This is a genomic window from Microbacterium sp. ISL-59 (genome assembly GCF_018613945.1).
Lineage (GTDB): Bacteria > Actinomycetota > Actinomycetes > Actinomycetales > Microbacteriaceae > Microbacterium > Microbacterium oxydans_B.
Window position 1 is genome coordinate 75,207 of sequence record NZ_JAGGPG010000004.1, and the last position, 222,247, is coordinate 297,453.

General features: G+C 68.3%; 228 protein-coding genes, 1 tRNA gene and 1 pseudogene (2 of these 230 only partly in view). 132 read left to right on the forward strand and 98 right to left on the reverse strand.

All coding sequences use genetic code 11. The features are described from left to right. The 3 genes from J7E45_RS13820 to J7E45_RS13830 all read left to right on the forward strand — a co-directional run. Positions 1–332: the 3' end of a carbohydrate ABC transporter permease gene (locus J7E45_RS13820; protein ID WP_215070025.1), read on the forward strand. The gene continues 568 nt to the left of window position 1, outside the view; only the last 332 of its 900 coding nucleotides appear in the window; its start codon lies off the left edge, out of view; the stop codon is at positions 330–332. A gap of 209 nt (positions 333–541) precedes the next feature. Then, positions 542–2,020, forward strand: a complete 1,479-nt coding sequence (locus J7E45_RS13825; protein ID WP_215070026.1) for an extracellular solute-binding protein — start codon at positions 542–544, stop codon at positions 2,018–2,020. A gap of 12 nt (positions 2,021–2,032) precedes the next feature. Then, a complete protein-coding gene (locus J7E45_RS13830; RefSeq protein WP_215070027.1) occupies positions 2,033–2,740 on the forward strand; it encodes an SDR family oxidoreductase in 708 nt (235 codons plus the stop codon). A gap of 8 nt (positions 2,741–2,748) precedes the next feature. Here the strand turns inward: J7E45_RS13830 and J7E45_RS13835 are convergent, their stop codons facing one another. Next, positions 2,749–3,576, reverse strand: a complete 828-nt coding sequence (locus J7E45_RS13835; protein WP_215070028.1) for an AraC family transcriptional regulator — start codon at positions 3,574–3,576, stop codon at positions 2,749–2,751. Between the two features lie 170 nt (positions 3,577–3,746). On the opposite strand from J7E45_RS13835, the gene J7E45_RS13840 reads away from it, so the two are divergent. The 7 genes from J7E45_RS13840 (at position 3,747) to J7E45_RS13870 (ending at position 11,422) form a co-directional block, all read left to right on the forward strand. Next, a complete protein-coding gene (locus J7E45_RS13840; RefSeq protein ID WP_215070029.1) occupies positions 3,747–4,781 on the forward strand; it encodes a hypothetical protein in 1,035 nt (344 codons plus the stop codon). After that, on the forward strand, positions 4,778–5,353 hold the full coding sequence (locus tag J7E45_RS13845; protein WP_215070030.1) for an acyltransferase: 576 nt from the start codon (positions 4,778–4,780) through the stop codon (positions 5,351–5,353). Before J7E45_RS13840 ends, J7E45_RS13845 begins: the two co-directional genes overlap by 4 nt. Next, positions 5,347–6,021, forward strand: coding sequence for a hypothetical protein (locus tag J7E45_RS13850; RefSeq protein WP_215070031.1), 675 nt, complete (start codon positions 5,347–5,349; stop codon positions 6,019–6,021). The genes J7E45_RS13845 and J7E45_RS13850 overlap by 7 nt, the downstream gene beginning before the upstream one ends. 28 nt (positions 6,022–6,049) lie before the next feature. Beyond that, positions 6,050–8,353 carry a hypothetical protein gene (locus J7E45_RS13855; RefSeq protein ID WP_215070033.1) on the forward strand — a complete coding sequence of 768 codons (2,304 nt, stop codon included), beginning with the start codon at positions 6,050–6,052 and terminating at the stop codon, positions 8,351–8,353. Positions 8,354–8,421: 68 nt separating this feature from the next. After that, on the forward strand, positions 8,422–9,651 hold the full coding sequence (locus J7E45_RS13860; protein ID WP_215070035.1) for a Gfo/Idh/MocA family protein: 1,230 nt from the start codon (positions 8,422–8,424) through the stop codon (positions 9,649–9,651). Further along, entirely contained in the window at positions 9,648–10,676 is a 1,029-nt protein-coding gene (locus J7E45_RS13865; protein WP_215070038.1) for an alcohol dehydrogenase catalytic domain-containing protein, read from the forward strand. The genes J7E45_RS13860 and J7E45_RS13865 overlap by 4 nt, the downstream gene beginning before the upstream one ends. Beyond that, positions 10,676–11,422: an SDR family oxidoreductase gene (locus J7E45_RS13870; RefSeq protein WP_374225475.1), complete on the forward strand. Its 747-nt coding sequence runs from the start codon at positions 10,676–10,678 to the stop codon at positions 11,420–11,422. Before J7E45_RS13865 ends, J7E45_RS13870 begins: the two co-directional genes overlap by 1 nt. Before the next feature lie 45 nt (positions 11,423–11,467). On the opposite strand, the gene J7E45_RS13875 is transcribed toward J7E45_RS13870, so the two are convergent. Then, complete coding sequence (locus tag J7E45_RS13875) at positions 11,468–12,007, reverse strand: sigma-70 family RNA polymerase sigma factor (RefSeq protein WP_215070042.1); 540 nt, start codon at positions 12,005–12,007, stop codon at positions 11,468–11,470. After that, entirely contained in the window at positions 12,007–12,588 is a 582-nt protein-coding gene (locus tag J7E45_RS13880; protein ID WP_215070044.1) for a hypothetical protein, read from the reverse strand. The genes J7E45_RS13875 and J7E45_RS13880 overlap by 1 nt, the downstream gene beginning before the upstream one ends. A 184-nt stretch (positions 12,589–12,772) precedes the next feature. Between J7E45_RS13880 and J7E45_RS18090 the strand changes: the two genes are divergently transcribed. Genes J7E45_RS18090 through J7E45_RS13890 form a run of 3 tightly spaced genes read left to right on the forward strand, consistent with a single transcriptional unit; the run spans position 12,773 to position 14,058 of the window. Further along, a complete protein-coding gene (locus tag J7E45_RS18090) occupies positions 12,773–12,907 on the forward strand; it encodes a hypothetical protein (protein ID WP_258134285.1) in 135 nt (44 codons plus the stop codon). Between the two features lie 45 nt (positions 12,908–12,952). Continuing rightward, positions 12,953–13,501 (forward strand): TetR family transcriptional regulator, encoded by a 549-nt coding sequence (locus J7E45_RS13885; RefSeq protein ID WP_215070046.1) that lies wholly within the window; start codon positions 12,953–12,955, stop codon positions 13,499–13,501. Further along, positions 13,498–14,058 (forward strand): dihydrofolate reductase family protein, encoded by a 561-nt coding sequence (locus tag J7E45_RS13890; RefSeq protein WP_215070048.1) that lies wholly within the window; start codon positions 13,498–13,500, stop codon positions 14,056–14,058. Before J7E45_RS13885 ends, J7E45_RS13890 begins: the two co-directional genes overlap by 4 nt. Before the next feature lie 47 nt (positions 14,059–14,105). Here the strand turns inward: J7E45_RS13890 and J7E45_RS13895 are convergent, their stop codons facing one another. Genes J7E45_RS13895 through J7E45_RS13905 form a run of 3 tightly spaced genes read right to left on the reverse strand, consistent with a single transcriptional unit; the run spans position 14,106 to position 16,226 of the window. Further along, complete coding sequence (locus J7E45_RS13895) at positions 14,106–15,092, reverse strand: hypothetical protein (protein WP_215070050.1); 987 nt, start codon at positions 15,090–15,092, stop codon at positions 14,106–14,108. Then, entirely contained in the window at positions 15,079–15,732 is a 654-nt protein-coding gene (locus J7E45_RS13900; protein WP_215070052.1) for an RNA polymerase sigma factor, read from the reverse strand. Before J7E45_RS13900 ends, J7E45_RS13895 begins: the two co-directional genes overlap by 14 nt. Positions 15,733–15,773: 41 nt before the next feature. Further along, positions 15,774–16,226 (reverse strand): peptidase inhibitor family I36 protein, encoded by a 453-nt coding sequence (locus tag J7E45_RS13905; protein ID WP_251054259.1) that lies wholly within the window; start codon positions 16,224–16,226, stop codon positions 15,774–15,776. A gap of 364 nt (positions 16,227–16,590) precedes the next feature. Here J7E45_RS13905 and J7E45_RS13910 point away from each other — a divergent pair, with 364 nt between their 5' ends. From J7E45_RS13910 to J7E45_RS13920, 3 genes are read left to right on the forward strand one after another with little or no spacing between them, the layout of a single operon-like run. Then, positions 16,591–17,799: a hypothetical protein gene (locus tag J7E45_RS13910; protein ID WP_215070053.1), complete on the forward strand. Its 1,209-nt coding sequence runs from the start codon at positions 16,591–16,593 to the stop codon at positions 17,797–17,799. Then, positions 17,778–18,554, forward strand: coding sequence for an ATP-binding cassette domain-containing protein (locus J7E45_RS13915; protein ID WP_251054261.1), 777 nt, complete (start codon positions 17,778–17,780; stop codon positions 18,552–18,554). Before J7E45_RS13910 ends, J7E45_RS13915 begins: the two co-directional genes overlap by 22 nt. Next, complete coding sequence (locus tag J7E45_RS13920; RefSeq protein WP_215070055.1) at positions 18,551–19,144, forward strand: hypothetical protein; 594 nt, start codon at positions 18,551–18,553, stop codon at positions 19,142–19,144. Before J7E45_RS13915 ends, J7E45_RS13920 begins: the two co-directional genes overlap by 4 nt. Before the next feature lie 22 nt (positions 19,145–19,166). Here the strand turns inward: J7E45_RS13920 and J7E45_RS13925 are convergent, their stop codons facing one another. From J7E45_RS13925 to J7E45_RS13965, 9 genes are all read right to left on the reverse strand, one after another. Then, positions 19,167–20,228, reverse strand: coding sequence for an acyltransferase (locus tag J7E45_RS13925; RefSeq protein ID WP_215070056.1), 1,062 nt, complete (start codon positions 20,226–20,228; stop codon positions 19,167–19,169). A 115-nt stretch (positions 20,229–20,343) separates the two neighbouring features. After that, on the reverse strand, positions 20,344–20,808 hold the full coding sequence (locus tag J7E45_RS13930; protein WP_215070057.1) for a hypothetical protein: 465 nt from the start codon (positions 20,806–20,808) through the stop codon (positions 20,344–20,346). Positions 20,809–20,914: 106 nt separating this feature from the next. After that, positions 20,915–21,577, reverse strand: a complete 663-nt coding sequence (locus J7E45_RS13935; protein WP_215070059.1) for a response regulator transcription factor — start codon at positions 21,575–21,577, stop codon at positions 20,915–20,917. Continuing rightward, a complete protein-coding gene (locus J7E45_RS13940; protein ID WP_215070060.1) occupies positions 21,574–22,737 on the reverse strand; it encodes a histidine kinase in 1,164 nt (387 codons plus the stop codon). The genes J7E45_RS13935 and J7E45_RS13940 overlap by 4 nt, the downstream gene beginning before the upstream one ends. 71 nt (positions 22,738–22,808) lie before the next feature. Then, positions 22,809–23,612 carry an ABC transporter permease gene (locus tag J7E45_RS13945; protein WP_215070061.1) on the reverse strand — a complete coding sequence of 268 codons (804 nt, stop codon included), beginning with the start codon at positions 23,610–23,612 and terminating at the stop codon, positions 22,809–22,811. A gap of 25 nt (positions 23,613–23,637) precedes the next feature. Beyond that, the gene (locus tag J7E45_RS13950) at positions 23,638–24,546 is read right to left on the reverse strand and encodes an ABC transporter ATP-binding protein (RefSeq protein ID WP_215070062.1); all 909 of its coding nucleotides are present in this window, start codon (positions 24,544–24,546) and stop codon (positions 23,638–23,640) included. A 127-nt stretch (positions 24,547–24,673) separates the two neighbouring features. Continuing rightward, positions 24,674–26,014: a permease gene (locus tag J7E45_RS13955; RefSeq protein WP_215070063.1), complete on the reverse strand. Its 1,341-nt coding sequence runs from the start codon at positions 26,012–26,014 to the stop codon at positions 24,674–24,676. Next, positions 26,011–26,745 (reverse strand): ABC transporter ATP-binding protein, encoded by a 735-nt coding sequence (locus J7E45_RS13960; protein WP_215070064.1) that lies wholly within the window; start codon positions 26,743–26,745, stop codon positions 26,011–26,013. The genes J7E45_RS13955 and J7E45_RS13960 overlap by 4 nt, the downstream gene beginning before the upstream one ends. Before the next feature lie 60 nt (positions 26,746–26,805). Then, positions 26,806–27,525 (reverse strand): hypothetical protein, encoded by a 720-nt coding sequence (locus tag J7E45_RS13965; protein WP_091029880.1) that lies wholly within the window; start codon positions 27,523–27,525, stop codon positions 26,806–26,808. A 137-nt stretch (positions 27,526–27,662) separates the two neighbouring features. Between J7E45_RS13965 and J7E45_RS13970 the strand changes: the two genes are divergently transcribed. The 4 genes from J7E45_RS13970 to J7E45_RS13985 all read left to right on the forward strand — a co-directional run bounded on the left by J7E45_RS13970 (position 27,663) and on the right by J7E45_RS13985 (position 30,536). Beyond that, positions 27,663–28,241 (forward strand): hypothetical protein, encoded by a 579-nt coding sequence (locus J7E45_RS13970; protein ID WP_215070065.1) that lies wholly within the window; start codon positions 27,663–27,665, stop codon positions 28,239–28,241. A 4-nt stretch (positions 28,242–28,245) separates the two neighbouring features. Then, positions 28,246–28,872: a DUF4304 domain-containing protein gene (locus tag J7E45_RS13975; protein WP_215070067.1), complete on the forward strand. Its 627-nt coding sequence runs from the start codon at positions 28,246–28,248 to the stop codon at positions 28,870–28,872. A 13-nt stretch (positions 28,873–28,885) separates the two neighbouring features. Beyond that, positions 28,886–29,944 (forward strand): hypothetical protein, encoded by a 1,059-nt coding sequence (locus J7E45_RS13980; RefSeq protein WP_215070069.1) that lies wholly within the window; start codon positions 28,886–28,888, stop codon positions 29,942–29,944. A 70-nt stretch (positions 29,945–30,014) separates the two neighbouring features. Further along, on the forward strand, positions 30,015–30,536 hold the full coding sequence (locus J7E45_RS13985) for a hypothetical protein (RefSeq protein ID WP_215070071.1): 522 nt from the start codon (positions 30,015–30,017) through the stop codon (positions 30,534–30,536). Between the two features lie 16 nt (positions 30,537–30,552). On the opposite strand, the gene J7E45_RS13990 is transcribed toward J7E45_RS13985, so the two are convergent. Next, a complete protein-coding gene (locus tag J7E45_RS13990; RefSeq protein ID WP_251054264.1) occupies positions 30,553–31,335 on the reverse strand; it encodes a CPBP family intramembrane glutamic endopeptidase in 783 nt (260 codons plus the stop codon). Positions 31,336–31,608: 273 nt separating this feature from the next. On the opposite strand from J7E45_RS13990, the gene J7E45_RS13995 reads away from it, so the two are divergent. Beyond that, positions 31,609–32,721, forward strand: coding sequence for an MBL fold metallo-hydrolase (locus tag J7E45_RS13995; protein ID WP_215070073.1), 1,113 nt, complete (start codon positions 31,609–31,611; stop codon positions 32,719–32,721). A gap of 175 nt (positions 32,722–32,896) precedes the next feature. Here J7E45_RS13995 and J7E45_RS14000 read toward each other — a convergent pair whose 3' ends face one another. From J7E45_RS14000 to J7E45_RS14010, 3 genes are all read right to left on the reverse strand, one after another. Further along, positions 32,897–35,035 (reverse strand): beta-galactosidase, encoded by a 2,139-nt coding sequence (locus tag J7E45_RS14000; RefSeq protein WP_215070075.1) that lies wholly within the window; start codon positions 35,033–35,035, stop codon positions 32,897–32,899. 36 nt (positions 35,036–35,071) lie between these two features. After that, complete coding sequence (locus tag J7E45_RS14005) at positions 35,072–37,549, reverse strand: hypothetical protein (protein ID WP_215070077.1); 2,478 nt, start codon at positions 37,547–37,549, stop codon at positions 35,072–35,074. A 230-nt stretch (positions 37,550–37,779) separates the two neighbouring features. Further along, complete coding sequence (locus J7E45_RS14010) at positions 37,780–38,595, reverse strand: FadR/GntR family transcriptional regulator (protein WP_215070079.1); 816 nt, start codon at positions 38,593–38,595, stop codon at positions 37,780–37,782. A 192-nt stretch (positions 38,596–38,787) separates the two neighbouring features. Here J7E45_RS14010 and J7E45_RS14015 point away from each other — a divergent pair, with 192 nt between their 5' ends. From J7E45_RS14015 to J7E45_RS14065, 11 genes are all read left to right on the forward strand, one after another. Then, on the forward strand, positions 38,788–39,543 hold the full coding sequence (locus tag J7E45_RS14015) for an SDR family oxidoreductase (protein ID WP_215070082.1): 756 nt from the start codon (positions 38,788–38,790) through the stop codon (positions 39,541–39,543). Between the two features lie 204 nt (positions 39,544–39,747). Next, entirely contained in the window at positions 39,748–40,974 is a 1,227-nt protein-coding gene (locus J7E45_RS14020; protein WP_251054266.1) for a mandelate racemase/muconate lactonizing enzyme family protein, read from the forward strand. After that, a complete protein-coding gene (locus J7E45_RS14025) occupies positions 40,971–41,681 on the forward strand; it encodes a PIG-L deacetylase family protein (protein WP_215070084.1) in 711 nt (236 codons plus the stop codon). Before J7E45_RS14020 ends, J7E45_RS14025 begins: the two co-directional genes overlap by 4 nt. A gap of 189 nt (positions 41,682–41,870) precedes the next feature. Next, positions 41,871–43,016 carry a sugar ABC transporter substrate-binding protein gene (locus tag J7E45_RS14030; RefSeq protein WP_215070086.1) on the forward strand — a complete coding sequence of 382 codons (1,146 nt, stop codon included), beginning with the start codon at positions 41,871–41,873 and terminating at the stop codon, positions 43,014–43,016. After that, positions 43,016–43,945 carry a carbohydrate ABC transporter permease gene (locus J7E45_RS14035; protein WP_215070088.1) on the forward strand — a complete coding sequence of 310 codons (930 nt, stop codon included), beginning with the start codon at positions 43,016–43,018 and terminating at the stop codon, positions 43,943–43,945. Before J7E45_RS14030 ends, J7E45_RS14035 begins: the two co-directional genes overlap by 1 nt. Continuing rightward, the gene (locus J7E45_RS14040; RefSeq protein ID WP_215070090.1) at positions 43,935–44,834 is read left to right on the forward strand and encodes a carbohydrate ABC transporter permease; all 900 of its coding nucleotides are present in this window, start codon (positions 43,935–43,937) and stop codon (positions 44,832–44,834) included. The genes J7E45_RS14035 and J7E45_RS14040 overlap by 11 nt, the downstream gene beginning before the upstream one ends. Before the next feature lie 92 nt (positions 44,835–44,926). Beyond that, positions 44,927–45,895, forward strand: coding sequence for an alpha/beta hydrolase fold domain-containing protein (locus tag J7E45_RS14045; RefSeq protein WP_215070092.1), 969 nt, complete (start codon positions 44,927–44,929; stop codon positions 45,893–45,895). Between the two features lie 10 nt (positions 45,896–45,905). After that, positions 45,906–48,251: a family 78 glycoside hydrolase catalytic domain gene (locus tag J7E45_RS14050; protein WP_308162161.1), complete on the forward strand. Its 2,346-nt coding sequence runs from the start codon at positions 45,906–45,908 to the stop codon at positions 48,249–48,251. Next, complete coding sequence (locus J7E45_RS14055; RefSeq protein ID WP_215070097.1) at positions 48,248–49,513, forward strand: mandelate racemase/muconate lactonizing enzyme family protein; 1,266 nt, start codon at positions 48,248–48,250, stop codon at positions 49,511–49,513. Before J7E45_RS14050 ends, J7E45_RS14055 begins: the two co-directional genes overlap by 4 nt. Positions 49,514–49,526: 13 nt before the next feature. After that, positions 49,527–50,243, forward strand: a complete 717-nt coding sequence (locus tag J7E45_RS14060) for an NAD(P)-dependent oxidoreductase (protein WP_215070099.1) — start codon at positions 49,527–49,529, stop codon at positions 50,241–50,243. A gap of 10 nt (positions 50,244–50,253) precedes the next feature. Then, positions 50,254–51,099, forward strand: a complete 846-nt coding sequence (locus J7E45_RS14065; protein ID WP_215070101.1) for a creatininase family protein — start codon at positions 50,254–50,256, stop codon at positions 51,097–51,099. Here J7E45_RS14065 and J7E45_RS14070 read toward each other — a convergent pair. Further along, entirely contained in the window at positions 51,042–51,983 is a 942-nt protein-coding gene (locus J7E45_RS14070) for a LysR family transcriptional regulator (RefSeq protein ID WP_215070103.1), read from the reverse strand. The genes J7E45_RS14065 and J7E45_RS14070 overlap by 58 nt on opposite strands. Positions 51,984–52,108: 125 nt before the next feature. On the opposite strand from J7E45_RS14070, the gene J7E45_RS14075 reads away from it, so the two are divergent. The 4 genes from J7E45_RS14075 to J7E45_RS14090 all read left to right on the forward strand — a co-directional run bounded on the left by J7E45_RS14075 (position 52,109) and on the right by J7E45_RS14090 (position 54,904). Further along, on the forward strand, positions 52,109–53,110 hold the full coding sequence (locus J7E45_RS14075) for a DUF1852 domain-containing protein (protein ID WP_215070106.1): 1,002 nt from the start codon (positions 52,109–52,111) through the stop codon (positions 53,108–53,110). A 20-nt stretch (positions 53,111–53,130) separates the two neighbouring features. Continuing rightward, the gene (locus tag J7E45_RS14080; RefSeq protein WP_215070107.1) at positions 53,131–54,168 is read left to right on the forward strand and encodes a methionine synthase; all 1,038 of its coding nucleotides are present in this window, start codon (positions 53,131–53,133) and stop codon (positions 54,166–54,168) included. Positions 54,169–54,262: 94 nt separating this feature from the next. Next, on the forward strand, positions 54,263–54,589 hold the full coding sequence (locus tag J7E45_RS14085; protein WP_215070108.1) for a hypothetical protein: 327 nt from the start codon (positions 54,263–54,265) through the stop codon (positions 54,587–54,589). Between the two features lie 21 nt (positions 54,590–54,610). Beyond that, positions 54,611–54,904 carry a hypothetical protein gene (locus J7E45_RS14090; protein WP_215070109.1) on the forward strand — a complete coding sequence of 98 codons (294 nt, stop codon included), beginning with the start codon at positions 54,611–54,613 and terminating at the stop codon, positions 54,902–54,904. Between the two features lie 12 nt (positions 54,905–54,916). On the opposite strand, the gene J7E45_RS14095 is transcribed toward J7E45_RS14090, so the two are convergent. Beyond that, a complete protein-coding gene (locus tag J7E45_RS14095; protein ID WP_308162136.1) occupies positions 54,917–55,549 on the reverse strand; it encodes an amino acid deaminase in 633 nt (210 codons plus the stop codon). A gap of 131 nt (positions 55,550–55,680) precedes the next feature. On the opposite strand from J7E45_RS14095, the gene J7E45_RS14100 reads away from it, so the two are divergent. From J7E45_RS14100 to J7E45_RS14135, 8 genes are read left to right on the forward strand one after another with little or no spacing between them, the layout of a single operon-like run. Continuing rightward, complete coding sequence (locus tag J7E45_RS14100) at positions 55,681–56,391, forward strand: HAD family hydrolase (RefSeq protein WP_215070110.1); 711 nt, start codon at positions 55,681–55,683, stop codon at positions 56,389–56,391. Continuing rightward, positions 56,384–57,394 (forward strand): phosphate/phosphite/phosphonate ABC transporter substrate-binding protein, encoded by a 1,011-nt coding sequence (phnD, locus tag J7E45_RS14105; RefSeq protein ID WP_215070111.1) that lies wholly within the window; start codon positions 56,384–56,386, stop codon positions 57,392–57,394. The genes J7E45_RS14100 and phnD overlap by 8 nt, the downstream gene beginning before the upstream one ends. Positions 57,395–57,411: 17 nt before the next feature. Further along, on the forward strand, positions 57,412–58,236 hold the full coding sequence (phnC, locus tag J7E45_RS14110) for a phosphonate ABC transporter ATP-binding protein (RefSeq protein WP_215070113.1): 825 nt from the start codon (positions 57,412–57,414) through the stop codon (positions 58,234–58,236). Beyond that, positions 58,233–59,042: a phosphonate ABC transporter, permease protein PhnE gene (phnE, locus tag J7E45_RS14115; RefSeq protein WP_091029840.1), complete on the forward strand. Its 810-nt coding sequence runs from the start codon at positions 58,233–58,235 to the stop codon at positions 59,040–59,042. The genes phnC (J7E45_RS14110) and phnE (J7E45_RS14115) overlap by 4 nt, the downstream gene beginning before the upstream one ends. Beyond that, complete coding sequence (gene phnE / locus J7E45_RS14120) at positions 59,039–59,911, forward strand: phosphonate ABC transporter, permease protein PhnE (RefSeq protein WP_215070115.1); 873 nt, start codon at positions 59,039–59,041, stop codon at positions 59,909–59,911. Before phnE (J7E45_RS14115) ends, phnE (J7E45_RS14120) begins: the two co-directional genes overlap by 4 nt. Next, complete coding sequence (locus J7E45_RS14125) at positions 59,892–60,752, forward strand: MurR/RpiR family transcriptional regulator (RefSeq protein ID WP_215070117.1); 861 nt, start codon at positions 59,892–59,894, stop codon at positions 60,750–60,752. Before phnE (J7E45_RS14120) ends, J7E45_RS14125 begins: the two co-directional genes overlap by 20 nt. Before the next feature lie 59 nt (positions 60,753–60,811). Then, on the forward strand, positions 60,812–61,282 hold the full coding sequence (locus J7E45_RS14130; protein ID WP_215070119.1) for a hypothetical protein: 471 nt from the start codon (positions 60,812–60,814) through the stop codon (positions 61,280–61,282). Beyond that, a complete protein-coding gene (locus J7E45_RS14135; RefSeq protein ID WP_215070121.1) occupies positions 61,275–61,697 on the forward strand; it encodes a cytotoxic translational repressor of toxin-antitoxin stability system in 423 nt (140 codons plus the stop codon). Before J7E45_RS14130 ends, J7E45_RS14135 begins: the two co-directional genes overlap by 8 nt. Positions 61,698–61,717: 20 nt before the next feature. Here the strand turns inward: J7E45_RS14135 and J7E45_RS14140 are convergent, their stop codons facing one another. Continuing rightward, positions 61,718–62,308: a small multidrug efflux protein gene (locus tag J7E45_RS14140; RefSeq protein WP_215070123.1), complete on the reverse strand. Its 591-nt coding sequence runs from the start codon at positions 62,306–62,308 to the stop codon at positions 61,718–61,720. Positions 62,309–62,510: 202 nt separating this feature from the next. Here J7E45_RS14140 and J7E45_RS14145 point away from each other — a divergent pair, with 202 nt between their 5' ends. The 6 genes from J7E45_RS14145 (at position 62,511) to J7E45_RS14170 (ending at position 66,857) form a co-directional block, all read left to right on the forward strand. After that, positions 62,511–63,299 (forward strand): MerR family transcriptional regulator, encoded by a 789-nt coding sequence (locus J7E45_RS14145; protein WP_215070125.1) that lies wholly within the window; start codon positions 62,511–62,513, stop codon positions 63,297–63,299. Continuing rightward, positions 63,299–64,018, forward strand: a complete 720-nt coding sequence (locus tag J7E45_RS14150) for a GPP34 family phosphoprotein (RefSeq protein WP_215070127.1) — start codon at positions 63,299–63,301, stop codon at positions 64,016–64,018. Before J7E45_RS14145 ends, J7E45_RS14150 begins: the two co-directional genes overlap by 1 nt. A 36-nt stretch (positions 64,019–64,054) precedes the next feature. Next, positions 64,055–64,165, forward strand: coding sequence for a CGNR zinc finger domain-containing protein (locus tag J7E45_RS18275; protein ID WP_215070129.1), 111 nt, complete (start codon positions 64,055–64,057; stop codon positions 64,163–64,165). 10 nt (positions 64,166–64,175) lie between these two features. Continuing rightward, positions 64,176–64,634 (forward strand): anthrone oxygenase family protein, encoded by a 459-nt coding sequence (locus J7E45_RS14160; RefSeq protein WP_215070130.1) that lies wholly within the window; start codon positions 64,176–64,178, stop codon positions 64,632–64,634. Between the two features lie 48 nt (positions 64,635–64,682). Beyond that, entirely contained in the window at positions 64,683–65,489 is an 807-nt protein-coding gene (locus J7E45_RS14165; protein WP_215070131.1) for a hypothetical protein, read from the forward strand. Between the two features lie 135 nt (positions 65,490–65,624). Beyond that, complete coding sequence (locus J7E45_RS14170; RefSeq protein ID WP_215070132.1) at positions 65,625–66,857, forward strand: ATP-binding protein; 1,233 nt, start codon at positions 65,625–65,627, stop codon at positions 66,855–66,857. Positions 66,858–66,871: 14 nt separating this feature from the next. Here the strand turns inward: J7E45_RS14170 and J7E45_RS14175 are convergent, their stop codons facing one another. The 5 genes from J7E45_RS14175 to J7E45_RS14195 are packed head-to-tail and all read right to left on the reverse strand — an operon-like array spanning position 66,872 to position 70,851. After that, positions 66,872–67,237 (reverse strand): cupin domain-containing protein, encoded by a 366-nt coding sequence (locus J7E45_RS14175; protein ID WP_029262391.1) that lies wholly within the window; start codon positions 67,235–67,237, stop codon positions 66,872–66,874. Between the two features lie 43 nt (positions 67,238–67,280). Beyond that, on the reverse strand, positions 67,281–68,126 hold the full coding sequence (locus J7E45_RS14180; RefSeq protein ID WP_215070133.1) for a hypothetical protein: 846 nt from the start codon (positions 68,124–68,126) through the stop codon (positions 67,281–67,283). Continuing rightward, positions 68,093–68,674 carry a hypothetical protein gene (locus tag J7E45_RS14185; RefSeq protein ID WP_215070134.1) on the reverse strand — a complete coding sequence of 194 codons (582 nt, stop codon included), beginning with the start codon at positions 68,672–68,674 and terminating at the stop codon, positions 68,093–68,095. Before J7E45_RS14185 ends, J7E45_RS14180 begins: the two co-directional genes overlap by 34 nt. Beyond that, the gene (locus J7E45_RS14190; protein WP_215070135.1) at positions 68,671–70,104 is read right to left on the reverse strand and encodes a hypothetical protein; all 1,434 of its coding nucleotides are present in this window, start codon (positions 70,102–70,104) and stop codon (positions 68,671–68,673) included. Before J7E45_RS14190 ends, J7E45_RS14185 begins: the two co-directional genes overlap by 4 nt. Positions 70,105–70,110: 6 nt before the next feature. Next, a complete protein-coding gene (locus J7E45_RS14195; RefSeq protein WP_091029785.1) occupies positions 70,111–70,851 on the reverse strand; it encodes a transcriptional regulator in 741 nt (246 codons plus the stop codon). Between the two features lie 235 nt (positions 70,852–71,086). Between J7E45_RS14195 and J7E45_RS14200 the strand changes: the two genes are divergently transcribed. The 13 genes from J7E45_RS14200 to J7E45_RS14260 are packed head-to-tail and all read left to right on the forward strand — an operon-like array spanning position 71,087 to position 85,893. Beyond that, the gene (locus J7E45_RS14200) at positions 71,087–72,688 is read left to right on the forward strand and encodes an ABC transporter substrate-binding protein (protein WP_215070137.1); all 1,602 of its coding nucleotides are present in this window, start codon (positions 71,087–71,089) and stop codon (positions 72,686–72,688) included. A gap of 19 nt (positions 72,689–72,707) precedes the next feature. Further along, the gene (locus J7E45_RS14205) at positions 72,708–73,718 is read left to right on the forward strand and encodes an ABC transporter permease (RefSeq protein ID WP_091029779.1); all 1,011 of its coding nucleotides are present in this window, start codon (positions 72,708–72,710) and stop codon (positions 73,716–73,718) included. Then, positions 73,718–75,610: a dipeptide/oligopeptide/nickel ABC transporter permease/ATP-binding protein gene (locus tag J7E45_RS14210; protein ID WP_105712309.1), complete on the forward strand. Its 1,893-nt coding sequence runs from the start codon at positions 73,718–73,720 to the stop codon at positions 75,608–75,610. Before J7E45_RS14205 ends, J7E45_RS14210 begins: the two co-directional genes overlap by 1 nt. Further along, complete coding sequence (locus J7E45_RS14215; RefSeq protein WP_215070139.1) at positions 75,607–76,401, forward strand: ABC transporter ATP-binding protein; 795 nt, start codon at positions 75,607–75,609, stop codon at positions 76,399–76,401. Before J7E45_RS14210 ends, J7E45_RS14215 begins: the two co-directional genes overlap by 4 nt. Further along, positions 76,398–77,486, forward strand: a complete 1,089-nt coding sequence (locus tag J7E45_RS14220; protein ID WP_215070141.1) for an aminotransferase class V-fold PLP-dependent enzyme — start codon at positions 76,398–76,400, stop codon at positions 77,484–77,486. The genes J7E45_RS14215 and J7E45_RS14220 overlap by 4 nt, the downstream gene beginning before the upstream one ends. After that, positions 77,483–77,872, forward strand: a complete 390-nt coding sequence (locus tag J7E45_RS14225; RefSeq protein ID WP_091029766.1) for a RidA family protein — start codon at positions 77,483–77,485, stop codon at positions 77,870–77,872. Before J7E45_RS14220 ends, J7E45_RS14225 begins: the two co-directional genes overlap by 4 nt. Further along, positions 77,869–79,479, forward strand: a complete 1,611-nt coding sequence (locus tag J7E45_RS14230; protein WP_215070144.1) for a hypothetical protein — start codon at positions 77,869–77,871, stop codon at positions 79,477–79,479. Before J7E45_RS14225 ends, J7E45_RS14230 begins: the two co-directional genes overlap by 4 nt. Beyond that, positions 79,476–81,080, forward strand: a complete 1,605-nt coding sequence (locus J7E45_RS14235; protein WP_215070146.1) for a hypothetical protein — start codon at positions 79,476–79,478, stop codon at positions 81,078–81,080. Before J7E45_RS14230 ends, J7E45_RS14235 begins: the two co-directional genes overlap by 4 nt. Continuing rightward, the gene (locus J7E45_RS14240) at positions 81,077–82,456 is read left to right on the forward strand and encodes a hypothetical protein (protein WP_215070148.1); all 1,380 of its coding nucleotides are present in this window, start codon (positions 81,077–81,079) and stop codon (positions 82,454–82,456) included. Before J7E45_RS14235 ends, J7E45_RS14240 begins: the two co-directional genes overlap by 4 nt. Next, positions 82,453–84,387 (forward strand): amidohydrolase family protein, encoded by a 1,935-nt coding sequence (locus J7E45_RS14245; RefSeq protein ID WP_215070150.1) that lies wholly within the window; start codon positions 82,453–82,455, stop codon positions 84,385–84,387. The genes J7E45_RS14240 and J7E45_RS14245 overlap by 4 nt, the downstream gene beginning before the upstream one ends. A 50-nt stretch (positions 84,388–84,437) precedes the next feature. Further along, positions 84,438–84,776, forward strand: coding sequence for a helix-turn-helix transcriptional regulator (locus J7E45_RS14250; protein WP_167634709.1), 339 nt, complete (start codon positions 84,438–84,440; stop codon positions 84,774–84,776). A 1-nt stretch (position 84,777) separates the two neighbouring features. Next, positions 84,778–85,422 carry a dihydrofolate reductase family protein gene (locus J7E45_RS14255; RefSeq protein WP_215070152.1) on the forward strand — a complete coding sequence of 215 codons (645 nt, stop codon included), beginning with the start codon at positions 84,778–84,780 and terminating at the stop codon, positions 85,420–85,422. A 9-nt stretch (positions 85,423–85,431) separates the two neighbouring features. Further along, positions 85,432–85,893: an SRPBCC domain-containing protein gene (locus tag J7E45_RS14260; RefSeq protein ID WP_215070154.1), complete on the forward strand. Its 462-nt coding sequence runs from the start codon at positions 85,432–85,434 to the stop codon at positions 85,891–85,893. 12 nt (positions 85,894–85,905) lie between these two features. Here J7E45_RS14260 and J7E45_RS14265 read toward each other — a convergent pair whose 3' ends face one another. Both J7E45_RS14265 and J7E45_RS14270 read right to left on the reverse strand, forming a co-directional pair. Beyond that, the gene (locus tag J7E45_RS14265; RefSeq protein WP_215070156.1) at positions 85,906–86,208 is read right to left on the reverse strand and encodes a hypothetical protein; all 303 of its coding nucleotides are present in this window, start codon (positions 86,206–86,208) and stop codon (positions 85,906–85,908) included. 4 nt (positions 86,209–86,212) lie between these two features. Beyond that, a complete protein-coding gene (locus tag J7E45_RS14270) occupies positions 86,213–86,611 on the reverse strand; it encodes a VOC family protein (RefSeq protein WP_215070159.1) in 399 nt (132 codons plus the stop codon). 98 nt (positions 86,612–86,709) lie between these two features. Here J7E45_RS14270 and J7E45_RS14275 point away from each other — a divergent pair, with 98 nt between their 5' ends. Beyond that, complete coding sequence (locus J7E45_RS14275; RefSeq protein ID WP_105712296.1) at positions 86,710–87,168, forward strand: prevent-host-death protein; 459 nt, start codon at positions 86,710–86,712, stop codon at positions 87,166–87,168. 288 nt (positions 87,169–87,456) lie between these two features. Here J7E45_RS14275 and J7E45_RS14280 read toward each other — a convergent pair whose 3' ends face one another. Further along, positions 87,457–89,157: a long-chain-fatty-acid--CoA ligase gene (locus J7E45_RS14280; RefSeq protein ID WP_215070161.1), complete on the reverse strand. Its 1,701-nt coding sequence runs from the start codon at positions 89,155–89,157 to the stop codon at positions 87,457–87,459. 52 nt (positions 89,158–89,209) lie between these two features. Beyond that, positions 89,210–89,605, reverse strand: a complete 396-nt coding sequence (locus tag J7E45_RS14285; RefSeq protein WP_215070163.1) for a hypothetical protein — start codon at positions 89,603–89,605, stop codon at positions 89,210–89,212. A gap of 137 nt (positions 89,606–89,742) precedes the next feature. Here J7E45_RS14285 and J7E45_RS14290 point away from each other — a divergent pair, with 137 nt between their 5' ends. Beyond that, positions 89,743–91,122: a serine/threonine-protein kinase gene (locus J7E45_RS14290; protein WP_215070165.1), complete on the forward strand. Its 1,380-nt coding sequence runs from the start codon at positions 89,743–89,745 to the stop codon at positions 91,120–91,122. A gap of 9 nt (positions 91,123–91,131) precedes the next feature. Here the strand turns inward: J7E45_RS14290 and J7E45_RS14295 are convergent, their stop codons facing one another. The 11 genes from J7E45_RS14295 to J7E45_RS14345 all read right to left on the reverse strand — a co-directional run bounded on the left by J7E45_RS14295 (position 91,132) and on the right by J7E45_RS14345 (position 103,015). Next, positions 91,132–92,193, reverse strand: coding sequence for a hypothetical protein (locus J7E45_RS14295; protein ID WP_215070167.1), 1,062 nt, complete (start codon positions 92,191–92,193; stop codon positions 91,132–91,134). Between the two features lie 92 nt (positions 92,194–92,285). Next, positions 92,286–92,489 carry a hypothetical protein gene (locus tag J7E45_RS14300; RefSeq protein WP_091029727.1) on the reverse strand — a complete coding sequence of 68 codons (204 nt, stop codon included), beginning with the start codon at positions 92,487–92,489 and terminating at the stop codon, positions 92,286–92,288. Positions 92,490–92,547: 58 nt separating this feature from the next. Continuing rightward, the gene (locus J7E45_RS14305; RefSeq protein WP_215070169.1) at positions 92,548–92,685 is read right to left on the reverse strand and encodes a hypothetical protein; all 138 of its coding nucleotides are present in this window, start codon (positions 92,683–92,685) and stop codon (positions 92,548–92,550) included. A 138-nt stretch (positions 92,686–92,823) separates the two neighbouring features. Continuing rightward, positions 92,824–93,099: a hypothetical protein gene (locus J7E45_RS14310; protein ID WP_231481680.1), complete on the reverse strand. Its 276-nt coding sequence runs from the start codon at positions 93,097–93,099 to the stop codon at positions 92,824–92,826. A 303-nt stretch (positions 93,100–93,402) separates the two neighbouring features. Next, complete coding sequence (locus J7E45_RS14315) at positions 93,403–94,803, reverse strand: threonine/serine exporter ThrE family protein (RefSeq protein WP_215070171.1); 1,401 nt, start codon at positions 94,801–94,803, stop codon at positions 93,403–93,405. A gap of 41 nt (positions 94,804–94,844) precedes the next feature. Then, on the reverse strand, positions 94,845–95,462 hold the full coding sequence (locus tag J7E45_RS14320) for a TetR/AcrR family transcriptional regulator (protein ID WP_215070173.1): 618 nt from the start codon (positions 95,460–95,462) through the stop codon (positions 94,845–94,847). Between the two features lie 29 nt (positions 95,463–95,491). Continuing rightward, the gene (locus J7E45_RS14325) at positions 95,492–97,672 is read right to left on the reverse strand and encodes a YhgE/Pip domain-containing protein (RefSeq protein ID WP_215070175.1); all 2,181 of its coding nucleotides are present in this window, start codon (positions 97,670–97,672) and stop codon (positions 95,492–95,494) included. After that, positions 97,669–100,539 (reverse strand): YhgE/Pip domain-containing protein, encoded by a 2,871-nt coding sequence (locus J7E45_RS18210; protein ID WP_215070177.1) that lies wholly within the window; start codon positions 100,537–100,539, stop codon positions 97,669–97,671. The genes J7E45_RS14325 and J7E45_RS18210 overlap by 4 nt, the downstream gene beginning before the upstream one ends. A gap of 67 nt (positions 100,540–100,606) precedes the next feature. Continuing rightward, a complete protein-coding gene (locus J7E45_RS14335) occupies positions 100,607–101,164 on the reverse strand; it encodes a hypothetical protein (protein WP_215070179.1) in 558 nt (185 codons plus the stop codon). Positions 101,165–101,237: 73 nt separating this feature from the next. Then, positions 101,238–101,897, reverse strand: a complete 660-nt coding sequence (locus J7E45_RS14340) for an NAD(P)-binding domain-containing protein (RefSeq protein ID WP_215070181.1) — start codon at positions 101,895–101,897, stop codon at positions 101,238–101,240. An 11-nt stretch (positions 101,898–101,908) separates the two neighbouring features. Beyond that, entirely contained in the window at positions 101,909–103,015 is a 1,107-nt protein-coding gene (locus tag J7E45_RS14345; protein WP_308162138.1) for an LLM class flavin-dependent oxidoreductase, read from the reverse strand. Between the two features lie 90 nt (positions 103,016–103,105). On the opposite strand from J7E45_RS14345, the gene J7E45_RS14350 reads away from it, so the two are divergent. Beyond that, a complete protein-coding gene (locus J7E45_RS14350) occupies positions 103,106–103,570 on the forward strand; it encodes a MarR family winged helix-turn-helix transcriptional regulator (RefSeq protein ID WP_215070183.1) in 465 nt (154 codons plus the stop codon). A gap of 18 nt (positions 103,571–103,588) precedes the next feature. Here the strand turns inward: J7E45_RS14350 and J7E45_RS14355 are convergent, their stop codons facing one another. Genes J7E45_RS14355 through xylA form a run of 4 tightly spaced genes read right to left on the reverse strand, consistent with a single transcriptional unit; the run spans position 103,589 to position 107,447 of the window. Then, entirely contained in the window at positions 103,589–104,653 is a 1,065-nt protein-coding gene (locus J7E45_RS14355; RefSeq protein ID WP_215070185.1) for an FAD-binding oxidoreductase, read from the reverse strand. Continuing rightward, on the reverse strand, positions 104,650–104,955 hold the full coding sequence (locus J7E45_RS14360; protein WP_215070187.1) for an NIPSNAP family protein: 306 nt from the start codon (positions 104,953–104,955) through the stop codon (positions 104,650–104,652). The genes J7E45_RS14355 and J7E45_RS14360 overlap by 4 nt, the downstream gene beginning before the upstream one ends. A 12-nt stretch (positions 104,956–104,967) precedes the next feature. Then, positions 104,968–106,251, reverse strand: a complete 1,284-nt coding sequence (xylB, locus tag J7E45_RS14365; RefSeq protein WP_215070189.1) for a xylulokinase — start codon at positions 106,249–106,251, stop codon at positions 104,968–104,970. Between the two features lie 8 nt (positions 106,252–106,259). Further along, positions 106,260–107,447, reverse strand: coding sequence for a xylose isomerase (gene xylA, locus J7E45_RS14370; RefSeq protein ID WP_215070191.1), 1,188 nt, complete (start codon positions 107,445–107,447; stop codon positions 106,260–106,262). A gap of 108 nt (positions 107,448–107,555) precedes the next feature. On the opposite strand from xylA, the gene J7E45_RS14375 reads away from it, so the two are divergent. The 3 genes from J7E45_RS14375 (at position 107,556) to J7E45_RS14385 (ending at position 111,293) form a co-directional block, all read left to right on the forward strand. Further along, the gene (locus tag J7E45_RS14375; protein ID WP_215070193.1) at positions 107,556–108,728 is read left to right on the forward strand and encodes an ROK family protein; all 1,173 of its coding nucleotides are present in this window, start codon (positions 107,556–107,558) and stop codon (positions 108,726–108,728) included. 84 nt (positions 108,729–108,812) lie between these two features. Continuing rightward, entirely contained in the window at positions 108,813–109,706 is an 894-nt protein-coding gene (locus J7E45_RS14380; RefSeq protein WP_215070668.1) for a formylglycine-generating enzyme family protein, read from the forward strand. 87 nt (positions 109,707–109,793) lie between these two features. Beyond that, a complete protein-coding gene (locus J7E45_RS14385; protein WP_215070195.1) occupies positions 109,794–111,293 on the forward strand; it encodes an arylsulfatase in 1,500 nt (499 codons plus the stop codon). An 11-nt stretch (positions 111,294–111,304) separates the two neighbouring features. Here J7E45_RS14385 and J7E45_RS14390 read toward each other — a convergent pair whose 3' ends face one another. Continuing rightward, complete coding sequence (locus J7E45_RS14390) at positions 111,305–112,318, reverse strand: LacI family DNA-binding transcriptional regulator (protein WP_215070197.1); 1,014 nt, start codon at positions 112,316–112,318, stop codon at positions 111,305–111,307. Between the two features lie 128 nt (positions 112,319–112,446). On the opposite strand from J7E45_RS14390, the gene J7E45_RS14395 reads away from it, so the two are divergent. The 6 genes from J7E45_RS14395 to J7E45_RS14420 all read left to right on the forward strand — a co-directional run bounded on the left by J7E45_RS14395 (position 112,447) and on the right by J7E45_RS14420 (position 121,580). Then, a complete protein-coding gene (locus tag J7E45_RS14395; protein ID WP_197021047.1) occupies positions 112,447–113,682 on the forward strand; it encodes an amino acid ABC transporter substrate-binding protein in 1,236 nt (411 codons plus the stop codon). A 10-nt stretch (positions 113,683–113,692) separates the two neighbouring features. Then, entirely contained in the window at positions 113,693–114,577 is an 885-nt protein-coding gene (locus J7E45_RS14400) for a branched-chain amino acid ABC transporter permease (RefSeq protein ID WP_091028649.1), read from the forward strand. A 28-nt stretch (positions 114,578–114,605) separates the two neighbouring features. Then, the gene (locus J7E45_RS14405) at positions 114,606–115,697 is read left to right on the forward strand and encodes a branched-chain amino acid ABC transporter permease (protein WP_244175863.1); all 1,092 of its coding nucleotides are present in this window, start codon (positions 114,606–114,608) and stop codon (positions 115,695–115,697) included. After that, positions 115,694–116,455, forward strand: coding sequence for an ABC transporter ATP-binding protein (locus J7E45_RS14410; RefSeq protein ID WP_215070199.1), 762 nt, complete (start codon positions 115,694–115,696; stop codon positions 116,453–116,455). The genes J7E45_RS14405 and J7E45_RS14410 overlap by 4 nt, the downstream gene beginning before the upstream one ends. Beyond that, complete coding sequence (locus tag J7E45_RS14415) at positions 116,445–117,197, forward strand: ABC transporter ATP-binding protein (protein ID WP_029262176.1); 753 nt, start codon at positions 116,445–116,447, stop codon at positions 117,195–117,197. The genes J7E45_RS14410 and J7E45_RS14415 overlap by 11 nt, the downstream gene beginning before the upstream one ends. Before the next feature lie 264 nt (positions 117,198–117,461). Next, positions 117,462–121,580 carry a PQQ-dependent sugar dehydrogenase gene (locus J7E45_RS14420; protein WP_308162140.1) on the forward strand — a complete coding sequence of 1,373 codons (4,119 nt, stop codon included), beginning with the start codon at positions 117,462–117,464 and terminating at the stop codon, positions 121,578–121,580. Between the two features lie 66 nt (positions 121,581–121,646). Here the strand turns inward: J7E45_RS14420 and J7E45_RS14425 are convergent, their stop codons facing one another. After that, entirely contained in the window at positions 121,647–122,678 is a 1,032-nt protein-coding gene (locus J7E45_RS14425; RefSeq protein ID WP_215070201.1) for a LacI family DNA-binding transcriptional regulator, read from the reverse strand. Between the two features lie 117 nt (positions 122,679–122,795). On the opposite strand from J7E45_RS14425, the gene J7E45_RS14430 reads away from it, so the two are divergent. The 4 genes from J7E45_RS14430 to J7E45_RS14445 are packed head-to-tail and all read left to right on the forward strand — an operon-like array spanning position 122,796 to position 128,511. Beyond that, positions 122,796–124,094 carry an extracellular solute-binding protein gene (locus J7E45_RS14430; RefSeq protein ID WP_215070203.1) on the forward strand — a complete coding sequence of 433 codons (1,299 nt, stop codon included), beginning with the start codon at positions 122,796–122,798 and terminating at the stop codon, positions 124,092–124,094. A gap of 60 nt (positions 124,095–124,154) precedes the next feature. Then, positions 124,155–125,048, forward strand: coding sequence for a carbohydrate ABC transporter permease (locus J7E45_RS14435; RefSeq protein ID WP_215070205.1), 894 nt, complete (start codon positions 124,155–124,157; stop codon positions 125,046–125,048). Next, positions 125,045–125,905: a carbohydrate ABC transporter permease gene (locus tag J7E45_RS14440; protein ID WP_167634612.1), complete on the forward strand. Its 861-nt coding sequence runs from the start codon at positions 125,045–125,047 to the stop codon at positions 125,903–125,905. Before J7E45_RS14435 ends, J7E45_RS14440 begins: the two co-directional genes overlap by 4 nt. After that, positions 125,902–128,511 (forward strand): alpha-L-rhamnosidase, encoded by a 2,610-nt coding sequence (locus J7E45_RS14445; RefSeq protein WP_251054268.1) that lies wholly within the window; start codon positions 125,902–125,904, stop codon positions 128,509–128,511. The genes J7E45_RS14440 and J7E45_RS14445 overlap by 4 nt, the downstream gene beginning before the upstream one ends. 44 nt (positions 128,512–128,555) lie before the next feature. Here the strand turns inward: J7E45_RS14445 and J7E45_RS14450 are convergent, their stop codons facing one another. The 4 genes from J7E45_RS14450 to J7E45_RS14465 all read right to left on the reverse strand — a co-directional run bounded on the left by J7E45_RS14450 (position 128,556) and on the right by J7E45_RS14465 (position 132,292). Next, positions 128,556–128,858, reverse strand: a complete 303-nt coding sequence (locus J7E45_RS14450; RefSeq protein WP_215070207.1) for a hypothetical protein — start codon at positions 128,856–128,858, stop codon at positions 128,556–128,558. Between the two features lie 125 nt (positions 128,859–128,983). Then, a complete protein-coding gene (locus J7E45_RS14455; RefSeq protein ID WP_215070209.1) occupies positions 128,984–130,183 on the reverse strand; it encodes an LCP family protein in 1,200 nt (399 codons plus the stop codon). A gap of 58 nt (positions 130,184–130,241) precedes the next feature. Beyond that, positions 130,242–131,630: a HAMP domain-containing sensor histidine kinase gene (locus J7E45_RS14460; protein WP_215070211.1), complete on the reverse strand. Its 1,389-nt coding sequence runs from the start codon at positions 131,628–131,630 to the stop codon at positions 130,242–130,244. Continuing rightward, complete coding sequence (locus tag J7E45_RS14465; protein WP_215070213.1) at positions 131,627–132,292, reverse strand: response regulator transcription factor; 666 nt, start codon at positions 132,290–132,292, stop codon at positions 131,627–131,629. The genes J7E45_RS14460 and J7E45_RS14465 overlap by 4 nt, the downstream gene beginning before the upstream one ends. Positions 132,293–132,417: 125 nt before the next feature. Between J7E45_RS14465 and J7E45_RS14470 the strand changes: the two genes are divergently transcribed. Both J7E45_RS14470 and J7E45_RS14475 read left to right on the forward strand, forming a co-directional pair. After that, positions 132,418–132,789, forward strand: coding sequence for a hypothetical protein (locus tag J7E45_RS14470; RefSeq protein WP_215070215.1), 372 nt, complete (start codon positions 132,418–132,420; stop codon positions 132,787–132,789). A gap of 136 nt (positions 132,790–132,925) precedes the next feature. Then, positions 132,926–133,114: a hypothetical protein gene (locus J7E45_RS14475; protein ID WP_091028620.1), complete on the forward strand. Its 189-nt coding sequence runs from the start codon at positions 132,926–132,928 to the stop codon at positions 133,112–133,114. A gap of 20 nt (positions 133,115–133,134) precedes the next feature. Here the strand turns inward: J7E45_RS14475 and J7E45_RS14480 are convergent, their stop codons facing one another. Together J7E45_RS14480 and J7E45_RS14485 are read right to left on the reverse strand one after the other, a co-directional pair. After that, a complete protein-coding gene (locus J7E45_RS14480; RefSeq protein WP_167634605.1) occupies positions 133,135–133,413 on the reverse strand; it encodes a DUF1905 domain-containing protein in 279 nt (92 codons plus the stop codon). A 22-nt stretch (positions 133,414–133,435) separates the two neighbouring features. Beyond that, positions 133,436–133,816, reverse strand: coding sequence for a DUF1761 family protein (locus tag J7E45_RS14485; protein ID WP_167634604.1), 381 nt, complete (start codon positions 133,814–133,816; stop codon positions 133,436–133,438). An 86-nt stretch (positions 133,817–133,902) separates the two neighbouring features. On the opposite strand from J7E45_RS14485, the gene J7E45_RS14490 reads away from it, so the two are divergent. Together J7E45_RS14490 and J7E45_RS14495 are read left to right on the forward strand one after the other, a co-directional pair. Next, the gene (locus J7E45_RS14490) at positions 133,903–134,553 is read left to right on the forward strand and encodes a TetR/AcrR family transcriptional regulator (protein WP_215070217.1); all 651 of its coding nucleotides are present in this window, start codon (positions 133,903–133,905) and stop codon (positions 134,551–134,553) included. 47 nt (positions 134,554–134,600) lie between these two features. Further along, the gene (locus J7E45_RS14495; protein WP_215070219.1) at positions 134,601–134,984 is read left to right on the forward strand and encodes a hypothetical protein; all 384 of its coding nucleotides are present in this window, start codon (positions 134,601–134,603) and stop codon (positions 134,982–134,984) included. Positions 134,985–135,047: 63 nt separating this feature from the next. Here the strand turns inward: J7E45_RS14495 and J7E45_RS14500 are convergent, their stop codons facing one another. The 3 genes from J7E45_RS14500 to J7E45_RS14510 all read right to left on the reverse strand — a co-directional run bounded on the left by J7E45_RS14500 (position 135,048) and on the right by J7E45_RS14510 (position 138,071). Continuing rightward, positions 135,048–136,154, reverse strand: a complete 1,107-nt coding sequence (locus J7E45_RS14500) for a hypothetical protein (RefSeq protein ID WP_215070221.1) — start codon at positions 136,152–136,154, stop codon at positions 135,048–135,050. A 91-nt stretch (positions 136,155–136,245) separates the two neighbouring features. Further along, complete coding sequence (locus J7E45_RS14505; RefSeq protein ID WP_215070223.1) at positions 136,246–136,902, reverse strand: response regulator transcription factor; 657 nt, start codon at positions 136,900–136,902, stop codon at positions 136,246–136,248. Further along, positions 136,899–138,071, reverse strand: a complete 1,173-nt coding sequence (locus J7E45_RS14510) for a histidine kinase (protein WP_215070225.1) — start codon at positions 138,069–138,071, stop codon at positions 136,899–136,901. The genes J7E45_RS14505 and J7E45_RS14510 overlap by 4 nt, the downstream gene beginning before the upstream one ends. A 143-nt stretch (positions 138,072–138,214) precedes the next feature. Between J7E45_RS14510 and J7E45_RS14515 the strand changes: the two genes are divergently transcribed. Beyond that, complete coding sequence (locus J7E45_RS14515) at positions 138,215–141,400, forward strand: right-handed parallel beta-helix repeat-containing protein (protein WP_215070227.1); 3,186 nt, start codon at positions 138,215–138,217, stop codon at positions 141,398–141,400. A gap of 30 nt (positions 141,401–141,430) precedes the next feature. Here J7E45_RS14515 and J7E45_RS14520 read toward each other — a convergent pair whose 3' ends face one another. Next, entirely contained in the window at positions 141,431–142,150 is a 720-nt protein-coding gene (locus J7E45_RS14520) for a GDSL-type esterase/lipase family protein (protein ID WP_215070229.1), read from the reverse strand. Positions 142,151–142,265: 115 nt separating this feature from the next. On the opposite strand from J7E45_RS14520, the gene J7E45_RS14525 reads away from it, so the two are divergent. Then, a complete protein-coding gene (locus J7E45_RS14525) occupies positions 142,266–143,027 on the forward strand; it encodes a glycosyltransferase family 2 protein (RefSeq protein WP_167634596.1) in 762 nt (253 codons plus the stop codon). A gap of 1 nt (position 143,028) precedes the next feature. Here J7E45_RS14525 and J7E45_RS14530 read toward each other — a convergent pair whose 3' ends face one another. After that, the gene (locus tag J7E45_RS14530; protein ID WP_215070231.1) at positions 143,029–143,919 is read right to left on the reverse strand and encodes an alpha/beta fold hydrolase; all 891 of its coding nucleotides are present in this window, start codon (positions 143,917–143,919) and stop codon (positions 143,029–143,031) included. Positions 143,920–143,978: 59 nt separating this feature from the next. Continuing rightward, positions 143,979–144,593, reverse strand: coding sequence for a TetR/AcrR family transcriptional regulator (locus J7E45_RS14535; protein ID WP_215070233.1), 615 nt, complete (start codon positions 144,591–144,593; stop codon positions 143,979–143,981). A gap of 67 nt (positions 144,594–144,660) precedes the next feature. Here J7E45_RS14535 and J7E45_RS14540 point away from each other — a divergent pair, with 67 nt between their 5' ends. Genes J7E45_RS14540 through J7E45_RS14560 form a run of 5 tightly spaced genes read left to right on the forward strand, consistent with a single transcriptional unit; the run spans position 144,661 to position 149,550 of the window. After that, a complete protein-coding gene (locus tag J7E45_RS14540) occupies positions 144,661–145,605 on the forward strand; it encodes a DMT family transporter (RefSeq protein WP_215070235.1) in 945 nt (314 codons plus the stop codon). Between the two features lie 30 nt (positions 145,606–145,635). Then, positions 145,636–147,402 (forward strand): MDR family MFS transporter, encoded by a 1,767-nt coding sequence (locus J7E45_RS14545; protein WP_167634631.1) that lies wholly within the window; start codon positions 145,636–145,638, stop codon positions 147,400–147,402. 1 nt (position 147,403) lies between these two features. Further along, positions 147,404–147,859, forward strand: a complete 456-nt coding sequence (locus J7E45_RS14550; protein ID WP_215070237.1) for a MarR family transcriptional regulator — start codon at positions 147,404–147,406, stop codon at positions 147,857–147,859. 53 nt (positions 147,860–147,912) lie between these two features. Continuing rightward, positions 147,913–148,422 carry a MarR family transcriptional regulator gene (locus tag J7E45_RS14555; RefSeq protein WP_215070239.1) on the forward strand — a complete coding sequence of 170 codons (510 nt, stop codon included), beginning with the start codon at positions 147,913–147,915 and terminating at the stop codon, positions 148,420–148,422. A 39-nt stretch (positions 148,423–148,461) separates the two neighbouring features. Continuing rightward, positions 148,462–149,550 carry an alkene reductase gene (locus J7E45_RS14560; protein ID WP_215070241.1) on the forward strand — a complete coding sequence of 363 codons (1,089 nt, stop codon included), beginning with the start codon at positions 148,462–148,464 and terminating at the stop codon, positions 149,548–149,550. On the opposite strand, the gene J7E45_RS14565 is transcribed toward J7E45_RS14560, so the two are convergent. Together J7E45_RS14565 and J7E45_RS14570 are read right to left on the reverse strand one after the other, a co-directional pair. Further along, complete coding sequence (locus J7E45_RS14565; protein ID WP_251054271.1) at positions 149,514–150,224, reverse strand: hypothetical protein; 711 nt, start codon at positions 150,222–150,224, stop codon at positions 149,514–149,516. The two genes, J7E45_RS14560 and J7E45_RS14565, sit on opposite strands and share 37 nt — an antisense overlap. Before the next feature lie 51 nt (positions 150,225–150,275). Further along, positions 150,276–151,061 (reverse strand): DNA/RNA non-specific endonuclease, encoded by a 786-nt coding sequence (locus J7E45_RS14570; RefSeq protein ID WP_215070245.1) that lies wholly within the window; start codon positions 151,059–151,061, stop codon positions 150,276–150,278. Positions 151,062–151,300: 239 nt separating this feature from the next. Here J7E45_RS14570 and J7E45_RS14575 point away from each other — a divergent pair, with 239 nt between their 5' ends. The 6 genes and pseudogenes from J7E45_RS14575 to J7E45_RS14600 all read left to right on the forward strand — a co-directional run bounded on the left by J7E45_RS14575 (position 151,301) and on the right by J7E45_RS14600 (position 158,254). Then, positions 151,301–152,389 (forward strand): LacI family DNA-binding transcriptional regulator, encoded by a 1,089-nt coding sequence (locus J7E45_RS14575; protein ID WP_215070247.1) that lies wholly within the window; start codon positions 151,301–151,303, stop codon positions 152,387–152,389. Further along, entirely contained in the window at positions 152,386–154,011 is a 1,626-nt protein-coding gene (locus J7E45_RS14580) for an FAD-dependent oxidoreductase (RefSeq protein ID WP_215070248.1), read from the forward strand. The genes J7E45_RS14575 and J7E45_RS14580 overlap by 4 nt, the downstream gene beginning before the upstream one ends. A gap of 72 nt (positions 154,012–154,083) precedes the next feature. After that, positions 154,084–155,391 (forward strand): sugar ABC transporter substrate-binding protein, encoded by a 1,308-nt coding sequence (locus tag J7E45_RS14585; RefSeq protein ID WP_215070249.1) that lies wholly within the window; start codon positions 154,084–154,086, stop codon positions 155,389–155,391. Positions 155,392–155,395: 4 nt separating this feature from the next. Next, positions 155,396–156,337 carry a carbohydrate ABC transporter permease gene (locus J7E45_RS14590; protein WP_215070250.1) on the forward strand — a complete coding sequence of 314 codons (942 nt, stop codon included), beginning with the start codon at positions 155,396–155,398 and terminating at the stop codon, positions 156,335–156,337. Then, on the forward strand, positions 156,327–157,262 hold the full coding sequence (locus tag J7E45_RS14595; RefSeq protein WP_105710549.1) for a carbohydrate ABC transporter permease: 936 nt from the start codon (positions 156,327–156,329) through the stop codon (positions 157,260–157,262). Before J7E45_RS14590 ends, J7E45_RS14595 begins: the two co-directional genes overlap by 11 nt. A gap of 24 nt (positions 157,263–157,286) precedes the next feature. Next, positions 157,287–158,254 (forward strand): annotated as a pseudogene (locus J7E45_RS14600) (acetylxylan esterase). Positions 158,255–158,267: 13 nt separating this feature from the next. Here J7E45_RS14600 and J7E45_RS14605 read toward each other — a convergent pair. After that, positions 158,268–158,969 (reverse strand): cache domain-containing protein, encoded by a 702-nt coding sequence (locus tag J7E45_RS14605; protein WP_091028527.1) that lies wholly within the window; start codon positions 158,967–158,969, stop codon positions 158,268–158,270. Between the two features lie 37 nt (positions 158,970–159,006). Then, positions 159,007–159,798 (reverse strand): FadR/GntR family transcriptional regulator, encoded by a 792-nt coding sequence (locus J7E45_RS14610; RefSeq protein WP_215070251.1) that lies wholly within the window; start codon positions 159,796–159,798, stop codon positions 159,007–159,009. 116 nt (positions 159,799–159,914) lie between these two features. Between J7E45_RS14610 and J7E45_RS14615 the strand changes: the two genes are divergently transcribed. The 9 genes from J7E45_RS14615 to J7E45_RS14655 all read left to right on the forward strand — a co-directional run bounded on the left by J7E45_RS14615 (position 159,915) and on the right by J7E45_RS14655 (position 169,424). Continuing rightward, positions 159,915–160,982, forward strand: coding sequence for an ABC transporter ATP-binding protein (locus J7E45_RS14615; protein ID WP_215070252.1), 1,068 nt, complete (start codon positions 159,915–159,917; stop codon positions 160,980–160,982). A gap of 73 nt (positions 160,983–161,055) precedes the next feature. After that, positions 161,056–162,243, forward strand: coding sequence for an extracellular solute-binding protein (locus J7E45_RS14620; RefSeq protein WP_167634587.1), 1,188 nt, complete (start codon positions 161,056–161,058; stop codon positions 162,241–162,243). Positions 162,244–162,317: 74 nt separating this feature from the next. Then, complete coding sequence (locus J7E45_RS14625) at positions 162,318–163,145, forward strand: ABC transporter permease (protein WP_029262205.1); 828 nt, start codon at positions 162,318–162,320, stop codon at positions 163,143–163,145. Between the two features lie 7 nt (positions 163,146–163,152). Beyond that, the gene (locus J7E45_RS14630) at positions 163,153–163,965 is read left to right on the forward strand and encodes an ABC transporter permease (protein ID WP_105710546.1); all 813 of its coding nucleotides are present in this window, start codon (positions 163,153–163,155) and stop codon (positions 163,963–163,965) included. Positions 163,966–164,089: 124 nt separating this feature from the next. Beyond that, positions 164,090–165,469 (forward strand): NAD(P)/FAD-dependent oxidoreductase, encoded by a 1,380-nt coding sequence (locus J7E45_RS14635; RefSeq protein ID WP_285229007.1) that lies wholly within the window; start codon positions 164,090–164,092, stop codon positions 165,467–165,469. A gap of 104 nt (positions 165,470–165,573) precedes the next feature. Beyond that, complete coding sequence (locus J7E45_RS14640; RefSeq protein WP_215070256.1) at positions 165,574–166,935, forward strand: aminotransferase class I/II-fold pyridoxal phosphate-dependent enzyme; 1,362 nt, start codon at positions 165,574–165,576, stop codon at positions 166,933–166,935. 11 nt (positions 166,936–166,946) lie between these two features. Continuing rightward, positions 166,947–168,182: a pyridoxal phosphate-dependent aminotransferase gene (locus tag J7E45_RS14645; protein WP_215070258.1), complete on the forward strand. Its 1,236-nt coding sequence runs from the start codon at positions 166,947–166,949 to the stop codon at positions 168,180–168,182. 13 nt (positions 168,183–168,195) lie between these two features. Next, positions 168,196–168,266, forward strand: a tRNA-Cys gene (locus tag J7E45_RS14650). Between the two features lie 45 nt (positions 168,267–168,311). Then, positions 168,312–169,424, forward strand: coding sequence for a DegT/DnrJ/EryC1/StrS family aminotransferase (locus tag J7E45_RS14655; RefSeq protein ID WP_215070260.1), 1,113 nt, complete (start codon positions 168,312–168,314; stop codon positions 169,422–169,424). Between the two features lie 22 nt (positions 169,425–169,446). Here J7E45_RS14655 and J7E45_RS14660 read toward each other — a convergent pair whose 3' ends face one another. Continuing rightward, a complete protein-coding gene (locus J7E45_RS14660) occupies positions 169,447–170,298 on the reverse strand; it encodes an AraC family transcriptional regulator (protein WP_215070262.1) in 852 nt (283 codons plus the stop codon). A 121-nt stretch (positions 170,299–170,419) separates the two neighbouring features. On the opposite strand from J7E45_RS14660, the gene J7E45_RS14665 reads away from it, so the two are divergent. After that, complete coding sequence (locus J7E45_RS14665; RefSeq protein ID WP_091028716.1) at positions 170,420–170,965, forward strand: carboxymuconolactone decarboxylase family protein; 546 nt, start codon at positions 170,420–170,422, stop codon at positions 170,963–170,965. 55 nt (positions 170,966–171,020) lie between these two features. On the opposite strand, the gene J7E45_RS14670 is transcribed toward J7E45_RS14665, so the two are convergent. The 3 genes from J7E45_RS14670 to gabT all read right to left on the reverse strand — a co-directional run bounded on the left by J7E45_RS14670 (position 171,021) and on the right by gabT (position 174,170). Next, entirely contained in the window at positions 171,021–171,761 is a 741-nt protein-coding gene (locus tag J7E45_RS14670; RefSeq protein ID WP_215070264.1) for a glutamine amidotransferase, read from the reverse strand. Beyond that, positions 171,758–172,768 carry a glyceraldehyde 3-phosphate dehydrogenase NAD-binding domain-containing protein gene (locus J7E45_RS14675; protein WP_215070266.1) on the reverse strand — a complete coding sequence of 337 codons (1,011 nt, stop codon included), beginning with the start codon at positions 172,766–172,768 and terminating at the stop codon, positions 171,758–171,760. Before J7E45_RS14675 ends, J7E45_RS14670 begins: the two co-directional genes overlap by 4 nt. Before the next feature lie 64 nt (positions 172,769–172,832). Further along, positions 172,833–174,170, reverse strand: a complete 1,338-nt coding sequence (gabT, locus tag J7E45_RS14680) for a 4-aminobutyrate--2-oxoglutarate transaminase (RefSeq protein WP_215070268.1) — start codon at positions 174,168–174,170, stop codon at positions 172,833–172,835. A 78-nt stretch (positions 174,171–174,248) separates the two neighbouring features. Between gabT and J7E45_RS14685 the strand changes: the two genes are divergently transcribed. Continuing rightward, entirely contained in the window at positions 174,249–175,028 is a 780-nt protein-coding gene (locus J7E45_RS14685) for a YggS family pyridoxal phosphate-dependent enzyme (protein WP_215070270.1), read from the forward strand. A 24-nt stretch (positions 175,029–175,052) separates the two neighbouring features. Here the strand turns inward: J7E45_RS14685 and J7E45_RS14690 are convergent, their stop codons facing one another. Beyond that, positions 175,053–175,259, reverse strand: coding sequence for a CDGSH iron-sulfur domain-containing protein (locus J7E45_RS14690; RefSeq protein WP_215070272.1), 207 nt, complete (start codon positions 175,257–175,259; stop codon positions 175,053–175,055). After that, positions 175,256–176,308: an iron-containing redox enzyme family protein gene (locus tag J7E45_RS14695; protein ID WP_215070274.1), complete on the reverse strand. Its 1,053-nt coding sequence runs from the start codon at positions 176,306–176,308 to the stop codon at positions 175,256–175,258. The genes J7E45_RS14690 and J7E45_RS14695 overlap by 4 nt, the downstream gene beginning before the upstream one ends. A gap of 163 nt (positions 176,309–176,471) precedes the next feature. Here J7E45_RS14695 and J7E45_RS14700 point away from each other — a divergent pair, with 163 nt between their 5' ends. Continuing rightward, a complete protein-coding gene (locus J7E45_RS14700) occupies positions 176,472–177,737 on the forward strand; it encodes a hypothetical protein (RefSeq protein WP_215070275.1) in 1,266 nt (421 codons plus the stop codon). Here the strand turns inward: J7E45_RS14700 and J7E45_RS14705 are convergent. Genes J7E45_RS14705 through J7E45_RS14735 form a run of 7 tightly spaced genes read right to left on the reverse strand, consistent with a single transcriptional unit; the run spans position 177,624 to position 183,035 of the window. After that, positions 177,624–178,109, reverse strand: coding sequence for a hypothetical protein (locus J7E45_RS14705; RefSeq protein ID WP_215070276.1), 486 nt, complete (start codon positions 178,107–178,109; stop codon positions 177,624–177,626). The genes J7E45_RS14700 and J7E45_RS14705 overlap by 114 nt on opposite strands. After that, a complete protein-coding gene (locus J7E45_RS14710) occupies positions 178,106–178,669 on the reverse strand; it encodes a hypothetical protein (RefSeq protein WP_215070277.1) in 564 nt (187 codons plus the stop codon). Before J7E45_RS14710 ends, J7E45_RS14705 begins: the two co-directional genes overlap by 4 nt. Continuing rightward, positions 178,666–179,316 carry a DUF4352 domain-containing protein gene (locus J7E45_RS14715; protein WP_215070278.1) on the reverse strand — a complete coding sequence of 217 codons (651 nt, stop codon included), beginning with the start codon at positions 179,314–179,316 and terminating at the stop codon, positions 178,666–178,668. Before J7E45_RS14715 ends, J7E45_RS14710 begins: the two co-directional genes overlap by 4 nt. Before the next feature lie 9 nt (positions 179,317–179,325). Next, complete coding sequence (locus J7E45_RS14720; RefSeq protein ID WP_251054279.1) at positions 179,326–180,174, reverse strand: endo alpha-1,4 polygalactosaminidase; 849 nt, start codon at positions 180,172–180,174, stop codon at positions 179,326–179,328. A gap of 2 nt (positions 180,175–180,176) precedes the next feature. After that, positions 180,177–181,574, reverse strand: coding sequence for an MFS transporter (locus J7E45_RS14725; protein WP_167634575.1), 1,398 nt, complete (start codon positions 181,572–181,574; stop codon positions 180,177–180,179). Between the two features lie 43 nt (positions 181,575–181,617). Further along, a complete protein-coding gene (locus tag J7E45_RS14730; protein WP_215070279.1) occupies positions 181,618–182,760 on the reverse strand; it encodes a YbdK family carboxylate-amine ligase in 1,143 nt (380 codons plus the stop codon). Positions 182,761–182,768: 8 nt separating this feature from the next. Further along, complete coding sequence (locus tag J7E45_RS14735) at positions 182,769–183,035, reverse strand: Rho termination factor N-terminal domain-containing protein (RefSeq protein ID WP_215070281.1); 267 nt, start codon at positions 183,033–183,035, stop codon at positions 182,769–182,771. 120 nt (positions 183,036–183,155) lie between these two features. Between J7E45_RS14735 and J7E45_RS14740 the strand changes: the two genes are divergently transcribed. Further along, entirely contained in the window at positions 183,156–183,320 is a 165-nt protein-coding gene (locus tag J7E45_RS14740; protein WP_017201713.1) for a hypothetical protein, read from the forward strand. Positions 183,321–183,398: 78 nt separating this feature from the next. Here J7E45_RS14740 and J7E45_RS14745 read toward each other — a convergent pair whose 3' ends face one another. Continuing rightward, positions 183,399–183,608 carry a CsbD family protein gene (locus J7E45_RS14745; RefSeq protein WP_029261061.1) on the reverse strand — a complete coding sequence of 70 codons (210 nt, stop codon included), beginning with the start codon at positions 183,606–183,608 and terminating at the stop codon, positions 183,399–183,401. A 189-nt stretch (positions 183,609–183,797) separates the two neighbouring features. Here J7E45_RS14745 and J7E45_RS14750 point away from each other — a divergent pair, with 189 nt between their 5' ends. Then, positions 183,798–184,199, forward strand: coding sequence for a hypothetical protein (locus tag J7E45_RS14750; RefSeq protein ID WP_091028412.1), 402 nt, complete (start codon positions 183,798–183,800; stop codon positions 184,197–184,199). 40 nt (positions 184,200–184,239) lie between these two features. Here J7E45_RS14750 and J7E45_RS14755 read toward each other — a convergent pair whose 3' ends face one another. Then, positions 184,240–184,587, reverse strand: coding sequence for a hypothetical protein (locus J7E45_RS14755; protein ID WP_215070283.1), 348 nt, complete (start codon positions 184,585–184,587; stop codon positions 184,240–184,242). A 295-nt stretch (positions 184,588–184,882) separates the two neighbouring features. Here J7E45_RS14755 and J7E45_RS14760 point away from each other — a divergent pair, with 295 nt between their 5' ends. Next, the gene (locus J7E45_RS14760; protein WP_215070285.1) at positions 184,883–185,377 is read left to right on the forward strand and encodes an FBP domain-containing protein; all 495 of its coding nucleotides are present in this window, start codon (positions 184,883–184,885) and stop codon (positions 185,375–185,377) included. On the opposite strand, the gene J7E45_RS14765 is transcribed toward J7E45_RS14760, so the two are convergent. From J7E45_RS14765 to J7E45_RS14785, 5 genes are all read right to left on the reverse strand, one after another. Continuing rightward, positions 185,374–186,213: a PaaX family transcriptional regulator C-terminal domain-containing protein gene (locus tag J7E45_RS14765; protein WP_215070287.1), complete on the reverse strand. Its 840-nt coding sequence runs from the start codon at positions 186,211–186,213 to the stop codon at positions 185,374–185,376. The two genes, J7E45_RS14760 and J7E45_RS14765, sit on opposite strands and share 4 nt — an antisense overlap. After that, positions 186,203–187,441 (reverse strand): aminotransferase class V-fold PLP-dependent enzyme, encoded by a 1,239-nt coding sequence (locus J7E45_RS14770; protein WP_215070289.1) that lies wholly within the window; start codon positions 187,439–187,441, stop codon positions 186,203–186,205. Before J7E45_RS14770 ends, J7E45_RS14765 begins: the two co-directional genes overlap by 11 nt. Before the next feature lie 2 nt (positions 187,442–187,443). Beyond that, positions 187,444–188,397, reverse strand: coding sequence for a hydrolase (locus tag J7E45_RS14775; RefSeq protein WP_215070291.1), 954 nt, complete (start codon positions 188,395–188,397; stop codon positions 187,444–187,446). Then, positions 188,397–189,248 (reverse strand): tryptophan 2,3-dioxygenase, encoded by an 852-nt coding sequence (locus J7E45_RS14780; RefSeq protein WP_091027490.1) that lies wholly within the window; start codon positions 189,246–189,248, stop codon positions 188,397–188,399. The genes J7E45_RS14775 and J7E45_RS14780 overlap by 1 nt, the downstream gene beginning before the upstream one ends. A 70-nt stretch (positions 189,249–189,318) precedes the next feature. Beyond that, positions 189,319–190,374, reverse strand: coding sequence for an alpha/beta hydrolase (locus J7E45_RS14785; RefSeq protein WP_215070293.1), 1,056 nt, complete (start codon positions 190,372–190,374; stop codon positions 189,319–189,321). A gap of 178 nt (positions 190,375–190,552) precedes the next feature. Between J7E45_RS14785 and J7E45_RS14790 the strand changes: the two genes are divergently transcribed. From J7E45_RS14790 to J7E45_RS14815, 6 genes are all read left to right on the forward strand, one after another. Further along, a complete protein-coding gene (locus tag J7E45_RS14790) occupies positions 190,553–191,353 on the forward strand; it encodes an AraC family transcriptional regulator (RefSeq protein ID WP_215070295.1) in 801 nt (266 codons plus the stop codon). A gap of 130 nt (positions 191,354–191,483) precedes the next feature. After that, positions 191,484–192,500, forward strand: a complete 1,017-nt coding sequence (locus J7E45_RS14795) for an ABC transporter substrate-binding protein (protein WP_215070297.1) — start codon at positions 191,484–191,486, stop codon at positions 192,498–192,500. Continuing rightward, complete coding sequence (locus J7E45_RS14800; protein ID WP_215070299.1) at positions 192,500–193,375, forward strand: siderophore-interacting protein; 876 nt, start codon at positions 192,500–192,502, stop codon at positions 193,373–193,375. Before J7E45_RS14795 ends, J7E45_RS14800 begins: the two co-directional genes overlap by 1 nt. 4 nt (positions 193,376–193,379) lie before the next feature. Further along, positions 193,380–194,456: an iron ABC transporter permease gene (locus tag J7E45_RS14805; RefSeq protein WP_215070301.1), complete on the forward strand. Its 1,077-nt coding sequence runs from the start codon at positions 193,380–193,382 to the stop codon at positions 194,454–194,456. Then, the gene (locus tag J7E45_RS14810) at positions 194,453–195,541 is read left to right on the forward strand and encodes an iron chelate uptake ABC transporter family permease subunit (protein WP_215070303.1); all 1,089 of its coding nucleotides are present in this window, start codon (positions 194,453–194,455) and stop codon (positions 195,539–195,541) included. Before J7E45_RS14805 ends, J7E45_RS14810 begins: the two co-directional genes overlap by 4 nt. Continuing rightward, the gene (locus J7E45_RS14815; RefSeq protein WP_215070304.1) at positions 195,538–196,371 is read left to right on the forward strand and encodes an ABC transporter ATP-binding protein; all 834 of its coding nucleotides are present in this window, start codon (positions 195,538–195,540) and stop codon (positions 196,369–196,371) included. The genes J7E45_RS14810 and J7E45_RS14815 overlap by 4 nt, the downstream gene beginning before the upstream one ends. A gap of 12 nt (positions 196,372–196,383) precedes the next feature. Here J7E45_RS14815 and J7E45_RS14820 read toward each other — a convergent pair whose 3' ends face one another. Next, complete coding sequence (locus J7E45_RS14820; RefSeq protein ID WP_215070306.1) at positions 196,384–196,908, reverse strand: TetR/AcrR family transcriptional regulator; 525 nt, start codon at positions 196,906–196,908, stop codon at positions 196,384–196,386. 81 nt (positions 196,909–196,989) lie between these two features. On the opposite strand from J7E45_RS14820, the gene J7E45_RS14825 reads away from it, so the two are divergent. Next, positions 196,990–197,700, forward strand: coding sequence for an MBL fold metallo-hydrolase (locus J7E45_RS14825; protein WP_215070307.1), 711 nt, complete (start codon positions 196,990–196,992; stop codon positions 197,698–197,700). 7 nt (positions 197,701–197,707) lie between these two features. Here J7E45_RS14825 and J7E45_RS14830 read toward each other — a convergent pair whose 3' ends face one another. From J7E45_RS14830 to J7E45_RS14840, 3 genes are all read right to left on the reverse strand, one after another. After that, entirely contained in the window at positions 197,708–198,274 is a 567-nt protein-coding gene (locus J7E45_RS14830) for a cysteine hydrolase (RefSeq protein WP_308162143.1), read from the reverse strand. Next, entirely contained in the window at positions 198,271–199,713 is a 1,443-nt protein-coding gene (locus J7E45_RS14835; protein ID WP_215070308.1) for a cytosine permease, read from the reverse strand. The genes J7E45_RS14830 and J7E45_RS14835 overlap by 4 nt, the downstream gene beginning before the upstream one ends. A 76-nt stretch (positions 199,714–199,789) precedes the next feature. After that, positions 199,790–201,073, reverse strand: a complete 1,284-nt coding sequence (locus tag J7E45_RS14840; RefSeq protein WP_215070309.1) for a M18 family aminopeptidase — start codon at positions 201,071–201,073, stop codon at positions 199,790–199,792. 262 nt (positions 201,074–201,335) lie between these two features. Here J7E45_RS14840 and J7E45_RS14845 point away from each other — a divergent pair, with 262 nt between their 5' ends. After that, positions 201,336–202,199 (forward strand): EamA family transporter, encoded by an 864-nt coding sequence (locus J7E45_RS14845; RefSeq protein WP_215070310.1) that lies wholly within the window; start codon positions 201,336–201,338, stop codon positions 202,197–202,199. Here J7E45_RS14845 and J7E45_RS14850 read toward each other — a convergent pair whose 3' ends face one another. Next, positions 202,200–202,856 carry a response regulator transcription factor gene (locus tag J7E45_RS14850; RefSeq protein ID WP_251054288.1) on the reverse strand — a complete coding sequence of 219 codons (657 nt, stop codon included), beginning with the start codon at positions 202,854–202,856 and terminating at the stop codon, positions 202,200–202,202. It abuts the gene before it with no gap. A 227-nt stretch (positions 202,857–203,083) separates the two neighbouring features. Here J7E45_RS14850 and J7E45_RS14855 point away from each other — a divergent pair, with 227 nt between their 5' ends. Beyond that, positions 203,084–204,226, forward strand: a complete 1,143-nt coding sequence (locus J7E45_RS14855) for a histidine kinase (RefSeq protein WP_215070311.1) — start codon at positions 203,084–203,086, stop codon at positions 204,224–204,226. A 249-nt stretch (positions 204,227–204,475) separates the two neighbouring features. Here J7E45_RS14855 and J7E45_RS14860 read toward each other — a convergent pair whose 3' ends face one another. Next, complete coding sequence (locus J7E45_RS14860) at positions 204,476–205,219, reverse strand: GntR family transcriptional regulator (RefSeq protein WP_308162144.1); 744 nt, start codon at positions 205,217–205,219, stop codon at positions 204,476–204,478. Positions 205,220–205,388: 169 nt separating this feature from the next. Between J7E45_RS14860 and J7E45_RS14865 the strand changes: the two genes are divergently transcribed. The 6 genes from J7E45_RS14865 to J7E45_RS14890 all read left to right on the forward strand — a co-directional run bounded on the left by J7E45_RS14865 (position 205,389) and on the right by J7E45_RS14890 (position 211,920). After that, positions 205,389–206,318: a phosphate/phosphite/phosphonate ABC transporter substrate-binding protein gene (locus tag J7E45_RS14865; protein ID WP_215070313.1), complete on the forward strand. Its 930-nt coding sequence runs from the start codon at positions 205,389–205,391 to the stop codon at positions 206,316–206,318. 107 nt (positions 206,319–206,425) lie between these two features. Further along, positions 206,426–207,256 (forward strand): phosphonate ABC transporter ATP-binding protein, encoded by an 831-nt coding sequence (gene phnC, locus J7E45_RS14870; protein WP_091027503.1) that lies wholly within the window; start codon positions 206,426–206,428, stop codon positions 207,254–207,256. Continuing rightward, positions 207,253–208,980, forward strand: coding sequence for a phosphonate ABC transporter, permease protein PhnE (phnE, locus tag J7E45_RS14875; protein ID WP_251054290.1), 1,728 nt, complete (start codon positions 207,253–207,255; stop codon positions 208,978–208,980). Before phnC (J7E45_RS14870) ends, phnE (J7E45_RS14875) begins: the two co-directional genes overlap by 4 nt. After that, complete coding sequence (locus J7E45_RS14880; protein WP_215070315.1) at positions 208,977–210,116, forward strand: TIGR03364 family FAD-dependent oxidoreductase; 1,140 nt, start codon at positions 208,977–208,979, stop codon at positions 210,114–210,116. Before phnE (J7E45_RS14875) ends, J7E45_RS14880 begins: the two co-directional genes overlap by 4 nt. Continuing rightward, positions 210,113–210,820: a phosphonatase-like hydrolase gene (locus tag J7E45_RS14885; RefSeq protein WP_215070317.1), complete on the forward strand. Its 708-nt coding sequence runs from the start codon at positions 210,113–210,115 to the stop codon at positions 210,818–210,820. Before J7E45_RS14880 ends, J7E45_RS14885 begins: the two co-directional genes overlap by 4 nt. Positions 210,821–210,831: 11 nt before the next feature. Next, positions 210,832–211,920, forward strand: a complete 1,089-nt coding sequence (locus tag J7E45_RS14890; RefSeq protein ID WP_215070319.1) for an alcohol dehydrogenase catalytic domain-containing protein — start codon at positions 210,832–210,834, stop codon at positions 211,918–211,920. A 22-nt stretch (positions 211,921–211,942) separates the two neighbouring features. On the opposite strand, the gene J7E45_RS14895 is transcribed toward J7E45_RS14890, so the two are convergent. Genes J7E45_RS14895 through J7E45_RS14905 form a run of 3 tightly spaced genes read right to left on the reverse strand, consistent with a single transcriptional unit; the run spans position 211,943 to position 213,397 of the window. Next, a complete protein-coding gene (locus J7E45_RS14895) occupies positions 211,943–212,443 on the reverse strand; it encodes a CinA family protein (protein WP_215070321.1) in 501 nt (166 codons plus the stop codon). Further along, a complete protein-coding gene (locus tag J7E45_RS14900; RefSeq protein WP_215070323.1) occupies positions 212,440–212,853 on the reverse strand; it encodes a CBS domain-containing protein in 414 nt (137 codons plus the stop codon). The genes J7E45_RS14895 and J7E45_RS14900 overlap by 4 nt, the downstream gene beginning before the upstream one ends. A gap of 43 nt (positions 212,854–212,896) precedes the next feature. After that, a complete protein-coding gene (locus J7E45_RS14905; RefSeq protein WP_215070325.1) occupies positions 212,897–213,397 on the reverse strand; it encodes an FHA domain-containing protein in 501 nt (166 codons plus the stop codon). Positions 213,398–213,585: 188 nt separating this feature from the next. Between J7E45_RS14905 and J7E45_RS14910 the strand changes: the two genes are divergently transcribed. The 3 genes from J7E45_RS14910 to J7E45_RS14920 all read left to right on the forward strand — a co-directional run bounded on the left by J7E45_RS14910 (position 213,586) and on the right by J7E45_RS14920 (position 215,903). Then, positions 213,586–213,933: an ATP-dependent DNA ligase gene (locus tag J7E45_RS14910; RefSeq protein WP_091027514.1), complete on the forward strand. Its 348-nt coding sequence runs from the start codon at positions 213,586–213,588 to the stop codon at positions 213,931–213,933. A gap of 127 nt (positions 213,934–214,060) precedes the next feature. Further along, positions 214,061–214,945 carry an SDR family oxidoreductase gene (locus tag J7E45_RS14915; protein ID WP_215070327.1) on the forward strand — a complete coding sequence of 295 codons (885 nt, stop codon included), beginning with the start codon at positions 214,061–214,063 and terminating at the stop codon, positions 214,943–214,945. A 40-nt stretch (positions 214,946–214,985) separates the two neighbouring features. Next, positions 214,986–215,903 (forward strand): DMT family transporter, encoded by a 918-nt coding sequence (locus J7E45_RS14920; protein WP_215070329.1) that lies wholly within the window; start codon positions 214,986–214,988, stop codon positions 215,901–215,903. Here J7E45_RS14920 and J7E45_RS14925 read toward each other — a convergent pair. Together J7E45_RS14925 and J7E45_RS14930 are read right to left on the reverse strand one after the other, a co-directional pair. Then, positions 215,875–216,654, reverse strand: coding sequence for a membrane protein insertase YidC (locus tag J7E45_RS14925; protein WP_215070331.1), 780 nt, complete (start codon positions 216,652–216,654; stop codon positions 215,875–215,877). The genes J7E45_RS14920 and J7E45_RS14925 overlap by 29 nt on opposite strands. A 66-nt stretch (positions 216,655–216,720) precedes the next feature. After that, the gene (locus J7E45_RS14930; RefSeq protein WP_215070333.1) at positions 216,721–216,993 is read right to left on the reverse strand and encodes a DUF6412 domain-containing protein; all 273 of its coding nucleotides are present in this window, start codon (positions 216,991–216,993) and stop codon (positions 216,721–216,723) included. 96 nt (positions 216,994–217,089) lie between these two features. Between J7E45_RS14930 and J7E45_RS14935 the strand changes: the two genes are divergently transcribed. Then, complete coding sequence (locus J7E45_RS14935) at positions 217,090–218,214, forward strand: nitronate monooxygenase (protein ID WP_251054292.1); 1,125 nt, start codon at positions 217,090–217,092, stop codon at positions 218,212–218,214. Here J7E45_RS14935 and purU read toward each other — a convergent pair. Continuing rightward, positions 218,211–219,062 carry a formyltetrahydrofolate deformylase gene (purU, locus tag J7E45_RS14940; protein WP_091027524.1) on the reverse strand — a complete coding sequence of 284 codons (852 nt, stop codon included), beginning with the start codon at positions 219,060–219,062 and terminating at the stop codon, positions 218,211–218,213. The two genes, J7E45_RS14935 and purU, sit on opposite strands and share 4 nt — an antisense overlap. 86 nt (positions 219,063–219,148) lie before the next feature. On the opposite strand from purU, the gene J7E45_RS14945 reads away from it, so the two are divergent. Next, on the forward strand, positions 219,149–220,363 hold the full coding sequence (locus tag J7E45_RS14945) for a cation:proton antiporter (RefSeq protein ID WP_215070335.1): 1,215 nt from the start codon (positions 219,149–219,151) through the stop codon (positions 220,361–220,363). Next, positions 220,360–220,830 (forward strand): glutaminase, encoded by a 471-nt coding sequence (locus J7E45_RS14950; RefSeq protein WP_215070337.1) that lies wholly within the window; start codon positions 220,360–220,362, stop codon positions 220,828–220,830. The genes J7E45_RS14945 and J7E45_RS14950 overlap by 4 nt, the downstream gene beginning before the upstream one ends. A 15-nt stretch (positions 220,831–220,845) precedes the next feature. Here J7E45_RS14950 and J7E45_RS14955 read toward each other — a convergent pair whose 3' ends face one another. Together J7E45_RS14955 and J7E45_RS14960 are read right to left on the reverse strand one after the other, a co-directional pair. Then, a complete protein-coding gene (locus tag J7E45_RS14955; RefSeq protein ID WP_215070339.1) occupies positions 220,846–221,562 on the reverse strand; it encodes a GMP synthase in 717 nt (238 codons plus the stop codon). Between the two features lie 35 nt (positions 221,563–221,597). Beyond that, positions 221,598–222,247, reverse strand: the 3' portion of a protein-coding gene (locus tag J7E45_RS14960) for a LysR family transcriptional regulator substrate-binding protein (protein ID WP_215070341.1). It continues 91 nt past the right edge of the window; only the last 650 of its 741 coding nucleotides appear in the window; its start codon lies beyond the right edge, outside the window; its stop codon occupies positions 221,598–221,600.

Consider the following 222,247-nt stretch of genomic DNA (forward strand, 5'->3'; position numbering starts at 1 on the left):
AATGGCGGATGCTGCGCTCGATCGCGTTGCCCTTGTCGAAGGCGGCGGTCGCCGTGGTCGGGCTCTTCTATGCGGTCAGCTACTGGAACTCGTTCTTCAACGCGATCCTCTACCTGAACGACTCCTCGCTCTGGCCGCTTCAGGTCGTGCTCCGGCAGTACGTCCTCGAGGGCTCGCCGCTCGCGGGCAGCATCGACGTGGCCACGGCGAGCGCCCCGAACTCGATTCAGATGGCCGTCGTCGTCCTGGCGATGCTGCCGATCGTGTGCGTGTATCCGTTCGTGCAACGCCATTTCGCCTCCGGTGTGCTCACCGGTGCGATCAAATCCTGACGCGCGCGGCCCGAACTCCGACCCCATACCCATCAGACGGATCAGAAAGAGGAATCACAGTGGCAGAAATCACGCGGCGCGGCATGCTCCAGCTCGCTGGAATCGGCGCTTTGGCAGTGGTGGGCGGGGTCTCCCTGGCCAGTTGTGCACCCCAGGCCCCTCTTTCAGGCGGGTCCGCTTCCTCAGGGCTCGCGCCCTGGCCGACCTACATGAAGGCGACCGGCCCGACGCCGGACCTCGCGGGCGCCAGTTCCGCGGAGGCGGATGCCTTCTTCTCCTATCCCGCGAAACTGGCTCGGTCGGTCAGCGCGGTGCCCGGGGACGGCAGCACCGTGAACGCCATGATGCTGACGTACAGCCCGCCGGCATCGGGGGCCGACGGCAACGCGCTGTGGACGGCCATCAACAAGGAGCTGGGAGTCAACCTCGAGCTCAACCTCGTCCCGGCATCCGAGTATGCAGCGAAGTTCGCCACGGTGATGGCATCCACTGCGCTGCCGGACAGCATGCTGATCATGAACACGGTGTCGCGCGCGCGTGACTTCGTCAAGGCCAAGTGCGCCGACCTCACGGACTTCGTCAGCGGCGACAACATCAAGAAGTACCCGAACCTCGCCAACATCCCCACGGCGAGCTGGGAAGCCATGGGACGGATCGACGGGCGCATCTTCGGCATCCCCCTCACTCGGCCCAAACTCAACACCGCGCAGTTCCACGTCAATCGCACGAAGCTCGATGCGCTGCAGGTCCCGGCGGACTGGTCGCAGCAGGACTTCCTCGATGCGATGAAGGCGCTCAAGAAGGAGGGCTCCTATGGCTTCGGGATCGACTCCTCGACGGCGTACGGAGCGGGCTACTTCGCCGGCGCCTTCGGCGCTCCGCAGGGGTGGAAGCTCAACAAGGGCGCCTTCACGAGCGCGTACGAGTCCGACGAGTATGTGGCCGCGCTCGAGTTCGCGCGCCAGATGTACAGCGACGGGTACTACCACCCCACGTCCTCCAGCGGCTCTCTCAACGACATCATGAACCTGTACTACAACCAGGAGATCTCCAGCACGGTCGGCAATTTCTTCAACTTCGCAGGCGGCACCTACGTCACGCGCGTCGGCGGCGCTTTCCAGACCGACGTGGCGGTGCCCTTCGGATCGGATCGCACGTCGTGGATGGGATCGGGCGTCTACGGCTTCACGGCGTTCAAGGATGCGCCCGCCGAGCGCATCGAGATGATGCTGCGCCTCTGCGACTACCTCGCGGCCCCGTACGGGACGACCGAGTACGAGCTCCTCAACTACGGCGTCGAGGGCGTGCACTTCACCCGTTCGGACGGCGGACTGACTCCCACCGACCTCGCCAAGACGGAGAACGCCAACTCCGTTCCGGTCAAGTACATGTCCTGCGCGCCGATGATCATCCAAGTGGCCGATGACCGGGCGGCGACCGAGCGGGCCTTCGCAGTCCAGTCGCAGCTCGTCCCTGCGGGCATCTCCGACCCGTCGGTCGGGCTGTTCTCCGCGACCGCGGAGAAGAGCGGGGCCGCGCTCGCCCAGACGATGAACGACACCGCAGCGGGCATCATCTCGGGCCGACAGAGCGTCGCCGATTGGGCGGCCGCCATCGCCGACTACAAGAACAGCGGCGGAGCCCGGATCGCCGATGAATTCGCTGCGAGCCTCACCGCCAACTCCTGAAAGGAAACGAACATGCACTCCGCCTCCTCACTCACAGGTCAGCGCATCCTCGTCGTCGGAGCGACCGGCGGGATCGGAACCGCGCTCTGTCGCGACCTCAGCGCACTCTCCGCGCGATTCGCCGTCGTAGGAACTCGGGCCGAGGCTGTGTCGGCCCTGGTGTCGGAGACGGGCGCGGAAGCCGGTTGGGCCGTCGACGCGACGGACGAATCGCAGATGGAGCAGCTCTTCGCTGAGGTCGAGCGCGTGTTCGGCGGACTGGACGTCCTCATCAACCTCGTCGGCTATTCCGTCCCGCATGCGGTCGCGGACCTCGATGCCGCAGGCTATGAGCGACTGATGGACGTGAACGTGAAGAGCACCTTCCTCAGCTGTCACTTCGCGCTCGCCCTGTTCCCCGAAACGGGCGGTCGTATCGTGAACGTCGGCTCGATGGCCGGGCTGCGGCCGAACGGAGTCGCACCGCTCTACTGTGCGGCGAAGGCGGCGGTCGCGATGTTCACGGACGCGCTCGCCATCCAGGTCGCCGACCGTGGCATCCAGGTGAGCTCGGTGACTCCCGGTGGCGTCGACACCGGATTCTGGGGTGACCGACCGGTGGATCGCGGCGCACTTCTCGCGGCGGAGGACGTTGCCGTGGCGCTCGTGAACGTCCTGACGCAGCCCTCGCATGTTCTCACCAGGAACGTCGTGCTCGAGTCCGCCGCGAGACGCTCATGACAGCGCTCCTACCGTTTGTTCAGCGCCGACGGCGGCTTGCCGGTGACCTTCTTGTAAAGCCGACTGAAGTAGTACACGTTCGTGAAGCCGGCACGCACGGCGGACTCCGTCACATTGAACTCGCCGCTGGTGAGGAACTCCGTGGCCTTCGTGATCTTGATGCGCTGCTGATAAGCGATCGGCGAGAGGCCGGTCACCTTCTTGAACACGAGCCGGAAGTGGGAGGCGCTGAGCCCCGCCATGGCCGCGAGCTCGTCGACCGAGTACGTGGACGCGTAGTTCTCGAGGATCACGCGGGTGATCTCGTGGATGCGCCGGGCATGGGGCTCTCGCAGGAGAGGAACGCTGTGCTCGCGGATCAGCGCGTGCATCACCTCTGTGACCCGGCTGCGGATGCCGATGATGTACCCGGGGCTCTGTTCTCCCCAGAGCTGCGACATCTCGGCGAAGAGGGACGGAACAACGCTTGCCGTTCCCGAGGTGACGAAGGGCAAGGACTCGAGTTGCTTGTCGAGAGCGATCGCACCCACACCGCCGGCACCGAAGGCGACCGACCGGAAGTGCCACGGGTCGTCGGGGTCGCTCGCTGCGGTGTGCGGCGTCCCGGCAGGCATGAACAGAAGGTCCCCCGACGTGACCGTGCGGTGCTGGCCGGCGAGCTCGTAGTGCGCGGTGCCGGCGACGGCGAAGGCGAGGATGTGCGACCGGTTGTTCGTGAAGTGCCTGATCCGCCACTCCGGATCCGGGGGACGTTCTCGGACGTAGGCGATGTCTGCGACGGCGAAGTCGAAGAAGTCGGCCGAGGTCTCGACCTCTGCGATGTGCGCTTCGCTCATGACCTGTCCTGGAGTCGGTCGTGCTGATCTCGGTGCCCGGGTACTGGCTTATACATTCCTACTACACGGTATCTCCTGCGGCCCCAGATCGCTCCGGGAGACTTCTCGCGTCCGGAGCCGACCTCAGCTCGGGGAAGAACGCCGTGTTCCTCCTCGATGAGCAGGGGGAAATGCTCGATCGCTTCGGAGAAGCCGCGGTGACGGAAGCGTCGTTCTTCCACACCGGACGATGGCAGACGTGGAGCGCAGATGCACGATTCGCCTACTACACAGCCGGCACTCTGAAGCATCCTCAGGTCGTGCGCCGTGAACTCGCGAGCGGAGTGGAGGAGACGATCGACGGTGACCTGGAGGGAGCGTCGCCGGCCGACGCTCCTCTGCTGTCCGGGTTGCTGGGCATGTTGCATGCGGCCGGCGACGGCACAGGACGGCATGAACCCGAAGCCTCCCCGGTCCCGTTCCCGGACCGATCCGCGCACGGACTCTTCCAGCATTCATTCGACCCGCCCCGCTCGCGACTCGCGCTCAGCGTCGACGCGGTCCTCGCCGAGCATCCGGATCGGGATTCGCTCCTGCGACTGGATTCACAGGTGCGAGCGGAGACCGGCGAGGGGCTGTCGCTGATGACCTATTGCGTGCGCTGGAGTCCGGATGGCACCCGCCTCCTGTTCTACTTCGGCAATCATCTGGCCTTCATCGGACGAGGCGAGCCGCGCGTGGCGCATGTGATGACGAGCACCCCGGATCTGCGCGACATCAGGGTCGCCCTCCGGCTCGGCGAGGGGCGGCCCGGTGTCCACTGGTCGTGGCAACCCGACGGCGAGCATCTGATCGGGTACGGACCCGACCCGGACGATCCCCGGCGCATGTGCCTCGCCGAGGTCCGCTTCGACGGCACCGGCTATCGGCGCCTCAGCGAGCATGACAGCGGAGGGCACCCCTCCGTCAGTCCCGTGGACCCGGATCTGATCGTGACCGACGAACCGACCGAGGCGGGAGGCGCCGTCGTGTTCCTGTCCCGCCGCACCGGAGGAATCGTGCGGCGCATCGAGCTCCCGCGGTTCCGCCCCGGCTCTGAGGTTCGTGGCCGGAGCCGCCTCCATGTCGACCATCATCCTGTGTTCTCGGCGGACGGGGCCGTCGTGCACGCGAATGTGCTCCCCGACGAGCACGCCAGGATCGCTGTCCTGGAGTCGCCGAGATGACCCTGTGGTCCCTCATGGACGGCGGCGCGGGTACGGTCGGCACGGCATCGGCCGGACAGCGGTTCGCCGCATGGGCCGGACGCGCCATCGCGGCGCGGAGGAGAGGTGTCACGATCGCGAGAACAGCGCTGATCCATCCCGAAGCGAGGATCAGCGCGCGCTCCGGTGCGCTCGTGATCGGCGACCGCAGCGAGATCGCCCCTGGTGCTGTCATCCAGGGCGATGTGACGATCGGTGCGGACAGCAGCGTGCAGTCCTACGCCATCGTCGTGGGTTACGGCGGCGGCCCCATCACCATCGGCGACGGGGTGAGGATCGCCGCCCACACCATGATCATCGCGGCGAACCACGTCTTCGACGATCCCGACACCGCGATCCGCCTCCAGGGTCTGCGGCCGGCGCCCATCGTCATCGAAGACGATGTGTGGGTGGGCGGAAGAGTCGCCATCACAGCCGGCGTGACGATCGGCCGGGGGAGCGTCATCGGGGCCGGTGCCGTCGTGACGGCGGATCTGCCTGCAGGCAGCGTGGCGACGGGGGTCCCGGCACGGGTACGGGGACGCCGATGGTGATCCAGAGTGCCGCGGGCGAGACGACGCTCGACATCGCCGCCGACGGAAGCTTCCGCCTCGCCCACCGAGGTCGCGACTTCATCGTCGGAGCAAGCCGCCGATTCCGATTCGAGACGCTCGACATGTCGTTGCCAGATGCTGGGACGACTCACCTGCAGACCGAGGCCGGCGGGCTGGTGAGCCGGGTGCGCTCGATCGTCGATCGTCGGGTCGGGGGCCGGATGCTTCGCACCGAACGGGCATGGCTTCACGCGCTGCCGCATGTCGTCGTGATCATCGACCGCGTGGTGTCCACCGACCCCGTCGAACTGATCGCCGACTTCGCGATCAGCGACGCCGATGGAGGGCTGCGGACGAACATCGCCACGCAGACACGCCTGGTGCTGCGGCAGCATGATGCCGCGATGAAGTTCTTCCTCATGGTGGCCGAGACCGACGGGTCGCCCGCGGACGCCGTGCTCGATTCGGGCCTCGAGGACGGATTCCGGCGGGTGCGGTGGCAGCTTCCGGGTCGCGGTCGCGAGCACCTGATGGTCTTCGCCGCAGTGCTCGAGGCGGAACCGGCGATTCCGCAGTGGCACATCGACAGGTCTGGTGCGGACGCGATCCGCATCGAAGGGCCGGACGGAAGCGGACTGTTCGTCCGGTTCCGTGAGGCCGACGACTGAGTGAACTCAACCAGCAGAAAGGACGAAGATGTCATCTCACAACACTCCGGCCGGGGTATCCCGGCGCGCGTTCGTCACCGGAGGACTGGCCGCCACGATCGGACTGCTCGCCGGCGACCTCATCATCGGCACCTCAGCCGAGGCAGCGTCTCCTGACCTGACCGGGGGACTCCAGCTGTCCGGCTCCGGCTTCTCGATCATCGGCACGGACGACGGGAAGGTCACCGTGGTCGACGGGAACGGGACCGCACGCATCGTGCTGCCCGGCTACCGGCTCACCGCGGCGGTGAACACGGGAGGCACTCCATCGATCGTCACGAATACCGACGGCGCGCAGTCCATCGTCGTCGACTACGTCACAAACTCTGCGTCGATCACGATGCAGGGAACGTTCACCCCGGTCGCCGGCCGTCTGCGAGCCGTGTACGACATCTGGGCGCCGGACGGCACGACAGTGCATACCGGGAAGATGCGCCGGCAGGTTGTCCCCGCCGGCATCGTGGAGTCGTTCACGCGGCTCACCGATTGGACGCGGGACGCCCGCGGAGGCGTTCCCTTCGAGGTGCAGCAGAGCGATGGCGTCTACATCGAGAACTTCACGGATCTTCAGGTATTCATCCGTGCTGAGGGGACGAACCCCTCCTGGGGCGACTCCAACAACCTCAGTTGCCCCGCCGTGCTCGTGGAACCCGGCCATTACCGTGCGCAGGCGGACCTCGCCGTCGGTGATCTGCGTCCGAAACTCGCCGGTGCACTCATTTCGAGTGCCGCGCTCTCTGCCGATGTCTGGACGGATCGGCCCTACAACATCTGGGATTCCACGACCGCTCCCGCCGTCGTGCACGCAGCTGCCTTCAACGGCGCGGAGCTGAGGGATGTGTCCTTCGTTTGGAAGGTGACGGACTTCAACGGTCAGGTGATCGCGGCGCGCACGACGACCGTCTCGGCGGGCTCGGTCGCGATCGTCTCGGACGATCTGTCCGTGACGTTGCCTGCCCGGGGGATCTTCTTCGTCGAGGTGACCGCTTCGGCGGGAACGGATACTTCGTACACGCGGACCAACATCGCCATGCTGCCATCGCACACCTACGCGGAGGGTGTAGGGAGCTCCTTCGGCATCTCGGCCAACTTCCTGCTCGACACCGACGATGAGCGGGGGCTGCTGCGAAGGATCGGGATGCGGTGGTCGCGCAACAACCAGTTCACCTCTGCGCAGCTCAGCGCGTTCGGGTTCACCCAGAACCGGCTCAAGACGCCGCCCGCGCCGGATGCGTATGACAACGACCCGGTGCAGAAGGCGGCGTACATCAATGGAGAGGTATCGACGGCGATCTCGAGTGGAGCTGTGCTCTACGAGCTCGCCAACGAGTGGAACATGAAGGGAGGCGTCCTCCAGGGCGTCTACGCCGACGACTACGTGAACAAGTGGCTGACGCCGTTCCACGCTGCGTTCGTCGCAGCCGGCGCCTCCACCCAGCTGATGTCGGTCGGTCTCGCCGGGATGGACCACGTCTTCGCGACGAAGATGTTCGCCGCCGGTGCGGGCACCATGATCTCCGCGTTCGGTCTGCACCCGGGTCGAGGAAACTTCACACCGGATTTCGCACCGACGCCGGACCAATGGCTCGTCGGATCCACCGGCACCTACTGGAACTTCCTCGGTTCCGTGCGGGAGGCGCGGCGGATTCTCGATGAGCAGCCGCAGGAGATCGAGCTGTGGCTGACGGAGGCCTATGCCTGCACGAAGCCGAACAGCTGGTGGTACGACACTCATCGTCACGCCGCCGAGAACGTCGTCCTTTCACAGGCGCTGGCGCTGTCCGAGGGCGTCCGCAACGTGCAGTGGTATCAGTTCTACGACTCGGTCAAGGCCAACCCGACCGGCGCCACTGCGGACAACAACGAGTACCACTATGGTCTCGTGCTCCGTGACCACAGCCCGAAGCCCGCGCTGCTCGCCCACGCCACCATCGCGGAGGCACTCGACGAAGCAACCTTCGTGAGGTGGCTGGAATTCGACGATGCCGACGTCAAGGGTCTGCTCTTTGATACCCCGCGTGGGCCGCTGAGCATCCTCTGGTCACGCGCGGAGGGCTACGTGCTCAACGCGGATCACGGCCCCGGGTCGTTCTACGCCTCCCCGGAGCCCTGGGTAGACCCGTGGCCGCAGAAGACCACGCTCCTCCTCCCTGCAGCGCTCGCGACCGTGACGGAGATCGACAGCATCGGCCAAGAGCGGTCGATCATCGCGCAGGCGGGGGTCGCATCGGTGACCGTCGACGGAGCCCCTCGCTTGTACTACGGACTCGATTTCCCCGCGCAGGCGTCGTAGCCACGCGGCTCATGCAGGGCGGGGGCGGCGCGTGGCCGTCCCCGCATCGAACACCAGGAAGGCACACAGTGGGAAAGACCATCGGATTCATCGGAGCGGGCCAGTTCGCAGGAGGCTTCGCCCGATTGTTCAAGCTTCATCCGGACATCGACCGCGTCTACGCAACGGACGTGGTGCCCGAGCGGGCCGAGGCCATGAACACGAAGCTCGGCCTCGACGGAACGTACTCCTCCTTCGAGGAGATGCTGCGTTCGGACTGCGATGCCGTGGCCATTTTCACCCAGCGATGGACGCACGGGCCGCTCGTCGTGCAGGCGCTTCGCGCCGGCAAGCACGTGTACTCCGCAGTTCCCATGGCGACCGAGATCAGCCACATCGAGGAGATCGTCGGTCTGGTCGAGGAGACCGGGCTCATCTACATGATGGGTGAGACCAGCTACTACAACCCCGCGACCATCTTCGCGAGGGAGAAGCTCGCGCGAGGGGAGTTCGGGCGGGTCTTCTACTCGGAAGGCGACTACGTCCACGACATGGACAACGGGTTCTACGACGCCTATCGATTCAGCGGCGGCGAACGCTGGAAGGAGACCGCCAGCTATCCGCCGATGCTGTATCCGACGCACTCGATCGGCGGCGTACTGGGTGCACTTCCGACCCGGGCGGTCAGCGTCAGCTGCCTCGGGGTGCCGGACGCGGCAGGCGACGGGGTCTTCGACCGGGACGTCAGCATGTTCGACAACGACTTCAGCAACTGCTCCGCCCTGTTCGAGCTCGCCGACGGCGGCATCCTGCGCACGAATGAGATGCGCCGGGTCGGGTACACGTCGGGGAAGAGGGAGTCCCGGTTCCGCTTCTTCGGCACCGAAGCCGTCTTCGAGCAGAACGCGGTGCTCAGCGTATGGCACACCAAGGCGGCGATCGATGACGTCTCCGCGCTGCTGGAGACGGAGCCGGTCGTCCGGGACACGGAAGAGCACGCCGATATCCCGGCGGGGCTGCGCGATTCCTTTCTCAGCGGCAGCGCGCCGATCCAAGACCGTTCGCGGCTGCCGCAGGAGTTCACCGGTGCCGTGAACGGCCACGAAGGAGCACATCACTTCCTCGTCGATGACTTCGTCCGCTCGCTCGTCAGCGGCGATCATCCGCCGGTCGACGTCTGGATGGCTGCGCGCTTCACTGCCCCCGGTATCGTGGCGCACCGCTCCGCCCAAACGGGTGGCGCGCGCCTCGAGATCCCCGATTTCGGCGATCGCCCTCGAGCGCTTCGGGATGACGCCGTCGATGGTGGTGCCGCATGAGGGCGGTGACCTATCGCGCGGGCGCGGGGCTCGCGCAGGTGGAAAGCGAACCTGATCTGCCCGGGCCAGGGCAGGTCGCAATCGACGTCGCCTATGTCGGACTGTGTGGAACCGACCTCCACCTCGTGCATGGGGCCATGGACCATCGGATCGGCGACCGTCACCACGTGTTCGGACATGAGATGAGTGGGACCGTCGCCGAGGTCGGTGTCGATGTCGCCGACATCGCCCGGGGAGACCGTGTGTCGGTGATGCCGCTGCGCTGGGACGGCACGTGCCCCGCATGCCGGAACGGCAACTCGCATGTGTGTCAGAACCTCGACTTCATCGGGATCGACAGCCCCGGCGCGCTGCAGCAGCGGTGGGTCGTCGATGCCGACACCGTGATTCGGCTCCCGCAGGAGCTCCGGCTGGATCATGCCGCCCTCGTCGAGCCGACCGCCGTGGCCGTGCACGATGTGCATCGCGGTGCGGTGCGACACGGCGAGAAAGTGGTCGTCGTCGGCGCAGGACCGATCGGATCGTTGATTGCTCTCGTCGCACGGCGATCGGGTGCGGATGTACTCGTCATCGAGGTCGATGCGACGCGGCGGCGACAGGTGGAAGAGCTCGGGTTCGCCACACTGGATCCGCGCGGCGAGGACCAGGTCGCCGCCGTCGAGAGATGGACCGAAGGGGCGGGCGCCGACGTCGCGTTCGAAGTCTCGGGAGCCGCCGCCGCGGTGCTCGACATCACCTCCTTGCTGCGCGTTCGAGGTCGGGTCGTGATCGTCGCGATACACGTCGAACCGCGACCCGTCGACCTTCAGCGAGTGTTCTGGCGCGAACTCACTCTCCACGGCGCACGCGTCTACGAGCGGTCCGACTTCGAGGAAGCCGCGAATCTGATCGCCGAGGGGGCGATTCCGGTGGACCGACTGATAACGGATGTCCTGCCTCTCTCACAGGTGGCCGAAGGAATCGGGATGCTCGAGAGCGGAGCGGCGATGAAGGTGCTGATCGACGTCCGGAGCCAGAACGCATGATGTTCGACCTCACCGGACAGACCGCACTCGTCACAGGCGCCGATCGTGGCATAGGGGCAGGAATAGCGAAAGCGCTCGCCTCAGCCGGAGCCGAGATCATCGGCGCGAGCCGCACCATCGCGGAAGACGGAGGCGACGTGGGCCGGCAGATCCGCGCGATGGGGGGAGTGTTTCGCGCGGAACGCCTCGACCTCTCCGATCGGGGAGAGGTGGCGGCGTTCGCCGAGAGAATGGCCCCGGAGGTGGACATCCTCGTCGCCAACGCCGGAACGATCGAGAGGGCGCCTGCGGAGGAGATGTCTTTGGATGCGTGGGATCACGTGTTCGAGGTGAACCTTCGCGGCCAGTTCGCCCTCATCCAGCCGTTCGGTCGGAAGATGTTGGCCGCGGGCGGGGGACGCATCATCGTGACGGCATCGCTGCTCAGCTTTCAAGGTGGGATCAACGTCGCGGCCTACACGGCGACGAAGTCCGGGCTCGTCGGCATGGTGCGTGCGCTGTCCAATGAATGGAGCGGATCCGGGGTGACGGTGAACGCGATCGCCCCGGGCTACATCGAGACCGAGAACACGCAGGCATTGCGAGAGGACCCCGCGCGTTCTCGGGCGATCTTGGATCGAATCCCCATCGGCCGATGGGGAGCCCCGGATGATCTCGGTGGTGCGACGGTGTTCCTGGCATCACCGGCCGCGTCCTATGTCACCGGCATCGTCCTCCCGGTCGACGGGGGATGGCTCGCACGTTGACCGATACTCTCTGAGCCCCAACTGCAGGGGGACAGCCGTTAGCTCCTAGGAGTCGGTCTCAAGGGTGAGGTCGGCCCGAAGTTTCGCGCGTGCCCGCGAGTATCGGCTGCGGACGGTCGCGGGCTTCTTGCCGAGGACCTTCGCCGCCTCTGCGAGGGAGAACCCGTCCCAGTGGACGAGCTGGATGATCTCGCGATCGCCCGTCGGAAGTGCCTCGAGTGCTTCCCACACGTCATCACGCACGGGGCGGACGTCGCCGCTGACGAGCGCTTCACCCGTGAGCCTGTCGCTGAGCTTCCGCCTGCGCGAGAGCGCTCGTCGATGGTTGGCGAGGATGTTCCGGGCGATCCCGAACGTCCACATCCGTGCGTCGACGGGCTCCGACGGCATGGCATCGACCTTGCGCCACATCGTGAGCAGCACCTCACCGGTGAGGTCCGCGGCATCGTCGGTGGAGACGACCCGTCGAGCAAAGTAGCCGAACAGTGCACGTTTGCTTTCATCGATCAGGCGAGGAAGGTCGAGCCTGTCGTCGCTCCACATCGATACCAGTGCTTCGAGGGGCTCCTCAGGACGGCCGGGCATCAGTGCCGCACCCATGTGCACGTCGACGTGCCGGCGGTGCCGATACCGGGTGCGTTGATCAGCTCGAACGGGATCTCGTTCCCGATAGCGGTGACGATGCCTGTGGACACGGTCGTCCGGTCGAGGTCCTCCTGGGTGAGCTCGGGAGCCACGTCAGGGTCGCCGACGGAGTCCGGGTTCCTCTCGCCGAGGTCGTAGCCGCGTTGGCCGATGCCGGTCCAGTCATGCGAGGCGATCCATTCCTTCGTCTCGGTGACGTCCGTGCCATCCCAGGACGTGACCGCGAGTGAGTATGTGCACTCCACCGTCTTGCCCTCATCCGTGACGTAGGTGATCGGGATGACGACATCCGGGGTGAAGCTCGGGGCGATGTAGACGGCTGCCGCTGTCGCGATCGCTCCGACGCCCAGAAGCGCACCCAGCGTCGCCGCGATGCGGACGCCACGCCGGCGACGCGGAGGCCGCGCGGGCTGCTCTGCGGCATTCCTGGCGACGCGTTCAAGCATCGCGTCAAGGACTTCGGGCGACTCCGCCCACTTGTCGTGTGGAGTGAGCAGCCGGTTGAGCTGTGTGTCGTCCATGGGCTTCCTCCGATGATCCGTTCACTACTGCTCATGTCCGATCATCGCCGAAGCGTTGCATCGGGGAAGAACCGCGGGAGTCGCGCGAAGTATCCATGCCGTCGCGGGTTGGCAGGAATCCGGGACCGCAGGTCCGCCGCACGGGGGATGCTCGCGAGCATCCGGTTTCCGTAGCGTGGATCGCATGGATATCGCTTCGATGATCATGGGGGCCTCGATCGTCTCGATCGCGTGGATCGCCTTCTGGCCCTGGGCGCAGCTGAAACGCCTTCGCGAGCTCGAGGCGAGTGCCGCCGTGGATCCTGATCAGGAGTCGTAGATAGCGGACGCATCAGAAGTTAGTGAACTATGATTTACTAATGGGATGAGTCGCCCTCCTCGTTCTTCCGACGCCGAGTTGCTGGAGCGTATAGACGACGCGCTGCGTCTGCGCACATCGACCGATCCGTGGGGGCTCGCTGACGTCGCGCCTGCCGCGGGGATCAGTGCAGCAGGTCTGATCAAGCGGTTCGGATCGAAGGAGCGCCTGCTCCATGCGCTCTCCCGGCACTGGATCGACGGGATCCCGGGCGCGCCCATCGATCCGGAGAATGCACGGGCCGAGCTTCACTCCTACGGTCAAGCGCACTTCGCGACGGCCTCGTCATCGGCGGCGATCGCGGGACTCGGAGAGTTGATGCGCGACCTCTGGTCGCCCGAGGCGGCTGACCTCCTCCGTGAGGGGTGGGATCGTCAGGCCCGCTACTTCGAGGCACTGCTCCGGCACCTGCCGCTCCGCGGCGACGTCGACCGGCGCACGGCGGCCCTGACCCTGCTCGATGCACTGCACGGCAGTCTCTATCGGCAGGCGGTGTCGCTCGAACCCACTTCGCCGGAAGACACCATCGACCACCTCTTGAAAGGCTGGACATGACCCTCGATCGCACCTGGCGCGGATGCGCGTTCATCGGAGTGAGCCTCGACGGCTACATCGCCAAACCCGACGGAGACCTCACCTGGCTCACCGAGCCCGACCGACGTGCACACATCGCCGACGAGGGCGCACACCCGGCACTCGTCTGGGAGACCTTCTTCCCGACGGTCGACACGATCGTCATGGGTCGCACCACATACGACACCGTGTCGGGTTTCGAGCAGTGGCCTTTCGAGGGCAAGGCGGTGATCGTGCTCAGCTCGACGCTCGATGCGAGCCCGCACGCGCAGGTCGCTCGTTCGGTGGAGCACGCGAGCGACATGCTCGCGGCGATCGACGCGAAGCGCGTCTACGTCGATGGCGGGCGGACCATTCAGTCCTTCCTTGCCGCAGGGCTCATCGACGAGATCACGGTCTCCATCGCACCGATACTGCTCGGTCGCGGAAGTCGCCTCTTCGGAGAGCTCGACAGTGACGTGCTCCTCACCCTTCGCGGTCACCACTCCACCCCGGACGACGGTCTCGTCCGCGTCACGTATGACATTGCGCGGGCATAGCCGGACGCGGAGCATGGCTACCTGCCGTTCAAACGGGCACATCGTCGTCAGTGCGCTGCGTCCCACATCGCGTAGGAGATGACCCCGGCAGGGAGTCCGTCACGGGGTTCGATGAGCTCGCTCTCCACCCCGACGAGACGTCCGGTGTCGCGCGAGATGAAAACGGTGTCCGTCCGTTCGGGGATCGTCGAAGACACCTGCAGGCCGATCACATCGCGCCCCAGTCGGTCGCGTGTCGCCCCCAGAACCTCGACATCGCCCGCGTCGATGAGGATTTCCAGGAGTTCGGCATGCTGCGCGTTCGACAAGGTCCAGTACTGCATGAGTCCATCGATGGCGGCGAGCAGCTCGCCCGAGGATGAGCTCTCGGACACGCCGAAGGCGCCAAGTGCTGCGAACAGCTCCTCACGAGAATCGCCGGTCAGCGAGGTCAACTCAGCCGGTGCGTCGAAGTCCTCGGGCGCGGTCTTCACCTCGTCGATGATCTCGCCCGGTCGGTAGGGGCTCGGCTCGACGCCGGGGGGACGGTCCCCGTCGGGCCAGTAGGAATCGGCGGCGACGATGGTGGTCGTCGCCGTCTCCCCCTCTCCCCAGTCGAAGGTGATCTCCTGGGGAACGGATTCGATCCGCTGCTGTTCGATCTCCGCGCTCCAGCCCCAGACGACGGACTCGACGTGCGACGCCTGTTCGGGACCGGGGGAGGCCGACAGTGCGCGTTCGGCATCGGTCACCACATCGCTCATGCTTCCTGCCGTCGAGTACGGCAACGGAGGCGGAGTGAGGGCGACGGCCTGCTGTGCCGGCGAGAGGACACTGATCGTCACCAGTACGGCGACGGCGAGCGTCGCCAGCGCCGCCGTGGCGCCGGCCCAGATGATCCGCGGCCGAGCGCGGCGGTTCGGCGCCCGGACGTTCCCGCGAATGATGTTCTCGCGAAGGGCGATCTCCGCAGCACCGAGCGGTCTGTCGCTCCTGACTTCGGCAGGACGTGCGGCACGGAACAGGCGGTCGAGTTCATCGTCATGACGATTCATGGTTCGTCCCCTGGTCTTCGAGGTGGGCGCGCAGCTTCGTCCGCGCTCGTGTCAACGTGGTCCATACCGCCCCCTGGCTGCTTCGGAGGACTTCTGCGACTTCGCCTGCCGTCAGGTCGTTCCAGTACGTGAGGACCACGACCTGCCGTTCGCGCGCGCTGAGGGTCGTCAGAGCGTTCCGAAGCGCGAGACTCTCCCAGGGGTCGAGCGGCTCGACAGGATCCTCGAGGCCGCGAACGAGCGCCTCCATAGCTCGGGTCCGCGAGCGAGAGCGTCGCGTTCTGTCCTTCAACTTGTTGTTGGCGGTGCGCAGGAACCAGGTCAGACCCATCGGGCGATCAGGGTCCAGCTTTCGCCAGGCGACGACGAAGACCTCGGCTGTGAGCTCATCGACTTCGTCAGGATCATCCACGTAGCACTCGAGGTATCGGCGCACGCGCGCCCAGTACTCATCGAAGAGCCGACGGAATACGACGGCGCGGGGATCGCCGACCGGCGGAGCGGAAGCGCCCGCGGCGGCGGCGCCGCGGCGTGACTCGCGCGACGGAGGCGCGGAGGCCTTCCCGGCAGCGGGGAATCCTGCGAACGCGATGTCGAGCGCCGCGAGAATGCCATATCGGTGCATGGGATCCTCACTCACGATGACGCGTGCTCAGACAGGGTAACGCGGAAGAACGTGAGTCACGCCGCGCACCGCAGGGAGCTCACCTGGCCGAATACGTTCGTCGATGTTCCCGCGGTGGCTGTTGCGAGCACCGTGGCGGCAGCGTTCCGAGCCTGCACTTTTCCTGATGATCTGGCGTTCGCGATTGACTTCACAGAGGCGAGGGCAGCCGTACTGACCGTCGTGCAGGTCGTCCAGCTCAGCTTCGTTCCGCCTCTGTCTGCCTGGGAGTACGCGCAGTACTGGCCGGTGGCGCACGAGCCGACGGCGCGGGCGCTCACCGGCGCGACCCTGAGCTCCATCCCGAGCTGCGGCCAGACGACGGTGTACTCATCGACGATGGTTCCCCCCGGGACCGCATCGATGGCGTACGCCACGTCGGGATGCATCGTGGGATCGGCGTGTGCAGGCGTCGCAACGCCGATCGACAGGAGGGCGGCTGCAATCGCCGCGACCAGCTTCGTCTTCAAGGCAAGTCCTCTTCATAGGGCTGAGACGGTGTCCGGAAGGACCTGTTTCCACGATCTCAGCACGGGCGCGCCGCCGGAATCCGCGTACCCGCCCCCCTTTGCGTATCCGCCCGATTCCTGACACACGGAGGCGATATTGGCCGATGTCGGCGGTTCCTTACAGACATGTTCTCCGTCGCGACGCCGCCGGTTCGCACGGTATCGACGTGGCTACCGTGGGGTGAAGCCCACAGATGGCCCGCCGGCAACTCGGTACGTCAGCGGCGGCCAGGAAGAAGGAGGCGCTTTGGCGCATCGCCCCACGTTCGTTCGACCCATATCCACCAACCCTGGAATGTGGCTGTCGATCGCGATTCCTGTCGCAATGGTGATCACCCTGAGCCAGAACTTCGATCCGAACGCGGTCTCGACGTGGGAGGCGGTGTTTGCCAGCGCGAACTGGGGAGCGATCCTGGGGATGCCACTCAGTGCAGCCGCGGTCGCCATCTCCGTCCGCACACCGAGTCGCTGGATACGCGCGAACCATGCTGCGACCAATCGTTCCCTCGCCACACGGACGCTGGCGGACATCATGCCCACTCTGATCGCGATCTCGGTCGGGTATCTGCTCTCGCTCGCGATCGTGCTCCTGCGCACCTCTCCGAGCTCCGCGCCGACGTTTCGATCGTTCGGGCCGCTTGGCGTCTTCCTCACGATGGTGCTCGTCGCTGTGTTCATCGGTTTCGTGATCGGCCGGCTTCTGCCGGCAGCCGTCGCAGTCGTGGTCGCAGCGCTCGCTCAGTATCTCCTGATCTCGCTCCCTCTTGTGTCAGAGCCTCTGGAGCATCTGCGTTTCGCGCTCGGGTACTCGCTGCCGCTGGTTCTGCAGACAGTTGATCAGCAGATCGCATGGCCGATGCTCCTTCTTCCGATGCTGCTCGGTGGCGTCGTCGTGGTCGCCATCGTGCTCGCGTCGGCCAGGCTGCGTCTGCCGGCGATCGTCTGGACTGCGGGAGCCACGACGGCCATCCTGGTGCTCTCCTCGCCGCTCACCGCCTCGATCGCGCCCCCCGGCTACGAAGCGCGCTCCACCGGGGATCTGCATTGTGAGTACCGTGACGGCGTCGAGGTATGCGTGTGGCCGGAGTTCGGAGACGCCGAACATGATGCGGTTCCGCTCATAGACAGCCTCGCGACGTACGTCGGGACATTGAAGGCGAATGGAATCGAGATCGGGCCCGTGATCACGAGTTCGTCCGCCCAGGCCGAGGAGCTCTCCGCGCTGATGTTCGCTGCCGGCCCGGGTGACCTGTCCGGTGATGAGCTTCCGATCTCCCTCGCGGACGGTGTGCGGAATCAGGCCTCGTGTCCGGCCGCTGAGCAGGAATCCCTCGTCGCAGAAGGCGACCGCGCCGTGTACGCGTTGGCGATCGCTCTGGGGGCATCCCCCGACGCTCTCGCTCAACGGGAAGGCTCGGGCACCGGCGATGATCTTCTCCAAGCGCTGGGCCTCTCGACGGCCCGCGAGGGCTTCTCGACGTTCATCAGGTGGCAGGAAAAAGTAGCCGACATATGCAGAAAGGGCGACAGTTGAACGCCGTTCTCAGATTCGATGAGGTCTCCTTTCGATATCGCAGACACCTCGTCTTCGAGGGGTTCTCCTTCGATTTCACTCAGTTCCCCGTTGCATTGCTCGGCCCGAACGGTGCCGGCAAGTCAACCTTGATCGGCCTCTCGGCGGCGACCGAGAGGGCTCGTCGTGGGCGGATCGAAGTCGCAGGCGTATCCACTGAGTCCGCCGCCGGCCGCAAGGAGATCCGCCGGACTGTTTCCGCCGTGGCCCAAGCGCCGACGGGCATGCGGGGGCTCTCTGTTCGCGAGCTGGCCGCATACACCGCGTGGCTCAAGGGCATGAGCCACCGCGAGGCGTGGGACGAGTCGGAGCACGCGTTGGAGCTGGTGGGCTTGACGCGTTTGAGTGACCGACCTTCTCTGGGGCTCTCGGGTGGCGAACTGCGACGAGCAGCCATCGCCGGCGCTCTATGCTCTCGACCCACGCTGCTCCTGCTCGATGAGTCGACGGTCGGACTGGACCCGGCTCAGAGGGAGTCCGTGATCGACACCATCGCCACGCTCTCCACACGGATCCCGATCCTGTACAGCACGCACGAGGTGGACGACTTGTGGAGCTTCGCCCGTGGGGTCGTCGTCCTCGATGCGGGAACAGTGACGTTCGCGGGAACCGTCGATGAGTTCTACGCATTGGCCCAGCGAGGCGAAACGCCGCGGGAACGCGCATCCAGCGCGTACGCCCGAGCGCTGAAGACCACGTCGCCGAGCACGCGATGAGGTGGTGGTTCCGCGTCCGCATGGCCAGCGCGGGGGCCTGGGCTTTCCTGGTGGGCTGGGGTGGAACCTTCATCACGCCGTCCGCCAGGTTCGAGTTCCCGACGCTCGCCGGCGGGCAGTTCGCCGCGGTCCCGGTCGCGGTGCTCTTCGCCACCGTCGCGGCCGCGGGTTGGGTCGCTATCACGACGACGCGTGCGCGTGAACTGTCCGTCGGAACCTCCCGCCGCTGGGCGTGGGGCGGAGACGTGGTTGTGCTCTTCGTCGCTCTCGGGGTCTCGAGCGTGAGCGCCGCGCTGGCCTTCGGTGGGGCTCGTGAAGCACTCGTGCCGTTGCTCTTTCAATCGGCACTTGCAGTCCTCGTCGCGCGACCGGGTCTCCGGCCGGCCTGGCTGATGGCGCCCGGCGTGGCGCTGCTGACAGCGATGTTGCTCGGCTTCGACTCTCTGGGCGTGCCGTCAGTGTGGGCGCTGCCGGTGATGGATGAGGCCTCGGTGGCACAGCTGCTCAGCTCGGTATGCCTCCTCATCGCCGCGACCGGGGTCTATGTCGGCAGCGTCGCGAGGAATCCCGCCGCGTCGGCCGCCGTCTGACGGGCCGCGACCATGCCTGAGCTCATGTCCCAACCAGCGCGAAGGAGGGGACGCGCTTCGCGCTCCGGTTCCGTGCCAGCGCCATCATCGGGCGTTCGACGACCCACCATGATGTCCCCGCCGCCAGGAGGGTGAGCGGCACCGCACAGATGAGTACCAGCCAGGGCTGACCGGCAGGGACCGTGGCTATCACGGCCTGCAGGATCAGGAAGCCCCACAGATAGATGCCATAGGAGTAGTCGCCGAAGCGGGCTGCATCGCGCAGCAGCGGGGTCGAACCCCCGCCGACGTATCTCGTCAGATAGGGAAGGGCCACGACGAGGAGAGCTCGCCCGACCCACTCGTCTCCCACAAGCCCGACGATCATCAGCGCAACCACGAGGCATCCGGCGAGCGCGTGCGATCGGCGCACTCCCCACCTCTCGTAGACGCCGCCGACGAAGAACATCATCATCGCGGTGAACGTGATGTTCAACGCGCGCAGGGATCCGTCGCCCGCTGTGGCGACGCAGCCGATCAGCAGCGACGCGCCGATGAGAACCGTGCTTGCGGTTCGCCAAGGCGTCGAAAGCCGGAACGCCAGTGCGCCGATGAGCATGACGCCTAGGTAGCACGCGACCTCGGGGCCGAGGCTCCACAACGAACCGTTCACGGCATCCGACGGGTTGTCGATGAAGACACCGGGCAGGGGGTACTGGGCGATCAGGAGAAGATTCCACAAGTACTGCCACGTCGAGGTGTCACTGAAGTACCGGGTGGTGGTCAGGCTCGAGAAGAGCGGGCCGATGACGAAGATCGTCGCGACGACGACCACGGCCAGCGCAGGAAAGATGCGCCCGGCACGCCTGACGACATAGGGAATGACCCTCGGGTCTCGGAACCAGCTCTGCGTGATGAGCTGACCGCTCACGGCGAAGAACACGAACACGGCGACCGTGTAGACGGGCCAGCCCATCATCCGTGGCGCGCTGCCCCAACCGCCGAGGGGCCAGGCGTGGAAGACGAGAACGATCAGCGCGGCGATGAGCCGGATCGCGTCGAAGTTGTTCCGGTGCGTTGCAGCGTTGCTCTTGGCATCAGACATATGTTCTTCCGCTTTCGGACGGGGGTCACGCGCGGCAACGCGTGACCCCCGTCGAACGGGTCTCACAGTGAGGCGGCCGTCTCGGCCACCGTCGGGCGAGGAGCCCGTGCCGTGACTACCAGGAGATGTTCGCCCCGCCGGCGATGATCCACACTCCGGAGCCCGACCCCTTGAACGACTGGCCGGCCGGTGTGCCGCCGTTGTACTGGAATCGGTATGTCCCTGCGGCGACATCGCCCCAGTCTTGGTTCGCGCCCGGTGCAGCTGTTCTGTTTCCCTGCGACACCCATCCCGTTCCCCACACGTCTTTGAGCAACTGCAACTGGGTGGAACTGATGTTGGTCCAGGAGATCGGGGTGTTCGGCACATAGAGCTGAATCGATGTCAGGCGCACGCGCGTTGCCGCGGAGTCCCCGTTCGAATCGGCCCAGGTGCTGGATCGAGTGCCAACCGTCCATCCCGGAGCGGGGATGGAGCTCGAGCGACTGCCTTCAGCCATGGCCGGTGCCGCGAAGAGCAGCGATGCGGCGACCGCGCCGGTGATGGCGGCGGCGGCGAGTTTCCGAGAACGACGAATCATTGCAGATTTCCTCCGGTCCAACCGGCGTCGATTGGTGCCGGTTGGCGCCACTATGGCAGCGCGTCCGCGGTGCTTTGCCGTACCTGCTGGTTCCTGACAGACGACCTCACAGCACCTCGAGCTTGTACGCGAGGATGACCGCGTGCACGCGATCTCTGAGGTAGAGCTTGGCGAAGACGCGGTTGACGTGGGACTTCACCGTCGCCGGAGTGAGGTGCAGGCGCGCACTGATCTCTGGATTGGAGAGCCCTGTGGCGATCGCGAGGAAGACGTCGTATTCGCGAGGAGTGAGACGGTCGAGGGGTGAGGGCGGGCTGCCGGTGACCGGAGTCGCGTCGCGCTTCACGTAGTGGTCGATGAGTTGTGTCGTGATGCGCGGTTCGACGACACTGTCGCCCGCGGCGACGGTGCGGACGGCCGCGGTGAGTGTTTCGGGCGTGGCGCTCTTGAGGAGGAAGGCACTCGCACCCGCATGGAGCCCGCCGAAGGCGTACTCGTCTATGTCGAAGGTCGTGAAGACGATGACTTTGATGCGGGAGTCTTCGGTCGTGATCCGTCGGGTGGCTTCGATGCCACCGATGCCGGGCATGCGCACGTCCATGAGCACGACGTCGGGGTGCAACTCCGCTGCCAGGGCGACGGCCTCTTCGCCGCTGCCGACTTCGGCGATGACGTCGATGTCGTCGGTACTGTCGAGCACGAGGGCGTTGCCCATGCGCACGAGGGGCTGGTCGTCGACGACCAGGACGCGGATCGGTGGCGGAGTCATGAGGGATCGGCTCGGCTTTCGTCGTCGATGAACAGGGTCGCGGTCGTGCGCCACCCGCCGGCGGGGAGTCGTCCGCTGGAGCTGGTGCCCGAATACGTGGCGGCACGTTCTGCGACGCCGCGGAGCCCTCTGCCGCTGCCCTGGCTCGGTGCCCCGGCTGCGGGCGCGTGTCCGTCGTCGGTGATCCTGAGCGCGATCTCGGACCCGTCCGACTCGAGTCGCACCTCGACCCGGGTGGCTCCTTCGGCATAGCGCAGCGCGTTCGTCAGGGCTTCTTGGACTATTCGGTAGACGGTGGTCGCCAGGGTGGGGTCGTGCGGGACGGCGCTTCCAACGCGGACCAGGTGCACGGGGAGTCCCGCAGCGCGGAAGACGTCGACGAGTTCTTCCAGGTCGGGGAGGTTGTGGCCGGAATGATGCAGTGCTTCTGCGAGGCCGGCGTCGTCATCGCGGAGCAGGTGGAGGATGCGGCGCATGTCGCTGAGCGCGGTTCTTCCGACGTCGCTCAGGTTCCGCAGCGCGGTTGCAGAGCGGTCGGGATGCTTCTGCCACCCGGTCGATGCGCCGTCCGCGAGGGCGATCATGATCGAGATCGAGTGGGCGACGACGTCGTGCATCTCGGCGGTGATCCGGTTCCGTTCGCTGACCCGCGCGTTCTCCAGTCGCTGTTCCACGAGCGCCGCGTGTGACTCCTGACGTTGCCGGCGGTTCCTCCCGGCGAGCCCCAGCGACAGCGCGACGAGTGCGAGCGGGTCGAGGAAGAGCGGTGAGAACGTCTGCCCGTTCGTCAGGAAGAGCGCGAAGGCACTCAGCGCAGGAAGGCAGACGCCGATCGCGTATCCGAGTGCAGCGCGCGGAAAGGGGCGAGTGGCGGCGACGGTGTAGAGCGTGAACGCGAACGGGAAGCTCAGTGCCCCGACGCCGGGGAGCACCCATACGGCGACGGCGCCGACGCACACGGTCGCGCAGAGTGCGAGCAACGGTGATCGGCGACGCCAGAACAGCGGTACGGATGAGACGACGGCGATCAGGGCGCCGGGCCAGAGCGGACCCTGCCCGGCCAGGGCGAAGGCGAGAACCTGCAGAGCGACGGCGGCGATCACCACCAGCACGTCGACGACGAACGGGTGTGATGTGAACCAGCGCATCTTCTCGAGCATCCGTCCTGCGTGCTGTTCCTTCTGCGGCATCGGGGCGGCGGCCCGGAGCTCGGACCGCCGCCCGCATGCGGTCATGCGTCCCGGCGTCTGAGCACGATCGCGGCTGCGGTGAACAGGACGACGCTCCAGGCCAAGAGTACGAGATAGCCGCCCCAGGGTCCCATCGGGTCGGTTCCGAGGGGCGCCAGAAGGAGCGACCCGGACTCGATCGGGAAGAATCGGGTGATCTCGGTGCCGTATTCGGAGAACATCTGCGGGATCACCGGCACGATGACCAGGAACACGATGGTCGTCAGGACGGCCGCGACCACGTTTCTGATGAGCGAGCCGACGGCGATGCCGATGATGCTCAGCGTCGCCAGGTAGAGCCCCGATCCGAGGATGAGGCGGATCGCATCAGCGGTATCCAGCGGATAGCTGTAGCCACCGCCGGCGAGGATGGTCGGCGCGATCGCGAATCCGATGCTCGAGCTGACCACGCCGATCACGAAGGACACGGCGGCGATGATCGTGGCCTTCGACACCAGCGCCGGAACCCGCTGGGGGACCGACAGGAGCGTCGTCTTGATCTGACCCGAGCGGTACTCGTTGGTCACCATCAGTGCGGCGAGGACCGCGAGGACGACGCCGACGTATCCGGTCTTGTCGACGATCATCTCCGCGTAGGCCTCGTAGTCGGCCTTGGGCGAACCGCGGTCACGGAACACATAGGCCAACGGCATCGCGATCCCGTTCGCGATGAGCAGCAGCAGGGTGAATCCGGCCAGGGCGAAGTTCGAGGTGAGGCCTCGGAACTTGATCCATTCCGAACGGATCGCGCCGGGGAGGTCGGCATTTCTTCCGGTGGCTTTCACCGGCTCGGTGAGAGTGGTCATCATGGTCCTTTCTGCGGTGCTGATCTCAGAGCCCGGTCGAGGCATACTCGACGGCGTCTCGGGTCAGCGCGTTGTAGGCGTCTTCGAGGGTCTGGCGTACAGGCGTCAGCTCCGTCAGGAGGATGCCGGCTTCGCGCGCTGCCCGAGCGATCTCCTCCGCGGTGAGTCCGTCGATCTCCAAGAGCTCCAGCTCCGAAGAGGTGACCGTGACGCCGGCGTTCGCGATCCGGTTGCTCAACGCGGCGGTTTCCGTGGTGCGCACCCGCACTCTGGTCTGCCCGCCCGCCGTGAGGGCGTCGATCGGTGAGTCCGCGATGATCTCGCCGCGTCCGATGATGATGACGTGGTCCGCGATCAGTGCGAGCTCGCTGAGCAGGTGCGACGAGAGGAACACGGTGCGCCCCTCAGCGGCGAGATCACCGAGCAGGGTCCGCACCCAGGTGACGCCTTCGGGGTCGAGACCGTTCACGGGTTCGTCGAGGATCAACGTCGACGGGTCGCCCAGCAGTGCGGCGGCGATGCCGAGCCGCTGGCCCATGCCCAGCGAGAACCCGCCCACCTTCTTCTTCGCCACCGATGTCAGTCCGGTCGCGTCGAGCACCTCATCGACCCTGGCCCTCGGGATGTGGTGGGTGGCCGCGATCGAGGCCAGGTAGTTCACGGCCGTGCGGGACTTGTGGGCCGATCTCGCGTCGAGCAGCGCGCCGACCTGCTGCAATGGTGCTCGGTAGGAGGCGTACTGTTTCCCGTCGATCAGTGCCTGCCCCGAAGACGGGCGGTCGAGTCCGACGATCGAGCGCATCGTGGTCGACTTACCCGCCCCGTTCGGCCCGAGAAAGCCCGTGACCGCACCCGGCTGAACCGTGAACGACACGTCTCGCACGGCATAGCGATCGCCGTACCGTTTGCTGAGATTCTGAACCTCGATCGTCATTGCGTCTCCTTCGATCCAGCGTCCATCGCTGACCTGTTTCCAGGCTAGAAATTCGCACTCCGCCCGCCCGCCAACCAGGGGTTGATCTTCGAGGTCCACCGACGGATGGGGGCGTCCGGAGGAGGGCCTACAGAGCCCGGTCGGGCTCAGCGAGGACGCGCCGCAGCAGGGGAGCCGTCGCGACGACCCCGAGCTGCACGAGCAGAACGCCGAGCGCGATGCACGCGATGACGGTCACGATGAACAGGGGCGCGGTGAAGACCGACAGTGCGACCACCGGTGCGAACAGGACGCATGCGGCCACGGCCGGGAAGACCGCCGCGACGAGCAGCGGAGAGGCCACGGCGAGACGTCGGGAGCGATTCATCACCCGTGGCGGCATGCCCAGCCGGTCGAGGCTGACGTAGAGGGCGCGACGTTCCAGCACGGACGCCGCCTGAGTGATGCCGACCGTGCATGCCACGAGCAGATACGACACCGCCACCGCGGCGATGACGACCGTGCGGATGTCGGCGAAGAACACCAGCTGGTCCGCTGCGAGGACGGTGTCGCCGTTCTGCACCATGTCGAGGAAGCCCAGAACCGATCCTGCCGGAACCGCGATGAAGCTCGCCAATCCCACCCCGGACACCCATCGCCACGCCGCTGCCGGAGACTCCAGCACGCCGCGAGCTGCGATCAGGTCGTCGGCCGTCCGGACACGAGCGAGCTTCCGCCGTGCGGCCCCGCCGATCAGGAACGGCCCTACGAGATTGAGAACAGCCATGACGGCCACGAGCACGACCACGATCGCCGCGGTGATCCCCACAGCGCCCCAGCTCACCGACGTGACCTGCATCAGAGTGACGCCACCGGCGAGCACGACGGCGCCCGTCACCAACCGGACCCAGTGGAGACGCGGAGCATCCGTCCGCATCCGAACTCCCAGAGGCGAGATGATCACGCGGCGCAGCCCGACCGCGGCACTGATCGCCGCCACGGCTGTGAGAGCGCAGGCCAGAATGCCGAGTGTCCACGCCGGGAGCCACACCTCGGAGAGAGCGAGGCGCTCCCCGGCGATCGGCACCAAGGTGAGGGCGGGGACGAGAACGGCATAGCCGAGCAGGCCGGCGATCGCCCCAGCCGCAGCGAGAAGAGACGCCTCGATCACGGCGAACCCACGGACCCACGTCGATGACGCGCCCAGCAGACGCAGCACCGCCAGACGATCTTCCCTTCGACGGGCGGAAAGCTGAGCCGCCGATGTCCCCAGAGTGCCGGCGGGCACCACCAGCACGGCGACCATGGCCACCGCCAAGATGTTGTACTGGCCGAAACCGTCATCCGACGCCATCCAGAACAACCTCGCCAAGGCTGCAGCAAGATAGGTCACCGCCCCGATGATCGCGAAGGCCACCACCGGCAGCGTCACGGCGGAAGCGTCGCCGCGGGAGGGACGCACGAGAACGGCCAGCGCCCGCAGTCTCATCGGGACGCCTCCTTGGCGGCATCGATTCGTCCGTCGCGGAGGCGCACCACCCGATCGCACCGCGCGGCGACATCCTCGTCATGCGTCACCACGACCAGGGATCGCCCCTGCCCCGATGTCGCCGCCAGAAGTACCCCGAGAACATCCGACGCCGTGCGCGAATCGAGCGCCCCGGTCGGTTCGTCGGCGAAGATCACGCGTGCGTTGGTCGCGCGTGCGCGGGCGATGGCGACCCGCTGCGCCTGTCCGCCGGAGAGTTGACCGATTCGTCGGTCTTCCATGCCGCCCAGGCCCAGCTCCGCGAGCAGACTCTCGGCGGTCCGCTCGGCCTCCGCCCGCCCCGCGCCGTTCAACAGCAGAGGTAGAGACACATTCTCTGCGGCGGTCAACTCCGGAATGAGCATTCCGTCCTGGAAGACGAAACCGAATTCCGTCAACCGCAGGGCAGAGCGCTCACGATCCGCCATCGCCGCCACATCCACCGCGCCCTGTTCGGTGTGCAGCATCACCGTGCCGGAGTCGGGGCGGATGACCCCGGCCAGCACGAGGAGCAGCGTGCTCTTTCCCGATCCGGATGCCCCCATGATCGCCACGGCTTCGCCGTCGAGGATCGTCAGCGACACCCGGTCGAGCGCGACCGTCGAACCGTAGTGATGGGTCAGGTTGGTCGCACGGAGGCGTGCTTTCCGTTCCTGGCTGCCGACGGTGTTCGCGTGATCTGATGCGTGCATGAAGCCGACGCTAGAACGCGCCGGATCACGCGAACACCAACCACGGGATGAGGTCAGGGATCATGCGGCCGGGATCGGCCAGCGCACGCCTTCGGTGGTGTAGACCCCTTCGCCGCCCCACTGCACGCTGACGGCATCGAGGCCCTTCGGGATGAGGAAGATCTTGCACCCCTGGTAGACATCGCCGACTTCCTGCGGGAAGTCCGACGCCGCCGGTTCCCGTGCGCAGAACGCGTCGGTCTGCGACGGGCCGAGGCCGCCGACGATGATCGGGATGTCGGCGAGGGAGCCATCGGACAGGACCAGCTGGACCGCAGTCACCGCCGGATACATGCGCTCGCCCTCGAGGAGCGCGTATTGATAGTCGACGTAGAGCGGCGTGACGTCGCCGAGCTTCGCCCGCTCGTCATCGGGGACGTAGGCGAAGTCCGCCTCGAGGTCGCCCGGCGTCGCCGAGATGGGCACGACCCCGACGGTCATCGTGGTCTGGTCCGAGGCCCACTCCCGACCGACGACAGCCCATTCGCCGTCACCGAGCGTGGTGCCGGCGGGCGTCGTCGGCGCCGCGGCCGGAAGCGGAGATATCGGGTCGACGAGAGACTCGAGACGCTGCTCGGCCAGTTGTTCCTGATACCGCTCCTCGACGCTCGCGGTCGGGGTGGTTTCGCTGGTCGGCGCCGAGGGAGAACAGCCGGCCAGAAGCACGGCGACGGCGATCGCCGCCGCTCCTGTCGTTGCTCGTCCCGCGATGACGCCGGTCGTCTTCTTCGCATCGCTCATGACTCCACGGTATCCAACGCGGCTCATGCGAACACCAACCACGGGATGAGGTTCGGGCCCTCGAGGTGGTCGGCTAGCGTGGTGCGCATGCATCCCCGTTTCCGTGTCTCCCACAGCCAGATCGAAGGCGATGCCGCATGAGCACCGACGTGTGGTTCCTCGCGGCGAACGCCTCGTTCGACGAGTTCGTCGCCGCATTCCAGCCGGGCGACGCCGGGCGTGACTTCGGTGACGGGCAGACCCTGCTGCACCGCGCTCTGACCAACGGTGACCTCTCGGCACGCGTGGCGATCAGTTCGTTCCTGCTCGATGAGGGGGCCGATGCCACCGCCCTCTCCGGGGTCGGTGGCGAGCGGAATACCGTGCTGCACGCCCTGCTCGGCCGGGGTGACCACGACGTGCCGGCGGAGGTGCCGTTGCTGCGCCGGCTCATCGAGGCGGGAGCCGACATCAATCACTTCTCCGGTCGGTTCCGCACTCCGCTGCTCACGATCGCCCGTCAGGCGAAGTTCTCGGATGCCACGCTGGCACCGTTCTACGACGTGTTCTTCGAACAGCCGCACCTCGATCTGCTGGCAACGGCGAAGGATGGTCGCTCGGTGTACGAGAGCATCCAGCTCATGCGCGAACCGCATCGTTCCGACCTGAAGCGCCGTGCGGCCGCCTACCTCGCAGAGCGCGGCCAGCAGGCTCCCGAGACCACAGCGAAAGAGTAGGTGGATGAGCATGAGGCCCGCCGACATCATCACCAGCGCTGTGAAAGACACCCTGAAGCCGTATCTCCTGGAGAAGGGGTTCGAAGCGGACGGGACCACCAAGTTCCGACGTTCGGTCGGTGAGGCGGTCCAGACAGTGGAGATTCAGCGCAGTCGCGTCGGCGGGGCGCAAGGCTTCGTGTACCTCAACGGCATCATCCACCTGCCGGCAATCCACGAACTCCTGGTCGGGGTGGATAGTAGGCCACGCCCGAGTAATTTCATGTTCCGCCCTCACAACGTCGATCGGAGCCTCCCCGAGGCGATCGCCATCACGCAGGAATCCGACCCGGCCGACATCGGTGCGGTGGGGGTTCGCGGTATCGACGCGTTGCTCGGCAGGATGAACGAGTTCACGACGACGGCCGATGCCGTCGACTATCTCTCCGGGAAGAAGCTCTCCGTTTTCGAGGGCGTTTTCGCGTGGTATCTGCAGCACGATCAGCTGGACCGCGCACAGGCCTTCGTCACCGGACTCCACGAGTACTTCGGCGCACAGCGGCGGTGGGAGAAACTCGCGGGGATGCTCGACGCCGTCGCCGCGCACATCTCCCCGGAAACGCCCTGGCGAAGCTGGCTCGCCACCCCGTGACCGGCGCGATCGGATGACGGACAGCACGCCGCAGCCGCTGGTCGAGCTGCTGATCGAGGGCGTCGATCTCGAGCTGGTCGATGTCACGCTCGAGCCTCCGTCGGTGCCGACGACGCTCGCGTGGTGCTGGGCGCACCTCGACCGCGCTGTTCCGGATCCTTCACGCGTGCAGTTGGTGGTGACCGGATACATGGCCGGTTCGGTGGCGCGCTGGTCTCCCGAGAAGGACACCGCGGGAATCCATACCGTCGAGCACGGTGCGGGACTCTCCGCAGGGAAGACGATCCGGCTGCCGGACGGCCGCGCCGTCGTGCTGCTCCACGCGCACCACTTCCGCAATGATCTCGACCGCGACCAGACCGAGGTCAACGAACTGATCGCCAGGCGCGTGCTCGTGCACGAAACGCAGCACGTCGTCATGCACCAGAACCGACAGGTCTACCAGCCTGATGCGACCGCGAGCTTCCGTGATCTCAATCTCGTGGGCGGAGCTGCAGCGATCATCGAGGAGTACCGGGCAGAGATCAGTGTCGGTGAAGAGTTCCGCCGTGGCGAGCCGGTGTGGGAGCCGGCCGCGGTCATCGCCGACCTGCAGGCCAACCTCGATACAGCTGTCGCCACGTACCAAGGTCATCGCTCCGTCGACCGGCTGGTGTTCGAGGTGACGAGTTCTGTGCTGATCGGGTGGCGCGGACTCGCGTATGCCGCCGCCCGGGACGCCGTCGTCCCCGGTCGCGATCTCCGGAGCGAGGTCGGTACCGACCCGGTGTGGTTGCGAGGATTCGATGAGGCCTGGCCCGCCTTCACCGCTGTTCTCGAGCGCATCGGACCCGCGGATGCCGTCATGTCGAGACAGGCTCTGGACGACGCGGCCGCGGAGTTCGCCCAGATCCTCGGCCTCTCGATGACCGGCCTCGGCTTCCGCTGGCAGGGCGACATGTTCACGATCGAGCCGTGGTTCGTCGAAACCTCGACGTACGGGGCCGCGCGCGCCGACGCGGTGACGGCCATGCAGCGGCTGCGGATGAAGTGGGCCCGACGCCCCGCACTGGGTGGCCGCATCGCGAGTTGAGGGGTCGTCGCAGCCTCGACCTATGGTGGGAACACAGTCAGATAGAACACGGCCAGATAGGAGATGGATGATGCCCAGCGCATACGGATCAGCGAAGTCAGGTTCCTACGAGGACTTCGTCGCCCTCTACGACGGAGACGCTCACGCTGTCGGCTCCACCGGGCTGACTCTCCTGCATCGTGCGCTCGGAAACCGCCACCTCGACGCCCGCATCGCGATCTCGAATCGGCTGCTCGACGACGGGGCGGATGCGGGAGCAGTCGTCGCGCCGGAAGGGTATTCGACGCTGCACATCCTCTTCTCCCAGACCTCCCACGATTTCGCCGGCGAGGTGCCGCTCGTCGAGCGACTCCTGGAGGGTGGGGCAGACGTGAATGCCAACGCCGCCCGCTGGGGCACGCCGCTGCAGACGCTCGCGGGGCTGCACAAGTACTCCGACGAAGAGCTCGCGCCCTTCTACGACGTGCTTTTCGCGCGCGACGATCTCGATCTCCTCACGCCGGCAGGCGAGGGGATCAGCACGCTCGAGACCAGCCGCCGGTTCGAAGAACATCGTGCGAACCTCACCGCGCGGATGGAGCAGCACCTCTGACGCTCGAGCTGGCGGGCTAGGCCTGTGCGGGTGCCGGCGCGGTGGTCTCGGCCTCGACCGGCCTCTCGTCTGTTCCCTTGATCACCCAGTGGACGACGACGACAGCGAGGATGCCGATGACGGGCGCCAGGATGCTCGCCCCGGCGCCGTTGAGGGGTGCGAAGCCGACGGCGAAGACGGACACGTCCCACAGTCCGTGCAGCGCCATGGCCCAGATGAGAGAGCCCGTGACCCGTCGCACGATGTAGAAGCAGGTGCCGGACATGGCGGCGATCACCACTTGCCCGAGTGTGCCCAGGAGCGGGGCTCCGAGTGCGGCGTTGAGCAGGTGCATCGCGCCGAAGAGGATCGACGTGAGCAGCCAGACCCAGACCTCGGATAGGCGTGAACGGAACGCTGTCAGCAGGAGCCCTCGCGACATCAGTTCTTCGCAGAATCCGACGGCGACCCCGAGGGCGAGCAGGGACAGGAGGAATGACGCGTCGAACTGGGACCAGTCGGTGCTGAACAGGTTCACCACAGCGACGACGAGCATCAGCGCGGGAACGAAGATCGGCCACTTGTGGTGCGATCGCTTCCGCTCGAACAGTGCAGGCTTCCACCACCCCAACGCCCAGGTGGTGATCGCGAGAAGGACAGCGCCGACAGCGAGATCGAGCACCGCGCCGCGCCAGGTGAACTCGGCAGACTTTCCGATGTCGGTGTATGCCACCCCGCTCAGCTTCGACACGACGAAGATGACGACGACGTAACCGACGTAGATCGCCAAGCCGATCCAGACGCGAGGGGTGACGCGCATGTGCTGTTGCCTTCCGGTCAGGGAGTGGTTCGACTGCTCAACCTAGCGCGGTGCGCCGACGTGTGCACACCTGCGGGAATCACCCACTGACGTCAGGGCTTGTCAGCGCTCCGCGGGTGTCGGGGTGCTCAGTGTCTCTGTACGCTCCAGATGCGAAGCGGTCAAGACATGGCAGAGCCCGAAATAGGCATTCGTCTGTGTCCTGCGCCCGCTCCTACCCTGAGGTCGTGCGGTCAGGCTGGTGCCTATCGCTGACGACGTCGGGAGGTAACCATGAGTGGTCCGAGTGATGGTGGAGGCGAAGGCGCGCGGCTGAGCAGGCGGACGTTGCTCACCGGCGCCGGCGTCGGTGCGGCCGGTCTTGCCTTCGGGTCCGACACCGCGTCGGCGAGCCCGCAGAGGAAGGACCGGAACCATCGGACGCGCGTCGTGCTCGCGGGGACAGCCGGTGGGCCGCCCCCTCAGGCGGGCAGGCTGGGCATCTGCACAGTGATTGTGGTCGAAGATCGTGCCTACATCGTGGATCTCGGTCCCAGCGGGGTGACCGCCTACGCAAACGCTGGGCTGACGATGGAGCAGATCCGCTCCGTGTTCGTGACCCACCTGCATTCGGACCACATCGCCGAACTGTACAACCTGTTCTGGCTCAACTACGGTGCCCAGGGCGCGCGAGGCAAGATCACCGGTCCGGTCGACATCTATGGTCCCGGGCGCGCGGACAAGCCTCCGCAGGCGCCGGGCGCGAAGGTCCAGAACCCGGACGATCCCACACCCGGGCTGACGGACTTCCTCACGTCATCCGTGGCGGGGACCGCCTATGACCTCAACACGCGAATGACGGAGAGTCGGACTCCCGACATCTGGGAGATCCTCAAGCCCCATGACATCGCCCTCGCCGGCATCGACGCCGGTGCCGCCAACCGCGTCCCCGCGATGGAGCCGATACAGATCATGGATGACGGATTCGTGAAGGTGACGGCGATCCTCGTCGACCACCCGCCCGTCTTTCCATCGTTCGCCTTTCGCTTCGATACGGCCGACGGTTCCGTCGTCGTCAGCGGCGACACCGCCCCCTGCGACAACCTCATACGTCTCGCCCGTGGTGCGGACGTGCTCGTGCATGAGGTCTACGATCACGACTACTTCACCGCGATCAATCCGCGACTGGCGGAGACGTTCTCCCGGACCCACACCGCCTCACACGTCGTCGGCGGGGTGGCAGCGGCAGCCGGGGTGACGACCCTCGTGCTCAACCACCTGGTGCCTGCCGGGATCAGCGACGTCCGCGACTCCGTGTGGAAGCGCAACGCGCGCAGAGGATTCTCCGACGAGGTCATCGTCGGCCGTGACGGCGACGAGATCGGTGTGGGGCGGCGAAGACGCTAACTCAGCATCCAGGCGAGGCGCATTGGCGTTGTTGACTGCTGCTTCATCGACGTCGGTGTTCGGTTCGGTCCGCGCGAGCCATCTGATCGCGATGAAGGACGGCCAGATGGTCGCCGAGGGGCCGTCGGAGGAGGGTGTCCCCGAGCTCGTGACGAGCTCGGGGACACGCCTGGCGCTAGGGGGTCGGCGGCAGGGCGTACAGTCTTCCTTCCCCGGGCGCGAAGCTCGATGACAAGGTTCCCGTGGCTGGGTCATAGTTCGTACCCACCTCGGCTTCCGTCGTCTTCGATACCTCTGTCACGGCGCTCGGTTTAGGTGACAACGAGAACGACACCGTCCTGGAATTGACGGTATCCCGGTTGGTGACCATCACGTACTTTCGCCCGTCAGCGTCCGTGGAATAGCCGAAGACGAGCGGATCCGATGTGTTGGAAGGTTGCATGAAGAAACTCGAAGGCAACGCGGTCGCGCCAGAGGGCAGCGTTCCCGTGTGGTACACGTTCTGCGAGGTCAACGAGAGCAGTGTGGGCCCCAGTTTCTGCACCGCGGCGTTGATATCCTTGGCGTACGTGTACAAGGGACTCTTCGTTCCGTCCGGCAGAATGATGCCGCCATTGAATGTCTCCGCCTGTCCGGTGGGAGTCACATAGGTGAAGTAGTTGATACCCTTCGCTCCGTACGCAAGGCTCGTGAACACCTGGTACCGCATTTCTCCTTCCGTGGGAACCCGGAGGGAGCCCGGAATTCCAACGGACTGAATATAGGTCCAAAATGGAATGTCTGCAGCCAGCGATTGCCGACGGATGACCTCCATATTCGAGTAGTACTCGGGACTCTCGCCGCCGTTCGCGCTGAACGGATAGTGGTCATACATCAAGAAGTCAGGCCTCTTGCTCGCCCACCGATAGACGTAGTCTTCGTAGGAGAATGCCGTGAGGTTCTGGTTGATCGTGAACCAGAAGTCCCCGTCCGAGGGGCTGCCGGCGACATAAGCCTTCCCGTCCTTCTCCCAGTCCGTTCCGCTCGTCGACTTCACGACCCACCCCACGGCGTTGTCGCCGCCACCGTCATGGGTGAGCTCCCAGTAATACTCCGTGTTCGGGCTGACGGTCGCATTCAGAGTGAACTGCGGATAGTTGGTGCTGGAGACGGACTTCGTCTGCTGAGAGATCAGCGAGGTCTTGGCAGGAGAATCCCACAGTTTGAGAGTCAATGCTTCATTCGCGCCCCACTGACTGTTGTCGATGTAGAGCTGAATCGTGGATATCTTCGTCGTCCCCGAGTTCGTCTTGAAGGTCTGCCCCGAAGAGCTCGCCGAACTCACGAAGACGCCCGTCTGTTCGCCGAACCCGAGATCGGCGGCGTAGTTCGGGAGGAGGTTCATATACGTGAGGTGGTCCGGATCCTCCTGTCGGAACAGTTCCATCGTCTCCTGCAGACCGGTCATGATTCGAGCGGGGGGTTCATCCGTCAGGTTGTACCCGAGAAACCCTGGATTCGTCTTGTAGTGATCCGCGATCTCCGCGACCTTGGCCGCTGACGGCACCGACCCGCCGGAGTACATCTTCTGCCCGTAGTGCAGCCTGAACCAGAAGTCGTAGGCACTCAGCGGGCTGCCGCCCTGATAGGCCGTGCCGCCGCTGTACACGTCCGTCGAGCTTCCGACGACCCAGCCGACGCTGGCGGGATCATTGCTCGTGAGTTCCATGTAGTAGGTGGTGTTGGGGGTGAGCCATTTGTACAGGCCGAACACGGGGGAGTCGTTGGTCACCGGCCCGGTGATCGAGGCGCTTCCGATCAAGGTCGTCTTACTCGGCGAGTCGTAGAGGCTGAGCGTCAGAGTTCTGCCGGCCGTCCACCTCGTCTTGTCGATATACAGTTCGACGGTATCGAGTGCCGTGTCCGGATTGGCTGGCGTCGTGAAGGTCTGCCCCAGCGACACGGCGTTGGTCACGAACTTCCCGTCGTTGCCGACGGTCTGCTCCACGTAGAACTTGTTCGAACCCAGTCCGTTGTCCTGGATGACGCATTTCAACCCGGCCGCGGCGCACTGAGTGAGCGCCGCATCCGTCAATGTGTAGTCGAAGATTCCGTTGGACAGCAACGCGTAGGTCGCGTTCATGTCTTTGATCTCTTGGTATTTGGCGGCCGTGGTGTTCGCGGGGTCCGGCGACCAGAATATGCCGATGGGAAACGGCGGTACATCCGGGGTGACGGCCTGCGCCGTCGAGAAACCACTGGATATGACGGCGCACGCCGTCAATATCGTCGCAGCAACGATATTCCTTCCGGTAGACAGTTTGTCTTTTCGCATGGGGATAAGCCTCCTATCAATGTAGCTTTTGCATTCTCATCTGACAGATACAGGAGCCTTCGTGCCCCAGCGGATTTCCAGCTCCACGTGCCGGGTAGGCGCATCGATCCGCACAGTTTCGGAAGCCTCGTCATAGACGCCGCAGCTCACATCCGCGGAGCGAGGGCCGTCAGCGTGCGGAAGTCGGACGAAGAGCTCGGCAGGAAGCCTCTGCTCGTCGAGGTCGACGGTGAGGTGAGCTCGGTCGCCGTCCGACGAGACCGTCAGTTCGACGTCCATGGCGCCGAAATAGCTCCGGACACCAGTGAGACGGATGTTTTCGCCGGCGCTGAGCCACGCGCGCGGGACGCCGGAGAAGAGAGTCAGCCGGTTCTCGATCTCGAGGTAGAGCATCCATCGCGTCTGCATGAGGAACCAGGCTTCCTCGTGGGTCTTATGCGGACTGGCGTGGAAGTAGTGCTCCCAGAACGAATAGGTTTCGCGGTCGGCGAGGGACGTGAGCATCGTGAAATAGCCGCGCAGGAATGCTCCGACTTCGCCTCTTCGCAGATTCGTGTAGAGATGCGGGCTGTAGTACGGCTGGCTGAGCGCAGCGTTGTCGTGCATCAGCAGGTCGGCCGAGTACTCGAGCATCTCGGTAGCCACCTGCTCCTGCGGATCGATGACTTCCTGCATGTTCAGCCACATCGGACCGATGAGTGCATCGCGGGTCGTCACCGTGCCGTGCGTCAGATAGCGCCCGCCGGTGCGATCGAGGACGACAGGGCCCGGCTGACCTGCCCACGGCGGGACGGTCCGTGACCACGTGCCATCGGCGAGCGGGACGACGGGCGACTGGGACATCCAGTGGTCGAGTGATGCGCGGATGTCCTGCCGCAGCTCGTCGGCTGCAGCCTGCCACCCGCTCGCGAGTTCGGGGTCGAGCTCACGCATGACCTCGGCCGCGCGCGCGAGCCCGAGGTAGGCGAATCCGTTCAGCATGTACCCGGCGAAGTCATCTTCGGGGTCCGCGGCCTTGCCCGTGATCAGTCCGTGCGGAACACCTGCGGCGCGCTGCACCCGTCGACGCTCGAGGATGTACCCGACCGCGCCTTCGATGGCGGGTCTGGAACGACGGAGTGCGTCGAGATCCTTGGTGTAGCGGAAATGCTCACCGAATGACCAGAGAGCCGCCTCGGTCTCGAGCATGTAGCCGTTGAAGTTCTGCATGAAACCGTCGTCATGCTGCTTCTCCTCAAAGTACCTCAACGATCGAGCAGCGAGGTTGGACCAGCCGATCGAGTCGAAGAACTGGATGATCGGGGCGCTCTCGGAGCCGATCGGCGGGTAGGTGCCGATGGTCGCGGCGACGGGGCCATCAGGCTCCTCGCCATAGGCGATGATGTCGAGGTGCAGCGCGCCGGCCGACACCATATCGGTGATGCGCTGGTCGGGAACCCGGATCGTGGCAGCCGTCTGCAGACGCGCGCGCCAGAACGCGGCGGTCGTCTCCAGCACGTCCTCGAATCGGCGTGCCTGCAATGCCGCAGCGCGCTCCGCGCTGACGGGCGAATGGACGACATACAAGTCGATGTCCACCGACTCACCCGGCAGGAGCAGCGGCTTCATCTCCTCATCCCGTGCCGGTTCGCCACCGATGGAGACAGCGGCGAAGACCCGGTCGGCGGAAAAGAGGCTGAATCCGTCGGCGAACTCGAAATCCCTCACGCCGTATTCGTCCCCGACGTACGGGCCTGGAGCCGTGACGAAGGCATGACGCGGCGCGGATGACGTGTTCGTCGCACGCACACGGACGTACATGACGGTCTCCTCCGCGGGAGCATGGCGTGCCCACCGTTCGTCGAAGGTGTCGCGCTGCTCGGCGGTGAGCATGTGACCGGAGCTGTGCACATCGGCGATGAGGTAGTCGGTGCCGAGGTTGGTCGCCGGCGTGAGGTCGGATTTCTCCAACCCGGCGAACATCGTGACGTCGTAGCGGATGGAACCGTCGAGGATCTCCGCCAGGACGATGGGGAGACTGCCCTCCAGAAGCGAGCGCCGCACGTCATGTTGCGCGCCCGCGCCCCGGCCGATCAAATACTTGTAGTCGACGGCGGAGTCCAGCTCGTCGAGCTTGACACCGAATGTGTGTCGCTGCGGAGTGATCCAGTTCAGGATGCGCTCGCCCAAGCGCCCGGCGCCGATCCCCGCGAAGCCTAGATTGAAGATGCGGAAGTCCCGGCTGAGGCCTAGCCATGTGGGTCCGTTGAGCCGACGGGTGCGCTCTGCCGCAGCGTCATAGGAGTCTTCGGATCCGTCGAAAGCCGCGTGCGCTGTCGGCACTCCGGGCGACAGTGCGCGTTCGAGCAGGGCGTCGTAGTCGCGCTCGCCCCCCTGTGTCGCGAGGGCGACTCCGAGGGCGCGCACGACGATCACGTTCACCTTCTCGAGATCGTCGGGCCAGACGGAGAATCCGCCGCGCGCAGTCTGGACGGTGATCTGCGCAGAGGGGCGTTCCTCCCATCTGACGGTCATCGACCGTGAGTTCTTCCGAACGATCTCGGCGCTGTTCGGGACCTCTACGCCCGGATCTTCGTCCAGTGTCTCGAGGGAGATCTCGTACATGTCGGCAGGGGTCCTTCCCAGTGGCGAACGCGTGTTGATCGCTCGCGGATGCGAAACAAAGTGATGGCTTTGCTCACGGTAGGAGGTGTCGACTTGTGTGTCAAGTAATTGTTGATGCGGGCAGTTGGCCCGTTGTGCTCTTAGTTTTGGGCGAGGTTGTAGTTCAAGTTGTTCAGACCGCTCTCGGTGTCTGCAAGGTCGGCGCGCATCGCCGCCTCGGCTGCATCGGGGTCGGCGGCGGCGATGGCGTCGCGCAGCGCGACGTGCCGATCGACGGCGACGTCCACCTGTCCGCCTTCAGCGACGTAGCGTTCCCAGACGGCGAGACGCGACTCCATCAGCAGCGCGCTGAGACCACCCAGCACGAAGCCGAAGACGGGATTCGCTGCCGTGGCGATGGCCTGGTGGAACTCCATGTCGATGCGAAGGCGGGCTTCGTCGTCGGTCTCGGTGCGCAGCTCGTTGGCCAGATCTGACAGCAACGCGACGGTCTGGGGCAAGGGGTTCCGCGCTGCGAGCCGTACCGCGCCCACCTCCACCACCTCACGGAAGGCATGCAGGTCGTGCGCTGACACATACTCGAAAGTGAACTTGGTCCTGAGCAGCGTCGACAGTTGTTCGGCGCCGGGCTGCGCGATCACACCCTCCCGACCTTGGCGGCGGTCCAGCATGCCGCGTGCAGTGAGCTGCGCGAGTGCTTCGCGAATCACCGTGCGAGAGACGCCGAACTCTTCGGCGAGCTTGCCGGTGGAGGGGATCGAATCACCCTCTCCGAGGTGCTGTGCGGCGAAGTGGGCGGTCAGCTGATCGACCACGCCGTCGGTCATCGAAGTACCGCCGGTCTTTCCGTTTCCTGAAACTGCCACGTCTCCTCCTCGGTGAACGCGTAAGGTGCCGGTGCCGGGGGCGGTGCGTGTGCCCGGCGTGTGGTGCTGATCACCGACCTGATCGTCCACGTCCAGCTACTCGCGTCGCACAAGTATGACAGCAGTACCGAAAGACTCTGAAAATTCTTGCCACAAAGCCTAGAATCGCCTTGTCTTGACACACAAGTTTGCCGATCAGTAGTGTGTACTGATTCTAGACTCCGATCCGGAGAGTCTCGAGAGTGTTCCGCGATGGGACTGACAAAGGACTTCAGGGCCAGAATGCAGACCACGGGCGAAGCGGCGGGTGACCGCGTGGCGGTCGTGACGGGCGCGGCGTCCGGCATCGGGCGGGCTGTGGTCGCCGAGTTGCTCGACGCCGGGTGGCGGGTCGTCGGGCTCGATATCGATCCGCGCGTCGACGAGATCGCCGACGACCGCTTTCGCGCCGTGCAGGGGGATGTCTCCGAACGTGCCTCGCATGCTCTGGCGGTGGAGGCGGCGCGAAGCCTTGGCACCTTGAGTGGTTGGGTCAACAACGCCGCGGTGCAGGAGAATCAGCGCGCGGACGCGCTGACCTCCGACGCCATTCGGCGGCAGATCGATGTGAATCTCATCGGCACGATGTGGGGCTGTGCGGCTGCCGTCGAAGCGATGCCTTCCGGCGGGTCCGTCGTCTCCCTGAGTTCGATCCATGCCCTCGTGGGCTTCGAATCGGCATTCGCCTATGCCGCGACGAAAGGCGCAATCGTCTCCCTCGCGCGGCAACTCGCCGTCGACTTCGGTCCGGTCGGTATCCGATCGAACTCCGTCCTCCCCGGCGCGATCGACACGGCGATGTGCCGGGACGAGTGGGCGGCGTCGCCGGACCCGATCGCAGCGCGAAGGACTGACGAACGGCTTCACCTGCAGGGCCGCATGGGGCAACCGCGCGAGATCGCCAAGGTCGTCGGCTTCCTATTGTCCGACGACGCGTCGCTGATCAATGGGCAGGCGATCGTCGTCGACGGAGGGGCGCTCGCCCGTATCGCTCCCTGACAGCGGTGTGTCAGAGCCCGCGATGACGGCTCTCTTTGACGGGCGCGCGAGAAACGTGAATCCGTGCGCCGCGCACTTGTCACACAAATGGTGCATGGTTTCGGTGTTGTCTGCAACCGGAAGCGCTCCAAAGTCGTACTTGACACACAAGTGGCACTTTGATTGACTGGCCGAGCCATCGAGTGGTGGCGCAAGCGAGTGCCAATGTGGGCACAGAGATGCGGGGCTGTTGCAGTGAGAATTGATGCAGTCGACTTCTTCTACCTCTCGATGCCCGTCATCGAGGACGTGGGGGACGGGAGCCAGGATGTCCTTCTGGTACGTGTCGAAGCCGGCGGTCATGTCGGATGGGGCGAGTGCGAAGCTTCCCCCCTCACGAGCATCGCCAGCCTTGTCGCCCCCATGTCCCACAGCGCCTGCCACCCCGTGATCGACTCCGTGCGGGGACAGGCGCTGGACACGGTGCAGGACATCGCGCGAATCGGGGAGCTGGTGAAGGAGAGGTCCTTCGACCTCCTCCAGGCGCCACACACGGTGTCAGGCATCGACATCGCGATGTGGGACCTCCTCGGGCATCGTTTCGAGGAGCCAGTTCATCAACTGCTCGGTCGAGCGGAACCGCGACCTCGGCGTCCCTATGCATCCGTGTTGTTCGGCATCACGCCCGAGGAGACTCGCGTCCGCGGCGCACAGGCTGTCGCCGACGGCTTCACTGCGGTGAAGTTCGGGTGGCAGGACTTCGGTCGAGGTTCTCTCGCGGCCGACGTCGAGCAGCTCGCTGCTGCGCGGGAAGGCATCGGCGACGCTGACCTGCTCGTCGACGCGGGAATGGTGTGGGGTCACGATCCTGAACCGGCCATCGCCCGGGTGCCGGCCTTGGAGGCCTTCGGCGTCCGCTTCATCGAAGAGCCGTTCTTTCCGGGGGCCGACAGGGCATACCGTGCGCTCAAGGGTGCTCTTCGCACCGTGAAGCTCGCCGGCGGGGAGGGCAGCCACTCAGTGGAGATGGCCCTCGGAGCCATCGACCATTCCGGGGTCGACTTCATTCAGATCGACGTCGGCCGGATCGGCGGCATCACGGCGGCGGCCGTCGTGGCCGACGAAGCAGCCAGAGCCGGCGTCCAGTACGTGAATCACACGTTCACCTCGCATCTCGCACTCAGCGCGTCCTTGCAGCCCTATTCTTCGGACCCGCACGCAGACTTGTGCGAGTACCCACTCGATGCGAAGGCCGTCTCCAGGGATCTCACCGTGGACCGCCTCGAACCGGGAGTCGACGGGTTGATTCGCGTTCCGTCCGCACCGGGTCTGGGGATGCGCGTCGATGAAGATGTCGTGGTGCGATATCTCGTCGATGTCGAGATATCCGTCGCGGGTCGAGCGTTGTACAAGACCCCGAGTCTGAGTCGAACGTTGGGAGCGGGCAGATGAACGTCTTGGCAATCGGGGCACACCCGGACGACGTCGACCTCCTCTGCGGCGGCACGCTCGCGCGCTATGCGGCCGCCGGCCATCACGTCACCGTTGCCGTCGCCACCAATGGCGACGTGGGATCCCAGACGCTGTCGCGTGACGAGATCGCCAGCATCCGCCGGGTGGAGGCGCAGCGATCCTGCGATGTCATCGGGGCAGAGCTCATTCTCATGGAGTACGACGACGAGTGGTTGTTCGACGACCGCGAGACGCGCACGACGTTCATCGACGTGATCCGCGCGGCCCAACCGGACATTCTCCTCGCGCACAGTGTCATGGACTATCACCCCGATCACCGCATCGCCGGGCAGATCGCGGCCGATGCGAGGATTCCCTCCGCCGTGCGGCTCGTGGAGACACAACGGCCGGCGCTGGCGCAGATCCCCAAGCTCTACACGATGGACACCATCGGGCACCTCGATCCGAACCTCGATGTCCTCGTCGACATCACCGACGTCATGGACAAGAAGCTCGAGATGGTCACCGCGCATGCCAGTCAGCGCGCCTGGCTGGACCACATCTTCGGCATGGACTACGTCGAGTTCGTGATCGAGCAAGCGCGCCGCCGAGGTGCCGAGATCGGCGTCGACTACGCCGAGAAGTTTCGAGATGTACCCGTTTTCCCCCCTGCCAGACCGGAGTTGCCACCCCTGGGCGAAGTCTGAACTCCGTTCCATGCCAAGAAGAAGCAAGAACAAGAAAGGCAAGAAATGTTGCGCAACCATACAGCGGCGTCAAAGGCTCGACGCGCTCTGATCGCCGCCACCGTGGCCATCGGTGCGATCGCACTCGTTTCGTGTAGCCCGGGTGGTACGTCGGCCGGCGATGGAGCCACCGGCGAGATTCGATTCTCGATGTGGGGCAATGAATCCGACTTCGCGATCTGGGAGCAGGTCATCGATGACTTCGAGGCCACGCACCCCGACATCACGGTCAAGTTCGAACCGATGGAGTACGGCGCATTCTGGACCAAGGTCAACACGCAGTTGGCGTCGAACTCGGCACCCGATGTGATCGGCATGCAGTTCCAGTCGGCGGAACTGGGTCGGGCTGGGCAGCTCGAACCGCTCGATAACCTTTCCGCCGACTTCGACTTGATCCCCGAGAATCTCCTCGACGTCGGCCAAACCGAGATCGACGGCGAGACGACGACCTTCGCCCTCCCTTGGCACTTCGTCGGCGGGACCCTCTACGCCAACACGACCGCCATGGAAGAGGCCGGAATCGAGGTTCCCCGAGAGGACTGGACGATCGACGAGTTCGTCGACGCGGCGAAGGCGATGACCAAGGACGGGCAGTACGGCTTCACGGTGCCCCTGGGCGGTTCAGCCGTGGCGCTCGCCTCGGCGTTCGGCGCGCAGCCCGTATCGGACGACGGCACCACCGCTATGTTCGACACCGAAGAGATGATCGAGTACAAGACGTGGCTTCGTGATCTCATCTACGTCGACAAGGTCGCTCCCCGGCCGGCCGATTTGTCGACGACGAAGGATCCCTTCGCGGTCGGCACGGTTGCGATGAAGCTGGACGGCACGTGGCTGATCCCCGGCTTCCGCGACATTCAGGACTTCGATTGGGACATCGTCGCGAACCCGGTCGGAAAGTCGGAGCCTAAGAACTACGCCGGTCCCGACAGCATCTCGGTGACGGCTGCCAGCAAGAAGAAGGAAGCTGCTCTCGAATTCGTGCAGTACGTGGTGTTCGATCCTGCTGCGCAGGAGGTGATCTCCGCGACCGGGGCGTCCGTGCTCGCGGATCTCATCTCCGACCCTGCCTCGATCGAGCGCGAATCCCAGGCGGGCCCGTCCAACTACAAGTACTTCGTGGAGCGGGCGACAGAGAACGGTACCGGATGGGCGTTCGTGCCGAAGTTCAACGAGATCGTCGCGGCGGAGATGACCGGCGACTATCAGATCTTCGAGAGTGCCGACTCTGACGTCGAGGCGATCCTCAAGGGCGTCGACAAGGACGTCCAGGCCTACTTGGATAGCGGCAAGTGATGTCGACGATCGAGAGCCCGAAGCTCGTCGAAGAGACCGAAGTGGTCTCTGAAACGCGAAGATCGCCTCGTGTCACCGCGGGCGCGAAGCGATGGATTCCCCTTCTCATCGCGCCGATCTGCCTCGGGCTCTTGGTCGTCTACTTCTCAGCGGTACAGGGGCTGGCCCTGGGGTTCACGGACTGGGATCTCATCAGTCCCGCTGAGTGGATCGGACTCCAGAACTTTGAGACCGCCCTCAACGATCCGCTGTTCTGGAAGTCCCTGGGCAACACCCTGCTCCTCGTGGTGCTCACCGTCCCGGCCAAGATCGTGATCGGCCTCGGGCTCGGGCTCGCGCTCGCTCGCATCCCGCGGTTCGGAACGTTCTTCCGGCTCGCTCTCTTCTTTCCCACGACCTGCTCCGTCGTCGCCGTCGCGTTCATCTGGATGTACCTCTATGACGCAGACGGGATCCTCAATCAGTTCGCACGAATGGTCGGCTTGCCAGCGGTGAACTGGATGGCCCCCGAGCGGGCGCTGTCCTCGATCGGGCTGATGATCGTCTGGGCCGGTGTCGGCTACGTCGCGCTGCTCTACGTCGCCGGGCTGAAGGCGATTCCGAATGAGTACTACGACGCAGCGCGGGTCGACGGTGCGAACGCGTGGCAGAGGTTCCGCTATCTCACGCTTCCGATGCTCACGCCGACCACGTTCTTCGTGCTCATCACCGGAGTCATCGCCGGGTTCCAGACATTCGGCGAAGTGTACGTCCTGAGCGGACCGCTCAACTCCACGCTGACCATCCTCCGCTACATCTACGATCGTGCGTTCACAGGCCTGCAGATGGGGTATGCCGCGGCGCTCTCGATCTTCTTGATCGCCCTCCTGCTGATCGTGACCACGATTCAACTTCGGGTCCAGAAACGATGGGTCAACTATGAGGTTTAAGACTGCTGCCGAGCGGATCGTCGCCGAGGAGATGGCAGAGCTCGAATCCCGCGGGGAGCCGCTGCGGGCCACGGCGAACCGTCGGACGCTCGTGCTCTCGTACAGCGTTCTGATCGTCGCGGCTCTGCTCATTCTGGGACCGCTTTTCCTCACGCTCATCACCACCTTCCGACCGAGTTCGGACTATGCGACGTCCCCGTCGATCTGGCCGCAGGAGTGGACTCTCGACAACTACGTCGCCGTCTTCGCCGACGTCCCGATGGCGCGGATGATCCTGAACGGCCTCTTCATCGCGACGATGGCGACGGTGGGGTCCCTCACCGCGAGCCTGCTGGGCGCGTTCGCCATCGCGAAGCTGCGGTTTCCAGGACGCGGGACTCTGTTCGCCGTCACGGTTTTCACGCTGCTTATTCCCGCGGCGATCACACTTATCCCGCTGTACACAATCATCCGTTCGCTCGGCCTGATCGATACACCCTGGGCACTGATCCTTCCGGCCTGGACAGGCAGTGCGTTCGCGGTCTTCTTCCTCCGCCAGTTCATCCTCGGGGTGCCGCACGAGATGTATGAGGCTGCCGTGTTGGACGGATGCTCGACGTGGCGGATCATCTTCCGCGTCTATCTCCCCTTGGTCAGAGGCCCGATCGCGATTCTGGCCATCCTGAGCTTCCTCGGCTCGTGGAACGACTTGCTCGGCCCGCTCATGTATCTCAATTCGCCCGAACAGATGACCCCTTCGGTCGGGTTGACGTACTTCCAGGGTCAATACGTGACGAACCTGCCCGCAACCCTGGCGGGAGCGGTCGTCATCGTCATCCCCACGACGATCGTCTTCCTGATCTTCAACCGGCAGATCAAAGACGGCCTCTTGATCAGTGGAATCAAGTGACGATGCAGTGGGCGGAGACGGGCACGAGTCAGGTGGCGGTCGGTGGTCCCACCGCGACGGTCATCAGCGGTCCGCCGTTCGATCCGGAGCTGATGACCTACCTGCCTTCCGAGTCGCCGAACCGCCCTTTCCTCGGCGACGAAGAGGACGTTCGAATCATGAGGCAGCGAGACCTGTCGGCAGTGCCTCCCATCGACGAAGTCGAGCGCGACCGGGGCGTGACCATCGAGCACGTCGAGCTCGGCGGCGTGCGGTCGTTGCGAATCTCGCCCGCCCGGGCGCGTGTGCGAGGAGCGATACTGTCTGTCCACGGCGGTGGTCTGGTTTCGGGAAGTCGAACGACCGGGTTGGACTGGAATTCTCGGATGGCGGGACACCTCGGGGTCACGGTGTTCGTCCCGGAGTATCGCCTCGTTCCGGAGCATCCGTACCCCGGGCCGCTCGACGACGTCCATGCCGCATGGTCTGAGCTCGTCGATTCGTGGCCTGGAACCGGCACGGGGTCGTCGATCGCGCTTGTCGGCGGAAGCTCAGGAGGCGGTCTCGCCGCGGGACTCGTCATCAGACTCCTGACGCGCGGAGGCCGACTCCCTGATGCGATGCTGCTGTTCCAGCCTCAACTCGATGACCGCAATTCCTCGCCATCCTCGTATGACTACCTCAATGCTCCATTCTGGGACCGAAGCTCGAACGCGCTCAGCTGGTCGTGGTACCTCAAGGGCTCAAACGGCCCGCCCGCTGAAGCCGCGCCGTCCAGAGCCACCGACTTCGCCGGCTGGCCGCGCTCGTTCGTCGAGATCGCGCAATGCGATCTTTTCCGGGACGAGGGCCAGGAGTTCGCGAGCAGGCTGAGCCAGTCCGGCGTACCGGTCGAAGTGCACGTCTGGCCCGGTGCCTTCCACGGCTTCGACAGTGCCACCTCGACCGCCCTCGCGCGGCGCGCCTTGAGCGCGCGACTCGGTTTTCTCGACGGGGTCTTCGACGAATCTCAGGCAACGTCGTTCGATGACACTGCCACGACCAACCATCCGCCACTCGACGGGAGACCCCAACTTGACTGACATGGCTCACATGATCGGCGACTTCATCGCCGCCGACGAGGAGTTCGACGGCGCGCCCCTCCTCCGAACGGAGTTTGCGCTCGACGGAGGACACGGTCCCGTCATCGGCGCGACCCTGCGGGTCACAGCCCTGGGCGTGGTCGAGCCGTACATCAACGGCATCCTCGCCACGGATGATGTGCTGCTGCCCGGCTGGACGAGCTACGAATGGCGGCTCCGAGTGGCCGAATACGACGTCACCGAGCAGGTCGCGACGCCCGCGCGAGACCGGGTCGTCCTCGCGGCGGCGCTTGGCAATGGTTGGTACCGCGAGAAGCTGGGCTTCGATAGAAAGCCTCCATATGGTGAAGAGCTCGCTGCGTTGATCGAGCTGCGGGTGGAGTTCGAGGACGGCCACGTCCAACTCGTCGCGACAGACCCGTCCTGGAAGTCAGGCCCTAGCGAGACGACTTTCAACAGTCTTTATGACGGGCAGCGCATCGATGCTCGCCGGGCAGCGGCCGGGTGGAGCAACAGCGGCTTTGACGATTCGACGTGGGCAGGCACGCATGTCGTCGAGTTCGACAAGCGGAAGCTCGAGTCCTATGTCGGACCGGGGGTCCGCCGCCAGGAGTGCATCTCGCCCGTCGATGTCTGGACGAGTCCGACGGGCAAGGTAATCGTCGATTTCGGCCAGAACCTCGTCGGCTGGGTTCGAGTGACGGTGCAAGGGCGGCCGGGAGACCAGATCACGCTTCGCCACGCTGAGGTGCTCGAACATGGCGAGTTGGGCACGCGCCCGCTTCGGTCCGCGCAAGCGACGGACGTGTTCACGCTGAGCGGTCGAGTCGATCAGTTCGAACCGACCCTCACGTTTCATGGTTTCCGCTATGTCGAGGTCGACGGATGGCCAGGCGGAGCAGACCAGATCACGGCGGAGGCTCTCACTGCCGTCGTCGTCCACTCGGAGCTCAGCCGTCTGGGGAGCTTCGAATGCTCGAACCCCCTCCTCAATCAACTGCACCGGAACGTCATCTGGGGCATGCGAGGCAACTTCCTCGACCTCCCCACGGACTGCCCGCAACGCGACGAGCGGCTCGGTTGGACGGGCGACCTCGCGGTCTTCGCCCCCACGGCGGCTTTCCTCTACGACGTAGGAGGCTTTCTTCGCGACTGGCTGAGAGATCTCGCGGTCGAACAGGAGCATCAGGACGGATTCGTGCCGTGGGTGGTTCCCGACGTCCTCAAGTACATGGCGCAGCCGGAGGGCTCGGCGCAACGAAACTCCACCGCGGTGTGGAGCGACGCGGCAGCCTGGGTCCCGTGGTCGCTCTGGCAGGCCTACGGAGACAGAGAAGCGCTGCGCGAGGCGCTTCCTGCGATGGTCGCGCACGGCCGCCGGGTGCGTGGTCTCCTGTCAGAGAGGGGCGTGTGGGAAGACGGATACCAGTTCGGCGACTGGCTGGATCCCGACGCGCCCCCCGAACGGGCGGAGCAGGCGAAGGCCGACCCTGGCGTTGTTGCAACCGCCTCGACTTTCCGCACGGCACGGATCATCTCCGAGGTGGCGAGCGAACTCGATGACGCCGCCGTCGCGGAAGAGTTCGCACGGTATGCCGAAGAGCTGCGCGACGCGTTCCATGGGGCCTACGTCGGCAACGAGCACATTCACAGCGATTGCACGACGGTCTATGCGCTGGCGATCGCGTTCGAACTGCTCACCGACCAGGAGAACGCGTGGGCCGGGCGAAGGCTCGCGGAGCTCGTCGTGGAAGGCGGTTGCCGTATTTCGACAGGTTTCGCCGGTACGCCATTCATCATGGACGCCCTGACTTCAACGGGACACCTTGAGGTCGCGTATCGACTTCTCCTGCAGCAGGAGTGCCCTTCGTGGCTGTATCCCGTCACGATGGGGGCCACCACCATCTGGGAGCGATGGGACTCGATGCTTCCTGACGGAACGATCAACCCCGGTGCGATGACCAGCTTCAACCACTATGCGCTCGGCGCCGTGGCGGACTGGATGCACCGCGTGATGGGCGGCATCGCACCGTTGGAACCCGGCTATGCCAGGGTGCTCATTGCCCCTCGCCCCGGTGGCGATCTCGAGTGGGCGGACACCAGTCTGTTGACGCCGCACGGACGTGTGGAGGTGCGATGGGAGCGAGGAGATTTCGGTTTCGATGCACGGATCCGGATTCCTGAGGGCGTCACCGCCACGTTCCGCGACCTCCCCGGGGCCGAGATCGAACTAGGCGCGGGTCTTCACGAGCTCACGCTCACAACCATGGAAGTGGAAGGTCAGCTGGGCGACGCCGCGCTCGCGATCGCTCCCCGCAGAGCCATGGAGCACGGCGGCGCCGGGATGCTCGCATGACGGTGCCGCGGATCACGGTCGTGGAGCGCACCTGGATCCGCTCGCCCTTCCGCTCGCACCTCGCCCCCTGGCTGGGCCTGATCAATCCCTACTGGGAGGTTCTCGAGGTAACCACCGTGCGTACCGACTCCGCCGCGGTCGCCGGCGTCGGCGAGACCCTCGTGTACTACACAGGCGGGGTCACGAGCGACGCAATTGCAGCGTGGGCGGTCGGGAGGACACTGCACGAGGTGCTGGCGCGGGGCGAGGACGTCGGTGTGGGCCTGCGGATGGCCCTGTATGACGCGCTCGGCAGGGCGCTCGAGGTTCCCGTGCATCAGCTGTTCGGCCGACGGCAGGTACGCGAATGGACGCCGGCATCGTGGTGGAGCACGAAGATGCCGCCGGAACTGCTCGCCCGTGAGGCAGCCGAAGCGCAGGCTGCGGGCTACATCACTCACAAGGTGAAGGCGCGGCCCTGGTTCGACGTGTTCGAGCAGCTCGATGCCGTGGCTGCGGCGACCGGCCCCGGGTACGGCATCGAGCTCGATTGGAACTCCATGCTCGTGAACGCCTCGCAGGCGCTGCCCGTGCTGCGCGAGGTCGAGCGACACGAGGCCGTGGAGCTCTTCGAAAGCCCGATCGGCCGTACAGATGTCGACGGTCACCGCCGGCTGCGTGACGCCCTCACACTTCCGCTGTTCGAGCACTTCGACATCGGCTTCGCCACGCGCTGGCTCCGTGATGATGCGATGGACGGCTTCGTCCTGGACCCGTCTGATCCGGTGCGCCTGTTCGCCGAAGTCGATCTGATCGATGCTTTTCGCAAAGATTGCTTTTTGCAGATGTGCGGCACGGGCCTCACATCTGCGTGGGTGTCGCATATGGGGGCGGTGTGCGCGCCGGCCCGGCGTCCCGCGGTCACCGTCTCGCACATCTACGAGCGCGACATCCTGGTCGATCCGCTCACCGTGCGCAAAGGCCATGTGCGAGTGCCCGACGATCCGGGCCTCGGCGTCATGGTTGATGAGGAGCTGCTGGAAGAGTTCAGGGTGCCTTCCGGATACCGCCCCGCGCGCACGCGCACCCTGTTGACGTTCGACGCACCGGGCCACGGTGCCAGGCAGTTCGTGTCGGCGGAGCAGCTGTGGACCGAAGCCACCCTGAACGCCTCTTTCCCCGTGCAGCCGCGCGGTGCCAGGCTCGCGATCGCCGAGGATGACGGCTCAGCGGAGTTCGATCGCATGTACCAGAGCGCGGCCGTGGCGCCGCGCCTGCTGTGAAAGGAGTGCCCACGTGCGCATAGTGATGATCGGCGGAGCAGGACACGTGGGGCGACTCATCGGGCCCGCCGTCGCCGGGCTCGGGGAAGTGGTGGTGGCGGATCGTGCCGGCGTACCCCCCGTCGCCTGGGCATCGACGGTCGATGTCGACGTACAGGACGCGGACTCGCTGCGGGTGGCGCTGCGCGATGCCGATGTGGTCGTCTACCTGGCGATGGGCACGAAAGACGGGTGGGGCGGACTGTCTTGGGCACAGAGCCAATTCGAGGTGAACGTGCTCGGCCTGCACACGGCGCTCGAGGTCGCCGTGGAGTGCGGCGTCGCACATGTCGTGATCGCCGGCTCGATGTCTGTGTTCGCAGACTTCCGGAACGCCGCCGCCGGCGACCTGCCCGATGCCGTGGATGCGTACGGGCTCTCGAAGCGCTTGGGGGAGGAGGTCGCCCGCGCGGTGGCGGTGCGGCACGGGGTCGACGTCACCGTACTGCGGCTGGTGCTCCCCATGGGCGACGAGATCTGGGCAGCGGATGCGAACCACGAGCATGCCGACGTCATGACCTCAGGCACCGACACGGCCGCCGCCTTCGTCGCGGCCGTGCGTCGCCGTCCCTCCGGGTTCAGGACTTTCGCGATCAGCGGCGATCGCACGTCGGAGCAGGTTGATGTGAGCGAGGCGCTGGCAGGGCTCGGCTGGGCGCCGACCGCGGTGCGCCAGACGGCCATGAGTTGAGGAGGTGGCGATGGTGGAGATCGCACGACTGACGACCGAGGAAGCGGCTGCGCGGTTCGCGCGTGCGAAGATCGCGTTGATCCCGATCGGCGCGATCGAGCAGCACGGTCCGCACCTCGAGTTGCGCACCGACATCGCCGTCGCGACGGAGATGGCGCGCCGCGTCGATGCCGCGCTCGCCGCGGACTCACTGCTGTGTCCACCGATGCCGTACGGCGCCTCTGAACATCATCTCGCCTTCAGCGGCACACTCAGTCTGCGTCCGGAAAGCCTGCGGCTCGTACTCAGGGACATCTGCCTTTCCCTCATCCGTCACGGCATCGATCGCGTCCTCATCGTGAACGGACACGGCGGCAACTGCGACATCGCGCGCCTCGTGGCGCGAGAAGTCGGCGACGAGACCGGTCGGCGGATCGCGCATGTCATGTGGGATACGGTTCTGCGTGAGAAGACCGCCACCCGCCTCCGGGCCGGAGAGCAGTACCACCACGCCTGCGAGGTGGAGACGTCGCTTGCTTTCGAGTGCGATGCCGAGCTGGTACGGGTGGATCGGCTGACGGCGTCCGGGCCGCGATCGGCGCTCAACGGTTTCACCGACCCGCCCGGCGCGCGCTTCGACTTTCCCCGCCCGTTCGAAGAGCTCTCGGCGGATGGCGCGCTCGGGGACCCGAGTCGTTCGGACCCTGCCTGGGGTGCCGAGCTGGTGGAGAGCTTCGTCGAACAGACCGTGGCCTTCGCCCGATGGTTCCAGGAGCTGCCTCCGCGCTCGCCGAATGCGGGACCCGCAGGACTTCGAGCTCACCCGAGCAGTTCCACCCCGAACCCCGAGACGACGGTGCGTAGCTCGGCGAGGTAGCGCTGCGCCTGCTCGGTGAGCGGGATCGCGGAGTGGCCGATCCAGCCGATCTCGATGCGCTCGTCGACGTCGAGCGGGATGGCGACGATCTCGGGGTCGAGGTCGTCGCTGATGATGCCCGTCGAGATGGTGTACCCGTCGAGCCCGATCATGAGGTTGAAGATCGTCGCGCGGTCGGAGACCCGGATCTCCTGCGAGCTCGAGAGGGTCGAGAGGATCTCCTCGGCGAAGTAGAAGGAGTTGTTCGCACCCTGATCGAAGGTCAGGCGCGGCACCTCGGCGAGGTCGTCGAGGCTCACACGATCCCGCGAGGCGAGGGGATTCTTGCGGGAGATGAAGATGTGCGGCTCCGCAACGAAGAGCGGGTGGAACGCGAGTCCGGAGTCGCGGAGCAGCTTGTCGATGACGTTGCGGTTGAAGTCGTTGCGGTACAGGATCCCCAACTCGCTGCGGAGGGTGCGGACGTCTTCGATGATGTCCCACGTGCGCGTCTCCCGCAGCGAGAACTCGTACTCGGCCGCCGAGGTCGCCTTCACCATCCGCACCATCGCGTCGACCGCGAATGAGTAGTGCTGCGTCGACACCCCGAGCAGGCGTCGAGACGGCGGCCGGTCGAGGTAGCGCTGTTCGAGGAGCGCGACCTGCTCGACCACCTGCCGGGCGTATCCGAGGAACTCCACGCCATCGGTGGTGAGCGTCACGCCGCGCGCGGAGCGGAGGAGGAGTACACGGCCCACTCGGCTCTCGAGGTCTTTCATCGCCGCCGACATCGTGGGCTGCGCGACGTAGAGCAGGTCGGCGGCGGCGCTGATGGATCCTTCCGCGGCGACCTCGATGTAATAGGTGAGCTGCTGCAGGGTGATGCCGCTCGAACGCTTGGCCATAGCCTCAGACTATGCCACGGCATAGCCACAGGACATTTCTCGATAGGGGTGCTCGCACTGCACCATGGAAACACCCCCTTTCGCGAGGCCGAGCCCGGCCGATCAGCTCACCGATTGGCAACCTCATGGCCCACGACTTCACGTTCCGCATCACGACGACCCGCTTCGACGAGGACTACTCGCCGTCGGACAACTCCCGGATCACCACGAACTTCGCCAACCTGGCGCGCGGTGAGCACCGCCAGCAGAACCTCCGCAACGCCCTGTCGATGATCGACCGTCGGTTCAACGATCTCGCGGACTGGGACAACCCGAACGGCGACCGCTACACCGTCGAACTCGAGATCGTCTCCGTCGCGGTCCAGTTCGCCGCAGCGGGCGAGGACCAGGAGTTTCCGCTGCTCGAGGTCCTCGACATCCAGATCGTCGACCGCCTCACCGGAAAGCGCAGCCACGGGATCGTGGGGAACAACTTCTCGTCCTATGTGCGGGACTTCGACTTCAGCGTGCGGCTTCCGGCCGCGACGGCAGCCGCAGGTGGATTCACCGTTCCCGCCGACTTCGGCGACCTGCACGGCAAGCTCTTCCAGCACTTCCTCGACTCGGAGGCCTACCGGGAGCGCTTCGCGGTGTCGCCGGTGATCTGCATCAGCGTCTCGACGAGCAAGGCCTACCGTCGCACCGAGAACCACCACCCGATCCTCGGCGTCGAATACGAGCAGAAGGACCCGTCGCTGACCGACGCGTACTTCGGGAAGATGGGTCTCTCGGTCCGGTACTTCATGCCGCGCGGCAGCGTCGCGCCGCTGGCGTTCTACTTCTGCGGCGACCTGCTCGGCGACTACACGAACCTGCAGCTCATCGGCACGATCAGCACGATGGAGACGTTCCAGAAGATCTACCGACCGGAGATCTACAACGCGAACTCGGCCGCAGCGAAGATCTATCAGCCGAGCCTGGAGCAGCAGGACTACTCGGTGACGAAGATCGCCTACGACCGCGACGAGCGCAGCCGGCTCGCGGCCGAGCAGGGGAAGTACACGGAGGAGCACCTGATGAAGCCGCACGGTGAGCTGCTCGAGCAGTGGGCCGCCGGCTCCGTCGCCTCCCTGGTCTCCGTCGGATGATGACCGGAGAATCGCCGATCGTGAACACGCTCCTTCCCACCTCGATCGTCGGCAGCCTGCCCAAGCCGTCCTGGCTCGCGCAGCCGGAGACCCTCTGGTCTCCCTGGAAGCTGGAGGGGGAGGCGCTGGTCGAGGGCACGCAGGATGCGCTGCGCATCGCCGTCCAGGAGCAGCGCCTCGCGGGTCTCGACATCATCAGCGACGGCGAGCAGACCCGCCAGCACTTCGTCACGACCTTCATCGAGCACCTCTCCGGCGTCGACTTCGACCAGCGGGAGACCGTCCGCATCCGCGACCGTTACGACGCCAGCGTGCCGACGGTCGTCGGCGCCGTGGGTCGCGAGAAGCCCGTGTTCGTCGAGGACGCGAAGTTCCTCCGCCAGCAGACCGATCAGCCGATCAAGTGGGCGCTGCCCGGCCCGATGACGATGATCGACACTCTCTACGACCGCCACTACAAGAGCCGCGAGAAGCTGGCCTGGGAGTTCGCGACGATCCTCAATCAGGAGGCGAGAGAACTCGAGGCGGCGGGGGTCGACATCATCCAGTTCGACGAGCCGGCGTTCAACGTGTTCTTCGACGACGTGCGGGACTGGGGCGTCGCGGCGCTCGAGCGGGCGGCCGAGGGGCTGCGCGCCGAGACCGTGGTGCACATCTGCTACGGCTACGGGATCAAGGCGAACACCGACTGGAAGGCTACCCTCGGGGCGGAGTGGCGGCAGTACGAGACGTCGTTCCCGCTGCTGCAGCGCTCGAGCATCGACACCATCTCGCTCGAGAGCCACCACTCCCACGTTCCCCTCGACCTCATCGAACTCATCCGGGGCAAGAAGGTCATGCTCGGGGCCATCGACGTCGCCAGCGAGACCATCGAGACGCCGGAAGAAGTCGCGGAAACCCTCCGCAACGCGCTCCGTTTCGTCGATGCGGACAAGCTCGTGCCGAGCACGAACTGCGGCCTGGCGCCGTTGCCCCGCGACGTCGCCCGCGGCAAGCTGCGCGCACTCAGCGCGGGTGCCGCTCTTCTTCGCGAAGAGCTCGCCGCGGTCGACGCCTGACCGCCGCCGACACCGAGATCGCGCGCCGCTAGCACCCACCGGGTGCGTGGGCAAGGGGCGCGGGGATCCGGCGGACGTGCCGTAGAACGGCAGTATGCGATCGATCCTGTATGGCGGCGACGAGTTCCTGACCGGTGACGACATCGCGGACGCCCTGCTGGAGTACGGGCGCGCGCTGGGGGAGGAGGAGCGTGCGGAGATCGTCGAGATACCGGTGCGGGAGCAGGACGGCACTGTCGTGTCGGCGAAGTTCCTGATCGGTCCGGCCAGCCAGATCGTGGCGAAGGCGATCACCGGCAGCGGACCTGAGCTGGAGGATCCCGAACTGGTCCGTCGTCTGCAGGCGCTCACCCGCGGTGTCGAGTCGCCGTCGGGGCCGCCCCTCGACGCACCCGAGGGCCAGGAGTACGAGCTCGGCTAGACCGCGCGTACAGTTCTTCTCATGGGAACTCTGGAGTACAACAGCTCGCGACCCGCGATCGACATCGACGACACGACTCTGGCGCACCTCAAGATCGTGATCGGCACGAAGCTGCGGCGCAACGAGAGCTTCATGATGACCTGGCTCCCCACGTCCGAGACTCCGTCGGGGCGGCTGACCATCTGGGTGCACCCGAGCATCCCGCTGGTCTTCGAATTCGACCAGGCGAAGATGGCGAAGATCGAGGCCAACCGGGTCACGCACATGATGGAGCAGTTGAACTCGCGCGGTGAGCTCGTCCTCGATCAGCTCTGAACGATAGGGCGCTCACGCCACGGCGTTCCACCGGAGGCGCGGGGGTGAGGCGTCGAGGTCGGCGAGCAGCGCGGCAGGCTCAGCGACGGGGAACATCGTGATGAGCCGGCGGCCCTGCGTGGGTGAGTCGAGCGCGTAGGCGAGTGCCGAGGGGTGCGGTTGCCGATCGGCGATCGCGACGATGGCCTCCAGATCGCCGAGCCGTTGCCGTCGCGCCGGCGCGCCGACGATGAGTCTCTCGGCGGTCTCGGTCACGCGGTCGAGGAGCGTGCGCTCGCCGACCCAAGGGACGAACGCGTCGGTGGCCAGCCCGCACGCGCGGGCCAGCTCGCCGCCGAGCCACCGGTCGCGCTTCAGGCCGTAAGGCGTGGGCGTGGTGGAGAGCAGATAGCCGTACACGTGCAGCAGCCCGGCGTTGCCGACCGGCCACGCCGACTCCAGGCCCGCGCGGTCGTGCAGCGCCTCGAACATCGACCGAGACAGCACGGGCGCTCCGACGTTCTCGTCCACGGCGGTGGATCGGCCCCAGCGGGCGAAGCGGTCGTCCCGAGCATCGGCATCGATCGCCGGACCGAGCCAGTCGAACATCGACAGCAGGTCTGCGGCATCGTGCGCGGCGGCCGCCGCATCCAATCGATCGATCACGACGATGAGCGTAGCGGGCGCGGATGCCGGCACCGGAATCGGAGTTCACGCACTGTTCACACAGGATGGTCGTATCGTCCATAAATGACTGTAAGTATGGACGCATCGTCCCGATCCTGACCAGGAGAACCGTGCTCCCCACTATCGTCCTCGACTTCGACGGCACCATCGCGCTCGGCGCGGGGCCGCTCGAAGCCTTCGCCCGCGCGGTCGCCATCTCCGCAGACGACCCGATGTTCGCGGATCGCGCGATGTCCGACCTCGCCGCCTTCGAACGCGGCGAGACCGACGCCCGCGACGGCTACGACGTGATCAGCACACTCGCCTCCGGGCAGGGCGTGACCGCCGATGCGCTCGAAGCCGCCTACCAGTCGTCGCGGGCGCTGCTGGGTTCCGAGCACGCGGCGATCGTGCCGCCGACCGGGCTCGCCGACTTCCTGACCCGTGTCCACCCGCAGGTCCGGCTGGTGCTCGCGACCAATGCGCCCGGTGCCGGCATCCGCCCCGTCCTGGACGGGTGGGGCATCACTCACCTGTTCGACGACCTGCACTTCACGGTCGGCAAGCCCTCGGGGCTCATCCCCATCATCCAGGCGGCGGTCGCCGAGGGGCCGGTGCTCTCGGTCGGTGACATCTTCGAGTTCGATCTCGCGCCGGCCGCCGCGCAGGGTGCCGCCACGGCGCTCGTTGGCGCCACCGCCGAACGCTCCCCGGCCGCCGTGACGATGCGCGGTCGGACCATCGCCGACCTCTACGGCGACATCGAAGCCTGGGCCGCGACTGCGGCTTCCAGTACCCCCCGCAGCACCACCCTCACCGAAAGGCACGATCCGAATGCGTAAGTCCTTGCTCACCACGGGCATCGCCGCCGTCGCCGTCCTGGCGCTCGCCGGCTGCAGCAGCAGCGCACCCGCCGAGACGGCAGACGAGACGACCGAATGGCCGTCCTCCATCACCCTTTCGCTGGTGCCGTCGGTCGAGGGCGAAGACCTCGCCCAGGCCCTCGACCCGCTCACCACCTACCTGTCAGAGACCCTCGACATCGAGGTGAAGGGGGTCGTCGCCTCCGACTACGCCGCCACGGTCGAGGCGCTCGGCACCGACCAGGCACAGGTCATCATCACCGACGCCGGATCGCTGTACAACGCGACCGAGCGCTACGACGCCGAGCTCATCCTCCGCGACGTGCGCTTCGGCGCCACCTCGTACGCGTCGGTGGCGTACACGAACAACCCCGACAAGTACTGCGAGGACGAGCCGGTCATGTCGACCTACGCGGCCAGTGGCATCGAGCTCTCCTACTGCAACGGCATCGAAGAGGCCGCCGCCGACGCGACCGGCTCCGGTCCCGCCGGCATCGAGGCGCTCGGTGAGATCGGCGACGGCACGAAGGTCGCCCTGCAGGCAGCCACGTCGCCGGCGGGTTACCAGTACCCCGTCGTCGCGATGCGCGAACAGGGCGTCGACACGGATGCCAGCATCACGCAGGTGCCCGTCGAAGGCAACAACAACGCGGTCCTCGCCGTATACAACGGCGACGCCGAGGTCTCGTTCGCATACTGGGATGCCCGCACGACCGTGACCGAAGAGGCCCCGGACATCGCCGAGAAGGTCGTGGCCTTCGCCTACACCGAGATGATCCCCAACGGCGGCGTCGCGGTGACCTCGACGCTTCCCGACGACCTCGTCGCGGAGCTCACCGAGCTGCTGGACGGCTACGCCGACTCGTCCGAAGAGGCGGCGTCCGTGATGTTCGACCTCGTCGGACTCTCCGACTGGACCAGCGAGACCGCCCCGGACGAGATCACCCGCTACGGCGAGATCCTCGCCGAGTTCTCGAACTGACACGCAGAACTGAGAACATGCACACTGATCTGCAGCGCGCGGAGGCCGGAGCCCTGCTCCCGGCCTCCGCGTCGTGGTCGATCCGTCTCGACGACGTCTCGGTCACCTATCCCAACGGCACCCGCGCCCTCCGCGGTGTGTCCCTCGACATCGCCGCCGGCGAGATGGTCTCGGTGGTCGGCCTCTCCGGCTCGGGCAAGTCCACGCTGATCCGCACGATCAACGGTCTCGTGCCGGTGACGAGCGGCGCGGTCACCGTCGGTCCGCACGCGGTCACCGGCATGCGCGGACGACGCCTGCGTGAGACCCGAGGGCACATCGGCATGATCTTCCAGGGGTTCAACCTCGCCGATCGGGCCAGCGTCTACCGCAACGTGCTGGTCGGTCGGTTCGCCCACACCCCTACCTGGCGGACGGTGCTCGGCCTGAGCACGGCGCAGGACCGCGAGCTCGCCCTCCGAGCGCTCGACTCGGTCGGGATGCTCGAGAAGGTCTGGAACCGCGCAGGTCAGCTCTCCGGGGGCCAGAAGCAGCGCGTCGCGATCGCCCGGGCTCTGACGCAGCAGCCCAGCGTCATGCTCGCCGACGAGCCGGTCGCCAGCCTCGACCCGCCCACCGCGCACGCGGTCATGCACGACCTGCGCCGCGTCAACGTCGAAGAGCACCTCACCGTGCTCGTCAACATCCACCTCATGGATCTGGCACGTCAGTACACGACGCGGATGATCGGCCTGCGGGCCGGCGAGGTCGTCTACGACGGACCGGCAGCGGATGCCGCAGACCACGACTTCGAGCAGATCTACGGGCGCCCGATCCAGCCGAGGGATGTGCTCGGCGCATGACCACCGAAGCCCGCCCTCTCGTCGTGCCACCCAAGCCCACGTCGAGACTGCGCACCAGCCTCGTCGTCCTGGCGTTCGCCGCGTTCACCGTCGCCACCTGCATCCCGGCGATCGGCGGCATCGAGCTGGACTTCGGCGCGCTCATCCGCAACTGGGACAACGGATCCGTGCTGCTCGTGCAGTTCCTGCAGCCGGACTTCTCGTTCCTGCCGCGCACGTTCGGGCCCATGCTCGAGACGCTCCAGATGGCCGTGGTCGGCGCGGCGGTCGCCGCGGTGATCTCCGTGCCGCTGACGCTGTGGGCCGCCGCCCCGACCAACCCGAACAGTCCGACCCGCATCGCGGTGCGGACCGTCATCAACGTCATCCGGTCGGTCCCCGATCTCGTGTACGCGACCGTGCTGGTCGCGATGGTCGGCGTCGGCGCATTGCCCGGCCTGCTCACCCTGCTCCTGTTCGACATCGGCATCATCGTCAAACTCGTGTCGGAGGCGATCGACTCCACCGATCTGCCGGTCATCGAGGCCGGACGCGCCACCGGCGGCGGCCAGACGCAGATCAACCGCAGCGTCGTGCTGCCGCAGACCTGGCCGCTCTTCGCGAACCAGTGGCTGTACACGCTCGAGCTCAACGTGCGCATCTCGGCGATCCTCGGCATCGTCGGCGCGGGCGGCATCGGCCGACTCCTCGACGAGCGGCGGGCGTTCTACGCCTACGACGACGTCGCCGTGATCGTGCTCGAGATCCTCGTCGTCGTGGTGCTGATCGAAGTGTTCTCGAACTTCCTGCGGAGGCGATTGGTATGACGCTCTCGACCACCGCACGGGGCATCGGGCTCGAGCTGCCCCGGCATCCGTCCCGTCTTGTCCCGACCGTCGTCGCCGTCATCGTCGGCGTCGTGGTCCTGGCCGCGGCGGCGGGACTGCCGATCCCGTGGAACGACCTCGGATCGCTGCCCGGACAGATCGCGCACTACCTGACGCTCATGTTCGCCGACCCGAATTGGGAGAAGCTGCCGCAGGCGCTGTTCGAGACGTGGCGGTCGATCTCGATGGCCTGGATCGGCGCGATCGGCTGCGTGATCGTGTCGATCCCGCTCGGCATGCTCGCCGCGAACAACGTCGGACCCGTCTGGGTGCGTCTGCCGCTGCGCGGGGTGTTCGCCGTGATCCGCGCCGTGCCCGAAGTCATCATCGCGCTGCTGCTGCTCACCGTCACCGGGCTCACGCCGTTCACCGGTGCGCTGGCGCTGGCGATCGCCGGCATCGGCACGCAGGCCAAGTGGGTCTACGAGACGGTCGAGTCGGTGCAGGAGGGCGCATCCGAGGCCGTCAAGGCCGCAGGCGGCAACACGGCGCAGGTGACGCGGTGGGCGCTCTGGCCCGCGGCGGCCCCGACGCTGCTGTCGTTCGCGCTCTACCGTTTCGAGATCAACATCCGCACCTCGGCGGTGCTCGGACTCGTCGGCGCGGGGGGAATCGGCAGCATGCTCGCGAACTACACGAACTTCCGCGAGTGGGATACGGTCGGGATGCTGCTGATCGTGGTCGTCATCGCGACGATGCTGATGGATGCGGTCTCCGGTGCGATCCGCCGCCGGATCATGCGCGGCCCGCGGGTCAAGGCGATCGCGGAACCGAAGAAGGAGCGCGCCGATGTGGCAGGGACCCGCTGAGACGCCGCCGACGGCCCGCATCGCGATGTTGGCTCCGTCGATGCAGCCGAGCGAGCGCCGTGTGGCCGAGGCGATCGCCGCCGACGTCGACCTCTCGATCGAACGCACGGCGCAGGAGATCGCGGATGCCGTGGAGGTCGGCCGCACGACCGTGGTGCGCACCGCCCAGACCCTCGGCTACGACGGTTACCCGCAGCTGCGGGTCGCGCTCGCGCGTGAGCGGGCGAGTTCGACACCGTCGCAGGATGCCACGGCCGATGCCACGATGCTCGGGGCGTTGCGCGGTGCGGTCGACCGCTTCGCGTCCCGCCTCGCCCACACGGTCTCCGCGGTCACCGAGGAGACCCTGGCGGCCTTCGTCGGCGAGCTCGACGGTGCGACGCGGCTGCTCGTCGCGGCCAACGGTCTCTCCGCGCCGATCGGCGCCGATCTCTCGATGCGCCTGACCTCGGCCGGACGACCCGCCGAATACGTGGCGGACACCCTCGGCCAGCAGATCACCGCGTCGCAGCTCGGTGCCGGCTCCGCCTGCCTGGTCGTGTCCGGGTCGGGGGTGAACCGCGCATCGATCGACGTGATGACGGCCGCACGGGCGAGTGGTGCCCGGGTGCTCGCGATCACGTCGTTCCCGCGCTCGCCGGTCGCCGAGATGGCCGACGTGGCACTGGTCGTCGCCCCGATCAACGACTCGTTCCGCGATGAGCTCCTCTACACCTCGCGCGCCGCGCTGATGCTCGTCACCGAGTCGGTCGTGGGTCTGCTGGTGAGCAGACGAGGGGCGAGCGCCACCGCGGCTCAGGTGGCGACGTTCTCCGTGCTCGGCCACTCGCTGTCGGAGTAGTGCAGCGGAGGTGCTGGCTGGCCCGGGCGCGAATCCCGCGCCTCGAGTACAATAAGTACGTGACGTACTTGGCGTACGTCTCACCCTCTCGCCAGATCGGAGCCGGAGACATGACGCTCGTTGCGGACTACCAGACCTATTCGGATGCGCGCTCGCACCTGAAAGACGTGTTCGACGCCACGATGCGAGGGCGCACCGTCACGTTGCGCCGTGATGACGACGTCGTCGCGGTCACTCCGGTCGACCGGCTGCGCGACTATTTCAGCCGCACTGTCGCCCCGCGCATCTCCGTCGCCCGAGAAGACGGCGTTGTGGTGGCGATCATGGAGGGGCGACCGTTCGCTGCCGAAGGCACGACCATCGATGACGCCATCGACGAGTTGATCGACGTTCTTCGCGAGTATGCCGAGGACTGGGAGACGCACCTCCAGCAGGCTCCCAATCACCAGGATGCATGGGGGTTGGTCCAGCTGGTGCGCTTGTCGTCGGACGACCAGCTCAAGGTCTGGATGTCCAGCGACGGTGAGTAAGCACCGGCTCGGTACGAAGAAGGACCACGACGAGTTCTGCGCCATCGAGGGCTGGGCGCTCGTACGCAACGCGCGCGGCGGCACGACCCGGCATCACCGGACCTGGGAGCTGACTCTCTGGAACGGGGAGATTCTCCGGACGCGGGTCTCGCACCCGGTCAACGGTGCGACGTACTCTGCGTCGCTGTGGAGACACATTCTCCGCGATCAGCTCCGCGTCGATGACGATGAGTTCTGGTCCTGCGTCAGCGACAAGGTGAAGCCCGATCGCGGGGAACCCGTGGTGCCCCTGCCGAAAAAGGCCGTACCCCTGTTCCTTGCCCGCCAGCTCGCCGAGCTCGGCGTCGCCGAAGATGAGATCCTCGAACTCGATGCCAAGGGTGCAGCGGAACTGCTGGTGAAGCTGCTGACCTGATTCGGCGACGGCGTGCCGTCTCACCATCCGAGGAGGGCGAGAGCGCCGGTTGCCGCGGCCGCGATGAGGCTGGTCCACAAGACGATCGCGACGACCTGCCACAGGATCACCCATCGCTTGCTCACCCCGGACGCGACGAAGAACGCCGCCGTCAGCATCGTGGGCAGGGCGAGCGGAGCCAGGATGCTCGCACCGGGAACGCCGAAGCGCACGAGCCAGCGACCGAGCTTGGCCCGCCCCTTCGTCTTCCGTGACGGCTTCTCCGCATCAGTGTCGCTCGGCGACGTTCCGCCGGAATCCGTCGCCGTGCCAGATCCGCCGACGAGGGAGGGCTCGAGGCGCATCGCCTCGGTGCGGGCTGCTTTCCGCGACACGACGCCCTCTCTCATGCGTGCACCGAGGAAGACCACTCCGATGACGCACAGGATGTTTCCCGCCGCGCCCGCGACGGCGGCGACGATCGGGTTGATCCCCGCGAGGATGCCGAGGCCGGCGGCGCCTTCGCCCTCGATGTAGGGGATCGCGCCCGCCAGCATCACGAGAAGCGGCTGCAGGAGCTCCGGCAGCTGGTCGATGGCGTTCTGCAGCCACTCGTACGGGTTGTCCACCATGGCGGTGTCTCTTTCTCTTCAGGCGCGGACGAAAGCCTGCGCGGGGCATGAGAAGCAGTACAGACCCTGTTCACAGCACAGGGTCAAGCGACCTCGGCAGATCGACGTCGGGTCTTGACCCTGTTCTGAGAACAGGGTCTTGAATGGTGCTGAGCGCCATGACCGAGACCCCGGCCCTGAGTGCCGACAGAAGGATGGACGGATGCCCTGGAGTACGAGTGAACTCGCCGAGCTTGCGGGGACGACCGTGAACACGGTGCGTCACTACCACCGCTCCGGCCTGCTCGAGGAGCCGGAGCGGATGTCGAACGGCTACAAGCAGTACCGCGCTCGGCATCTCGTCCGGCTGCTGCAGATCCGGCGGCTCCGCGACCTCGGCGTCCCGTTGGCCCAGATCGAGTCCGTCGGCTCTGCGGGGGACACCACGAAAGAGGCGCTGCTCGCGATCGATGCCGATCTCGCCGCGAGCATCGAGCGGTTGCAGCGGGCACGGGCCGAGATCCGCGCCATCGTCGACGGAGCATCGACGACCGACCTGCCGGCCGGTTTCGAGGACGTCGCGGGGAGACTGTCGACTTCCGAGCGGTCGCTCATGCTCGTCTACGAGCAGCTGTATGACACGGAGGCGATGGCGGATCTGCGCACGATGGTCGAGACGGAATCCGACGACGGCAGTGCAGAGTTCGAAGCGCTCACCGTGGAGGCGGATGACGAGACGCGTCAGCGCGTGGCAGAGATGTTCGCGCCCGTGATCGCACAGCACCTCACCGACTACCCGTGGCTCAGCGAGCCGTCCGAGCATCTGTCGAAGGGGCCGCGCGTCACGGCGCAGGCATTCCTCGAGACTGTCGGTGGGCTGTACAACGAGGCGCAGCTCGACGTCCTCGGCCGAGCGTCCGCGCTCGCCCGGGAGCAGGCGTTCGGGTCGAACGCCGCACCGAGCACCGACGCTGCACCCGACGGCGCTGCATCAGACGAAGGACAGAGATGATGACGGACCAGCCCGACGCCCGCTCCACGAACGATTCGCCCGACCCGCACCTCGGTGAGCCCCTGCTCGTCGAAGACGTGCTGCTTCTGCTCTTCCAGCCCGATTCGGGCTCGATCGCCGGGGAGAACATCCTCTTCTACGTGCTCGGCGGCGCTGCTCTGGGCGACCTGGCGCTGCAGGAGCGGATCGAGATGCGCAACGAGGGAGCGCTCACGAGTCGCATCCACGCGCTCGACGCTCACACCGCGCCCGACGAACTGCTCGTGCCCGGGCTCGAGTACATCGAACGGAAGCCGCGCGATGCGCAGACCGTGCTCGCGGCGATCGGCCCGAACCTGCGTGCACCGGTCCTCGACCGCCTCGTGGAGCGCGGCGACCTCACGAGGGAACACGGCAGATCGCTCGGAATCTTCCCGACGACGAAGCTCGCCCTGGGAAGCGACCGACGTGCCGTGATGATCGAGCGGGTGCGCTCCGTGCTGACCGACGGCGAGACACCCGACATCCGCACAGCCGCGAGCATCGCCCTCCTGTCCGCGAGCGGAACCCTGCCGCAGTTCCACAGAGAGATCCCGTGGAGCGGCGACGTCTACACGCGCGCCAAGGCGATCGAGCGCGGCGACTGGGGTGCAGCCGCCGCGGCTGAGGCCGTGGCTCGGACGATGAGCGCGGTGCTCACGAACGCGCTCATCGCCGCCCTCGCCCTCCCCAAGAACTGACAGGCACACGGGCTCCCGCGGGAGGCGAGAGCGTTCTTGGATCCGTCCGGACGCCGACGCTGGTGCCCGGCCCCCGCATGCGCGTCCCGCGGACGGGTGCGCGCTCATCGTGCGGCCGCGGGTCACGCGCCGTCGCCCGGTGTGTAGATTGCAGGACGTGGACCTCTCCGACATCCTCGCCGCCCTCGGCCTCGTCCTGCTCGCGCTCGGAGGGGGAACATTCTGGTCGTTCTCGACCGGCGTGATGCCCGGCCTGGGACGCACGGACGACGAGACCTTCGTCTCCTCGATGCGGTCGATCAACCGCGCGGTCGTGAACCCGCTGTTCCTGCTGCCGATCTTCCTGCCGCCGGTCCCGCTCGTGTGGGCGGGGATCCTCGATCTGGATGACCCGCGCGGATGGATGCTCGTCGCGTCGGGCGTCGTCTTCTTCGTCGGGGTCATCGTCGTCACAGGTGCCGGCAACGTCCCGTTGAACAATGCCCTGGACGGCTCGACGTCGCCATCGACGGCTGCGCGCGCGGCGTTCGAACGGCGCTGGAACGTGCTGAACGGCGTGCGCTCCCTCTCGTCGGTCGTGGCGATCGTGCTCGCGGTACTGGCAGTCGTGGTCTGAGCGCGAGGATGCGGAGTCGCGGTGTCGCGCTCCAATAGGCTTCGGGGCATGACGACTTTTCGCCGCGCCGCCGTTGTGAGCGTGTCCCTCGCCGCCATCACCTTCCTCGCCGCAGCGTGCGCGCCGTCCGCTGATGTGCAGGAGAAGCCGACCACGGATCCCGCCGGGGCCGGCTGCGACGTGGGCGAGTCCGCTCTCGGCGCGGCTGCAGCATCCGAGGTCGTCACAGACGAGCGGGGAGGCTACTGCCATCTCGAGGTCGATCTCGCTCAGGTGGAATTCACGCCCCTCGAGGATGTCCGCGCCGGCACCTGGGCATCTGAGACCGGCATCACATGGAGCGACGAGGCACCCGCTCTCGACGCGGAGGCCATCGAGATGTCGCAGCGGATGAGCGCAGAGTGGGTCGTCGGCGACTTCCTGGACGGACCGGCGATCGAGCTGTCGGCTGACGACTACTCCGCATGGATCGAGAGCACCGACCTCATCGGCGAGGACTGGCGTGCGGGTTATCTGTCCGAATGGAACGACAACGGCTCGACCGGTGGGTTGACGGTGACCCCGTTCACGACGCCCCTCGTGCGGGACAACGCCGCGCGAGTGTCGCAGATCGCGCTCTCCCCGTCGTCGACGAGCGTCCTCGATGTCGAGGGGCGCACGTTCGTGGAGACCTGCTACGACGTCACCGCCGTCTATCACGGTGAGGGCGAGGCGGCTTTCGACTTCTCGGGCAAGGCGTGCTCCACCTTCCCGCACGACGGCAACACGATCAACCGCGTTCTCGAAGGCACGCACGGGGGCTTCACCGTGACCGACGAGTCCGGAACCGTCATCGCCGAAGAGCAGGACAGCTGAGCCGGAGCGACCTCAGCGTGCGCTCCCTGTCCTCCGTCGTCGCGATCGTGCTCGCGGTGCTGGTTCTCGTGGTCTGAGCGACCCGTTGGGCTGATAACCTTATCAACGTTGCAGCATATTGATAATGTTATCAATATGCGTGATGCACTCGACAACCCCTTCAGCCCTGGCTCTGACACCATCCCCGAGGTGTGGGCAGGACGCACCGCGCAGTTGAGTGACTGGCGCGACGTTGTGCGTCCTCGCCGCCTCGCGGGCCTACCGGAGCGCGGCAGAACTATCCTCGGGGAGCCGGGGCTCGGGAAATCGACGCTCGTGCGACGCATCGCCCAGGAGGCATCGCGTGCCGGCGACTGGGTCACCCCGCAGCTGCGCATCCCCACCGGAGCTGACCCTTTGAAGCTCGTCGCCGGAGCCGTGCTGAAGCTCGCGACCGACGCCGGACTCTCCGCATCGCGTGAGAAGCGCATCGGCGATGCCATCGCACGCGTGCAGGCCGTCGCCGTCTCCGGCATCTCCCTCACGCTTCGCGGTGTCGACGGGCCCGAGCCCTTCACGGCTCTCACCGAGCTGCTGATCGAAGTCGGTCTCGCCGCGATCGCCAACGGCCGTGCCATGGCGCTGATCCATATCGACGAGGTGCAGAACATCACCGATGAGAAGGCGCTTTCCCAGCTGCTCATCGCACTCGGAGACGCCCTCACGCACCAGGTCGAGGTCGCCGTGCCCGGTGGCGCCCGCGTCAGCCGCTCGTTGCCGATCGCCGTCTACCTCACCGGCCTCCCGGATTTCGAAGACATGGCCGGCGCCCGCTTGGGGGCGACCTTTGCCCGCCGTTTCAAGACCACCACTCTGTCGGCCATCGACGACGAGGATCTTGCCCAAGCGCTCCAGGAGTTCGTCCTCGAGGGGTGGGCAGTTCCCGACGGCGCCGGCGGATCCACTCGCGTGCGGATGGACCCCGACGCGGCAGCGCTCATCGTCGACGTCTGCCGCGGAGAGCCGTTCCTGTTCCAGCTTGCCGGTGAGCAGTCCTGGTACGCAGATTCCACTCCGACGATCACCGCAGACCAGGTCCGCCGCGGCTGGCAGGGCGCGCAACGGGAAGCGACCGCGCACGTGGAACGGATCCTCGAACGACTCCCCGCCCGAGAGCGCCAGTTCCTCCAGGTGATGTCAGAGCTGCCTGCCCCGGAGCGCACAGCCACCCGCATCGCCGAGGCGATGGGGTTCTCGAAAGTGACCGAGGTAGGCCCCACAGCCCAACGCCTGGACACCGTGCGCGGCGTCATCGACAGGGGCAAGCCCTACAGCTTCCGGCACCGCGCCGTCGAGGCCTACCTGACCAGCGAGTGGCCGAGGGCCTGAGCGACGGACAGATCTCAGTCGAATTCGTGCAGGTCTGAGGTCATGTCGCCGCCGGCGTCTCCGGTGTTCACCGTGCCCTTCGGCTCGAACAGGATCGCGTGCACCTCGTCGGTCGCCTTCGGGCAGTGCTCGACTCCGCGCGGCACGACGAACACGTCGTTCGGGTTCAGGACGACATCGCGGTCGCGGAGCTGGATCGTCAGCTGACCGCTGACGACCATGAACAGCTCATCGGTGTCGGGGTGGGTGTGCCAGACGAACTCGCCCTGCAGCTTGACCACCTTGACGTCGTAGTCGTTGATGCTGGTGAGCCGATGCGGCTGCCAGTGCTCGTCGATCGTGGAGAGGGCTTCGAGCACGTTGCGAACATCGTCTGCCATACATCTCAGCGTAGCCGCGGCGTCATCGGCGGGATCTGTCGAGCTACCTCGCAGCGCCCACGCGAACGAACCCCCGAATGTCCGCTGCCAGCGCGACCCGGGGCGCCTCGCCGAGATAGGGCATGTGGCCGGATCCGTAGACCTTCAGGTGCACGCGTGAGCGATCGAACCGGAAGCGGGTGAAGGTGAACTCGGTCGCCGCCCTGGTCGTGACGAGGTCGTACTCGCCCACGCCGATCATCAGCTCGAAGCGCTCATCGCGACGCACCGCCTCGGTGAAGTCGCCGAAGCAGTTGCTGTGGGGTGAGTCGTGCCCGTCCCAGTCCCAACCGCCCATCGCGAGACGGAAGTCGATGGCACGGTACTCGTCGTCGCTCGCGTATCCGAGTTCCTCGCGCAGATAGTGCTGGATCGCTCCGGTGAACTGCGGAGCGTAAGCGCCCATCGCCGGGTCGTCGGCGACAGGGTCGGAGCCGGCGCCGTCGGCGGCGAGCGTGTAGCGGCTGTCGTACATTCCGAGCTGGCGACCCTGCTTACGCAACGCGAGCCGGGCGAAGGCATCCGGGCTGATACGCAGATCGTGCTCGATGATCACCGGGGTGGGGAGCCCGAGAAGCTCCCCCATGCGCGCCGCGAGTGCCTCCCGCTCCGCATCTTCCAGCTGCGTTCCGGCGGCGAGTGCCGGAAGCAGCTCGGTACGGGCGAAGTTCGAGACGTCATCGTCGGAGAGGTCGGCGGCAGCGCCGTGCTGGCGCGCGGTGTGCACGAGCGTGGGGAACTCCAACGCCGCGCGCACATCTCCGTTCCAGGCGGGCTCGCCGAGTCCGAACGCCGGCCCGAGCACGATCGCGCCGTTCAGCGAGGTCGCCCTCGTGGTGCCTCCGCGCATCGGGCCGCCGTTCGCGAGACGCGACATGCGCGCCGCGCGATGCGTGCCGTATTCTCGCCCATCACGAAGCGCGGCGACTGCTCCCGGCCGTTCCGACGCACCCACCGGCCGATGAACTCCAGAGTCGCGTGGGCATCCTGCTCCACACCGTGGAAACGCTCGCGATCGGCATCCGGGTGGATCCTGCTGTAACCGGTGCCGGGCGGATCGATGAACACGAGGTCGGCGACATCGAGCGGAGAGTCCGCGTTGTCGACGAGGGCGAACGGCGGAGCCATCCGCGGATGCAGCGTATCGGCGTCGGCCACCCGCCGAGGTCCGAGGCCCAGGTGCAGCCACACCGATGACGAGCCGGGGCCGCCGTTGAAGGCGAACAGCACGGGGCGCACGGCGCGTTCGTCGTCGGTCAGATCGGTGCGGATGTACTCCGTGAAGACGTAGCGCGCCCCGGGGCCGTCTTGACCGTCGGAGACGTCGATCTCCCCGACAGTCCCGCGGTACTCGATCTCGGCGCCGCCGATGCGCGCTCTGCGTGCGGCCCCGGTCACTCGTGGCCGCCCGTCACGAAGTCACGCAGGTCGGCGTTGAGCTTCACGATCGTGTCTCTCTCGCTGTACATCATGTGACCGCCGTCGTACCAGTGCGAGACCACGCGCTCCCGCGGGAGGTCCCACTGGCGAAGAAGATGATCCGCCGAGCCGATGGTGGTGAGGGAGTCGTAGATCCCGGTGCCGATGAACAGGCGCCCGGTCGGCATCTGCTTCATCCACCGGCTCAGACGTGCCGGGTACGGGTAGGTGTGGAACGGCGACGGCTTGCCCATCGACATGAACAGGGCGCCGCCCTGATCCGCCCATTCCCACTTCCTGGCGGCGTCCGCATCGTGGACGAGATAAGGGACGCCGGGGGTGTCGTCGAAGAGCTCCTCGAAGAGCTGCGCGAACGCCGCGGTGTAGCGAGGGGAGAGGTGCGTGCCGGCGGCGTCGAGCCCGAGCTCGCCGAAGCCGGGATCGGTCGCGGGGGAGGTGTAGCGGCTGTCGTTCACGCCGACCTCGAGCCCGCGATCTCGAAGCAGTCGCTTGCGGAAGTCGGTCTTGGAGATCCAGAGGCGGGACCGGACCAGTTCTTCTGCGGGGATCCCGATCATGCCGGACAGGCGGGCGGCCACAGCCTGCAGCTCGGCGCCGGGCAGCGACGTCCCCTGCAGCATGGCGGTGGCGAGGTCGCCCCAGGCGTAGTCGAGCGCGGCGTGGATGGCATCCTCGACGGTCGCGTGCTCGCGGGATCCTGCTCCGTGGTACCAGGCGACCGCGGCCTTGTACGGCACGTTCGCCAGGGCGCCGGGCACGTTGCCGGGTCGTTCAGCCGTCTCCTGGATGTTGACCGCCTGGCCCAGCAGCGCGATGCCGTCCAACGGCACCGTCGACATGCCGTGTGTGCTCGACGCGAGGAACGCGGCCCGGTGGGTGCCGTAGCTCTCGCCGAGGAAGTACTTCGGAGAATCCCAGCGTCGATGCCGGCCCACCCACTCGGTGAGGGCCCGGGCGAACGCCTCGGCATCGCCCTCCATGGAGAAGAAGGGAGCGAGGTCTGCACCCTCCGTCACCGTGCCGAACCCCGTTCCCGGAGCGTCGATGAACACCAGATCCGCGGCATCCAGCAGCGACGACGGGCTCTCCTCGATGCCGTACGGAGCGCGGACCCCAGACTCCAGGTCGGTGGGGATCTTCGCGCGGAACGGACCGATGCCGCTCAGGTGCAGGTAGCTGGATGCGGCGCCGGGGCCACCATTGGTGAGGAACAGCACGGGGCGGCGCCGGCGGTTCTCTGCATCGGTCTCGGCGACGTACGAGAACGCCGACAGTGTGCCGACCTGGGTGCCGTCGGCCGTGCGCAGCGGGATCTGCTCGAGGCTCATCGCGTAGTCGATCGGGCGTCCGTTGCAGGTGGCGGAGCGGATGACGCGTCGTTCGTCCACGAATCCCTATTCCTCTTCGTTCGAGGCGTCCGCGGATTCCTCGATCTCGTTCAGATAGTTGTAGATGGTGTGGCGACCGACCCCGAGGTTCTGGGCGGCGATCGGCACGGCCTCGCGCATGGTGAAGAAGCCGCGATCGCGCAGCTGTCGGACCACCTCCACCTTGTGCCGCTTCTTCATGGCCTCGACGGGGATGCCGGTCTCGGTCACGGCCTCGGCGAGGATGCCCTGCGCGAGATCCTCGACGGAGGCGGGGAACTTCTCGGCGGTCATCGTCTCGGATCGCAGCGACGGGTCGATGGTCGTGATGGCGCTCAGGCTGCGCAGCAGCTCCTGCGCGCGCACCACTTCGCTCACATCGGTGTTCAGGCACAGGCAGGCGACGGGTCGACCACTGGCGGCGTGGAAGAAGATGCTGGACGAGCGCATCGGCAACCCGTCGTTCGTCTCGGTCCGGTAGCCGATGAGGTGCTCGTTCCACCCCGAGGAGAACGTGCGCAGGCCCAGATCGGTGGCCGGCCCGCCGATGCCGCGCCCCGTGATGTTGCCGCCGATCGCGGCGATCGTGCCGGGCATCTTGGTGAGATCGTGCAGCAGCACCTCGGTGCGGGGAGCGAGCGCGCGGGCCAGCGGCACGATGATCGGACCCACGATGTCGACGATCGTGGCGGCATGCGCCCGCTCCTCATCGGTGAACGCGGGGATGCGCGACGTCGTGTCCGACGTCGGTGGTGCGGTATCCGTCATGGTCCCTCCACAGTTCTGGGTACCTGGAATTTGGCACAGATTGTAGAAATTTGCAATGAATTCTTGCCCGGCCCGGATGGGAGGTAGATCCGCTCTCTCCCGGAATCACGGGGTATTTGGGCGAGTTATCACCGCCGTAACACAGTTGTTACATGATCGTTCTTCGTCATGGTGTTGAATAGCGCCCAACAAACTGTCGAAGGCGACGACGCTCGCCCCGAACCCTGGAGGACCCTTGCGCACTACCCCGAAGTCCCCGCGCCTCGTCCCCGCTGCGGTGGGGGCCGGCCTGGCCCTGGCAATGGCGCTCACCGCGTGCACCCCCGCCATCCCCGGCGAATCCGGCGGCGGTGGTGACAGCTCGAAGCTCACCATGCTGCTTCCGGACACGGTCAACAGCATCGACCCGGCACTCGCGTTCAGCACCGGCGGACGCCAGGCCACCTGGCTCATCTACGAGGCGCTCGTCCGGGAAGACCCGAAGACCGGCGAGGCCATCCCCGGACTCGCGGAGTCGTGGGACTTCACGCCGATGTCTGCCTCCTTCGTCATCAAGGAGGGCGCGATGTGCGCCGACGGCAGCGAGATCACCGCCGGCACCGTCGCCCGCAACTTCGAGCGGTGGAAGGACCCGGAGACCAACGCCCCGCTCGTGAACAACTTCTTCGGCTCCTCCGACTTCACCGTCGAGTACGACGACACCGCCCGCACGGTCGACGTCGCCCTCACGGTCGGCATGCCGTTCCTGGGTGCAGAGCCTTCGTTCACCCAGCTGGGGATCGTGTGCGACTCGGCGCTGGAAGACCCGTCGGTGCTCACCACGGGCTCTGACGGCACCGGCCCCTACGTCGTCGACGAGTTCGTCACCGGCTCACACATCACCCTCACCCGCAACGACGACTACGCCTGGGGCCCGGAGGGTTTCACGGTCAAGGACCTCCCGAAGACCGTCAACCTGAACATCGTCGAAGACCTCAACACCCAGGTGAACCTGCTCCTGGGCGGCGACGCCGACACCGCGCTGCTGCAGGTCGATCAGCTCGCGCGGCTGGAGGGCGAGTCGGGCTTCACCGAGCAGGTGGCCGACACCGGCGTCACCATGATGATGTTCAACGAGCGCGACGGCTACCCGACGCAGGACGAAGCCGTGCGTCGGGCGCTCGCCCAGGCCCTCGACTTCGAGGAGCTCACCCAGGTGCAGACCCAGGGGCTCGGCTACGTGGCCGACTTCCTGCGCGCACCCTCGAACATCTGCGTCGACCAGAAGGCGATCGCCGACGTCATCCCCACCGGCGGCATCGAGGCGGCATCCGCCACGCTCGAGGAGGCCGGCTACGCGAAGGGCGACGACGGGATCTACGCCAGGGACGGCGTGCCGCTGAGCGTGCAGCTGTTGCAGATGGAGTTCACCTCCGCCGCGTCCGAGCTCGTCTCCAGCGCCTGGAAGGACCTCGGCGTGAAGGTCGAACTCGACAACCGCGGACCGGCTCAGGCCGTCGACGTGCTGTACTCCGGCACCGGATGGAGCGTCAGCTTCGTCTCCATGGGAGCGTCGCAGCCCACCGGCTTCCGTCCGTTCTTCGTCGGTCCGGCGGCTCCCGAAGGCCCGAACTTCGGTGCGATCAACAACCCCGTCTACGCCCAGAAGCAGGGCGAGGCGTCGCAGATCGGCGGTCTGGACTCCTGCCCGCTCTGGATCGAGGCCGAGGCATCCGTGGTCGAGCGCGCGGACTGGGTGCCCACCATCGCCGCCGACTCCAAGTGGGTGCTCGGGGAGGGCGTGAGCTTCTTCTCGAAGGGCGCCTTCGTCGACCCGCTCACCCTCCGCAAGAACTGATCGCAGGACAGACCGCGTGATGACCAGCACCGTCACCACCCCCTCCCGGGAGGACTCCGACGAGTCCTCCCGGAAGGGGGCGCGATCGCCGTGGGTGGGCTTCATCGTCCGACGCACCGGATCGCTGATCCTGAGCCTCTGGCTGATCGCCACCCTCATCTTCTTCCTCTCCCGCGCCATCGGCGGGGATGCCGTCCGCGCCGCCGCGGGCGTCACGGCGACTCCGGAGTACGTCGCCGCCCGTCGCGCGGAACTCGGCCTGGATGACCCGCTGCTGGAGCAGTACGGCCGGTTCATCGAGCGGATCGTCACGTTCGACTTCGGCGAATCGATCTCGACCGGCAACAGCGTGGCCGTCGAGATCGCCGCGCGACTGCCGTACACGGTGCAGCTCGGCCTCTACGCGTTCCTGCTGGCGATGCTCGTCTCGATCCCGCTCGGGATCTGGATGGCCGTGCGCACCGAGAACGGCCGCGGCGAGCGCACCAACGCTGCCTTCAACGCGATCTCCGGGTTCTTCGCCTCGATCCCCGACTTCCTCATCGCGATCTCCCTGGTGATGATCTTCGCGGTCGGTCTGCGCTGGCTGCCCGCCGCCGGGGGAGAGGGCGTGACCGCGTTCATCCTTCCGGTGCTCACGATGTCGCTCGGTCTCATCGCCGTGCTCAGCCGCCTGATGAAGGCCGAGACGACCCGGGTGCTGCGCGAGGACTACACGCGCACCGCCCGCGCCAACAACCTTCCTCCCCGTGTGGTGCTCTTCCGGCATGTGCTGCCCAACGTGATGACCGCCACGCTCACCTACTCGGGCATGATGCTGGCCTCGCTCATGGGCGGCGCGATCATCACCGAGACCGTGTTCGGGTGGCCGGGCATCGGCAACCTCTTCGTGAAGTCCATCGCCGTGTACGACTATCCGCTTCTGGAAGGTCTGGTGATCATCATCGCGACGTTCTCGCTCGTTGCCACCTTCATCGTCGATCTGATCCTCGCGAAGGTCGATCCCAAGTCTCTGATCCGGAGCAGCTGATGACCGAGTCCCTCACCACCACGCTCGGCACCAAGACGCCCCGACGACTGCTGCGGCGGGTGTTCCAGACGCCGGCGGGCCTGGTCGGGTTCGTCCTCGTCCTGTTCTGGGTGCTTGCCGCCCTCTTCGCCCCGTTCTTCCTCGAACCGCAGGCGAACGACTTCGACACCGCCAATCCGCTCGCCGGGCCCTCTCTCGAGCACTGGTTCGGCACCGACGCCCTGGGGCGCGACGTCTTGAGCCGTGTGCTCGTGGCGGCGCGACTGACCTTCGCGCTCACCTTCGGTGCCGTCATCATCTCGCTCGTGCTGGGCGTGTTCATCGGGGTGCTCGCCGCCGTGCTCGGCAACGGTGCCCGCCAGGTGCTGTTCCAGCTGATCGCCGCCGCGACCGCATTCCCCTCGATCATCCTGGCGCTGCTGCTGGCGACGATGCTCGGCCGCTCGGGAACCGCCGCGATGCTCGGTCTCGCGCTCGCCGGTGTGCCGTCGACCGCGCGGCTGGTGGTCAACCTCACCGCCACCGTTGCGGGCGCCGACTTCGTCGGAAGTGCGCGGCTCCTGGGCGTGCCCAAGGGAAGACTGATGTGGCGCTACATCGTCCCCAACGTGGCCGAGCCGATCGTCACGCTCACCGTCGTGACGATGGGCGCGAGCCTCATGATGATGGCCGCCCTCTCGTTCCTCGGCATCGGAGTGCAGCCGCCCGAGTACGACTGGGGCGGGATGATCGCCGAGGCGATGAAGGACATCTACTCCACGCCCTGGACCACGATCGGACCTGCCGTGGCGATCGTCTCCGCCGGGATCGGCTTCAGCCTGCTCGGCGAGAAGCTCGCGGAGCTTCTCGACCCGCGGGGCGCGGTGATGACCCCGGGCCGGATGCTGCGCCGTCTCGCCCGCGACCGTGGCCGTGGTGGAGCACCCGCCGCCGAGATCGACGACGCACCGTCGTCGCAGGCCCCGAAGGGCGAGCTGCCGCAAGACGTGGTGCTCGGTGTGCAGAACCTGCGCGTCTTCACCGGCCACGGCGACGATCGGCGCGAGCTCGTGCGCGGGATCGACCTGGTCGTCCGCCGCGGTGAGCGCGTCGGCATCGTCGGAGAGTCCGGCTCCGGGAAGAGCCTCACCATCTCGGCGCTCGCCCACATGCTCCCCGGCCTGCTCGAAGCCGAGGTCGACGCGCACACCTTCCTCGGCACGGATCTGCGCGGGCTCAGCCGTTCACGCCTCCGCCGCATCATCGGCGCGAAGATGCCGATGATCTTCCAGGACCCGATGTCATCGCTCAACCCGTCGCTCACAGTGGGCCGGCAGATGCGCGACAAGCTCGACGCTCACACCTCGTTGCGCGGTGCTGCGGCGAAGGCGCGCATGATCGAAGCACTCGAGAACGTCGGCATCCCCGAGCCCGCGCGGCGCCTTCGGCAGCATCCGCACGAGCTGTCGGGCGGCCAGCGTCAGCGCGTCATGATCGCGATGGCCACGCTCGGCGATCCGCAGGTGATCCTCGCGGACGAGCCGACCACCGCGCTCGACGTGTCGGTGCAGGCGCAGGTCATCGACCTGTTGAAGAAGCTCAACGAAGAAGACGGGACGGCGCTGGTGATGGTCTCGCACGACCTGGCGCTGATCAGCCAGGTCTGCGAACGCGTGATCGTCATGTACGACGGTCGGATCGTCGAGGAGGGGCCCATGGCCGAGGTGATCGGCGACCCGCAGCATCCGTACACGAGGGCGCTGCTCGGCGCGGTACCCGATCTCTCGGGCGGCACCGCGCACGAGCTGACCACGATCGACGACTACTCGTGGAACACGGATGCCTACCGCGCCGCCCATCCGGTGCCCCGGCACACGGACTCCGCAGCGAGCGTCGCAGGAGGTGCACGATGAGCGGTCAGCTGATCGGCTCGGACATCCATGTCGTCTACGGGCGCGGGGCCACTCGGGTGCACGCCGTGCGCGGGGTGAGCGTCGCGGTCTCGACCGAGCGCTCGCTGGGCCTGGCCGGAGAATCCGGATCGGGCAAGTCGACGCTCGCCCGCGCCCTCGTGGGCATGAGCCGGCCCACCGACGGGCGCGTGGAATGGAACGGCGCCCGATTGGAGACGCTGCCCGCGCGCGGCGTGGGGTCTCGTCCCCGCATCGTGCAGATGGTATTCCAGGACCCGATGTCGTCGCTGAACCCGCGCATGACCGTGGGCGATGCGATCCGCGAGGCGCTGCAGGTCAACGACATCCCGGGAGACCACCGCACGGAGACGGTCCGGCTGCTGAACATCGTCGGCCTGAGTGCGACGGACGTCGAGAAGTATCCGTTCCAGTTCTCCGGCGGGCAGCGTCAGCGCGTGGCGATCGCCCGTGCGCTGGCCGTGCGACCCGAGGTGCTCGTCTGCGACGAGGCCACGAGCGCGCTCGACGTGAGCGTGCAGGCGTCGGTGCTGAACCTCCTTCGCGACATCCGCCGCGAGTCCGGGCTCGCGCTCGCCGTGGTGTCGCACAACCTCGATGTGCTGCGCTACCTCTGCGACGACATCGCCGTCATGCGGCAGGGCGTCGTTGTGGAGAACCGGCCGGCGGAGGATCTGTTCCGCGACCCGCACGATCCCTACACGCGGATGCTGCTCGACGCCGTTCCCCGGTTCTCGGTGACGCCGGGAATCGCCAGGGGGAGTGTCGCATGATCGACGAACGCGCCATCGCCGAGCACTTCCCTGATCGTCCGCGTGGGTACTTCGATCACGCGGCGGTGAGCACGGTCCCGGTCGAGGTGGAGTCGGCCGTCGCCGGAGTCGCGCGCGCGCTCGGTCGCGGGACGCGGGGTTCGTCCGACTGGCATGAGCTCACGGATGACGTGTCGGTGCTGCTGGCGGATGAGCTCGGGGTCGCGGCGACCGCGGTCTCGGTGCTGGCGAACACCGGCACGGCGATCAACTCCGTGGCCCGCGCGATCCCCTTCGTCGGTGGAGACGAGGTCATCGTGCTGGCCGACGACTTCCCGAGCCCGCGGATGCCGTGGCACACGATCCCCGGGCTCTCCGTCCAAGAGGTCGCCACCACCGCGCACGCCGACCGCACGACGGCGCTCATCGCGGCGATCAGCCCGGCCACGCGGGCGGTCTCGGTGACGCACGTGCACGCGACGACGGGTGATGTGCTCGACCTTGCTCGGCTGCACGACGCGTGCGTGTCTGCGGACGCGCTCCTGATCGTGGACGGGGCGCAGGCGGCCGGGCTGTTCCCCGGTGCCGCTCGCCACGCCGACGTCTACGTCGCCGCGTCGTACAAGTGGCTGCTGGCGGGATTCGGCGCCGCCGTGGTCGCGACCGGCGAGCGCTTCGACGACCGCGCCGTCCCGGGGCTCATCGGCTACATGAACGAGCCGCCCTCGCCGCGACTGGCCGTCGGCCACAGCAACCTGTTCGGCATGGCCGCGCTGCAGGCCGCGGCCCGCGTGCGGCAGGGGATCGGGCTCGAGGCCATCCGCGCGCACACCCTCTCGCTCACCCGGCGCATCGCCGAGGGAGCAGCCGAACTCGGCCTGCCACCCGCCGCGGCCGAGCCCGCATCGGGCATCGTCAGCCTCACGGTGGCGGATGCCCAGACCCTGACCGACCGGCTGAAAGACCGCGGAATCACCACGACCGTCCGGGACGGCGCCCTGCGCGTCTCGCCGTACCTGACGACGACCCACGACGACGTCGACCTGCTGCTGTCTGCGCTGACAGAGCTCGCGCCGGCACACCATCCCCATGGAGGACACTCATGACCACGCGCGCCACCCTCGTGCCGCAGCCCAAAGGCCCCTACGCCACGACCAGGCGGGTCGGCGACGTGCTCTACCTGTCGGGCCAGGGATCGATCGACGTGGCAACGGGCGATGCCGTGCTCGACGACATCGGCGCGCAGACCCGCCGCACGCTCGAGAACGTCGAGGCACTGCTGCACTCGGAGGGATTCGCCCTCGAAGACCTGGCGCAGATCGTGTGCTTCCTCACCGACATGGATGAGTGGCCGGCCATGAACGAGGCGTATGCGGCGTACCTGAGCGATCGCGCCCACCCGGTGCGCACGGCGGTGGAGGTCTCCCGGCTGCCGTTCGGGATCAGCGTCGAGATGTCGTGCATCGCGCATCGACCGGCGGCTCGGGGATGAGCATGCCGCGGTTCGAGCTCGACCTCCGGCCCGTCGCGGACGGCGAGGTGTGGACGGCGTTCGACGTGCACTACCTCGTCGACCTGCCTGCGGTGGCGGCGGGGGAGACGCTGCTCAGCATCCCGGAGGTCGTCGTCTCGATTCCGGCGACGCCCTACCGGACCGAGGACCTCGCCGTCTCCGACGACGCGGGGCCGCTGGTGCTCACGGAAGCCGAGCCCACGTCGGATTCCTCCGGTGTCTACCGTCACTGGGTCGCGGATCGCACGACGGAGGGCCGTGTCGAGGTCGCCTTCCGGGCGTCCGTGCGACCCCACGACGAACTCACTCCGGTGGGGCCGCTGTTCGACCTCCGGGCCGAAGAGCTCGGACTGTTCGGCGCCGGCCTGAACTTCCTGGTGCTTCCCGGCGACGTCTCCACCCCCGACGGCCCCGTCTTCGACTTCTCGCTCCGTTGGCTCCTGGACGAGGGCGTCCAGGCGGTGTCGAGCTACGGCACCGGCGATCGCTCGTGGAGCGGGCCGCTGCAGTCGGTCGCGTTCTGCTACTACGCCGCCGGCACCCCGCACCGCACTCCGGAGGGGTCAGCGGACTTCGGCATCCATTCCTACAACGACACCCCGTTCGATCTGGACGAGATCGGCGAGTACGTCGCGAGGCTGCACACCGAGTTCACCCGGTTCTTCGAGGACGAGGGGTCGAGTTACCACGTGCTCATCCGCAAGAACCTCGGGCAGGGGACGGGCGGTTCGGCGTTCCCCGGGTCCTTCGCGTTCGCGTTCTCAGCGGTCGGCGAGACCGAGACGGACCAGCTGCGGAGTCTCCTCGCGCACGAGATGGCGCACAACTGGCCCACCCTGAACGACCACCACTCGACGATCTCCTGGTACACCGAGGGCACCGCCGAGTACTACTCGCACGTGCTTCCGCACCGCAGCGGCATCCTTTCGACCCCGGCGCTCGCCGCGCAGCTCACCGACAGGTTCCAGCAGTACGACACCAACGCCCTGCGAGGGCTCGACAACGACGCGGCCTCCGCCGCGTACTGGGCCGATCCCCGCGCGCAGCGCATCCCCTACGGGCGCGGTCTCCGCTACCTGATCGCGACCGACGGCCGGATCCGGCAGGCCACCGACGGCGAGAAGACGCTCGACGACGTCGTGCTCGACATCCTGCGCGCGCAGCGCGCCGGCGAGCAGGTCGGAGCTGCGGGTTGGGTCGAGCGGGTGGCGGTTTTCACGGGGGCTGACGCGCAGCGCGACTTCGACGCCATGGCCGCAGGGACCCCCATCCCGCTTCCGGATGTTCCGTTCGAGGGGATGCGAGCGTTCCCGGCGACGGCTGCCGAGTACGACCTCGGCTTCGACGTCGCCTCTTTCCGCAGCGACGGGCGCCGCGTGCAGGGTCTCCGTTCCGAGTCCGCGGCCGCCCGCGCCGGGGTGCGCGACGGGGATGCGCTGGTCGATCTCGCGCTGCCGTACCACGCATCCCGCTACAGCGACCGGCCGCTGTCGCTGCACGTCGTGCGCGACGGCGAGCCGCTCGACTTCGACTATCTGCCGGCCGGCGACCAGGTCGCCACCGTGCGCTGGGAGGCGCTCTCATGACTCTGCCCGTGTTCGATCTCGAGCTCACCCCGTTCCGCAGCGCCGAGGGATGGGCGGGCATCGACGCCCGCTATCGCGCCGAGTTCGGCCCCGTCGCCGCGGGGGACGTGCTGCTCCGGCTCCCTGCCGTGATCGCCTCCGTCCCCGGCGCGGTCTACCGGGTGGAAGACATCCGGGTGAGCGATTCCGCCGGCGCCGTCCCGTTGACGGAGGTCGAGGGCACGTCGGATCCCATGAGCACCTACCGGCACTTCCTCGCCGACCGCGACGTCGATGGCGTCGTGGAGGTCGCGGTGCGGGCGCCCGTGCGCGACGTGGATCTGCGCACACCGGTCGGGCCGCTGTTCGACCTGCGCCGCGAGCAGCTCGGACTGTTCGGTGCCGGCTGCACCTTCCTTCCCGTGCCGCTCAGTGCGGAGAGCGAGTTCGACTTCTCGCTGAGCTGGCATCTCGACGAGGGCGTGACGGCGGTCTCGAGCCACGGGGCCGGCGATGAGGTGCGGCGCTGGTCGGGCGACATCGCATCGATCGAGCACTGCCTGTTCGGCGCCGGGACCCCGATCATCGCCCCTGAGGGGGCGACGAACTTCGGCATCCACGCCTACAGCGACGTGCCCTTCGACCTCGACGGGCTCAGCAGCTACCTGCGAGACATCCACACCACGATGAGCGCGTTCTTCGAAGAGGAGAATCCGCAGTATCACGTGCTCGTGCGCCGCAACCCCGACAAGGGCTCCGGCGGCACGTCCTTCCCGTCGTCGTTCGCGTTCGGCTATTCGCCGACGACCGAGGTCGACGAGGCGGATCTGCGCACCCTGCTCGCGCACGAGATGGTGCACAACTGGCCGCACCTCGACGAGGACTGGACCGTCGGATCCTGGTACAGCGAGGGGACGGCCGAGTTCTATTCGCTGGTCCTGCCCTGGCGGGCGGGGATCCTCGACTCCGCGACCTTCGCCGAGCAGCTCACCGACATGTACCGCCGGTACGACGCGAACCCGCGACGGCACCTGAGCTATGCGGCCGCGGCCGATCTGTTCTGGGCGGATCTGCGGGCGCAGACCATCCCCTATGGGCGGGGCATCCAGTACCTCGTGGCCGTCGATGCCCGTCTGCGGGCGGAGTCGGCCGGAGAGGTCTCGCTCGACGACATCGTCATCGACATCCAGCGGGCGCAGCGTCGCGGCGAGAAGGTGCTCGTGGAGGGCTGGCTGCAGCGGATCGAGAAGGTCATCGGCGAGCGGGCGCGAACCGACTACGACGCGATGGTGGCCGGCGAACCGATCGAACGACCGACGGAGCTCTTCCAGGGGGTGCTTCGCCCGGTTCCCGTTGTCGCCCCCGAGCATGACCTCGGCTTCGACATCGTGTCGTTCCAGGAGCCGCGGCGCATCACCGGTCTGGTCGCGGGGTCTGCGGCCGAACGCGCGGGACTCCGCGACGGCGACGAACTCGTCACGCGTCGCTTCTCGTACAGCGCGGCACGGGACGGATCCACGCCGCTCGACATCGTCATCGCGCGCGACGGCGAGGAGGTGACCGTGCGCTATGAGCCCCGAGGCGGCGACATCCGCACCACCGACTGGGTGGTGGACGGATGAGGTCGATCGAGGGGCGCGTATCGCTCGGCGCAGATCTCGGCGAAGGCGTCGCGCGGTGGAGCGAACTGGTCCTCCTCGGGCCCGACGGGGAACCGGATGCCACCATCAGTGCGACGAGCTACGTCCGGCACTCGGACACGGAGCGCCCTGTCGCCTTCCTGTGGAACGGCGGCCCCGGCGCCTCGTCGTCTCCGCTGCACATGAACGCCCTGGGCCCGTGCATTCTCCGCTCCGGTGAGGTCGTCGAGAACGCCGTCTCGCTGCTCGACGTGGCCGACCTCGTCTTCGTCGATCCGGTCGGCACCGGGTTCAGCCGGGTGCTCCGGGACGAGGCGAAGGCGCGGCTGCTCACGGTGCCCGGCGATGCGGATGCCGTGGAGACCTTCGTCCGCGCCTGGCTCCGCGCGAACGACCGGGAGCACGCCTCGATCCATCTGATCGGAGAGAGCTTCGGCGGCTACCGGCTCGCCGCCGTCGCCCCGCAGCTGACGGATCTGCGGTTGGATAGCATCACCCTCATCTCGCCGATGCTCGACGCCACGACGGCCGCCGAGGCACCCGAGAACGACCTCGCCGCCGTGTTCGCGCTGCCGACGATGGCGGTGGCGGCCTGGTTCCACGGTGCCGCCGGTGCGGGCGTCGATCACGTCGCGGAGGTCTGGGCCGAGGCGGAGCGCTTCGCCGTCGACGAGGTGCTTCCTGCGCTGCACCGGGGCGCGGCCCTCGAGCTCGAAACCCGCACCCGCCTCGCCGCACGGATCGCCGACCTTCTCGGACTCTCGCCGGATGACGTGCTCGCCGCCGACCTGCGAGTGGGCAGCGAGGATTTCCTCCGCAGCCTGCGCGGCGACGAGGGACTCGTCGTCGGGCGGCTGGACGTGCGCGTGACCGGCCCGCTGCCCGAGCCCCATCCCGACGGACGCCCTCCGGCAGCCGATGACCCGGCTCTCGGTCTCGGCCGCGGCAACGTCATCCACTCCGCGCCCATCGCCCGGTACCTCCGCGACGAGCTGCGCGCACCCGTCGATGCGGACGAGCCCTACGTGTCGCTCTCCCTCGACCTGAACTTCGCCTGGGACTGGCGGCCGGCAGAGGCCATGCCGCCCATCTTCCGCACCTCGGTGGCGACGAACCTCGGCGAGGTCGCGAAGGAGCGGCCTGACCTGCGCATCCTCCTGCTCGGGGGCTACTTCGACCTCGCCACCACACTGTCCAGCACGATCCACGCGGTGCGGCACTCCGGGGTGCCGGCATCCGCCGTCGAGATCCATCCGCTGATCGCCGGGCACTCCCTCGAGGAGACGGTTCTCGTCGAAGCCCGCGACGCGATCGCCCGAACCATCACTCACACCTCGAAAGCAGGGACCCGCCGATGACGGTGCAACTGATCCTCGTGTCCAACGGCGAGCCTGTCGGATCACTCTCGGCCGACACCGATCCGGACGGCCTCACCCGCATCGTCTACGAGGTCGACAACAACGGCCGCGGTGCGAGACTCGCCGAGACACTCCGGCTCGATGCCGGTCTGCCGGTGCGGTGGGAGATCGATGGCACGTCGCTCATGGGCGGCACGGTGCACGAGAGGTTCGCGATCGACCCCGACGGGGCGGCGCGCTGGAGCAGCCAGGCCGACGAGGGCACCACCACGGCGCAGGGCTTCTACCTTCCCGCCGACGCCAGTCCCTACGGCCTGGTGCTGCTGGTCGAGCGCGCCCTCGCCACCGGAAGGCCTGTTCCACTGCTCCCAGCCGGGGAGGTCGCGGTCGTCCCGGTGCCGCTCGGTGAAGTCGGCGGCCGTGATGTCGAGGCCTTCGCGCTCACGGGTGTGCAGCTGCGGCCGCAGTACGTGCTGCGAGACCGCGTCACCCGGGACCTGGTCGGCATCTCCGACGGCGAGCTGCTGCTCCACCCGGATCTCGTCGCCGCGGCAGCCGAGATCGATGCGGCGCTGCAGCGGGTGACCAGAAGTCGCTTCGCCGCGCTCTCCCGCGAGGCCACGCTGCACCAGGGCGGGACGCTCGTCGTGCGCGACGTGCGCATCTTCGACCCGGTGAGCGGGCAGGTCGGCGATCCGCAGACCATCGTCGTCAACGGGCGACGCATCACCGGGACCGGCCCCGACATCGCGGTTCCCGACGGCGCCACGATCATCGACGGGGCCGGTCGCACCGCCATCCCGGGCCTGCACGACATGCACGCGCACCTCGACACGTCATCCGCTCTGCTGTACATCGCCGCCGGAGTCACGAACGTCCGCGACATGGGCAACGACAACGATGCGCTCGCCGCTCTGATGGGCGCCATCGAGGCGGGGGATGTGACGGGGCCTTCCACCGTGCCCGCCGGATTCATCGAGGGCCGGAGCGCGCACGCGATGCGGATGGGCCACGTCGTCGAGAGTCTGGACGAGGCGCTCGCAGCCGTCGACTGGTATGCCGACCGCGGGTTCCACGCGATCAAGATCTACAACTCCTTCACGCCTGATTGGGTCGCCGAGACCGCCGCGCGCGCGCACGAGCGGGGGATGCGGGTGCAGGGCCACGTGCCGGCGTTCATGGATGCCGATCGGGCCATCGCCGACGGGTACGACGAGATCACGCACCTGAACCAGCTCGCACTCGGCTGGGTGCTAGAGCCGGAGGAGGACACGCGCACGCCGCTGCGGCTGACGGCGCTCACCCGGGTCGCCGACCTCGACCTCGACTCCGAGCGAGTGCAGCGCACCATGACCTCGATGGTCGACGGGGGCGTGAGCCTCGACGTGACCCTGGTCATTCTCGAACAGCTGATGCTGAGCAGAGCGCGCACCGTGATCCCCGCTCACGAGCCGGTCATCGAGCACTTCCCGGCGGGCGTCCGCCGCTACCGCCGACGTACCTACGTGCCCTACCGGGACCAGGCCGAACTCGACAGCTACGAGACGGCGTTCCGGCGCCTTCAGGAGATCGTGGTCCGGCTGCACCAGAAGGGCGTAAAGCTGTGGCCGGGAACGGATGACGGCACCGGCGTCACCGTTCATCGCGAGCTGGAGCTCTTCGTCGATGCCGGCATCAGCCCGGTCGACACGCTCCGCATCGCCACGATCGGATGCGCCGAGCACCTGCATCGCGCCGATGACCGGGGCACGATCGAGGTGGGCAAGGCCGCCGACTTCATCCTCGTCGACGGTGATCCGACGCGGTCGATCAGGGACATCCGCAACGTGGCCCTCACCGTGGCCGAGGGGCGGGCCGTGAGCCCGGCGCGGATCTACCGCGGCTTCGGGATGGTGCCGTTCGCCGCGGAGCCGGGCGTGACGACCGGATAGTTTCAACCTCCTGGTTGACGAGATGTCGATCCTTCGTGATACTTAGGTGCATGCCTAAGTATCACGAAGAGATCGATGCCGTGTTCCGCGCTCTCGCGGACCCCACGCGTCGCGCCATCGTGGAACGGCTGGCGAAATCTCCCGCTGTCGTCTCGGATCTCGCGGCGCCGTTCGCCATGGCGTTGCCGTCATTCCTGCAGCATCTGAGTGTCCTCGAGGGTGCCGGGGTCGTCACGTCGGAGAAGCTCGGGCGGGTGCGCACCGTGAGCCTTCGACCCGGCGCCCTCGACGTGCTGCACCTGTGGCTCGGCGAGCAGCGAACGCCCGCCGAGCACCACGCCGACCGGCTCGGCATCCACCTCGCTCTCACGACCCCGAAGGAGAACTGACATGACCCGCGTGCGCCTGGACCTGTTCACCTCGCTGGACGGCTACACGCCGTCGGATGCGACCCCCGAGAATCCGATGGGTGAGGACTGGGCGCGCCTCACCGCCGCGTATACCGCCACCCGCACGTTTCGCGCGAACGTCTTCGGGGACACGAGCGGCGCGGGCACGACCGGCGTCGATGACCGTCATGCGGCCGCGTTCTTCGACGGAGTCGGCTCCGAGATCATGGGTGCCGGCATGTTCGGGCTCCACTCCTTCCCCGACGATCCGGACTGGAAGGGCTGGTGGGGCGACACGCCTCCGTTCGGCACCCCGGTCTACGTCCTCACCCACACCGCACCCCGCGCGCCGCTTCCGATGAACGGCGGAACCACCTTCCACTTCCGCGACGCCCCGATCGACGAGGTGCTCGCCGAGGCGAAGGAGGCTGCCGGCGACCTCGACGTGCGCGTCGGTGGCGGATACCGAACAGCGCGAGACTTCCTGCGTGCAGGGCTGGTCGACGACCTGCACCTCATGGTCGCCCCGATCTTCCTCGGTCGAGGGCATCGACTGTGGGACGACCTGGTCGGCTTCGATCTCACCCACGAGGTGACGAGCGAAGTCGCCGAGAGCGGCGTGATCCACGTCACTCTGACCCGATAGGAGGCGGGGATGACGATCGAACGCCGACTCGCGCGCTCCGGATTCACCCTGACCCGCGACTATGCGGCGCCCATCGAGCGCGTCTGGGCGGCGTTCGCCGACGAGGACAGCAAGCGGAGCTGGTGGGGTGACGCCGACCGCATCCGTGCTCGGGAGTGGGCGTTCGACTTCCGGGTCGGCGGACGCGACATCGACGAGGGCAAGTTCCACGGCGGTCCGGTCTCACGGTACGAGGCGACGTACACCGACATCGTCGAACACGTCCGCATCGTCACGACGTACGACATGTGGCTCGACGGGGCCCACATGTCGACGTCGGTCGCGTCTTTGGAGTTCGAACCGATCGATGCCGGAACCCGCTTCACGCACACGGAGCACGGCGTGTTCTTCGACCAGTTCTGGGCGGACGGGCAGGGGCGTGAGGACGGCACGCGCGGCCTCCTCGACGCCCTGGGCCGCCACCTCGCCTGACCTCCGCAGGTCTCAGCGGGTGAGCAGTGCGACCACCACAATGATGGCGGCGATCGCCACGACCAGCGCGGCCCAGCCCAGCCAGCTCTCCCGCGGCGGGCGTCCGATCGCGGGAGAAGTCCCCAGTCGGACGCGGATGGCGTCGGCTTCGGCCTCGAGCTCTTCCTCGCCATCGTCCGGGGGGAACGTGGCGAGTGTCCCGCGCAGTCGCTCGCGCGCGATCACCTCGAGTTCGACCTGGATGTCGGCCAGACGGCGCTCCAGCGCTCCCCGCTCCTGAGCGGGGAGTGCCTCACGATGCCCGTGGTCGCTCACGGGGTCAATCGTCGGTCTCGATGGCGAGGGTGTTTCCGTCGGGGTCCTCCACCCAGGCGATGCGGCCCCCACCCGCGCGCGGTCCGATCCCACGATCGTCTTGCCCGAATCCCTCGTAGCGGACGGGTTGCGCCCCCGCCGCCTTCAAGCCGGCGACGACCGCATCGATGTCGTCGACGTACCAGGTGGCCACTGTCGAGCGCGTCGAACCCGCAGTGGGCGTCTCGAAAACGTTGAGCACGGTCCCCTGCCCGCAGGCGTAGAACCGAGCGCCTCCTTGGATTCCGGCACTCGGGCCGATGCTCGCGGGGACGAGGCCCAGCACGTGCTCGTAAAACGCCGCCGACCGTTCGATGTTGGTCACCCCGATCGAGGCCCTGACCGGGTAATTGCTTAGCGTCATCAAGTCACCATGCTCTCGAACTCTGGGAGATCCATGCGAGGCGAAGCGCTCCAGAACCATCCTTAGACTTCCGAACACAATCCGAATAGAATGAACGCATGACGATCCTCAACGACCTCCGCACGACGACTCGGCGCTCGTCTGATCTCAGCAAGCACTCCGCTGACGTCTTCGCCGAGGCGGAGGACCACACGGTCCAGATCACGCGCCGAGACGGTGAGCCGCTCGTACTGATGTCGCAGCGTGAGGCCGACGCCCGCGCGGCGCTGCTGCAGTTCGCCGCCGACCTGATCACGGTCACGCTCGACGAGGAGGGCACTCTCGCGTCGCGGATGGCTGACCGCTTCCCTTGGATGCTGGCACTGTCCGATACCGACCAGGCGACGTGCGCACGGGATCTTGTCGATGCCGCTCGCGCATCGTTCGCCACAGGACAGCCCCATCTGGCGATCGCGGAGCTCACGTCCTGGCGGGAGACGGCGACCGCGATCGCCGCAGGGCTCTCCGCTCGACCTGCGGAGTGGCTGGATCACGACGAGCTGATCGAGCGTCCCTGAGCGTGGCCAAGGACGACCTGGTCGCCAGGCCCACGAAGAAGACCGAATACACGATCCGATACGCGACCGCCGGCGCCCGCAAAGGTTGGCGAGACCTCGTCGCGACCATCCGCAGCACAAGCCGACCGCCCAGGGTGATGCGCGAATCTGGTTCTACGTCGACGGTGGCGACGTGTTGATCGAGCAGGTGCACACGCATCACCCGAACGCGACGAAGTAGCGAGCCACTTCTGGTGCACTCGCCCACGGCCGGGGCCGGTCCGGTGACTGTCGGGTGGGTTCGACCCCTCAGCGTTCGTCGAGCAGCTCGTCGCGCACCTGGCGACGCAGCACCTTGCCGATGAGCGACCGCGGCAGGTCGTCGACGGCGGTGATGCGGCGCGGCACCTTGTAGGGCGTGAGCCGGGTGCGGCAGAAGTCGCGCAGCGCATCCACGTCGAGGGTGGCACCGTCGCGGAGCACAACCGCGGCGGCGACGTCTTCTCCGCCGTGCGGCCGGGGAAGACCGACGACGGCGGCGGCGGTGACATCCGGGTGCGCGGCGAGCACGTCTTCCACCTCGCTGGGCGACACGTTGAACCCGCCCGTGATGATGAGTTCCTTGAGGCGATCGACGATGCTCACGAACCCGTCGGCCGAGACCTCGGCGATGTCTCCGGTGCGGAGCCAGCCGTCTGCCAGCAGTGCATCCGCGGTCTCGCCCGGACGCCCCCAATAGCCCTGGAACACCTGAGGGCCTCGGATGAGGAGTTCCCCGCGCTCGCCGGCCGGCATGTCGACATCGGTGTCCTCGGGATCGACGACGCGGATCTCGGTGCTCGGGAACGGCACGCCGACGGTGCCGGGGCGACGCGACGGCCCGATCGGGTTGCCGAGTGCCACCGGCGAACTCTCGGTCATGCCGTAGCCCTCGACGAGGAGGCCACCGGTCGCCTCCTCCCACCTCTTCACGGTCGCGACGGGAAGGCTCATTGCGCCGGAGATGGCGAAGCGGACCGTCGACAGATCGATGGTCCCGCGGGCGGCCGCTCGAGCCAGAGCGTCGTAGATCGGCGGCACGGCGGGGAGGAAGGTGGGCGGAGTCGAGCGCGCCGCGGCGGTGACCAGCCCTAGATCGAACGCGGGGAACAGGACGAGCCGCGCGCCGATGCTCATCGCGAACGTGAGGCACAGCGTCATGCCGTAGGCGTGGAACAACGGCAGCACGCCGTAGAACGTCTCCTCGCCGTCGACGAGGCCGGGCACCCACGCCCGTCCTTGCATCGCGTTGGCGCGGAGGTTCGAGTGCGTGAGGATCGCACCCTTCGGAACGCCCGTCGTGCCGCTCGTGTACTGCAACAGCGCGGTGTCGCCCAACGTGGGACCGGGCACGCGTCGCGAGAGCCGGCGATGGTCGACGAGACTCTTCCAGGCGACGAGGTGCCGTGCCTTCGGTGTGCCGGTCAGCTTCGCTCGCGCCTCACGAGCCTTGGGGATCGGGAGACGGAGCGCGACGCGCTTCGACAGGGGCATCGCCGCCGTGATGTCGACGCTGACGATGTGCTCGACCCGGAGGTCTGCAGGGAAACCGGCGACCATGTCGGCGGCCTTGTCCCAGACGATGGCGACGCGGGCGCCGTGATCCTCGAACTGGTGTCGCAGCTCGCGGGGCGTGTAGAGGGGATTGTGCTCGACCACGATCGCGCCGAGTCGCAGAGTCGCATAGAAGGCCACGACATGCTGCGGGCAGTTGGGGAGCACCAGGGCGACGCGGTCGCCCTTGCCGACCCCGAGCCGCCGCAGGCCCTCCGCGGCGCGCTCGATCTGCTCCCCGAGCTCCCGGTACGTCGTGACCGCGCCGAAGAAGTCCAGCGCCGGACGCCGGCCGAATGTCTTCACGCTCGCCGACAGCATCTCCGGGAGGGTCTGCGTCGGCTCATCGATGTCTGCGGGGACGCCCTCCGCGTACGAGTCGAGCCAGGGGCGTGAAGAGAGGGGAGGAACGGGCATGCCTCCATCCTGCCGCGGAATGCCGGTGCCTGTCAGGCCGGCCGCCGTCGATTCACCCCACGAACAGCAAGATGATCGAGAGGACGACCGCCGCCGCCCCCACGCTGGCGAGGGTGACTCCGAGCACCTGCACGGCATGGAGGAGGGGCCGGCGGGCTTCGAAGCGCATCAGGCTCGGGTGGTGCTCGCTGACGAACGCATCGACCTCTTCGCGGCCCTGCCAGTGGCCGGATTCGTCCGTGCGGAGCGGGCGCTCCCAGAAGTCGCCGGCGGTGAACCAGCGGGCGCGGGCGCGGCCGTCGTCCTCGAGGATGAAGACCTCCTGCGGCACCCAGCGGCCATCGTGCACCTTCACGAGGAAGACGATGAGGAGCAGGGGGAGACCGATCCCGAGGCCGATCCACGAGAGGATCTCGGCGATCATTCCGATCGCATCGGCAGCATCCATGATCGGCTCCGTTCTCCTGAGAAAACAGTACCGGGGGTGCGTGCGCGCTCGTGTCAAGGCCCGGGCCTCGAGCGCGCCGAATCCGTAAGGTGGGCGTTCGCCGCCCGATACCCGACGGGCGTCAGGAGGATTCGACGATGACCGATGACTCGCTTCCTACCGAAGCGTTGCTCGATGGGCGCTACCGATTGCAGGAGTGCGTCGGACAGGGCGGGATGGCACGCGTGTATCGCGCCGACGACATCTTTCTCGGCCGCACCGTGGCGATCAAGATGCTGCGCGATGAGATGGACGACGCGCAGTCATCCGGTCGTGCGCGCAGCGAGATGACCGTCCTCGCCTCGCTCAACCACCCCGGCCTGGTCACGCTCTACGACGCGCAGCTCGTCCCGGGACGAGCCGAGTACCTGGTGATGGAGTTCATCGATGGGCCGACCTTGTCTGCCCGCATCGCGCAGGGGCCGCTCGCGCCCGCCGACGTCGCGCGGATCGCTGCGGATCTCGCCGAGGCGCTGCATGTCGTGCACGGCGCGGGCATCGTGCATCGTGACATCAAACCGTCGAATGTGCTGCTGTCGCGCACCCCACTTCCCGGCAGCCGGTCGGGGGCGAAGCTCGCGGACTTCGGCATCTCCGTCCTCGTCGACGGCGCGCGGCTCACCACCCCCGGGCTCGTGATCGGAACCGCGGCGTATCTCGCCCCGGAGCAGCTGAGAGGGGAGCCGCCCGCTCCGCCCGCCGACATCTATTCGCTGGGACTCGTGCTGCTCGAGGCCCTTACCGGGACGCGCGCCTTCCCGGAGGCCGAAGGCATCGGCGCCGCGATGGCCCGGCTCATCGAGATGCCGGAGGTGCCGGCATCCCTGGGGGTCGGGTGGACCACCCTCCTGACGCGGATGCTGGCCGCGGACCCCGCCGATCGGCCACGTGCCTTGGAGGTGTTCGCCGCGTCGTCGGAACTCGTGACGGCAGCGACGGCATCGTCGCGCCCGGCGCCTCCTGCTCCGCCGAGTCCTGCCGTCCCGGCCACGGTCGCAGCGATGGCCGCAGCGCGCGCCTCGTCATCGCCGGCCACCACCCCGACACTCCTTCTTCCCGCCGGGCCGGTGAGGCCGCGCGGTCTCACCGAGCGAAAGGCCGGCGGGCGTCGCCGGAGGATCATCGGCGGCGCCGTGGTCGCGGCGGTCGCCGCATCCGTCCTGACCGGGGTGTGGCTGTCTGGCATCGGCGCCGTGGATCCGGACGTGACCGACACGGTCGACACCGAGCAGTCTCCCGCGCCGACTGCGGAGCCTTCCGCGACACCCGTGAACGCTCCCGACCAGCCTGCTGAGCCGGTCGTGCCGGTCGTGCCCGCCGAAGACACCGAGCCCGGCGGTGGAAAGCCGACCGACGAGCAGAAGGCCGCAGAGAAAGCGGCCAAGGAGGCGGAGAAGGCGCAGCAGAAGGCCGATGAAGACGCCCGCAAGGACGCGGAGCAGGCGCAGAAAGAGGCCGAGAAGAGTCGCGAAGGATGAAGCAGCGCGCTACTCGACGATGCAGATCGAGCTCACGGTGAGGTGGATCAGGCCGTCGATGCTCGACGTGTCCCGCACGCTCATCCGCTCCACGGGGCGGCCCTCGCTGTAGCGGATGTCCTCCTGCATGGCACGATCCTGCTCGTAGCCGGCTCGGTCCCAGACCTTCAGGATGTCGGCGACCGATCGGGTGTTGTCGTCGGTGCGGAAGTCGAGCTGCAGCTCGCGGCGGGTGCCGGGACTCTCGGCGCACGAAACGGACCGGATCGGCAGGGCGGCGGCGTCGATCGGAGCGCCGGATGCATCGACGGCGGTTCCGGAGGAGGCATCCAACGAGGCGGTCACGAGTTCCGTCATCTGATCATCGACGGCCGCAGCGGTCATGGGTTCAGGTGCCGAGGTCACCGGAGGGCTCGGAGACCGGATCGGCTCCCTCTGCGCCTCATACCCGCAGTGCGGTGTTCTGTCCGCGAGCACGGGAACGGAGAACGACGCCGCGTAGGTCCCCGCCGGGTTCGAGTTCGTGTTCGGCTCGTTGACCGCATACGAGACCGTCAGCGTGCCATCCGCGTCCGCCACGGCATACCCGTCCATTGCGAACGGCTGGTAGGCGTTGTTCCCGGAGGTTCGTGCCACCGAGGTCGCGACGAGACCGTCCTGCCGATACACGGTGCCACTCGATCCCATCAGGAACGAGCGTTCGACCACGACGTAGCCGGTGTCGCAGTCGCCCTGCAGCAGCGGCGTGACCTTCACCTCGATGGACAGCATCACGAGGAAAGCCGCAAGGGCTCCCGCTCCAGCGGCGAGCACGATGCCGATGATCTTGAGCGCCAGCATCCACCGCGGCGCATCCACGCTCCACAGCCCGACGCAGAGGGCGGCGAACGCGATCAGCATCGAGCCGGTGAGCAGGCTGCGCTCGTCGAGCGGTCCGATCAGAAGAGATGCCTCGCCGGACGTCGCCACCGAGACGCCGAGCTCCCCGACCACGATCGCCGTGGCGAGGGCGAAGAATGCGCCCGCGACCCTGGCGACCGTCCGTCGACGAGAGGCAGCGGGTGGGGGCACCTCTGAAGCCTAGGGCGGGCCGAGCTCGGCACCGCCGGATACCCAGGACACTGTCGGCATCCGGTCAGCGCCGCCGGCGCCGCGCGCCGGGCTCAGCTCGTTCCGGGCGGAAGCTTGTCGACCCCGTGCCGGTTCGGCTTGCCAGGTTCGGCCGCCGTCTCGGGCGAGGCATGCGCGGGTCCGGTCGGTGCCTCGGACGTCGGGTAGCTCGGTTCTTCGATCTCGATCGCCTTGTCCCGCTCTTCGAGGGGAGGCAGGTGGTCCAGGGGCTGTTTGATGTCGTCGGGGTGTGTCATGCCCCGAGGATGTGACGCTCAAGGTGAGAACGCCAGGGGGTTGCGCGCGCGAATCTGGTCACTCGTCCTGGTCGGCGACGTCGATGTCGTCGTCGTCGTCCTCGTCGGTGTCGTCGTCGGTGGACGGCATGTCCGGGTCGATGCCGACGGCGTCGACGAGGGGCTGGTCATCGTGGGTGTTCTGCGGATCTGACATCAGAGGCTCCGTTCGGCTGAGGGGTGGGGCGATCAGTCTCGCCCCACCGGCCCGGGCACGCGTGCCCATTGACAGACGCGTGCACCGGGCCGGACAATCCCGACCCTCGTCGGCTCGCCCGCCAGCGTCTCGTCGACGTCAGGCGGTGGCCAGCGGAGGCAGGTGCGGAATCGGGATCGGGCGACTCGCGCGTCGCGGCGAGTGGAACCGCTGCACGTCCTCGAGCACATCCGCCGCAGACATGTAGTACGTCGCGAGCGGCAGGTCGCGCAGCCAGACGGCTTCGACCTCGACGGTGTCGACCTGATAGATGCAGGCGACCGTGCGGCGTGAATCATCTGCGGCGTAGCGGTGATCGAGGATCAGCCACTCAGTATCGGTGATCTTCCTGAGCTCGAATCGGGGATCGGGCATCGTGAACATCTCAACACTCCAATCGGTCGGCCGGCATCGGCTGTCGAGGAGCGCACCGCATCCGAGGATGCTGATCTCTGCATCGTGCGGTGGAACGGGCGCCCTTTCAGCCCGCCGGAATTCACGGAAATTATACGTCCGACCCGATATGTTGCTCAACCTCCGTTGAGCGTCGTTCGGGTGGGTCGCCGAGTGCACGGCGTGCCCTCGAGTGCACGGCTCGTCGACGCGGATATCCCGTGCGTTCGGCGCTAAGCCGTGCACTCGGCGGGGAGGGGTGGGACGGGGGAGAGGGGACCGTGGTCAGCGGCGGACGCGGGCGCGGGTCTTCGCGACGCTCGCGAGGGTCGCCCGCACCGGGGTGCCGAGGTAGAGGCCGAGCGAGGCGCCGGATGCCAGACCGATGCCGATCACCGCCGCGTCGATGAGCGATCCGCCGGCGACCAGCATCCCCGTGGACGTCCCGGTCGTGTGCACCATCTCCAGCAGTCCCTGGAACACGGCGACACCGGGAACGAGGGGGACGATGGCCGCGGTCGTGACCGCGACCGACGGGACGTGCAGGTTGCGGGCGATCAGCATCCCGAGGAAGCTCGCGAGCAGAGCACCGACTGCGCTCGCCGCCGCAGGGTGCAGGTTCAGCGCCACCGAACCCGAGTACCCGGCGAGGGTCACGGCACTGAGCAGCGCGCTCACCAGGATGATGCGGATGCCGGCGCCGTTGAACACCGCCACGGCGATGGCGATGATGATCGCGCCGACGAACTGGTTCAGGACCGGACCGAACGGCGCGGGGTCGTCGGGCAGGTCCATCGTGAACCCCAGGACGCTCCCGAGTTCCAGGCCGACGAGGATGCCGATCACCACGCCGAGGGTCTGCATGGTGAGGTCGAGGATGCGCCCGCCGGCGGTGAGCGCGAAGCCGTCGATCGCATCCTGTGCCGCGCCCACCACGGTGAGACCGGCCAGCATCAGCACGATGCCCGAGGCGACGATGATCGACGGGCGGATGCCGACGAACGGCTCGATCCGCGCCGAGCCCAGCGCCGAGACGACCACCGCCACGACGGTGGTCACGAACCCTCCGGCGATTTGGCTGAAGAACAGCGGAACGCGGAGGCGAGCGAGACCGGCCTGGGTCAGAGCCGCGCACAGCGCCGCGATGAACGTGAGACCGACGATGATCGGGGAGGCGCCGAGCATGATGCTGACCCCGACGGCGAGCAGGGCGCGCGCCACGATCACGACCGGTTGCTGATAGCGGAACGGCACCCGGCGGATCGCTCGGAAGGTCGTGCGCGCGGATTCCAGGTCGAGCCCGTCGGCGATATCGGCGACCAGCGCCTGCACGCGCTGCAGCTTCGCATGATCGGGGGCGGTCACCCGCACGACGCGCACCAGTGTCTCGGGCCAGACCTCGCCGCTCAGGTGGAACGACACCGTGATCGAGTTGTAGGTGACGTCGACCTGCACGCCCTTCATCCCGTATGCATCGCAGACGCGGGTGATGGCCAAGGTCACCTCGTGGGCGGACGCACCGACGGCGAACATCGACTCGCCGATCCTCGTCGCCAGGTCGAGGACTCGGGGGACCGTGCGCTCGTCGATGACGGCCAGGACCTCGGTGTGCGCGACCGTGGAGGGATCGGTGTGGAGCAGGCGGCGCACCGAGGAGAGCAGTGGCCGGCGGGGGGTCGCGGACATGTCATCCATTCTCCCGGACGGGAGAGCCGTCTGCCGTGGTCTCAGTCCTGCGCGAAGATCTCGGGGTGCGCGCCGATGAGCTCGGCCTGCTCCGTCCACGAGAGGCCCACGATGCTCAGCACCACGCGCACGACGGTGGAGTCCGCGTCGGTGGTGGTGAGTCGAAGCTCGCGTAGCGTCGCCCGCGCCGTCTCCTCGATGAGGAAGGCGAGCAGCTCGGCCGGCATGTCTCCACGGAACGCCCCGGATTCCACTCCGGCCCTCGTCAGATCGCGGATTCGTCGGCGCAGCGGTGCCAGGGCGAGCACGGTGTCGGTCAGATGCGCATCATCGAGGGCGATGTTGGCCGACGCGCGCACGGCCGAGGCCTCCCGCCACAGCCGCGTCGCCATGCGCGCAAGGGTGACCCGGGGGTCGGATTCGTCTGTCGCCTCGGCGATCGCGTTGAACCGCTGAGCGCCGACGGCGATCACCTCGCGCAGCAGGCTGTCGCGGTCGGCGAAATGGCCGTACACGGAGCGCCGCGTGAGGCCGGCGGCCTGTGCGATCACATCGAGCGACGCCGTGGGGTTGGTCGCGAGCACCGACTGCGCCGCGCGCAGCAGGGCCTCGCGATTGGCGAGCGCATCGCGCCGACGCCGGGGATTCGGTGCGGTCACTTCATGGTCCTTTCGCGGAGACACAGGAGTCACGACATCAACTTGGTCGACGCGAGTGCGTCGACGAGCTTGCGGTTGTACGTCATCAACGGGCGACGGAGCACGAGACCGAGGAGCAGCGCGGGGATGATGAACAGCGCGAGCGCGCCCAGCGACCACCAGAAGTCGCCCTGGTAGACGCCGGCGATCGCCGATCGCACCATGTTCACGGCGTAGGTCGCGGGCAGGAACGGGCTGATGCTCTGGAACCAGTCGGGCAGCAGCTGCAGCGGATACGCTCCGCCCGAACCCGAGATCTGGATCACCAGGAGCAGCACCGAGAGCGCCTTGCCCGCGTTGCCGAACGCGACCACGGCCGTGTAGACGATGAGAGTGAACACGGTCGAGATCGCCCACCCGGCCAGGATCAGCAGGAGCGGATGCGCGGGTTCGACCTGGACGAAGAGGATCAGCCCGAGGGTCAGCAGCGTGCTCTGTGCGAGACCGACCAGCCCGAAGATGCCGTAGCGGCCGAGATACTTCTGCGTCGGGGTGAGTTCGGGGCGATCGGGGAGCGTCTCGGCGTTCACGTCGACGCGGATCGTCACGGTCATCAGCAGCGCACCCACCCAGAGGGCCAGGATCATGTACAGCGGTGCCATGGCTGCGCCGAAACCGGCCACGGGGAAGACCGCGGTGCGGTCCACGCGCACGGGTTCGGCGAGGGACGTGGCGAGCACGCCGGGGTCGGCGCCCATCAGCTCACTGAGATCGCCGGTGTCCGCGGCCTTCGTCATCGCCTGCTGCACGGTGTCGAACCGGTCGGCCAACGAGTTCAGCGATGCCGACAGCTGCGTCGTGGCCTCCTGTGCGCGCGAAAGGGTCGACTGCACGGAATCGGATGCTCCGGAGAGGCCGGATGTGATGCCGGAGAGGTCGGAGCGGATCGCCGAGACGTCGGAGCCGATCTGCGTGAGGGTCGACGAGAGGGAGTTCAGCTGTGCCTTCAGCCCGTTGTCGTACGTGCTCCGTGCATCCGTGATCGCCTTCTTCGCCGCGGCGATCGCGGCGGTGATCTCCTGATGCGAGCTCTGCGCCGAGTCGTTGCCGGCCGCGATCTCGGTCGCCGCGGTCTGGAGGCGCTCCTGCAGGGCCTGCTGCCGGGCGATGGCCTCATCGAGCCGACTGATCACGGCGTCGAAGTCGGGCTGCGCGGATTCGGGAAGGTTCGGCCCGACCTCCGTCTCCAGGGTGTTCTTGACCGCGGAGTACTGGTCGATCTGCTGCTGCACGCGGTCCGCGAGCGTGGTGATCGCCTGCACCTGGCTGCCGCTGAGCGAGTCGGCCCCGGCGTACAGTTCGTCGATGCGCTGACCGACGGCGTCGTAGCTGCTCGCCGTCGCCGCGAGCGCATCCGTCAGGGACTGCGCGGCCGTCTGCAGGGTCGACTTCAGCGTGCCCGCCGCGTCCACCCCGCTGCCGAGTGCGCCCGAGGTGTCGGTGAACGCGTCGCCAGCCGAGCCGATCAGGCCCGAGGCGCTGTCGAGCAGGGGCCGGCTCGCCTCGAGCAGAGCCGTGAAGCTGTCGGCCGTGTGGGCCCCGGAGCGCAGCTGATCGCCCACGCTCCCGAGGCGCGCCTCGATGCGGGTGAGCGCTGCCTGCGTGTCCTCATCGGTGAGGTAGTCCGACATCGACGAGACGAGGCCGAGAGCCACGTCGCCGAGCGTCTGGGCGAAGGTGTCGCTGATCGCGGACGAGACCCCTTCCGCGCCCTGTCCGGTGATCTTCGGCGCCAGCGCGTTCTTCTTCTCGTTCGTGTAGAGCGCGATGTGCGTGCGGTCGCCGCCGTCGGCGTAGAACGTCAGCATGTCGGCGCTGAATGTCTCGGGAAGCACGATGGCGGCGTAGTACTCGCCCGACTTCGTGCCGTCGATCGCGTCGTGCTCATCGGTGATGACCCAGTCGAGCTGGTCGTTCCCGCGGAGCTGCGAGAGGACCTGTTCGCCGACGTTCACGCGGATCGGGACGAGGTCGCTCTCGTACCCGGCATCGGTGCTCGCGACCGCGATCTTCAGATCCTTCGTGTTCGCGAACGGATCCCAGCTGGCGATGACGTTGAACCAGGTGAACAGCGACGGGATGACGACGAGTCCGAACAGGACGATGCACGCCATCACGTTCTGGGTCGCGTGCCGCACGTCGCGGGCCGTCAGGTGCAGGATGTCCCTCATGCGCGGTCCTCCCCTTCTGCGGTCCGGTGTTCGTCTTCGTCGGTGAGTGGTTCTTCGTCCGTGAGATCTTCTTCTGTCTGCTCGGCGTCGTCCTGCTCGGCGGTCTTCTCGGGATCCGGTCCGATGCGGGGTTCCGCATCCGTCTCCGTCTCCGGATGCGGCTGCGTGTCCGGCTCGAACCATTCGGTGAGCAGGGCGTCTGCCTCGGCGCCGCCGGCCGGTGCGTCCGGTGCAGTCGGCGCATCGGGCGCCTCCGCATCGGTGGGGACGACGGGCGTGTACGGGACCGTGTCGGAATTCTCGTCCGCTGAGGCGGGCATGACCGCGTCACGACCGGCGGGCCCGACGAGGGCGAGCTCGCGCAGCTCGGCGTCGTCGAGGGCCGCGACCTCCGCGCCGTTCTCGAAGCTGTGCTTGATGTATTCGATGGCCACGAGGAATCCGATGACGAGCAGGATCCAGAGCGTCCACAGGCCCAGCAGCAGCGCCTTCGATTCGGGGAGCGCCCAGGTGATGACTCCGAGGACGACGAGCCCGGCGACTCCCGTGAGCACCGTCGCCTTCAACAGGGTGGGGTAGCGGCGGGTGAACGGCTCGGCGCGTCGAGCGAGGTCTTCGCGGTATTCGCTGCGGTTCGAGAGCGCGCGGATCACGTCGGTGAGCCGATACCCGCTGCCGACGACCTGCACCTTCTCGCCGATCAGGAGGTCGGTCGCGAGTACCTGCCGGTTGAAGAGCAGGGTGAAGTTCGCGAGCCGGCGGCGGAGCACGAGCCCGATGAGGAATGCCAGGGCGACGAACACGGCGAGGGCGCCCAAGTACCGCCAGTAGTGGCCGTCGTAGAACCCGCCGATCGTCTCGCGCATCGCGTCGATGCCGTACGAGAACGGGAGGAGCGGATAGATGGCACGGAAGAATCCGGGCATCAGCTCGATCGGGTACAGCCCGGATGCGCCGGGGATCTGCATGATCACCAGCAGGATGCACAGGCCGCGGCCGACGTGCCCGAACGCGACGCAGAGGGCATAGATGATGCTCACGTAGGCGAGGGCGATGAGCGCACCCGTGCCGACGAAGGCAGCGGCGCTGACGGTCTGCACGCCGATGATGAGGTTTCCGGTGCACACGATCAGTGCTTGGCCGACGGCGAGCGTCGCGAAGAGGAAGAAGCGGCCGAAGTAGGCCTCGCGCACGGTGACGCCCTCGACGCCCTCGGTGTCGACCTCGACGCGGAAGATCACCATGAGCACGAAGGCGCCGATCCACAGCGACAGGTTCGTGAAGAGCGCGGCCATCGCCGACCCGTAGGTGTCGACCGGGAACACCAGGTGCTCGTCGACCTCGACGGGGGAGGAGATGAACTGGGCGATCTGCTCGGGCTCCAGGTCGGTCAGTGTGCCCAGCAGACCCCATTCGGATGCGGCGTTGAGGGCGACGACGTCGGTGCGCGAGGTCTGCAGCCCCTGCTCGATGCCGGCGAGGTCGCCGTCGAAACTCTCCAGTGCCGACGAGGTGGCCACGAGCTGAGAGTCCAACCCGCCCAGCAGCTGATCGGCCTCGGCGAGCACGCCCTTCTGCGCATCCAGCGCCGCCGACAACGATCCGACGCTCGCCGACAGCTGCGACATCGCGCTGTTCAGCGAGGGGACGGTGCGGGTGAGGATGTCGCGCATGGCCGACGAGGCATCCCTGGTGTCCTGCATCGCCTTGTCGACCGCGTCGGCCGTCGCCTGGACAGAGCCCACGGTGTCGGACGCGCTGGCCTTGAGGACCTTCAGGTCTGCGAGCAGCTGCTGGTCGGTGGCGTTGCGCTGCTGCAGCGAGGCGATGACCTCGGTGAGCTGCTGCTTGGTCTCGTCGCTGAGGTCGGTGTCGTCCACGAGGGTCTGCAGACGCGCGGCGGCCGCCTCGTTCGCCTCGAGCACGTTCGAGACGTCGTCGATCCCGGCGTCGATGCGCACGCCCGCCTGCTCGAGGCTCTGGGTGAGACGGGTGATCGAGACGTTCGCCTTCGACGAGGCATCGGCGAGCAGTGTGGTGCCCTGGAGGAACGCGGTGGTGGCGCTGTCGGTGAAGGCGATCACCTCCTTCTGCGTCTCGGCGATGATCGACTGCGTCTGGTCGAGCGACTTCTGCACATCGCCGAGCGTCTTGTCGACGTCGCCGAGCGTGCTCCGTGCGGAGGCGAGCGTGCCGCGAGACGAGGTGAGGCCGTCCTGCGTCTCGGCGAGGTTCTCGCGCGCCGATGAGATGGTCTGCGCTGCCTGGTCGAACGCGTTGAGGGTGTTGTCCCTGGCGTTCAGCAGTCGCAGCTCGGTGGAGTCGCCGACGTCTTTGAGGGCGTTCGTCGCCGCGAGAGCCACCTGCTCCTTGAAAGCGCTGGTGACCTGCTTGTCGAGTTCGGAAGCGCCGACGTCGGTGATCTTGGGCGCGATCGCCCCGGCCTTCTCGTTGACGTAGTACTTCAGCGCCGGCTGGGTGAAGTCGCCGCTGGTGATGCTGACCAGGTCTTCGCTGAACTGCGCGGGGATGACGATGGCGGCGTAGACGTCGCCCTTCTTCACGGCTTCCTGAGCCTCATCCTCGCCCATGAACGTCCAGCCGAGCTGGTCGTCGTCCTCGAGCTGCGCGGTCACCTGCTCGCCGATGTCGATGTGGCCGGTGAGGTCGGAGGTGGCGCCCTCGTCGAGGTCGACCACCGCCACGCGGATGTTCGCGGTGTTCGCGTAAGGGTCCCAGAAGGCGTTGATGTTGAACCACGCGTACAGGGCCGGGGTGATGAGCACCCCGATGATGATGATCCAGGCTTTGGGCACGCGGGAGAGTCTCTTGACGTCGCGCTTGTAGACCCGCCAGCTCTGTTTCACAGGACGAGTTTACACAATACCTGCACACCAGCGTGCAAGTTAGCTGAGTAAAGCGGTCAGGCGTGCGTCAATTCAGGGTCGTGACCGTCAACTCGTTGGTGGCGGTGTCGCACATCGTGAGCTGCCACACGGGCGCGCCGTCGTCCATCACGCGGGCCATCTCCACGATCAGCGGACTCGGGTACTGCTCACCCGAGAGCTGCGCCGCGCTGTAGGCGCTGCTGCCGTTCAGCTGCTGCTCCGCCTCGGTGAGCTCCGTCTCGCCGGTCGAGAGAACCTCCAGGGTGCGGACGTCGACCAGCGACTCCCGGCCGAAGCTCGGGTCGTCGACCCGCTCGCCGAACGTGTCCTTCCGGGTGTCGGCGCTGCGCAGCCGCCACGCGAAATCGTCGTCGAGCCACTCGAGGCGCAGACCCACGATGGCGCCGCCGATCGCCTCCGACTCTCCGGGCAGGGATTCGAGGAAGTCGGACGGCCAGGAGACCTCCGACGGCAGGCAGGTGCCGGGGAAGTCGTCGCCGACGGCCTCCGGCGGGCTCGGGATCGCTGCCGCCGAGCATCCGGCACAGGCCAGCATGCCTGCGAGCACGAGTGCGCTCGCGCGCAGTCTGAGGGGAGTGGGCATCAATGCCTCCGTGGGGGTCGCCGACTTCTGGGAGCCTAGCCGGGCCAGCGCGGTCGTCTGCCCGACCGGGCCGTCAGCGCGGCGCGCTCCGCGAGGGGATGCCGATCAGTCCGCGCAACTCCTCGGCGGTGACGTCGGCGCCGAACGCGGGGTTCCCGGGCTGGAGTACGGCGCCCTCTGCCAGGCTGTCGAGGACGACGGAATCGAAGCCGAGCCTGTCGATCAGCTCCGCGACGCGGGCGAGGTCGGCGGACTCCTCACCCGCGACGGCGATGGCCTTGCGCCCGGCTGCTCCGGCCGGTCGGGACTCGTCTTCGAGGTCGTGATAGCCCATGTGGTTCAGCGCCTTCACGACCCGCGACTCCGGCAGGAACTCCTGTACGAGCTCGCTGGTCGAGGTACGTGGATCACTCAGATCGTCACGGATCCCGTCGGTCTCCCACCAGTAGTTCATGGCGTCGAGCACCAACGTCCCGCGCAGCTGCTCGACCGGGAGCGTGCGGTACTTGCCGAGGGGAAGCGCCAGGATGACGGCATCCGCCCCGGCAGCCGCGTCCGCGGCCGTCACCGCGTTGGCCCCGGGCGCGAAGACGTCGATGGTGAGCGCGATCCGTTTCGGCGCGCCCGAGCCCGCGATGAGCACGCGGTATCCCGCGGCGAGGGCGAGGCGGGCGATCGTGGTGCCCACCTTGCCCGCGCCGAGGATGCCGAGAGTCTCGATGGTGTCGTTCATGGTGATCTCCCTCACGCGTGGACGGCCTTGCCGTCTTTCGTGATCTGCGCCACACCCGGGTCGGCGAACGCGCCCTCTCCCGGGTCGTCGGCGAGCAGTTCGCGCACGCGCGGGGCGACCTTCTCTCCGAAGAGGCGGATGCTGCGCGCGCGCACGTCCTTTGGCAGGTGCATGAGGTCGTACTTCAGGTCGAACCGCGACAGGTGATTGCTCCGAACAGCGGCGGCGAGCTTGTGCGCGACGGTCTCGGGGGAGCCGACGTACAGCGCGCCGGTGTCGACCTCCTCCTCGTAGCGCTCGAGCGTCGGTGCGTAGAAGCCGCGCTCCTTGCTCATCTGGGTCACGACCGGCTCCCAGTGCTTCCAGTGCACGTTCTTCGCCTCGTCGTCGGTCTCGGCGATGAGGCCGAGCGAGTGCTGCCCGATCGGGAGTTCCGCCCGTCCGAACTGCTCCAGCGCGCGCAGGTAGAGCCGGGCGTGGCCGGCGAAACGTTCGGGGCGTCCGCCGATGATGGCCATCATCAAGGGCAGTCCGTTCTCGGCGGCGCGGATGACGGAGTCGGGGCTGCCGCCGATCCCGATCCACGCCGGGATGCCGCCCTCGGGCATGCGCGGATGCAGGCGCACGTTCTCGAGCGGGCTGCGGTAGGAGCCGCTCCAGGTGACGCTGTCCTCGCGCATCAGGCGCAGGAACAGGTCGAGCTTCTCCTCGAAGATCCGCTCGTACTCGGCGATGTCGTATCCGAAGAGGGGGAAGGACTCGATCGCCGACGCCCGCCCGAGGATGAGTTGGGCGCGTCCGCCGGAAAGCCCGTCGACCGTCGCGAACTCCTGGTAGAGCCGCACCGGGTCCTGTGTCGACAGCACGGTCACCGACGAACCCAGGCCGATCGTCGAGGTGGCTTGCGCCGCGGCCGCCAGCAGCACGGGGGTCGCGGAGTCCATGTGTCCCTCGCGGTAGTGCTCGCCGACACTGAACACGTCGAGGCCCACCGACTCGGCGAGCTGCGCCTCTTCGACGAGCAGCCGCAGCGTCTCGCCGTCCGACAGGATGCGACCGCCGTCCGTCGCCACTTCGCCGAAGGAGTTCAGCCCGAACTCGAGTTCCGTCATGTCCATCACGACCCTTCTCCACGGCACCGGTCCCTCCGGATTGACGTGTCAATACAATGCAACCGTACAATTGACGTATCAATTCCCGGAGGTGTCATGACCGAAGAACGTCGTCGCCGCACGCCGACACCCGAGCAGCTGCGCATCTGGCGGGACTTCATCGAGACCAGCGAGGTCCTTCGCTCTCGTTTCGCCGCGCAGTTGCAGAGCGAGTCCGCGCTCTCCTCCGGTGACTACCAGGTGCTCCTCGCGCTCAGCGAAGCCGACGGCCGCAGGGCGCGCTCGTCCGAGCTCGCGACGCTGATCGACTGGGAGCGCAGTCGGCTGTCACACCACCTCGGTCGGATGGAGAAGCGTGAACTCATCCGACGAGTACCGTGTGCCGACGGTGCGCACGGCGTCGATGTTCTTCTCACCGAGACCGGAGCAGACGCGTTCCGGGCGGCCAACGTCCCGCACCTTCGCGCCATCCGCTCCCTCTTCGTCGACGCGCTCTCGGCCGAACAGCTGGCCCAGGTCGACGACATCACCTCCGCTCTGCGCAGGAACCTCGACGGCTGATCGCGCGTCGAGGAGGCCTCAGAGCGCGGCGTGGTCGGCGGCGACCAGGCGTCCGATCTCGGCCGACAGGATCACGCCGGGGTGGGCGATCGCCAGATGGAGGCCGGGCATCGCGGGCACCGGCCCGACCAGGGGGTGACCGTCCGCCGGCATCGGGCGGTCGGCGATGGCGGCGTCTTCGAGGCGGACGTCGTCAGCGTCGAGGAAAGAGCGGCGGATCGCGGCGAGAGCGGTCACGGCGAGCTCTCTCGGATCACCGGAGAAGCCCTCGGGAACGTCCTCTGCGGCGAGAAGGGTGGTGTCGTCCAGCTGACGAACTTCGAGCTCCGGGGTGGAGAGGATGCCGCGCACGAGCGGGCGGGGCGTGGAGAAGCGCAGTAGGCAGCACGGCGACCCCACGACGTCGATGTTCACTCCGGCGGATGCGGCGATCCCCACGGATGCGGTGCCCGCAGCGACCACGACGCTCTTCGCCACGAGTTCGCCGTGGTCGGTGAGAACGCCCCGAACCCCTCTGTCATCGCCCAGCAACCGCACGACGGTCGTACCGGTCCGCACCTCCGCACCGTGCTCCTGCGCGCTCTGCAGCAGGGCACGCGTATACGCGACGGGGTCGACTCCGACATCGCCGGGGGCGTAGGCGACAACGTCGGGTGCCGCGCGAAGACCCGGCTCCCGCATCAACGCTTCGCGTGCCGTGAGCAGTTCCATCCGGTGCCCCGCGGCCTGGTGGTCGGAGACGAAGGCGCGAGTCAGCGCATCGGACTCCTCCCAGGTGGCCGCACCGAACGGACGGAGCCCGATGGGCGCGGTGAGTTCCGTGAGAACGCGATCGAACTCCGGCCGCGCACGCTGACGAAGGGACCCGGCGTAGGCGGCGGCGGGGCTCTTGGCCATGCCGACCCAGGCGAATGACGCGGCGGTCACCCCCGCCCCCGGTGCCCCGCGGTCGAGCACGATCACGTCGTGTCCCGTGCGAGCCAGATGATGTGCGACCGAGGCGCCGATCACACCGGCACCGACCACGATGATGCGGTCGTGTTCGGTTGCTCGCCGCTCGGGCTCCGCTTCCCGTGTCGTCACTCGAAGACGGGACTCAGGAAGCGACGCTCGTAACGGCGGATGCACTGTGTCCTACGCGCGAGGGCGAACGCCTCGATGCACTCGGGGTCGGTCTTCGAGGCGGTCCGGTAGACCTCGTACTCGGCGAGGGAGGGGAACGTGAACAGCGCGAAGGCTTCGTCGCTGTCGCCCTCGCTCGGCAGGAAGTAGCCGTGGTGGGTGCCGCCGTGCTTGGCCACGAGCCGAATCCAGGTGCGACCGTACTCGGTGAAGTCGTCGAGCTTGTCGGGATCGATCTCGTAGCGCAGGTGAACGGTGATCATGCCCCGATCCTGTCAGAGCACCGAGGCCGCCTGACGCGCCATGCCGACGGCGACATACTCCGCGGCCTCCGGCACCTCGACCGGCAGTTCGAAGACCAGAGGGGCGATCTCGCGCACGGCCTGCGACTGCGCGCCGCCGCCCACGAGCAGCACACGTTCGAGCGGGATGCCGAGCTCTCGCAGCGCATCGAGTCCGAAGCGGAGCCCGCCGAGCATGCCCTCGACCGCAGCCCTGGCGAGGTTCTCGCGGGTGGTGGAAGCGAGCGTCATGGCGTTCAGGCTCGCGGTGGCATCGGGCAGGTTGGGGGAGCGCTCGCCCTCGAAGTACGGCACGAGTTCGAGTCCGCCGGCGCCGGGTTCCGCGGTCAAGGCGAGCGTGCTCAGCCCGTCGTGGTCCACCCCGAGCAGGCGCGCGATCACGTCGAGCACCCGCGCGGCGTTGAGCGTGCAGACCAGCGGCAGGTACCCGCCGTCGGCATCAGCGAACCCCGCGACGATGCCGGTCGGCTCCGCCACCGGGCGGTCGGTCACGGCGAAGATCGTGCCCGAGGTGCCGATCGAGACGACCACATCGCCCGTCCGGGCTCCCAGGCCCAGCGCGACGGCGGCGTTGTCTCCCGCACCGGGGGCGACGCGACGCGACGCAGCGTCCGTCACGAACTCGCGTGGTCCGAGCACTCGCGGCAGGATCACGTCGTGGCCGAGCGCGGCGACGAGCAGCTCGCGGTCGTACTCGCCGGTCGCGGGGTTCCAGTATCCGGTGCCCGAGGCATCCGACCGGTCGGTCACGAGCTCATCGAAGTCGGGGCGCTCGGGGCCGAACCCACGCAGCCACCAGGTCAGCCAGTCGTGCGGCAGGGCGACGGCGGCGACGCGAGCCGCGTTGTCGGGCTCGTGGTCGCGCAGCCAGCGCAGCTTGGTGATCGTGAACGAGGCGACCGGCACGAGCCCGGTGCGATCGGCCAGGGCTGCGGCCCCGAACTCGCCGATCAGGTCTTCCGCCGCCTGCGCGGAACGGGTGTCGTTCCACAGCAGGGCGTCGCGGATGACGCGTCCCTCCGTATCGAGGGCGACGAGGCCGTGCTGCTGCCCACCGATCGCCCAGGATTCGACGTCATCGAGGCCGCCGGCATCCGCGATGGCCGCCTGCAACGCGATCCACCACGCCTCGGGGTCGACCGACGTGCCATCGGGATGCGGAGCGCGGCCGGAGCGCACGACGGCACCCGTCTCGGAGTCGACGACGACGACCTTGCAGGACTGGGTCGAGGAGTCGACCCCGAGAACGAGTGCCATCGCCGGACTCAGCGGGCGCCGAGCAGGTGCTCGGTGGCGAGCTGCTGCAGGCGCACGAAGCCGAAGCCCTTGCCGCCGAGGTACGCGTTCGCGTCGAAGTCCTCGTAGGCCGAGCGGTCGGCGAGGAACTCGTCGTACGACTCGCCCTCGTTCAGCGTGGGGGTGGAGAGCTCGGCGACCTTCGCTGCGGCCAGGGCCTCCTGCACCTCGGGGTCGGCGCGGAAGGCCGCGGCGCGCTCCTTCAGCAGCAGGTACGTGCGCATGTTGGCCGCGGCGGATGCCCAGACGCCGGCCTCGTCCTCGGTGCGCGAGGGCTTGTAGTCGAAGTGGCGGGGGCCGTCGTAGGCCGGAACCCCGCCGGGGCCGCCGTTCTCGAGCAGGTCGACGAGCGAGAACGCGTTGTGCAGGTCGCCGTGACCGAACACCAGGTCCTGGTCGTACTTGATGCCGCGCTGGCCGTTGAGGTCGATGTGGAAGAGCTTGCCGTGGAACAGCGCCTGCGCGATGCCGGCCGTGAAGTTGAGTCCGGCCATCTGCTCGTGACCGACCTCGGGGTTCACGCCCACGAGCTCGGGGCGCTCGAGCGAGTCGATGAACGCGATCGCGTGGCCGAGCGTGGGCAGCAGGATGTCGCCGCGGGGCTCGTTGGGCTTCGGCTCGATCGCGAAGCGGATGTCGTAGCCCTTGTCGGTCACGTAGTCGCCGAGCAGGTTCACGGCCTCGCGGTAGCGCTCGAGAGCCGCGCGCACGTCCTTGGCGGAGTCGTACTCCGCACCCTCACGCCCACCCCACATGACGAAGGTCTTGGCGCCGAGCTCGGCACCGAGGTCGAGCTGGCGGAACACCTTGCGCAGCGCGAAGCGACGCACCTGGCGGTCGTTCGAGGTGAAGCCGCCGTCCTTGAAGACGGGGGCGCTGAAGAGGTTGGTGGTGACCATCGGCACGATCAGGCCGGTGTCGGCGAGCGCGCCCTTGAGGCGGTCGATCTGGGTCTGGCGCTCGGCATCCGTCGATCCGAAGGCGAACAGGTCGTCGTCGTGGAAGGTGAGGCCGTAGGCACCGAGCTCGGCGAGCTTCTCGACCGCGTGCACGACGTCGAGCGCCGGACGGGTCGGACCGCCGAACGGGTCGGTGCCGTTGTAGCCGACGGTCCAGAGCCCGAAGGAGAACTTGTCGTCGCGGGTGGGGTTGGGCATGATCGCTCCTCTGCGAATGCTGCGGGCGTGCGGGATGCACGGACGCAATAAGTTGTGCTTCACAACATAACCGATGACAGGCGGCATCCGCACCCCTAAAGTGGGAACGTGCCCCCTGAATCCGCTGCCCCGCGTTCCCGCGAAGCGAACCTGGCGTGGATCCTCTCGATCGTCCACCATGACGGCCCCCGTTCACGCTCGGCCCTGACCGAGGCCACGGGCCTGAACCGCTCGACCATCGCCGCGCTGGTGGCGGAGCTCGTCGGCGCCGGACTCGTCGACGAGCGGCCGCCGGAATCCTCGACGCGGGCCGGCCGCCCCTCGCCGGTGGTCGCGCCCTCCGCCGACGTCGTGGCGATCAGCGTGCACCCCGAGGTCGACGCGGTCGAGATCGCCGCCGTCGCCCTCGACCGCAGCATCCGCGTCCGCGAGCGCATCGTCAACGCCGCCCCGCCGTCCACGGCCGATGTCGCCGCCCTCGTCGCCGAGCGCCTCGAAGGCTGGCGGACGGATGCTCTCGCCGACTGCAGCGTGATCGGCATCGGCGTCGCGGTGCCGGGGCTCGTGCGCTCGGCCGACGGCGTGGTGCGCAACGCCCCGCACCTCGGCTGGACCGACGAGCCGCTGGCCGCCCTGATCCAGGAGGCGACCGGCATCCGCACCGCGGTAGACAACGACGCGACCCTCGGCGCGCTCGCCGAGCACCTCTTCGGCGCCGGCCGGGGTATCGACGAACTCGTCTACCTCAACGGAGGCGCCTCCGGCATCGGCGGAGGACTCGTGATCCGTGGTCTGGCCGCCACCGGCGCGAGCGGCTACGCGGGCGAGTTCGGACACAACCGACCCGGCATCGAGGGCGCCGACCGTCGCACCGACGACGGCGTGCTCGAAGACGAGGTGAACCGGCGGCACCTTCTCGACCTGCTCGGGATCGACGACGCCGACGACGACGAGCTCGCCGCAGCCCTCGCTGCCGCGGAGGCGCCCGAGGTGCGCGCAGAACTCGTCCGCCAGGCCAAGATCCTCGGAAGCGCGCTGGCGAACGCGGTCAACGTCCTCAACCCGGCCCTCGTGATTCTCGGGGGGTTCCTGGCGCTGATCGACGAGGGGGCGCACGACGTGCTGGCCGATGAGGTCGCGCGGCTGTCGATGCCCGAGAGTGCGGCCGCGGTCGCGATCCGTGCCGCCGAACTCGGCTCCGATCGACTGCTCGTCGGTGCGGCGGAGTTGGCGTTCCGCCCGCTGTGGGGGAGCACCAGGGCTTTCGACGCGTCCCGCTGAGCGCAGGATCCGCTGGCCGGAATACTCCCGGTCGCCACGCCGCACCCGGACACTACGCTGAGTCTCGTGACGAACTCGCGCGACATGGTCCACATCCCCGGCGGCACGTTCCTGATGGGGTCGGACGACTTCTATCCGGACGAGCGGCCGGCGCACGAGCGCGAGGTCGAGTCGTTCTTCATCGACCGCTACCCGGTGACGAACGAGCAGTACGCCGAGTTCGTCGACGCGTCCGGGTACGTCACGGTGGCCGAACGCCCGCTCGATCCTGCGGCCTTCGCGGGTGCGGACCCCGCCGATCTCGTTCCGGGAGCGATGGTGTTCACCCCGACCGCCGGTCCGACGAATCTGGGTGACTGGCGCAACTGGTGGCGCTGGCAGCCCGGGGCGTTCTGGCGCAAGCCGTTCGGCCCTGACTCGTCGATCGACGACCGGCTGCAGCATCCGGTCGTCCACATCGCGTTCGAAGATGCCGTCGCCTACGCCGACTGGGTGGGGATGCGGCTGCCCACCGAGGCCGAACACGAATACGCGGCGCGCGGGGGACTGGAGGGCGCGGCCTTCGCCTGGGGCGACGAGGCGTACCCCGACGGGGTCGCGCAGGCGAACTCCTGGCTCGGCCGCTTCCCCTACGACAATCAGGGCGTCGGCGGCACGGCGCCTGTCGGCTCGTACCCGCCCAACGGCTACGGCCTCTACGACATGATCGCAAACGTCTGGGAGTGGACGACCGACTTCTACACGCCGCGTCACCTCCGTCTCTCGGACGCCCCTGTAGACGCCGGCAAGCGCACGAATCTGCTCGCGGCGGCCAGTGCGCAGGAGGGCTTCCCCGACATTCCGCGCCGCGTGCTCAAGGGCGGCTCGCACCTCTGCTCCCCGGACTACTGCCTGCGCTTCCGGCCCGCCGCGCGCTCGCCGCAGGCCGAGGATACGGGCATGTCGCACATCGGATTCCGCCTCACCCGTTTCGAGTGAGGTGTCCCTGGGCGCACCCGTGAGGGAGTGCTTGGCTTCGACCGAGGGCGATCGCCCCCGTCTCACGCGTCGAAGCAAGGAGCCGGTATGTCCGAGAAACCCAACATCCTCATCATCTGGGGCGATGACATCGGCATCAGCAACCTCAGCACGTACTCCGACGGCCTCATGGGCTATCGGACGCCGAACATCGACCGCATCGCCGACGAGGGCGTGAAGTTCACCGACTACTACGGCGAACAGAGCTGCACCGCGGGGCGCGCGGCGTTCATCACCGGGCAGAACCCGTACCGCACCGGACTCACCAAGGTGGGGATGCCGGGGGCGAAGCTCGGGCTCCAGCCCGAGGATCCCACCATCGCCGATGCGCTCAAGCACCACGGCTACGCCAACGGGCAGTTCGGCAAGAACCACCTCGGCGACCGCGACGAGCACCTGCCGACCGCCCATGGTTTCGACGAGTTCTTCGGAAACCTCTATCACCTCAACGCGGAGGAGGAGCCGGAGCATCCGGACTATCCGACCGATGAGGAATTCCCCGGGTTCAGCGAGAAGTTCCGACCGCGTGGGGTGCTCCACACCTGGGCGAACGCCGACGGCACGCAGCGCATCGAAGACACCGGTCCGCTGACGAAGAAGCGCATGGAGACGGTCGACGAAGAGTTCCGCGACGCGGCCGCCGACTTCATCCGCACGCAGGCCGCGGACGACACCCCGTTCTTCGTCTGGTTCAACTCCACGCACATGCACTTCCGCACGCACACCAAGGAAGAGAGCAAGGGGCGCGCGGGGCGCTGGCAGTCGGAGTATCACGACACGATGCTCGACCACGACGACGTCGTGGGCAGTCTGCTCGACCTGCTCGACGAGCTCGGGCTGGCCGAGAACACGATCGTCATGTACTCCACCGACAACGGTCCGCACATGAACAGTTGGCCGGATGCGGGCATGACCCCGTTCCGCAACGAGAAGAACTCGAACTGGGAGGGCGCCTACCGGGTGCCGGCCATGGTCCGCTGGCCCGGGCACATCCCCGCGGGCACGACGCTGAACGGCATCGTGAGCCACAACGACTGGTTCGTGACGCTGCTCGCGGCCGTCGGCGACGACGACGTGGCCGAGCGCCTGAAGGCGGGCACCGCACTGCACGGCACCGAATACAAAGTGCACCTCGACGGGAACAACCAACTCGACTACATCACCGGCGCTGTCGAGCACAGCCCGCGTCGGCACTTCTTCTACGTCTCGGACGACGGTGACCTCACGGCCCTCCGCTTCGACCATTGGAAGCTCGTGTTCCTGGAGCAGCGTGCGGTCGGCACCCTGCTGGTGTGGCAGGAGCCGTACATCGAGCTGCGCTTCCCGAAGCTGTTCAACCTGCGCACCGATCCGTACGAGCGGGCGGACATCACGTCCAATACCTACTGGGATTGGGTGATCGACCGCATCTTCCTGTTCGTGCCGGCGCAGGCCTATGTCGCCCGGATGCTGCAGTCGCTCGTCGAGTTCCCGGCTCGGCAGGAGTCGGCGTCCTTCACGATCAACCAGGTGATGAAGAAGCTGAACACCACCGCCGGCAACTCCTGACCGTCGCGCGCTCAGCCGCGGGGCGGCCCGGACGACTGACGGATGATGAGCTCGTGCGCGGTCTCGATCGTCCGCGCCTCGTCGCTCGCCGGGCGGAGGATGAGCGAGACGGCGTGCTGCCCCATCTCGAACATCGGGATGCGCGCGGTGGTGAGGGCGGGCGCGACATCCGGGGCGACGGAGATGTCGTCGAAGCCGACGACCGACATCTCCTCCGGCACACGGATGCCGTGCTGTCGCAGTTCGCTGAGGATGCCGATGGCCATGGCGTCGTTGAGGCCGACGATGGCGGTGACGTCGCGGTCGAGCAGCTCGCGCGCCCCCGCGATGCCACCCTCGCGGGTGAACTCGTGTGAGACGATGACGAGCTCCAGGTCGGGGTCGCTCGTCCCCTCTCGCAGCCCGGTGATGCGGTCGGCGACCGTGTTGAGGTCGAGCGGGCCGGCGACGACGCCGATCCGGCGGTGCCCCAGCTCGGCGAGGTGGCGTCCGACGGAGATGCCCGCACGGTGATTGTCGGGCAGCACCGCGTCGACGGGAAGGTGGTGACGGCCGATCACCGCGGCGCGGCCTCCGGACAGCGTGAAGTCGAGCAGTGCCTCGGTCATCCCCTGCTCGCGTGCGGGATCGGCGTACCCGGAGCCGGCGATGATGATCGAGCCGACGCGCTGGCGCAGCAGCGACTTCACCTGCGCGAGTTCGCTGTCGGGGGTGCGGTCGGCCTGGGCGATCTGCACGGATCGGTTCTCGAGCGTGGCACTGCGGATCACGCCGCTGGCGATGTCGGAGAAGTAGGGGTCGCCGATCTCGTGCACCACGAGGCCGATCGTCGGCACGAGCCCGCCGGCGAGTCCGCGCGCGTGCATGTTGGGTTCGTAGCCGAGCTGCTTGGCGATGACGCGCACGTGCGCCGCCACTTCGGGAGAGATGCCGGATCCGCCGCTCATCGCCCGCGACGCGCTCGCCAGGGAGACCCCTGCGGTTTCGGCCACATCGATGAGTCGTGGCGCGCCTTCACGCTTCACGAAACCTCCCCCTTGTGGAGCAAGATCAACGCTGATTGCGAGGTAGGTTGCTCTTCGTTCTTCGGTCCCACTATAGTGGCGGAAGCGCTTACGAAAGCGCTTTCGCTACGATGACGTAGGAGACTCGGATGACTGCACCCAGACACGGTCGACGGATCGCGGCAGCGATCGGAACGCTGTCGATCGCCGCGCTCACGGTTTCGGCCTGCTCGGCCCCCGGCGATCAGGCGGAGGGGGGTGGATCCGACGATCCTATCGTCATCGGCATCTCGCTGCCGCTCACGGGCGACTTCTCCGAACCGGGCAAGGGTGTCGAGCGAGGCTATGAGGCCTGGCGCGACATCGTCAACGAGAACGGCGGCCTCCTCGGACGCCAGGTCGAACTCAAGATCCTCGACGACCAGTCCAACGCCGACCGCGTCGTCTCCGACTACGAGTCGCTGATCGCACAGGACGGCGTCGACCTCGTCTTCGGTCCGTTCTCGACGCGACTCGTCGTTCCCTCGGCGCGCGTCGCCCAGGAATACGGCATGCTCTTCGTCGAGCCGGCCGGCGCGGCGGAAGAGGTCTTCGAGCAGGGCTTCGACAACCTCTTCTACGCGGCCCCCGCGATCGCGAACGACCACTACAACAACCTCGCCGACTACCTGCTCGCGCTTCCGGAGGAGGAGAGGCCCGAGACGGTCGCCGTCGCTGCGATGGACGACCCCTTCGCGCAGGGCACCGCCTACGGCCTCCGGGACAAGCTCGAAGAGGGTGGCGTCGAGGTCGTCGTGAACGAGGTCTATCCGCCGAACACGACCGACTTCTCCACCATCGCGGCCAAGATCGCGCAGTCGGACGCCGACATGGTCATCGGCGGCACGCAGTATCAGGATGCGGTCAACCTGATCATCGCCCTCCAGCAGCTGAACTATCAGCCGGAGCTCGCTGCGTTCTCGACCGCACCGACCAACCCCGAGTTCGCCGCCGCGATCGGCGGTGCGACCGAGGGCATCCTCGCCCCCACCGGTTACTCGCCGAAGTCGCAGTTCCCCAGCAACATCGAGTTCGTCGAGAAGTACACCGAGATGCACGGCAACCCGCCGTCCGAGGACGAGGCCAACGCCTACACGACCGGTCAGGTCGTCGCCGCTGCGGTCGAGGCCGCGGGCTGCGCCGAGCAGGGCGAGTGCCAGCAGGAGCTCATCGACTGGCTGCGCGACAACTCCGTCGACACCGTCGTCGGCGAGCTCAGCTGGGACGAGACGGGCAAGCCCACCGGCGCCCACCTCATCCAGCAGTGGATCGACGGCGAGATCCTGATCGTCCTCCCGGACGACGTCAAGGAAGCCGACTTCCTCTTCCCGAAGCCGACGTGGTGATCCGCACATCGTGAGTGGAGCACTGCTGCTGCAAAGCCTGATCCTCGGCATCCTGCTGGGAGGGCTCTACGCCCTCCTGGCGGCCGGGCTCACGCTGTACTTCGGAATCATGCGCGTCGTCATGATCGCGCACTCCGCCTTCCTCATCCTGGCTGCGTACCTCGCGTGGTGGTTCAACCGGGAGACCGGCATCGACCCCCTCGTGTCGCTCGTCGTCACGGTGCCCCTGTTCTTCCTGACCGGCGTCGTGATGCAGCGACTGCTCGTCTCGAGGCTCAAGCCCCTGACCCTGACCATGATGTCGGTGCTGCTCACCTTCGCCGTGGCGCTGATCATCGAGGGGGCGCTCGGGTTCTTCTTCACCGGGACCCAGCGCCGCATCCCGCTTCCTTATGCGAGTGCGAGCCTCGACTTCTTCGGCGCCCAGGTGCCGGTGGTCAAGCTCATCGCCTTCGGGCTGGCGGCCGTCGCCCTCGCGCTCCTGTTCGTGCTGCTGAAGTACACGAAGTTCGGGCAGGCGCTGCGGGCGACGATCCAGCATCCCGAGGCCGCGCGACTGGTCGGCATCAACACCGACCGGGTCGCCGGCTACGGGTTCGGTCTCGGACTCGCCACGGCGGCGATCGGCGGCACCGCGCTCTCGCTCGACGCCACGATCTACCCGTCGCTGCACTGGCACTGGATCGGCCCGCTCATGGCGATCATCGTCGTCGGCGGACTCGGCAGCATCCCGGGTGCGGCCATCGCGGCTCTCGTCCTCGGGATCGCGCAGAGCCTGCTCCAGCTCCCGCTGGGGCCGACCTGGGCACAGACGGTGTTCTACGTCGCCCTGTTCGCCACGCTCATGTTCCGTCCGCAAGGATTCTTCGGAGGTCGTCTTGCCCAGCGTTTCTAGCAGAGAGCCGATCCCGACCGAGACGGTTGTGATCGCTCCATCCGCCCCCGTGCGGCGCTCGTCGTCGAAGTGGGTGCGGATCGTCCTCCTCGTCGTGGGCGCAGCCCTCGTCCTCTCCTTCCCGACCATCGCCCCGAACCCGTACATCCTGTCGGCGGGCGTCGTCATCCTCAACTACGCCGTGCTGTCGACGGGGTGGAACTTCATGGGCGGGTTCACGGGCTACATCTCCCTCGGACACGCCGCCTACTTCGGGCTCGGCGCCTACGGCACCGGCCTCCTCATCAAGTACCTGGCGCTGCCCGGCTTCGTCGCCTGGATCCTCGCGGCCGTGCTCGTCTCGATCATCGCGATCCCGATCGGCATCGCCGCCCTCCGGGTGCGCGGCGCCTCGTTCGTGATCGTGTCGATCGCCTTCGTGCTCATCATGCTGCTGGTCTTCCAGAGCTGGCGCGAGGTCACCGGCGGCTCCGAGGGACTCAACGTCCCGCGTCCGTTCGACGTGCTGCGGCCCGAGCACCACCGCATCTTCTACTACCTGTTCGCGGGCCTCCTGGCCTTCGCGCTCGTCGTGTGGTGGATCATCGACCGGTCCAAGTTCGGCACTGCGCTCAAGTCGGTGCGCGAAGACGAAGACAAGGCGCAGGCACTCGGCGTGCCCACCACGCGCTACAAGCTGATCGCCTACGTGCTGTCGGCGCTGTTCGTGTCACTGGGCGGCGGACTGTACGCGCTGTGGTTCGGAGACCTGGACCCCATCTTCCAGTTCTCGATCCTCATCGGCTCGTACATGGTGCTGATGGCGCTGCTCGGCGGGGTGCGCAACCTCTTCGGTCCGCTGCTCGGCGCCGTCGTCGTCGGCCTCGCGCTCGAGTATTTCAAGCTCGAGTTCGGCGACACCCAGTTCCACCTCATCGCCACCGGCATCCTGCTCGGCATCGTCGTGCTCTTCATGCCCGACGGCATCATCCCCGCCGTGAAGGGACTGTTCACGCGGTCGTCTAACGAGGCCTCGATCCGCGAGTTGACCGCCGGGCAGCTGCTCGAGCAGAACGAGAAGCGGGCAGCGGATGCTTCGGCCCGAACAGCGGATGCCTCGACGAAGGAGACGTCGTCATGAACGCCCCCACGGCACAGCCCACAACGCTGGAGAGTCTGAGCACGGTCGAGATGACCAAGTCGTTCGGCGGCGTCACCGCCGTCGACGGTGCGACGGTCAACTTCCAGGAGGGCAAGGTCAACGGCCTGATCGGGCCCAACGGCTCGGGTAAGACCACCTTCTTCAACTGCGTGACCGGCATGATCAAGCCCGACTCGGGCGAGGTGCGTTACCGGGGGCAGGCGATCACCCGCAAGTCGCCCGACCGCATCGCCCGTGCCGGCATCGGCCGCAGCTTCCAGCTGTGCCGGGTCTTCCCTCGCATGACAGTGATGGAGAACCTGCTCGTGGCGGTGCGCAGCACGAGCATCCGCCAGCAGCTGCGCTCGGCGCACGATCCGGAGGAGTTGGAGCGGGCGCGCGGCTGGCTGCGACGTGTCGGCATCGACCACCTCGAGCACGCCGAGGCGCGCAACCTCAGCTACGGCCAGCAGAAGCTGCTCGAGCTGGCGGGCGTGCTCATGGGCGAGCCCGACACGATCATGCTCGACGAGCCCGCGGGAGGCGTGAACCCCGCCCTCATCGGACGCATCGCCACCCTGGTGCGCGAGCTCAACGACGAGGGCAAGACGTTCATCATCGTCGAGCACAACATGGAGATGGTCATGAGCCTGTGCGACCACGTCGTGGTGTTCGACCGCGGGCGTCAGATCGCCGAGGGAACGCCTGAGATCATCCAGCAAGACCCGCGAGTCCTGGAGGCCTACCTTGGAGTCTGAAGCGAAGAACCTGCTCGAGCTGCGCGACATCGAGGCCGGCTACGGTCGGGCGGCGCTCGTGCTCCGCGGGCTCACCGTCGAGGTGCCGCCCGGATCGGTCGTCTGCCTCGTCGGGCCCAACGGTGCCGGCAAGTCGACCGTGCTCAAGGTGGCATCCGGCATGCTCAAGCCCCGCTCGGGCAGCATCCGCGTCGATGGTCGTGACATCACCGGCGAGGGACCGCAGTCGATGCTGCGGCACGGGCTCGCGCACGTGCTGCAGGGGCACAGTGTGTTCCGGGAGATGACGGTCGGCGAGAACGTGATGCTCGGGGCCTTCACCCTCAAGGATCAGAAGGTCATCCAGGAGCGCGTCGATTTCGTGCAGAACCTCTTCCCGATCGTGGGGGAGCGGTGGAAGCAGCTCGCCGGCCTACTCTCGGGCGGTCAGCAGAAGCAGGTCGAGTTCGCGCGGTCGCTCATGGTGAGCCCGAAGGTCGTGCTCCTCGACGAGCCGTCGATGGGCCTCGACCCCAAGACGACCGAGAAGGTGTTCGAGCAGATCGTGCGTATGCGCGACGCGGGCACCGCCGTGCTGCTCGTCGAGCAGAACGCGCGACGGGCGCTCGAGACCGCGGATATCGGGTGCGTGCTCGACCTCGGCCGGGTGCACATCTCGGGGCCGGCATCCGAGCTCCTCGCGGATCCGACCCTCGCCGCGCTGTATCTCGGCGGCAAGCCCACCGTCCCCGACGCGGGATGAACCTCCGGCGGGAGGAGGCAGTGACTGCCTCCTCCCGCCTTTCTCGTCCATCCGACGAAAGCGCTTGCGAAAGCGTTTCCGCCCCCGACCCGCAGTACCGTTCCACACCTTCTCCGCTGCAGTGCCGCCCCGGAGAAGGCGGCACGACCCATCGGCACGACACCACACGACGACGACGTTGAGAGGTTTCTGATGCACGAACGATCCATGCGACCCGCGAGCTCGAGCACTCGATCGGCAGCACCTCCTCCTCGATCGGTCGGGGTGCGACGAACGGGTGCGCTGGTCGCCGCCGCGGCCGTCGTCGGAGCCTTGCTCACCGCGACCCCCGCTGCCGCGGCGGAACCCTTCACCGAGCTGGTCGACTTCGAGGCGTACGAGCGCGTCGCGCTGAACGGGCAGGACGGATGGACGTCATCCGCGGCTCCGCGTGTGATCGCCGACCCGCTCAACGGCAACAACCAGGTCGTCGAGTCCGTGGGCGGCGGGCAGCAGTCGTATCGTGCGATCCCGGCCATCGCCGAGGGTGACACCGGCACGCTGTTCTTCCGCTTCCTGCGCACCGGCAGCGTCGACACCTCGTTCGGCCTCACCGATGTGGATGCGCCGAACGACTACGTGAACAGCCGTGCCTACGTGAACAACCAGAACGACGACGTGCTGCGCGTGCGCGACGGCGGAGCCTTCAAGCCCGCGGGCGTGTGGTCGAAGGACGCCTGGCAGTGCGTGTGGATCGTCGCCGACAACGCGACCGACAAGGTCACCGTGTACAGCCAGGGCGGCGCGTACGAGGAGCAGACCCGCCTCCCGGAGGGGACCGAGCAGCAGTTCGGCTTCCGCCAGGCGGTGAACGGCGCGCTCGACCGGTTCTTCTGGAAGAACGGCGCCACCAGCACGGGACGGCTCCTGCTCGACGACGTGGCCGTCGACAACACGGGGGAGAACCTCGCGATCGCGACGGGCAACCCCGGCGACTGCGCACCGGGAGGCACGGCGAACGAGCCGCTGCTCAACCCGCTGCCCGACCCCGCGCTCGCCGACCTCGGCATCGAGGTGACCGAGCTCGCTCAGCTTCCGAAGTCGCAGACGACCCCGGCCACGCAGGATCAGCGTCTGGTGCGGCACAACCGCATCACGCACCTCGACGAGGTGCCCGATGACTCCGGTCGGCTGATGGTGCCCGACAACAACGACATCCTCTATCTGGTCGACAAGGAATCGGGCGAGTACGTGCCGTACCTCAGCGTCCGGAACGAGTTCATCGACAACTTCCACAACAGCGCAGGGCTCGGCACGGGTCTCGGGTCCGCCGAGTTCCACCCGGACTTCGCCGAGAACGGGCTGTTCTACACCGTGCACACCGAGGGCGGCACGGCGCTGACCGAAGACACTCCGGACTTCCCGGCCTTCGGCACCACCGCGTTCCACAGCGTGATCACCGAGTGGAAGGCCGATGACCCCTCGGCGGCGACCTTCGCCGGCACGCACCGCGAGGTCATGCGCATCCCGTTCGCGGGCCGCGTGCACACCGTGCAGCAGATCGCGTTCAACCCGACGGTGTCGGAGGGCGATGCCGACTACGGCAACCTCTACGTCCTCGTCGGCGACGGCGGCAACGGAGTCGGCAACGGCAACCCGCAGGACCTGGCCACACCCCAGGGCAAGATCCTGCGCGTGAACCCGACCGGCGACGACAGCGAGAACGGCGAGTACGGCGTTCCGGCCGACAACCCGTTCGTCGATGACGCGGATGCGCTGCCGGAGATCTACGCCGTCGGCATGCGCGACCCGCACCGCATCAGCTGGGACACCGAGGGCGACCACACCATGTACCTCGCGCACATCGGCGAGTGGCAGGTCGAGTCGGTCTACGCCGTCGAGCCGGGAGACAACTTCGGCTGGTCGGTGCGAGAGGGGTCGTTCCTCGCCGAGAATCGACAGATCTTCCCGCTGCCGAAGGACGATGCCGAGAACGGCTTCACCTACCCGGTGGCCGCCTACGATCACAACCGCGACCCCGGTCAGACCGGCGATGCGGGAGTGGCCGTGAACGGCGGATTCGTCTACCGCGGCGACATCCCCGAACTTCAGGGACGCTACCTCTTCACCGACCTGGTGCGCGGCTGGGTGCTGTCGACGGATGCCGAGGAGATGGTGCGCAACGACGGAGACATCGACGACCTCGCCACGATCGAGGAGCTGCGGGTGTTCGCCGACGGTGAGGAGACCACGTTCCAGGAGCTGGTCGGCGACAAGCGCGTCGACCTGCGGTTTGGCTCGGACGCCGACGGCGAGCTCTACCTCGTCTCCAAGGCGAACGGCAAGATCTGGAAGGTCACCGGGGCGCGCTCGGTCGATGAGCCGACCAACCCGTTCGTGCTCCCGGCGCTCGCGCCGAACCTCGTCACGCACCACGACTTCGACCACCCGGATGCGGCGAAGCCGACGATCGAGGTCGACCAGGGGCGCTCCGGCACCGACATCTCGCTGATCAACGGCGGGGTCGAGATGCGGGTCGCCGACCGCGCCTACCCCGGTGCGGGCGAGGCGCTGCAGACCCAGCAGATGAGTCCGCGGACCGCGTCGAACGACGACTGGAAGGCGGGCATCTACGATGCGAAGGGCGTCGAGTCGCTGGACGCGTTCGCCGGCACGGACAAGGCCGCCGTCATGGGCTGGTTCAAGCCGACCGGCGATCACCCCGCCCTGAACTCGGGGACCGCGAACCCGGACGACGTGTACAACGCGATCGGTCTCGCGGGCGTGCTCACCGGCACCTCCGACGGACACGCCGTGCGGGCACTGCTCGAGGTCATCACGGTCGACGGCGAGCTCAAGCTCGTGGCGCTCGGGCGTCGCGTCGACGGCGCCGGCTCGTGGACGTTCGCGGCCGACCTGCCGTGGAACGAGATCCTCAAGAAGGGGCAGTGGGTGCACCTCGCTGCGACCTTCGACTTCGCGGCGGGCGAGATGAAGCTGTTCATGAACGGCGAGCCGCTGGCGGGCAAGTACACCGCGGCGAACCCGTGGGGTGAAGGATCCACGTCCGACACCGCACCGGCCGGCATCAAGATCGGCGGCAGCTTCCCGCAGAACACGAAGGAGGCCAACCCGTTCAACGGGCGGATGGACGACATCATGCTGCTCGACACCGTGCCGACGGCCGAGCAGGTCGCCGCACAGTACGCGCTGTACGCTGTGCCGCCGGTCGAACCGCCGACGCCGCCCACCTGCACGCCCGACGGCGAGGTCATCACCGACGTGATGGCGGAGGGTGATTGGGCGCCGCGGACCCCGGCCAAGTGGGACTTCCCCGGCGACGAGGTCGTGCTCACCGAGGCCGGCACCAATCCGAACGACGGCATCCGCCGACCGTTCGAGTACGCCGTCCTCACCGAAGGACCGGAGCTCGGATCGTTCGACCTCACCGGTCAGGTGCGTCTCGACGAGAAGGCATCCGTGAACAACCGCGACGTGATCATCGTCTTCGGCTGGAAGTCGGACACGGAGTATTACTACGCGCACCTCTCACAGGACAACTCGATCTACCCGCACAACGGCATCTTCAAGGTGAACAAGGCCGACCGCGAGCGGATCGACGACCAGTGGGACGGCGCGGTCGGTGCCCCGCCGGCGGTCACCGATGAGGAGTGGCACGACGTGCGCGTGGTCCGCTGCGTGGACAGCGGCGACATCGCCGTCTACGTCGACGGACTCGACACCCCGCTGATGACCGCGAACGACAAGACGTTCCCCGAGGGTCGGGTGGGCTTCGGCTCGTTCGACAACTTCGGGCGTCTCCGCGACCTCTCGGTCACGGCGGCGGCGACGGACACCACGGCTCCCGCGGCGACCGTCAAGAGCGGCGCGGAGTTCACGGTCGGTCGTGACGGCATCTACAGCCAGGTGTCGTTCAAGCTCCACGACGAGGGGAAGATCGACCGTCTGACCCTCAACGGCGTCGAGAAGGATCTGACCGACAACGTCTGGTCCGACCTGAACCACGTGAAGCCGGGAGTGTTCGGCGCCGTGGCCGGGGCGAACACGCTGGTCGTGTACGACGTGGCGGGCAACGCCACCACGGTCACCTTCACGCTCGACGTCACGGCTCCCGCCGTCACGGTCAAGGAGGGTGGCCAGTACACCGTCGGTGCGAACGGCTCCTACAGCCTGGTGTCGTACAAGCTCAACGATGCAGGCAAGGTCGATCGGCTGACGGTCAACGGAGTGGCGAAGGATCTGACCGACAACGTCTGGTCCGACCTCAACTTCGTGAAGCCGGGTGCCTTCGGCGCCAAGGCCGGGGCGAACACGCTGGTCGTCTACGACGTGGCGGGCAACGCCACGACCGTGCCGTTCACGCTGACCGGCGCCGGCGGGTAGTCGCGATCTCGCATGAAGCGGCCTCGGGGACGGATTCTGTCTCCGAGGCCGCTCTGCGTATGTGTGTCAGACGACGGCCGAACTCGCGCGGGCGAAGAGCGTGGGCGTCATCGTGATCGTGCGGTGCGTGTGGTCTGCGGGGTCGGAGATCTCCTCGTAGAGCACCTGGGCGGCGGTGCGGCCCATCTCGTGTCCCGGCTGGCCGACGCTGGTGATCGGGATCGAGCTGTCCTGCGCGAAATGGTTGTTGTCGTAGCCGACCACCGCGATGTCCGAGGGCACATGCATGCCGGCAAGCTGCATGGTCTGGATCGCTCCCGCGGCCAGCGCGTCAGCAGCGGCGAACAGTCCTTCGGGGCGTTCGCCGACGGGGCGCGAGCTGAGCATCTCGCCGAGCGCATAGCCGCCGCGCACGGTGATGCTGCGCGTCTCGATCGTCTCGAGGTGGGCGTCGGCGACCTCGGCCACCGCCCGCTGCGCTCCGATGTGACGCTGGGCGATCGCGGAGAGCGAGAACGGGCCTCCGGCGAAGGCCAGGCGTCGTAGCCCCTGGTCGAGCAGATGCCTGGTCGCGAGGTAGCCGCCGAGCTCCTCGTCGACGACCACGCCGCAGGCGTCGTCATCTCCCGACCAGTTCACGTGCACGACGGGCATGCCGCGGTGGCGGGCGGCGCGAGCGGCATCGAGCGGTGCGTCGAGCGGCGCGAGGAGGATGCCGGCCACCTTCGCCTCCTCGAACACGCTGATGTAGGAGTCCTGCTTCGCGAGGTTCACGTCGCTGTTGGCGAGGAGGAGGCGGATGTTGTGCGCGTCGAGCTCTTCCTCGACGCCGCGCGCCATGTCGACGAAGAACGAGTTGCCGACATCGACGACCACGAAACCCACGGTGTCCGCTCGCCCGGTGACGAGGGAGCGCGCGGCGTTGTTGCGCACGAACCCGAGTTCGTCGATGGCGTTCAGTACCCGCTCGCGCGTCTCCTGGGCGACGATCTGCGGATTGTTCAGCACGTTCGACACCGTGCCGAGGGCGACACCCGCGTGCCGGGCGACGTCTGCCATCACCGGGCGGGGCCGACTCGCGTCGGGGGAGGTGTTCATGTGTTCGTCGTCCGTTCGTCACGAATTGCCATTTGCATCTTGGAGCGCTTCAAGCGTACTATCTGAAGCGCTTCAAGTGTGTGATCAATGCGGCTCGCCCGTTTCAAGGAGGAAATCATGAAGCTGACCACAGCACGGCTCTGGAGACGCGGTGCGATCACCGCCATCGCCGGAGCATCGGCCCTCGCACTCACCGCATGCGGCGGCGGCGGGGGATCGACGGCGGGCACCGACTCGCTGTCCCTGTTCGTGAACGTAGAGAACACCGAAGTACCCGCCATCCTGGAGACGCTCGCCGGTGCGTCCTGCTCCGCCGAGGCTGACACCCTGCCGCTCGATGTCGAGACGGTGCCGCAGTCGAACCTCGACCAGCAGCTGCAGCTCAAGGCCGGCCAGGGCGACCTGCCGGTGCTCTTCAGCGCGGGCAACGCCCCTGCACTGACCAAGACCCTCGCCGATTCGGGCAACGTCGCCGACTTCGAGGAGATCCTCACCGACCTCGACGTGATCGACAACATCGAGCCCGCGGCGATCTCGACCATCGAGAACCTCTACGGCGGCTTCCGCGTGCTGCCCTTCGAATACAACGTCGAGGGCATCTGGTACAACAAGGCGATCTTCGCCGAGCAGGGCATCGACGAGCCGCAGACCTTCGACGAGCTCGCCGCCGCCGCCGCGAAGCTCGAGGCGGCCGGCATCCAGCCGTTCTCCGCGAGTGGCGAGCAGGGCTGGCCCATCACGCGCCTCATCTCCGGCTACCTCTTCCGCGACCTCGGTCCGGACGCACTGCAGAAGGTCGCCGACGGCGAGGCGAAGCTCACCGACCCCGAGTACGTGGCCGCCGCGCAGGCGATCGCCGACCTCGGCGCCGAGGGCTACTTCGGCAAGGGCGTCGGCTCCATCGACATGGCCACCAGCGAGAACCAGTTCCTCAACGGCTCCGCGGCGATGTTCTACATGGGCTCGTGGTTCCTGAGCCAGGCGAACGACCCCGAGGTGAACCAGATCGGCGCCGAGAACGTCGGCTTCATGCCGTTCCCGGGCGTCGAGGGCGGTAAGGGCGACCGCTCGCAGCTCGCCGCCAACGTGGGCCTGCCCATCACGATGAACGCCAAGGCCGTGAACGACGACACCGAGGCGTGGCTGTCCTGCATCACCGAGAACTACGGCTCCGTGGCACTCGAGCAGGAGAACCGCGTGTCCGGCTTCGCGCTGAACACCGAGGTCACCGATGTGCCGCCGCTCACGCAGCTCATCCAGGAGCAGGTCGCCGACACCGAGACGACCGTCCTCTGGTTCGAGGCGCTGTTCTCTGCGGAGGCCACGACCACGAGCCAGCGCAACGCGGCACCGCTGATCACCGGCAGTGTCTCCGCCGAGGAGTTCATGTCGATGATCCAGGCGGACCTCGACTAGCGAGAAAACGAGAGGGGGCGGCGTCCCCGCGCGCCGCCCCCTCATCCTTCAGGAGAACGAATGCAGAACGTGCTGGGCGACCGCAAGGCGATCGCCATCCTTCTAGGCCCCGCCTTGCTCATCTACTCGGTGGTGATGCTCATCCCCGTGTTCTGGTCGCTGGGCTACACGCTGTTCGAGGGCAACGCCATCGTCGGCTTCGAGTTCGTCGGCCTCGACAACTTCGTCCGGCTGATCGGCGACTCCGAGGTGCACGCTGCGCTGCTGTTCACCCTGAAGTACGCCGCCGTCGTGACGATCGGGCAGGTCCTGCTCGGGTACCTGCTCTCGCTCCTCTACGTCTTCGCGCTCAAGCGCGCGTCCGGCCTCGTCCGGACGCTGGTCTTCTTCCCCGTCGTGATGCCGACGGTCGCCGTCGCGCTGCTCTTCCAGCAGCTGTTCTCGATCGCGCCGACCGAGGGCGTCGTCAACTCGATGCTGTCGGGTCTCGGCGGAGTCCCCGTCGACTGGTTCGGTGACGGCGCGAGCGCGTTCATCGTCATCGCGATCATGGACATCTGGCGCTCCATGGGCTTCTACGGTGTGCTGCTCTACGCCGGGCTGATCGACATCCCCGAGGATGTGCTGGAGTCGGCCCGCCTCGACGGCGCCAGCGGATGGAAGCTCGTCCGCCACGTGGTGCTGCCGCTCTCCGCCCCGGTGCTGATCTCGTCGCTGATCTTCTCGGTCAACGGAACCCTGAAGGTGTTCGACAGCGTGCTCGCCCTGACCAACGGTGGCCCGGGCACCTCGACCAGCCCCCTCACGATCTCCATGTTCGACAACGCCTTCACCTACGGCAACTACGGCTACGGCTCGACCATCGCGATGCTGCTCACCATCATCTGCCTCGTCGTGACCGTGTTCATCTTCCGTGCCAATGCCCGCACGGCGAAGAAGGGAGGCGTGGCATGAGCGCGTCGACACCCGTATCCCGCCGTGCGACGAGGATGCTGCGCCGCACACCCATCTGGCTGCTCGTCGCCGTGCTCCTGGTCATCGTCGGCTACCCGCTGATCTGGCTGCTGCTGGGCTCGTTCAAGAGCCAGCGGGAGTTCCTGGAGTCACCCACCTGGGCGCTGCCCGAGCAGTGGAACTTCGACAACTACATCGTCGCCTGGGACACGGCGGGTCTCGGCCAGTCCCTCTTCAACAGCGCCATCACGGTGCTGCCGTCGCTCTTCCTCATGCTGCTCCTGGGCACCGCGGCGGCGTTCGCCCTCGAGGTTCTCGTGTGGAAGGGCCGCAACGGGGTGCTCATCATCTTCCTCGCCGGCATCATGGTGCCGACGCAGATGATCCTGCTCCCGCTGTTCAGCACCTACTTCCAACTCGGGCTCACCGGCTCGCTGTGGCCGCTGATCATCACGTACACGGCCACCGGTCTGCCGTTGACGGTCTTCCTGATGGCGACGTACTTCCGGGCGATCCCACGCGAGGTGTTCGAGGCGGCGACGCTCGACGGCGCCAGCATCTACCGGCAGTTCTTCTCCATTGCGCTGCCGATGATGAAGAACGGACTGTTCACGGTCGGTCTCGTGCAGTTCTTCTTCTTCTGGAACGACCTGCTCATCGCGCTGACCTTCGCCAACTCCGGCGACCTGCGCACCCTGCAGGTCGGGCTGCTCAACTTCAACGGCCAGTTCGGCACGACCCAGTACGGTCCGCTGTTCGCCGCCATCAGCATCAACGTGTTCGCCCTCCTGATCATCTACCTGGTGCTCAACCAGCGCATCCAGAAGGGCCTGACGGCCGGAGCTGTCAAGGGATGAGCGCGCCCACCTCTGAAAGGACGTTCGTGAAGGTCTCCGCTCTCCGGTTCGAGCACATCGACGACACCCTCGGGATGGGGGCTCGCACGCCGCGACTCTCCTGGAAGACCGAGGCACCGGAGGGCTGGACGCAGCACGGGTGGCAGCTCGAGTGCGAGCGCGCGGGCGGCACGGTCGTCGCCTCCGGCAGCACTCCCGATCAGGTGCTCGTCGCCTGGCCGTTCGAACCGATCTCCTCTCGCGAGCAGGTGCGCGTGCGCGTCCGCGTCCGCGGCGAAGATCAGCGCTGGTCGCCTTGGAGCGACCAGACGACCGCCGAGGCGGGACTGCTGGATGCCGCTGACTGGGTCGCGACTCCCGTCGGCGGATCGTGGCCGGAGACGCCCGACACGGACCGTCGCCCGGCACTCGTGCGGCGCACCTTCCGTCTCGATCGTCCGGTCTCCCGGGCACGCCTGTACGTCACGGCGCACGGACTCTACGAGGCGGAGATCAACGGTGCGCGCATCGGCGACCACGAGTTCTCGCCGGGATGGACCAAGTACGACGAGCGTCTCGTGTACTGGACCTTCGACGTCACCGACGAGCTCGTCGAGGGCGAGAACACCCTGGGCGCGTGGCTCGGCGACGGCTGGTACCGCGGCCGCCTCGGCTTCAACGGTGGTTACCGCGACCTTTACGGCACCGATCAGGCCCTCATCGCCCAGCTGGAGGTCACGCACGAGGACGGGACCACGACGGTCGTCGCGACGGACGAGAGCTGGTCGGCCGCGCCGAGCCCGATTCTGGTATCGGGCCTGTATGACGGCGAGAAGCACGATGCCCGCGAAGAGCAGCCCGGGTGGTCGCGCCCCGGAGCCCGTGACGACGGATGGAGCCCCGTACGTGTCGGACATCGCGACCCGGCGACGCTCGTCGCCCCGGCACTCCCGCCGGTGCGCTGCACCGAGGAGCTCGCGCCGGTCACCGTCACCCGCGTCGACGACACGACCCACCTGCTCGACTTCGGCCAGAACCTCGTCGGGCGATTGCGTGTCCGGGTGCACGGACCGGCGGGCCAGGTGGTCGCGCTGCGCCATGCCGAGGTGCTGGAACACGGCGAGCTCGGCATCCGTCCGCTGCGCCTGGCCGACGCGCAGGATCTGATCACGCTCGACGGTGGCGAGCCGCGCTTCTGGGAGCCGAAGTTCACCTTCCACGGCTTCCGCTACGCGACGGTCACCGGTCTCGACGAGATCGGGGAGGGGGATGTGGTCGCCCGCGTCATCCACAGCGACATGCGCCGCACCGGATGGCTGGAGACGTCGAACCCCGACCTGAACCGCCTGCACGAGAACGTGCGGTGGGGCATGCGGGGGAACTTCCTCAGCATCCCCACCGACTGCCCGCAGCGCGACGAGCGCCTCGGCTGGACCGGTGATGTGCAGGTCTTCGCGCCCACGGCATCCTTCCTCTACGACTCGGCCGGTTTCCTCGAGAGCTGGCTCACCGACGTCGCCTTGGAGCAGCTGCCCGACGGCACCATCCCGTGGTTCGTCCCGGTGATTCCCGGTGGCCCCACCTGGAACCCGATCCGGACGGGGGCCGTGTGGGGAGACGTCTCGGTGCTCACGCCGTGGACGCTCCACGAGCGGTTCGGCGACCTCGAGGTGCTGCGCCGCCAGTACGACAGCGGCCGGAAGTGGGTCGAGCGGATGATCGACCAGTCCGGACCGTCACGGCTCTGGCGCGACGGTCATCAACTGGGTGACTGGCTCGACCCGGCGGCACCGCCGCACGATCCGGCCGATGCGCGCACCGACAGGTACCTGGTCGCCTCCGCATACTTCGCCTTCTCGACGCGGCGTCTGGCCGACACCGCCAGGCTTCTCGGCCTCGCGGCCGACGCCGACCGCTACGCGCGGATCGCCGAGGAGGCGCGCGATGCCTTCCGCGCCGAATACGTGCGCGGGGACGGGACGCTCACGTCCGACGCGCAGACGGCCTACGCGCTCGCGATCCGATTCGGTCTGCTCAGCGTGGATGAGGAGGTCGCCGCCGGCCGCCGGCTCGCGACACTCGTGCGCGAGGCGGGCAACCGCATCGCGACGGGCTTCGCGGGCACCCCGGTGATCAGCGACGCGCTCACGTCCACGGGAAACGTCGACACGGCCTACGACCTGATCCTCGAGACCGAGTGCCCGTCGTGGCTGTACACCGTGCGCATGGGAGGGACCACGATCTGGGAGCGCTGGGACTCCATGCTCCCCGACGGATCGATCAACCCCGGCGAGATGACCAGCTTCAACCACTTCGCGCTGGGGAGCGTCGCCGACTGGATGCACCGCGTCATCGGCGGACTCTCGCCGGCGGCTCCCGGATACCGCCTCATCGAGTGGGCACCGCAGCCCGGGGGTGATCTCGAGCATGCCCGGGTGGCATTCGACTCGCCCTACGGCCTCATCGAAGGGTCATGGGAGCGTGTGGCCGAAGGGATCCGGTACTCGCTCTCCGTCCCCACCGGTGTCGAGGGCACGATCCGCGTGCCGGGTCTCGACGAGCAGTACGTCGTCTCGGGCGGACGGTTCGAGACGGTCGTCGCGACGATCGACACGGTCGCCGCATGACCGGCCACGTCGAGGCGACGCGGCGTACGCCGTCCTGAGCGCGCTCAGTCACCGCCCGCGGTGGCCGCGATGCGCCGGTTGTGCAGGGCGAGCGCCACGAAGGCGATCCCCGGAACGACGAGCACGATCAGCACCGGCCACCGCCAGCCCTCCGCGGTGAGCATCACGGCTCCGAAGACCAGGAGACCCGCGCCGATCGAACGCATCGCGACCGAGCCGACGGGAGTCGCGGCCGGGTTGCGCCAGAACGGCACCGTGCTCGTCGCATTCGCACGCAGCGTCATCGCCAGGGCGGTCAGGAAGAGGATCGAGCCGGCCAGGGAGAGGAGCACGCCGAACACATTCATGCCTCGAACGTATCAAGGACGTCACGCGGTCCCGTGGAGCGACGATCGCCGCTGGGGGAGCCATCGCGCTGGTCGTGCTCAACGCGCGGGTGCCGCTCGGCGCGCCGCCCCGCGCCCGCTGACCGCTAGCCCCCGTAGGGGCGCACGCAGGTGTCCTGCGCCGCGCTCTGGCCATCGAGGTTCTCGGGGAGCGGGGCGGCGTCGGCCGGTGGTTCCTCCTCGGTCGCACCGTCGTCGGGTTCCGAGCTCGGCGGGGCGGTGTCGTCGGACAACTCGCTGCCACGGCCCGTGCGGTCGGCGCTGATCGACACGGTGTCACCGGCGCGCACCCGCTCCAGTAAGTCGGCCGCGGCGGCCTCGTCGGGGACCACGCGGTCGCCCGCGGGCAGGTGCGGGTACGACACGAACGCGATGTTCTCGAGGGGGAGGTCGCTGAAGACTTTCGCCATCGAGGTCAGCGTGCCCAGGTCGGCCAGCTGCGTCGACAGGGTCATGTTCCGCGTCGCCGCATCGGCGATGCCGTAGAGCTTCACCGGATCGGTGAGGGTCGACTGGTCGCGCAGCGTGCGCACGAGAGAGGAGAGGAAGACCTGCTGGGTGGAGATGCGGGCGAGGTCGCTGCCGTCGCCGACGCCGTAGCGGGAGCGCAGGAGCGCCAGGGCCTGCTCGCCGCTCAGGTCGTACGTCCCCGCGGCGGGGATCTCCAGTCCGGAGTGCCGATCGTGGATGGGGCCGGCGAAGCAGATGGGGACGCCGCCGACGGCGTTCGAGGCCTCGATGACGCCGGTGAAGCTGATCTCCGCCGCGTAGGCGAGGTCGATGCCGGTCAGTGCGGTGACGGTGGAGGTGACGCAGCCCAGTCCGCCGCGGGCGAGCGATTCGTTGAACTGCACCCGCCAGCCCGCGTTCCAGGTGCTACCCGTCTCGGGATCGGTGCACGCGGGGATGTCGACGAGCAGATCGCGCGGGAAGGAGATGACGGTGGCGGCGTCGTGCGTCTCGTTCACGTGCAGCAGGAGGGTGACGTCGTTCCGGCTGCCTTCGACATCGCCGCCCTCCCCGTACTGGACGCCCTGCCCGGCGCGGCCGTCCGATCCGACGAGCAGCACGTCGAACTCCCCGTCGAAGTCGGCCACGGCGGGAGGCTCCTCGCTGTCGCGTACCGGCTGCAGCTCGACCGTGGTCACGTTCTGGGACAGCCGGATCGCCGCGATCGCGACCGTGCCGCCGGTGATGACCAGGATCGCGACCGCAGTCAGTGTGAGGAAGCGCCGCAGGCGTCTCCGGCGTCGTCGGCTCGGAGAAGGGGGAGGGGGGAGACTCATGGGAAGACCTCTCGACATGGGCGAGCAGCCATCGTCGAGGACGAATGTCACACGAGTGTCACAGGTGAGGAAGGGTCACGCGGAACGTCGCGCCGGGGGATCGGGGGAGCAGCACGAGCTCCCCGCCGAGGAGCCGCGCGTTGTCGCGGGCGATCGCGAGTCCGAGCCCAGTGCCCACACCGTCGGAGCGCGAACGGTCAGTGGTGACGAAGCGGTCGAACACCCGATCGGCATCGGGCTCGCCGATGCCGGGTCCGTGGTCGCCGATGTCGATGTGCAGCATGTTGCCGTCTTCGTGCACGCGGACCGTGACGGGCGGGCGACCGTGCCGGGACGCGTTGGTGAGCAGATTCGCCACCACGGTGTGCAGCCGCGACGAGTCGGTGCGGATCCGAAGGTCCGGGGCGACCGACAGCTCGGCCACGTCGACTCCGGTCGCATCCACGACGTCGGTCAGCAGCTCCGCGAGCACGACGGTCGTGCGGTTCACGCGCGCGACCCCGGCATCGAGGCGAGAGAGTTCGAGCAGGTGCTCGATCAGGGAGTGCAGGCGGCGCGTTCCGGCGCGCACGACCGCAACGGCGACCGCCCGCTCCTCCGCGGTCGCCTGCTCGTCGTCGTCGAGGAGCTCGTCGACCGCGATCATCGAGGTGAGCGGTGTGCGCAGCTCGTGGGCGACGTCGCTGACCAGCTGCCGGGACTCCGCCTCACGGCGCTGCAGCTGCCCGATGGTGTCGCCCAGACGCTCCGAGGAGAGGTGGAGGGCGTCGGCCACGCGGTCGACGTCGTCGAAGGACGGCTTCCATTCCGGCGGGCCTTCGCCGGATCCGACCGCATGGGCGGTGTCGACCAGGCGTCGAAGCGGGCGCGTCAACGCACCGCCGAGCAGACGCTCAAGCAGGACGACGAGGACCACGACGCCGCCGCTGAGGAGCGCGCCCGAGACGATGAGCTCTCGCACCTGATCCTGCTGCGGCTGCATCGAGTACGCCGTGACGACGGCGAGGCGGGCGCTCGGATCCTGGGGGAGATCGTCCCGGACCGTCGAGACGAAGAACACTTCACGACCGTCGAGCGTGGTCATCAGCGAGGTCAGATCGCCGGAGCGACGGCTGTCGTCGATGCCCAGCGCGTCCGGCACCTGGCCCGGACGGAGCTCTCCGGCGCTGCGGCCACTGTCGAGGTCGATGATGACGGTCTCGCCGGGGAGGATCTCGGCGTAGTACTTCCACGTGTCCTTCGGGGACGCGGTGGAGATGGAGGTGAAGAGGGCGTCAGCGGTCGTGGAGAACTCGTCGAGCAGACCTTCCTGCCGCGACTCGTACACGATGCGCCCCGCCGTGAACACGACGACACCGGTGACGAGCACCGAGACCGCGATCGTGCTGCCGACGAGAGCGAGGGCGATGGCCGTGCGGAGGGTGGGGCGACGACGACGTGCGGTCATCGCAGCCGGTATCCGATCCCCCGCATGGTCTCCAGCTGTGGCGTCGCGACGTTCGCCGCGGTCAGCTTCGCACGCAGCCGCTGGATGGCGGTGTCGACCACCCGCGGAGTGTCGGGTGGCGACTGCGCCCAGACCGCGTCGATCAGGTGCGAGCGGCTCAGGGCGTGACCGTCGTTCAGTGCCAGCTCATGCAGCAGGCGGAACTCGGTGGGGCTCAGCGGCAGGGCTTGGCCGTCGGCCAGTGCCTCCGCGGAGTCCTCATGCAGTTCGAGTGTGCCGACCCGGAGCGGCTCCGCGGTGAGGCGGGAGCTGCGGCGCAGGACCGTCCGCAGGCGCGCTTCGAGCACGGCCACACTGACCGGCTTCGTGATGTAGTCGTCGGCTCCGGCGTCGAGGCCGATGACGACGTCCGCATCCTCATCGCGCGCCGTGAGCATGACGGTCGGGAAGCCCCATCGGGTGCGGATCTCGCGGCACAGCGAGAACCCGTCGCCGTCGGGGAGCATGACGTCGATGATCGCGACATCCGGAGCGATCCGTTCGGCGAGCACGCGGGCAGAGGCAACATCCTCGGCGGTGTCGACGGTGTGGCCGCGGCGCCGCAGGGCGGTCGTGAAGCCGAGGCGGATCTCCGCATCGTCATCCACGAGCATGACCTTCATCAGGCGCCCACCTCCTCGGCCATCGCGCGCTTGCGATGTTAGACGCCTGCGCCCGTGGAAGTGCTCCATACGGCGACCGGCATGGGTCGCAGGAAGGCGCTAGGTCGAGCCGCTACCCTCGGGGCATGCGCCGAATCCTCGTCCTCCCGCTCGTGCTCGCCGCCGGCCTCATCCCGGCGGGCTGCTCGCAGGTGACGCAGATGGCGGGCGATGCTCTCGGCGTCGACGTGCAGGCTGCCTGCACCACCATCGACGACGCGTACGGGCAGTACCAGACGCTGCTCGATCAGGGGGAGCTGTCGGCCGAGCAGGCCGATGCCGCGCGCGACGACCTGGTCGCCTCGCTCAACGGGCTGGCCGAGAACACCGACGGTCAGCTGGGCGACCTCATCCGCTCGGGTGCGGAGAAGATCGGCGGGATGACCGATCTGCAGGCGCCCGAGACCGTCGAGGCGATCGAGCAGCTCAAGAACTCCGCCTCCGGGTTCTGCGGCTGACCGCGAGAGGTGCTCGCCGATCGCATCGGTGTCAAGGGGCGTGCCACTGCGCCTGCACCGGCGTAGCGTCGGACCGACATGGACGCCGTCCCGCATGCGCGGAGCCTGCGGCGTCTGCCCACGGGAAGGAACGCACATGAGTGGTGGAAGCGACGACATCCGCACCGACCGGAACGACATCAGCACGGAGCCGGGCCCGGGTGCAGAGGAGAACGACAACCTCGGCGCCGAGGACGGCAAGGGGAACCCGCCCACGGTGGTCCCGAGCGACGGAGGCGACACCGACGACGCCGATGTCCTCGCAGAAGACCCGGAAGACGGCTGACCGCGCTCCTGGCCGACGCCTCAGTTGAGGCGCTCGGTCAGATGGACGGTGACCTCGTCGCCGTCAGTTCGTCCGATGCGCCGGCGGATCGCGGCGGTGACAGGCAGCTTGTGTGTGCCGTCACCGAGGGCCATGAACGCCCCGCGGAACGGCTCACCGTCGACGGTCCCGGCGACCTTGACGAGTCCGCGAGTCCCGAAGATCGTCGCCGACTCGGGGAGTTGGACGCAGGTCCAGGTGTCGCCTTCGCGCACCTTGCCGAGGACGGCGGTGAAAGTGATGTCGAGTGGCGTGCTCATGGCGTTCTCCTGTTCCCCGAGTTCAGACGAAGAGGCCGATGATGGCCCCGATGACGGTGAGCTTGATCACCCAGTCGAGCAGGTGGACGGCCGCCACGGAAGGCGCGGTGTTCTCGTGCACGACGCCGCCCAGGAGCAGGATCAGTGGCAGCACCGAGAGTGCGAGGCCGAGCAGCGCGCCGGCGGCGGCACCGTGCCAGGACGCGGCGACCATCAGCCCGGCGACGAGGCCGGAGGCGAGAAGGCTGCGCAGCACGACCGAACCCATCTGGGCGGCGACCGACAGGCCGGGCCGCGGGGTGCTCGTGCGAGTGACCAGAGCCGAGACCGGCGGGAGAGCGTAGAGGACGGCGCTGGCGATGAACGAGACGACGGTGGCGATGGCGATGCCCCAGATGATCATGGCCGCTCCTTCTTTAGTACTGATTAGTACTGCTGGTGTTCAGAGTAGATCGCTGTTTTAGGACTGTCAAGTACTAAACTCGGATCATGAGCACCGACCTCCCCACCCGCGGGCGCCCGTCCGGCCTCACCGGTGCGGAGCTGATCGCCGTCGCGCGCGATGTCTTCCTCCAACACGGCTACCGAGGTGCGTCCATGGACGAGGTCGCCAAGCGTGCTCGCATCTCGAAGGCGTCGCTCTACCGCGAGCACGCCTCGAAGAGCGCGCTGTACGCCGCCGTCGTGCACCACTGGACGCTGGCCGGTCGCGATGCGATGCGCCCCGCCCTCGATCGGCTGCGCGGGAGCGAAGACCTCCGCGCGGGTCTCATCGAACTCGCCGAGACGATGCAGGCCGGCATCCTGAGCCCCCCGGTGGTGGCGATGCGCAGGCTCGTGACGGCCGAGGCGCGCGAGCAGGCGCAGGTGGCGGCCACTTACCTGGAGGAGAGCTGGAACACCAACATCCAGAACCTCGCCGATGCGCTGAGCGCGCTCGCGGCCGAGGGGCGGCTCCGCCTTGCCGATCCCCGCGCCGCCGCTGAACAGTTCACCTGGCTGGTGATCGGTGCACCGCTGAACGCCCGCATGCTCGGCGGCGAGGAGAAGTCGGCTGACGTGGCGGGCTCTGTCGACCTCTTCCTCGCCGGCTACGGTCCGCGTGATGGCCGGAACGACCACGCCCTACGCGCGCGGTGACCACGAGGCGCCCACCCGAAACCCGCCGCTCTGCTACGGTCAAGCCCATGACCGTCCCGATCGCAGAGCAGCAGTCGATCGTCACCTCGCGGCGACGTCCACGATTCCGGCTGGTCATCATCCTCGTGTTCGGAGTCCTCGTCGTCCCGTTCGCGGTCTCGGCCGCCTTCAATAGCTACGGCCCGCTCACCGAGGAGAGCGCGATCCGGATGGCCTTCGCGACGGTCGTGGGGCAGGTGATCGCCGTCCTGAGCGGGTTCGCGGTCATCGGACTCGCCGTGAAGCGGCGGTACGACATCCCGAAGATCGTGCTCCTCCTTGTCGTGGCCGTTGTGATCACCGTCAACGCCTTCGCCGTCGCCGGATCGGCCGGTGACCTGCTGCTGTCCCGACTCGACCTGATCGCCGAGACGAATCTGCTCAACCAGTAACCGCCTGTTCCTCGCAGGCTTTGGCGCCCCGGACCGTCGCGACGGATCCGAGGCGCCGACCGGCTAGGACGTGACCTGCGCCGCGGAGGAGCTCGACCGCTTCGCCGCGGTCGGCGTCGCCCGCCGCATCGCATAGGCCCAGGTGGCGAGACCCAGGAGCGGACCCCAGAGCCAGAACGGGAACATCAGAAGCACGTACACGGAGTTCTCCACGTTCCCCACTCCCTCCAGAGCGAACTGGATGCCGGCGGCCGTGAACAGGACGCTGACGAGGCTCGCCGGGACGATGGCCAGCCCGGGCGGCACCGATCGCCCGCCGAGTCCCGCGAGGAAGCGGGGGAACCGCTCGCCCCAGGGCAGGATCAGGCCCAGGGTGAGCACGCCTCCGGTGAGCATGGCCGCGCCGAGCGCAAGACCGAGCACGCGGACCGAGGGGTCTGCGGCGAACATCTCCGCGCTTCCGCCGAACAGCGGCCAGGGCGTCAGCCAGCTCGCGCGGGCGAAAGCGTAGGGGAGGGCGCACGCGGCCGCCACGATCGTGATTGCGCGGCGGTGCCGGAGCACCTCGCGCGCGAATCGGCTTCGTCTGGATGACGGGTCGGCGATCATCCAGATCAGCAGCCCGGCGGCCGCGGCGACATGGGCGAGCGCGAGACCGGCCTGCGGGAGGATCATGCCGTAGCTGCCCAGGATCTGGGGGACGAGCGGCCCGGCCCCGAGTCCGATGGCGGCGTAGGCGAGGGCGCCGACGACCACAGCGGCGACCAGGAGACCGACCAGCGGACGGCGCAGCACGGTGAGGACGATGAGGACCAGGGCGCCGACGATGACCATCATCGCGAAGGTGTAACCCGCCGCGGCGATCACGCCTCCGGGCATCGTGACGGCGAGGAGCGCCCCGGCCACGAGACCGACCGTGTGTAGGAGCCACCGCGGCACGGCGCGGTTCGCGAGGTCACGAGTCGCCAGTGCGGACACGGATACGAGGAGCGCGGCGAGCGCCCCCGTGAGGGAGAGCGCGAGTTCGACCCCATGGCCGAGGTTGCTGATCAGGCTCGAGGGCAGTGCGTCGGTGCCGGGGGTGAGCATCCTCACGAGGCTGGTGACGGTCACGGCCAGGGCGCCGACAGCGGCGGCGAGGAGGACGAGGAAACGGGTGCGAATGGACATGCCTCCACGCTAGGAACGCGTTCCGCCGCCGACTTCAACCGCAGGGGTCATCCTCCTCACCCGCAGGAGTGAACCTGCCGGCGCAGAGCGGTCAGCGTCCCGGGCGGAGCAGACCGTTCTCGTACGCCCAGATGACGACGTGCACCCGATCGGGAACGCCGAGCTTCGCGAGAACGGCCTTCACATGCGTCTTCACCGTGTTCGCCGAGAGGAACAGCTTGCGCGCGATGTCGTCGTTCGAGGCGCCGGTGGCGAGAGCGCGGGCGACCTCCTGTTCGCGAGGGCTGAGGGCGGCGAGAGCCGTTACCGGATCCGTCCCGGGGGCGCCGTCGCGGACGAAGCCGATCAGTGCTTCGGTGGCGCGCGGCGACATCACCGACTCGCCGGCGGCCACCGCGACCGCGGCATCCGCGAGTTCCGCCGGGCTGGCGTCCTTGGTGAGGAAGCCGCTCGCCCCCTCGCGGATCGCGGCATACACGTACTCGTCCAGGTCGAAGGTGGTGAGGATCAGCACCCGGGTGGCCGGGCGGAGCCGCAGCACCTCCCGTGTAGCGGCGATGCCGTCCATCCCCGGCATCCGGATGTCCATCAGAACCACGTCGACGGCATGGGCCCGCACGTGCGCGATCGCCGCTTCTCCCGACGAGGCGGTGGTGACGTCCGACAGGCGCGGGTCGCGCGAGAGCATCAGCGCGATGGCGGTGCGGAACAACTCCTGGTCATCGACGATGAGTACGCGGAGGGTCATCCGATGCTCCTCTCGGTCGGAAGATCCACCGTGACGATCCATCCCCGCGAATCCCGTCCGTGCGCGGTGAGCGTGCCGCCGGCGAGCCGCACCCGCTCGGTGATCCCGACCAGGCCCACACCGCTGCCGAGATCGGTCACGACCGGCCCCGACCCGCCGTCATCGCGCACCGTGGCATGCACGGAGTCGGGTCGCCAGTCGAGGCGCACCTCGATCTTCACCGGGGAGGCGTTGTGTCGGACGGAGTTCGTGAGCGCCTCGCGCACCGCATGATGCAGTGCCAGCGCGGCGTCGGCGCGAAGCGGAGCCCTGGTGCCCGACTCGCTCAGCCGCACGTCGGTCGAGGGAGTGCGCACGCCCTCGACCAGCTCCTCCAGGGAGTCGACGGTGGGCAACGGCTGGCGCGGGGCATCGTCGGCGACGACCGAACGCATTCCGCGCAGAGCCTCACGGCCGGTGTCCACGACGATCCCGAGAGCAGCGTCGCTCCGGTCGGGGTCCTCGGCGCGCACCGTGCGGGCGACCTCGGCCTGCGCGATCATCACCGTCATCGAGTGCGCGACGATGTCGTGCAGGTCGCGGTTGATCCGTCCGCGCTCATCCGCGATCGCCTGCGAGACGCGCGCCGCCATCCGCTCCTCGGCCTGGTCACGCCGCACCCGCAGGACCAGCCCCAGCGCCCAGGCCGCCGCGATCGCGCCGCTGAGTCCGAGGAACGCACCGAGGCGGAGCTCCGGATCATCGAGCCGCAGTTCCGTGAAGGCGATGAGGCCCGCGCCGAAGATGCCGCCCGCCAGCGCCAGCACCCGCACGGTCGTGCCGGTCTGCGCGGCGACCTGGCCGATGACCAGCAGGTAGGCCGCGGCCGAGGGGAGGAAGGCTCCGGATGCCGCGCGGATACCCGGGACGAGTACGAGAGCGCACATGACGACGTTCGCGATCACGATCGCGACGACCGGATGCCGCACAGCGAGCAGCGTCGTGAGGTGCAGCACCACGTACAGGGCGATCATGAGCGCGAGGATCCAGGGCTCGGGGCGCGTGGCCGGCTCTGTCAGGATCGCGATGCTCGACGGCAGCAGGATCACGAGGGCGATGAGCGCCACGATGACGTCGACACGCAGCCAGGCGTGCCGACGGAGACTCGCGACAGAGGCCTCGGACCGCATCGCCCTCATGCTCTCACGCGGCTTCCCGCGGCCGGATCACCCGTCCGGGTGAGGTGAGAGGGGACTGTTACGAGGATCGGGAGGGCGCTACGATCGGCAACCACCGGCGGAGGGCCGGTCCCGGTTCGGCGCGAGGGGGCCACATGAACCGCATTACTGCTGCACCTCGGCGCGGTCCGCTGCTCGTGGCGGTGGTGCTCGCTGCGGTCCTCGGAGCCGGTGCGATCGCCTCGTCACCTGCCGTGGCGGCACCGAGCATCCGGGGTCCCGTTCCCGCGCTGCTGGCGCCGACCGACCTGGAGACAGGCGACCCGGAGCCGCCGGACGACACTCCGGTTCCGGACGGGCTGGACGAACCGTCGCCCGTTCCGGATGAGACCGTCGTCGAGTTCCCACCCCCTCCGGCCCCGAATCTGATCCCGAACGCCAACACCGTGCGGATGGCGTGGGTCGGGACGCCCGCCCAGCGCCCGGCAGACAGCGCGCTGCTCACACTTCAGGCGGCGATCACCGCGGCCCCGGCGGACGGGGTCGTCTCCTTCGTCCCCAGCGACTACGCCTTCACCGGAGCGCTCACGGTCACTCGCGCGGTGACGCTCGACACCAGCGCCGCTTCCATGCTGTACACCCGGTTCACCGTCAGCGCCGGCGGACTGCAACTCGCCGACGATGTCACGGTGGGGGTCGCATCGACAGGGGCCACCATCTCGGTCACGGGCACCGATGTCGCGATCCGGGGTGTGACCGTGCGGAATCCGAATGCGGTCGCGAGGCCCACCGGAATCCAGGTGGGGGCGGGGCTGACGGGCATCGTCATCGACGGTTTCACGATGGACGGCGGCGGGGTCGTCTCGTCGTACGGCATCAACCTGACGACGGGATCGGCCTCGATCACGGATGCCGAGATCAGCGGCGTGGCGACCGGGGTCGCGGTGACCGCCGCATCGACCGCCGGCGGGATCGTCGTCACCGGGGGCAGCTTCACCGCGGCGACCTCGGGTATCTCCCTGGGGGCTGCGACGGAACCGCAGGTCTCGGGAGTCGAGGTCACCGGCACCGCCGGCACCGGTACCGGGATCGATCTGGCGAACTCGAACGGAGCACGCGTCGAGCTCGTGACCGTCGACGGCTTCGCCCGCGGCATCGGCACCGCCACGACCAACGCATCGGCCGGTGCGACCATCACCGACGCGACCATCACCGGGGCCAGCCGCGAGGGCATCGCGCTCGGCGCCACGACCGGAGCGAGCATCGTCCGCGCGGACATCGCGGGCACGGGTGCCGTCCAGTCGACGGGCATCCTGACCCTCCGCTCGACGAGCGTCAGGATCGACGCACCGACGATCACCGGGATGATGTACGGCATCACGACGCACGTGGACAACGACGGTGAGGGCCCGGAGATCATCGCCCCGCGGATCACCGCGTTCGGCGGGATCACTCTCGGCTCGACGCAGCGGGCCTCGGTCACGGATCCCGTGCTCGACGCCGGAACATGGGGCGACAGCGGCACCGGGATCAATCTCGTCAACGCCGGTCGCGTGACGGTGACAGGCGTGCAGGCGACGGGGTTCCTCTACGCGATCGGTTCGCAGTCGTCGTTCACCCCGGAGTCGGATCGTGCGGACATCAGGATCTCCGACGTCCGCGCCGACGGTGCGCCGGATGCCTCGAGCGGCATCTACCTGCTCGGTGCGACGAACGCGACGATCTCGGATGTCGATGCCGAACTGACCGGCGCGGCGCTCGTCATCCACCAGTCCATCGGTGTGCGCGCGCAGGACATCGTCGTCCACGGCCGCTCCGGTCTGACCCCGGTGACCGGTGCGGCGATCCTCCGGGCGTACGGCTCGCAGGATGTGCACGTCGACCGCGCATCCATCGACGCCGGCTCGTACGGGTTCTTCTACTCGGCGACCTCCGGAGCGACGGTGCAGAACGCCACGGTCGCCGGTGTGGTGGAGCGCGCGCTCTACGGTCGCAGCGTTTCGAACCTCGATATGGGTTCCTCCACCTTCACGGGCAATGCCGCGGTCGGGGCATTCGTGGTGACGACACCCGAGAACGGGATCAGCCACGACATCGTCATCCACGACAACGTCATGACCGACAACGACGGCGGGATCCACGTGCTCCAGGGGACGACGGCCACCCAGGTCGTGCGCAACACGGTGAGCGGCCAGCCCGACGTGGTGACGGCCGGAGGAGCGCACGATCTGCTCGTCGCGGAGAACGACATCGACCACGCGGCCGACGGCGTCGGGGTGCGGGTCACGCCGCTCTGGGAGGACGGCGTGGAGGCGGGGTCGTACTCGTCCTCCGATGTCCGCGTGCGCGACAACGTCTTCACCGGAGTCGGCACATCCGTGGTCGTCGGCACCGCGGATCCGGCCAGTCCCGAGGCGGAGCGACGGACTCTGCGGGATCCGGTCCTCGTCGTCGGCAACACCTTCGATCCGGATTCCACTGCGGTGCGGACGTTCCCCAATGCCGTCGTCGGTGCGGATGCGGCAGCGGGTGTCGAGCGCTCGCTGCCCGGAGACGGCCCCGTGGCGGTGGATGCCCGCAACCACGACGACCCCAACGACTGGGGCTCCGAGTGCCTGGCGACCGGATACCTCGATGACGCGCTGTTCTACGACGGGGGCGGGGCCGCCGTCTACGAGCTGACGGAGGCGCCGGTCCTCTACCCGATGAACTGCATCGACCTCTCACTCCAGCAGACGCTCGAACTCGACGACGATCAAGTCCTCGCAGCGGGCGACACCCTCACCTGGACTCTCACGCCGCAGAACATCGGACCGCGGGCGGCGCCGGCCGGGTGGTCGATCACCCAGCTGCTGCCCGACGGAGTGGAACTCGTGTCGATGTCGGGCGACGGGTACACGGTCGACGGACTCACGGCGACGGCCGCCGAAGAGCTGCCTGCGGGCGCCGACGGGCCGGTGCTGTCGGTCGTCGTCCGGATCGTCTCCGTGCCCGCCGGCACCGAGACGATGCGCAACGTCGCCTACGTCGCACCGGCGGGGATCACCGACCTCGACGACGACGGATTCGACGACGTCGTCTTCGAGCAGCTGAACCCGCTCGAGGTGCCGACGATCGACACCGACACCGAGGCATCCGCCACGGACAACGATGCGCAAGGGGTTTGGGCTGTGCGCGCGGGCTCGGATCCGTCGGGAGGTGGAGGCGGCGGTGGTTCCGGTGGCGGAACCGGCGGTGGGCTGGCGTTCACCGGGGCGGATGCGGCACCGGGTCTGGCTGCGGGAGTGCTGCTGCTCCTCGCGGGACTGACGCTGGCGATGCGTCGGAGGCCCCGCGTCTGAGGTCGGGAGCTGTCGGCGCTCGCGTGCCGACTACTCCGCCGACTTCCCCGGGATCTGGAGGGCCTCGGCGACCGTCTCGGCGACGATCCCGCTCGCGCGGACATCGAGGTGGATGCCGTCCGGATGCCGTGTGACGGATCGGCGGGTGACGTCGAACACGTCGATCAGGTCGACCCCCAGCCTGCTCGCGACGGCGCGCACGATCGGGGCCGCCTCGTCGGCGATGATCCGCTCGTGGACCCCGCGGCGATTCGGGAACGCGACAGGCGGAGTCAGCAGGAAGACGGTCGCTCCGCGCGTGCGATAGCGCTCCACGAACGCGGCGAGCTGGGTCTCGTAGCGCTCCGCATTCCAGTTGTCTCCGCGGGCATCGTTCGAGCCGAGCATGACGAGCACGATGTCCGCTCCGGCCTGCAGAGACGCCGTGGCCTGGGGAGTCGCGTCGTACGGCCAGTCGCCTTGCTGTTGCAGCGTGCACCGATTCACGCCGTAGTTGAGCACCTTGTATCCGTCGCCGAGGATCCGCTCGAGCTGCGCAGGATACGAGTTGCGCTGGCGGCCACGGAGCAGTGCGCCGGCCCCGTAGGTGTTGCTGTCGCCCACGGCGGCGATGGTGATCCGTGCCTCGCGTCGACGCGGGAGCGGCGGAAACATGATGCGGCGGTAGACCACCGTGCCGACGCCGACCAGCACGGCGAGCGACGCGGCGACGGCGAGGAGGGGGAGTCGGCTGCCACGGATTCGGGTCATCGCGGCGTCCCGTCGGCCACAACACGGATCATCCGTCCATCCTCTCTCAATCGCCGTCTGACGGGGCTGCACGCGGGAGACTGTCTCCGACGCCCACACGCACGACAGGAGAACGATGACGACCGTCTTCCCCCGCTCCGTCTCCGTGGTCATCCCGGTGCGGAACGACGCCGTCCTTCTGGAGCACTGCCTCCGCGCTCTTGAGCGGCAGACCCGCCGACCCGACGAGGTCGTGGTCGTCGACAACGGCAGCACGGATGACACCGTGGCCGTCGCCGAGCGGTTCGGTGCACGCGTGGTGACCGAGCCCGTGCAGGGCATTCCTCGGGCCTCGGCGGCGGGCTACGACGCGGCGACCGGCGACATCATCGCGCGATTGGATGCCGATTCGCGCCCGAGGCCCGACTGGATCGAGCGGATCGAGCGGACGTTCCGGAGCCGCGACGGCCTCGACTTCCTCACCGGCGATCCGAGCTTCTACGGCTCCACGCCGCTGGTGCACTGGATGGGGGAGCACCTCTACATCGGCGGCATGTACACGGTGCTCACCCCGCTGCTCGGGCATGCGCCGCTGTTCGGCTCGAACATGGCGATGCGCGCCGAGACCTGGCGGATGCTGAGCGGCGAGGTGCACCGCGAGGAGCAGAACATCCACGACGACTTCGACCTGTCGTTCCACGTGCGCCCCGAGATGACCGTGCTGCGGGACCGGAGTCTGGTCGTCGAGGTGTCGGCGCGCCCGTTCCGGGACTGGGCGTCACTCCGGCGTCGGCTGAGCTATGTGCTCCCCACGGTCCGGCTGCATCTGTCGCACGAGCCGCTGCGCGTGCGGCGACGGGCGCGGCGTGAGGCTGATGCGGAGGCCCTCCGCGGTTGAGTCAGCCGTCGGCGCGCGTGTAGAGATCGAGCAGATCAGCCGTGAGTTGATGCGGAGTGGTCTCGCTCGGGCTGTGCCCGGTCGCGTAAGCGCGGAAGTCGGCGCCGATGTCGTGGGCGTAGCGTTCATGGGCGGCGAGCGGCCACAGGTCATGCGAGCCGGCGACGACCAGCTTCGGCATGTCCAGTGCCCGCACGCGGCCGCGCACATCGGGTGCGGTCATCATGAGCCCGACGATCTCGTCGACGCTGCGCCTGCTCGTGAGCGCGAACCGGGAGCGGACGAACTCGAGCCTCCGGGGTGGGACGCGGTTCTTGTTCGTCACGATCCCCCAGATCATGAGTCCGGCGCCCCGGCGAGGGCTTGCTATCGGGGCGATCGGGCCCAGCCACTTCATGGTCGCGAAGACGTTGCCGACGCCGGGGGGAGTGGTCAGGAGCGCCAGGGAGAGCACGAGATCGGGGCGACGGACGGCGACCAGCTGCGCGACCGTGCCGGCGAAGGAGTAGCCCAGCAGATGAGCGGGGGTGCCGGCTTCGAGGAAGGCGATGAGGTCGCCGATGAACAGCTCGTATGTGTAGCTCGTGTGCGCCCCGGCGGCATGTGATTCGTACTGTCCGGCGAGGTCGAACGACTGCACGAAGAAGCCCGCCTCCGCCAGGAGTGGCAGCATCAGTGCGAAGTCCTCTTTGGAGCCGGTCGCCCCCGGTACCAGGACCACGCGCGGATGCGCGGGATCGCCCAGCGACACCACGGCCAGCTCGCCGCTCGGCGCCGAGAATCGCGAGGCCGTCGACCCGACGGGCGGCACCGTCCAATCGACGTCGCCGAGTGCCGCGTCGAGGTCTGCCGGGGCGATGTGCGCCCGCTCACTCCGCGAATCCGTCGACACGCTGAAAAGCTACTCCCCGATGGACCTGCGCAGAAGGATCACGCGCGGGATGAGGTGGATCAGCGGGGCGGTGAGAGAAACCCCCGGTCCTGCATCAGCATCGTCTCGGCCAGTGCGCGTGCCGTCTCCCACGGCGTGCCGAACGTCTCCATGCCGACCGTGACGATGGCACCCTCGTACAGCAGCATCAGGGCCTTCGACATCAGGTCGGGGTCCGCGGCGCCGGCCTCCCGGCAGAGCTCGGCGAACAGGTCGAGCAGCCAGGCCTTCTGCCGCGCCACCTCGGGGAAGACGGGATGGCCATCGTGGCCGTCGCCGATCTCGGCGCGCGCGTTGATCGCGCTGCACCCCTTCGGGCTGTTCTCGTCCGACCAGGTGATCGCCGCGTCGAACACGGCGAGCACGCGCTCGATGCCGGGCTCGGGCACGCGCGAGAGGTGCTCGGCGACGTGTGTCCGCCAACGCGCATCGCGGTGCTGGAGGTAGGAGACGACCAGCGCTTCCTTGGAGCCGAAGCGGTCGTAGAGGGTCTTCTTGGTGACGCCAGCGGCCTCGGCGATCGTGTCGACCCCCACCGCGTGGATGCCGCGCTCGTAGAAGAGCAGCGACGCCGCGTCGAGCACGCGGGAGGCGCCAGGGGTGAGCGGGGCGAGGTCGGGGACGGGGACGGCCATGACGTTGAGTATACCAACCTGTATAGTCGGGGGAAAGGGTATACAGATCGGTATAGTTCGTGTCAGTGTGACGATCGCGGCATCCGTGGCCTTCGTCGTCACCTGGAGCTCCGGATTTCTCGTGCCGGCGATCGCCGCCGTCGAGGTGCCGCCGCTGACGCTGCTCGTCTGGCGCTTCGTTCCCCTCGCTGCGATCCTGCTCGCGATCGTGCTTTTCACCGGTGCTGCTCGCGGCGTCACGCGGCGCGACCTGGCCCGACAGGCGGTCATCGGACTCTTCGCCCAGTTCGGCTACTGCACGGCGGTGTACATGGCCATCGCCTCGGGCGTCGCCACCGGCACCACGGCGCTGATCGATGCCGTGCAGCCCCTCGTTGTCGCAGCGCTGGTCGGTCCGCTGCTCGGGCTCCGCGTGCGCGCGGCGCAGTGGGCTGGACTCCTGCTCGGGGCCGTGGGGGTCCTGCTGGTCGTGCGCTCGCAGCTCGAAGGTTCCGCGGCGCACCCGATCGCCTACCTGTGGCCTGCCCTCGCGATGGCGTCCCTGATCGTCGCCACGTTCCTCCAGCGCCGCTCCGAACCGCGGACGAGCACCCTGGTGACGCTGACCATCCACGTCACGGTGACCGCTGCCGCCCTCGTGCCGGTCGCCGCAGTCTTCGGTGCGCTCGCGCCGCCGGCATCCGCATCGTTCTGGATCGCCGCCGGATTCGCCGCTGTCTTCCCGACGCTCGCGGCCTATGGGCTCTACTGGTGGTTGCTGCGCCGGGTCGGCATCACCGCTCTGAATGCGCTGCTCTTCCTGATCGCGCCGACGACCGCGCTGGCGGGCGCGCTCCTGCTGGGTGAGCCGCTCACGGTGCTCACCGTCCTCGGTTTCGCCCTCTGTGCCGGCGGTGTGGCCGCGGTGCTCGTGAGCGAGACGCGCGCCGTGCATAACTCCTCAGAATCGTCGGGAGATTCGCGATCCGGGGCTCTGGGGGCGGTTTCGCGCGCGTTCATCGAGGAGTTGTGAACACCCTCCGATAGTTGCGCTTTCGCAACTATCGGAGTATGGTTGACCTCGATCAACTTTCTACGCAGGAGCGTTACCCCCGTGACAAACACCACATCCTCAGCACCCGAAGCCACCCGCTCGGCCCGCGAGGTCTTCACCGCGATCTCCGGACTCGTCGTCGGCATGTTCGTCGCCGTGCTCTCGGGCACCGTCGTGTCGACCTCGATGCCGGTCATCATCGCCGACCTCGGCGGCACCCAGTCCCAGTACACCTGGGTCATCACCGCGAGCCTGCTGGCCACCGCCGTCTCGACCCCCATCTGGGGCAAGCTCGCCGACCTCGTCGACCGCAAGGTCCTCGTGCAGATCTCGCTCATCCTCTTCACGGTCGGCACCGTGATCGCCGGCTTCTCGACCGACACGAACATGCTCATCGCGGTTCGCGTCATCCAGGGCATCGGCGTCGGCGGCCTGATGTCGCTCGTCATGATCGCCGTGGCCCTCATCATCTCCCCGCGTGAGCGCGGCAAGTACATGGGCGTCGTCGGCGGCATCATGGCCCTCGGCACCATCGGCGGCCCGCTGCTCGGCGGACTCCTCACCGACGTGTGGGGCTGGCGCTCCAACTTCTTCGTCGGCGTGCCGTTCGCGATCCTCGCCCTCGTCCTGCTGCAGTTCACGCTGCACCTGCCCAAGCCGCAGCGCGACAGCAAGGTCTCGATCGACTACTTCGGCATCGTGCTCCTCGCGGTCGGCGTCTCGACCCTGCTCATCTGGGTCTCGATGGGCGGCAGCCAGTTCGACTGGGACTCCTCGACGAGCATCATGCTCGCCGTCATCGCCGGAGTCGCGATCGCCGCCTTCATCACGGTCGAGTTCTTCGTCAAGGAACCGATCGTGCCGATGTCGCTGTTCCGCAACCGCACCTTCACCCTCTCGGTCATCGCCTCGATCGCCATCGGCGTCTCGATGTTCGCGACCTCGGTGTTCCTCGCGCAGTACTTCCAGCTGGCTCGTGGCGCCACGCCCACCGAGTCGGGCCTGATGACCATCCCGATGATCATCGGCCAGATGGGCGCGTCGATCATCATCGGCCAGCTCGTGAGCCGCTTCGGCAAGTGGAAGGGCTGGATGCTGACGGGCTCGGTGCTCGCCACCATCGGCGTCAGTCTGATGGCCACCCTGCGCTACGACACCCCGTTCCCGCTGGTCGCGGTGTACATGTTCATCCTCGGCGCGGGTCTCGGCATGGTCATGCAGAACCTCACGCTCATCGTGCAGAACGACACCGCGCCGCAGCAGCTGGGCGCCGCGTCGTCGAACGTGAACTTCTTCCGCACGATCGCCGGCACCATCGGCGTCACGGTCATGGGGGCGATGCTGTCGACCAGCGTCGCGTCGTACATCACCGACTCGCTCAAGGGTTTCACGCCGACGACCCCCGCCGAGGTCGATGCGCTCAAGCACCTCGCCTCGGGTGACGTGCCGAAGGTCGGGCAGCTGCCCGACACGATCCGCACGATCGTCGAGGGCGCCTACGGCCACGGCATCGCCGACTCGTTCATCATCGCCATCCCGCTCGCGGTGATCGCCATCATCGCGATCGCGTTCATCAAGAACAAGCCGCTGTCGACGAAGAACGCCGCCGAGCAGATGCTCGAGCAGGCGGAGGAGTCGATCATCGAGGTCTCCGAGGCCGAGGTCGGCGCGTCGCTCTCCACCGGGGCCATCCGGCTCGGAGGTGCGGAGTCCGCGTCGCCCGCGACCGGTTCGGTGCGCGTCCTCGAACGCGAAGATCGGGACCAGGAGCGCTGAGATGCTCGCCCCCGCAGCGGTCGAGCCGGCAGATGTCGACAGCGCGCTCGGTGACCTCCAGGCGCACCTGAACCTCATCTTCGCGAGGACCAGGTCGCTGTGGAAGGAGTCTGCAGCTCGGGTGCACCCCGAGCTGCAGGTGGCCGGGTACAAGCTGCTGACGTTCATCGCCCGGGCGGGCACCGCGAACGCGCATGAGCTGGCCGAGCGGTTCGAGATGGACAAGTCGGTCATCAGCCGTCAGGTGCGGATGCTGGAGGAGGCAGGACTCCTCGAGTCCCGGCCGGACGAGCGGGACGGGCGGCTCCGGGTGCTGAGCGCGACCCCGTCGGCATGCACGGCGCTCGCCGAGGTCCGCCGCGAGTACGGCACCCGCCTGCAGGCCGTCGTCGACGAGCTCACCCCCGACGAGATCCAGGCCGCATCCAAGGTGTTCCGACTCCTCGCAGAGGTCTGAGTGAAGCCCCGCTGTCGCGTTCGACGGCGGGGCTTCGCCGTACACTGGCGAGCATGAGCGCCTCGTCCGACGCCCCCGCCGACACCCCCGCCGACACCCCCGCATCTCCCTCTGAAGAGGGCCGTCTGAGCGGGGCGGATCTCGATCAGGCCGTCACCAGGGTCGAGCAGGAACTCGGTCGTCTCTTCGCGCGCATCCGCATCAGCTGGCGCGAGGCCGCCGCGACCGTCCACCCCGAACTGCAGCCTCTCGGCTACCAGGTGCTCACCTCGATCGCGACCGGCAAGGCGACCTCGGCCGGCGCGATCATCGAGCACCTGCAGACAGACAAGTCAGCGGTGAGCCGTCAGGTGCGCCAGCTCGAGCAGCTCGGACTCGTCGAGAGCGTGCACGATCCAGAGGATCGCCGCGCGCGCGTCCTCGTCGCGACCGACCTGGCGCAGGAGCGGATCGCCGTCGCCCGCTCCCGCTACGAGGGGCGCATCGGTGAGCGGCTGCGCAAGTGGACGGCCGCCGACCTCGACCACTTCGCCGACCTGCTCTCCGCCCTCGGTGGCAACTGAAGGGGAATACGAGGCTCGCCCCGAGCCTTACCTCCCTCTGTGACCCTCTTCGATCCGGCCGTCTTCGGCGCCCTGCAGCTGTCCAATCGCGTCGTCATGGCGCCGCTCACCCGCACCCGCGCGGATGACGACGGGGTGGCCAGCGAGGTGATGGCGGAGTACTACCGGCAGCGCGCGGGTCAGGGCCTCATCATCTCCGAGGGCACCTGGCCAGCTGCCGAAGGCAAGTCCTATGCGGGCCAGCCGGGCATCGTCACGCCCGCCCAGATCGAGGGGTGGCGGCCCGTCACCGCAGCGGTCCACGAGGCGGGCGGCACGATCGTCATGCAGCTGATGCACGGTGGCCGAGTGGGGCACCCGGAGATCTCCGGGCAGCCGCGCGTGGTCGCCCCGAGCGCGCTCGCCGCACCCGGCCAGACGCACACGCCCGTGGGCAAGGCCGACCTTCCCGTCGCCCACGCGCTCACCCTCGACGAGATCCCCGAGGTCGTCGAGCAGTTCGCACAGGCCGCGCGCAACGCGATCGCCGCGGGCTTCGACGGCGTCGAGGTGCACGGTGCCAACGGCTACCTGGTCCACGAGTTCCTGTCGCCCGTGTCGAACATCCGCGACGACCGGTACGGCGGTTCGCCCGAGAACCGCGCCCGCTTCGCGATCGAGGTCGCGACAGCCGTCGCGGCGGCGGTGGGCGCCGACCGCACCGGCATCCGGCTGTCGCCGCAGCACAACATCCAGGGCGTGCTCGAAGAGGATGACGCAGACGTACACGCGACCTACGCCGCCGTCGCCCAGGGACTCGCCCCGCTCGGTCTCGCCTTCGTCGACGTGCTGAGTGCCGCACCGACGAGCGAGCTCGTGCAGCACATCCGGCGCACGGCGGGCGCGCCCCTGATCATCAACACCGGCTTCGGTGTCGTCACGACGCGGGACGATGCCGAGGCCCTGGTCGATGACGGATGGGCGGATGCCGTCGCCGCCGGTCGCCCCGTGATCGCCAACCCCGACCTGGTCGAGCGGTGGCAGGAGGGGGCCGAGCTCAACGACCCGCGCCCGCAGCTGTTCTACGGACGCACGGCAGAGGGGTACACCGACTACCCGTCGCTGGAGGTCGTGCGCGCCGGGGTCTGAGGGCCCGTCGAGAGGCGCGTGACAGCGAGGTCGACCAGGGGCAGGGCGTCTCGGGGGATGACCATCGAGCACACGACATGCTCGTCGACGCGGAATCCGACGCTGTAGACGAACGGGTCGGTGTCGATCTGCCGCGCGGGGCGGTGTTCTCCATCGACGTCGAGTGAGGCGTCCGACGCCGCGGTGGTCGTCGCGGCCCACGCGTCGTCGTCATCGGTGCGCGGATCCCACGAGAGGCCGAGCTCCTCGCGGAATCGGTTGCGCAGGATGTGGTTGGTGTGGGCGACGAGCTGCTCGTCGAGGAAACTCCCTTCGCGAGCAGGGGAAGCACGCCAGGTGGTGCGCACTGCCTCCCACAGCATCGGGTATCGGAACGCCTGCACCTGCTCGATCAGCCAGGCCGGACGCCCCCACGGCGGTTCGTCTTCGAGGGAACGCCTCGTCGCCTCGTCCAGCTCGATCTCATTGCGGTGGTCGGCATGATCGTCGGGGTACCGCCACAACGTGTAGCTGAAATCCGTGGACACCTCTTCGCTGCCCGCCGAGCCGCCGATCTCCGTGAAACCGGCGATCGACATGCGCGTGAGCGCCGGCTGCGGCCTCAGCTCGAAGACGGGGAACGGAAGGCTCCGCAGTCGGGCCTCCGCCTCGATGCTCGGGTCTGGCGCGTCCATCGGGACTACTCCGCTGTACTCCATCGGTCCAGTGTGCCCCGTCGGCCCGCGTCACAACAGGATGTCGTCCGCAGTGTCCAGAGCCTGCCACCCGATCTCGCGGGCTCCCGGTCGCTCACGCACATCTGCACGGGGCAAGTGTCCGAGGTCGATGCCGGTCAGGGCCGCGACGTCGGCGATCGGCACTTGGAAGGTGCGGAAGGCGCCGAGAGGAGGGACGGCGAGCACCCCCTCCCGCGTGTCGACGAGGTCTGACTGATCGAGAACGAAACCGGCGGCGGCGAGCCCGCCCGGCCCCTGCCAGGCGGCGATCTTCCAGAACCGCAGCGGAATCCGGATGCCGCGGTACGGGGGGTCGTCGTCGGCCAGGACCGGCGCGGTGAAGACCGACACCCGCTGATCGGTCGTCTCGGCGTAGGCGAGCACATGGTCTTCGAGGCCGAGCCACAGCTCCTTCGACTGGTTGAAGCCGGCGGCCTGCGGTGCGGCGTTCGGGTAGAAGAAGGTCGCCTCGGTGGCGGCGCGAGCCACGTCGACCGGCCCCCATCCGGGATCGCGGCGGCGCACGAGGTGCCCGCGGTCGAGGTCGTTGTGGGCATACACCTCCGGCCCGGTCTGCTCGGCGGCCGGCACGCGTTCGTCGAGACGCCAGTCGCCGGTGCGCGGGAGATCCTGCAGCGAGGCGCCGTCGATGTTCACCGCGGTCACTGCGGCGAGCTGCCGTGCAGGATCGAGCAACACCGTGAAGCGCGGATAGGGGAGCGGGCGCACCGGCTGCGCCGGGCGTGGAAGGGGGAGAGTCGCTCCGAGGAACTCCGGATCGTAGCCGTCGGTCATGCCCTCATCGTGCCCGGTGCCACCGACGCGCGCACCTGCGGCCTCATAATGCGCATGATCCCACCGCGCGTCGACCGATCGCCGAGGGATGCCGTGCCCCGCAACGAGTGGGTATCCGCGGCCGAGGTCCGCGACGCAGTACAAATAATGCGCATTATCACCTTGACCTGCCTCGACCGCAGCGCCGAGACTCAGGTGTCGTTCGGGTGAGGGACCCGACACCTGATCGAGGAGGATCGATGCCGCGTCGTCGCTTCACCCAGGCCGATGTCGCCGCCATGGCGGGCGTCAGTCAATCGACGGTGAGCTTCGTGCTCAACGGAAGCGCCCCCGCCGGCGTGCGGATCTCGGAGGAGACGCGGAGCCGGGTGATCGAGGCGATGCGCATCACCGGATACTCGGCCAACCCGATGGCTCAGCGCCTGGCGGGAGGCCGAAACCAGATCCTCGGGGTGTTCACCTACGAGAAAACGTTCCCGCGCGGGGGTCAGGACTTCTACGGCGGATTCCTCAACGGCATCGAGCAGGCGGCCGAGCAGCTCGGCGTCGACATGCTGCTGTTCACGTCGGCGCGGGTGGTCGACGGCCGCCGTCGGCTCACCCGCGACGGGTGGCAGCGACTGGGCATCGCCGACGGCTGCCTGCTGCTCGGACAGCAGGAGGACCAGAGCGAGTTGCAGCACCTCCTCGACACCAACTATCCGTTCGTGTTCATCGGGAAGCGGACCAGCGAGGGGCGGATGCTGCCGTTCGTCGGGGCCGACTACGTCGAAGCCACCGCCCGTCAGGTGTCGCGCCTGACCGAGCGCGGCCACACCCGCATCGGCTACGCCGGACCGCGGGGCACCGATCAGCCCACGCTCGACCGCATCGAGGGCTACACCCGCGCGATGCGCGACGCAGGTTTCCCCCTGCGGTTCGTCGACGTCGACGACGTCGCCGACGCCGCCGACGAGATCGTCGAGCGGGGACTCACCGCGATCCTCGTGGCTCCCGAACACCACCCCGAAGAGCTCGCCGACGAGCTCGCCGTGCGCGGGCGACATGTCCCGCAGCACGTCTCGATGCTGTTGCTCGGCCAGCCGCTGCATCCCCGCAAGGGCGGTCGCTCCTGGTCGGGCTTCGTCGTGCCCCGCGAGGAGATGGGCGCGCGCGCCGTCGTGCTGCTCTCCCGGATCGTCGAGCAGGAGTCTCGTGCCGAGGGCGCCTCCCGCCGAGAGCCCGTGCTCGACGATGCGGATTACCACCAGCTTCTTCCCTGCCCTGACGTCGACGGTGCAACGATCGCCGCCGCCGTCTCCTCATCCTCCGAAAGGAACCCCGCGTGACCGAGCACGACATCCACACCGACATCCTCATCGTCGGAGCAGGTCTCGGCGGCGTCGCCGCCGCCCTCGCTGCCGCAGATCGAGGTGCCCGCGTCGTGCTGACGGAGGAGTTCCCGTGGATCGGAGGGCAGCTCACGTCGCAGGCGGTTCCGCCGGATGAGCACCCGTGGGTCGAGGAGTTCGGGATCACCGCACGCTACCGCGCCCTGCGCGACGGCATCCGCGACGTGTACCGACGCCGCTACCCGCTGACCGACGCCGCGCGCGAGCGAGATGAGCTGAACCCCGGCGCCGGCTGGGTGTCGAAGCTCTGCCATGAGCCGCGGATCGCGGTGGGCGTGCTCGAGGAGATGTTGGCACCCCACCGCTCGACCGGGCGGATCCGGCTCCTCGAGCGGGTGCGCCCGATCGCGGCGACCGCCGACGGCGACGCGATCCGCTCGGTGACCCTCTCCTCGGTGGTCGACGGCGGCGAGACGGTCGTGCGCGCCCGGTTCGTGCTGGACGCGACCGAGACCGGCGAGCTGCTGCCGCTGGCCGACGTGGAGCACGTCACCGGCTTCGAGTCCCGCGCCGAGACCGGGGAGCCGAGTGCGCCCGAGCAGGCACAGCCCGACAACGTGCAGGCATTCAGCGTCTGCTTCGCGATCGATCACGTCGATGGCGATCACACCGTTCCCCGCCCCGCCGAGTACGACTTCTGGCGCGAGTACGCGCCGGCAGCGTGGCAGGGGGAGCGGATGCTCTCCTGGCAGGCGCCGAACCCGCGCACGCTCGAGATCGGCACCCGTGGGTTCGCCCCGAACCCCGGAGACGACGTGCTCGACGTCGACGCCGATCAGTCCCGCAACGCCGGTGACGCCAACCTCTGGACCTTCCGCCGGATCGCCGCCCGCGACCTCTTCGCGGACGGGTTCTACGAGAGCGACATCTGCCTCGTCAACTGGCCGAGCATCGACTACTTCCTCGCTCCCGTGCTGACGGCCGACCGCGAGGAGGAGATCGCGCACTACGAGCGCGCCCGTCAGCTCAGCCTCTCGATGGTGCACTGGATGCAGACCGAGGCTCCTCGACCCGACGGTGGCTTCGGCTTTCCCGGGCTGCGTCTCCGACCCGATGTGATGGGGTCGGACGACGGCCTCGCTCAGGCCCCATACCACCGGGAGTCGCGCCGCATCCGCGCGCTCACGACGATCACCGAGAACGACGTCTCCTACGCCGTCCGCGGTGATGACGGGGCGACGCGCTACCGCGACTCCGTCGGCGTGGGGATGTACCGGATCGACCTCCACCCCTCGACCGGGGGCGACACGTACATCGACGTCGCCTCGACCCCGTTCGAGATCCCGCTCGGCGCCCTCATCCCGCAGCGGATGACGAACCTGCTTGCGGCGAACAAGAACATCGGCACCACGCACATCACCAACGGCTGCTACCGACTGCACCCCGTGGAGTGGAACATCGGCGAGGCCGCCGGGCACCTCGCCGCCTACTGCCTCGCCGAGGACACCGCCCCGCACGCCGTGCATGCCGACGACGCCCTTCTCGCCGACTACCAGCGCGAGCTCGACGAGACCGGTGTCGAGCGGCACTGGCCGGAGGGACGAGCCCACGCCTACTGACTCGACGCCGACCCCCTCCCGCAGCACTTGCCCGATCACCGTGAACCCGATCATCACCACGAAGGAGTGAGCATGACCCCCCACATGAAGCGCCGCGCGCGCACCGCGATGGCCCTGGGCGGCGGCATCGCCGCCACCGCCCTCGTCCTCGCCGGATGCAGCGGCAGCCCTGACGCCGCAGAGACCCCCGACGAGCCCGTCGCCCTGCGGATGACCGTCTGGACGGCCGACGAGACCCAGCTGGCGATGTTCCAGGAGATCGCCGACGCCTACGTCGCCGACAACCCGGAGCTCGTCTCGGAGGTCTCCTTCGAGCCGATCCCGTTCGAGGACTACACCACCACCCTCACCACTCAGCTTGCCGGCGGCAACGCCCCCGATCTCGGCTGGATCCTGGAGAGTTACGCCCCCGAGTTCGTCTCGTCGGGTGCGCTGGCCGACATCACCGACACGCTGAAGGAGACCGAGGGCTACGACTATGACGACCTCGTGGAGTCGTCGCTCGCACTGTGGCAACAGGACGATCGGCTGTACGCCTACCCGTTCTCGAACAGCCCGTTCGCGGTGTTCGTGAACACCGACCAGGTCGTAGCCGCCGGACAGCCCAACCCGGCCGATCTGGTCGCATCCGGCGACTGGACCTATGACGCCGCGCGGGACATCTCGGCTGCGGCCGCGCAGTCCTCCGGCAAGCAGGGCCTCGTGGTGCGCGACTTCGACTACCGCGTCTGGGAGAACCTGGCCAGCATCTGGGGTGGCTGGGGAGCAGCACCTTGGAGCGCGGACGGCAGTGAATGCACGCTGACCGACCCGGAGATGGTCGACGCGCTCACCTGGATCCACGACGCCGCGTTCGTCGACAAGGCCATGCCCGGCCCGGGGGTGACGGCGGACTTCTTCGCCGGGGACGCCGCGATGACGATCACGCAGATCAGCCGCGCCTCGGCGCTTGACGACTCGTTCGCATGGGACATCGTGCCGCTCCCCGCCGGTCCCGAGAGTCAGCAGAACGTGATCGGGCAGGCCGGCATCGGGGTGTTCGCCAATGCGGAGCATCCGGAGATCGCCGCCGACTTCCTCGCCTACTTCACCGCCCCGGAGAACGCGGAGAAGCTCGCGACGTACTTCCCGCCGCCCCGCGAGTCGCTGCTGAACGCCGAGACCCTCGCCGCGGCGAACCCGCGACTGAGCGAGGAGCAGCTGCAGGCCGTCGTGGTCGACGGGATCCAGGGTGCGATCACCAAGCCGGCGCACGTCAACTTCGCGAAGCTGCAGGATGCGGTGCGCGCCGAACTCGACGCCCTCTGGGTCGCCGATGCCGATGTCGAAGCAGTGCTCACCTCGACCTGCGAAGCGATCGCACCGCTGCTGGAGGGCTGATCGGATGACCGCATCCGCCCTCCAGGCGGTAGCCGGCGCGGAGCGGAGGGGACCACGTCCTCGCCGCTCCGCGCTGGGCCGCCGCGACTGGATCGTCGGCTACACCATGGTCGCGCCGGTGGTGCTCGGCTCGCTGGCCTTCGTGATCGCACCGCTCGTCGCCGTCGTCTGGTTCTCGCTGCACGACTGGAACGTGCTGGCCAACACCTTCGTGTTCGCCGGCGCAGACAACTACGAGCGGATGCTGACCGACCCCGGCCTGCACAACTCGCTGCTCGTGAGCCTCTGGTTCTCGATCGGGCTCGTCGTGCTGAACATCACCCTCGCGCTGTTCCTCGCCGTGCTGCTCAACCAGAAGCTTCCGGGTACCACGACCTTCCGCACGTTCTTCTTCTCGCCCGTGGTCGTCTCGCTCGTCGCGTGGACCATCGTCTGGAGCTTCCTCCTGCAGGCGGACGGCGGGATCAACGGCTTCCTCTCCCTGATCGGCATCGAGGGACCGAACTGGCTCCGCGGCGACGTCACCGCCATGATCGCGGTGATCGTCGTGCAGGTGTTCAAGAACGTCGGCCTCAACATGATCCTCTTCCTCGCGGCACTCCAGGCGGTGCCGGAGGAGATCAGCGAGGCCGCGCGCATCGACGGTGCCGGCGCGTGGCGGCGGTTCCGCTCGATCACGATGCCGATGATCAGTCCCACGATCCTGCTCGTGATGATCCTCACCATCGTCGGCTCGCTCGAGGTGTTCGCCCAGATCGCTGTCCTCACCGGCGGCGGGCCCGGCAACTCGACGACCGTGCTCGTCTACTACCTGTATCAGCAGGCCTTCCGTTTCAACGACTTCGGCTACGCGAGTGCGATCGCGGTGCTGCTGTTCTTCATCGTCCTGGTGCTGACTCTCATCCAGTGGCAGACCAGGAAGAGGTGGGTGTTCCATGAGAACTGACATCGACGACCGCGTGCAGACCGACGACATCACCACGCGTGCCGTCGTCACCGGTGACGATCGGCGCCGCATCCGCCCGAGCGGGGCGAAGACGAAGCGCCGCTGGGTCGGTGCCGGTCTGATCGCGCTGATGGCGGTGCTGAGCATTCCGTTCGTGTTCCCCACGCTGTGGATGGTCACCAGCAGCTTCAAGCCGATGAGCGAGATCTTGCAGAAGGTGCCGACGCTGTGGCCGCAGGATCCGACCGTCTCCGCCTACGGTGAGGTCTTCCGTCTGCAGCCGTTCGCCCAGCAGTATTGGAACAGCCTCTACATCGCGGCTCTCGTCACGGTGGGGACGATGCTGGTCGCGGCGATGGCCGGATACGCGTTCGCGAGGATCCGCTTCCCCGGTGCCAACGCGCTGTTCCTCGTCGTGCTGGTCGGGCTGCTGGTGCCCAGCGAAGTGACGATCGTGCCGCTGTTCCGCTTCGTGAACGGGCTCGGACTCATCGACACGCACTGGCCGCTCATCGTCGTGCCGATCTTCGGGGCGCCGGCGGTCCTCGCGGTGTTCATCATGCGGCAGTTCTTCCTGGGGCTCCCCGGCGAGCTCGAGGAGGCCGGCCGGATGGACGGGCTCGGTCGCTGGGGCATCTTCTGGCGGATCGCGTTCCCGCTCTCCCGCTCCGCGCTGGCCGCCGTCGCGATCTTCACGTTCCTGAAGTCGTGGAACCTGTACCTGGAGCCGATCGTGTACCTCTCGAGCAAGGACATGTTCACGCTGCCGCAGGCCCTGACTCAGTATGTGGACGCCTACGGCGGGCCGATGTGGAACGTGCAGCTCGCGGCGACGACCCTCACGGTCGTGCCGGTGCTGCTCGTGTTCCTCGTCGCGCAGAAGCAGTTCGTGCAGGGCCTGGCGAACACGGGGCTCAAGGGCTGATGCTCGGCCTGGAAGGATGCTGTCATGCCTCGTTTCGATCTGAGCCCTGAAGAGCTGCGCGCGTACCGGCCCGAGGTCGTCGAACCCGATGACTTCGACGACTTCTGGTCGGCCACGCTGCGGGAGTCGCGCGAGCGAGCTCAGCCGGTGCGGCTGCGGCGGGTGGAGTCGCCGCTGCGGGCGGTGGAGGTGCACGACGTGACCTTCTCCGGATTCGACGGCGACCCCGTCCGCGCCTGGCTGACCCGGCCCGCGGGTGCCCGCGAGGCGCTTCCCGCGGTCGTCGAGTACAACGGGTACGGCGGCGGGCGGGGCTCCCGCACGAGCGGCTCGCCTGGGCGGCATCCGGATTCGCGCATCTGTTCATGGACACGCGGGGGCAGGGTGCCGGGTGGGGCACGGGCGGCGACACTCCCGATCCCCACGGAGCAGGACCGTCATCGCCGGGCTTCATGACCCGCGGCATCCTGGATCCCGCCGAGTACTACTACCGCCGTGTCTTCACCGACGGGGCGCTCGCCGTCGATGCCGTGCGCACCCTCGACGGCGTCGATCCCGACCGCGTGGCGGTGACCGGCACGAGTCAGGGCGGCGGTATCGCGATCGCGGTCGCGGGATTGGTCGGCGGTCTGACGGCTGCGATGCCGGATGTGCCGTTCCTGTGCCACTTCGAGCGCGCGGTCGGGATGACCGAACGTGACCCGTACCAGGAGATCGTGCGCTATCTCTCGGTGCGGCGAGGCGATACCGCCGCCGTCTTCGACACGCTCTCCTACTTCGACGGCGTGAACTTCGCGAAGCGCGCGACGGCCCCCGCCCTGTTCTCGGTGGCTCTCCTCGACCAGGTCTGCCCTCCCTCCACCGTGTACGCGGCGCGGAACACGTGGGCGGGCACGGCCGACATCGAGGAGTACGCCTTCAACGGCCACGAGGGCGGACTCGGCGTGCAGTGGGAGCGGCAGGCGACGTTCCTCTCCGGGATCGTCGGGTAGCGACCCTCAGTCGTCAGCCGACGATCACATCCAGCGCGACGGTGGGGCAGGCGACGCGCGGGAGGTCGGCGAGACCGCTGCCGCGCACCGAGTCGCCGGTCGCCCATCGCGGATCGGTCGACACGACCACGCGTCCGACGCCGTTCGTCAGCGTGACCTCGCTGCCCAGCGCGGCGAACCGGTGGGTCAGGTCCCGCTCGACCGCCGACACGAGCAGGTCGAGTCCGGCGACGCCGATCCGCTGTCCGTCCACATCGGCGGGCACGGCGATCGTGATCGTGTACTCGTCGCTGCAGAGGTAGTCGACGTAGGGGCCGGCGACATGCGGCTCGCCGGTGGTCATCGGCACGCGGTACCACTCGAGCGCGCTGTAGTCGATGTTCTCCTTGTTGAGCGACTGCGAGGCGAGCACGAGCTGCCGCCGGTCGTCACCCTGCCACCACGCCAGGTGGCTGTGGGCGTCGGCGAGCAGATCGATCGCCGCGATGAACCCGGCGCCGTAGACGGGCACGCCGCGCAGGTCGAGTGTCTTCAGGGCATGCGGGCGCACCAGGGCATCGATCTTCGAGCGGGTGAGCGGCCCGGTGGCCCTGGCCTCGGCGACCTGGGTGGCGAACGGGCCCACCCAGTCGACCAGGGCCCGCACGGGCGCGGAGAAGTAGTCCTCCACGATCGCGGCCGCGGCCTGGGTGGCGGTGTCGGTTGCTGTGTTCATCGCGTCCTCCTGTGCACGTCGATGCGGGTCTTCGGAACTAACCGTTCGCGGCCTGGAGCCGGATCAGCGCGTCGATGGTCTCGGCGGCCATGAGCTCGGTCCTCGCCCCGGCGGCGTCGGGGTCTCCGGCCTCCACGGCGTCGATGACGGCGGCGAGGTGCGCGCCCTGCCGTCGAAGATTCTCGGTCTCGTGCGCGACGAGACGCAGATACGGCGAGAGCTCCGCCTGCAGCTTCATCTGCTCGCGAGTCAATCGCGCCGACTGGCTGAGCGCGACGATCTCGATCTGCACGTCGTCGAGCAGCCGGCGCTGCGCCTCGGTGTCGAGTTCGTCGATACGGTCCATCCGACGACGGACCCGCTGGGTCTCGCTGGGGTCGGCGCGCCTCGCCGCGAGGCGGACGCAGGCGCCGGTGATGGCGGCGTAGTGCGCGCCGAGATCGCGCAGGGCGAGGCGCGAGGTGCGACGCACCGCTTCCCGCGCGAACGTCAGGGGATCGGCGTGTGCGGCGACGAAGCTGCCGCCGTTGCGCCCGCGTCGGGTGACGACGAGACCGCGACCGCGCAACGCGAGAAGCGCCTCGCGCACGGTCACCGGAGCGACGCCGAGGCTCTTGCTGAGGTCGGCCTCGGAGGGGAGACGCTCGCCGGCGCGGAGGTGGCCGCGGGTGATCGCGTCGACCAGGCGGCGCTCGACGAGCTCGGCCCTGCCCTCGTCGCCGATGGGCTGGAACAGCGCGCCCTGAAGGCGGTGCGGCTGTTCGTGCTCCGCGTCCGGGGAGGGGTCGGCAGGGGCGTGCGTCGGATGCGTCGTCGAACTCGATGCCATTCTGCGATTCTCCCTTCCGCGCTCACCATACCCAAGAAACTCGCTGTTGACATATTACCTCTGGGTTTATATGTTTTGGGGATCTTCCGAGTTCGACGATGACCGAGGAGCGCGAGATGATCGCCACGGCACCCGCAGCACCCGCAGCCTCAGAGGCCGCCCGTCCCGACGGGACGGTGACCCTGAGCGGCGTCACGAAGTCGTTCGGCGAGTTCACCGCCGTCCGCGACCTCGACCTCGAGGTCGCGTCGGGCGAGTTCCTGTCGATGCTCGGTCCCTCCGGCTCGGGCAAGACGACGGTGCTGCGCATGATCGCCGGCTTCGAAGACACCACCTCCGGCAGCATCCGCCTCTCCGGCGTCGACGTGACCAGGACCCCTCCGCACGCCCGTCCGGTCAACACCGTCTTCCAGGACTACGCGCTGTTCCCGCACCTGACCATCGCCGACAACGTCGGCTACGGATTGCGCGTCCGCGGCGAGGGCAAGAGCGCCAGGGCCGCTCGGGTGCATACCTCGCTGGAGCAGGTGCGGCTCGACCACGTCGCCGACCGCCTGCCGCACCAGCTCTCCGGCGGGCAGCGGCAGCGGATCGCCCTGGCCCGCGCCCTGATCCTGCGCCCCCAGGTGCTGCTGCTCGACGAACCGCTCGGCGCGCTCGACAAGCAGCTCCGCGAGCAGATGCAGATCGAGCTCAAGCAGATCCAGCGCGAGGTCGGCATCACCTTCATCTTCGTCACCCATGACCAGGAGGAGGCCCTCACCCTGAGCGACCGCGTCGCCGTGTTCAACGGCGGCCGGATCGAGCAGGTCGGCACCGCGCGGGATGTGTACGAGCGCCCGGAGACCGAGTTCGTCGCACGCTTCCTCGGGCTCTCGAACCTCATCGGCGGGGAGCTGGCCGAGAGCCTGACCGGCGACCGGCGGACCATGAGCGTGCGTCCGGAGCGGATGCGGCTGACCGGACCGGATGCGGCGCTCGCCGCGGGCGAGGTCTCGCTCACCGGCACGATCAGCGAGATCGTCTACACGGGCCCCGCCACCCGCTACCTCGTGACGACCGACGCGGGCCTCGACCTCATCGCCGAACGCCCGAACGCGCGCCACTCCGCCGACGACGATCTCGCCCGCGGACACCACGTCCGTGCCGTCTGGTCACCCGACCACGCGGCCCGGCTTCCCTGAAGAACCGCACCTGAAACACCGCAACACCCGAACACCTGAGAACACAGCAGCACCGATCACGAAGGAGCGATCCATGCGTAAGAAGATCCTGGCCGCCGCGGCGATGACCGCGGTCGCCGCCCTGGCCCTGTCCGGCTGTTCCACCGGCGGAGAGGAGACGCCGGCCGAGGGTGGCGGCGGACTCCAGATCGACGTTCCCGACATCGCCATGCAGGAGGAGCTCGGCGACTACGAGGGCGAGGTCAACATCGTCGCCTGGAGTGGATTCGTCGAGCCCGCCTGGAGCGACGCCTTCACCACCGAGACCGGCTGCGTCGTGAACCGCCGCGTCGCCGGCACCAGCGACGAGATGGTCCAGCTCATGCGCACCGGCGACTACGACCTGGTCTCCGCCTCGGGCGACGCGAGCCTGCGCCTGATCGCGGGCGGCGATGTGCAGCCGCTGAACCTCGAGCTCATCCCGAACTTCGGCGACGACATCGTCGAGGGCATGAAGGGCCAGATCTACGACACCATCAACGGCAAGTCCTACGGCATCCCGATCGGCCGCGGCGCGAACATCCTGCAGTACAACAGCGATGTCGTGACCGAGGAGCCCACCAGCTGGGACATCGCGTGGGAGAAGGACAGCCCCTACGCGGGCAAGGTCATCGCCTACGACGCCCCGATCTACATCGCCGACGCCGCGGTGTATCTGATGGCGCACGAGCCCGACCTCGGCATCACTAACCCGTACGCGCTCGACCAGAAGCAGCTGGATGCGGCGATCGACCTGCTCAAGCAGCAGAACGACATCGTCTCCGAGTACTGGTCCGACCCCGCGGCGCAGATCACCTCGTTCGCGGGCGGCACCACGGTGCTCGGCACGTCGTGGGAGGTGCTGCGCAAGCTCACCGAGGATGACAAGTTCAAGAGCGTGCTCCCGGAAGAGGGATCGACCGGGTGGTCGGACGCCTGGATGATGGCGACCGAGTCGAAGAACCCGAACTGCGCCTACGCGTGGATGGACTACTCCTCTTCGCCGGAGGTGAACGGCGCGATCGCGATGAACTTCGGCATGGCTCCCGCGAACGCCGCCTTCTGCGACACCAGCGATGAGGCGAAGGCGCACTGCGACTACTTCAACGCCACCGACGAGGAGTACTTCAAGAACGTCTGGTTCTGGACGACACCGATCGAGCAGTGCATCGACGGCCGCACCGACGTCACCTGCACGAACTTCCAGCAGTGGACGGACGCCTGGCTCTCGGTCAAGGGCTGAGCCGCATCGAGGGGCGGGTCTTCCGGCCCGCCCCTCACCTCCGCAGATCTTCCGCCACCACGAACGGGATCGACATGAAGCGCCGCCTCCGCATCGCCGGGCTCCTCGCTCTTCCGATGAGCTGGCTCATCGGGATCTACATCTTCTCGCTGGTCATGCTCCTCGTGACCGCCTTCTGGATCACCGACCCCTTCACCTCGAAGGTGAAGCCCGGTTTCACGCTGCGCAACTTCGAGCAGCTCTTCGTCAATCCGGCCTACCTGTCGACCTCGCTGCGCACCCTCGGGATCGCGCTCGCCGTGACGGTGCTCGCCGTGCTCATCTCCGTCCCCCTCGGCATCTTCATGGCGAAGGTCGCCTCGCCCTGGTTGCGGGCACTCCTCGCGGTCTCGATCACCCTGCCGCTCTGGGCCGGCTACCTGGTCAAGGTGCTCGCGATGCGGATCACCTTCACCGAGCAGGGCTTCGCGAACTGGCTGCTCGCACCCCTCGGGCTCTCCGGCCCCGGCTTCAGCATCCTGACCGTCGTGCTGACCCTCACGTACCTGTGGCTGCCGTACATGGCGGTCCCGGTGTACACCGCGATCCGACAACTGCCGCCCAACCTCTTCGACGCCTCTGCCGACCTCGGTGCGGGCTCGTGGCGCACGATCGTCTCGGTCGTGCTCCCGCTCATCAAGCCCGCCCTCATCGCGGGTTCGGTGTTCACGTTCTCCCTGAGCCTCGGCGACTACCTCGTCGCCCGGTTTGTCGGCGGCGACACGCAGATGATCGGCAGCGTGATCGCGTCGAACATCAACCTGAACCCGCCGCTGGCGGCCGCGTACTCGCTCGTCCCGATCGCCTTCGTCGTCGTCTACCTGGTGAGCGTGCAGCGCACCGGTGCTCTGGAGAGGATGTGAGTCGCGCATGTTGAGACTGTCCCGCACCTCCAAGGTCGTGCTCGGAATCATCGTCGCGATCGTGCTCGCGTTCATGTACATCCCGCTCGCGCTCGTCGTGCTCAACTCGTTCAACTCCGCGCGCATCGTGAGCTGGCCGGTCACCGGGTTCTCGCTCGAATGGTGGGGCAAGGCGTTCACCAGCGAGCCGGTGCGCGCGGCTCTGCTGAACTCGGTCCTCGTCGCCTCCGGTGCCACCGTGATCGCCGTGATCCTCGGAACGCTCGTGGCCTTCGCGCTGCAGCGGTACTCGTTCTTCGGCCAGCGCGCCGTGAACCTCCTCGTGGTGCTGCCGATCGCCCTGCCGGGCATCGTCACCGGTGTCGCCCTGAACAACACCTACAACCAGATCCTGGAGCCCATCGGCATCCAGGTCGGGTTCTACGGCATGATCATCGCGCACGGCACCTTCTGCATCGTCATGGTGTTCAACAACGTGCTCGCGCGGCTGCGACGGATGAACCCCGGCATCGAGGAGGCGTCGAAGGATCTCGGGGCGAGCCCGTGGCAGACATTCGTGCTGGTGACGCTGCCGCAGTTCCGCAGCGCGCTCATCGCCGGCGCCATCCTCGCCTTCGCCCTCAGCTTCGACGAGGTGTACGTGACGATCTTCACGGCTCCCCCCGGCGTCGACACCCTGCCGCTGTGGATCATGAACCAGATGGCCCGGCCCAATGAGGCCAACGTCGTCAACGTCGTCGCGACGGTCGTCATCGTCGCGTCCTTCATCCCGGTGTGGATCTCACAGCGGCTCGGGAAGGAGGTCGACGAGCGCGACTGACGCGGACGCGGGCGTCGCCGGATGCGGCGTTCGCTCAGATCTGGGGGACTGCAGGGGGCTGCAGTCAGGCACACAGCAGTTTTCGGTCTTCCACGATCAAAGGAGTTCGTTGATGGAAAAGCGCATGAGTGACGTCGTCTTCTCACGACGTGCAGTGCTGGGCGGGATGCTCGGGGCGGGCGCGATCATGCTCGTCGGATGCGGCCCGGATGAGGCATCGCCCTCGCCGTCCGCGGGGAGCGGAGGAGGGTCCTACGACGTCATCGTCATCGGGGCGGGCTCCGCCGGCATGGCCGCCGCGCGGGAGCTGATGGACGCCGGCAAGAAGGTGATCGTGCTCGAGGCGCGCGACCGCGTGGGCGGACGCCTGTGGACCGACCGCACCCTGATGAGCATCCCGCACGAGCGCGGTGCATCGCTGTGTCACGGCGGGCCGGACACCGAGACCTGGGCCTGGGCGCAGAAGCTCGGGATCGAGGGGCGGAAGTTCGAGAACAAGTTCTCCCGCTACAGCCCGAGCACGCCGTGGGTCGGCTGGGACACCCCCGACTTCTACGCCTTCCCCGAGGGCACGCCCGCGCTCGCGGTGCCGCTGCCGGAACCGACGGCGAAGGAGTCGGCGCTGCAGTACCTGGAGCGCCTCGGCATCGCGCCGACGAACTACCCGCTCGCGCTGTTGGGCATCCAGGTCGACACCGAGCAGTTCGCCGTCTACCCGGCCTACGGTGTCGTCGACACGCTGACCGCCTGCCTGACGGTGTCGAAGACCGGGGTGATCGAGCCCGACGGGTACGCCGGTGACTACAAGCTGCTCGCGCCGTACGTCGACATCCTGAACGCCGTGGGGGAAGGCGTGGAGGTGCGGTTGGAGACGCCGATCGAGACGATCGACTACTCCGGATCCGGAGTGAGCGTGCAGGCGGGATCCGAGACGTTCGAGGCGGATGCCTGCGTCGTCACGGTGCCCATCGGGGTGCTGCAGAAGAAGTCGATCACCTTCTCGCCGCCGCTGGAGGACGACCGGATGGCGGCCATCGACGCGGTGAAGCAGACCGTCGCGTACAAGACCATCCTCGAGTTCGACCACCCGGTGCGCCCGGAGAGCTTCGACATGGTGAACCAGCACGACGAGGGACCCTGCCAGTTCTGGGACGAGTCCACCGGGATGCCCGGCTACGACGGCCAGCTCATCGTGGCCTGGGACACCGGGGATCGCGCGCGGGAGCTGCTCGCGCTTCCGGAGAAGGAGCGGTTCGACGCGGCGCTCGCCGGAGTGCGCAAGCTCGCCGGCGACCAGGGGCTGAACTACGTGAACGCGTCGAACTACGACTGGCGCGACGACGAGTTCGCCCTCGGGGCGTATGCGACCGGCGAGCGGGATCAGGACACGATCTACCGGCCGGCGAAGGACACGCTGTTCTGGGCCGGGGCGATCAAGAGCTCGGTCGCGAGCGCGCACTCCAGCGGGCTCGAAGCGGCGCAGGCGGTGCTGGTCGCGTCGTAGCGGCGCGGGAGTAGGGGAGGAGCGGGGCCGGTGATGCCGGGCCCGCTCCTCTGCCACCTCGGTACCACTTTGACATAGGTCAAAATCTCGAATAGCGTCGAGCCATGGCTCAGGCACGCGATCGCGACGACGTCTCCGACCGCATCGCGGGCGCCACCGCCGCCGAGATCTCGGAGAGCGTGCGCGATCTCGTCGATCGCGGCGAGCTCGCCCCGGGCGATCACCTCCCCTCGGTCCGGGCCCTCGCCGCCCGCCTCGGCGTCAACCGCAACACGGTGCTCGCGGCCTACCGCTCGCTGGTCACGGCGCGTATCGCGATCACGGGCGGCCGCACCGGCACGACGGTGCTCGGTCCCGCGCAGAACCCCGACGAGGGCTTCACCGCGGGGACCGTGCTGCGCGACATCGGCAGCGGCAACCCCGATGCCGCGCATCTGCCCGATCTCGCCGCCGCCTTCGCCGGAGTCGAGCCCGCCCACGTGCTCTACGGCGAGTCCGTGATCGACCCCGCCCTGGCCGAATGGGCCACGGAGTGGATCGCCGCCGACCACCCTCGTCCGTTCCGTCTGTCGATCACCGCCGGGGCCGTGGACGCCGTCGAGCGCCTGCTCGCCCAGAGCCTGGTGCAGGGCGACCGCGTCGGTCTCGAAGACCCGTGCTTCCTCTCCAGCATCCACACCGCACGCCTCGCCGGGTACGCGCCCGTCGCGATCCCCGTCGACCGCGAGGGGATGACCGTCGAGGGCCTGCGCACCGCCCTGGAAAGCGGCGCCCGCGCGATCGTCTGCACGCCGCGCGCGCACAACCCGACCGGGGTCGGCATCACCGCGGCACGGGCGATGGCGCTTCGCGAGGTTCTCGCCGAGCACCCGCACGTGCTGGTCATCGAAGACGACCACTTCTCGTTGCTCTCGACCACGCCGTACTCCAGCGTCATCGCTCCCGCGCACCAGCGGTGGGCGCTCGTGCGCTCGGTGTCGAAGTTCCTCGGACCCGACATGCGCCTCGCGGTCACGGCATCCGACTCGGTCACGGCGAACCGGCTCGCCCTGCGGCTCAGCCCCGGCACGATGTGGGTCAGCCACGTGATGCAGCGGCTCGCCGCCGGGATGCTGCGCGATGCCGCCACGCAGAGCCTGATCGCCGACGCCCGCACACACTACGCGGCACGCAACCGCGCGTTCGTCGCGCAGCTGGCCGCACGGGGAGTGCACGCGCAGGGCGACGACGGGCTCAACGTCTGGGTCGACGTCCAGGGCGATACCGCCGAGGTGTCCCGTCGTCTCGCGCTGCGAGGCTGGCTCGCCCGCTCCGGTGCGGAATTCGCGCTCGATCCTGACGGCTCGTTCGGTGACACGCACCTGCGTCTGACCGTGCACGACCTCGACGAGGCCGACACGCAGCGCCTCGTCGACGACCTCGCCGGTGCCATCGCCGGCACCCGCGGGACGGGAGCGCAGTCATGAGGGCGGGTGGGATGGCCGAAGCCGAGTATCGAATCGGACGCTCCTCCCGGCTGGAGGGCGTGCTGTACGACCTCCGCGGCCCCGTCGCGGCACGCGCAGCCGAACTCGAGCGCAGTGGTGAGTCCATCCTGCGGCTCGACATCGGCAACCCGGCCCCCTTCGGATTCGAGGCTCCGCCGGCCATCGTCGAGGCACTGCGCTCCGCGCTCCCGCACGCGCACGGGTACTCGGAATCGGCCGGCCTGCCCGAGACCCGTGAGGCGATCGCTGCGCACTACGCCCGCCGCCGCGGTTTCCCCGCTCTCTCGATCGACGACATCACGGTCGGCAACGGCGTCTCCGAGCTCGTCGGGCTCACTCTGCAGGCCTTGCTGGAGCCGGGCGACGAGGTGCTGATCCCGAGCCCGGACTATCCGCTGTGGACCGCATCGACCGTGCTCTCCGGAGGGCAGCCGGTGCACTACCCCTGTGTCGAGTCCGAAGGCTGGATGCCCGACCTCGCAGCGATGGAGTCGCTGATCGGCCCGCACACCGCGGCGATCGTCCTCATCAACCCGAACAACCCGACGGGGGCGGTGTACGGGCGCGAGGTGCTCGAGCAGATCGCCGAGCTCGCGCGACGACACGGGCTGCTGCTGCTCTCCGATGAGATCTACGACCGGGTCGTCTATCCCGGGTTCGAGCACCTCTCCACCGCCCAGATCGCGCCGGATGTCCCCTGCGTCACGTTCGCCGGGCTGTCGAAGACCCACCGCGTCGCGGGCTACCGTGCCGCCTGGATGACGGTCACCGGGTTCCATGCCGATGACCAGTTCCTCTCCGGCGTGCGACTGCTGGCGTCCATGCGGATGTGTGCGTCGGTTCCCGCGCAGCACGCGATCACGGCCGCGCTGACGCAGGATGACTCGCTCGACGCGCTGGTCGCGTCCGATGGCCGGCTCACGCGGCAGCGGGATGCAGCGCTCGACGCGCTCGACGCGATTCCGGGTGTCCGTACCGAGGCCGCGGGTGGGGGGCTGTATCTCTTCCCGCGTCTCGATCCGGAGCTGCACCGCATCGACGACGACGAACGGCTGGTCCTCGACCTCCTCGACGCGGAGCGCATCCTCCTCGTGCACGGGAGGGCGTTCCACCTGCGTACCCCCGATCACGTGCGGATCGCCTTCCTCCCCCAGACCGACGTGCTCGCCGACGCGCTCCGACGCTTCGGCTCCTTTCTGAGCGGATACTCTCCGCCAGGGCGCTGAGCGCCTCCGACCCGGTGGAGTGACCGAGTGGCCAGGTCGCGGTCCGCAAGACCGTGCACGCAGGTTCGATTCCTGCCTCCACCTCAGACCGGGCTCACTCGAGCCGACGCCGACGAAGGGCCTTCCGCCATGGACAGCGCATTCATCCCCGCAGCCAAACCGCTCATCGGCGACGAGGAAGTGGCGGCCGTCGAGCGCGTGCTGCGCAGCGGGATGCTCGCGCAGGGCCCGGAGGTCGCCGCGTTCGAGGCGGAGTTCGCCGAGCAGTTCCTGCAGGGTCGCACGGCGGTCGCGGTCAACTCGGGCACGAGCGGGCAGCTGCTGGGCCTGATCGCTTCGGGGGTGGGGGCGGGCGACGAGGTGATCGTGCCCTCATTCACGTTCGCTGCGGTGGCGAACTCCGTCGTCCTCGCGGGCGCGACCCCGGTCTTCGTCGATATCGAGCCGGTGCACTTCACCCTCGATCCGGCACGGGTGCGCGAGGCTATCACTCCGCGGACGAAGGGCATCATGCCGGTGCATCTGTACGGGCATCCCTTCCTCGTCGACGAGATCGAAGCGGTGGCGGCCGAGCACGGCCTGGCGATCTACGAGGATGCGGCGCAGGCGCACGGCGCCGCCTGGCGCGGTCGTCCGGCCGGCACCATCGGCGCGTTCGGGATGTTCAGCCTGTATCCGACCAAGAACATGACGGCCATCGAAGGCGGCATCGTCGCGTGTGCCGACGAGGACATCGCCCGCACCATGCGGCTGCTGCGAAACCAGGGGATGGAGACGCAGTACGCGAACGAGATCGTCGGGTACAACAACCGCATGAGCGAGGTGCACGCCGCGGTGGGTCGCGTGCAGCTGCGGAAGGTGGGGGAGTGGACTCGGCAGCGTCAGCGGAATGCGGCGCTGCTCGATGCCGGGCTCGCCGGCATCGACGGGCTCACGATCCCGCGGGTCGCCGACGGCGCCGAGCACGTCTATCACCAGTACACGGTGCGCATCGCCGGGGGCGAGCGTGACCGGGTGCGGGACGCCCTGCGCGATGAACACGCTGTCGGGGCCGGTGTGTACTACCCGATCCCCAACCACCGGCTGCCCTCGCTGCAGCGGTACGCCCCCGTGGAAGACCTGCCCGAAACCGAGCGGGCGGCACAGGAGGTGCTCTCGATCCCGGTGCACCCGTCGCTCTCGCGTGAAGACCTCGACCGGGTCATCAACGGTCTCGAGGCCGTGATGTCGGCCGGCGGGTGACCGCCGGGCTCCCGCTGCGTGGTCAGGCGGCCAGGGCGAGCCACACGCGCGGCGAATGGCCGATGCGCTGGGCGAAGACCCGCGAGAACGCCGAGGCGCTGGCGTAGCCGAGCTCCGCGGCGACGGTGCTGACCGACATCCCGGCGCGAAGCTGCTCCTGCGCGACGGTGAGACGCCATTCGGTGAGGTGGTCACCGGGCGATCGCCCGAGGACGTCCTTGAACCGTGCGGAGAAGGCGCTCCGCGACATGTTCGACCTGCGCGCCAGCGACTCCAGGTTCCACGGATCGCCCGGCGCCTCGTGCATCGCGACCAGTGCCGGAGCGAGCCGCTCGTCGGCGAGACCGGGAAGCAGGCCCGGGGGGAGGTCGAGCCGACCGCTGTTGTCGAGCATCCATCGCAGCAGCTGGATCAGGACCACTTCGAACATGCGGTCGGCCACGAGCGGGCGTCCGCAGCGGACGTTGTTGACCTCGGAGAACAGCAGGTCGAGGGCCGGGGCGAGGGCGGCGACCTCGTCGAGGGGCAGCACGATCACCGACGGCAGCGTGCGCACGAGCGGATGAGTGGCACCGCCGTCGAAGTCCAGCGTCGCGCACGCGAAGTCCGACTCGTCGGTCGGCGCGTTGAGGAAGGTGTGGTCGAGCGGACGCGGGAAGAACAGCAGGCTCGGCCGCGTGATGACCTCGCGCTCGGTGCTGCCGTCGGGGCGACGGTGGGTCACCTCCATCTCTCCGCGACGCAGCACGTGCAGGTAACCGTGACCGCTGCTCGCCGGGAAGACCGTCGTGCCGCACAGGGGGCCCGTGTGGAACAAGCGCGTGCGCACGCGGAAGCGCTCGAGCAGCGGAGTGAGGCGGTCGACAGAGGGCATGGTTCCAGTATCTGGACGATCGGTCATGAATGCAAGACGTTCTGGTGCGCATCGTCCGGCGATTCCCGGAAGACTCGAGGGGAGGCCGATCGGCCTCATCCTGCTAACGAAGGAGCATCACATGCCCAACGTCTCTCTCATCGAACGCGAATCGGCCACCGGACCCGTCAAGGAGCAGCTCGACCAGATCGCCGGCGCCTTCGGAACCGTGCCGGCGATGTTCCGCGCCGTCGCCCACTCCCCGGCTGCCCTGACGAGCATGTGGAGCGCATTCGGCGCGTACGGGGGCGGCACCCTCGGTGCTGCGCTCAGTGAGCAGATCGCCGTGGCGGTCGCCGACCGCAACTCGTGCAACTACTGCCTCGCGGCGCACACCGCACTCGGCAAGAAGGCCGGTCTGACGCGCGAGACGCTCGCCGCAGCACAGGTCGGCGAGTCCGACGATCCGCGCACGGCCGCGTTGCTGGCATTCGCGCTGAAGCTCGTCGACGCCCGCGGACAGGTGTCCTCGGCCGATGTCGACGCGGTCCGCGCGCAGGGGTGGAACGACGAGCAGATCGTCGAGACCATCGGTCAGGTGGCGCTGAACCTGTTCACGAACTACGTGAACATCGCCCTCGATGTGCCGGTGGACTTCCCGAGCGTGGCACTGCGCCGCGCGAGCTGAACCGCCACCGACGAAGGGCCGGGACCATCAGGTCCCGGCCCTTCGTCGTACCGTCTCAGTTCGCGTCGGCGTGGTGTGCGGGGCTGTCGACCTCGTCCAGCCACGCGGCGATCGTGGTGCGAGCGGCGGTCTCGAGCCGCGGGCCGTGGAGCCTGGCCTGCTCGCGGATCGTGCGCGGGTCGATGCCGTGGTGGTGCAGCTCGTGCGCGTGCCCGATGAGCCAATTGCCGATCGTGCGATGGTCGGCCTCCAGGTGGAACTGCAGCGCGAGCACGGTGTCGGTGGCGAACGCCTGGTTCGGGAAGTCCGGAGTGCGGGCGAGATGGCAGGTGCCCTCAGGGATGGCGAAGGCATCGCCGTGCCAGTGCAGGACGGGCAGCCCGTCGAGGGAGCGCAGTGGAGAGTCGAGCCCCTCGGCCGTGAGCTCGAGCGGCGCATAGCCGATCTCCACGGACCCGGTCGGAGCGACCACTGCTCCCATCTCCTCGGCGATCAGCTGTGCGCCCAGGCAGATGCCCAGCATCGCCCGGCCGTCGCGCAGCCGATGCGCGATCGCCTCCTTCGACGCGTGCAGGAACGGATACTGCACGGTGTCGTACACCCCGATGGGACCGCCCAGCACGATCAGCAGATCCGCGTCATCGACCCGCTCGATGTCGATCGCCTGCACGCCGAGGTCGACATGCTCCACGTGATACCCGCGCTCGATCAGGAGCGGCTCGAGGATTCCCAGATCCTCGAAGTGGACGTGCCGGAATGCGAGGGCGATGCGCGACCGCGAGGAATCGATCGTCATGGTGTCCGTCCTTCTGCGACGTGCGCGACGAGCTCGGTGAGACGGTGCGAGTATCCCCACTCGTCGTCGTACCAGGCCGAGATCTTCACCTGGGAGCCGGTCGCGCGGATCAGCGTGGTGTCCAGTATCGACGAGTGCGGGTCGATGACCGAGTCCGAGACGGCGATCTCATCGTCGGCGCAGCGCAGGATCCCTTTGAGTCTTCCCTCCGAAGCCGTCTGGAAAGCCACTCTCACCTCGTCGGCCGTCACGGTCTGCGTCGCCGTGACGGTGAGATGCGTGATCGACCCCCTGAGGGTGGGAGCCCGCAGCGCCGTGCCCTCGAGTCGGCCGTCGAGGTGCGGGAGGACGCGGGTGACGGCCTCGGCGGCGCCGAGGCAGCTCGCGGTGATCCTCGCGTCTCGGGTTCCCGCGGGCAGCAGGTCGGCGTGCGGGATGTCTTGGAAGCAGTCGTCGACGGAGCCTGCGTGGACCGTCGTCATCAGCGCCGCGTCGATCCCGAACGCGTCGTCGAACGTCTGCAGCACCGGCGCCAGACAGAGCGTGGTGCACGACCCGCTGGAGACGACGTGGTGTCGGTCGGGATCGTACGACCCCTCGTTCACTCCGAGGACCAGAGTCCCGTCATCGCCGGCGGCGGGCGAGGTCATGATCACCTTCTCGGCTCCGGCGGCGAGGTGCTCCCTCGCGGCGTCGGCGCGGATCGCCTGGCCGGTCGACTCGATCACGATGTCGACGCCGAGTTCGTGCCACGGCAGGGATCGGCGGTCGTGTTCGGAGTACACCCGGATCGCGTGACCGTTGACGAAGAGATGCCTGTCGTCATGCCGCGCCCCGCCCGCAGGCCGGCCGCCTGCCCGGTCGCTCTCGAGGAGATCGGCGACCGCGCGTGCGCCGCGCGGGTCGTTCAGCGCGACCAGCTCCAGGTCGGACCTGCGCGCCATCAGAAGGCGGAGCTGGTTGCGTCCGATCCGCCCGAGTCCGTTGATGGCGATCTTGGCGGGCATGGAGCTCCTTCAGGGGGTGGTGAGGATCCGGAGTGGTCTGTGAGGATGTTCGGTCGAACGCAGATCAGGCGAGAGCCGTCAATGCGCGATCGATCACATCCATCGCGATGTCGAGCTGCTGGTCCGTGGTGGTGAGCGTCGGCAGGAAACGGATCACGTTCGCGTCGCTGCCCGCGGTGAGAAGCAGGATCCCCTCCTGCGCCGCGAAAGCCGCGACGGCCGAGGCCGCGCCGGCCGCCGGACGTGACGTACCGGGTTCCGTCAGCTCGAACGCATACATCGCACCTCTTCCGCGCACATCGCCGATCAGCGGATGCCGCGCGGCGAGGTCGTTCAGCTGCTGCTCGAGCCTGTCGCCGATGCGCAACGCCTCGGCGAAGAAGTCACCGTGCTCGAGCTCATCGAAGACGGCCAGGGCTGCGGCGATGGATACCGGGTTGCCGCCGAACGTGCCGCCGAGAGTGCCGGGGTCGGCCGCATCCATGATCTCGGCACGACCGGTGACCCCGGCGAGCGGGAGACCGGCCGCGATGCCCTTGGCGGTGAGCACGAGATCGGGCACGACGCCGAACTGCTCGCTCGCGAACCACGTCCCCGTGCGGCCGAGGCCGGTCTGGATCTCGTCTGCGATGAACACGACGCCGTTGCGGGTGCACCACTCCTGCAGCGCGGGCAGATAACCGTCTGCGGGCACGACGAAGCCGCCCTCGCCCTGGATGGGCTCCGCGATCAGAGCTGCGAGATCGGTGACGCCGATGCGCTGCTCGAGGTGCGCGATCGTCCGCTGCGCCGCCTGCTCGCCGGTGAGGCCGTCCCGGTACGGGTACGAGTTCGGTACGCGGTGGATGTCCGGCGCGAAGGGACCGAAACCAGTGCCGTACGCCGCCTTGTGGTTCGTGGCGAGCGTGAGGTTCGTGCGCCCGTGGAAGGCGTGGTCGAGCGCGGCGACCGCGCGGCGGCCGGTGTGTCTGCGGGCGATCTTGACCGCGTTCTCCACGGCCTCCGCCCCGGAGTTGGCGAAGAAGGAGCGTTTCTCGTGGTCGCCGGGAGTCTTCTCGGCGAGGCGCTCCGCGAGGCTCACGTATCCCTCGTAGGGGGTCACGGTGAAGAGGGTGTGCGTGACCTGTTCCATCTGCGCGGCGGCCGCTGCGATGGCGGCGGGGTTCCCGTGGCCGATCGTGGTCACGCCGATGCCGCTCCCCAGGTCGAGGAAGCGGTTGCCGTCGACGTCGGTCACCCACGGGCCGTCCGCGTGGTCGATGTAGATCGGGAGCACGCTGCCGACCCCGCGGGCCACGGATCTCTGACGCCGCTCGTGGATCGCACGGCTCCGCGGCCCCGGCACCTCGGTGCGCAGGGAAGGGGCGGATGAGCGGTCGGGAAGCACGTCGAGCGGGGACATGGTGGCTCCTGTCGGGTGTGGCGCGAGGCGATCCAGCCTCGCATCAGATCGGCCTAAGACTATGTTAGCCTTTGACCTATGTCAAAACCAGAGCAGCCGAGCGGGGTCGACGATCGATACCCCACGGCGTTCACCGTCGACGACTTCCACCACAACGTCGCAGCCGTCCGCACACGCATCGACGAGGCGGCCCGTCGCGCCGGACGCCTCCCGGAAGAGGTCACGCTGCTTCCGGTGAGCAAGACCGTCCCCACCGAGCGCGTCAGGGTCGCCATCGAGTCGGGCATGCGGCTGCTCGGAGAGAACAAGGTGCAGGAGGCGGTGCGCAAGCACGGCGAGACGAGCGACCTCGACGTGTCCTGGTCGATCATCGGACATCTGCAGACCAACAAGGCACGGGACGTCGCCACCTTCGCCACGGAGTTCCAGGCCCTCGACCGGTTGCGTGTCGCCGAGGCGCTCGATCGGCGCCTGCAGGCGGCAGGACGCAGTCTCGACGTCTTCGTGCAGGTGAACACCTCTGCCGAGGATTCCAAGTTCGGGATGCCGCCGGAGGAACTCCCCGCCTTCCTCGAGGCGCTGCCCTCGTATCAGAGCCTTCGCGTGCGCGGACTCATGACGCTCGCCATCCTGACGCCCGACGACCAGCGGGTGCGCGAGTGCTTCTCCCTCCTTCGCACACTGCGAGACCAGGCCAGAGAAGACGCGCCCGACCTCATCGGCTCCGGCGAGCTCTCGATGGGGATGTCGGGGGACTACGAGATCGCGGTCGAGGAGGGGGCGACCTGTGTGCGTGTCGGTCAGGCGATCTTCGGCGCCCGCGCCCTCCCCGACAGCTACTACTGGCCCGAGGCCTGAACCGCGACGACGTCGGCGCGGCGATCAGTCGTCGGTGCGGAAACCCGCCGCCTTGTGGGTGCCGTCGCAGAACGGCTTGAGGGTCGAGAGCCCGCAGCGGCACAGGGCCACGGTGCGACGATGCGGCTCGATCGGCTCTCCGTCGGCGGTGCGCAGTTCGACGGGGCCGCGCACGAGCAGCGGTCCGTCGGGATAGGGCGTGATCGACGGCGGCTCGGTCCGGGCACTCATGACGCCACCCGCGGTCGGAGCGACGAGGTGCCCGCCTGCCAGGACTCCAGGATGTGTTCGCCGCCCCAACCGTCCACGGTCAGGCACGCCGCCGCGCCGAACAGGATGTCGGGCAGCAGCTCGGGGTGGTCTTCGGCGAGGCTGCCGGCCAGGTCTCGCGCGGCGATCTGCTCGTGCACCGCATCCGCCTCGACGTGCTCCTCGAAGTAGGCCGCCACATCCGGGTCGAATCCCAGACGATGCAGGCCGTCGGCATACAGGCGGCAGGGGATGGACGATGTCATCTCGAATGCGGCCAGGTGCCCGACGATCGCGCCGACGAGGCGGCGGTTGAGCCCGAACATCGACATCATGTTGTGCGAGGCGAGAGTGATCGCCGGCACGTCGTCGACGTACGCTCCATAGGTGGCATCGAGGCCCGCGGCACGCATCGCGCGGGCGAAGAGCTCGGCATGCACGCGCTGCGGTCGCCCGCCGCCGTACTCGTCCGACTGGATCTCGACGAGGGCGGCCTTGGCGCGTCCTTCCAGGCGCGGGATGGCCCAGGAGTGCGGATCCGCCTCGCGCAGCGTGTACACCGAGCGCTGGATGAGGGTCTCCTCCGCCTGCTCCCTGGTGGCCTTCTTCGCGATGTGCCGCGAGAGGCTCGGTCCCGTGTCGGCGGCGGCCAGGGCGAAGAGCGCGCGGCCGACGGCATCCACGGTCGGCTCGGGGGACTCCGGCATCGGCACCCTCGCCCGCAGCGCGCTCTCGAACGCCTCCTCGAGGATCCGGCGTGTGGTGAGAAGGGCGGGGTCCCACTCCAGGTCGGCATCGAGCTGCGGGAGCGATCCGTAGGACGAGGCGTAGAGGACGAAGAGCGCGAGCTGGATGTCGTCGTCGCGCACCACGTCAGCGCTCGCCGCCACGGCAGCGGTCGCGAGGCCCGCGTGGTCGGCGGCAGCGGCGTCGTCGCCCGTCAGGTGCGACATGACGGCGTGACTCAGCGGCCCTCTGTCGGTGAAGGGGAGGGTTGCGGCCGGGGCGGATGCCGGGGCGGATACGGTCATGAACAGGGCTCCCATCGGTGCGATGCTTCGCATCCTGCCGCGTGTGGATCATCCGCTCCAGGGACTTGACGCAGACGGGCGTGCGGGGCATACGCGCCGCGGCGCGGGCGGGGTGTCGACATCCGCTCCGCAGGGGCGGTCAGCGAACCGGTACCGTGGGGGCATGATCCCGGCCGTGCGCACCTTCGGGCGCCTCCTCGCACGGCACGGCCTCGCGCTGGCGGCCTGGTATCTCGCCGGCGAGGCTCTTCACGAGATCTTCGTGCAGCTCGCGGGTTTCATAGGCGGACTCACCACGCTCGGCGGACTCCTGCTCCTGCCGCTCGCCGTGGCCGCGCGCCTGGTGTCGTACGTCGCCATGTACCTCACGGTGCAGCGGTCGCTGCCGCACAGCGCATCCGACCACCGCCCGGGCTACCGGCAATTCGCGCAGACGACGCTGGTCGCCATCCTGCCGTTCTTCGCGTTCTATGCCGCCTGGGGAATGCTCGACGTCGACATCAAAGCGTTCTTCAACATCGCGAGCGGCATCGCCCTGCGTGACGCCAGCTACGACGCCGCCCAGCTCGGCGACCGCGGCGGCCTCATCGCGGTGGGCGTGCTGCCGGTCGCCGTGCTGGTCATCGCGCTCGTCGTGCGCGTGCTCCTCGCTCGGATCGGCGGGAGACTGCCGACATGGACGCTCGCGCTCGCCGCGTACGCCGAGGTGGTCTGGACCTTCATGCTCTTCACCCTGGTGGGCCAGTGGTGGGCGCAGGCCAAGGAGTGGATCGCCGATCGAGCGGGCGTCGCCTGGTTCGAGGGCATCGGCGACTGGTTCGGGGCCCACGTGCTCCCGGTGGCGACGCTGTGGGAGACGGTGCTGTGGCTGGTCGGACTGGTGGTCGCCGCGGTGGTCGTGCCCGCGGCATGGTTGACCGTGGCCGGCGTCATCTACGGCACGACCTTCGACGCGACTCCGGCGGTGCTGGGGCGTATCGAGCAGGCGCCCCCTGGTGCGGTGTCGAACCTCGCGCGAAACCTCGCACTCCGCCTCGAGGGGCTGTGGGCGGCACTGGCCCTGATCTGGCGCGGCGGCCCCGTCGTGTTCGGCTGCACGGCACTGGCGTATGCCGTGTGGTCGTGGGCCGAGCAGGTCGGTTCGCGCGGTCTGCTGCAGCTCGTCGGCGCGCACGACACCGCGTTCTGGTCGGGCTTCTTCCCGCTTCTCCTCGTCGCCGTGGCCGCCGTGGCCGAGCCGCTGCGCGTCGCGATCGTGGCGACTGCCTTCGACACGGTTGTCGGTCGCCCGGAAGCAGGGATGGGCACGCGCGAATCAGGGTTCGATGGGGAAGCGCGCGATCTCGTCGGTGCCGGGGACGTCGAGCACGAACGGCCCGTCGGCGTCGTCGGGGAGCAGGAACACCGCGAGGATGGCGTAGGAGCCTGACTCCTTCTGGCAGCCCGACTCGCCCTCGTCATAGGGCACGTCGAGCGCAGATCGGGCGTTGGTCCAGACGCGCGCGCCCTCGGTCTCAGCGAGGGTGAACATCCCGCATCCGCCGGCGTCGCCCTCCGCCCTGGCATCGATCCGGATGCTGAGCGTCCGCGATCCCGCCGGTGCCTCGAACTCATCCCAGCGGGCGGAGTCCAGACGGAGTTTCTGCCCGGCGACCTCGGCCCTCCCGTCCTCCGCATCCTGCACCTGCGTACTCTTCGGGGCGGCGGGCAGCACATCGAACCAGACGTGCACGGCGATCGCGGCGGCCGCGGCCACCACGAGCGCCACCAGTGCGAAGCGCTGTGTCCACCACCAGGTCATGGCGCCCCCAATCGCGGCTCGTCGAGTTCCCTGTCGGTGTCCTGCGGCACCTCATCGAGGGAGAGGGGGAAGGTGATGACGTCGTCGAGACGCGGCGTCGGGTACTCACCGCTGAGTCGCAGCTCTCCGTTCCCGGTCCGCAGGCCCTCCGGAAGCTCGAACGCCAGTGTCCCGACGGTGTCGGTGCCCACTCGCAGCTTGGCCCGGAGCAGCGATGTCGGCGGACGCTCGCTCGCCAGGAAGACCTGCCCGTCGATCACGAGGCTGGCGACGCCGATCACGGCATCCTCCTCGGTCGTCGGTGCGGACACGGCGAGTTCGATCACGAGCCAGTTCCCGTCGCCCTCCCACTTGTCCGCCACCGTCAGCCGGTCGGCGAACGAGGCCCCCTGCACCGCGGCGATCAGGGTACGGGACGTCGCCGTGTCGTCGACGGCCGCCCTGGTGAAGAAGGGATCGGTCAGCGCATCCTCGGGCGGTGTGACCGCCGTCACCACGCCGGCCGCGAGGACGAGCGCGATACCCGCGGCCCACGGAATCCATCCGCCGCGCGCGCTCACGGACCGACCTCCACGGGGGTGCGGGCGATCAGGTCGGTCCGTCGCCACGTGATCGCCGACGACGAGAGGATGACCTGGCCGGACTGCTCCCTGGCGTCGTACACATCGAGGTGGGCCTCGTGCTCGTCGAGAGCATCGTCGGCGACGGGGAAGGCGATGCGCACATCGGCGGGGACGCCGGGTTGCAGCACCACCGCGCGCAGCGAACCGTCCGCCCGCCAGGAGCGCGCGGTGTCGGTCACGGTCACGCCCGAGAGTTCGAGAAGCGGTGTGCTCGAGGAGAGCAGCCGTGAGGCGACCTGGTCGGCCGTGCCCTCCACCCCGACCGCGCGGTCGGAGAGGTTCTCCAGTCGCACCGTGACGATGAGCAGGGTCTCACCCGGCTCCGCCTCCAGATACTGCTCCTCGACCTCGTCGGTGACCTCAGCGTCCATCACGGTCACGGTATACAGCGAGGTGCGCACCTCGCTGCCGACGGGAACGAGCAACGGCTGCGTCGTCGCCGGAGCGAGGCCGCCGAATGCCACGAACGCTCCCAGCAGGCCGACGATCGCGACCACGGCGGCCCAGAGCGGCACCGCCGCGCGGCTGAAGGCGCCGAAGGCGGCCTGGCGTACGGAATCGACCACGCCGCCTGTCCTCGTCACGCAGTCAGCCTAGCGACAGGTCTCGAACACGTAGTCGTCGTCGGTCGGGGTGACCAGGTCGCGGTCGCGGAGCACCATCGATGCCGGGGAGTCGTGGTCCGCACACATCTCGGCGAACGGGCGGGGCAGCTCGTCGGCGTATTCGATGTCGATGACGTGATCGCCGTAGACCGCGGTGTAGGCGCCGCACTCGGCGTAGACCGCGCACTCCTCGGTGACCGCGAAGTCGAACCCGGCCTGCTCGTGCAGCACGGCCGCATCCTCGGCCGTGTTCTTCTGCCCGGCCGCGAGGCCGGCCGTATGGGCCGCATCGACGAGCAGTGTGGCCAGCGCCAGGTTGTCGTCGAAGGAGAGCGCCCCGTCAGACCGGGTGTACGAGTCGAGGTTGTCGAACTCGACGGCGTCGAAGCCGGCATCCGCGCACCCCTCGATCCACGGGATCACCGTGGCGGCGATCCGGTCGCGGCGCTCGGCTGTCGATGTGTCGAGCAGCGCCTCATCGGGCCAGTCCGGGTCGAAGATCACCTCGCCGTCACTCTGCAGCAGCAGGTCGCGGGGCCAGGAGTCGAGTTCGTCGGGCTGCGTCTGGAATCCGTTGACGTAGCAGATCGAGTACACGCCCTCGGCCGGCTCCGCGCTCCGGTCCCGGCCGACGATCCCGACCTCGGACGCCGGTTCGTACGCACCGCCGAGCTGGTAGTCGGGGGTCGCGCCGGACGGCGGAAGGCTGAACGACGCGGCGGGTGCCGACGATTCGCCGGACGCGGGGGGAGCGGCGGGCGCCGCACATCCGCCGAGCGCCAGCACCAGCATGGCGGCGGCGAGCGGCGTCCCGCCCCGGCGCGTCCTCGTGGGCATGGTCACTGCGGGGCGCCGGACGCGGCGACGTCGGCCGGTGCCGGTTCGGCCGGGTTGCGGCGGATGCCGATCCACGACACCACGCCGCCCACGACGAGCAACGCCGCCGTGACCCAGGCCGCATTGTGGAACCCGTCGAGGTCGAGCGTGCCGCCGACGATCGTCGAGAGCATCGCGACGACGAGCAGACCGGCGACGCGGGAGATCGCGTTGTTCACCGCCGAGGCGATGCCGGAGTGGTTCTCATCGATCGCTCCGAGGATCGCCGCGGTCAGCGGCGCCACGGTGAGCGAGAGGCCGAGACCCATCACGATCATCGCGGGCAGCACCTGCCACCAGTAGTCGAAGTCGTCTCCGACGAGCAGCAGCATGAGCGCGCCGACTGCCATGATCAGCGGACCGATGGTCATGAAGATCCGTGGCCCCCACCGTCCGGCCCATTGTCCCGCGCGGGAGGAGATCAGGATCATCAGGATCGTCATCGGGAGGCTCGCGAGCCCGGCCGCCGTGGCGCTGAGACCCGCGCCCTGCTGCAGGTAGACGCCGACCACGAAGCCGTTGAGCGACAGCGCCGCGTACACGAAGAGGGTGGCGAGGTTGCCCCAGCCGAAGTCGCGCACCCGGAACAGCCACAGCGGCATGAGCGGCGACGCCGAGTGCTGCTGACGCCACAGGAACAGGGCGAACAGGGCAGCGCCCACGACGGCGGGGATCCAGATCGCCGGGGACTGCCATCCCATGTTGGGCTGCTCGATCAGGGCGAACACCACGGCGCCGAGGCCGAGCGCGCACAGCGCACCGCTCCACCAGTCGACCTTGATGCCGCGCGGGTGCTCCGGAAGCTTCAGGCGGGCGAGCAGCAGCAGGGTGATGCCGATGGGGATCACGTTGATGAGGAAGACGAAGCGCCAGGACAGGTAGTCGACGAACAGGCCGCCGAGCAGCGGGCCGACGAGCTGGGCTCCGGTCGTGAAGGCGGTCCACACACCGATCGCCCGGGACTGCACGTCGGCGCGCATGGTCGCGGTGATGAGCGCGAGCGAGCTCGGCACCAGCAGCGCGCCGGCTGCACCCTGCGCGGCCCGGGCGATGATCAGCATGAGCGGATCGAAGGCCGCGGCCACCGCGATGGAGGCGATTCCGAACGCGATCAGGCCGATGCGCATCACCAGCACGCGGCCGTAGGCGTCGGACACCGATCCGGCGAGCAGGATCAGCGCGCTCAGCGTGATCAGGTACGCGTCGACCACCCACTGCTGAGTGGTGATGCCGCCGCCGAGTTCGCGGCTGATCGCGGGCAGGGCGACGTTCACGACGGTGCCGTCGAGGAACGTCACGAACGAGGCGAGCACGGCGATCGAGATCACGAGCCGCTGGAGAGGGGCGAAGGAGGAGGCCACAGGCCGACATTACTCCCGGCGGTGGACACCCGGGCGGCGGCGGTCAGGCCGCGGGCGCGGGCGCGGGCTCCTGTCGTTCCCCGTGCGGATCGGGTCGAGGCGCAGCTGGTGCGGGGTGAGGTGCCGGCGTACCGGCGCGGAGGAGTCGCGCGAGCCCGGCCGTCCCGTCCTGCTCGACGCTGCGGCGCTGCCGAGTGGCGCCGGTGCCGTCGGTGCGCAGCCGGGCGAGCCCGTCGTGCACCCACTCCCCGTCACCGAGTTCACGAAGCGCCGGGGCGATAACGGCCTGCATCCGCTCGGCGACGGTCCGCGCGTCGTCGATCTCCCCGGTCGTCGGGTCGATCACGCGCGCGTCCATGCCGCGGCGAGCAGCGGTCCACAGCGACGCGTCGATCACATCCGCGCCGATCGCGGCGGGAGGCTGGTCGTCGGTCAGCACGATCGCGCGGCTGAGCAGCGCGGCGAGCACCGACTCCTCCGGAGTCAGCTGCGCGTCGAAGACCCGCACCTCGACCGTCGGGTAGCGCTCCGATATGCGCACCGCCCAGGAGAGGGAGGCGGCATCCGCGATGGCCCGCAGATCGATGAGTCGCTGCACCCCCGAGCGGTAGTCGGTGAGATCGCGGAACTGCGGCGGGCTCCACGAGCCGGGCAGACGACGGATCAGGATGCTGCGCCAACTGGCGAAGGAGGTGTCGCGGCCCTCCACGAACGGGCTGTTCCCGGTGAGGGCCAGCAGCACCGGCAACCAGCCGCGCACCCGGTCGAGTGCGCGCACCCGCTCTTCGTCGTCGAGCACCTCGACGTGCACGTGCAGGCCGTTGACCTCGTGATCGTGGGTGAGATGGCCGAGCTGCTCGGCGACCACGTCGTAGTGCGGGGACGGGGAGACGGCGGAAGAGCGCGTCGTGGCGAACGGCGTTCCCGACGAGGCCGCGATCGCCTGCTGCTCCTGCGCATGCCAGCCGATCAGCTCGCGCAGGTGTCGCAGCTGTGCCTCGGCATCCGCTCCGGTCGAGACGGGCTCGGTGAGGCACTCGATCTGCGAGGTCAGATACTCCTTCGTGACCTCGCCGCCGGTGCGGAGCCGCGTGATGCGCTCGCGCGTGCCGGAGGCCAGAGCCACGGGCACCAACGAGTGCTCATCGAGGAAGAGGAACTCCTCCTCGATGCCGAAGCGGGTCATCCCCGTCCTCAGTGATTCCTGAGGGCGGAGATCAGCTCGGACTTCCGCTTGTGGCTGTAGCCGGTGAGTCCCAACTCCTTCGCGCGCTTGCGGAGTTCCGGGACGGTCCAGTCGTCGTAGTCGCCGTGTTCTCCACCACGGCGACCGACGGTGCTGCGGCCTTCCTTCGCGGCAGCGTTCGAGATGCGCGCCGCCTTCTCCTTGGACGCCCCGTCGTCCCTGAGCTCTTCGTACAGCTCGGGGTCCTTGAGCGATTTGTTCCGTCGTCCTGGCATGGGTTCATCCTTTCGCGCACTCGGAGGGTGGAAGTCAACCCCCTCTGGAAGATGGCTCCTGAGAGCTAGCGTGGTGTCACCGCAGTCGGGCGTTCGCGCCCCGAAAGAAGGGAAAGACCGATGAACATCCTCCTGATCATCGTCATCGTCGTCGCAGTGATCCTCGCGATCACCGGAGGACTGGTGCAGTCGCTCCAGTTCCTCCTGTGGGTCGGACTCGTCCTCCTCGCGATCGCTGTGATCGCTTGGTTGATCCGAGCGATCAGCGGCAGCCGCAAGGTCTGACCGAGGTCTGATCCCGAAGAGGTGGGGCCCGCCCGATGGCGGGCCCCACCTCTTTGCCGTTTCCGGGGGACTCTCGTCCTACTTCTTGTCGAACGCGTCGCGCACGCTGTCGCCGGTCTTCTCGGCGGCGTCCTTCACGTTCTGACCGGCCTGCTTGGTCGATGCCTTGACCTGATCTGCCTGGCCCTCGGCCTCGAGACGCTCGTTGTCGGTGAGCTTGCCGACGCCCTCTTTGACCTTTCCTGCGGCCTTCTCGGCGGCGTTCTTGACGTCATCTGCAGCACTCATGTTCTGCTCCTCTCCTAGGGCGGATTCGATTGATCCCGACCTTTCCACGCGGGCGCGGAACCGGCCACGGGATTGACAATCCGGCCCGCTCATGTCAGCGTTCCGCCCCATCGACGCGGGGTCCCCGAGGGACTAGCCTGGCGCCAGGCGGGTGGTCCTGCCCGCGGACCTCGAAGGAAGCGGTGAGCGATGGACTCGATGATGATGGGCGCCATGTCGAAGAACATGGAGTCGATGCCCGACATGGGCATGATGGACATGTCCGTCATGCAGGCGTGCATGGATGCGTGCGCCGCGTGCGAGCAGGCGTGCACGGTGTGCTCGACGCAGATGATGGACTGTTCGCCGGCCTGCATGAATTGCGCCGACATGTGCAACACCATGATGCGCTCGATGATGCGGATGCAGGGCATGACCCCGGCCTCGATGATGGCCATGCTCAACGCGTGCATCGCGATGTGCCAGGTCTGCATGGACGAGTGCATGCGGCATGCCGACGACAGCGACGTGTGCCGCATGTGCGCTCAGGCGTGCCAGGCCTGCATGGATGCCTGCATGGCCATGAAGGACATGATGATGGCGAGCGCCTGAGGCGCGATCGCTCACGGCTCCCCGTCGAAGACGGGTCGTGTCAGACGGTGGCGACGTTGAACTGCGTGCGCCCGACGGCGAGCACTCCGTAGCGGGCATGCAGTGCGACCGGTGTGCCCGGGGCTGCTTCGAGCGCCGCGCCGGATCCGTTCCACAGGTCGTGGACCTCGCCGTCGAGCGTGCGCACGACGAGGTCGCCGGCGACGGCATCCGTCGTCACGACCAGCGCGTCGACCCACCCCGCGGGCGTCGCCGAGGCGATGCGCGCCTGGATCAGATGCAGCGCGTGGCCGGGTGCGAACGAAGAGCACCGGTCGCCGCGGCTGCACATGCACGCTGCACGCTCACGCACCGGGAGGGGCGAAAGGCGGTTCAGCGGCGTGGACACGGTGGTCTCCTTCAGGATCGACGTTCCGGAAAGACTAAGTCGGGTTCCGGGTCGGAGCCAGGCGGACCGACACGGAGTGAAACAAACGGGTGTAGTCTCTCGGGGTGCTGTCGTCGATGAGCGCCCCTCGGGCGCAGAGCGGAGCTGCAGGCGCCTTCCGCGCCGCAGGCAGAGGCTGAAGACCAGCCGGAGGCGGAACCCCCGTCCCCGGTGCTGCGTCATACCCCGGCATCCGTCTCGGGCACCTCATCCGATCGACTCGCCCTCTGCGGCGACCACTCCTGAAAGCACTCTCATGCGTCCCATCGACGAGCGCGGCATCCGCGCCTCCTTCCTCAACGCCTCCCGCAAAGAGGTCTCCGACCTGACCCTCCCGCCCGGCTTCGCCGAGATCGACTTCGACCGTCTCGACTTCCTCGGGTGGGTGGATCCGAAGATGCCCCGCCGCGCGTACGTCGTCACGTGGGTCGACGACGCCCCGGTCGGTGTGTTCCTGCAGCGCGCCGAGCAGCGTGTGATCGCCCGGGCGCAGTGCTCCTGGTGCGAAGACGTCACGCTCCGCAACGACGTGCAGCTGTTCGTGGCACGCAAGGCCGGTGCCGCCGGACGCAAGGGCGACTCGGTCGGGGTGCTCACGTGTGCCGAGTTCGGCTGCAACCGGAATGTGCGCATCCTCCCGCCGCTGGCCTACCAGGGCTTCGACCGCGAGTTCGCGCGAGACCTGCGCATCCTGCGTCTGCAGGAGCACGTCGCCGGCTTCCTCGCCGAGGTGGCGGGGCAGACGGCCTAGCCGACGCGTGCGCGTCCGGTCATCCGGGCGCGCACGTGCTCGCGGGCGGGAGCGGCCAGCTCGGCCGAGAGCCGCGCGAACTCCTCGAAGCTGCGTCGTCCGGGCCAGTCGGCCGGCAGCATCGACGGCGGAAGCCCGGGGTCGGTGTGGGGCAGCACCCGCCAGCGGTCGATCAGCTGGACGTACGCGGCGAACGGCTCGGAAGGCAGTGCGGTGAGCTGGTCCTGGAAGTCGAGGTGCTCGGCGCGCAGGGCCGCGAGATCCCACCACTGCGCGGCAGCTTCGACGAGCGTGCCGGCCGGCGCGGGGGCGGATGCCTGGAACAGGGTCGCCCGACTCCGGGCGTCGAGCTCTTCGAGGATCTGCTCCACCTCGTCGTGGAGGTGCCCCGGACAGATCCACAGCGCGGGGGACACGACCCCGGCGCCGATCCACTGCAGGCGGCGGCGCAGCTGGTGCCGGATGCTGCGTGCGCTCTCGGGAATCGAGAACGAGATCAGGCACCAGGAGTCGGCATCTGTCATCTCGCGCATCTCGAAGATGCGGCGGTCGCCGCGCTCGAGCATCCCGACGGCGGCCGGGTTGAGGCGATAGCCGATCCCGGCATCGCGCTCCGCGAGCAGGAGCCCCTTCTGCTTCAGACGTGTGATGCCGGTGCGGGCGGGGCCTGCCTCGATCCCGAGGTCGCCCGCGAGCGCGACGAGGTCGGCCGCCGAGATCCAGCCGCCGAGCGGGCGCAGGAACACCCCGACGAGTGTCCGCAGCAGCGAGGCGGTACTGCCGGGGCGTGCGTCGATGTCATCGAGCACGGGCGCGGCGGCGAGGTCAGAAGTCACCGGACTCCAGGGCGTCGCGCACGGCCAGGACCCCCGTGATCGTCTCGACGTGCGAGGTGCTCAGTGGGGAGAGCCCGAGGCGGATGCCGTCGGGGAAGCGGAAGTCGGGGATGATGCCGTCGGCCCACAGCCGCCGCGTGACGTCGCGGAAATCCGGGTGGCCGATCGTCACGTGGCCGCCGCGGAGGTCGGCGTCGCGCGGGCTCAGCAGCCGCACGCCGAGAGGTGCGAGCACCTCGTCGTATGCGCGCACCGCGAGGTCGGTCAGCGACTGCGACTTCGCCCGGACTCCGGCGATCGTGGACTGCTCGATGAGGTCGAGCATCCCCTGCATCGCGAGCATCGACGTCACCGGCGGGGTGCCGCTCAGCAGCTGACGGATGTCGCCCGCCGGTACGTACTCCGGCCCCATCGCGAAGATGTCGGCGGCGCTCCACCAGCCCTGGATCGGCTGACGCAGCACACCCTGAAGCCCGTGACGCAGGTAGGCGAACGCGGGGGAGCCCGGTCCGCCGTTGAGGTACTTGTAGGTGCAGCCGACGGCCAGGTCGACGCCCCACTCGTCGAGCTGCATCGGAATCACGCCGGCCGAGTGGCAGAGGTCCCACATCATGAGCGCGCCCGCGTCGTGCGCTGCGGCGGTGATGCCGGGCATGTCCGCGAGGGCGCCGGAGCGATAGTCGACGTGGCTCAGCGAGACCAGGGCGGTGCGTTCCGACACGACGACCTCGACGTCGGCGACGGTCACGCCGTGCACGGGATCGGGTTCGAGCCAGCGCAGGGTCATGCCGGTCTCGGCCGCGACGCCCTCGGCGAGGAACCGATCGGTGGGGAAGTTGCCGGCCTCGATGACGAGTTCGGTGCGGTCAGGGTCGGCGGCCGCGGCGGCGCGCATGAGCTTGTAGATCAGCACGCTCGTCGAGTCGGCCACGACGGTCTGGCCGGCCGCGGCGCCGAGCGCGACCCGGCCGATGCGGTCTCCGAGCTCCATCGGCAGCGCCATCCACTGCTCGTCCCAGGAGCGGATGAGCCGCGTGCCCCAGTCTTCCCGCACGAACGCGGCGAGCTTCTCCGGGATGTCGCGCAGCGGGCGGCCGAGCGAGTTGCCGTCGAGGTAGGCCGTGACACCCGGCGCCTCGGCGAACGCGTCGAGGTGGGCACGCAGCGGGTCGGCGGCGTCGAGGGCGCGGGCGGCGTCGAGCAGGTCGGTGTCGCGGGGGTCGGTCATGGTCACACCTTCAGGTCGGCGGGGGTGAGGGGTCGGGCGTCGAGCGGGTCGGCGGTCGCGGGGGTGCCCCCGGGGAGGAGCAGGAGAGTCGAGAGGGGGGCGAGCGGGTCGACCGAGGAGAGTGCTCGCCAGAGGGCGGCGTCGTCGAGCCCGGCCTCGCGGAGGGCGGCGATCTCGCGCGGGTTCAGGTCGACCGGCATCGGACCGTTGCCCAGGTCGGTGCCGTAGAGCACGGTGCCGCCCGCCGCGTGGAAGCGGCGGACGTTGTCGATCGCGGCCTCGCGCTCGGGGCCGTCGTGGATCGCGAGGGTCGAGATCCAGGAGGCACTCGCCGCCTGCCGCTCGATCACGGAATCGTCGAGGCGTTCGGTGAAGGGCGCGTGCGCGAGTCGGGCGGCACCGAGACCGACGACCCGCTCCGCTTCGCCCGCGCCCTCGGCATGTGCGACGACGAGGAGCCCGCGGTCGGCAGCGAGCCCGACGATGGTGCGCAGGAGCGAGTCCGAGAACACCGGTCCGGCGGTGCTGTTGCTGGTGACCTTGATGCACGAGGCTCCGGCCGCGGCCATCTCGGACACGGCTGCGGCGGCGGCATCCGCATCGGCGATCTCTCGCACCGACCCGGCCGGCGCCCATGAGCGGTCGGACGGGTAGCCGCCCGGCGCGGTGAGGAACGCGCCGGCGAACTCGACGCGGACGTGGTGCTCAGCGAGCCGCCGAACCACGTCGGGATTCCCGCCGAGGTCGACCACCCGGCCGAGGCGCGACCCCGCCAGCCGGGCGTGCTCCACCAGCTGCAGGTGCACGTGGTGGTCGGTGATTCCGCCGACGACGACGCCGTCGAGGCGGGGGAGCCCGGCGGTCGAAACCGCATCCTGCAGCCGCATGCGCCCGTCGGTGAGTTCGACGACGCCCTCGCGCCAGCCGATCCCGTCGAAGAACGTGGCGGCGTGCATCAGCGACCGATCTCGGTGCGCACGGTGTAGAGCTCGGGGAAGAAGGTCAGATCCAGGGCGCGCTGCAGGAAGCCGACACCACTGGAGCCGCCGGTGCCGACCTTCATGCCGATCGTGCGCGCGACCGTCTTGAGGTGCCGGAACCGCCAGAACTGGAAGTTGTCCTCGAGGTCGACCAGGTCCTCGCACGCCTCGTACAGGTCCCAGTACCGGCTCGGGTCCTGGTAGATCTCGCGGATCGCGGGTACGAGCTCCGGCGTCTCGCGGTAGGGCTCGCGCACGTCGCGCTCGAGGATCGCGGTCGGGATGGGCAGTCCACGACGTGCGGCGAAGCGCAGGAACTCGTCGTACAGCGTCGGCTTCTCCCACTCGGCCGTGAGCAGCGCGAGGTTGGCGGGGTGGTCGGCGAAGACGGTCAGCATCTTCTCGTTCTTGTTCCCCAGGGCGAACTCCACCGCGCGGTACTGCACAGACTGGAAGCCCGAGGAGTTGCCGAGCGCTCCACGGAACTGCGCGTACTCGGTCGGGGTCAGGGTGGCGAGCACCGACCACTGCTGCGTCATCACGTCCTGGATGCGCTTGACGCGGGCGATGCGCTTGAGGGCCTCGCGCAGGTCGTCGCGGGCGAGCAGCTCACGGGCGGAGGAGAGCTCGTGCAGCAGCTGCTTGAGCCAGAGCTCGGTGGTCTGGTGCTGGATGATGAACAGCATCTCGTCGTGGTGCTGCGGTTCGCTCACCGGATGCTGCGCGGTGAGCAGCTGGTCCAGCGCCAGGTACGACCCGTAGGTCATCCGCCCGGACAGGTCGGTGACGATCCCGGATTCGAGGGCGCGTTCGTTCTCGGTGTGCATGGGCTGAACATATCACTTCTGCGGCGATCGTCACAGAAGTGAAATGTCTGCCCGGTCCGCAGTCAGACCGTCAGTGGGTGGTGTTCGCGTCCAGGAAGTCGATCGTCTTCTGCAGGGCGGTCCGCGCATCCGGCAGGTCGAGGTGGAACTGATACTCGTGCGGGAGCTGCGGCTCGTGCGGGGCGGGCCAGAACTGCGTTGTCACGTCGACACCGAGTTCGTCCAGGCGCTGGGCCATCGGGATCGACTGCAGCCACGTGAGCCCGTCGCCGTTGCCGCCGGAGATGTAGGTCGTGGGGAAGTCGGCGGTGACCCAGTCGATGGTCGACATCGTGGCGCCGGTCGAGTCCTCCGCCCAGGTCTTCGTGCCCGAATACGCCCACATGGCCGACTTGAGTCCCCAGCCGGCCAGCCCGTCGAGCTGGGCGAGCGCCGACAGGTCGTACACGCCGCAGTTGAGCACGGTCGCGACGAGTTGGTCGGGCGCGAGCGACGGGGTGATGCCCATGATCTCGGCGTAGTCCTTGCTGGTGATCAGCGTCGCCATCTGGCTGGCGAGCTGTCCGCCGGCGGAGTCGCCGGCGAGGACGATCTGGTCTGCGTCGACGCCCAGCTCCTCGGCGTGCTCGTCGATGTAGGCGAGGGCCGCGTCGAGCTGGTGGACGGCGAGCGGATACACGCCCTCCGGGCCGATCGTGTAGTTCACGGCGATGGTCGTGTATCCCTCGGCGGCGAGGATGCGCATGTACGGGTCGACGTTCTCCTTCGCCCCCGAGATCCAGGCGCCGCCGTGGATCCAGACGACCGTCGGCAGGGGGCCGTCGGCGGATGCCGGGCGGAAGACGTCCATCGTGGTGTCGGCGCCGTCGTCACCGTAGGCGACATCCTTCTGCTCCGACAGCTTCGTGTCGGGGACGTGCTTGTCCATCTCGGCGGCCGTCTCCTCGCCGCCCTGGGTGAACACGGCGCGGATGACCATGGCCGACGGCCAGGGCGTGATCGTTCCGACGATCGCGACCACGGCGACCACCGCGACGATGATGCCGAGGGCGATCTTCGACCGATGCCACGGCTTGCGGGCCTTCGTCGGGCGTGCGGGTTCTTCGGTGTGTGCGTCGATGCTCATGGACCCCTCCACCGATCAGTGTGCCAGTAGTCCGGGGCCGGGCGCCGCGTGCGGGGCGGCTCATCCCTGCTCGGTACGATGGGTCGATGGCTGATCGACCCCGTCGCGGACGTCTTCCGCTCTCGGCGGTCGAAGTCGTGATCGACGCAGCTCGGCTGCGGTGGGATCGACGGGCGCCATGAGCGCAGACGGGCCCGACGTCGACCGTCGGCGAGTTCCACCCGGCTACCTGCTCACGACATTCGAGTACGACGTCGACGAGCCGATCCTGTGGCCTGAGCACGTGCACGACGAGCACGAGCTGCTGTGGTCGACCGGCGGCATGGCGCGGCTCGAGGCCGAGGGGCGGGTGTGGGCTATCCCGCCGACGCTCGCCGTGTGGGTGCCGTCGCGCGTGGCGCACCGGGCCTCGGCGGAGCGGGGAGCCCGCGTGCGCGCCACGTACCTGACCGAGGGTGGCCCGCACACGGCGGCGATGCCCCGCTCGGTGACCGGCGTGGCGATGACCGAGCCGCTGCGCGTGCTGCTCGACCACAATCTGCAGGGAGCGCTCGATGAGGACGCCCGGCATCGCTTGCAACGGGTGATCCTCGACCTGCTCGTGCCGGCGCCGCGCGCGTCTTTCGAGCTTGTGATGCCGCGGAGCTCGCACCTGCACATGGTCGCCAGCGCGATCCTCGCCGATCCTGCCGACAAGCGCACGACCGCCGACTGGGCGTACGAGTGCGGGCTGCACGGGCGCACGCTGGCACGGCAGTTCGAGGCCGAGACGGGGATGTCGTTCACGCAGTGGCGCATCCTCGCGCGGCTGCAGCTCGCCATCCGCGAGCTCACCCACGGCAGGCCGATCGTGTCGGTCGCACGGATGGTCGGCTATCGGAACCCGTCGACGTTCATCGACCATTTCCGAGCACTCACGGGGCGGACTCCGGCGGAGTATGTGCGGGGTTCACGGGCTGAACGGGCCACCGTCGACTGAGGGCGAGTACCGAAACCGGTACAACTCGTCCCCTCTGCGGCATGGGTGATCGTCTAACTTAGGTCAGGCAACCCTTACCAACGCCGGGCGGTGTCGCCGTCCGGGGTTTCGTCGCGATCACAGGAGTCCCATGTCCCTCTTCGCCTCCGCGCACCCGAACCGCAGAGCGCGCCGTCTCGTCGGCATCCTCACCGCATCCGTCGCCGTGTTCGCGCTCGCCGCCTGCAGCAGCCCCGCCGAGGGCGATGCCGCCGATGACACTCGTGTGTACGAGAGCGACTTCGGCGACATCGAACTTCCCGAGAAGATCGAGCGCATCGTCTCCGTCGACTTCTACACCCCCGCCGCGCTGATCGACCTCGGTGTCATGCCGGTCGGAGTGGTCAACAGCTACTACACCGATACCGAAGGCGTGGGGATACCCGTGCAGTACTCCTCGGCTGTCGCCGATGCGGGGGTCGCATCGATCGGGGAGTACTACGAGCTGAACCTCGAGGCCGTGGCGAAAGCCGACCCCGACGTCATCATCGCGACCAGCGACTTCCTGCCGCTGGACGATCCGCTGCGGGAAGAGCTGGAGAAGGTCGCGCCGATCATCACGTTCGAGGCGCGCGACGGCGAGAGCTGGCGGACACGGGCGACCGAGCTCGCCAAGATCCTCGACAAGGAGGACGTGCTCGAACCCCTCGTCGAGAAGTACGACGCCCGCCGCGATGAGATCAAGGATCAGTACGCCGACATCCTCGCGAACGAGGCCGTCACGGTCATGGTCCCTGTCGCCGATGAGTGGGGCACGTACGCGGACACGCACTTCGCGACGCCGATCCTCCGCGATCTCGGAGCGACCTTCCGCGAGCAGGCGGATGACGAGGTCAACGAGGCGAAGTTCCCCAACTGGTTCTCGTACGAGAACCTCGACCGGCTGTCGAACGCCGACACCATCTTCGTCCAGCCGGGCAACGACGAGGCTTTCGCGGCCCTCGACACGAACACGATCTGGCAGAACCTGCCGGCGGTGCAGCGCGGCATGGTGTTCGACTACATCCCGCTGTCGCCGACCGGTTCCTTCGGGTGGGCATCCGAGAACCTCGAAGACCTCGCCGACCTGTTCGCTCAGGTGCAGGCGAAGATCGACGCCCAGGGCTGATGAGCGATCTGCATGTCGCAGAGGTGACGCGCACCACCCGGCTCACGCCGGGCATGGTGCGTGTCACCTTCGGCGGGGAGGGGCTCCGCGCGTTCCGCACCACGGGCATCGGCGACGAGTTCGTGCGCGTGCATTTCCCGGCATCCGATGGCGTGCTCCACCTTCCGTCGGTCGACGACGACGGTGTCTGGCACTACCCGGAAGGGGTGGAGGACCACGTCGAGCCGTACACGATCCGTCGGCACGACGATGTCTCCGGAGAGGTCGACATCGACCTCGTGGTGCACGGACACGGACGGGCCGGTACCTGGGCCTCAGCGGCGAATCCGGGTGACCGGGTGGCCTTCGGCGACCCGCGCGGGCTGTACCAGCCGCCTTCCGGAGCGATCGAGCAGATCTTCGTGACGGACGCCACCGGACTGCCCGCCCTCGCCAGGCTCAGCGAACAGCTCGCCCCCGGGATCCGGGCGGTCGCCGCGGTCGAGGTCGCGGAGGAGTCGCATCGGATGCCGATCGGCGACGGCTCGCTGCAGGTCCGCTGGATCGTCGGGCGAGGCAACGGCGTCGGACCCAGTGCGATCACCGAGGCGCTGCGGGCGCTGCCGATCACGGACGACACCTATGTCTGGGTCGCCGGCGAGGCGGGGGAACTCCGCGCTGCCCGCCGCCATCTGCGCCACGAACGCGGGCTCGCCGCCGATCGCTATGCCGTGATCGGCTACTGGCGGGATCGCCAGGAGGAGTGGCTCGAGCGCTACGACGGTCTCGACAGCGACACCCTCATCGGGCTCCAAGCCATCTGGGAGTCGACCGACGGTGACCATGAGGTTCTCCGCGACCGCTACGACGCCCGCCTCGCGCAGCTCGGACTCTGAACGCATGACCCTCGCCGCATCTCCCGAGACCGCACGTCGAGATATCGCGCAGCGCGATCCTGCCGCCTCGCCGCAGCGCCCTCGGCTCGCACTCACTCGCACGGTGTTCCTCGTCGGCGCCGTCGTCCTGATCGCCGTCGTGTTCCTGCTGAGCCTCTGGGTCGGCGCGCGGGGGATATCCTTCGCCGAGGTCTGGCAGGCGCTCTGGCATCCGGACGGCGGTGAGACGTCGTTCATCGTGCACGAGATGCGGCTGCCCCGCGCGGCTCTCGCCCTGCTCGTCGGCGCCGCCTTGGGCGTCGCCGGGGCCCTGATCCAAGCGCTCACCCGCAACCCGCTGGCCGACACCGGCATCCTCGGCGTGGGAGCGGGAGCGAATGTCGCGGTCGTGATCGCGATCGGACTGCTCGGGGTCACCGCCCTCTCGCAGTACATGTGGTTCGCATTCGGCGGTGCCGTGATCGTGACGGTGCTCGTCTACGCGCTCGGGTCGATCGGCTCGGCGGGCGCGACACCGGTGCGGCTCACGCTCGTCGGCATCGCGCTCGGCGCCGTGCTCGGAGGATTCGCGTCCGCGATCACCATGCTGAACCCGAACTCCTTCGACGACATGCTCCGCTGGAGCGCGGGGTCGCTGGCAGGACGAGGGTGGGGCACGCTCGCGACCGTCGCGATCCCGATCGTGATCGGTCTGCTGATCGGTGCGATCGCCGGCCGCCCGCTCAACGCGATCTCGCTCGGCGACGACCTGGCCCGCTCCCTCGGCGCGAATGTGATGCGCACTCGCGTGCTGGTGATCATCGCCGTGACGCTGCTCGCCGGAGCCGCGACCGCGGCTGCCGGCCCCATCGGGTTCGTCGGTCTCATGGTGCCGCACGTCGTGCGCTGGTTCACCGGCCCGGATCAGCGCTGGATCATCCCGTTCTCGGCGGTCGGAGCCGCGCTGTTGCTGCTCTCCTCCGACGTCGTCGGACGCGTCATCCTCGCTCCCCAGGAGCTCGAGGTCGGCATCGTGACCGCGTTCATCGGCGCGCCCGTGCTGATCCTCCTCGCCCGCCGCACGAAGGTGAGCACACTGTGACCTCGACGATCCCCGTCGCCACCGCAGATCCGGCATCCACCGCGGGCGTCGACTTCGGATACCGCCGCCTCGAACTCCAGCGGAACCGGTGGTCGGGTGCGGCGTCAGTGCGCGCCGTGCTCGTCACGCTCGCGCTCGCCGCACTCACCGTGGCCGGGGTGATCCTGTCGATCTCGACCGGCACCTACGACATCCCGATCGACGAGGTGATCGGCGGTCTCTGGGGCACCGCAGACGGCGGCACGGTGCTCGTCGTGCGGGAATGGCGGCTGCCGCGCGCCCTGCTCGCGGCCCTGTTCGGCATCGCGCTGGGGATGTCGGGGGCCGTCTTCCAGTCGTTGACCCGCAATCCACTGGGGTCCCCGGACATCATCGGCTTCTCCTCCGGCTCGTACACGGGCGCGCTGATCGTGCTGCTCGTCACCGGTGGCGGCTACTACGCGGTCGCCGTCGGCGCGCTCGCCGGAGGCATCGTCACGGCCCTCGTCGTCTTCGTGCTCGCGTACCGCCGCGGGGTGCAGGGCTTCCGCCTCATCATCGTCGGCATCGGGGTCTCGGCGCTGCTCGCGGCGCTGAACACCTACCTCATGCTCAAGGCGTCGCCGGAGGAACAGCTCACCGCCGGGGTGTGGGGGAGCGGTTCGCTCAACGGCGCCTCGGTCGACCAGCTGGTCCCGGTGCTGGTCGTGCTCGCGGTGCTGGTTCCGCTCGTGCTCGCCCTGTCGCCGGCGCTGCGCGTGCTCGAGCTCGGCGACGACGCGGCGGGGTCGCTGGGATCACGCCCCACCGGCATCCGTCTGGCCACCATCGTGCTCGGGGTCGCCCTGGTCGCACTCGTCACCGCCGCGGCCGGGCCGATCGCCTTCATCGCGCTGGTCGCCCCGCAGATCGCGCGACGGCTGACGCGCTCCGCCGGGGTGGGGCTGATCGCGGCCGGGATGACCGGGGCGCTCCTGCTCGTGATCAGCGACTTCCTCGCGCAGCGCCTGTTCGCCCCACTGCAGCTGCCCGTCGGCATCGTCACGGTGTCGGTCGGCGGCATCTACTTCGTCTGGCTCCTGATCAGGGAGACCCGGCGCCGATGACCCTCTCGAAAGACGGACCCGTCATGACAGCATCCGCCACCGCGACCTCCCGGCTGCACACCGACGACATGACGATCGGCTACGACCGTCGCGTGATCTCGGAGAACCTCGACGTGCGCATCCCCGACGGCTCGTTCACGGTGATCGTCGGCCCCAACGCGTGCGGCAAGTCGACGCTGCTGCGGAGCCTCGCACGGCTGCTCACGCCCGTGCACGGGCAGGTGCTGCTCGACGGAGGCTCGATCGCGCGGATGCCGGCCAAGGCGCTCGCCAGGGAGGTCGGGTTGCTGCCGCAGACGTCTCTCGCCCCGGACGGCATCGTGGTCGCCGACCTCGTCTCGCGGGGGCGCTATCCGCACCAAGGGCTCATCCGGCAGTGGTCGGCGCAGGATGCCAGGGCGGTCGCCGCAGCGCTCGACGCCACCAACACGACCGAACTGTCGACGCGCCTGGTCGACGAGCTCTCCGGCGGCCAGCGGCAGCGGGTGTGGGTCGCGATGGCGCTCGCCCAGGAGACGCCCATCGTGCTCCTGGACGAGCCGACCACGTTCCTCGACATCGCGCACCAGATCGAGCTGCTCGAGCTGTTCCGACGGCTGCATCATGAGGGGCGCACCCTCGTCGCCGTGCTCCACGACTTGAACCACGCGGCCCGGTACGCCACGCACATCATCGCGATGAAGGACGGTCAGGTCGTCGCCGAGGGGCCGCCGAAGCAGATCGTCACCGCCGAGATGGTGCGCGAGGTCTTCGGCCTGGAGTGCCTCGTGGTCGCCGACCCGGTGGCGGGCAGCCCTCTCGTCGTACCGCTGGGCTCGGCGACCCTCTGAGCGGCGATCCGTTCATTCGGCCAGTCCGGCGAGGAGTCGGCTCAGGCCGTAGTCGAACGCACGGTCGACGTCGCCGCCCAGGCGGAAGGCGCCCGAGAGCTCCATCTGCAGGAACCCCGTCGCCCAGGCGGTGAAGAGACGGGCGGCATCGAGCGCGTCGTCCTCGCCGACCAGTGCAGCTGTCGCACGGATCAGCGGCGCGGCCGAGCGATCGAGTGCATCGTGCGGCGCGGCGACGGTGAACATGATCCGGAAGCCCTCCGGATGCGTGTGCGCGAACGCCCGATAGGCGTGGGCGAGGGCGGTCAGGTCGTCGCCCACGGCCTCGAGTCGAGCCGTGAGCGCCTCGATGGACGCGGTCGCCACCGCGGCGTGCAGTGCGTCCCGGTCCCGGATCCGCTTGTACAGCGACGGGGCGCGCACGCCCACGCGTTCGGCGACGGCCTGCATCGTGAGGCCCGCGGGCCCTGCGACCTCGAGGATCTCGCGGCCCGCGGCGACGATCTCCTCGACGGATGTGCGTTCGGGTGTCGGCATCGCGTCCTCCTGCATGGCTATTGACAATAGCCATGATAGCTACGTAACGTAGCCATCGCAAACACTCCGAGAGGATCCGCCATGAAGCTCGCACCGCACCTGCACCGCATCGGCAACGACATCGTCGCCGCGTACCTCGTCGACCTGCCCGAGGGCATCACCCTGATCGACGCGGGCCTCCCCGGGCACTGGCACGACCTTCAGCGCGAGCTCGACGACATCGGTCGTCCGCTCTCCGATATCCGCGGCCTCGCCCTGACCCACGGCGACGGCGACCACATCGGGTTCGCCGAGCGGTTGCGGCAGGAGGCGGGCGTCCCGGTGTTCATCCACGCGGCCGACAGCCACCGGGTGCGCACGGGGGAGAAGCCGAAGACACCGATGGGTCCGGCCCGGGTCGGACCGACGCTGGGCTTCTTCGCCTACGGCATCCGCAAGAATGCACTGCGCACCCGCCACGTCGTCGAGGTGGTCGAGGTCGCCGACGGCGATGTGCTCGAGCTGCCGGGTGCCCCTCTCGTGATCGGTATGCCGGGCCACTCGCCGGGTAGCATCGCCGTGCACGTTCCGGCCGTGGATGCCGTCTTCGTCGGCGATGCGCTGACCACCAGGCATGTGCTGACCGGGCGCACCGGCGCGCAGCCCGCGCCGTTCACGGACGAGCCGGCAGAGGCCCTCGCCTCGCTCGACCGGCTCGGCTCCCTCTCGGCGTCCTGGGTGCTGCCGGGGCACGGAGCCCCTTGGCGCGGCTCGCCCGCCGACATCGCCGCTGCGGTCCGCGCCGCGGCCTGACGACGCATCAGGCGAGAATGGTCGCCGTGTCGCTGATCGTGATCTGCGGCGGATACAGCCCCATGACCTGCAGGGCGGCCGCGTGGTTCTCGGCCGTCGACCCGGCGCAGGCGTCCGCGGCGATCGTGACGTGGGTGCCCGCATCGGCTGCGGCCAGCGCCGTCGAGATGACGCAGCAGTCGGTCGAGACGCCGGCCAGCACGACGTGAGCGCCGCGACCGACGACGGCCTCGATCTCGGGTCCCCACTTGCCGAACGTCGGCAGGTCGATCGTCGGATGCGGCGACAGCCCCACAGCCTCAGGGACGAGGTCGAACAGCGGATCGCCGGGCGGCTGGTCGGCGAAGGGCCAGGCAGCGAAGTAGTCGCCCCACGAGGTCGACCGGTCGGCGGTCGGCATCCATCGCGTGACCAGCACCCGGTCGCCGAACGCATCGGCCAGTTCGCGGATGCGCGGCATCACCTCCGCAAAGAACGGCGAGCCCCACGCCGAGTCGGAAGAGGCGAAGATCGCCTGCGGGTCGATCACCACGAGCCAGGCGTCCTGCGGGGCCGAGCCTGTCGAGGGGGTCACGCGTTCTCCTGCCGCCGGATCTTCCCGGCCCGCGCGAAGTACGTCACCACGAAAGACAGCACCAGCGCGAAGAACACCCCGAGGTTCGCGTACGCCCAGGCGCCGTCGGGTCCGCCGACGAGGAACAGCAGGTAGCCCTGCCAGTTGTTCCACGGGGCGTCGTCGGCGAAGCCGTTGAGCACCAGACCCCAGCCGATCGCGCTCGTCACGACCATGGTGCCGATCGAGGTCCAGTCCCAGGCGCCGTAGCGGCCGCGGCTGTCGAACAGTGCCTCCTCGTCGTAGTCCTTCTTCCGGCGCAGGATGTCGGCGATCAGGATGCCCGCCCACGAGGCGAGGGGCACGCCGAGCGTGATCAGGAAGCTCTGGAACGGCCCGAGGAAGTCGGTCGCGAAGAACACCACGTAGATGGTGCCGATCGTGAGGATCACTCCGTCGATCGCGGCGGCAGAGGGGCGCGGGACGCGGATGCCGAGGCTGAGCAGCGTGAGGCCCGACGAGTAGATGCCGAGCACCGCGCCGGAGACGAGCGCGAGCACGGCCGTGAGCAGGAAGGGCACGAGCACCCACGGGGGCAGGATCGAGGCGAGCGCACCGATCGGGTCGAACTGCACCGCGTTGAAGAGTTCTCGGTCGGAACCGGCGAGCAGCACACCGAAGACGACCAGGATGACCGGGGCCACCGATCCGCCGATGGTGTTCCAGGCGACGATCGACCCGTCGGATGCCGTGCGCTTCTGGTACCGCGACCAGTCGGCGGCGATGTTGATCCAGCCGAGCCCGAACCCGGTCATCACCATGACCAGCGCGCCGACCACCTGGCCGATGCCGCCGTCGGGGCGGGCGAGCACGGCCGCGAGGTCGATCTGCGGCGCCGCGAGGATGATGTACAGCACCGTCACGATGCCGGTGACCCAGGTGAGCACCGACTGCAGCTTCATGATCGTGTGATAGCCGAGCACGGATGCCGTGACGATCAGCGCGGCGACGATCACGGTGGCGATGATCTTGAGCGCGATGCTGTCGCCGTCGCCGCCCAGCTGCGTGATCACGGTGGCCGTCGCGAGCACCGCCATGATCGCGAGGAACGTCTCCCACCCGATCGAGGTCAGCCACGAGACGATGCCCGGCACCTTCTGGCCGTGCACGCCGAACGCCGCACGCGAGAGCACCATGGTCGGCGCCGATCCGCGCTTGCCGGCGATCGCGATGAGCCCGCAGAGCAGGAAAGACACCACGATGCCGATGACCGAGACGAGCGTCGCCTGCCAGAACGAGATGCCGAAGCCCAGGACGAATGAGCCGTACGACATGCCGAACACGGAGACGTTCGCCGCGAACCAGGGCCAGAAGAGGTCGCGCGGCTTCGCGGTCCGCTCGGATTCGGGGATGATCTCGATGCCTGCACGCTCGATCAGGGCCGGCTTGATGTCCGTCATGCTGACATCCTGGCACTGCCGGGACGGCGCCGCGCGGACTTCGCGGCGCGGATCGGCCCGCCGCTCGCCCCCGGCGTCAGCCCGCGAAGAACGACTGCGCGGTGCGCGTGAGGTCGTGCAGGTCCGAGACCCCGGCGAGCTCGCGTGCGGAGTGCATCGAGAGGATCGGGATGCCGACGTCGACCGTGCGGATGCCGAGCCGTGTCGCGGTGATCGGGCCGATCGTCGATCCGCACGGCACGCCGTTGTTCGACACGAACTCCTGGCCGGCCACGCCGGCGCGCTCGCACCAGGCTGCCCAGGATGCCGCGCCGACGGCATCCGTCGCATACCGCTGGTTCGCGTTGATCTTCAGGATCGGGCCCGAGCCGAGCACCGGCTGCACCACCGGGTCGTGCTTGGCGGCGTAGTTCGGGTGTACCGAGTGGCCGACGTCGCTCGACAGGCACCACGACGAGGCGTAGGCCTGGCGGCGTTCGGAGCCGTCCGCGCCGAGACCCGCGTACACGCGTTCGAGCACGTCTTCGAGGAACGGGCCGGCGGCGCCGGAGCGCGACGCGGAGCCCAGCTCTTCGTGATCGAAGGCGGCCAGCACGGCGATCGGTCCGCCCGCTGCGGGGTCGTGCGTCTCGAGGGCGACCACTCCGGCGTGCACCGAGGCCAGGTCGTCGAGGCGGCCGGATGCGAAGAACGCGCTGTCCTTGCCGAAGACGGCTCCGCGCGCGGTGTCGGCGACCACGACGTCGTAGCCGCGGATGTCGGCGGCCGACACATCGGCGGATGCGGCGAGCTCGGCGAGGATGTCGGCTTCGCTCGGGTCGCCGAGTCCCCACACCGGCTGCGTCTCGGTCTGCTTGTCGAGGGCCAGTCCGTTGTTGACGCCCCGGTCGAGATGGATCGCGAGCTGCGGAAGGCGCAGCAGCGGTCCGGTGGCGGCGAGCACCACGCGACCGTCCGCCAGCGCCAGGCGTCCGGCGAGGCGCAGCTCACGGTCGAGCCAGGAGTTCAGCAGCGGCCCGCCGTACACCTCGACGGCGGCCTGCAACCAGCCGCGCGAACCCGTGGTCGGCTGCGGCTTGAGCTTGAAGCCGGGGGAGTCGGTGTGCGCACCGAAGATCTGCACGGGAGTCGTCGCGGTGGCATCCGCCGGCACGGTCCAGGCGATCGCGGCGCCGTCGCGCACGACGACGTACCGGCCGCCCGCCTCGGTCGGCCAGGGGTCCTCCTCGCGCAGCGGCGTGAACCCGGCTGCTTCCAGCCGTCGAGCGACCTCCGCCGCCGCGTGGTAGCTCGAGGGCGAGGCGGCGACGAAGTCGGCGAGGTCCTCGGCGTGGGCGAGTGCGACCGGGGTGACGGGCATGGCGGGCCTTCCTGGAGACGAGCTGTCCTTCGAGCGTAGCCGGGGTGATGCGCGGGTCCGCATCCTGCCGCGGGCCGTCGTTTGCCTGGTGTTCATCCCTCCGGGTTAGGCTCGTCTCGATAGCGCCTAGGGTTCCGGGGTCCACACCCGTCTGGTCCGAGCGGCGCCACGGTTCTCCTCCGCAGGAGGGCCGTCATCTGACAGGACAAAAGCCCGGAGGACCCTGTTCGTCGCGCCGCGCGCCGGACGGAAGGGTCTCGTCGTGTCCCCTCTCGCGTTCGTCCTCGTCTTCGGGGCGGCCATCGCCCACGCCGCGTGGAACATCATCGCCCACGGCGTGAGCAGAGCGGGGTCGCCGTTCCTCTGGTGGGGCGCGGTCGGCAGCACGCTCGTCTGGATCGGCGTCGTGCCCTTCACGGGCGGTCTGGGAACGGATGACCTCGGCTCCTTCGCGCTGGGCGTGACCGTCTCGGCGGTGCTGCACGTGGCCTACATGACGGTGCTGCAGCGCGGCTACCGCGAGGGGAACCTCTCCACCGTGTACGCGACCGCGCGGGGAACCGGACCGTTCCTGTCGGTGATCGTGGCGGTGCTGCTGCTCGGGGAGCGACCCTCGGTGGTGGCGCTGATCGGGGTGGCGGCCGTGATCGTCGGCGTCGTGGCGATCGGTCTCGTCGACCGGGGGACCGGAGGTCGCTCGCGGCGCATCGATCCCGGCATCCTGTTCGGCCTGCTCACCGGGGTCGCGATCGCGGTCTACACGATCTGGGACGCGCACGCGGTGCGCACCTGGAACCTCTCGCCCGTCGCGTTCATGGTCGGCGCGAGCCTGCTGCAGGTGCCGTTCTACTCGTTCGCGGTGCGCCGCCGATGGGATGCCGTCTGGGCGCTCGGTCGCGCGCAGTGGCGACGGATCCTCGTCTTCGGCATCCTGTCGCCGCTGTCGTACATCCTCGTGCTGACCGCGATCCAGATCGCCCCGGTCGCGCTGGTGGCGCCGCTGCGCGAGGTGAGCGTCGTGCTGGTGAGCCTGTTCGGCGTGTTCGTACTGCGCGAGTCGCGTCCGGGCTGGCGGATCGCGGCCTCGCTCGTCGTGGTGGCGGGAATCGTCCTGCTGGCCCTGTGATCAGCGGAAGCTGACGAGCCCGGCATGCGCGGCCGTGACGAGGATCTGCACGCGGTCGCGCAGGTGCCACTTCGACATCATGCGTCCGAGGTGCGCCTTCACCGTGCCCTCGGAGACGATCAGCGCCTTTGCGATCTCGGCGTTGGACATGCCCTTCGCGAGGCAGTTCAGGACCTCGGTCTCGCGGTCGGTGAGAGGTTCGAGGGCGTCGGCGTCTGCCGCGACGGGTGTGGACTCGCGCACATGCTTGATGAGCATCGAGGCGATCCGCGGGGAGAGCGAGCTGGCGCCGCTGTGCACCTCGCGAACGCCCGTGACGATCTCGTCCGCGCTCGAGTCCTTGAGGAGGTATCCGGAGGCGCCGGCACTCAGCATCGGGAGCACCGTGTCGCTGCCGTCGAGAGTGGTGACGGCGAGGACGCGGACGTGCGGCCAGCGCTCGGCTATCACGCCGGTGGCCTCGATGCCGTCCATCTCGGGCATCTGCACGTCCATCATCACGACGTCGGGCTGCTCGCGTTCGACCGTGGCGATCGCTTCCACGCCGTCTTCCGCCTGGGCGATCACGGTGATCTCGGGGTCGCGGGAGACGAAGTGCGACAGCGCCGAGCGGACCAGGGGATCGTCATCGACGATCACGACACGGATTTCCTGCATGGGGGAAGCCTAACGGCGCGGGCGACAGGTGATGACGATGTAGACCTTTGGCTAAAAACCTCTAGACGAGAGACAGATGTGCGCTCCGCGATTCGCCGAGAAGATGAATACAGACATCGACGAACGACTACATAATGGAGGTGAACGTAATGACTTTCTGGCAGCAGGTTGGCAAGTTTTTTGGTCTCGTCCGCTAGCGTACCTGGCGAATAGGAGATAGTGAACCCATGGCCTTCGACCAATCGACCCGACGATCCACGGATTCGTTTCGGTTGGGTCGGGGCGAGAAGCTCAGCGCGATCGAGCGAATCGTCGTCCTGGTCATCGTCTCCATCACCATCGCCACTGACGTCATAGGCTTTTTCACCACCCCGGGTGTGAACCCGGTGGCACTGTTGGTGAGCGTCGCATGCACAGCAGCGTTCGCTCTCTACCTCTGGAATCCGCTCATCGCGACATGCGCCCTCGGCGTCGTGTTCGCCACTTCATTTCTCGTGGGAACCGAGTCCCAGGTTCTGACCGCCGCCGCTGTCGCGGCCGGCCTGGTCATGAGGCTGGGGTGGACCTCCCTGATCCTGTCGTACACCGGTGCGTTCCTCATCGCTGCAGCAGTCGTCGCCAATGGCGATGCTGACACCGATGTGAACGTCGGTCTCTTCCTCATCTTCGCCACGGTGGCCGGAGCTGTCGGGTTCGCCCTTCGGCTCGCGTTCGCCCGTGGCAGCCGTCTCGAACGCGAACTCGAGGCGCGCGCCGAACAGGAACGACAGGCAGTTCTCGCCGAGCGACGTTGGATCGCCGGCGAGCTGCACGACAGCATCGCGCACCACCTCACGGTGGTCGCACTGCACGTGCAGATGCTCGAAGACCCCCAGACGAGTTCCGATTCGCAGGAGGCGATCCGAGTCGCCGCGCGCAAGGCGATGACCGATCTCCGCTTCGTGATCGAACTCGCCGACGACGGTCCGCAGTCGTCGAGCGTGCAGACGGGCGACCTCGCCGCCGCGATCGACGAAGCGGCGGAGGAGTTCGAAGCCGCCGGGCACTCCGTTCTCCGAGAGGGTGATCCTCAGGACGAGCGGATCCCGCGAGCCGTCGAGATCGTGCTGGCGCGCATCACGCGCGAGTCCGCCACGAACATCCTCAAGTACGCCGGCCCCGGCGAGGTGCAGATCGTCCTCGCCGTGGACGATGAGGTCGCGCTCCTCACGTTGCGCAGCCCCCTGCCGACGACGCCGCGCCGCGAGCTCTCGTCGAGCCGCACGGGCCTCGGGCGGATGGCGGAGCGGGTCATGGGCGCGAGCGGTGAGTTCAGCGCCGGCGAAGTCGACGGATTCTGGGTCGTGTCGGCCCGACTTCCGGTCGTCTGATGCTCTAGAGTGTGGAGGCACCCTTTTCCGCGATCCGCGAGAACCTAGACGAAAGTCTAGGGAAGTCTCGACGTTCGACAGTGTGGAACGGGTTGCGCGCAGCCATATCCTGAAGGCTCCCCAGATAAAGCGTCCCCAGCGCTGCGATCGCGGGCGCGGTCTTTCTGGCTTCTGAAAAACTTGCGCGCTCGCGATCGCCTTCTGCGTTAACGGCCTGTTTTTCCGGCCTCCGAGCGGTGCCCCGCTTCGCTATCCGCCGACCGCGCGCATGTAGTGCCCGTCGGTCGAGATGCCGGATGCGGCGACCGTGAAGCGCACGACCTCGCTGAGGTAGCGGTCTTCCGAGGCTTCGAAGATCCGCCCCTCCGCGTCGCGAGACGTGCGGGTCAGTCGCAGGATGGGAGTGCCGCGCGGCACGCGCAGCAGGGCGGCGTCCTGATCGTCGGCCGCCACCGCGTCGATCACGTGCTGGAGGGTGACGATCGGGTGGCCCACCGACGACAGGTGCTCGGTGATCGACACCTGGTCGAGATCGACGTCGAAGAGGTGTCTGCCCGCGACCTGGGTGTAGTTGAGGCGCTCGAGCATCGTCGGGCGACCATCGAGCAGGCGCAGCCGCACGACGCTGACGATCGTGTCGCTCGGGTCGACGTCGAGCGCCGCCGCCAGGTCGCCGGCGCGACGCAGGCTCAGCTCCTGCGTCTTGGCCCCGGGGGAGACGCCCAGCTCGCGCGCCCAGCGCGTGAACGGCACCGACACGTCCACGGCCTGGTTGGCCTTGCGGGCCACGACCCTGGCCGGCCGTCCGCGGCTCGTCTCGATCAGGCCCTCGCCGCGCAGCGCCGCCAGCGCGTTGCGGATCGGACCACGGGAGGTGTGCCATCGCTCGGCGAGCTCCGCCTCGGTCGGGACGTCGTCGCCAGGACGCAACCCGCCGGCAGCGATCTGCGCGCGGAGGTCGTCGGCGATCTGGGTGTACACAGCTTCAGCCACATAGGTACATTACTTGATCAGGCTGACGGGCGCGAGCGTGTTCCTGGGGTGTTCATCCAGAAGAATGCTCGGTAAACGAGCTCTGAACAGATCCGAGTTAGGTACATATCTCGACGTGGCACCTGCGAGAGTCTTCCGTGGATCACCCCTCACACCCTGAAAGGTCCTCATGAAGCTTCGCGCTCTCCCCGCCCTCGCCGGCGTCGCGCTCCTCGCCCTCGGCCTCGCCGCCTGTGCCGGCACCGCCGAGGCGACCGGCACCCCCGGCGCCGACGAGTCGTCCACCGCGAGCGGCTTCGCGGTCGACGAGAACACCCTCGTCTTCGGCGTCGTCCCCGACTCGGTCGACACCGAGACGAACTACCAGCCGCTCATGGACTACATCGCCGACCTCACCGGCAAGACCGTCGAGTACCACGAGTCCACCGACTACGCGGCACTCATCGAGGCCGCCGTCGCCGGCAAGGTCGACGTCGCCTCGTTCTCCGGCTTCACCTACGTCACCGCCACCAACAACGGCGCCAAGCTCACCCCGATCTCCTCCATCGTCACCGACGAGGGCCAGGAGCCCGGCTACTACTCGCAGGCGATCGTGCCCGTCGACAGCGACATCAAGAGCCTCGAGGACTTCAAGGGCAAGAAGGTCTGCTTCGTGGACCCGTCTTCGACCTCGGGCTACCTGTTCCCGTCGTACAACCTGATCGAGGCCGGCGTCGACCCGAAGACCGACATCACTCCGGTCTTCGCCGGCAAGCACGACGTGAGCGTGACCAAGGTCGGCGAAGGCGTCGAGTGCGAGGTCGGCTTCGCCGAGGACTCCGAGGTCGAGAAGTCGGACAAGGTCAAGGTCATCGCCGAGACGATGGTGCCCGGCGCCCCGCTCGTGTACTCGTCGACGCTTCCGGACGAGGTCTCGAAGCAGCTCGTCGACGGACTCTCCGAGGTCACGATCGACGACATCATCGCCGCCGGCATCGACAGTGCCGACAGCGACTCCTTCCGCAGCGTCTTCTACGCGACGAAGCCGGTCGACGACGCCTACTACGACCTGATCCGCGACATCTGCAAGGAGACCGAAGCGGAGCAGTGCCAGGGCTGAGCCCGGCCTGACCCCTTCGTCTCACCCGGTGCCCTCCGCCTCGCCCGCCCCGCGCGGCGAGGCGGAGGGCCCCACCGCATGACACACCACACCACAGGAGTTACGACATGACCGCCTCGGCATCCGACGCCCTCATCCGTCTCGACGGCGTGACGAAGACCTTCGGCACGACCACTGCACTGAAGGGCGCCTCACTCGAGGTGTCCCGCGGCGAGATCGTCGTGCTCCTCGGCCTCTCCGGCTCGGGGAAGTCGACGCTGCTGCGCCACCTCGACGGCCTCGAGATCCCCACCGCAGGCTCCGTGGAGGTGCTCGGCTCCCAGGTGCCCTCGCTGAAGGGCCGGGCGCTGCGGAACCTCCGCAGCCGCGTGGGCTTCATCTTCCAGCAGTTCGAGCTCGTGCCGTCGCTCACGGTGCTCGAGAACGTGCTCACCGGCTCGCTGTCGGGTGTGCGCGGACCGCGCCTCGGGCTCTGGGGGTACTCGCGGGCCGCCAAGCTCACCGCGCTCGGGCACCTCGACCGCGTGGGGCTGCTCGACCGCGCCTACCAGCGCAGCGACACCCTCTCGGGCGGGCAGCAGCAGCGCGTCGCCATCGCCCGTGCCCTCATGCAGAAGCCCGACATCCTGCTCGCCGACGAGCCGGTCGCCTCGCTCGATCCGGAGTCGAGCGAGCAGGTCATGGCACTGATCCGCGAGATCGCCGCCGACGAGGGGCTCACGGTCGTGTGCAGCCTGCACCAGGTCGACCTCGCGATCAGCTGGGCCGACCGCATCGTCGGGCTCCGTCACGGCGAGGTCGTGCTCGACACCCCGACCACCGACCTCACCAAGGCCGAGGTCATGGAGATCTACGGTCGCGTCGCGACCACCACCGCCGAGATCCGCGCCGTGCAGGAAGAGCTCGTCGTGGCTGCCGCACAGGTGGCGGCATCATGACGCTCCTCGCCGACCGTCCGCGCACCGCAGCGGCCTCGACGGTCGCCGAGCGGGCGCCGAAGCGTCGGATCTCGCCGGAGCGCATCGCGGCATCCCTCACGCTGGTCGCGCTCGTCGTGCTCGGCATCCTCGCCGTCCGCGAGGTCGACATCTCGATCCCGGCGATGGTGCAGAGCTGGGGCAACGCCGAGAACTTCATGGCTCGCGTCGGCGGCCTGTCGTTCCCCGAGCCCGCCGACCTGGCCTGGCTGATCGCCCTCACCGTCGGCCTCGTGCTCGTCGGCACCCTGCTCGCCGCGGTGCTGTCGGTGCCGATCGCCTACCTCGCCGCATCCAACACGTCACCGGGGAACGGTTGGCGAGCCGCGGCCCGGTTCATCGGCGTCCTCACCCGGGCGCTGCCCGACGTCGTCCTCGCGATGGCGTTCGTGCTGATGTTCTCCCTCGGCACGCTCCCCGGCATCCTCGCGATCGGTATCCACTCGATCGGCATGATCTCGAAGATGTTCGCCGACGCGATCGAGCAGATCGACGAAGGCCCCCGCCTCGCGATCCGCGCCGCCGGCGGCTCGAAGATGCAGGAGTTCTCCGCAGGCATCCTGCCGCAGGTGCTGCCCAGCTGGGTGGCGACCGTGCTGCACCGCAACGACATCAACCTGCGTGGCAGCGTCGTGCTCGGCTACGTCGGCGTCGCCGGCCTCGGCCTCGAGATGTCGTACGCGTTCAAGTCGCTCAACTACGGCAAGGGCCTCGGCATCGCGCTGGTCATCTTCATCCTCTGCATCGTGATGGAGATCGTCTCCAGCATGGTGCGCGGGGCGATGCTCGGCGAGCAGAAGCACACCCGCTCCTGGATGGACCGGATGCTGCACCCGCGGCTCGGTGCGCACGCCGCAGCCGCACCCGCCGGACGCCCGGCATGGGCCGCCAGCCCGCAGACCGCGGTGCGGCGACCCTGGACGGCGCAGCGTGTGCGTCACACGATCGCCGGTGTCGTCGCCGTGCTCGTCGTGATCGGCAGCGTCGTGGTGAGCCAGATCAACTGGATGGACTTCTTCACGTTCTGGGCCAAGCTGCCCGAGGTCGCCGCCCGGTTCTGGCCGCCGTCGTTCGGCAACTACGACGCGAGCGCGATGTTCGAGGCCATGCGCGACACGGTCGCGATCGCTCTCGCCGCGACGGTGCTCACCCTGCTCCCGTCGATCCTGCTGGGCTCACTCGCCGCCCGCAACGTCGCTCCGAGCCCAGGGGCGCGGGGAACGGCACGGCTGCTGCTCGTCGGCATCCGCGGCATCCCGGAACTCATCCTCGCGATCGTGCTCGTCGTCATCACGGGCCTCGGGGCGCAGGCGGGTGTCATCGCCCTCGCGATCGGCGGCATCGGACTGCTCGGCAAGCTCATCGCCGACTCGTTCGAAGAGGTGGACCGTGGTCCCGAGCGGGCGCTGCGTGCGGTCGGCGCGACCCGTCTGCAGACCTACACCTCGGCCACCGTGCCGCAGGGGATGCAGGCGCTCATCGGCCACAGCTTCTACATGCTCGACACGAACATCCGCGCGGCGACGATCCTCGGCATCGTCGGCGGCGGAGGGGTCGGGTACTACCTGCTCAACGCCAGCCAGGGCTCGCGCTACGAGACCGTGACCGCGATCGTCCTGATGATCCTCGTCACCGTGCTCGTGGTCGAAGGGCTCGCCATGTGGATGCGGAAGGTGTTCCGATGAACGGCACTCACGACACGGCCGACGTCGTGGTCGTCGGCTCGGGCATCGTCGGCCTCGGTGCGGCGTACGCGGCGGTCCGCCGTGGGCTGCGCGTGGTGGTCGTCGACCGCACCGAGGCCCCGGTCGGCGCCACGATCCGCAACTTCGGGCATCTCTGCATCGGCGCCCAGGGCGGGGAGGCCCGGCGCTACGCCGACGTCTCCCGTGAGCTGTGGCTGCGCCTCGCCAAAGACGCCGGCTTCTGGCTGCGCGAATCGGGCACCCTCGTGGCCGCCCGCCACGACGACGAGATCGCTGTGCTCGAGGCGGCCTCCCGCGAGGGCGGCATCCGCCTGCTCGAGGCCGACGAGCTCCTGTGCCTCGCCCCGCTCCGGGCGGACGGCCTCGTCGGCGGCGCGCACATCGAAGTCGACCTGCAGACCGATCCGCGCACCGCGGCCGGCGCGATCGTGCGTCATCTCGCGAGCCTGGGAGTGGAGTTCCGGTTCCGCACCGCGGTCACCGCGGTGGGGGCCGGCCGGGTCGAGACCACCCGAGGCCCGATCGGCTGCGGGAGCGTCGTCGTCGCGGTGAACCACGACATCGACCAGCTGCTTCCCGAGGTCGCCGAGCGGCACGGGATCGCACGCTGCGCCCTCGACATGATGCGGGCGGCGGTGTCGTTCCGGCATCCGCTCGCCGCGCCACTGCTCACCGGCTGGTCGCTCGTGCGCTACGGCCGCTTCGCCGACGGGGTCGAGGCCACGGTGCTGCGGGAACGCCTGCATGCCGAGCGGCCCGACCTCGCGGCCATCGACCTCAACCAGATGTACACGCAGCTGCCGGATGGCACGCTCATCATCGGCGACTCGCACGCGACCGCGGTCGCTCCGGCGCCCTTCCAGCCCGAGGCCGCCTTCACCGCATTCCTCGCCGAGGCTGAGGCGCTGTTCGACGCACCGACTCCGCGAGTGATCGAGCGGTGGCAGGGCGTCTACGCGAAGGGTCCGCAGGAGTTCCTGATCGACCGCGGCGACGACGGCGTGCTCGTGCTCGCCGCGACCACCGGTATCGGGATGACCACGGGCCTCGGCCTGGCCGAAGAGAACCTCGCCGCCGCCTTCGGGTGGACGGCAGCAATGGAAGGAACATCATGACCACTCCTCTCGAACTCGTCGTGCTCGACATGGCGGGAACCACCGTGCTCGACGACGGCGTCGTGGAGCAGGCGTTCCAGCGCGCCGCCGAGCGCACGGGCGTCGCCGACCGGATGCCGTGGGCCGAGGCGCTGGACTACGTGCGCCTGACCATGGGTCAGTCGAAGATCGACGTCTTCACCCACCTCGCCTCGGGCGACCGGGCTGCGGCCGAGCGCGCCACCGCCGCGTTCGAGGGCGCCTACGCCGAGATCGTCGCCGAGCAGGGTGTCTCCGAGATCCCCGGCGCGGCAGACGCGATCCAGGGTCTGAAGGATGCCGGGCTGACGGTCGTTCTGACGACCGGGTTCGCCCCGGTGACGCGCGAGGCCCTCATCGATGGACTCGGCTGGCGGGACCTCATCGACCTCGCACTGTCTCCCGTCGACGCGGGTCGCGGTCGCCCGGCACCCGACCTCGTGCTCGCGGCCCTGCTTCGCACGCAGACCTCGTCGGTGCAGGCCATCGCCGTCGCCGGAGATACCGTCAGCGACGTCGAGTCCGGGCGTCGGGCGGGTGCCGGCTTCGTCGCCGGCGTGCTCTCCGGTGCCCACGATCGCCCGGCGCTGAGCGCCGCGGGAGCGGATGCCGTGCTGAGCGATGTGACCGCACTCCGCGGCGTGCTCGCGCAGCGCGAGCTGCTCCCGTTCGCCACCACCTCCTGAGAGGGATCGCCATGGGAACGCTGCTGATCCGTCCACCCGGTCACCGCCGAGATGTCGCCCTGCGCCCGGCGGCGACCGCGATGGTCTGGATCGGCGAGGGGCATCCGCACGAGATGATCGCGGTGCCGGGAGTCGCGCTCGCCGACGGGGACGTGCTCGTCGCGGTCGAGATGTCGACGATCTGCGGCTCCGACGTGCATACGGTGCAGGGACGCCGCTCGGCCCCGACCCCGCTCGTGCTCGGTCACGAGAGCGTCGGGAGGGTGATCGCGACCGGCGACACCGGCGCGAACACGGTCGATGGCACTCCGCTGCGCATCGGCGACCGCGTGGTGTGGTCGGTGACGATCTCGTGCGCGAGCTGCGACCGATGCCTGCACGGGATGCCGCAGAAGTGCCGCCGCCTCGGCAAGTACGGGCACGACCGGGTCGGTGCGCACGGCGACCTGACCGGTGCGTTCGCGAGTCACGTGCAGCTGCGGGAGGGAACCGCCATCGTGCGCGTGCCCGAGGCGCTGCCGGCATCCGTGCTCGCCCCGGCGGGGTGTGCGACCGCGACGGCCTGGGCAGCCGTGGCCAGGGCCGCGCGAGACCACGACCTCGACGGGGCCAGCGTACGGATCCACGGGGCGGGACTCGTCGGACTCTCCGCCGCCGCGATCGCCGCGGAGCAGGGTGCGAGGGTCGAGGTTCTCGACCCCAACCCGGATCGTCGTGCGCTCGCCGCGCGGTTCGGCGCGACGAGCCTGGACCGCGATCCCGACGTCGTGATCGAGGCCTCGGGGCACGCCGTCGGCGAGGCCCTCGCCGGCGTGACCGTCGGCGGCACGGTGGTGCTGGTCGGCAGCGTTTTCCCCGCCGATCCCGTCCCGCTCGACGCCGAGAGCATCGTGCGGCGCCTGGTCACGGTCGCCGGCATCCACAACTACACGGGAGCCGAACTCGCCGAGGCCGTCGCGTTCCTGGCCGGGCGCGGGCGCGCCTATCCGTTCGGCGACGCGGTCGGCGCGGTGCGCGGGCTCCCGGAGATCGATGCCGCCCTCGAAGAAGCGGCGGCACCCGGCGCACCGCTGCGGATCGGACTGCTCCCGGGGCACTGACCCTTCGGGCCCGGCGGTCGACCTACGCGGTCGGCTGCGGGGTTCGGCGGGGGCCGGCGGGTCGCAGGCCCTCGGCATGGAAGGCCAGCAGCCGGACGGCGGCCTCGACCGTCGCCGCCAGGACCTCTTCGGGATCTCCCGTCAGCGCGAGGCGGCGGTGTCCGACCGCGTCGGCGGTGGCCCACCCGAGGTAGACCGTCCCCGGCTCATGCGCCCCTTCGGGATCGGGCCCGCCGACTCCGGTCGTCGACACGCAGAGGTCGGCGTCGAGCAGATCGCGCGCTCCGAGGGCGAGCTGCTCGGCGCACGCCGCGGAACAGGGGTCCGTGCCGGGGACCAGCCCGAGCACGCGCTCCTTCACATCCGTCAGATAGGCCACGACGCCGCCCGCGAACCACTCGGATGCCTCGGCTCCGGACCCGACCGTGTTCGCCAGCCGACCCGAGGTGAGGGACTCCGCCACGGCCACACGCAGCCCTCGTTCGCGCGCGAGGTCGCTCAGTCGTTCGATGTCGTCGGTCACTGCGAGATGCTCTCCACCGTCTTGCCGGTCGTCGCCGCCGACAGCGAGCGGGCGATGTCGGCCTGGCTGACGATTCCCACCAGCCGATGCTCTGCGATCACGGGCAGCCGCCGTATCTGGTGCTCCTCCATGCGGTCCAGCGCGACCTGGATGTCGTCGTCCGCGTCGACCGTGATCGGCTTTCCGTTGGCGAGCGCCTCCGCAGGGGTGGTCTCCGGATCCATCCCGAGCGCGATGGCACCGACGACGATGTCGCGGTCGGTGAGCATCCCCTTGAGGCGGCTGTCCTCACCGCAGATGGGCAGGGCTCCGACGTTCAGATCCGCCATGACCGATGCGGCGATGCGCAGTGAGTCGTTCACGCCGATGCAGCGCGGGCTCGGAGTCATGAGGTCGCGTGTGGTGGTCATCGTCTTCCCTCTCGTGTTCGTCGAAGCGCGTCGGCGCCCGGCATCACGGCTGCGCGGGCGGGGCGGACTCCGCGGCGTCGCCGTCGTAGTCCGGACGCGGGGGCTGCAGCGGCTGATCCGAGTACTCGCCACCCGCGCGTCCGCCGTAGGGGCGGCCGTGGTCGGCGAACTCCTCGCGGGCGAACACCAGCGTCCAGGGTCCGGCCGTGAAGTGCGCGCCGGTGCGGAGCGTCTCGCTGTCGTCACCCGGGTGCGTGGCATCCGCGCCGGCGTTGGCGTTCATCTCGCCCTCGCCGTGCAGCGTCAGCACGTACTCGTCGCGGTCGTCGTGCGTGATCGTGGCATGCAGGGGATCGGTGTCGGGCAGGCGCAGCTCGTTGCCCTCGGCGGAGCCGATCCGCACCTCATCCGCCTCGAGCGCGAATTCGGTGCGCTCGTCATCGCGCGTGATGCGCAGCCGGGGGTTCCCCGCGCCCCACTCTGCGTGGGTGGTCCCGGGGGTGTATCCCTCGTCGGGGCGGTCGTCGATGTGTCGTGCGTTCATGGAAATGCCCTCCTCGAGCTGGGGAATCCGACATTAGGAGGGCTTCTCCGTTCTGCCGAGGGGGTTGACTTCGCGATGGCGGACGCGCAGCCACCCTCGCGCAGAACAGAGGCGGAATACTGTCGCCGCGTGAGCGAGAATAGGGTGAGCCGTCGTCTCGGCCAGACTGCGACCAAGGAGCACACGATATGGGCAAGTTCGTCTATGAAGGTGGAGTGAAGACCGAGATCGAAGATCGCGCTCTCACGCATCTGCAACTGGTCATCACCGCGAAGCTGCGGCGCGGAGAGCCGTTCCCGTTCAGCTGGCGCGAAGACGCGAGCGTCGGCGGCGGACGCACGACCGTGTGGATCCAGCCGGGCAGCTCGCTGGTGTTCAAGTACTTCGGCAGCCGCCAGCCCTCCATCAACCGGGCCTGGATCGAGGCGCTCGCCTTCACCGCCAACGCGCCGAGCGGGCTGTACCTCGTCCCCGAACCCGCCGAGGCCGGCGTGGAGCCGGGCACCGAAGAGATCCCCGTCACGCCTCAGCTCTGACTCGGCCGCACGTCTCCTCTCGAGGCGGCGCTCCTCGCCGCCTCCATGCACGGCTGTCAACCCCCTGCACTCGCGGCCGCCGATCCGGAAGAGTCGGTCCGACACATCGAGACGAGGAGGATCGGCCATGACCGACAACGCTTCCGACCCCCGGCACGCGCACCGCGAGGAGGGCTTCCCCGCGCAGCAGCAGGACCAGCCCGGACTCACGGAGCTGACGCGCCCCGACCCCGACCACGGCGAGGAGAGCTACATCGGCCACGGCCGGCTGGCGGGGCGCCGAGCGCTCATCACCGGTGGCGACTCCGGCATCGGACGGGCCGTCGCGATCGCCTTCGCACGCGAGGGCGCCGATGTCGCGATCGCGCACATGCCGGAGGAGCAGGACGACGCGCAAGACACTCTGGCGCTGGTCCGCGAGGCGGGGCGCACGGGTGTGAGCTTCGCGGGAGACCTGCGCGACGAGGCCTTCGCAACCGACATCGTCGCCCGCACACGGAGTGAGCTCGGCGGGCTCGACACCCTCGTGCTCAACGCCGCCTACCAGCACGACATCGACGGCTTCGAGAACCTCGAGACCGACCGGATGCGGCGCGTGTTCGACACGAACCTCGTGGGCCTGCTGTTCTCGGCCCGCGCGGCGTACCCCGACCTCGAGCCGGGCGCGAGCATCATCGTGACGGCATCCGTCCAGGCATTCAACCCGTCGCCCGGACTCATTGACTATGCGATGACGAAGGCCGCCCAGGTGGCGTTCGTGAAGGCGCTCGCCGAAGAGGCAGGGCCCAAGGGCATCCGAGTCAACGCCGTGGCGCCCGGCCCGATCTGGACGCCGCTGATCCCCGCGACCGGCTGGGACGCCGAGCGGCTCGCGACGTTCGGACAGGACACGCCCCTCGGACGCGCGGGGCAGCCGGCGGAGCTCGCAGGCGCCTACGTCTACCTCGCCTCGGCGGAGTCGTCGTACACGTCCGGCTCGGTGATCGCGGTGACGGGCGGCAAGCCGCTCTGATCTGACCGGCCGCCGAGGGCCGCCCGCCTAAGCTTGTCTGGTGCAGAAGCCCGCCGCGTCCGGCCCCCTCGTGGGCGTCGCACTCGTCATCGGCTCCTGCCTCTCGCTGCCCTTCGGCGCGGCCGTCGCGGCGCAGCTGTTCCCGGTGCTCGGGCCGTGGGGTGTGACCTCGCTGCGGGTCGCGATCGCCGCCATCCTGCTCGTCGTCATCGTGCGGCCCCGCCCGGGCAAGTGGACGCGCCCGCAGTGGCTCGCCGCCGTGCTCTTCGGCGTCTCGCTGGCCGCGATGAACGGGTTCTTCTACGCCGCGATCGACCGCATCCCGCTCGGCCCCGCCGTCGCGATCGAGTTCCTCGGACCGCTCGTGCTCGCCGCCGTGTTGACCCGTCGTCTCGCGGATGCCGCCTGGGTGGGGGTCGCTCTCCTCGGCATGGTCGCACTGGGCATCGACGGCCTGATCGGGGCCGAGCCGCTCGACCCGCTCGGGCTCGTGTTCATCCTCATCGCGGCCGGGTTCTGGGTGATGTACATCCGCATGAGTGCCCGCGTCGGTGCGCTCATCCCCGGCAGCAGCGGCCTGGCGATGGGGCTCGTCGTGGCAGCCGTGCTCCTCATCCCGGTCGGCATCCCGGCCGCCTCGACGGTTGCGATGGACCCGCAGCTGCTGCTGCTCGCCGCGATCACCGCGGTGCTGTCGTCGGTGATCCCGTACAGCTTCGAGCTGGCCGCGCTGCGCCGTCTGCCGCAGCGGGTGTTCGGCGTGCTGCTGAGCCTCGAGCCCGCCTTCGCGACGCTCGCGGGCTGGCTGATCCTCGGCCAGGATGCGACCCCGCTGCGGCTGCTGGCGGTCGTCCTCGTGATCGCCGCCAGCGTCGGCGCGACGCTCGGCGTGCGGAAGGACCGCCACGACGGCGGCCCCTCCGGCCCCTTCACCGCCCCGATACCGCTGCCCGACTGACCGCGGGGGTCGGCAGCGGGAACCGTCGGCGCAGGATGACGCGCTGCACGAGCGTCCACACCACCGTGACGGTGAGATACAGCGCCGCCGCGAGGGGCACGAAGGCCGCGAACACCGCCGTCAGGTAGTGCAGCGACGACATCACGCGGAGCATCGTGGGGGAGTTCAGCGGCGAGTCGTCGCCCTCGACCGGCGTCGGACGGAACACCCGGCGGGTGACCTCGGCGACGGCGATCATGATGGCGAGCAGCACCCCGAAGACGAGGAACGTCGCCGGCGTGGCCGTGCCCCCGAACAGCGCCGAGACCAGGCTCGTGCCCAGCGGAGCGCCGAACAGGTCGTGGGAGAGCAGCTCGTTCGGGTGTCCGGCGATCTCGGGTCGCAGGAACAGCGTGTACAGGATGCCGACGATGGGGGCCTGCGCCAGCACCGGGAGCATGCCCGCGAACGGCGACGTGTTCTCGGCCTTGTACAGCGCCATCATCTCCTTCTGCAGGCGCTCGGGGTTCTTCTTGTGGCGGCGCTGAAGCTCGCGCAGCTTCGGGGCGAGGCGCGCCCTGGTCTGCTCGGCCTTGGCCTGCGAGATGCCGACGGGGATGAGCAGGGCCCGCACCAGCAGAGTGACGAGCACGACCGCGAGGGCTGCGGCCGAGGCTCCGGCGGTCGGGGTGAGGAGGTCGGAGAGCCCGGTCAGTGCGCCGTAGGCGGCGTCGAGGAGGGCGGCGAGAGGGGGAAAGGCAAAGGGGTCCATGGAGTTGTCCGTTCGTGGCGTCGGGAAGGGTCGGCGAAAGCCGCGCGATCCCGTCGTGTGGACGGACTACGCGGCGATCGCGACCCCCGGCGCGCGCGGGCGCGGATGGCCGGCAGCGTCAGGGTCGCTCTGCGTGAGCAGGGTTCCGATGTCGATCGCCCGCAGCGGATGCGGGGCGTCGGAGGTGGCCTCGGGGCGCACGCTCAGCACGATCGCGAGCGTCAGCGCCGTGACGGCGAGCAGTGCGATGGCGAGACCGAGGGCCGCGGCATCCGGCATCGAGACGAGTCCGAGCGCGGTCGCGACGAAGCTCAGCATCTGCCCGAACCACTCGCTCATGCGCACTCCCCTCTGCAGCCGAGGGTAGCACCGGGGACCGCGAGACCGGCCGTCACGGTCGACCGTCTCCCTCCGCTGCGGGCGTAACGTCGAAGCATGAGTGACCTTCGCGCCCTGCTCGGGATCGAGCATCCGATCATCCTCGGCCCGTTCGGTGGGCTCTCCTCGACCGCACTCACCGCGGCGGTGAGCAACGCCGGCGGGCTCGGCTCGTTCGGCCTGTACGGCTACGACGGCGACCGCATCCGCACGACCGGGGCCGACCTTCGGGCAGCGACCGACCGGCCGTTCGCGGTGAACATCTGGCTGCCCACGGGCGACGAGGTCGAGCCGAACCCACAGCACACGGTCTTCGCCCAGGCGCTGCAGCCGTTCTACGAGGCGGTCGGCGTCGACGTGCCCGCCCGGCCGGAGCGTTACAACCCGCCGCTCGAGGAGCAGCTGGAGGCGATCTGGGAGATCGCTCCCGCGGTGCTCAGCGTGGTGTTCGGCGTGCCGTCGGCGGACATGGTCGATGAGGCTCGCCGCCGCGGCATCCGCATCGTCGGCACGGCGACCACCGTGGCCGAGGCGGTCGCCCTCGCCGAGGCGGGCGTGGATGCCGTAGTCGCGACCGGCGCGGAGGCGGCCGGCCACCGGGTGTCGTTCCTGCGCCCGGCCGAGGAGTCGCTGGTGGGGACGTTCGCGCTGGTGCCGCAGGTCGTCGATGCAGTCGACGTTCCCGTGATCGCGGCGGGAGGCATCGCTGACCGGCGTGGGGTGGCCGCGGCCTTCGCGCTGGGCGCCTCCGGAGTGCAGGTGGGGACGGCGTTCCTCGCGACCGCCGAGTCTGCAGCGAACCAGGCCCACCGTGAGGCGATCCGGTCCACTGCCGCCGACGAGACCGTGCTCACGCGGGCGATGAGCGGGCGACTGGCTCGCGGTGCGCGCAACCGCGTCGTGCGGGCGATCGAGGCGAGCGGCACGATCGCTCCATTCCCGATGCAGAACTGGCTCACCGGCCGCTTCCGCACCGCGGCGGGGGAACAGAACCTGGGCGCGCTGCAGTCGCTGTGGATGGGCCAGGCCGCCCCACTCGTGCGCCACGACACCGCCGCTAAGGTGTTCGCCGAGCTGGCGGCGGGGATTCCGGCGGACCCGGCTCGCCGGTCCGCGTCCTCGGGGGAGATCGACGCGCGGATCGAAGAGAACCGGAACGCCTGGGACGACGCCGACCGCTAGAGGATGACCGTGGACTTGCCGTGCACGATCACGCGGTCCTCGGCATGCCACTGCACGGCGCGGGCCAGCACCAGTCGCTCCACGTCGGCACCGCGGCTCTGCAGCTGAGCCGCCGACTCGGAGTGGGTCACGCGCGTGACGTCCTGCTCGATGATCGGGCCCTCGTCGAGGTCGGCCGTCGCGTAGTGCGCGGTCGCGCCGATGAGCTTGACGCCGCGGTCTTTGGCACGCGCGTACGGGTTCGCACCGATGAACGCGGGCAGGAACGAGTGGTGGATGTTGATCACCGGCACCTCGAGACGGGTGATGAAGTCGTCGGTGAGGATCTGCATGTAGCGGGCGAGCACGACGAGGTCGACGTTTCCGTGCAGCAGCTCGAGCTGACGCTCCTCCATGGCGGCCTTGTCGCCGGAGGGGATGTGCACGAACGGCACACCGAACGAGCGCACCGACTGGGCCAGATCGGGGTGGTTGGAGACGACCATCGTGATGTCGATGTCGAGCTGGCCGCGCTGCGTGCGCCACAGCAGCTCCATCAGGCAGTGGTCGTACTTGGACACGAAGATCGCGACGCGCTTGCGGCGGGCCACGTCGTGCAGCGACCATTCCATGCCGAAGCGCTCGGCGACGGCGGCGATGTCGGCTTCGAGGGCCGGGCGCGCGGCGGAGAGTCCGTCGAGGTGGATGACGGTGCGCTGGAAGAAGCGTCCGCCCTCGGAATCGGTGGAGTGCTGGTCGAGGGAGATGATGTTCGCGCCGTGCTGGGCGAGCACACCGGCGACAGCGGCGACGATGCCGGGCTGGTCGTCGCAGGCGATCAGCAGGCGGGCGGTATCGGGCTGAGACATGGGGGCTCCTCGAGGGTGTGCATCGATTCTGCCGTGGATGCAGAGCGGGGGCGAATCGCGGGAGGCGACTCGCTACTCTGAGTCTCGTGGAAGCGAGTGACCTCGGCCTGGTGCTGATCCCCCTGCTGGCCGTTGCCGCACCCCTGCTCGCCCGCGGCGTGCGTCCCGTGGTGCGGGTGCCCATCGTCGTGTTCGAGCTCGTGCTCGGCATCCTCGTCGGACCGGCGGTGCTCGGCTGGGTCGAGCCCGGCCCGCTGCTGGAGAAGCTCAGCGACTTCGGCCTGGCGCTGCTGTTCTTCGTCGCCGGCACCGAGATCGACTTCAAGATGGTGGCCGGGAAGCCGCTCGCGCGGGCGTCGGCCGGCTGGCTCCTGAGCGTGCTGCTGGGCATCGGCCTCGGCTTCTTCTTCGCGCCGGGCGAGGGGATGGTCGTCGTCGGCATCGCACTCAGCTCCACGGCGCTGGGCACGCTGATGCCGATTCTGCGCGACGCCCGCGAGCTCGACACGCCCTTCGGCCGAGCGATCAGCACGATCGGGGCCGTCGGGGAGTTCCTGCCCCTGATCGCGATCTCGATCTTCCTGAGCACGCGGACCACGCCGATCGCCACGGCCGTCCTGCTGACCTTCGTGGTGCTCGCCGGACTCGCGGTGCTGCTCGCGCATCGCGTGCCGCACGGGCGTCTGCATCGCATCGTCCTGGCGACACTGCACACGTCCGACCAGTTCGGGGTTCGTTTCGTGATCCTGCTCATCGCCGCCCTCGTCGGTCTGAGCGTGATGCTCGACCTCGACATGCTGCTGGGCGCGTTCGTGGCCGGTGCGGTCTGGCGCATCATCATGACGCGTGCGCCGAAGGAGTCGGCGGAGCAGATCGAGAGCAAGATCGAGGCCATCGCGTTCGGCTTCCTGGTGCCGATCTTCTTCCTCTACACCGGTGTGACCTTCGACCTGCAGGCGCTGCTCTCCTCGCCGACCGCGCTGGCCCTGGTGCCCATCTTCCTGATCGCCCTGCTCGTGATCCGCGGTGCGGCCGCGCAGCTCTCGGCTCCCGCGGGGATGAGCGTCCGCGACCGTGCAGCGCTCGGTCTGCTGGCCGCCACCGGTCTGCCGATCATCGTCGCGGTCACCGCGATCGGTGTGGATCAGGACATGCTCGACACCGGCACGGCGGCCGCGCTGGTCGGGGCCGGCATGCTCTCGGTGCTGCTGTATCCGCTGATCGGGATGACGCTGCGCGGCGATCGCGCGGAGGTCGTCGGACCGGCACGCGCGGGCGAGGCTGTGCAGGGGGAGCTGTGACCACCGCATCGGCGCTGTTGACCGCGGCTGTGACCGCCCTCGCCGGCGCCCCGAAAGAGGGGCTGGGCGAGCAGCGCGACTCCCGATGGCGCGGGCGTCGCATCGTGCGTGTCGGCGAGGCCTGGCATCTCGGGGCGCTGCTGCTGACCGACACGCATGCGCTGGCGACCGCCGAGGTGCTGCGGGCCGCCGATCCCGGCCGCCGCGGCTACACGGCCGAGTCGGCACGCGAGCGGGCCGAGCGCCGGGCCGAGGCGCTGCGTGGCGGGTTCGACGAGGGCGACGTCGTGCACGTGGGCTGGAGCGTGATCGACGTGGATGCGGTGGATGCCGGAGGTTCGTCCGGCCCGCTCGCCCTGGTCGATGGGGTGCCGTCGGTGCGCTGGAGCGTCGCCGGGGGCTTCATGCCGCTGGAGGCATACCTGCGGGAGCGCGTGGCACTGCTGCGCGACGGCGCGGCGGGCTGACCCGAGCGGGCTGACTCAGGCGAACGTCTCGGCGAATCGCCGGAGGAGCGCCGCGCCCTCGGTGACGGATGCCGCCAGCACCTGCTGCTGCACCGCGTCGAACTCATCGGGGTCGAAGTAGCCGGTGGTGCGGTAGAACGTCATCCGGTCGGCGAAGTCGCGGGGAGTGGGCTCGGGGTGGAACTGCGCCGCGTACAGATGCGTGCCCACCCGGTAGGCCTGCACCGGGCACACCTCGTTCGTCGCGAGCAGCACGGCACCGGGCGGGGTGTGCGCCGCGCTCTCCTTGTGCGCCGTGAAGACCGTGAGCGCCGGGCCGCTGGGACCGAACACCGGGTCGGCTGCGCCCTCCGGAGTCACGTCGATCACGGTGGCACTCGCGGGCTCCGGGGTGTCGGTGACGACCTCTCCGCCGAGCATGCGGGTCACGACACCGATGCTGAAGCACGTGAAGAACACGGCGACCTCGGCGGCGATGGCCGCATCGGCCAGAGTGCGCAGATCGGCCTCGGCGCGCAGCTGCTCCGGGGACTTCACGGTGTCGGAGACGTTGTACGGCGAACCTCCGACGACGATTCCCTGGTAGCCCCGCGCACGCTCGATGTCGAGCGGCGTCTGCAGCAGGTCGAGCCGGTCGACCACGTCGGCGCCGAGCGCCCGCCGGAACGAGGCGTGCTCAGCATCCGCCGCCCCGAGCTCGGGACGCACGCAGACGTAGAGGAGCGAGGCCATCAGGAGATTCTAACGAGCGCGACGAGCGTCGCCGGTCACCGGGAGGAGTTCGCGGTGCGCCCGCGGACGATGCCGACGAATGTCTCGACGTCGGGCGTGGTCCGGTCGCGCGGCCAGACGAGGGCGACGGTCGAGGTCGGGCCATTCGCCAGGACGCGGTGGTCGGCATCCTTGCGGTGATGCATGCGGGCGAGCGACATCGGGACGACCACGATGCCGACGCCGGATGCGGCGGTCGCGATCGCCTCGTCGGTCGGCAGAGCGGCGAAGCTCGCCGGTGTCGTGCCGGGCAGGTCGAGCGGGCCGAGCACATCGTCGGTCAGAGCGATCACGACCTCGCCCTCGAGGTCGGCGGCGGTGAGCTCTTCGACCGCCATCAGATGCGAGTCGGCGGCGGCGACGACGACCGGGACCTCGTCGTACAGGGGGATGACGTGCAGCGACTCGTCGGTGAGCGGCAGCCGCACCAGCGCGGCATCCACCTCGTCGAGCGCGGCGCGCTGTGTGGCCGCCTCGATCGGCACGAGCTCGAGCGGCACACGGGGCATCCGCTGTTTCCACGCGCCGATCCACTTGCCCGGAGTTGCACCGGGCACCGCGCCCAGTCGAAAGGTGCGCGGTGCCTCGGGTTCGGGCTGCGGAGCGTCGAAGACGACCTTGGCGGTCTTCTTCTTGGGCTTCTGCG

Bases quoted from the DNA above. Each gene is read 5' to 3' on its own strand.
- J7E45_RS14745 (WP_029261061.1), bottom strand. From the start codon at position 183,608: ATGAGTGCTGCAGATGACGTCAAGAACGCCGCCGAGAAGGCCGCAGGA.
- J7E45_RS14490 (WP_215070217.1), top strand. From the start codon at position 133,903: ATGAGCACCGACCTCCCCACCCGCGGGCGCCCGTCCGGCCTCACCGGT.
- J7E45_RS14125 (WP_215070117.1), top strand. From the start codon at position 59,892: ATGTGGCAGGGACCCGCTGAGACGCCGCCGACGGCCCGCATCGCGATG.
- J7E45_RS14450 (WP_215070207.1), bottom strand. From the start codon at position 128,858: ATGAATGTGTTCGGCGTGCTCCTCTCCCTGGCCGGCTCGATCCTCTTC.
- J7E45_RS13945 (WP_215070061.1), bottom strand. From the start codon at position 23,612: ATGACCACTCTCACCGAGCCGGTGAAAGCCACCGGAAGAAATGCCGAC.
- J7E45_RS14065 (WP_215070101.1), top strand. From the start codon at position 50,254: ATGGTGGAGATCGCACGACTGACGACCGAGGAAGCGGCTGCGCGGTTC.
- J7E45_RS18090 (WP_258134285.1), top strand. From the start codon at position 12,773: ATGGATATCGCTTCGATGATCATGGGGGCCTCGATCGTCTCGATCGCG.
- J7E45_RS14735 (WP_215070281.1), bottom strand. From the start codon at position 183,035: ATGCCAGGACGACGGAACAAATCGCTCAAGGACCCCGAGCTGTACGAA.
- J7E45_RS14360 (WP_215070187.1), bottom strand. From the start codon at position 104,955: ATGATCACCGTTCACCTGCGCTACGAGATCGATCCCGACAAGCTCGAC.
- J7E45_RS13880 (WP_215070044.1), bottom strand. From the start codon at position 12,588: ATGGACGACACACAGCTCAACCGGCTGCTCACTCCACACGACAAGTGG.
- gabT (WP_215070268.1), bottom strand. From the start codon at position 174,170: ATGTCCCCGCTCGACGTGCTTCCCGACCGCTCATCCGCCCCTTCCCTG.
- J7E45_RS14815 (WP_215070304.1), top strand. From the start codon at position 195,538: ATGACCCTCTCGAAAGACGGACCCGTCATGACAGCATCCGCCACCGCG.
- J7E45_RS14340 (WP_215070181.1), bottom strand. From the start codon at position 101,897: ATGAACGACACCATCGAGACTCTCGGCATCCTCGGCGCGGGCAAGGTG.
- J7E45_RS13840 (WP_215070029.1), top strand. From the start codon at position 3,747: ATGCTCGATCGCTTCGGAGAAGCCGCGGTGACGGAAGCGTCGTTCTTC.
- J7E45_RS14930 (WP_215070333.1), bottom strand. From the start codon at position 216,993: ATGAGCGAGTGGTTCGGGCAGATGCTGAGCTTCGTCGCGACCGCGCTC.
- J7E45_RS14430 (WP_215070203.1), top strand. From the start codon at position 122,796: ATGAAGCTGACCACAGCACGGCTCTGGAGACGCGGTGCGATCACCGCC.
- J7E45_RS14720 (WP_251054279.1), bottom strand. From the start codon at position 180,174: ATGCCCACGAGGACGCGCCGGGGCGGGACGCCGCTCGCCGCCGCCATG.
- J7E45_RS14915 (WP_215070327.1), top strand. From the start codon at position 214,061: ATGACCGACAACGCTTCCGACCCCCGGCACGCGCACCGCGAGGAGGGC.
- J7E45_RS14835 (WP_215070308.1), bottom strand. From the start codon at position 199,713: ATGACGGACATCAAGCCGGCCCTGATCGAGCGTGCAGGCATCGAGATC.
- J7E45_RS14535 (WP_215070233.1), bottom strand. From the start codon at position 144,593: ATGGCCGTCCCCGTCCCCGACCTCGCCCCGCTCACCCCTGGCGCCTCC.
- J7E45_RS14705 (WP_215070276.1), bottom strand. From the start codon at position 178,109: ATGACCTGGTGGTGGACACAGCGCTTCGCACTGGTGGCGCTCGTGGTG.
- J7E45_RS13910 (WP_215070053.1), top strand. From the start codon at position 16,591: ATGGTGATCACCCTGAGCCAGAACTTCGATCCGAACGCGGTCTCGACG.
- J7E45_RS14455 (WP_215070209.1), bottom strand. From the start codon at position 130,183: ATGAGTCTCCCCCCTCCCCCTTCTCCGAGCCGACGACGCCGGAGACGC.
- J7E45_RS14820 (WP_215070306.1), bottom strand. From the start codon at position 196,908: ATGCCGACACCCGAACGCACATCCGTCGAGGAGATCGTCGCCGCGGGC.
- J7E45_RS14525 (WP_167634596.1), top strand. From the start codon at position 142,266: ATGACGACCGTCTTCCCCCGCTCCGTCTCCGTGGTCATCCCGGTGCGG.
- J7E45_RS14250 (WP_167634709.1), top strand. From the start codon at position 84,438: ATGCCTAAGTATCACGAAGAGATCGATGCCGTGTTCCGCGCTCTCGCG.
- J7E45_RS14880 (WP_215070315.1), top strand. From the start codon at position 208,977: ATGAACGGCACTCACGACACGGCCGACGTCGTGGTCGTCGGCTCGGGC.
- J7E45_RS14045 (WP_215070092.1), top strand. From the start codon at position 44,927: ATGACCTACCTGCCTTCCGAGTCGCCGAACCGCCCTTTCCTCGGCGAC.
- J7E45_RS14260 (WP_215070154.1), top strand. From the start codon at position 85,432: ATGACGATCGAACGCCGACTCGCGCGCTCCGGATTCACCCTGACCCGC.
- J7E45_RS14750 (WP_091028412.1), top strand. From the start codon at position 183,798: ATGGACTCGATGATGATGGGCGCCATGTCGAAGAACATGGAGTCGATG.
- J7E45_RS13920 (WP_215070055.1), top strand. From the start codon at position 18,551: ATGAGGTGGTGGTTCCGCGTCCGCATGGCCAGCGCGGGGGCCTGGGCT.
- J7E45_RS14000 (WP_215070075.1), bottom strand. From the start codon at position 35,035: ATGCGAAAAGACAAACTGTCTACCGGAAGGAATATCGTTGCTGCGACG.
- J7E45_RS14025 (WP_215070084.1), top strand. From the start codon at position 40,971: ATGAACGTCTTGGCAATCGGGGCACACCCGGACGACGTCGACCTCCTC.
- J7E45_RS14645 (WP_215070258.1), top strand. From the start codon at position 166,947: ATGGCCGAAGCCGAGTATCGAATCGGACGCTCCTCCCGGCTGGAGGGC.
- J7E45_RS14630 (WP_105710546.1), top strand. From the start codon at position 163,153: ATGTTGAGACTGTCCCGCACCTCCAAGGTCGTGCTCGGAATCATCGTC.
- J7E45_RS13885 (WP_215070046.1), top strand. From the start codon at position 12,953: ATGAGTCGCCCTCCTCGTTCTTCCGACGCCGAGTTGCTGGAGCGTATA.
- J7E45_RS14850 (WP_251054288.1), bottom strand. From the start codon at position 202,856: ATGCAGGAAATCCGTGTCGTGATCGTCGATGACGATCCCCTGGTCCGC.
- J7E45_RS14730 (WP_215070279.1), bottom strand. From the start codon at position 182,760: ATGACCCGCTTCGGCATCGAGGAGGAGTTCCTCTTCCTCGATGAGCAC.
- J7E45_RS14890 (WP_215070319.1), top strand. From the start codon at position 210,832: ATGGGAACGCTGCTGATCCGTCCACCCGGTCACCGCCGAGATGTCGCC.
- J7E45_RS14465 (WP_215070213.1), bottom strand. From the start codon at position 132,292: ATGAAGGTCATGCTCGTGGATGACGATGCGGAGATCCGCCTCGGCTTC.
- J7E45_RS14885 (WP_215070317.1), top strand. From the start codon at position 210,113: ATGACCACTCCTCTCGAACTCGTCGTGCTCGACATGGCGGGAACCACC.
- J7E45_RS14145 (WP_215070125.1), top strand. From the start codon at position 62,511: ATGCCCTGGAGTACGAGTGAACTCGCCGAGCTTGCGGGGACGACCGTG.
- J7E45_RS14760 (WP_215070285.1), top strand. From the start codon at position 184,883: ATGCGTCCCATCGACGAGCGCGGCATCCGCGCCTCCTTCCTCAACGCC.
- J7E45_RS14565 (WP_251054271.1), bottom strand. From the start codon at position 150,224: ATGGACGCGCCAGACCCGAGCATCGAGGCGGAGGCCCGACTGCGGAGC.
- J7E45_RS14740 (WP_017201713.1), top strand. From the start codon at position 183,156: ATGAACATCCTCCTGATCATCGTCATCGTCGTCGCAGTGATCCTCGCG.
- J7E45_RS14925 (WP_215070331.1), bottom strand. From the start codon at position 216,654: ATGGACCCCTTTGCCTTTCCCCCTCTCGCCGCCCTCCTCGACGCCGCC.
- J7E45_RS14615 (WP_215070252.1), top strand. From the start codon at position 159,915: ATGATCGCCACGGCACCCGCAGCACCCGCAGCCTCAGAGGCCGCCCGT.
- J7E45_RS14300 (WP_091029727.1), bottom strand. From the start codon at position 92,489: ATGACACACCCCGACGACATCAAACAGCCCCTGGACCACCTGCCTCCC.
- J7E45_RS14005 (WP_215070077.1), bottom strand. From the start codon at position 37,549: ATGACCGTCAGATGGGAGGAACGCCCCTCTGCGCAGATCACCGTCCAG.
- J7E45_RS14385 (WP_215070195.1), top strand. From the start codon at position 109,794: ATGTCCGAGAAACCCAACATCCTCATCATCTGGGGCGATGACATCGGC.
- phnE (WP_215070115.1), top strand. From the start codon at position 59,039: ATGACGCTCTCGACCACCGCACGGGGCATCGGGCTCGAGCTGCCCCGG.
- J7E45_RS13990 (WP_251054264.1), bottom strand. From the start codon at position 31,335: ATGCGCGTCACCCCTCGCGTCTGGATCGGCTTGGCGATCTACGTCGGT.
- xylA (WP_215070191.1), bottom strand. From the start codon at position 107,447: ATGCCCAACCCCACCCGCGACGACAAGTTCTCCTTCGGGCTCTGGACC.
- J7E45_RS14955 (WP_215070339.1), bottom strand. From the start codon at position 221,562: ATGGCCTCGCTCCTCTACGTCTGCGTGCGTCCCGAGCTCGGGGCGGCG.
- J7E45_RS14170 (WP_215070132.1), top strand. From the start codon at position 65,625: ATGCGTGATGCACTCGACAACCCCTTCAGCCCTGGCTCTGACACCATC.
- J7E45_RS14040 (WP_215070090.1), top strand. From the start codon at position 43,935: ATGAGGTTTAAGACTGCTGCCGAGCGGATCGTCGCCGAGGAGATGGCA.
- J7E45_RS14685 (WP_215070270.1), top strand. From the start codon at position 174,249: ATGTCAAAACCAGAGCAGCCGAGCGGGGTCGACGATCGATACCCCACG.
- J7E45_RS14665 (WP_091028716.1), top strand. From the start codon at position 170,420: ATGCCCAACGTCTCTCTCATCGAACGCGAATCGGCCACCGGACCCGTC.
- J7E45_RS14640 (WP_215070256.1), top strand. From the start codon at position 165,574: ATGGCTCAGGCACGCGATCGCGACGACGTCTCCGACCGCATCGCGGGC.
- J7E45_RS13845 (WP_215070030.1), top strand. From the start codon at position 4,778: ATGACCCTGTGGTCCCTCATGGACGGCGGCGCGGGTACGGTCGGCACG.
- J7E45_RS14515 (WP_215070227.1), top strand. From the start codon at position 138,215: ATGAACCGCATTACTGCTGCACCTCGGCGCGGTCCGCTGCTCGTGGCG.
- J7E45_RS14165 (WP_215070131.1), top strand. From the start codon at position 64,683: ATGACGACTTTTCGCCGCGCCGCCGTTGTGAGCGTGTCCCTCGCCGCC.
- J7E45_RS14280 (WP_215070161.1), bottom strand. From the start codon at position 89,157: ATGCCCGTTCCTCCCCTCTCTTCACGCCCCTGGCTCGACTCGTACGCG.
- J7E45_RS14180 (WP_215070133.1), bottom strand. From the start codon at position 68,126: ATGCGCGGAGGCACCACGAGGGCGACCTCGCTGAACGGCGCGATCGTG.
- J7E45_RS14290 (WP_215070165.1), top strand. From the start codon at position 89,743: ATGACCGATGACTCGCTTCCTACCGAAGCGTTGCTCGATGGGCGCTAC.
- J7E45_RS14325 (WP_215070175.1), bottom strand. From the start codon at position 97,672: ATGAGGGACATCCTGCACCTGACGGCCCGCGACGTGCGGCACGCGACC.
- J7E45_RS13825 (WP_215070026.1), top strand. From the start codon at position 542: ATGAAGGCGACCGGCCCGACGCCGGACCTCGCGGGCGCCAGTTCCGCG.
- J7E45_RS13975 (WP_215070067.1), top strand. From the start codon at position 28,246: ATGAGCATGAGGCCCGCCGACATCATCACCAGCGCTGTGAAAGACACC.
- J7E45_RS13870 (WP_374225475.1), top strand. From the start codon at position 10,676: ATGTTCGACCTCACCGGACAGACCGCACTCGTCACAGGCGCCGATCGT.
- J7E45_RS13950 (WP_215070062.1), bottom strand. From the start codon at position 24,546: ATGACGATCGAGGTTCAGAATCTCAGCAAACGGTACGGCGATCGCTAT.
- J7E45_RS14785 (WP_215070293.1), bottom strand. From the start codon at position 190,374: ATGAGCATCGACGCACACACCGAAGAACCCGCACGCCCGACGAAGGCC.
- J7E45_RS14050 (WP_308162161.1), top strand. From the start codon at position 45,906: ATGATCGGCGACTTCATCGCCGCCGACGAGGAGTTCGACGGCGCGCCC.
- J7E45_RS13970 (WP_215070065.1), top strand. From the start codon at position 27,663: ATGAGCACCGACGTGTGGTTCCTCGCGGCGAACGCCTCGTTCGACGAG.
- J7E45_RS14905 (WP_215070325.1), bottom strand. From the start codon at position 213,397: ATGAACGCACGACACATCGACGACCGCCCCGACGAGGGATACACCCCC.
- phnD (WP_215070111.1), top strand. From the start codon at position 56,384: ATGCGTAAGTCCTTGCTCACCACGGGCATCGCCGCCGTCGCCGTCCTG.
- J7E45_RS14775 (WP_215070291.1), bottom strand. From the start codon at position 188,397: ATGCACGCCGCCACGTTCTTCGACGGGATCGGCTGGCGCGAGGGCGTC.
- J7E45_RS13940 (WP_215070060.1), bottom strand. From the start codon at position 22,737: ATGCTCGAGAAGATGCGCTGGTTCACATCACACCCGTTCGTCGTCGAC.
- J7E45_RS14175 (WP_029262391.1), bottom strand. From the start codon at position 67,237: ATGGCAGACGATGTTCGCAACGTGCTCGAAGCCCTCTCCACGATCGAC.
- J7E45_RS14215 (WP_215070139.1), top strand. From the start codon at position 75,607: ATGAGCGGTCAGCTGATCGGCTCGGACATCCATGTCGTCTACGGGCGC.
- J7E45_RS14380 (WP_215070668.1), top strand. From the start codon at position 108,813: ATGGTCCACATCCCCGGCGGCACGTTCCTGATGGGGTCGGACGACTTC.
- J7E45_RS14505 (WP_215070223.1), bottom strand. From the start codon at position 136,902: ATGACCCTCCGCGTACTCATCGTCGATGACCAGGAGTTGTTCCGCACC.
- J7E45_RS14570 (WP_215070245.1), bottom strand. From the start codon at position 151,061: ATGACCGACGGCTACGATCCGGAGTTCCTCGGAGCGACTCTCCCCCTT.
- J7E45_RS14485 (WP_167634604.1), bottom strand. From the start codon at position 133,816: ATGATCATCTGGGGCATCGCCATCGCCACCGTCGTCTCGTTCATCGCC.
- J7E45_RS13895 (WP_215070050.1), bottom strand. From the start codon at position 15,092: ATGAATCGTCATGACGATGAACTCGACCGCCTGTTCCGTGCCGCACGT.
- J7E45_RS13995 (WP_215070073.1), top strand. From the start codon at position 31,609: ATGAGTGGTCCGAGTGATGGTGGAGGCGAAGGCGCGCGGCTGAGCAGG.
- J7E45_RS14460 (WP_215070211.1), bottom strand. From the start codon at position 131,630: ATGACCGCACGTCGTCGTCGCCCCACCCTCCGCACGGCCATCGCCCTC.
- J7E45_RS14275 (WP_105712296.1), top strand. From the start codon at position 86,710: ATGACGATCCTCAACGACCTCCGCACGACGACTCGGCGCTCGTCTGAT.
- J7E45_RS14345 (WP_308162138.1), bottom strand. From the start codon at position 103,015: ATGGACATGACGGAACTCGAGTTCGGGCTGAACTCCTTCGGCGAAGTG.
- J7E45_RS14660 (WP_215070262.1), bottom strand. From the start codon at position 170,298: ATGCCCTCTGTCGACCGCCTCACTCCGCTGCTCGAGCGCTTCCGCGTG.
- J7E45_RS14520 (WP_215070229.1), bottom strand. From the start codon at position 142,150: ATGACCCGAATCCGTGGCAGCCGACTCCCCCTCCTCGCCGTCGCCGCG.
- J7E45_RS14805 (WP_215070301.1), top strand. From the start codon at position 193,380: ATGACCCTCGCCGCATCTCCCGAGACCGCACGTCGAGATATCGCGCAG.
- J7E45_RS14395 (WP_197021047.1), top strand. From the start codon at position 112,447: ATGACTGCACCCAGACACGGTCGACGGATCGCGGCAGCGATCGGAACG.
- J7E45_RS13830 (WP_215070027.1), top strand. From the start codon at position 2,033: ATGCACTCCGCCTCCTCACTCACAGGTCAGCGCATCCTCGTCGTCGGA.
- phnC (WP_091027503.1), top strand. From the start codon at position 206,426: ATGACCGCCTCGGCATCCGACGCCCTCATCCGTCTCGACGGCGTGACG.
- J7E45_RS14285 (WP_215070163.1), bottom strand. From the start codon at position 89,605: ATGGATGCTGCCGATGCGATCGGAATGATCGCCGAGATCCTCTCGTGG.
- J7E45_RS14425 (WP_215070201.1), bottom strand. From the start codon at position 122,678: ATGAACACCTCCCCCGACGCGAGTCGGCCCCGCCCGGTGATGGCAGAC.
- J7E45_RS14575 (WP_215070247.1), top strand. From the start codon at position 151,301: ATGCCGCGTCGTCGCTTCACCCAGGCCGATGTCGCCGCCATGGCGGGC.
- J7E45_RS14445 (WP_251054268.1), top strand. From the start codon at position 125,902: ATGAGCGCGCCCACCTCTGAAAGGACGTTCGTGAAGGTCTCCGCTCTC.
- J7E45_RS14090 (WP_215070109.1), top strand. From the start codon at position 54,611: ATGGGAACTCTGGAGTACAACAGCTCGCGACCCGCGATCGACATCGAC.
- J7E45_RS14070 (WP_215070103.1), bottom strand. From the start codon at position 51,983: ATGGCCAAGCGTTCGAGCGGCATCACCCTGCAGCAGCTCACCTATTAC.
- J7E45_RS14510 (WP_215070225.1), bottom strand. From the start codon at position 138,071: ATGCGGTCCGAGGCCTCTGTCGCGAGTCTCCGTCGGCACGCCTGGCTG.
- J7E45_RS14670 (WP_215070264.1), bottom strand. From the start codon at position 171,761: ATGACGATCGATTCCTCGCGGTCGCGCATCGCCCTCGCATTCCGGCAC.
- J7E45_RS14310 (WP_231481680.1), bottom strand. From the start codon at position 93,099: ATGCCCGATCCCCGATTCGAGCTCAGGAAGATCACCGATACTGAGTGG.
- J7E45_RS14195 (WP_091029785.1), bottom strand. From the start codon at position 70,851: ATGACGGATACCGCACCACCGACGTCGGACACGACGTCGCGCATCCCC.
- phnC (WP_215070113.1), top strand. From the start codon at position 57,412: ATGCACACTGATCTGCAGCGCGCGGAGGCCGGAGCCCTGCTCCCGGCC.
- J7E45_RS14790 (WP_215070295.1), top strand. From the start codon at position 190,553: ATGAGCGCAGACGGGCCCGACGTCGACCGTCGGCGAGTTCCACCCGGC.
- J7E45_RS14840 (WP_215070309.1), bottom strand. From the start codon at position 201,073: ATGCCCGTCACCCCGGTCGCACTCGCCCACGCCGAGGACCTCGCCGAC.
- J7E45_RS14695 (WP_215070274.1), bottom strand. From the start codon at position 176,308: ATGACCGTATCCGCCCCGGCATCCGCCCCGGCCGCAACCCTCCCCTTC.
- J7E45_RS14270 (WP_215070159.1), bottom strand. From the start codon at position 86,611: ATGACGCTAAGCAATTACCCGGTCAGGGCCTCGATCGGGGTGACCAAC.
- J7E45_RS14315 (WP_215070171.1), bottom strand. From the start codon at position 94,803: ATGTCCGCGACCCCCCGCCGGCCACTGCTCTCCTCGGTGCGCCGCCTG.
- J7E45_RS14795 (WP_215070297.1), top strand. From the start codon at position 191,484: ATGTCCCTCTTCGCCTCCGCGCACCCGAACCGCAGAGCGCGCCGTCTC.
- J7E45_RS13930 (WP_215070057.1), bottom strand. From the start codon at position 20,808: ATGATTCGTCGTTCTCGGAAACTCGCCGCCGCCGCCATCACCGGCGCG.
- J7E45_RS14595 (WP_105710549.1), top strand. From the start codon at position 156,327: ATGAGAACTGACATCGACGACCGCGTGCAGACCGACGACATCACCACG.
- J7E45_RS14605 (WP_091028527.1), bottom strand. From the start codon at position 158,969: ATGAACACAGCAACCGACACCGCCACCCAGGCCGCGGCCGCGATCGTG.
- J7E45_RS14935 (WP_251054292.1), top strand. From the start codon at position 217,090: ATGAGTGACCTTCGCGCCCTGCTCGGGATCGAGCATCCGATCATCCTC.
- J7E45_RS13875 (WP_215070042.1), bottom strand. From the start codon at position 12,007: ATGCCCGGCCGTCCTGAGGAGCCCCTCGAAGCACTGGTATCGATGTGG.
- J7E45_RS13965 (WP_091029880.1), bottom strand. From the start codon at position 27,525: ATGAGCGATGCGAAGAAGACGACCGGCGTCATCGCGGGACGAGCAACG.
- J7E45_RS14235 (WP_215070146.1), top strand. From the start codon at position 79,476: ATGACTCTGCCCGTGTTCGATCTCGAGCTCACCCCGTTCCGCAGCGCC.
- J7E45_RS14700 (WP_215070275.1), top strand. From the start codon at position 176,472: ATGATCCCGGCCGTGCGCACCTTCGGGCGCCTCCTCGCACGGCACGGC.
- J7E45_RS14625 (WP_029262205.1), top strand. From the start codon at position 162,318: ATGAAGCGCCGCCTCCGCATCGCCGGGCTCCTCGCTCTTCCGATGAGC.
- purU (WP_091027524.1), bottom strand. From the start codon at position 219,062: ATGTCTCAGCCCGATACCGCCCGCCTGCTGATCGCCTGCGACGACCAG.
- J7E45_RS14085 (WP_215070108.1), top strand. From the start codon at position 54,263: ATGCGATCGATCCTGTATGGCGGCGACGAGTTCCTGACCGGTGACGAC.
- J7E45_RS14440 (WP_167634612.1), top strand. From the start codon at position 125,045: ATGAGCGCGTCGACACCCGTATCCCGCCGTGCGACGAGGATGCTGCGC.
- phnE (WP_251054290.1), top strand. From the start codon at position 207,253: ATGACGCTCCTCGCCGACCGTCCGCGCACCGCAGCGGCCTCGACGGTC.
- J7E45_RS13980 (WP_215070069.1), top strand. From the start codon at position 28,886: ATGACGGACAGCACGCCGCAGCCGCTGGTCGAGCTGCTGATCGAGGGC.
- J7E45_RS14620 (WP_167634587.1), top strand. From the start codon at position 161,056: ATGCGTAAGAAGATCCTGGCCGCCGCGGCGATGACCGCGGTCGCCGCC.
- J7E45_RS13890 (WP_215070048.1), top strand. From the start codon at position 13,498: ATGACCCTCGATCGCACCTGGCGCGGATGCGCGTTCATCGGAGTGAGC.
- J7E45_RS14030 (WP_215070086.1), top strand. From the start codon at position 41,871: ATGTGGGGCAATGAATCCGACTTCGCGATCTGGGAGCAGGTCATCGAT.
- J7E45_RS14205 (WP_091029779.1), top strand. From the start codon at position 72,708: ATGACCAGCACCGTCACCACCCCCTCCCGGGAGGACTCCGACGAGTCC.
- J7E45_RS14305 (WP_215070169.1), bottom strand. From the start codon at position 92,685: ATGTCAGATCCGCAGAACACCCACGATGACCAGCCCCTCGTCGACGCC.
- J7E45_RS14500 (WP_215070221.1), bottom strand. From the start codon at position 136,154: ATGTCCATTCGCACCCGTTTCCTCGTCCTCCTCGCCGCCGCTGTCGGC.
- J7E45_RS14015 (WP_215070082.1), top strand. From the start codon at position 38,788: ATGCAGACCACGGGCGAAGCGGCGGGTGACCGCGTGGCGGTCGTGACG.
- J7E45_RS14865 (WP_215070313.1), top strand. From the start codon at position 205,389: ATGAAGCTTCGCGCTCTCCCCGCCCTCGCCGGCGTCGCGCTCCTCGCC.
- J7E45_RS14480 (WP_167634605.1), bottom strand. From the start codon at position 133,413: ATGAGCACGCCACTCGACATCACTTTCACCGCCGTCCTCGGCAAGGTG.
- J7E45_RS14770 (WP_215070289.1), bottom strand. From the start codon at position 187,441: ATGACCGACCCCCGCGACACCGACCTGCTCGACGCCGCCCGCGCCCTC.
- J7E45_RS13855 (WP_215070033.1), top strand. From the start codon at position 6,050: ATGTCATCTCACAACACTCCGGCCGGGGTATCCCGGCGCGCGTTCGTC.
- J7E45_RS14410 (WP_215070199.1), top strand. From the start codon at position 115,694: ATGAACGCCCCCACGGCACAGCCCACAACGCTGGAGAGTCTGAGCACG.
- J7E45_RS14075 (WP_215070106.1), top strand. From the start codon at position 52,109: ATGGCCCACGACTTCACGTTCCGCATCACGACGACCCGCTTCGACGAG.
- xylB (WP_215070189.1), bottom strand. From the start codon at position 106,251: ATGGCACTCGTTCTCGGGGTCGACTCCTCGACCCAGTCCTGCAAGGTC.
- J7E45_RS14590 (WP_215070250.1), top strand. From the start codon at position 155,396: ATGACCGCATCCGCCCTCCAGGCGGTAGCCGGCGCGGAGCGGAGGGGA.
- J7E45_RS14655 (WP_215070260.1), top strand. From the start codon at position 168,312: ATGGACAGCGCATTCATCCCCGCAGCCAAACCGCTCATCGGCGACGAG.
- J7E45_RS14210 (WP_105712309.1), top strand. From the start codon at position 73,718: ATGACCGAGTCCCTCACCACCACGCTCGGCACCAAGACGCCCCGACGA.
- J7E45_RS14240 (WP_215070148.1), top strand. From the start codon at position 81,077: ATGAGGTCGATCGAGGGGCGCGTATCGCTCGGCGCAGATCTCGGCGAA.
- J7E45_RS14635 (WP_285229007.1), top strand. From the start codon at position 164,090: ATGAGTGACGTCGTCTTCTCACGACGTGCAGTGCTGGGCGGGATGCTC.
- J7E45_RS14910 (WP_091027514.1), top strand. From the start codon at position 213,586: ATGGGCAAGTTCGTCTATGAAGGTGGAGTGAAGACCGAGATCGAAGAT.
- J7E45_RS14230 (WP_215070144.1), top strand. From the start codon at position 77,869: ATGAGCATGCCGCGGTTCGAGCTCGACCTCCGGCCCGTCGCGGACGGC.
- J7E45_RS13850 (WP_215070031.1), top strand. From the start codon at position 5,347: ATGGTGATCCAGAGTGCCGCGGGCGAGACGACGCTCGACATCGCCGCC.
- J7E45_RS13915 (WP_251054261.1), top strand. From the start codon at position 17,778: ATGCAGAAAGGGCGACAGTTGAACGCCGTTCTCAGATTCGATGAGGTC.
- J7E45_RS13935 (WP_215070059.1), bottom strand. From the start codon at position 21,577: ATGACTCCGCCACCGATCCGCGTCCTGGTCGTCGACGACCAGCCCCTC.
- J7E45_RS13960 (WP_215070064.1), bottom strand. From the start codon at position 26,745: ATGCACGCATCAGATCACGCGAACACCGTCGGCAGCCAGGAACGGAAA.
- phnE (WP_091029840.1), top strand. From the start codon at position 58,233: ATGACCACCGAAGCCCGCCCTCTCGTCGTGCCACCCAAGCCCACGTCG.
- J7E45_RS14140 (WP_215070123.1), bottom strand. From the start codon at position 62,308: ATGGTGGACAACCCGTACGAGTGGCTGCAGAACGCCATCGACCAGCTG.
- J7E45_RS14035 (WP_215070088.1), top strand. From the start codon at position 43,016: ATGTCGACGATCGAGAGCCCGAAGCTCGTCGAAGAGACCGAAGTGGTC.
- J7E45_RS13865 (WP_215070038.1), top strand. From the start codon at position 9,648: ATGAGGGCGGTGACCTATCGCGCGGGCGCGGGGCTCGCGCAGGTGGAA.
- J7E45_RS14900 (WP_215070323.1), bottom strand. From the start codon at position 212,853: ATGACCACCACACGCGACCTCATGACTCCGAGCCCGCGCTGCATCGGC.
- J7E45_RS14675 (WP_215070266.1), bottom strand. From the start codon at position 172,768: ATGCCCGCCAAGATCGCCATCAACGGACTCGGGCGGATCGGACGCAAC.
- J7E45_RS13955 (WP_215070063.1), bottom strand. From the start codon at position 26,014: ATGAGACTGCGGGCGCTGGCCGTTCTCGTGCGTCCCTCCCGCGGCGAC.
- J7E45_RS14020 (WP_251054266.1), top strand. From the start codon at position 39,748: ATGTGGGCACAGAGATGCGGGGCTGTTGCAGTGAGAATTGATGCAGTC.
- J7E45_RS14150 (WP_215070127.1), top strand. From the start codon at position 63,299: ATGACGGACCAGCCCGACGCCCGCTCCACGAACGATTCGCCCGACCCG.
- J7E45_RS14255 (WP_215070152.1), top strand. From the start codon at position 84,778: ATGACCCGCGTGCGCCTGGACCTGTTCACCTCGCTGGACGGCTACACG.
- J7E45_RS14475 (WP_091028620.1), top strand. From the start codon at position 132,926: ATGAGTGGTGGAAGCGACGACATCCGCACCGACCGGAACGACATCAGC.
- J7E45_RS14055 (WP_215070097.1), top strand. From the start codon at position 48,248: ATGACGGTGCCGCGGATCACGGTCGTGGAGCGCACCTGGATCCGCTCG.
- J7E45_RS14690 (WP_215070272.1), bottom strand. From the start codon at position 175,259: ATGAGTGCCCGGACCGAGCCGCCGTCGATCACGCCCTATCCCGACGGA.
- J7E45_RS14220 (WP_215070141.1), top strand. From the start codon at position 76,398: ATGATCGACGAACGCGCCATCGCCGAGCACTTCCCTGATCGTCCGCGT.
- J7E45_RS14350 (WP_215070183.1), top strand. From the start codon at position 103,106: ATGACCGAAGAACGTCGTCGCCGCACGCCGACACCCGAGCAGCTGCGC.
- J7E45_RS14470 (WP_215070215.1), top strand. From the start codon at position 132,418: ATGCGCCGAATCCTCGTCCTCCCGCTCGTGCTCGCCGCCGGCCTCATC.
- J7E45_RS13985 (WP_215070071.1), top strand. From the start codon at position 30,015: ATGCCCAGCGCATACGGATCAGCGAAGTCAGGTTCCTACGAGGACTTC.
- J7E45_RS14800 (WP_215070299.1), top strand. From the start codon at position 192,500: ATGAGCGATCTGCATGTCGCAGAGGTGACGCGCACCACCCGGCTCACG.
- J7E45_RS14585 (WP_215070249.1), top strand. From the start codon at position 154,084: ATGACCCCCCACATGAAGCGCCGCGCGCGCACCGCGATGGCCCTGGGC.
- J7E45_RS13925 (WP_215070056.1), bottom strand. From the start codon at position 20,228: ATGTCTGATGCCAAGAGCAACGCTGCAACGCACCGGAACAACTTCGAC.
- J7E45_RS14825 (WP_215070307.1), top strand. From the start codon at position 196,990: ATGAAGCTCGCACCGCACCTGCACCGCATCGGCAACGACATCGTCGCC.
- J7E45_RS14435 (WP_215070205.1), top strand. From the start codon at position 124,155: ATGCAGAACGTGCTGGGCGACCGCAAGGCGATCGCCATCCTTCTAGGC.
- J7E45_RS14780 (WP_091027490.1), bottom strand. From the start codon at position 189,248: ATGCACACCGAGAACGAACGCGCCCTCGAATCCGGGATCGTCACCGAC.
- J7E45_RS14550 (WP_215070237.1), top strand. From the start codon at position 147,404: ATGCTCGCCCCCGCAGCGGTCGAGCCGGCAGATGTCGACAGCGCGCTC.
- J7E45_RS14555 (WP_215070239.1), top strand. From the start codon at position 147,913: ATGAGCGCCTCGTCCGACGCCCCCGCCGACACCCCCGCCGACACCCCC.
- J7E45_RS14855 (WP_215070311.1), top strand. From the start codon at position 203,084: ATGGCCTTCGACCAATCGACCCGACGATCCACGGATTCGTTTCGGTTG.
- J7E45_RS14495 (WP_215070219.1), top strand. From the start codon at position 134,601: ATGACCGTCCCGATCGCAGAGCAGCAGTCGATCGTCACCTCGCGGCGA.
- J7E45_RS14225 (WP_091029766.1), top strand. From the start codon at position 77,483: ATGACCACGCGCGCCACCCTCGTGCCGCAGCCCAAAGGCCCCTACGCC.
- J7E45_RS13835 (WP_215070028.1), bottom strand. From the start codon at position 3,576: ATGAGCGAAGCGCACATCGCAGAGGTCGAGACCTCGGCCGACTTCTTC.
- J7E45_RS14335 (WP_215070179.1), bottom strand. From the start codon at position 101,164: ATGCCCACTCCCCTCAGACTGCGCGCGAGCGCACTCGTGCTCGCAGGC.
- J7E45_RS14245 (WP_215070150.1), top strand. From the start codon at position 82,453: ATGACGGTGCAACTGATCCTCGTGTCCAACGGCGAGCCTGTCGGATCA.
- J7E45_RS14610 (WP_215070251.1), bottom strand. From the start codon at position 159,798: ATGGCATCGAGTTCGACGACGCATCCGACGCACGCCCCTGCCGACCCC.